The organism is Gordonia sp. DT219 (genome assembly GCF_049847065.1).
Taxonomy (GTDB): Bacteria; Actinomycetota; Actinomycetes; order Mycobacteriales; family Mycobacteriaceae; genus Gordonia.
Map to the genome: position 1 here is coordinate 229,709 of NZ_JBNCNR010000001.1, position 230,686 is coordinate 460,394.

At 67.5% G+C, this 230,686-nt stretch carries 211 protein-coding genes, 7 tRNA genes, 4 pseudogenes and 1 riboswitch (2 of these 223 cut by a window edge); of the genes and pseudogenes, 140 read left to right on the plus strand and 82 right to left on the minus strand.

The window, feature by feature from the left end:
• From infB to ACPXB3_RS01150, 4 genes are all read left to right on the plus strand, one after another.
• Positions 1-1,825, plus strand: partial view of a translation initiation factor IF-2 gene (gene infB, locus ACPXB3_RS01135; RefSeq protein WP_425703300.1) — the 3' portion only. The gene continues 1,004 nt to the left of window position 1, outside the view; 1,825 of the gene's 2,829 nt are visible here — the last part of the coding sequence; the start codon falls outside the window, past its left edge; it ends in the stop codon at positions 1,823-1,825.
• A 104-nt stretch (positions 1,826-1,929) separates the two neighbouring features.
• Positions 1,930-2,391 carry a 30S ribosome-binding factor RbfA gene (gene rbfA, locus ACPXB3_RS01140; RefSeq protein WP_425703302.1) on the plus strand — a complete coding sequence of 154 codons (462 nt, stop codon included), beginning with the start codon at positions 1,930-1,932 and terminating at the stop codon, positions 2,389-2,391.
• Positions 2,388-3,356 carry a DHH family phosphoesterase gene (locus ACPXB3_RS01145; protein ID WP_425703304.1) on the plus strand — a complete coding sequence of 323 codons (969 nt, stop codon included), beginning with the start codon at positions 2,388-2,390 and terminating at the stop codon, positions 3,354-3,356. The genes rbfA and ACPXB3_RS01145 overlap by 4 nt, the downstream gene beginning before the upstream one ends.
• On the plus strand, positions 3,353-4,774 hold the full coding sequence (locus ACPXB3_RS01150) for an MATE family efflux transporter (protein ID WP_425726004.1): 1,422 nt from the start codon (positions 3,353-3,355) through the stop codon (positions 4,772-4,774). The genes ACPXB3_RS01145 and ACPXB3_RS01150 overlap by 4 nt, the downstream gene beginning before the upstream one ends.
• Here ACPXB3_RS01150 and ACPXB3_RS01155 read toward each other — a convergent pair.
• Positions 4,753-5,589, minus strand: coding sequence for a hypothetical protein (locus ACPXB3_RS01155; RefSeq protein WP_425726006.1), 837 nt, complete (start codon positions 5,587-5,589; stop codon positions 4,753-4,755). The two genes, ACPXB3_RS01150 and ACPXB3_RS01155, sit on opposite strands and share 22 nt — an antisense overlap.
• A gap of 94 nt (positions 5,590-5,683) precedes the next feature.
• On the opposite strand from ACPXB3_RS01155, the gene ACPXB3_RS01160 reads away from it, so the two are divergent.
• Genes ACPXB3_RS01160 through truB form a run of 3 tightly spaced genes read left to right on the plus strand, consistent with a single transcriptional unit; the run spans position 5,684 to position 8,245 of the window.
• Entirely contained in the window at positions 5,684-6,664 is a 981-nt protein-coding gene (locus ACPXB3_RS01160) for a metallophosphoesterase family protein (protein ID WP_425703311.1), read from the plus strand.
• Complete coding sequence (locus ACPXB3_RS01165; protein WP_425703313.1) at positions 6,661-7,326, plus strand: 4'-phosphopantetheinyl transferase family protein; 666 nt, start codon at positions 6,661-6,663, stop codon at positions 7,324-7,326. Before ACPXB3_RS01160 ends, ACPXB3_RS01165 begins: the two co-directional genes overlap by 4 nt.
• A 1-nt stretch (position 7,327) precedes the next feature.
• Positions 7,328-8,245 carry a tRNA pseudouridine(55) synthase TruB gene (truB, locus tag ACPXB3_RS01170; RefSeq protein ID WP_425726008.1) on the plus strand — a complete coding sequence of 306 codons (918 nt, stop codon included), beginning with the start codon at positions 7,328-7,330 and terminating at the stop codon, positions 8,243-8,245.
• Between the two features lie 49 nt (positions 8,246-8,294).
• Here the strand turns inward: truB and ACPXB3_RS01175 are convergent, their stop codons facing one another.
• Positions 8,295-9,020 (minus strand): metal-dependent transcriptional regulator, encoded by a 726-nt coding sequence (locus ACPXB3_RS01175; protein ID WP_425726010.1) that lies wholly within the window; start codon positions 9,018-9,020, stop codon positions 8,295-8,297.
• Positions 9,021-9,192: 172 nt separating this feature from the next.
• Between ACPXB3_RS01175 and ACPXB3_RS01180 the strand changes: the two genes are divergently transcribed.
• From ACPXB3_RS01180 to ACPXB3_RS01235, 12 genes are all read left to right on the plus strand, one after another.
• Complete coding sequence (locus tag ACPXB3_RS01180) at positions 9,193-10,161, plus strand: bifunctional riboflavin kinase/FAD synthetase (RefSeq protein WP_425703319.1); 969 nt, start codon at positions 9,193-9,195, stop codon at positions 10,159-10,161.
• Between the two features lie 155 nt (positions 10,162-10,316).
• Complete coding sequence (gene rpsO / locus ACPXB3_RS01185; protein WP_425703321.1) at positions 10,317-10,586, plus strand: 30S ribosomal protein S15; 270 nt, start codon at positions 10,317-10,319, stop codon at positions 10,584-10,586.
• Between the two features lie 440 nt (positions 10,587-11,026).
• On the plus strand, positions 11,027-13,309 hold the full coding sequence (locus ACPXB3_RS01190; protein WP_425726012.1) for a polyribonucleotide nucleotidyltransferase: 2,283 nt from the start codon (positions 11,027-11,029) through the stop codon (positions 13,307-13,309).
• Positions 13,310-13,553: 244 nt separating this feature from the next.
• The gene (locus ACPXB3_RS01195) at positions 13,554-14,927 is read left to right on the plus strand and encodes an NtaA/DmoA family FMN-dependent monooxygenase (RefSeq protein ID WP_425726014.1); all 1,374 of its coding nucleotides are present in this window, start codon (positions 13,554-13,556) and stop codon (positions 14,925-14,927) included.
• Between the two features lie 54 nt (positions 14,928-14,981).
• Complete coding sequence (locus tag ACPXB3_RS01200) at positions 14,982-16,025, plus strand: ABC transporter substrate-binding protein (RefSeq protein ID WP_425726016.1); 1,044 nt, start codon at positions 14,982-14,984, stop codon at positions 16,023-16,025.
• Positions 16,022-16,849: an ABC transporter ATP-binding protein gene (locus ACPXB3_RS01205; RefSeq protein ID WP_425726018.1), complete on the plus strand. Its 828-nt coding sequence runs from the start codon at positions 16,022-16,024 to the stop codon at positions 16,847-16,849. The genes ACPXB3_RS01200 and ACPXB3_RS01205 overlap by 4 nt, the downstream gene beginning before the upstream one ends.
• 1 nt (position 16,850) lies before the next feature.
• Positions 16,851-18,494 (plus strand): ABC transporter permease, encoded by a 1,644-nt coding sequence (locus ACPXB3_RS01210; RefSeq protein ID WP_425726020.1) that lies wholly within the window; start codon positions 16,851-16,853, stop codon positions 18,492-18,494.
• 28 nt (positions 18,495-18,522) lie between these two features.
• The gene (locus ACPXB3_RS01215) at positions 18,523-19,896 is read left to right on the plus strand and encodes an NtaA/DmoA family FMN-dependent monooxygenase (RefSeq protein ID WP_425703333.1); all 1,374 of its coding nucleotides are present in this window, start codon (positions 18,523-18,525) and stop codon (positions 19,894-19,896) included.
• A gap of 104 nt (positions 19,897-20,000) precedes the next feature.
• Positions 20,001-21,404, plus strand: coding sequence for an NtaA/DmoA family FMN-dependent monooxygenase (locus ACPXB3_RS01220; RefSeq protein ID WP_425703335.1), 1,404 nt, complete (start codon positions 20,001-20,003; stop codon positions 21,402-21,404).
• A 39-nt stretch (positions 21,405-21,443) separates the two neighbouring features.
• The gene (locus ACPXB3_RS01225) at positions 21,444-22,811 is read left to right on the plus strand and encodes an amidohydrolase family protein (RefSeq protein ID WP_425726022.1); all 1,368 of its coding nucleotides are present in this window, start codon (positions 21,444-21,446) and stop codon (positions 22,809-22,811) included.
• Positions 22,808-23,338, plus strand: a complete 531-nt coding sequence (locus ACPXB3_RS01230) for a flavin reductase family protein (RefSeq protein ID WP_425726024.1) — start codon at positions 22,808-22,810, stop codon at positions 23,336-23,338. The genes ACPXB3_RS01225 and ACPXB3_RS01230 overlap by 4 nt, the downstream gene beginning before the upstream one ends.
• 10 nt (positions 23,339-23,348) lie before the next feature.
• Positions 23,349-24,116: an NRDE family protein gene (locus ACPXB3_RS01235; RefSeq protein ID WP_425703339.1), complete on the plus strand. Its 768-nt coding sequence runs from the start codon at positions 23,349-23,351 to the stop codon at positions 24,114-24,116.
• A 360-nt stretch (positions 24,117-24,476) separates the two neighbouring features.
• Here ACPXB3_RS01235 and ACPXB3_RS01240 read toward each other — a convergent pair.
• The 8 genes and pseudogenes from ACPXB3_RS01240 to ald all read right to left on the minus strand — a co-directional run.
• Positions 24,477-24,950 (minus strand): annotated as a pseudogene (locus tag ACPXB3_RS01240) (YcnI family protein); the annotation flags it as partial.
• Between the two features lie 17 nt (positions 24,951-24,967).
• Positions 24,968-26,656 carry a copper resistance CopC/CopD family protein gene (locus ACPXB3_RS01245; protein WP_425726026.1) on the minus strand — a complete coding sequence of 563 codons (1,689 nt, stop codon included), beginning with the start codon at positions 26,654-26,656 and terminating at the stop codon, positions 24,968-24,970.
• A gap of 3 nt (positions 26,657-26,659) precedes the next feature.
• Positions 26,660-27,457, minus strand: a complete 798-nt coding sequence (locus tag ACPXB3_RS01250; protein ID WP_425726028.1) for an ABC transporter ATP-binding protein — start codon at positions 27,455-27,457, stop codon at positions 26,660-26,662.
• Complete coding sequence (locus ACPXB3_RS01255) at positions 27,451-28,593, minus strand: ABC transporter permease (protein WP_425726030.1); 1,143 nt, start codon at positions 28,591-28,593, stop codon at positions 27,451-27,453. Before ACPXB3_RS01255 ends, ACPXB3_RS01250 begins: the two co-directional genes overlap by 7 nt.
• A gap of 11 nt (positions 28,594-28,604) precedes the next feature.
• Positions 28,605-29,825, minus strand: a complete 1,221-nt coding sequence (locus ACPXB3_RS01260) for an ABC transporter substrate-binding protein (protein ID WP_425703348.1) — start codon at positions 29,823-29,825, stop codon at positions 28,605-28,607.
• Between the two features lie 78 nt (positions 29,826-29,903).
• Positions 29,904-31,328 carry a PLP-dependent cysteine synthase family protein gene (locus ACPXB3_RS01265; protein WP_425726032.1) on the minus strand — a complete coding sequence of 475 codons (1,425 nt, stop codon included), beginning with the start codon at positions 31,326-31,328 and terminating at the stop codon, positions 29,904-29,906.
• Positions 31,329-31,466: 138 nt separating this feature from the next.
• On the minus strand, positions 31,467-32,228 hold the full coding sequence (locus ACPXB3_RS01270) for a GNAT family N-acetyltransferase (protein ID WP_425726034.1): 762 nt from the start codon (positions 32,226-32,228) through the stop codon (positions 31,467-31,469).
• A 256-nt stretch (positions 32,229-32,484) separates the two neighbouring features.
• Positions 32,485-33,591 carry an alanine dehydrogenase gene (gene ald / locus ACPXB3_RS01275; RefSeq protein WP_425726036.1) on the minus strand — a complete coding sequence of 369 codons (1,107 nt, stop codon included), beginning with the start codon at positions 33,589-33,591 and terminating at the stop codon, positions 32,485-32,487.
• A 208-nt stretch (positions 33,592-33,799) separates the two neighbouring features.
• Between ald and ACPXB3_RS01280 the strand changes: the two genes are divergently transcribed.
• From ACPXB3_RS01280 to ACPXB3_RS01305, 6 genes and pseudogenes are all read left to right on the plus strand, one after another.
• Positions 33,800-34,279 (plus strand): Lrp/AsnC family transcriptional regulator, encoded by a 480-nt coding sequence (locus ACPXB3_RS01280; protein WP_425703356.1) that lies wholly within the window; start codon positions 33,800-33,802, stop codon positions 34,277-34,279.
• A gap of 149 nt (positions 34,280-34,428) precedes the next feature.
• Positions 34,429-35,184 (plus strand): 4-hydroxy-tetrahydrodipicolinate reductase, encoded by a 756-nt coding sequence (dapB, locus tag ACPXB3_RS01285; RefSeq protein WP_425726038.1) that lies wholly within the window; start codon positions 34,429-34,431, stop codon positions 35,182-35,184.
• 12 nt (positions 35,185-35,196) lie between these two features.
• On the plus strand, positions 35,197-35,700 hold the full coding sequence (locus tag ACPXB3_RS01290; protein WP_425703358.1) for a hypothetical protein: 504 nt from the start codon (positions 35,197-35,199) through the stop codon (positions 35,698-35,700).
• A pseudogene (locus ACPXB3_RS01295) lies at positions 35,700-35,915 on the plus strand (flavodoxin family protein); the annotation flags it as partial. The gene ACPXB3_RS01290 and the pseudogene ACPXB3_RS01295, both read left to right, overlap by 1 nt.
• Before the next feature lie 47 nt (positions 35,916-35,962).
• Positions 35,963-36,418, plus strand: a complete 456-nt coding sequence (locus tag ACPXB3_RS01300; RefSeq protein WP_425726040.1) for a flavodoxin family protein — start codon at positions 35,963-35,965, stop codon at positions 36,416-36,418.
• Between the two features lie 2 nt (positions 36,419-36,420).
• Positions 36,421-37,089 (plus strand): hypothetical protein, encoded by a 669-nt coding sequence (locus tag ACPXB3_RS01305; protein ID WP_425726042.1) that lies wholly within the window; start codon positions 36,421-36,423, stop codon positions 37,087-37,089.
• Between the two features lie 171 nt (positions 37,090-37,260).
• Here the strand turns inward: ACPXB3_RS01305 and ACPXB3_RS01310 are convergent, their stop codons facing one another.
• The 13 genes from ACPXB3_RS01310 to ACPXB3_RS01370 form a co-directional block, all read right to left on the minus strand.
• The gene (locus tag ACPXB3_RS01310; RefSeq protein ID WP_425726044.1) at positions 37,261-37,773 is read right to left on the minus strand and encodes a type II toxin-antitoxin system VapC family toxin; all 513 of its coding nucleotides are present in this window, start codon (positions 37,771-37,773) and stop codon (positions 37,261-37,263) included.
• Complete coding sequence (locus tag ACPXB3_RS01315; RefSeq protein WP_054719619.1) at positions 37,766-38,524, minus strand: hypothetical protein; 759 nt, start codon at positions 38,522-38,524, stop codon at positions 37,766-37,768. The genes ACPXB3_RS01310 and ACPXB3_RS01315 overlap by 8 nt, the downstream gene beginning before the upstream one ends.
• 101 nt (positions 38,525-38,625) lie before the next feature.
• Entirely contained in the window at positions 38,626-39,285 is a 660-nt protein-coding gene (locus ACPXB3_RS01320; RefSeq protein ID WP_425726046.1) for a hypothetical protein, read from the minus strand.
• A gap of 123 nt (positions 39,286-39,408) precedes the next feature.
• The gene (locus ACPXB3_RS01325; RefSeq protein WP_425726048.1) at positions 39,409-39,933 is read right to left on the minus strand and encodes a hypothetical protein; all 525 of its coding nucleotides are present in this window, start codon (positions 39,931-39,933) and stop codon (positions 39,409-39,411) included.
• Between the two features lie 121 nt (positions 39,934-40,054).
• Positions 40,055-40,834: a hypothetical protein gene (locus tag ACPXB3_RS01330; RefSeq protein WP_425726050.1), complete on the minus strand. Its 780-nt coding sequence runs from the start codon at positions 40,832-40,834 to the stop codon at positions 40,055-40,057.
• On the minus strand, positions 40,831-41,490 hold the full coding sequence (locus tag ACPXB3_RS01335) for a hypothetical protein (RefSeq protein ID WP_425726052.1): 660 nt from the start codon (positions 41,488-41,490) through the stop codon (positions 40,831-40,833). The genes ACPXB3_RS01330 and ACPXB3_RS01335 overlap by 4 nt, the downstream gene beginning before the upstream one ends.
• 2 nt (positions 41,491-41,492) lie before the next feature.
• Complete coding sequence (locus tag ACPXB3_RS01340) at positions 41,493-41,669, minus strand: hypothetical protein (protein ID WP_425726054.1); 177 nt, start codon at positions 41,667-41,669, stop codon at positions 41,493-41,495.
• Positions 41,669-41,950 carry a hypothetical protein gene (locus tag ACPXB3_RS01345; RefSeq protein WP_425726056.1) on the minus strand — a complete coding sequence of 94 codons (282 nt, stop codon included), beginning with the start codon at positions 41,948-41,950 and terminating at the stop codon, positions 41,669-41,671. The genes ACPXB3_RS01340 and ACPXB3_RS01345 overlap by 1 nt, the downstream gene beginning before the upstream one ends.
• Positions 41,951-42,002: 52 nt before the next feature.
• On the minus strand, positions 42,003-42,236 hold the full coding sequence (locus tag ACPXB3_RS01350; protein ID WP_425726058.1) for a hypothetical protein: 234 nt from the start codon (positions 42,234-42,236) through the stop codon (positions 42,003-42,005).
• 281 nt (positions 42,237-42,517) lie between these two features.
• Positions 42,518-43,009 (minus strand): hypothetical protein, encoded by a 492-nt coding sequence (locus ACPXB3_RS01355; RefSeq protein ID WP_425726060.1) that lies wholly within the window; start codon positions 43,007-43,009, stop codon positions 42,518-42,520.
• Complete coding sequence (locus ACPXB3_RS01360; protein ID WP_425726062.1) at positions 43,006-43,587, minus strand: recombinase family protein; 582 nt, start codon at positions 43,585-43,587, stop codon at positions 43,006-43,008. The genes ACPXB3_RS01355 and ACPXB3_RS01360 overlap by 4 nt, the downstream gene beginning before the upstream one ends.
• Before the next feature lie 136 nt (positions 43,588-43,723).
• A complete protein-coding gene (locus tag ACPXB3_RS01365; RefSeq protein ID WP_425726064.1) occupies positions 43,724-44,437 on the minus strand; it encodes a hypothetical protein in 714 nt (237 codons plus the stop codon).
• Complete coding sequence (locus ACPXB3_RS01370) at positions 44,434-44,898, minus strand: hypothetical protein (RefSeq protein ID WP_425726066.1); 465 nt, start codon at positions 44,896-44,898, stop codon at positions 44,434-44,436. The genes ACPXB3_RS01365 and ACPXB3_RS01370 overlap by 4 nt, the downstream gene beginning before the upstream one ends.
• Positions 44,899-45,829: 931 nt before the next feature.
• Between ACPXB3_RS01370 and ACPXB3_RS01375 the strand changes: the two genes are divergently transcribed.
• The 3 genes from ACPXB3_RS01375 (at position 45,830) to ACPXB3_RS01385 (ending at position 48,806) form a co-directional block, all read left to right on the plus strand.
• Entirely contained in the window at positions 45,830-46,165 is a 336-nt protein-coding gene (locus ACPXB3_RS01375; protein ID WP_425726068.1) for a helix-turn-helix domain-containing protein, read from the plus strand.
• 92 nt (positions 46,166-46,257) lie between these two features.
• Positions 46,258-48,354, plus strand: a complete 2,097-nt coding sequence (locus ACPXB3_RS01380) for an AAA family ATPase (RefSeq protein WP_425726070.1) — start codon at positions 46,258-46,260, stop codon at positions 48,352-48,354.
• 161 nt (positions 48,355-48,515) lie between these two features.
• On the plus strand, positions 48,516-48,806 hold the full coding sequence (locus tag ACPXB3_RS01385; protein ID WP_425726072.1) for a DUF6011 domain-containing protein: 291 nt from the start codon (positions 48,516-48,518) through the stop codon (positions 48,804-48,806).
• A 112-nt stretch (positions 48,807-48,918) separates the two neighbouring features.
• On the opposite strand, the gene ACPXB3_RS01390 is transcribed toward ACPXB3_RS01385, so the two are convergent.
• Positions 48,919-50,379, minus strand: a complete 1,461-nt coding sequence (locus tag ACPXB3_RS01390) for a recombinase family protein (RefSeq protein WP_425726074.1) — start codon at positions 50,377-50,379, stop codon at positions 48,919-48,921.
• Between the two features lie 22 nt (positions 50,380-50,401).
• Between ACPXB3_RS01390 and ACPXB3_RS01395 the strand changes: the two are divergent.
• A pseudogene (locus tag ACPXB3_RS01395) lies at positions 50,402-50,647 on the plus strand (flavodoxin family protein); the annotation flags it as partial.
• 168 nt (positions 50,648-50,815) lie between these two features.
• Here ACPXB3_RS01395 and ACPXB3_RS01400 read toward each other — a convergent pair.
• Together ACPXB3_RS01400 and ACPXB3_RS01405 are read right to left on the minus strand one after the other, a co-directional pair.
• Entirely contained in the window at positions 50,816-51,346 is a 531-nt protein-coding gene (locus ACPXB3_RS01400; RefSeq protein ID WP_425703360.1) for a helix-turn-helix domain-containing protein, read from the minus strand.
• 72 nt (positions 51,347-51,418) lie between these two features.
• Entirely contained in the window at positions 51,419-51,604 is a 186-nt protein-coding gene (locus ACPXB3_RS01405; protein WP_425726424.1) for a hypothetical protein, read from the minus strand.
• Between ACPXB3_RS01405 and ACPXB3_RS01410 the strand changes: the two genes are divergently transcribed.
• From ACPXB3_RS01410 to ACPXB3_RS01460, 11 genes are all read left to right on the plus strand, one after another.
• A complete protein-coding gene (locus ACPXB3_RS01410) occupies positions 51,599-52,480 on the plus strand; it encodes a thymidylate synthase (RefSeq protein WP_425726400.1) in 882 nt (293 codons plus the stop codon). The genes ACPXB3_RS01405 and ACPXB3_RS01410 overlap by 6 nt on opposite strands.
• A 30-nt stretch (positions 52,481-52,510) precedes the next feature.
• Positions 52,511-53,014, plus strand: a complete 504-nt coding sequence (locus tag ACPXB3_RS01415; protein WP_425703362.1) for a dihydrofolate reductase — start codon at positions 52,511-52,513, stop codon at positions 53,012-53,014.
• A complete protein-coding gene (locus ACPXB3_RS01420) occupies positions 53,011-54,246 on the plus strand; it encodes a winged helix-turn-helix domain-containing protein (protein ID WP_425726076.1) in 1,236 nt (411 codons plus the stop codon). Before ACPXB3_RS01415 ends, ACPXB3_RS01420 begins: the two co-directional genes overlap by 4 nt.
• A 106-nt stretch (positions 54,247-54,352) precedes the next feature.
• Positions 54,353-55,117, plus strand: coding sequence for an HAD-IIB family hydrolase (locus ACPXB3_RS01425; protein WP_425726078.1), 765 nt, complete (start codon positions 54,353-54,355; stop codon positions 55,115-55,117).
• A 211-nt stretch (positions 55,118-55,328) separates the two neighbouring features.
• Positions 55,329-56,081 carry an FAD-dependent thymidylate synthase gene (gene thyX / locus ACPXB3_RS01430; RefSeq protein WP_425726080.1) on the plus strand — a complete coding sequence of 251 codons (753 nt, stop codon included), beginning with the start codon at positions 55,329-55,331 and terminating at the stop codon, positions 56,079-56,081.
• 105 nt (positions 56,082-56,186) lie between these two features.
• Entirely contained in the window at positions 56,187-57,092 is a 906-nt protein-coding gene (gene dapA, locus ACPXB3_RS01435; protein WP_425703367.1) for a 4-hydroxy-tetrahydrodipicolinate synthase, read from the plus strand.
• Positions 57,092-59,092 carry a ribonuclease J gene (locus ACPXB3_RS01440; protein ID WP_425703369.1) on the plus strand — a complete coding sequence of 667 codons (2,001 nt, stop codon included), beginning with the start codon at positions 57,092-57,094 and terminating at the stop codon, positions 59,090-59,092. Before dapA ends, ACPXB3_RS01440 begins: the two co-directional genes overlap by 1 nt.
• A 136-nt stretch (positions 59,093-59,228) precedes the next feature.
• The gene (locus ACPXB3_RS01445; protein ID WP_425703370.1) at positions 59,229-60,077 is read left to right on the plus strand and encodes a tyrosine-protein phosphatase; all 849 of its coding nucleotides are present in this window, start codon (positions 59,229-59,231) and stop codon (positions 60,075-60,077) included.
• 59 nt (positions 60,078-60,136) lie between these two features.
• On the plus strand, positions 60,137-60,769 hold the full coding sequence (locus ACPXB3_RS01450) for a TIGR03085 family metal-binding protein (RefSeq protein WP_425726082.1): 633 nt from the start codon (positions 60,137-60,139) through the stop codon (positions 60,767-60,769).
• A gap of 112 nt (positions 60,770-60,881) precedes the next feature.
• Positions 60,882-63,932, plus strand: coding sequence for a DNA translocase FtsK 4TM domain-containing protein (locus ACPXB3_RS01455; protein WP_425726084.1), 3,051 nt, complete (start codon positions 60,882-60,884; stop codon positions 63,930-63,932).
• 234 nt (positions 63,933-64,166) lie between these two features.
• Positions 64,167-65,159, plus strand: coding sequence for a TerC family protein (locus tag ACPXB3_RS01460; RefSeq protein WP_425703374.1), 993 nt, complete (start codon positions 64,167-64,169; stop codon positions 65,157-65,159).
• A 22-nt stretch (positions 65,160-65,181) separates the two neighbouring features.
• Here ACPXB3_RS01460 and ACPXB3_RS01465 read toward each other — a convergent pair whose 3' ends face one another.
• Together ACPXB3_RS01465 and ACPXB3_RS01470 are read right to left on the minus strand one after the other, a co-directional pair.
• The gene (locus ACPXB3_RS01465) at positions 65,182-65,469 is read right to left on the minus strand and encodes a YciI family protein (RefSeq protein WP_425703376.1); all 288 of its coding nucleotides are present in this window, start codon (positions 65,467-65,469) and stop codon (positions 65,182-65,184) included.
• 26 nt (positions 65,470-65,495) lie between these two features.
• On the minus strand, positions 65,496-66,119 hold the full coding sequence (locus ACPXB3_RS01470; RefSeq protein ID WP_425726086.1) for an amino-acid N-acetyltransferase: 624 nt from the start codon (positions 66,117-66,119) through the stop codon (positions 65,496-65,498).
• A gap of 224 nt (positions 66,120-66,343) precedes the next feature.
• On the opposite strand from ACPXB3_RS01470, the gene pgsA (ACPXB3_RS01475) reads away from it, so the two are divergent.
• The 8 genes from pgsA (ACPXB3_RS01475) (at position 66,344) to ACPXB3_RS01510 (ending at position 72,045) form a co-directional block, all read left to right on the plus strand.
• The gene (gene pgsA / locus ACPXB3_RS01475) at positions 66,344-67,054 is read left to right on the plus strand and encodes a CDP-diacylglycerol--glycerol-3-phosphate 3-phosphatidyltransferase (protein ID WP_425726088.1); all 711 of its coding nucleotides are present in this window, start codon (positions 66,344-66,346) and stop codon (positions 67,052-67,054) included.
• Positions 67,051-67,224 (plus strand): hypothetical protein, encoded by a 174-nt coding sequence (locus ACPXB3_RS01480; protein WP_425703382.1) that lies wholly within the window; start codon positions 67,051-67,053, stop codon positions 67,222-67,224. Before pgsA (ACPXB3_RS01475) ends, ACPXB3_RS01480 begins: the two co-directional genes overlap by 4 nt.
• 150 nt (positions 67,225-67,374) lie before the next feature.
• Positions 67,375-67,719, plus strand: a complete 345-nt coding sequence (locus ACPXB3_RS01485; protein ID WP_425703383.1) for a helix-turn-helix domain-containing protein — start codon at positions 67,375-67,377, stop codon at positions 67,717-67,719.
• 178 nt (positions 67,720-67,897) lie between these two features.
• Complete coding sequence (locus ACPXB3_RS01490) at positions 67,898-68,713, plus strand: PspA/IM30 family protein (RefSeq protein WP_425703385.1); 816 nt, start codon at positions 67,898-67,900, stop codon at positions 68,711-68,713.
• A gap of 35 nt (positions 68,714-68,748) precedes the next feature.
• Entirely contained in the window at positions 68,749-69,993 is a 1,245-nt protein-coding gene (locus ACPXB3_RS01495) for a glycosyltransferase (RefSeq protein WP_425726090.1), read from the plus strand.
• Positions 69,984-70,178, plus strand: coding sequence for a DUF3046 domain-containing protein (locus ACPXB3_RS01500; protein ID WP_425703389.1), 195 nt, complete (start codon positions 69,984-69,986; stop codon positions 70,176-70,178). The genes ACPXB3_RS01495 and ACPXB3_RS01500 overlap by 10 nt, the downstream gene beginning before the upstream one ends.
• Positions 70,179-70,459: 281 nt before the next feature.
• A complete protein-coding gene (gene recA / locus ACPXB3_RS01505; RefSeq protein ID WP_425703391.1) occupies positions 70,460-71,500 on the plus strand; it encodes a recombinase RecA in 1,041 nt (346 codons plus the stop codon).
• A gap of 62 nt (positions 71,501-71,562) precedes the next feature.
• Positions 71,563-72,045 carry a regulatory protein RecX gene (locus ACPXB3_RS01510; protein ID WP_425726092.1) on the plus strand — a complete coding sequence of 161 codons (483 nt, stop codon included), beginning with the start codon at positions 71,563-71,565 and terminating at the stop codon, positions 72,043-72,045.
• 111 nt (positions 72,046-72,156) lie between these two features.
• On the opposite strand, the gene ACPXB3_RS01515 is transcribed toward ACPXB3_RS01510, so the two are convergent.
• Genes ACPXB3_RS01515 through ACPXB3_RS01530 form a run of 4 tightly spaced genes read right to left on the minus strand, consistent with a single transcriptional unit; the run spans position 72,157 to position 75,579 of the window.
• Entirely contained in the window at positions 72,157-73,053 is an 897-nt protein-coding gene (locus ACPXB3_RS01515; RefSeq protein WP_425703394.1) for an amino acid ABC transporter permease, read from the minus strand.
• A complete protein-coding gene (locus tag ACPXB3_RS01520; RefSeq protein ID WP_425726094.1) occupies positions 73,050-73,733 on the minus strand; it encodes an amino acid ABC transporter permease in 684 nt (227 codons plus the stop codon). Before ACPXB3_RS01520 ends, ACPXB3_RS01515 begins: the two co-directional genes overlap by 4 nt.
• An 18-nt stretch (positions 73,734-73,751) precedes the next feature.
• Entirely contained in the window at positions 73,752-74,807 is a 1,056-nt protein-coding gene (locus ACPXB3_RS01525; RefSeq protein ID WP_425726402.1) for a glutamate ABC transporter substrate-binding protein, read from the minus strand.
• Between the two features lie 43 nt (positions 74,808-74,850).
• Entirely contained in the window at positions 74,851-75,579 is a 729-nt protein-coding gene (locus ACPXB3_RS01530) for an amino acid ABC transporter ATP-binding protein (RefSeq protein ID WP_425726404.1), read from the minus strand.
• Positions 75,580-75,795: 216 nt separating this feature from the next.
• Here ACPXB3_RS01530 and miaB point away from each other — a divergent pair, with 216 nt between their 5' ends.
• Positions 75,796-77,406 (plus strand): tRNA (N6-isopentenyl adenosine(37)-C2)-methylthiotransferase MiaB, encoded by a 1,611-nt coding sequence (gene miaB / locus ACPXB3_RS01535; RefSeq protein WP_425726096.1) that lies wholly within the window; start codon positions 75,796-75,798, stop codon positions 77,404-77,406.
• 178 nt (positions 77,407-77,584) lie between these two features.
• Positions 77,585-78,226 carry a hypothetical protein gene (locus ACPXB3_RS01540; RefSeq protein ID WP_425703540.1) on the plus strand — a complete coding sequence of 214 codons (642 nt, stop codon included), beginning with the start codon at positions 77,585-77,587 and terminating at the stop codon, positions 78,224-78,226.
• A gap of 54 nt (positions 78,227-78,280) precedes the next feature.
• On the opposite strand, the gene ACPXB3_RS01545 is transcribed toward ACPXB3_RS01540, so the two are convergent.
• Entirely contained in the window at positions 78,281-79,699 is a 1,419-nt protein-coding gene (locus ACPXB3_RS01545; RefSeq protein WP_425726098.1) for a DUF349 domain-containing protein, read from the minus strand.
• A 263-nt stretch (positions 79,700-79,962) separates the two neighbouring features.
• On the opposite strand from ACPXB3_RS01545, the gene ACPXB3_RS01550 reads away from it, so the two are divergent.
• From ACPXB3_RS01550 to hflX, 4 genes are all read left to right on the plus strand, one after another.
• Positions 79,963-80,721: a hypothetical protein gene (locus ACPXB3_RS01550; RefSeq protein ID WP_425703401.1), complete on the plus strand. Its 759-nt coding sequence runs from the start codon at positions 79,963-79,965 to the stop codon at positions 80,719-80,721.
• Entirely contained in the window at positions 80,703-81,644 is a 942-nt protein-coding gene (gene miaA / locus ACPXB3_RS01555) for a tRNA (adenosine(37)-N6)-dimethylallyltransferase MiaA (protein ID WP_425726100.1), read from the plus strand. Before ACPXB3_RS01550 ends, miaA begins: the two co-directional genes overlap by 19 nt.
• Complete coding sequence (gene dapF, locus ACPXB3_RS01560) at positions 81,641-82,618, plus strand: diaminopimelate epimerase (RefSeq protein WP_425726102.1); 978 nt, start codon at positions 81,641-81,643, stop codon at positions 82,616-82,618. The genes miaA and dapF overlap by 4 nt, the downstream gene beginning before the upstream one ends.
• Before the next feature lie 105 nt (positions 82,619-82,723).
• Complete coding sequence (hflX, locus tag ACPXB3_RS01565; protein WP_425726104.1) at positions 82,724-84,250, plus strand: GTPase HflX; 1,527 nt, start codon at positions 82,724-82,726, stop codon at positions 84,248-84,250.
• A 93-nt stretch (positions 84,251-84,343) separates the two neighbouring features.
• On the opposite strand, the gene ACPXB3_RS01570 is transcribed toward hflX, so the two are convergent.
• The 4 genes from ACPXB3_RS01570 to ACPXB3_RS01585 form a co-directional block, all read right to left on the minus strand.
• Positions 84,344-84,604, minus strand: a complete 261-nt coding sequence (locus tag ACPXB3_RS01570; protein WP_425703406.1) for an HPr family phosphocarrier protein — start codon at positions 84,602-84,604, stop codon at positions 84,344-84,346.
• 115 nt (positions 84,605-84,719) lie between these two features.
• Positions 84,720-86,837 carry a PTS fructose transporter subunit IIABC gene (locus ACPXB3_RS01575; RefSeq protein ID WP_425726106.1) on the minus strand — a complete coding sequence of 706 codons (2,118 nt, stop codon included), beginning with the start codon at positions 86,835-86,837 and terminating at the stop codon, positions 84,720-84,722.
• A 97-nt stretch (positions 86,838-86,934) separates the two neighbouring features.
• Positions 86,935-87,900: a 1-phosphofructokinase family hexose kinase gene (locus tag ACPXB3_RS01580; RefSeq protein WP_425703410.1), complete on the minus strand. Its 966-nt coding sequence runs from the start codon at positions 87,898-87,900 to the stop codon at positions 86,935-86,937.
• Positions 87,897-88,667, minus strand: coding sequence for a DeoR/GlpR family DNA-binding transcription regulator (locus ACPXB3_RS01585; RefSeq protein ID WP_425703412.1), 771 nt, complete (start codon positions 88,665-88,667; stop codon positions 87,897-87,899). Before ACPXB3_RS01585 ends, ACPXB3_RS01580 begins: the two co-directional genes overlap by 4 nt.
• A 201-nt stretch (positions 88,668-88,868) precedes the next feature.
• Between ACPXB3_RS01585 and ACPXB3_RS01590 the strand changes: the two genes are divergently transcribed.
• Positions 88,869-90,587: a phosphoenolpyruvate--protein phosphotransferase gene (locus ACPXB3_RS01590; RefSeq protein WP_425726108.1), complete on the plus strand. Its 1,719-nt coding sequence runs from the start codon at positions 88,869-88,871 to the stop codon at positions 90,585-90,587.
• 55 nt (positions 90,588-90,642) lie between these two features.
• Here the strand turns inward: ACPXB3_RS01590 and lexA are convergent, their stop codons facing one another.
• Positions 90,643-91,293 carry a transcriptional repressor LexA gene (gene lexA, locus ACPXB3_RS01595; protein WP_425703544.1) on the minus strand — a complete coding sequence of 217 codons (651 nt, stop codon included), beginning with the start codon at positions 91,291-91,293 and terminating at the stop codon, positions 90,643-90,645.
• A 367-nt stretch (positions 91,294-91,660) separates the two neighbouring features.
• On the opposite strand from lexA, the gene ACPXB3_RS01600 reads away from it, so the two are divergent.
• Together ACPXB3_RS01600 and nrdR are read left to right on the plus strand one after the other, a co-directional pair.
• Positions 91,661-92,263: a LysM peptidoglycan-binding domain-containing protein gene (locus ACPXB3_RS01600; RefSeq protein ID WP_425703415.1), complete on the plus strand. Its 603-nt coding sequence runs from the start codon at positions 91,661-91,663 to the stop codon at positions 92,261-92,263.
• 40 nt (positions 92,264-92,303) lie between these two features.
• Positions 92,304-92,810, plus strand: coding sequence for a transcriptional regulator NrdR (gene nrdR / locus ACPXB3_RS01605; protein ID WP_425703417.1), 507 nt, complete (start codon positions 92,304-92,306; stop codon positions 92,808-92,810).
• On the opposite strand, the gene hrpA is transcribed toward nrdR, so the two are convergent.
• On the minus strand, positions 92,784-96,887 hold the full coding sequence (gene hrpA / locus ACPXB3_RS01610) for an ATP-dependent RNA helicase HrpA (protein ID WP_425726110.1): 4,104 nt from the start codon (positions 96,885-96,887) through the stop codon (positions 92,784-92,786). The genes nrdR and hrpA overlap by 27 nt on opposite strands.
• Before the next feature lie 123 nt (positions 96,888-97,010).
• On the opposite strand from hrpA, the gene ACPXB3_RS01615 reads away from it, so the two are divergent.
• Genes ACPXB3_RS01615 through ACPXB3_RS01625 form a run of 3 tightly spaced genes read left to right on the plus strand, consistent with a single transcriptional unit; the run spans position 97,011 to position 99,012 of the window.
• Positions 97,011-98,240 carry an aspartate aminotransferase family protein gene (locus ACPXB3_RS01615; RefSeq protein ID WP_425726112.1) on the plus strand — a complete coding sequence of 410 codons (1,230 nt, stop codon included), beginning with the start codon at positions 97,011-97,013 and terminating at the stop codon, positions 98,238-98,240.
• Between the two features lie 27 nt (positions 98,241-98,267).
• On the plus strand, positions 98,268-98,483 hold the full coding sequence (locus tag ACPXB3_RS01620) for a DUF2945 domain-containing protein (protein ID WP_425703421.1): 216 nt from the start codon (positions 98,268-98,270) through the stop codon (positions 98,481-98,483).
• Entirely contained in the window at positions 98,476-99,012 is a 537-nt protein-coding gene (locus ACPXB3_RS01625) for a DUF488 family protein (protein WP_425703423.1), read from the plus strand. Before ACPXB3_RS01620 ends, ACPXB3_RS01625 begins: the two co-directional genes overlap by 8 nt.
• Positions 99,013-99,121: 109 nt before the next feature.
• Here ACPXB3_RS01625 and ACPXB3_RS01630 read toward each other — a convergent pair whose 3' ends face one another.
• Positions 99,122-99,655, minus strand: coding sequence for an alkyl hydroperoxide reductase (locus tag ACPXB3_RS01630; protein WP_425703424.1), 534 nt, complete (start codon positions 99,653-99,655; stop codon positions 99,122-99,124).
• An 11-nt stretch (positions 99,656-99,666) separates the two neighbouring features.
• Positions 99,667-100,254: a peroxiredoxin gene (locus ACPXB3_RS01635; protein ID WP_425703426.1), complete on the minus strand. Its 588-nt coding sequence runs from the start codon at positions 100,252-100,254 to the stop codon at positions 99,667-99,669.
• Between the two features lie 143 nt (positions 100,255-100,397).
• Here ACPXB3_RS01635 and ACPXB3_RS01640 point away from each other — a divergent pair, with 143 nt between their 5' ends.
• A complete protein-coding gene (locus ACPXB3_RS01640; RefSeq protein WP_425703428.1) occupies positions 100,398-101,354 on the plus strand; it encodes a hydrogen peroxide-inducible genes activator in 957 nt (318 codons plus the stop codon).
• Between the two features lie 32 nt (positions 101,355-101,386).
• Here ACPXB3_RS01640 and ACPXB3_RS01645 read toward each other — a convergent pair whose 3' ends face one another.
• Both ACPXB3_RS01645 and ACPXB3_RS01650 read right to left on the minus strand, forming a co-directional pair.
• Positions 101,387-103,501 carry a DEAD/DEAH box helicase gene (locus tag ACPXB3_RS01645; RefSeq protein ID WP_425703545.1) on the minus strand — a complete coding sequence of 705 codons (2,115 nt, stop codon included), beginning with the start codon at positions 103,499-103,501 and terminating at the stop codon, positions 101,387-101,389.
• 26 nt (positions 103,502-103,527) lie between these two features.
• Positions 103,528-104,577: a PAC2 family protein gene (locus ACPXB3_RS01650; RefSeq protein ID WP_425703430.1), complete on the minus strand. Its 1,050-nt coding sequence runs from the start codon at positions 104,575-104,577 to the stop codon at positions 103,528-103,530.
• A 322-nt stretch (positions 104,578-104,899) separates the two neighbouring features.
• On the opposite strand from ACPXB3_RS01650, the gene ACPXB3_RS01655 reads away from it, so the two are divergent.
• Positions 104,900-105,586, plus strand: a complete 687-nt coding sequence (locus ACPXB3_RS01655; protein ID WP_425703432.1) for a hypothetical protein — start codon at positions 104,900-104,902, stop codon at positions 105,584-105,586.
• A gap of 145 nt (positions 105,587-105,731) precedes the next feature.
• On the plus strand, positions 105,732-106,805 hold the full coding sequence (locus tag ACPXB3_RS01660; protein ID WP_425703434.1) for a DUF4192 domain-containing protein: 1,074 nt from the start codon (positions 105,732-105,734) through the stop codon (positions 106,803-106,805).
• 23 nt (positions 106,806-106,828) lie between these two features.
• Here ACPXB3_RS01660 and ACPXB3_RS01665 read toward each other — a convergent pair whose 3' ends face one another.
• On the minus strand, positions 106,829-107,512 hold the full coding sequence (locus ACPXB3_RS01665; RefSeq protein WP_425703435.1) for a metal-dependent transcriptional regulator: 684 nt from the start codon (positions 107,510-107,512) through the stop codon (positions 106,829-106,831).
• A 161-nt stretch (positions 107,513-107,673) separates the two neighbouring features.
• Here ACPXB3_RS01665 and ACPXB3_RS01670 point away from each other — a divergent pair, with 161 nt between their 5' ends.
• The gene (locus ACPXB3_RS01670) at positions 107,674-108,918 is read left to right on the plus strand and encodes an acetoin utilization protein AcuC (RefSeq protein WP_425726114.1); all 1,245 of its coding nucleotides are present in this window, start codon (positions 107,674-107,676) and stop codon (positions 108,916-108,918) included.
• 79 nt (positions 108,919-108,997) lie between these two features.
• Positions 108,998-111,826: a GNAT family N-acetyltransferase gene (locus tag ACPXB3_RS01675; protein WP_425726406.1), complete on the plus strand. Its 2,829-nt coding sequence runs from the start codon at positions 108,998-109,000 to the stop codon at positions 111,824-111,826.
• A gap of 53 nt (positions 111,827-111,879) precedes the next feature.
• On the opposite strand, the gene ACPXB3_RS01680 is transcribed toward ACPXB3_RS01675, so the two are convergent.
• Entirely contained in the window at positions 111,880-112,899 is a 1,020-nt protein-coding gene (locus ACPXB3_RS01680; RefSeq protein ID WP_425703438.1) for a sigma-70 family RNA polymerase sigma factor, read from the minus strand.
• A gap of 174 nt (positions 112,900-113,073) precedes the next feature.
• The gene (locus ACPXB3_RS01685; protein ID WP_425703440.1) at positions 113,074-113,478 is read right to left on the minus strand and encodes a DUF3099 domain-containing protein; all 405 of its coding nucleotides are present in this window, start codon (positions 113,476-113,478) and stop codon (positions 113,074-113,076) included.
• Positions 113,479-113,582: 104 nt separating this feature from the next.
• Here ACPXB3_RS01685 and ACPXB3_RS01690 point away from each other — a divergent pair, with 104 nt between their 5' ends.
• Positions 113,583-113,858 (plus strand): DUF3039 domain-containing protein, encoded by a 276-nt coding sequence (locus tag ACPXB3_RS01690; RefSeq protein WP_425703442.1) that lies wholly within the window; start codon positions 113,583-113,585, stop codon positions 113,856-113,858.
• Between the two features lie 40 nt (positions 113,859-113,898).
• Here the strand turns inward: ACPXB3_RS01690 and ACPXB3_RS01695 are convergent, their stop codons facing one another.
• A complete protein-coding gene (locus ACPXB3_RS01695) occupies positions 113,899-115,200 on the minus strand; it encodes a YhjD/YihY/BrkB family envelope integrity protein (protein ID WP_425703444.1) in 1,302 nt (433 codons plus the stop codon).
• A gap of 276 nt (positions 115,201-115,476) precedes the next feature.
• Between ACPXB3_RS01695 and ACPXB3_RS01700 the strand changes: the two genes are divergently transcribed.
• Complete coding sequence (locus tag ACPXB3_RS01700) at positions 115,477-117,210, plus strand: DEAD/DEAH box helicase (RefSeq protein ID WP_425726116.1); 1,734 nt, start codon at positions 115,477-115,479, stop codon at positions 117,208-117,210.
• 159 nt (positions 117,211-117,369) lie between these two features.
• Here ACPXB3_RS01700 and ACPXB3_RS01705 read toward each other — a convergent pair whose 3' ends face one another.
• The 3 genes from ACPXB3_RS01705 to ppgK all read right to left on the minus strand — a co-directional run bounded on the left by ACPXB3_RS01705 (position 117,370) and on the right by ppgK (position 120,149).
• Positions 117,370-117,576 (minus strand): DUF7455 domain-containing protein, encoded by a 207-nt coding sequence (locus ACPXB3_RS01705; protein WP_425703447.1) that lies wholly within the window; start codon positions 117,574-117,576, stop codon positions 117,370-117,372.
• A 249-nt stretch (positions 117,577-117,825) separates the two neighbouring features.
• Positions 117,826-119,196 (minus strand): RNA polymerase sigma factor, encoded by a 1,371-nt coding sequence (locus tag ACPXB3_RS01710; RefSeq protein ID WP_425703449.1) that lies wholly within the window; start codon positions 119,194-119,196, stop codon positions 117,826-117,828.
• Positions 119,197-119,360: 164 nt separating this feature from the next.
• Positions 119,361-120,149 carry a polyphosphate--glucose phosphotransferase gene (gene ppgK / locus ACPXB3_RS01715; protein ID WP_425703450.1) on the minus strand — a complete coding sequence of 263 codons (789 nt, stop codon included), beginning with the start codon at positions 120,147-120,149 and terminating at the stop codon, positions 119,361-119,363.
• A gap of 270 nt (positions 120,150-120,419) precedes the next feature.
• Here ppgK and ACPXB3_RS01720 point away from each other — a divergent pair, with 270 nt between their 5' ends.
• A complete protein-coding gene (locus tag ACPXB3_RS01720) occupies positions 120,420-121,280 on the plus strand; it encodes an inositol monophosphatase family protein (protein WP_425703549.1) in 861 nt (286 codons plus the stop codon).
• A 47-nt stretch (positions 121,281-121,327) separates the two neighbouring features.
• On the opposite strand, the gene cei is transcribed toward ACPXB3_RS01720, so the two are convergent.
• Positions 121,328-122,044 (minus strand): envelope integrity protein Cei, encoded by a 717-nt coding sequence (gene cei / locus ACPXB3_RS01725; RefSeq protein WP_425703452.1) that lies wholly within the window; start codon positions 122,042-122,044, stop codon positions 121,328-121,330.
• 387 nt (positions 122,045-122,431) lie between these two features.
• Here cei and ACPXB3_RS01730 point away from each other — a divergent pair, with 387 nt between their 5' ends.
• The gene (locus ACPXB3_RS01730; protein ID WP_425726118.1) at positions 122,432-122,731 is read left to right on the plus strand and encodes a DUF4193 domain-containing protein; all 300 of its coding nucleotides are present in this window, start codon (positions 122,432-122,434) and stop codon (positions 122,729-122,731) included.
• A gap of 71 nt (positions 122,732-122,802) precedes the next feature.
• On the opposite strand, the gene ACPXB3_RS01735 is transcribed toward ACPXB3_RS01730, so the two are convergent.
• Complete coding sequence (locus ACPXB3_RS01735) at positions 122,803-123,360, minus strand: DUF3093 domain-containing protein (RefSeq protein ID WP_425703456.1); 558 nt, start codon at positions 123,358-123,360, stop codon at positions 122,803-122,805.
• Positions 123,361-123,404: 44 nt separating this feature from the next.
• On the opposite strand from ACPXB3_RS01735, the gene dut reads away from it, so the two are divergent.
• Together dut and ACPXB3_RS01745 are read left to right on the plus strand one after the other, a co-directional pair.
• The gene (dut, locus tag ACPXB3_RS01740) at positions 123,405-123,878 is read left to right on the plus strand and encodes a dUTP diphosphatase (protein WP_425703458.1); all 474 of its coding nucleotides are present in this window, start codon (positions 123,405-123,407) and stop codon (positions 123,876-123,878) included.
• Positions 123,879-123,960: 82 nt separating this feature from the next.
• A complete protein-coding gene (locus ACPXB3_RS01745) occupies positions 123,961-124,809 on the plus strand; it encodes a DUF3710 domain-containing protein (RefSeq protein WP_425726120.1) in 849 nt (282 codons plus the stop codon).
• Between the two features lie 58 nt (positions 124,810-124,867).
• On the opposite strand, the gene ACPXB3_RS01750 is transcribed toward ACPXB3_RS01745, so the two are convergent.
• A complete protein-coding gene (locus ACPXB3_RS01750) occupies positions 124,868-125,596 on the minus strand; it encodes an alpha/beta hydrolase (protein WP_425703462.1) in 729 nt (242 codons plus the stop codon).
• 161 nt (positions 125,597-125,757) lie between these two features.
• On the opposite strand from ACPXB3_RS01750, the gene ACPXB3_RS01755 reads away from it, so the two are divergent.
• Positions 125,758-126,132 carry an OB-fold nucleic acid binding domain-containing protein gene (locus ACPXB3_RS01755; RefSeq protein WP_425703551.1) on the plus strand — a complete coding sequence of 125 codons (375 nt, stop codon included), beginning with the start codon at positions 125,758-125,760 and terminating at the stop codon, positions 126,130-126,132.
• 70 nt (positions 126,133-126,202) lie between these two features.
• Here ACPXB3_RS01755 and ACPXB3_RS01760 read toward each other — a convergent pair whose 3' ends face one another.
• Both ACPXB3_RS01760 and ACPXB3_RS01765 read right to left on the minus strand, forming a co-directional pair.
• Positions 126,203-126,865 carry a potassium channel family protein gene (locus tag ACPXB3_RS01760; protein WP_425703464.1) on the minus strand — a complete coding sequence of 221 codons (663 nt, stop codon included), beginning with the start codon at positions 126,863-126,865 and terminating at the stop codon, positions 126,203-126,205.
• 11 nt (positions 126,866-126,876) lie between these two features.
• Positions 126,877-127,536 (minus strand): potassium channel family protein, encoded by a 660-nt coding sequence (locus ACPXB3_RS01765; RefSeq protein ID WP_425703466.1) that lies wholly within the window; start codon positions 127,534-127,536, stop codon positions 126,877-126,879.
• Positions 127,537-127,690: 154 nt separating this feature from the next.
• On the opposite strand from ACPXB3_RS01765, the gene ACPXB3_RS01770 reads away from it, so the two are divergent.
• The 3 genes from ACPXB3_RS01770 (at position 127,691) to dxs (ending at position 133,148) form a co-directional block, all read left to right on the plus strand.
• The gene (locus tag ACPXB3_RS01770) at positions 127,691-129,709 is read left to right on the plus strand and encodes an APC family permease (protein WP_425703468.1); all 2,019 of its coding nucleotides are present in this window, start codon (positions 127,691-127,693) and stop codon (positions 129,707-129,709) included.
• Positions 129,706-131,031 carry a class I SAM-dependent RNA methyltransferase gene (locus ACPXB3_RS01775; protein WP_425726122.1) on the plus strand — a complete coding sequence of 442 codons (1,326 nt, stop codon included), beginning with the start codon at positions 129,706-129,708 and terminating at the stop codon, positions 131,029-131,031. The genes ACPXB3_RS01770 and ACPXB3_RS01775 overlap by 4 nt, the downstream gene beginning before the upstream one ends.
• A 128-nt stretch (positions 131,032-131,159) precedes the next feature.
• A complete protein-coding gene (gene dxs, locus ACPXB3_RS01780; RefSeq protein ID WP_425726124.1) occupies positions 131,160-133,148 on the plus strand; it encodes a 1-deoxy-D-xylulose-5-phosphate synthase in 1,989 nt (662 codons plus the stop codon).
• A 3-nt stretch (positions 133,149-133,151) separates the two neighbouring features.
• Here dxs and ACPXB3_RS01785 read toward each other — a convergent pair whose 3' ends face one another.
• Both ACPXB3_RS01785 and ACPXB3_RS01790 read right to left on the minus strand, forming a co-directional pair.
• Positions 133,152-134,423, minus strand: coding sequence for an HRDC domain-containing protein (locus ACPXB3_RS01785; RefSeq protein WP_425726126.1), 1,272 nt, complete (start codon positions 134,421-134,423; stop codon positions 133,152-133,154).
• Complete coding sequence (locus tag ACPXB3_RS01790; RefSeq protein WP_425726128.1) at positions 134,420-135,058, minus strand: DUF3000 domain-containing protein; 639 nt, start codon at positions 135,056-135,058, stop codon at positions 134,420-134,422. The genes ACPXB3_RS01785 and ACPXB3_RS01790 overlap by 4 nt, the downstream gene beginning before the upstream one ends.
• Before the next feature lie 160 nt (positions 135,059-135,218).
• On the opposite strand from ACPXB3_RS01790, the gene hemE reads away from it, so the two are divergent.
• The 3 genes from hemE (at position 135,219) to hemQ (ending at position 138,447) form a co-directional block, all read left to right on the plus strand.
• Positions 135,219-136,280 (plus strand): uroporphyrinogen decarboxylase, encoded by a 1,062-nt coding sequence (gene hemE / locus ACPXB3_RS01795; protein ID WP_425726130.1) that lies wholly within the window; start codon positions 135,219-135,221, stop codon positions 136,278-136,280.
• A complete protein-coding gene (hemG, locus tag ACPXB3_RS01800) occupies positions 136,277-137,680 on the plus strand; it encodes a protoporphyrinogen oxidase (protein WP_425726132.1) in 1,404 nt (467 codons plus the stop codon). Before hemE ends, hemG begins: the two co-directional genes overlap by 4 nt.
• 71 nt (positions 137,681-137,751) lie before the next feature.
• Complete coding sequence (gene hemQ / locus ACPXB3_RS01805) at positions 137,752-138,447, plus strand: hydrogen peroxide-dependent heme synthase (protein ID WP_425703482.1); 696 nt, start codon at positions 137,752-137,754, stop codon at positions 138,445-138,447.
• A gap of 13 nt (positions 138,448-138,460) precedes the next feature.
• Here the strand turns inward: hemQ and msrB are convergent, their stop codons facing one another.
• The 4 genes from msrB to ACPXB3_RS01825 form a co-directional block, all read right to left on the minus strand.
• On the minus strand, positions 138,461-138,892 hold the full coding sequence (msrB, locus tag ACPXB3_RS01810; protein WP_425703484.1) for a peptide-methionine (R)-S-oxide reductase MsrB: 432 nt from the start codon (positions 138,890-138,892) through the stop codon (positions 138,461-138,463).
• Between the two features lie 62 nt (positions 138,893-138,954).
• The gene (locus ACPXB3_RS01815) at positions 138,955-140,244 is read right to left on the minus strand and encodes a glycosyltransferase family 87 protein (protein WP_425703486.1); all 1,290 of its coding nucleotides are present in this window, start codon (positions 140,242-140,244) and stop codon (positions 138,955-138,957) included.
• Positions 140,245-140,337: 93 nt separating this feature from the next.
• Positions 140,338-141,966, minus strand: a complete 1,629-nt coding sequence (locus ACPXB3_RS01820; RefSeq protein WP_425726134.1) for an alpha/beta hydrolase — start codon at positions 141,964-141,966, stop codon at positions 140,338-140,340.
• Positions 141,967-141,988: 22 nt separating this feature from the next.
• Positions 141,989-142,753 (minus strand): dihydrofolate reductase family protein, encoded by a 765-nt coding sequence (locus tag ACPXB3_RS01825; protein ID WP_425703490.1) that lies wholly within the window; start codon positions 142,751-142,753, stop codon positions 141,989-141,991.
• A 35-nt stretch (positions 142,754-142,788) separates the two neighbouring features.
• On the opposite strand from ACPXB3_RS01825, the gene zapE reads away from it, so the two are divergent.
• A complete protein-coding gene (gene zapE, locus ACPXB3_RS01830; protein WP_425726136.1) occupies positions 142,789-143,802 on the plus strand; it encodes a cell division protein ZapE in 1,014 nt (337 codons plus the stop codon).
• A gap of 6 nt (positions 143,803-143,808) precedes the next feature.
• Here zapE and ACPXB3_RS01835 read toward each other — a convergent pair whose 3' ends face one another.
• From ACPXB3_RS01835 to ACPXB3_RS01875, 9 genes are all read right to left on the minus strand, one after another.
• A complete protein-coding gene (locus ACPXB3_RS01835; RefSeq protein ID WP_425726408.1) occupies positions 143,809-144,384 on the minus strand; it encodes a GNAT family N-acetyltransferase in 576 nt (191 codons plus the stop codon).
• A 41-nt stretch (positions 144,385-144,425) separates the two neighbouring features.
• Positions 144,426-145,052 (minus strand): class I SAM-dependent methyltransferase, encoded by a 627-nt coding sequence (locus tag ACPXB3_RS01840; protein WP_425726138.1) that lies wholly within the window; start codon positions 145,050-145,052, stop codon positions 144,426-144,428.
• Between the two features lie 11 nt (positions 145,053-145,063).
• Positions 145,064-145,837, minus strand: a complete 774-nt coding sequence (locus ACPXB3_RS01845; protein ID WP_425726140.1) for a 3-oxoacyl-ACP reductase — start codon at positions 145,835-145,837, stop codon at positions 145,064-145,066.
• Positions 145,828-145,925: riboswitch (TPP riboswitch) on the minus strand. It overlaps the preceding gene by 10 nt.
• A 59-nt stretch (positions 145,926-145,984) precedes the next feature.
• Positions 145,985-146,059: transfer RNA gene (locus ACPXB3_RS01850), tRNA-Val, on the minus strand.
• Between the two features lie 12 nt (positions 146,060-146,071).
• Positions 146,072-146,145, minus strand: a tRNA-Cys gene (locus ACPXB3_RS01855).
• Between the two features lie 22 nt (positions 146,146-146,167).
• Positions 146,168-146,240: transfer RNA gene (locus ACPXB3_RS01860), tRNA-Gly, on the minus strand.
• Positions 146,241-146,419: 179 nt separating this feature from the next.
• Positions 146,420-146,494: transfer RNA gene (locus ACPXB3_RS01865), tRNA-Val, on the minus strand.
• A gap of 18 nt (positions 146,495-146,512) precedes the next feature.
• A tRNA-Cys gene (locus ACPXB3_RS01870) sits at positions 146,513-146,586 on the minus strand.
• Between the two features lie 22 nt (positions 146,587-146,608).
• Positions 146,609-146,681, minus strand: a tRNA-Gly gene (locus ACPXB3_RS01875).
• 242 nt (positions 146,682-146,923) lie between these two features.
• On the opposite strand from ACPXB3_RS01875, the gene ACPXB3_RS01880 reads away from it, so the two are divergent.
• Positions 146,924-146,995 (plus strand) — tRNA-Val (locus ACPXB3_RS01880).
• Between the two features lie 63 nt (positions 146,996-147,058).
• Here ACPXB3_RS01880 and ACPXB3_RS01885 read toward each other — a convergent pair.
• Together ACPXB3_RS01885 and ACPXB3_RS01890 are read right to left on the minus strand one after the other, a co-directional pair.
• The gene (locus tag ACPXB3_RS01885; protein WP_425703498.1) at positions 147,059-147,742 is read right to left on the minus strand and encodes a DsbA family oxidoreductase; all 684 of its coding nucleotides are present in this window, start codon (positions 147,740-147,742) and stop codon (positions 147,059-147,061) included.
• A 65-nt stretch (positions 147,743-147,807) separates the two neighbouring features.
• Positions 147,808-149,316 (minus strand): MFS transporter, encoded by a 1,509-nt coding sequence (locus ACPXB3_RS01890; RefSeq protein ID WP_425726142.1) that lies wholly within the window; start codon positions 149,314-149,316, stop codon positions 147,808-147,810.
• Positions 149,317-149,403: 87 nt separating this feature from the next.
• Here ACPXB3_RS01890 and ACPXB3_RS01895 point away from each other — a divergent pair, with 87 nt between their 5' ends.
• On the plus strand, positions 149,404-149,808 hold the full coding sequence (locus ACPXB3_RS01895) for a winged helix-turn-helix transcriptional regulator (protein WP_425703502.1): 405 nt from the start codon (positions 149,404-149,406) through the stop codon (positions 149,806-149,808).
• 249 nt (positions 149,809-150,057) lie between these two features.
• The gene (locus tag ACPXB3_RS01900) at positions 150,058-151,290 is read left to right on the plus strand and encodes a hypothetical protein (protein WP_425726144.1); all 1,233 of its coding nucleotides are present in this window, start codon (positions 150,058-150,060) and stop codon (positions 151,288-151,290) included.
• 60 nt (positions 151,291-151,350) lie between these two features.
• On the opposite strand, the gene ACPXB3_RS01905 is transcribed toward ACPXB3_RS01900, so the two are convergent.
• Both ACPXB3_RS01905 and ACPXB3_RS01910 read right to left on the minus strand, forming a co-directional pair.
• A complete protein-coding gene (locus ACPXB3_RS01905) occupies positions 151,351-151,614 on the minus strand; it encodes a hypothetical protein (protein ID WP_425703505.1) in 264 nt (87 codons plus the stop codon).
• Positions 151,611-152,216, minus strand: coding sequence for a recombinase family protein (locus ACPXB3_RS01910; RefSeq protein ID WP_425703506.1), 606 nt, complete (start codon positions 152,214-152,216; stop codon positions 151,611-151,613). The genes ACPXB3_RS01905 and ACPXB3_RS01910 overlap by 4 nt, the downstream gene beginning before the upstream one ends.
• 286 nt (positions 152,217-152,502) lie before the next feature.
• Between ACPXB3_RS01910 and ACPXB3_RS01915 the strand changes: the two genes are divergently transcribed.
• Positions 152,503-154,122 (plus strand): HNH endonuclease signature motif containing protein, encoded by a 1,620-nt coding sequence (locus ACPXB3_RS01915; RefSeq protein ID WP_425726146.1) that lies wholly within the window; start codon positions 152,503-152,505, stop codon positions 154,120-154,122.
• An 11-nt stretch (positions 154,123-154,133) separates the two neighbouring features.
• Here ACPXB3_RS01915 and ACPXB3_RS01920 read toward each other — a convergent pair whose 3' ends face one another.
• Both ACPXB3_RS01920 and ACPXB3_RS01925 read right to left on the minus strand, forming a co-directional pair.
• A complete protein-coding gene (locus ACPXB3_RS01920; protein WP_425726148.1) occupies positions 154,134-155,039 on the minus strand; it encodes a D-hexose-6-phosphate mutarotase in 906 nt (301 codons plus the stop codon).
• 55 nt (positions 155,040-155,094) lie between these two features.
• Positions 155,095-155,517 (minus strand): DUF1622 domain-containing protein, encoded by a 423-nt coding sequence (locus ACPXB3_RS01925; RefSeq protein WP_425706729.1) that lies wholly within the window; start codon positions 155,515-155,517, stop codon positions 155,095-155,097.
• Between the two features lie 78 nt (positions 155,518-155,595).
• On the opposite strand from ACPXB3_RS01925, the gene ACPXB3_RS01930 reads away from it, so the two are divergent.
• The 16 genes and pseudogenes from ACPXB3_RS01930 (at position 155,596) to ACPXB3_RS02005 (ending at position 171,791) form a co-directional block, all read left to right on the plus strand.
• Complete coding sequence (locus ACPXB3_RS01930) at positions 155,596-157,020, plus strand: carboxylesterase/lipase family protein (RefSeq protein WP_425726150.1); 1,425 nt, start codon at positions 155,596-155,598, stop codon at positions 157,018-157,020.
• Positions 157,021-157,099: 79 nt separating this feature from the next.
• On the plus strand, positions 157,100-158,590 hold the full coding sequence (locus ACPXB3_RS01935) for a glycosyltransferase 87 family protein (protein ID WP_425726152.1): 1,491 nt from the start codon (positions 157,100-157,102) through the stop codon (positions 158,588-158,590).
• 110 nt (positions 158,591-158,700) lie between these two features.
• The gene (gene thrS / locus ACPXB3_RS01940; protein WP_425726154.1) at positions 158,701-160,773 is read left to right on the plus strand and encodes a threonine--tRNA ligase; all 2,073 of its coding nucleotides are present in this window, start codon (positions 158,701-158,703) and stop codon (positions 160,771-160,773) included.
• Positions 160,766-161,359 (plus strand): HIT family protein, encoded by a 594-nt coding sequence (locus ACPXB3_RS01945; RefSeq protein ID WP_425706733.1) that lies wholly within the window; start codon positions 160,766-160,768, stop codon positions 161,357-161,359. The genes thrS and ACPXB3_RS01945 overlap by 8 nt, the downstream gene beginning before the upstream one ends.
• Positions 161,360-161,387: 28 nt before the next feature.
• Positions 161,388-162,080 carry a phosphatidylinositol phosphate synthase gene (gene pgsA / locus ACPXB3_RS01950; protein ID WP_425726156.1) on the plus strand — a complete coding sequence of 231 codons (693 nt, stop codon included), beginning with the start codon at positions 161,388-161,390 and terminating at the stop codon, positions 162,078-162,080.
• Positions 162,077-163,024 (plus strand): phosphatidylinositol mannoside acyltransferase, encoded by a 948-nt coding sequence (locus tag ACPXB3_RS01955; RefSeq protein WP_425726158.1) that lies wholly within the window; start codon positions 162,077-162,079, stop codon positions 163,022-163,024. The genes pgsA (ACPXB3_RS01950) and ACPXB3_RS01955 overlap by 4 nt, the downstream gene beginning before the upstream one ends.
• A complete protein-coding gene (locus tag ACPXB3_RS01960; protein WP_425726160.1) occupies positions 163,021-164,145 on the plus strand; it encodes a glycosyltransferase family 4 protein in 1,125 nt (374 codons plus the stop codon). Before ACPXB3_RS01955 ends, ACPXB3_RS01960 begins: the two co-directional genes overlap by 4 nt.
• Before the next feature lie 93 nt (positions 164,146-164,238).
• Entirely contained in the window at positions 164,239-164,757 is a 519-nt protein-coding gene (locus tag ACPXB3_RS01965) for an NUDIX hydrolase (RefSeq protein ID WP_425726410.1), read from the plus strand.
• A gap of 232 nt (positions 164,758-164,989) precedes the next feature.
• Positions 164,990-165,919: a pyridoxal 5'-phosphate synthase lyase subunit PdxS gene (gene pdxS / locus ACPXB3_RS01970; protein WP_425726162.1), complete on the plus strand. Its 930-nt coding sequence runs from the start codon at positions 164,990-164,992 to the stop codon at positions 165,917-165,919.
• Positions 165,920-165,958: 39 nt separating this feature from the next.
• On the plus strand, positions 165,959-166,813 hold the full coding sequence (locus ACPXB3_RS01975; RefSeq protein ID WP_425726164.1) for an SDR family NAD(P)-dependent oxidoreductase: 855 nt from the start codon (positions 165,959-165,961) through the stop codon (positions 166,811-166,813).
• A gap of 204 nt (positions 166,814-167,017) precedes the next feature.
• Positions 167,018-167,875, plus strand: a pseudogene (locus tag ACPXB3_RS01980) (PP2C family protein-serine/threonine phosphatase); the annotation flags it as partial.
• Positions 167,876-168,055: 180 nt separating this feature from the next.
• Positions 168,056-168,805, plus strand: a complete 750-nt coding sequence (locus ACPXB3_RS01985; protein ID WP_425706738.1) for a hypothetical protein — start codon at positions 168,056-168,058, stop codon at positions 168,803-168,805.
• Between the two features lie 148 nt (positions 168,806-168,953).
• The gene (locus ACPXB3_RS01990; protein WP_425706739.1) at positions 168,954-169,394 is read left to right on the plus strand and encodes a response regulator transcription factor; all 441 of its coding nucleotides are present in this window, start codon (positions 168,954-168,956) and stop codon (positions 169,392-169,394) included.
• Between the two features lie 72 nt (positions 169,395-169,466).
• Positions 169,467-170,321 (plus strand): acyl-CoA thioesterase, encoded by an 855-nt coding sequence (locus ACPXB3_RS01995; protein ID WP_425706740.1) that lies wholly within the window; start codon positions 169,467-169,469, stop codon positions 170,319-170,321.
• Entirely contained in the window at positions 170,318-170,932 is a 615-nt protein-coding gene (gene pdxT / locus ACPXB3_RS02000; RefSeq protein ID WP_425706741.1) for a pyridoxal 5'-phosphate synthase glutaminase subunit PdxT, read from the plus strand. Before ACPXB3_RS01995 ends, pdxT begins: the two co-directional genes overlap by 4 nt.
• A gap of 106 nt (positions 170,933-171,038) precedes the next feature.
• On the plus strand, positions 171,039-171,791 hold the full coding sequence (locus ACPXB3_RS02005) for a YebC/PmpR family DNA-binding transcriptional regulator (protein WP_425706742.1): 753 nt from the start codon (positions 171,039-171,041) through the stop codon (positions 171,789-171,791).
• Here the strand turns inward: ACPXB3_RS02005 and ACPXB3_RS02010 are convergent.
• Entirely contained in the window at positions 171,757-172,386 is a 630-nt protein-coding gene (locus ACPXB3_RS02010) for a hypothetical protein (protein ID WP_425706743.1), read from the minus strand. The two genes, ACPXB3_RS02005 and ACPXB3_RS02010, sit on opposite strands and share 35 nt — an antisense overlap.
• Positions 172,387-172,499: 113 nt before the next feature.
• Here ACPXB3_RS02010 and ruvC point away from each other — a divergent pair, with 113 nt between their 5' ends.
• From ruvC to ACPXB3_RS02055, 9 genes are all read left to right on the plus strand, one after another.
• A complete protein-coding gene (gene ruvC / locus ACPXB3_RS02015) occupies positions 172,500-173,138 on the plus strand; it encodes a crossover junction endodeoxyribonuclease RuvC (protein WP_425706764.1) in 639 nt (212 codons plus the stop codon).
• Positions 173,135-173,737: a Holliday junction branch migration protein RuvA gene (gene ruvA / locus ACPXB3_RS02020; protein WP_425706744.1), complete on the plus strand. Its 603-nt coding sequence runs from the start codon at positions 173,135-173,137 to the stop codon at positions 173,735-173,737. The genes ruvC and ruvA overlap by 4 nt, the downstream gene beginning before the upstream one ends.
• Complete coding sequence (gene ruvB, locus ACPXB3_RS02025) at positions 173,734-174,828, plus strand: Holliday junction branch migration DNA helicase RuvB (protein ID WP_425706745.1); 1,095 nt, start codon at positions 173,734-173,736, stop codon at positions 174,826-174,828. The genes ruvA and ruvB overlap by 4 nt, the downstream gene beginning before the upstream one ends.
• A 278-nt stretch (positions 174,829-175,106) precedes the next feature.
• Positions 175,107-175,568 carry a preprotein translocase subunit YajC gene (gene yajC / locus ACPXB3_RS02030; protein ID WP_425706746.1) on the plus strand — a complete coding sequence of 154 codons (462 nt, stop codon included), beginning with the start codon at positions 175,107-175,109 and terminating at the stop codon, positions 175,566-175,568.
• Positions 175,569-175,781: 213 nt separating this feature from the next.
• Positions 175,782-177,626, plus strand: a complete 1,845-nt coding sequence (gene secD, locus ACPXB3_RS02035) for a protein translocase subunit SecD (protein ID WP_425706747.1) — start codon at positions 175,782-175,784, stop codon at positions 177,624-177,626.
• Entirely contained in the window at positions 177,623-178,810 is a 1,188-nt protein-coding gene (secF, locus tag ACPXB3_RS02040) for a protein translocase subunit SecF (RefSeq protein ID WP_425706748.1), read from the plus strand. The genes secD and secF overlap by 4 nt, the downstream gene beginning before the upstream one ends.
• 71 nt (positions 178,811-178,881) lie before the next feature.
• Entirely contained in the window at positions 178,882-180,525 is a 1,644-nt protein-coding gene (locus ACPXB3_RS02045) for an ABC transporter substrate-binding protein (RefSeq protein ID WP_425706765.1), read from the plus strand.
• Positions 180,510-181,136 carry an adenine phosphoribosyltransferase gene (locus ACPXB3_RS02050; protein ID WP_425706749.1) on the plus strand — a complete coding sequence of 209 codons (627 nt, stop codon included), beginning with the start codon at positions 180,510-180,512 and terminating at the stop codon, positions 181,134-181,136. Before ACPXB3_RS02045 ends, ACPXB3_RS02050 begins: the two co-directional genes overlap by 16 nt.
• A gap of 78 nt (positions 181,137-181,214) precedes the next feature.
• Positions 181,215-183,575 (plus strand): RelA/SpoT family protein, encoded by a 2,361-nt coding sequence (locus tag ACPXB3_RS02055; RefSeq protein ID WP_425706750.1) that lies wholly within the window; start codon positions 181,215-181,217, stop codon positions 183,573-183,575.
• A 67-nt stretch (positions 183,576-183,642) separates the two neighbouring features.
• Here the strand turns inward: ACPXB3_RS02055 and ACPXB3_RS02060 are convergent, their stop codons facing one another.
• Positions 183,643-184,752 carry a peptidylprolyl isomerase gene (locus ACPXB3_RS02060; protein ID WP_425706751.1) on the minus strand — a complete coding sequence of 370 codons (1,110 nt, stop codon included), beginning with the start codon at positions 184,750-184,752 and terminating at the stop codon, positions 183,643-183,645.
• Between the two features lie 161 nt (positions 184,753-184,913).
• On the opposite strand from ACPXB3_RS02060, the gene ACPXB3_RS02065 reads away from it, so the two are divergent.
• Entirely contained in the window at positions 184,914-185,633 is a 720-nt protein-coding gene (locus ACPXB3_RS02065) for an MBL fold metallo-hydrolase (RefSeq protein WP_425706752.1), read from the plus strand.
• A complete protein-coding gene (gene hisS / locus ACPXB3_RS02070) occupies positions 185,630-186,895 on the plus strand; it encodes a histidine--tRNA ligase (protein WP_425726166.1) in 1,266 nt (421 codons plus the stop codon). Before ACPXB3_RS02065 ends, hisS begins: the two co-directional genes overlap by 4 nt.
• A gap of 37 nt (positions 186,896-186,932) precedes the next feature.
• Here hisS and ACPXB3_RS02075 read toward each other — a convergent pair whose 3' ends face one another.
• Both ACPXB3_RS02075 and ypfJ read right to left on the minus strand, forming a co-directional pair.
• Positions 186,933-188,621: a DUF885 domain-containing protein gene (locus tag ACPXB3_RS02075; protein WP_425726412.1), complete on the minus strand. Its 1,689-nt coding sequence runs from the start codon at positions 188,619-188,621 to the stop codon at positions 186,933-186,935.
• 8 nt (positions 188,622-188,629) lie between these two features.
• Positions 188,630-189,493, minus strand: coding sequence for a KPN_02809 family neutral zinc metallopeptidase (gene ypfJ / locus ACPXB3_RS02080; protein WP_425726168.1), 864 nt, complete (start codon positions 189,491-189,493; stop codon positions 188,630-188,632).
• Between the two features lie 129 nt (positions 189,494-189,622).
• Between ypfJ and aspS the strand changes: the two genes are divergently transcribed.
• The 6 genes from aspS (at position 189,623) to ACPXB3_RS02110 (ending at position 201,495) form a co-directional block, all read left to right on the plus strand.
• On the plus strand, positions 189,623-191,467 hold the full coding sequence (gene aspS / locus ACPXB3_RS02085; protein WP_425726170.1) for an aspartate--tRNA ligase: 1,845 nt from the start codon (positions 189,623-189,625) through the stop codon (positions 191,465-191,467).
• Between the two features lie 143 nt (positions 191,468-191,610).
• On the plus strand, positions 191,611-195,078 hold the full coding sequence (locus tag ACPXB3_RS02090; protein ID WP_425726172.1) for a DUF2126 domain-containing protein: 3,468 nt from the start codon (positions 191,611-191,613) through the stop codon (positions 195,076-195,078).
• Positions 195,075-197,855, plus strand: a complete 2,781-nt coding sequence (locus ACPXB3_RS02095; RefSeq protein WP_425726174.1) for a circularly permuted type 2 ATP-grasp protein — start codon at positions 195,075-195,077, stop codon at positions 197,853-197,855. The genes ACPXB3_RS02090 and ACPXB3_RS02095 overlap by 4 nt, the downstream gene beginning before the upstream one ends.
• A gap of 41 nt (positions 197,856-197,896) precedes the next feature.
• Complete coding sequence (locus ACPXB3_RS02100; protein ID WP_425726414.1) at positions 197,897-198,832, plus strand: transglutaminase family protein; 936 nt, start codon at positions 197,897-197,899, stop codon at positions 198,830-198,832.
• Positions 198,833-198,930: 98 nt separating this feature from the next.
• Positions 198,931-200,109: a hypothetical protein gene (locus ACPXB3_RS02105; protein ID WP_425726176.1), complete on the plus strand. Its 1,179-nt coding sequence runs from the start codon at positions 198,931-198,933 to the stop codon at positions 200,107-200,109.
• 6 nt (positions 200,110-200,115) lie between these two features.
• On the plus strand, positions 200,116-201,495 hold the full coding sequence (locus tag ACPXB3_RS02110) for a replication-associated recombination protein A (RefSeq protein ID WP_425726178.1): 1,380 nt from the start codon (positions 200,116-200,118) through the stop codon (positions 201,493-201,495).
• A 52-nt stretch (positions 201,496-201,547) separates the two neighbouring features.
• Here ACPXB3_RS02110 and ACPXB3_RS02115 read toward each other — a convergent pair whose 3' ends face one another.
• Complete coding sequence (locus ACPXB3_RS02115; RefSeq protein WP_425726180.1) at positions 201,548-203,620, minus strand: HelD family protein; 2,073 nt, start codon at positions 203,618-203,620, stop codon at positions 201,548-201,550.
• A 133-nt stretch (positions 203,621-203,753) separates the two neighbouring features.
• Between ACPXB3_RS02115 and ACPXB3_RS02120 the strand changes: the two genes are divergently transcribed.
• The 10 genes from ACPXB3_RS02120 to aroB all read left to right on the plus strand — a co-directional run bounded on the left by ACPXB3_RS02120 (position 203,754) and on the right by aroB (position 214,986).
• Complete coding sequence (locus ACPXB3_RS02120) at positions 203,754-204,719, plus strand: exodeoxyribonuclease III (protein ID WP_425726182.1); 966 nt, start codon at positions 203,754-203,756, stop codon at positions 204,717-204,719.
• A gap of 28 nt (positions 204,720-204,747) precedes the next feature.
• Positions 204,748-205,281 carry a hypothetical protein gene (locus ACPXB3_RS02125; RefSeq protein WP_425726184.1) on the plus strand — a complete coding sequence of 178 codons (534 nt, stop codon included), beginning with the start codon at positions 204,748-204,750 and terminating at the stop codon, positions 205,279-205,281.
• Between the two features lie 124 nt (positions 205,282-205,405).
• Positions 205,406-208,117 (plus strand): alanine--tRNA ligase, encoded by a 2,712-nt coding sequence (gene alaS / locus ACPXB3_RS02130; RefSeq protein WP_425726186.1) that lies wholly within the window; start codon positions 205,406-205,408, stop codon positions 208,115-208,117.
• 14 nt (positions 208,118-208,131) lie between these two features.
• Positions 208,132-208,575 (plus strand): Holliday junction resolvase RuvX, encoded by a 444-nt coding sequence (gene ruvX, locus ACPXB3_RS02135; RefSeq protein WP_425702893.1) that lies wholly within the window; start codon positions 208,132-208,134, stop codon positions 208,573-208,575.
• A 526-nt stretch (positions 208,576-209,101) separates the two neighbouring features.
• Entirely contained in the window at positions 209,102-210,598 is a 1,497-nt protein-coding gene (locus ACPXB3_RS02140; protein WP_425726188.1) for an endolytic transglycosylase MltG, read from the plus strand.
• A gap of 5 nt (positions 210,599-210,603) precedes the next feature.
• A complete protein-coding gene (locus ACPXB3_RS02145) occupies positions 210,604-211,512 on the plus strand; it encodes a shikimate dehydrogenase (RefSeq protein ID WP_425702954.1) in 909 nt (302 codons plus the stop codon).
• A gap of 92 nt (positions 211,513-211,604) precedes the next feature.
• A complete protein-coding gene (locus ACPXB3_RS02150; RefSeq protein WP_425702890.1) occupies positions 211,605-212,021 on the plus strand; it encodes an A24 family peptidase in 417 nt (138 codons plus the stop codon).
• Between the two features lie 60 nt (positions 212,022-212,081).
• On the plus strand, positions 212,082-213,290 hold the full coding sequence (aroC, locus tag ACPXB3_RS02155; protein WP_425702889.1) for a chorismate synthase: 1,209 nt from the start codon (positions 212,082-212,084) through the stop codon (positions 213,288-213,290).
• Positions 213,287-213,850: a shikimate kinase gene (locus ACPXB3_RS02160; RefSeq protein WP_425702887.1), complete on the plus strand. Its 564-nt coding sequence runs from the start codon at positions 213,287-213,289 to the stop codon at positions 213,848-213,850. Before aroC ends, ACPXB3_RS02160 begins: the two co-directional genes overlap by 4 nt.
• The gene (aroB, locus tag ACPXB3_RS02165; RefSeq protein WP_425702885.1) at positions 213,847-214,986 is read left to right on the plus strand and encodes a 3-dehydroquinate synthase; all 1,140 of its coding nucleotides are present in this window, start codon (positions 213,847-213,849) and stop codon (positions 214,984-214,986) included. Before ACPXB3_RS02160 ends, aroB begins: the two co-directional genes overlap by 4 nt.
• 22 nt (positions 214,987-215,008) lie before the next feature.
• On the opposite strand, the gene ACPXB3_RS02170 is transcribed toward aroB, so the two are convergent.
• Positions 215,009-215,509 carry a B-4DMT family transporter gene (locus ACPXB3_RS02170; RefSeq protein WP_425702883.1) on the minus strand — a complete coding sequence of 167 codons (501 nt, stop codon included), beginning with the start codon at positions 215,507-215,509 and terminating at the stop codon, positions 215,009-215,011.
• 102 nt (positions 215,510-215,611) lie between these two features.
• Between ACPXB3_RS02170 and ACPXB3_RS02175 the strand changes: the two genes are divergently transcribed.
• The 14 genes from ACPXB3_RS02175 to ACPXB3_RS02240 form a co-directional block, all read left to right on the plus strand.
• Positions 215,612-216,730 (plus strand): M24 family metallopeptidase, encoded by a 1,119-nt coding sequence (locus ACPXB3_RS02175; protein WP_425726190.1) that lies wholly within the window; start codon positions 215,612-215,614, stop codon positions 216,728-216,730.
• Between the two features lie 35 nt (positions 216,731-216,765).
• The gene (gene efp, locus ACPXB3_RS02180; protein WP_425702879.1) at positions 216,766-217,329 is read left to right on the plus strand and encodes an elongation factor P; all 564 of its coding nucleotides are present in this window, start codon (positions 216,766-216,768) and stop codon (positions 217,327-217,329) included.
• Positions 217,330-217,344: 15 nt separating this feature from the next.
• Positions 217,345-217,812: a transcription antitermination factor NusB gene (gene nusB, locus ACPXB3_RS02185; RefSeq protein ID WP_425702878.1), complete on the plus strand. Its 468-nt coding sequence runs from the start codon at positions 217,345-217,347 to the stop codon at positions 217,810-217,812.
• Positions 217,813-217,927: 115 nt separating this feature from the next.
• Positions 217,928-218,515, plus strand: a complete 588-nt coding sequence (gene pyrR / locus ACPXB3_RS02190) for a bifunctional pyr operon transcriptional regulator/uracil phosphoribosyltransferase PyrR (RefSeq protein ID WP_425702877.1) — start codon at positions 217,928-217,930, stop codon at positions 218,513-218,515.
• On the plus strand, positions 218,515-219,465 hold the full coding sequence (locus tag ACPXB3_RS02195) for an aspartate carbamoyltransferase catalytic subunit (protein WP_425702875.1): 951 nt from the start codon (positions 218,515-218,517) through the stop codon (positions 219,463-219,465). The genes pyrR and ACPXB3_RS02195 overlap by 1 nt, the downstream gene beginning before the upstream one ends.
• Positions 219,466-219,491: 26 nt before the next feature.
• Positions 219,492-220,772, plus strand: coding sequence for a dihydroorotase (locus ACPXB3_RS02200; RefSeq protein ID WP_425726192.1), 1,281 nt, complete (start codon positions 219,492-219,494; stop codon positions 220,770-220,772).
• Positions 220,769-221,338: a transporter gene (locus ACPXB3_RS02205; protein WP_425726194.1), complete on the plus strand. Its 570-nt coding sequence runs from the start codon at positions 220,769-220,771 to the stop codon at positions 221,336-221,338. The genes ACPXB3_RS02200 and ACPXB3_RS02205 overlap by 4 nt, the downstream gene beginning before the upstream one ends.
• Positions 221,335-222,510, plus strand: a complete 1,176-nt coding sequence (carA, locus tag ACPXB3_RS02210) for a glutamine-hydrolyzing carbamoyl-phosphate synthase small subunit (RefSeq protein ID WP_425702870.1) — start codon at positions 221,335-221,337, stop codon at positions 222,508-222,510. Before ACPXB3_RS02205 ends, carA begins: the two co-directional genes overlap by 4 nt.
• Positions 222,510-225,845, plus strand: coding sequence for a carbamoyl-phosphate synthase large subunit (gene carB, locus ACPXB3_RS02215; RefSeq protein WP_425726196.1), 3,336 nt, complete (start codon positions 222,510-222,512; stop codon positions 225,843-225,845). Before carA ends, carB begins: the two co-directional genes overlap by 1 nt.
• On the plus strand, positions 225,842-226,663 hold the full coding sequence (pyrF, locus tag ACPXB3_RS02220) for an orotidine-5'-phosphate decarboxylase (RefSeq protein WP_425726198.1): 822 nt from the start codon (positions 225,842-225,844) through the stop codon (positions 226,661-226,663). The genes carB and pyrF overlap by 4 nt, the downstream gene beginning before the upstream one ends.
• A gap of 35 nt (positions 226,664-226,698) precedes the next feature.
• Positions 226,699-228,363 (plus strand): FUSC family protein, encoded by a 1,665-nt coding sequence (locus ACPXB3_RS02225; protein ID WP_425726200.1) that lies wholly within the window; start codon positions 226,699-226,701, stop codon positions 228,361-228,363.
• An 81-nt stretch (positions 228,364-228,444) separates the two neighbouring features.
• Positions 228,445-229,716 (plus strand): lipase family protein, encoded by a 1,272-nt coding sequence (locus ACPXB3_RS02230; RefSeq protein WP_425726202.1) that lies wholly within the window; start codon positions 228,445-228,447, stop codon positions 229,714-229,716.
• A 9-nt stretch (positions 229,717-229,725) separates the two neighbouring features.
• Complete coding sequence (locus ACPXB3_RS02235) at positions 229,726-230,364, plus strand: response regulator (protein WP_425702861.1); 639 nt, start codon at positions 229,726-229,728, stop codon at positions 230,362-230,364.
• A protein-coding gene (locus tag ACPXB3_RS02240; protein WP_425726204.1) for a sensor histidine kinase crosses the window boundary here: on the plus strand, positions 230,361-230,686 show its start. The gene runs 946 nt beyond the window's last position; only the first 326 of its 1,272 coding nucleotides appear in the window; its start codon is at positions 230,361-230,363; the stop codon falls past the right edge of the window. The genes ACPXB3_RS02235 and ACPXB3_RS02240 overlap by 4 nt, the downstream gene beginning before the upstream one ends.

The window sequence follows — 230,686 nt, forward strand, 5'->3', positions numbered from 1 at the left end:
GCCCGCCGTCGGCGGCGTCCGTCTGCCGCGTGGTGGCGGCGAGACCATTCGCCTCGCGCGCGGAGCATCGTTGTCGGACTTCGCCGACAAGATCGGCGCCAACCCTGCAGCGCTGGTCCAGGCGTTGTTCAACCTCGGCGAGATGGTCACGGCGACCGAATCCGTCAACGACGAGACGCTGGAGCTGCTCGGCGGGGAGATGAACTACACCGTTCAGGTGGTCAGCCCCGAGGACGAGGATCGCGAGCTCCTCGAAAGCTTCGATCTGAGCTACGGCGAGGACGAGGGCGATGAGGAAGATCTCGAGCAGCGTCCGCCGGTGGTGACCGTCATGGGTCACGTCGACCACGGCAAGACCCGCCTGCTGGACACGATCCGTAAGGCCAACGTCCGCGAGGCCGAGGCCGGCGGTATCACCCAGCACATCGGCGCCTACCAGGTCGACACCCACCTCAACGGCGTGGACCGGTTGATCACCTTCATCGATACCCCCGGTCACGAGGCGTTCACCGCCATGCGTGCCCGCGGTGCGAAGGCCACCGACATCGCGATCCTGGTGGTCGCCGCCGACGACGGCGTCATGCCGCAGACGGTGGAGGCGATCAACCACGCGCAAGCGGCCGATGTGCCGATCGTGGTGGCGGTCAACAAGATCGACAAGGAGGGTGCCGACCCGACGAAGATCCGCGGTCAGCTCACCGAGTACGGCTTGATCCCCGAGGAGTACGGCGGCGAGGCAATGTTCGTCGACATCTCGGCCAAGCAGGGTACGAACATCGATGAACTGCTCGAAGCCGTGTTGCTCACGGCGGACGCGTCGCTGGATCTGCGGGCCAACCCCGACATGGACGCCCAGGGCGTGGCGATCGAGGCACACCTCGACCGCGGTCGCGGTCCGGTGGCCACGGTGCTCGTTCAGCGCGGTACGTTGCGCGTCGGTGACTCGATCGTGGCCGGTGACGCCTACGGACGCGTGCGCCGCATGGTCGACGAGTACGGCGACGATGTCGAGGCGGCGTTGCCGTCGCGACCGGTCCAGGTGATCGGCTTCACGTCGGTGTGCGGTGCGGGTGACAACCTGCTCGTCGTCGAGGAGGACCGCATCGCCCGGCAGATCGCCGACCGCCGCAATGCGCGCAAGCGCAATGCGCTGGCCGCGCGCAGCCGCAAGCGGATCAGCCTGGAAGATCTGGATTCGGCGCTGAAGGAAACCAGTCAGCTGAATCTGATCCTCAAGGGCGACAATGCCGGTACCGTCGAGGCCCTCGAGGAGGCCCTCATCGGTATCGACATCGGCGACGAGGTCTCGTTGCGGGTCATCGACCGTGGTGTCGGTGGCGTCACCGAGACCAACGTCAACCTGGCTTCGGCGTCGGATGCGATCATCATCGGATTCAACGTCCGCGCGGAGGGCAAGGCCACCGAGCTGGCCAACCGTGAGGGCGTCGACATCCGGTACTACTCGGTGATCTACCAGGCGATCGACGAGATCCAGAGTGCGCTCAAGGGCATGCTCAAGCCGATCTACGAAGAAGTGGAGCTCGGCCGCGCCGAGATCCGCGCGATCTTCAAGTCGTCCAAGGTCGGTAACATCGCCGGCTGCCTGGTCCAGTCGGGTATCGTCCGCCGTAACGCCAAGGCACGCCTGCTGCGCGACAATGCGGTCGTCGCGGAGAACCTCACCATCGCCTCGCTCAAGCGGGAGAAGGACGATGCCACCGAGGTCCGGGAAGGTTACGAATGCGGTCTCACGGTGACGTATTCCGACATCAAGGTCGGCGACGTCATCGAATCCTATGAGCTGCAGGAGAAGCCGCGCGACTGACGCGTTCGTTGGCCCCGAGCTCCCCTTCTGCGAGCATGACCGGATGAATATCCGGGCATCTCGCGGAGGGGGAGTATCTCGCTTACCTCTTGGGAAGGACAATCATGGCTGATCCGGCACGAGCGCAACGGCTGGCCAAGCGGATCTCATCGATCGTGGCATCGGCGATCGCGCACGAGATCAAGGATCCACGGCTGGCGTACATCACGATCACCGACGCGCGTGTGACGGGCGATCTGCACGACGCCACTGTCTATTACACGGTGCTGGGCGAGACCCTGGACACCGACCCGGATTACGAAGCCGCTGCTGCCGGACTGGCAAAGGCCACCGGCATTCTGCGGTCCAAGGTCGGCGCGGGTACAGGCGTGCGCTTCACCCCGACCCTGACCTTTGTGCTCGACACGGTGCCCGATACTGCTCGGCACATGGAAGAACTGGTGGCCCGGGCCCGCGCGAACGACGAGCTGGTGGCGCGACAAGCCGCAGATGCGCGGCACGCAGGCGAGGCCGACCCGTACCGCGCGGACGAGCCCGGTGATGGCCCGGAGGACGATCAGGCGTGACCACGGCGTCGAGCGTCGCTGTCGCCGCGGCCATCGGTCGGGTCGCCGACGCCGGTGGCGGGGTGACGATTCTCTGCCACATCCGGCCGGACGCCGACACCATCGGCAGCGGGCTGGCACTCGGGCTGGCCCTCGACCGCCTCGGGATGGAGGTGGAAGTGGCCCATCCCGGCCCCGAGTCGTTGCCGGTCGCGCTCGCGGAGCTGCCCGGGCACAAATTGCTCGTCGACGGAGTCGCCGTGCGCGGCCACGACCTCGTCGTCTCGGTGGATGCCGCGAGTGAGGAGCGTCTGGGAGAGCTGGAACCGCGATTCGCCTCGGCGGACACAACGGTGGTCATCGACCACCACGTGTCGAACTCGGGATTCGGCGATCTCGACTTCATCGACGCGGATGCCGACTGCACCGCGGTGCTCGTGTTGCGGGTACTCGACGATCTCGGTGTGGACCTCGATGAGGACATTGCGACGTGCCTGTATGCCGGTCTGACCACCGACACCGGCTCGTTCCGCTGGGCCCGGCCGGACTCATTCCGGGTGGCGGCGCGGCTGCTCGACGCCGGCGTCGACTCACGCACCTGGAGCCGCCGACTGCTCGATACCCATCCGTTCGGCTGGCTGAGCATGGTCTCGACGATTCTCGGAACCGCACAATTGGACCGATCCGCGTGTGGCGGTGAGGGATTGGTGTACGCGGTGGTGGATCACCAGGCGCTGGCCGGGATGAGCTGGGAGGAATCGGAGAGCGTGATCGACATCGTGCGTACCACGGCAGAGGCCGAGGTGGCCGCGGTGTTCAAGGAGATCACAGCGGGGCGATGGACGGTGTCGTTGCGCTCGAAGAGCACCGTCGATCTGGTGCCGATCGCGCAGGCACACGGCGGCGGCGGGCATCGCCAATCCTCCGGATACAGCGACACCGGCTCGGCGTCTGAGGTGATTGCGCGTCTCCGAAAGTCGTTGTGAGCGAACTCGACGCCGGCGTGCGCCGGGTCGGGGTTCTCACCATCTCGGCGCTGGCGGTCCTCATCGCGCCGCCCTTGTATCTGCTCCTCGACCTCGCGGTGGTCGGTCGCCTCGGCGGCGACGAGCTCGCCGCCCTGGCGGTGGCCACCCTGGTGCTGTCCATCATCAGCACCCAGTTGACCTTTCTGTCGTATGGGACGACGGCGCGCTCGGCACGCCGATTCGGTGCCGGCGACCGGCCGGGTGCGGTCGACGAGGGGGTGCAGGCCAGCTGGATTGCGCTGATTGCCGGGCTGGTACTCGTCGCCATCGCGTGGCCGATCGCCCCCTATGTGATGCGGGCGCTGGTCGGTGACGCGTCGGCGTCGTCGTCCGTCGTGGCCGCCGACGCGACCCAATGGGTGCGAGTGGCGGTGTTCGGGGTACCGCTCATCCTTCTCTCGATGGCCGGCAACGGCTGGATGCGCGGAGTGCAAGAAACCCGCCTGCCCGTCATCTATGTGGTTGTCGGACTGGTCATTTCGGCTGTACTCGTCGTCGGCCTGGTGCACGGTCTGTGGATTCTGCCCAGGCTCGGGATCGTCGGAAGCGCCGTCGCCAACGTCATCGGGCAGGCCATCACCGGACTGTTGTTCGCGAGCCGTGTGGTGCGTGAACGTCTGACGTCGGTTCGGCAGCGCTCATCCGATGCCCCGCGCGTGCGTGGCTTCGCGGCGTTCGCGCCGCGGTGGTCGATGATCTCGGCGCAATTGGTGATGGCGCGTGACCTCATTGCGCGGAGCCTGTCGTTTCAGATCTGTTTCGTCTCTGCCGCCGCAGTGGCCGCACGGTTCGGCGTGGCCCAGGTCGCCGCTCACCAACTGGTACTCCAGCTCTGGGATTTCATGTCGCTGTTCCTCGACTCGGTCGCCATCGCCGCGCAGGCACTGGTCGGAGCCGCACTCGGTGCGGGATCGGTGACGATCGCGCAATCGGTGGCCCGGCGCGTGACGGTGATGTCGGTGGTGGCCGCGACCCTGATGGCGGCGGTCTTCGCCGCAGGTGCGAGTGTGCTGCCCCGGGTGTTCACCTCCGACGCGCACGTCCTCGACGCGATCGGGGTGCCGTGGTGGTTCTTCGTCACGATGCTGCCCATCGCAGGCGTCGTGTTCGCCCTCGACGGGGTGTTGCTCGGCAGCGGTGACGCCGCGTTCCTGCGTACCGCCACGCTGCTCGGCGCGCTGTTCGGCTTCCTGCCGCTGATCTGGCTGTCACTGGTATTCGACTGGGGCCTGGCCGGGGTATGGAGCGGCCTCGTGGTGTTCATGATCCTGCGACTGATCGCGGTGTGCTGGCGCGTCGCGTCCGGCCGCTGGCATCGGGTGGGAGCGGCGCCACCGGCCGGTGTCCGGGCTGATCAGGTAGTGGGCGGCGGCTGATAGGGCGGCTGGCCCGGCCAGGGCTGTGGTGGCCCGCCCGGCCAGGGCGACGCCGCGGGGGCAACTGGTGATGGCGGCGGCCACGTCGTTTGCCCGGGCTGGGTGTTCCACGGGGCGGGCCCGGACGACGGCGGTGTGGGCCGACCGCGTCGGACGGCCAGGCCGATGGCGTCGCAACCCCAGACGACGAGGATTCCCAAGATGATGAAGGCTGTCTGTATCGATACGTAGGCGGATGACGGCCACGACCACGGCCACCACGACAGAGAGTCGCGGAGCTGCTCGTCCACCCATGTCGCGATGGCGACGACCCCGATCGCCGGGAGGGCGCCGATCCATGCGAACGGTGTCGTGCGTCGTGCGATACTCCAGCCTCCGATCGTTCCCGTAAGCAACAACACGGTGCTGGTGTTCTCCACGGCGTCGTACCAGTCGTGCGCCAGGAGGTAGAAGCTGCTCCCATCGACATCGAGCAGCACCTCGACACCCCGGCTGAGCGCCAGGACGACGAATGCGAACCCGGCACCGAGAAGGCCGCGCACGGGCGTCCGGCCCCATACCCCGACAGTGGCGACGACGATCAGGTAGATGATCGTCCACGCGACATACGTCGCCCACACGTTGGCGCCCATGTCGTCGGTGGGAAACGCGTGGTAGGTGATCATCAGGATCGCCAGCGCCAGCCACCACAGGACGATCGCGATCACCGCACTGACGACCACTTGTGCCCACCACGGCCCGCGTCCGCCGGGCATGCGTGAACCGCGGGCCGGTACCGCGGTGGCCGGCGGTACGGACGGGTATGGGTGCGTCATGGACAGCATCATGGCATGTCGCCGCGGCGTCGGCGCGGAACCCGGTCATGGCGGGCGCCCCCTGTGAACAGAGCGCATGGCACGATGGATACTCGTGGCAACTCTCTGGGCGATCAGCGATCTGCACGTTGCGCACCGCGGCAACGAGCACATCCTCGACGAGATCCGCCCGCAGTCGGGCGACGACTGGCTGATCGTCGCCGGTGACGTCTCCGAACGCACCGACGACATCATCGACACGCTGCGTCGGCTGCGAACCCGCTTCCACACCGTCATCTGGGTACCCGGCAACCATGAGCTCTACACGACGGCCCGGGATCCGCTGCAGATCTTCGGGGTGGCCCGCTACGACTACCTCGTACAAGCCTGCCGGGACATCGGGGTGGTGACGCCCGAGGACATCTATCCGCTGTTCGATCCGGGTGACGGTTCGGCACCGGTCCGGGTGGTGCCGATGTTCTTGCTCTACGACTACACCTTTCGGCCCGAGGGGACGACGACGGCGTTGTCGGCGCTGGCTCTGGCCCGTGAACGCAACGTGGTGGCCACCGACGAATTCCTGCTGTCGCCGGAGCCGTTTCCGACACGAGACGCGTGGGGGCGGGCCCGGGTGGCGGCCACCCGGGCGCGGTTGGAGGCTCTCGACCCCGATGAGCAGACCGTCCTGATCAATCACTGGCCACTGCGCCGCGAACCGACCGACGCACTCATGTATCCCGAATTCGCACTATGGTGCGGCACCACCGAGACCGCAGACTGGCATACCCGGTTCAACGCCGCCTGCTGTGTATACGGCCATCTCCATATCCCGCGGACGACGTGGTACGACGGTGTCCGCTTCGACGAGGTGTCGGTGGGCTATCCTCGCGAGTGGAAACGCCGTGGCCTCCCGGAACCTTTGCTGCGCAAGATCATCCCGAACGACGTGCAGCCGTCCGACCTACCCGAGCACGGCGCACGTTTCGAGCTACCACCCGACTATGCCGAACGTGCCGCCGAGTTCCGGCGCCGCATCGAAGAACGCCGCACCGACAGAGAACGCGCCCGACGACAGACAAGCGAGGACGGCTCTTGATCGAGCAACTGTTGCCGGCCGGCGTGGCGTCGGCCGAATCCTTCGGCGATCCACCGGATCTGGTGCCGTTGCCAGGGGAGGAGTCACTGATCTCGCGGGCGGTGGAGAAGCGGCGTCGCGAGTTCACGACGGCGCGGCACTGCGCACGTCAGGCGCTCGGGCAGCTCGGTATCGAACCGGTCGCGATCATGCGTGGTGAACGGGGGATGCCGTTGTGGCCGCCGCAGGTCGTCGGCAGTCTGACCCATTGCGACGGATACCGTGCCGCGATCGTGGCCTACGCGATGGCCGTGCGGTCGCTCGGCATCGATGCAGAGCCGCACGACGCGTTGCCTGCCGGCGTCCTCGACCACACAAGCCTGCCGCAGGAGCGGGAGGTGCTCGCCGGGCGACCCGACACCCTGCACTGGGACCGATTGCTGTTCTGCGCCAAGGAGGCCACCTACAAGGCGTGGTTCCCGCTCACCGGCCGGTGGCTGGGATTCGAGGATGCCCACATCGGCTTCGACCAGGATCCGGCCGCCGACGTGCCCACCGGCACGTTCCGGTCGCAGATCCTGATCGACGGGCGCGCCACCGATGGGGGCACGCCGTTGACCGAGTTCAGGGGCCGCTGGAAGGTCGACCAGGGACTGATCACCACCGCGATCGTGGTCGTCTGAGATGGCCGACGCATCCATCGAGAACGCCGGTCTGGTCATCGTCGACAAGTCGGCGGGCATCACCAGCCACGATGTGGTGTCACAGTGCCGCAAGATCTTCGGCACCCGCCGGGTGGGGCACGCGGGCACACTGGATCCGATGGCGACGGGGGTGCTCGTGGTCGGCATCGAGCGCGCCACGAAGTTGCTCGGCTTGCTCTCGCTCAACACCAAGTCCTACACGGCGACAATCCGATTGGGCGCGGCCACCGACACCGACGACCGCGAGGGCCAGATCATCGGTCGAGGCGACGTCGCAGCGGTGACCGACGAGACCATCGCGGCAGCGGTGGCCGATCTCACCGGTGACATCTCGCAGGTTCCGGCCCGGGTGAGTGCGATCAAGGTCGACGGCCGCCGGGCCCACGCGCTCGCGCGCACCGGCGCCGAGTTCGACCTTGCGGCTCGACCGGTCACGGTGTCGCGCTTCGAGATTCGCGCGACGCGCCGTGCCGATGATGACAGTGGAGAGGCGCGCTTTCTCGACCTCGACGTGGAGGTCGACTGCTCGTCGGGAACCTACATCCGCTCGCTCGCACGCGATCTGGGCGATGCGTTGGGGACCGGAGGTCATCTGACCGCGCTTCGGCGCACCTCCGTCGGACCGTTCGTCCTCACGCACGCGCGCACTCTCGAAGAACTCGCCGAGGCTCCGGGGCTGTCGCTGACGATCGACCAGGCGGCACTGCTGTCGTTTCCACGACGCGATATCGACGACGACGAGGCCGAGTCGATCAGCCAGGGGCGGTGGCTGGTGCCGCTGGGCAACAAGGGAATTCACGTAGCGGTGGACCCGCGTGGGCAGGCGATCGCCCTCATCGACGAGCGGGGACGCCGGGCCAGCTCGGTGATGGTCGTGCGGCCGGCGACATTGCGCTGAACGTCATCGGACCCGGCCGAGGCGGCCGGGGAGAGAAAATGCGAGGCGCTCAGCCGGCCGGTATCAGGAAGATCGCGCGCGCGGCGATGTCGCCGAGATCGATGGGTGCGCCGTCGTTCACGCTGATCGCGATGGTGCCGGCGAACGGTCGTTTCTCGACGACGGTGAGGGCGCAGTCGAGCGCGACACCCATCTGGTCGAAGTACCGCAGCATCGCCGGATCGGTATCGGAGATCCGGGCGATGGTCCCGGAGTCGCCGACGTCGAGATCAGCAAGTGAACTGGCGTCGGGCGTGGGCACCGATCCGTCGACGGCGGGGATCGGGTCGCCGTGCGGATCGCGACTGGGGAAGCCGAGTTTCGCGTCGAGGCGGGCCACGAGCCGGTCGGAGACAGCATGTTCGAGCACCTCGGCCTCGTCGTGCACCTCGTCCCACCCGTAGCCGAGTTCACGGACCAGGTAGGTCTCCAGCAGACGGTGCCGGCGCACCATCAACACCGCGGCCGCCCGCCCGCGGTCGGTGAGTGTCACCGCGCCGTAGCGCTCGTGGGACGCGAGGCCCTGATCGGCGAGCTTCCGGATCGATTCCGATGCGGTCGATGCCGATACGCCCATCTTGTCGGCGAGCAGTTTGGTGGTGACCTTGACGTCGGCCCACTCCTGGGATGTCCAGATGACCTTCAGGTAATCCTGCGTCACGGTCGACAGCGTGGCCACCGCGCGCTCGATGTCGTCATCCCCACCACTGGTCGACGGCAGTCCTCTGTTGGGCATGGCCGCAAGCTTATGTGGCGATCGGCTCCAGATGCGAAGCAGTGCATGCCGGGGCCGAGTCATCGGCGCGCGGACACCTCCGCTCCATCCGAATCGTTGGTGGGTTCTACCTCGTGTTCACTCGGCCGGTCGGTGCTGGTCTGGCGGTGGCGGTGGCCGTAGTCTGGTCGGCGTGTTGCGTTGGCGAGGTCTGGAGGACGTCCCCGCGGATTGGGGTCGGTGTGTGGTCACGATCGGCGTCTTCGACGGTGTGCACCGCGGGCATGCGGAATTGATCAGCGCCGCGACGCGGGCGGCGCGCGAGCGCGGCGTCCCGGCGGTGCTGATGACGTTCGACCCACATCCCGCGGAAGTCGTGCGGGCAGGTAACCATCCGCCGCAGCTCACCACATTGACGCGCCGTGCCGAACTCGCCGAGCAGCTCGGTATCGACGTCTTCTGTGTGATGCCCTTCACGCCGGAGTTGGCCTCGCGCACGCCCAAGGACTTCGCGCACGATGTGCTCGTCGAACGGCTGCACGCCGCCGATGTCGTGGTAGGTGCCAATTTCACCTTCGGGAAGAAGGCGGCCGGGGACGTCGCGAAACTCACCGAGCTGGGTGCGAAGTTCGGGTTCGCGGTACAGGCGGTATCGCTGTTCGGTGAAGATGCGGTGACCTACTCGTCGACCTACATCCGGTCGTGCGTGGCTGCCGGTGACGTGGAACGTGCCGCCGAGGCGCTCGGCCGCCCCCATCGGGTGGAGGGGGTGGTCGTCCGCGGCGACGGCCGTGGCCGCGAATTGGGTTTTCCGACAGCCAATGTCGCGCCGCCCATGCATGCGGCGATCCCGGCGGACGGGGTGTATGCAGCATGGTTCACCGTCCTCGGGGCCGGACCGGTGGTCGGCCAGGTGGTGCCCGGTGAGCGGTACGAGGCCGCGGTGTCGGTGGGCACCAACCCGACGTTTTCGGGGCGTACGCGCACCGTGGAGGCGTTCGTGCTCGACACCAGCGCCGACCTCTATGGGCAGCACGTCGCGGTCGACTTCGTCAGTCACATCCGGCCGATGGAACCGTTCGACAGCATCGACGATTTGATCACCGCGATGGCAGGCGACGTCGACAAGACACGCGTGATCCTCGCCGAGGCCGCGAACTGATCGTGCCCGTCGATTTGGGTGCGGCCGATTGCCGCTGGTAGATTGGTTCGTCGGCGTTGCTGCAGTCCGCGGTGGCACGCCGCCCCGAACCCGCCCTGGTGGGCGCGAGACGGGGATCAGAATTGTCGCGGCACTGAGAAATTAGGAGTATCTCCATGGCACTGACAGCTGCCGAGAAGAAGGAAATCCTGGGCCAGTACGGCCTGCACGAGACCGACACCGGCTCACCAGAAGCTCAGGTCGCGCTGCTGACCAAGCGCATCAGCGACCTCACCGAGCACCTCAAGGAGCACAAGCACGATCACCACAGCCGCCGCGGGCTGCTGCTGCTGGTCGGCCGTCGCCGTCGCCTGCTCAAGTACGTCGCCAAGGTCGACATCGCGCGCTACCGTTCGCTCATCGAGCGGCTCGGCCTGCGTCGCTGAACGGTCCGTCAGCGACTGTCGCTGCGCGATTGCATCCAGACATCGGAGACCCGGCCACCTTCACTGGAGGTGACCGGGTCTTTGGCGTATCGATGATAAGCTGGCGACGGAACGTTGCCGTGACGTGTGAGTCCACGGAAGTGATGACGAGCCAGATCGGTCCTCGGTAGTGGCCGCCGGAACACGAAGTTTCCGGCCGCTTCGATCGAAGGCCGTCTGAGCAGACAAGCGGGGCGCACAAGCGCGCCGATCACCTCCCGTCGACGATCGCACTCATGCGTGTTCCGGGCTGACGCATACGCGGGCACCGAGACGAGTCGACGATTGAGTGCCGTCTTCGCCCCGTTCGCCGATCAGTCGATATCCGCATAACGAAGGCCGCACGATGCGGCCACCCACGGCTGCCGGATGCGGCCGCAACGAAGGGATCAACACCCCACATGACCGATGTGACCACCACCGAAGATTTCACCGACTTCGACGAAACCATCACCGAGGCCACCGCTGTCATCGACAACGGCAGCTTCGGCACCCGCACCATCCGCTTCGAGACCGGCCGACTGGCCCAGCAGGCCGCCGGTTCGGTGACCGCCTACCTCGACGACGAGACCATGCTGCTCTCGACGACGGCGGCGTCCAAGCACCCCAAAGAGCACTTCGACTTCTTCCCCCTCACCGTCGACGTCGAGGAGCGGATGTATGCCGCCGGGCGCATCCCGGGCTCGTTCTTCCGCCGCGAAGGCCGTCCCTCGACCGATGCGATCCTGACCTGCCGCCTGATCGACCGGCCGCTGCGGCCGACGTTCGTCGACGGCCTGCGCAACGAGATCCAGGTCGTCGTGACCGTGCTCAGCCTCGACCCCAAGGACCTCTACGACGTCGTCGCGATCAACGCGGCGTCGGCCTCCACCCAGCTCGGCGGTCTGCCGTTCTCCGGCCCGGTCGGTGGCGTGCGTGTCGCGCTCGTCCCCACCGAGGAGAACAAGGCCGGCCAGTGGGTGGCATTCCCGACCGTCGAGCAGCTCGCCGGCGCCGTGTTCAACATGGTCGTCGCCGGCCGCATCGTCTCCGGCAGCGGTGACGATGCCGACGTCGCGATCATGATGGTCGAGGCCGAGGCCACCGAGAACGTCATCGAGATCATCGCCGGCGGTGCGCAGGCGCCGACCGAGGCGATCGTCGCCGAGGGCCTCGAGGCCGCCAAGCCGTTCATCGCGCGTCTGTGCGAGGCACAGAAGTCGCTGGCAGCCGCCGCGGCCAAGGAGACCGCCGAGTTCCCGCTGTTCCCGCCGTATGAGTCCGACGTCTTCGACGTCGTGTCCGCCGCGGCCACCGAGAAGCTCTCGCAGGTTCTCACCATCGCGGGCAAGCAGGAGCGCGACGAGAAGACCGACGAACTCAAGGCGCAGATCCTCGATCAGCTCGCCGGGCAGTTCGAGGGACGCGAGAAGGAGATCGGTGCGGCCTTCCGCTCGGTCACCAAGAAGCTTGTGCGTCAGCGCATCCTGACCGATCACTTCCGCATCGACGGGCGCGGCATCACCGACATCCGGTCGTTGTCGGCCGAGGTCGCGGTCATCCCGCGTGCCCATGGCAGTGCACTGTTCGAGCGTGGCGAGACCCAGATCCTCGGTGTCACCACCCTGGACATGGTCAAGATGGCCCAGCAGATCGATTCGCTGACGCCGGAGACCTCCAAGCGCTACATGCATCACTACAACTTCCCGCCGTATTCGACCGGTGAGACCGGTCGCGTCGGGTCTCCGAAGCGCCGCGAGATCGGCCACGGTGCCCTCGCCGAGCGTGCCCTGGTGCCGGTCCTCCCGAGTGTCGCGGAGTTCCCGTACGCGATCCGTCAGGTCTCCGAGGCGCTGAGCTCCAACGGCTCGACCTCGATGGGTTCGGTCTGCGCCTCGACCATGTCGCTGCTGAATGCCGGTGTGCCGCTGCGTGCTCCGGTGGCAGGTATCGCGATGGGTCTGGTCTCCGACACCGTCGACGGCGAAACCCGCTATGTTGCCCTGACCGATATTCTCGGCGCCGAAGATGCCTTCGGCGACATGGACTTCAAGGTCGCGGGCACCAAGGACTTCGTGACCGCGCTGCAGCTCGACACCAAGCTCGACGGCATCCCGAGCCATGTGCTCGCCGGTGCGTTGAACCAGGCCAAGGATGCCCGGTTGACGATCCTCGACGTGATGTCGGAGGCGATCGACGAGCCCGACGAGATGAGCCCGTACGCGCCGCGGATCACCTCCATCAAGATTCCGATGGACAAGATCGGTGAGCTGATCGGGCCCAAGGGCAAGACGATCAACACGATCACCGAGGAGACCGGCGCCAACATCTCCATCGAGGACGACGGGACCGTCTTCATCGGTGCGACCGACGGCGTTTCGGCGCAGGCGGCAATCGACCGCGTCAACGCGATCGCCAATCCGCAGCTGCCCAAGGTGGGCGAGCGCTTCCTCGGCACAGTGGTCAAGACCACCGCCTTCGGCGCGTTCGTCTCGCTACTGCCGGGCCGCGATGGCCTGGTGCACATCTCCAAGCTCGGTAAGGGCAAGCGCGTCAACAAGGTCGAGGACGTCGTGAACGTCGGCTCGAAGTTGCGCGTGGAGATCGCCGACATCGACGAGCGCGGCAAGATCAGCCTCATCCCGGTCGACGACGACGCCAAGAACGACGCGCCGGCCGACGACAAGGCGACTGCCGACGCCTGATCGACAGGGGGCCTCCGCCCCTGAGCCACAGGTAAACGCCACAGGCCGCCGTCATCATGACGGCGGCCTGTGGCGTTTGTTGTGGAGCGGACTGGGAGCCGGTGCCGCCAGCTGAGTTTCGTGTTCGTTACGTTCCTGAAAATCAAGCTCCTCTCTGTTGCGTGCGAGTCTGAGCACTTGCAAAATCGATTCGGCACAACGTCGTGCAATTCATTCACCATCTAGGTCATGAGGAGCACCCCAGGTGCCGCAGGCTGCAAAGACACTCTCTCTCGGCGCATTCGAGATCATGTGCCCCAACTTCTTGAGTAATGCGTGGTCGCATGCCCGCAGCGATACCCGGGATTTCGACACGCTCGGGTACTGGCAGGATCTGGCACGCCGTCTCGATGCCGGTGGTTTCGACTACCTGTTCTTCGCCGACGCGAGTGGCTATCCGATGGATGGCGACGACGTGCCCGAAGTGGTCATCCGTGAGGCCGTCCAGTTCCCGGTACTCGACCAGATGTCGTTGATCTCCGGGCTTGCGGCGACGGTTCCGCGGTTGGGTTTCGTGGTCACCGCGTCCACCACCATCGAGCGTCCCTACATCCACGCACGCCGCTTCTCGACCCTCGACCATCTGACCGCCGGACGCATCGGCTGGAACATTGTCACCTCCGACATGCAGGAGTCGCTGGTCAAGCTCCTCGGCGAGCCGTCGGTTGTCCGTCACGACGAACGATACGACCGCGCAACAGAATTCGTCGAACTATGCCTGCAGCTCTGGGAAACTGCCTGGGACGACGGCGCTTTCGTGTTCGACAAGCGAGCACGGACGGCCATCGACCCCTCACATGTTCATCGGCTGAAGTATCAGGGCAAGTTCCACGCCTTCGACGGGTACTACCCCGTCAACCCGTCGCCGCAGCGCACCCCTGCCCTGTTCCAGGCCGGAAGTTCACCACGTGGGCTGCGTTTTGGTGGCGACTTTGCCGAATGCGTCTTCATCCAGAAGCGGGATAGCGCCTCGACACGCGCCATGGTCGACGCCGTACGTTCGGCTGCGGCCGAGTCGGGCCGGGCCCGTGACTCGGTCAAGGTCATCAACAGTGTCTCGGTCGTCGTCGCCGACACCGAGGAACGCGCACACGAGATCCGCGCCGAACTCGAGGCGACCCCGTCGATCGAGGCATTGGCGGCCCATTACCTGGGGTACAGCAGCATCAACCTGATGAACCGGCCGCGCAACAGCACACTCGACGGCGCGCGTTCGGAGAACGGGCAGTCGTCGGCGGCCAAGTACCAGAACGGCGCTGCCAGTCCGACGGTGGGGGAGATCTTGGCGGGCCTGCCCAAGACCACCGGCGGCCTCAAGATCACCGGAACTCCCGAACATGCTGCCGAACAACTCATCACCGTTGGCGCACAAGCAGATCTGGACGGATTCCTGATAGAGCGGACGTTCGGCGGGGTCGACTGCTATGACGACTTCATCGAGCGTGTGATGCCGATCCTCCGTGACCGGGGTGCAATCCCCGAGGCGCCGGCGGATGGCACGCTGCGTGAACGACTGACGGGTTCTGCCGATCTCCGGCTTCCGGGCTCGGTCCGGGACGCGGGTCTACCGCCTGCCTGACCAGGGCGTCTTGCCCACACCGATCGTATCCCCCTGAATCTCCGAGGAGACCTTGTGTTCGAAACCACCAACAGTGCCTGTCGTCGGAAGCGACGCGTACTGACCACAGTCGTCGCCGTGTTGGCGGCGACGTTGACCGTGTTGCTCGCCGCGTGTTCGGGAGGAGGCTCGGGTGACGACGGAAACGGCTACCGCGCGAGTATCCAGCTGGGATGGCTGCCGAATATCGAGAACGGGTCATTCGTCTACGCCGACCAGAAAGGCTTCTATCACGATGAGGGTGTCGACGCGCGCATTCTCGCGGGCGGGCCTCAGGTGGCCATCGACGCCCAGGTGACGAGTGGGAAAGCACTCGTCGGCCTGTTCAGCAGTGAGTCGCTGGCCAATGCGGTTCTCAACGGTGCGCCGCTGGTCGCCGTGTCCGCGATCTATCAGTACTCGTCCTTTGGCTATGTCACGCTCAAGAATTCGGGCATCACCGATCCACATCAGTTCGAGGGCAAACGGCTGGGTGTGGCGGCCAACGACCGGACCACCGTGCCATTCCTCAAGTCCATCGGGGTGAACACCGATTCCATCACGTTGGTTCCGGTTGACGGTTCGCCCACCCCATTGGTGAACCACGACGTCGACATCAGCACTACGCCAAAGGGCAACATTCCGGTGGCGTTGGCAGACAAGGGCATCCAGACCAATTTCATTCCGGTGGCCGATTACGGCTACAACCGGTGGTCGAGTGTTCTTGTCGTTCGTAAGGATTCGTTGTCGGATCCGAAGAAGCTCAAGGCGATCAAGGGCATCATCGCCGCGACCCAACGCGGCTCTCAGGCATTCATCGACAATCCCGATGACGTCGGGAAGGTGGTGTATGACGCCTACGGTGCGAAGCAGGGACTGACCGAGCAGTCGCAGATCGACGGCGCCAAGGTGTGGGCAGGGTTGATCACGCAGGGCCAGCAGCTCTATCACGGCAAACTCACCGAGATCACCGATGGTGGTATCGCGACCAATCAGCAATTGATCGACCGGATTCTGAAGGTCAACCTCGACGCGCACAAGATGTTCGATCAGTCGGTGGCGCAAGGGGTGTTGAAGTGAGTGTCGAGGTGTCCGGCGGCCCGGGTCGGGCCGAGTCGCCGACGCCGCTGGGTACCGGGCTGGTGGCGGCCAAGGTGACCCGCGAGTTCCGGGGACGTCACGGTGTCGTCGCCGCGCTCGACGGGGTGTCGTTCCCGACGGCGGCGGGGTCGTTCACCACGTTGATCGGCCCGTCGGGGTGTGGCAAGTCCACATTGTTGCGGATGTTCGCGGGTCTGGATGATCCGACGACGGGATCGGTGGCGGTACTCGGTGATTCACCGCACAAGGCGCAACGCGATCATCGGATCGGTGTGGCTTTCCAGGACGCGGCGCTGTTGCCGTGGCGCACCGTGGAAACCAATATCGCTCTCCCGCTACAAGTGGCCGGGCGCAAGGTCGACCCGAAGCTCATCGCCGATCTGATCGCATTGACCCGGCTGACCGGATTCGAGAAGGCCCGGCCGGCGCAGTTGTCCGGCGGGATGCGCCAGCGGGTGGCGATCGCGCGGGCGCTGGTGCTCGAACCCGAGGTGTTGTTGCTCGACGAACCGTTCGGGGCGCTTGACGATATAACCCGGCACCAGATGAATATCGAATTGCAGCGAATCTGGACCGAACGGCCGTCGACCACGCTGCTGGTGACGCATTCGCTGACCGAAGCGGTGTTCCTCAGCGACGAGATCGTGGTGATGGCCGCGCGACCGGGCCGGGTGGTCGACCGTGTCGGTATCGAGCTGGATCGCCCGCGGACCGCCGAGGTGCGGCAGTCCCCGGAGTTCCACGCCTACGCCGACGACTTGTCGCAGAAGTTGCAGCGGGCGACCCACGCACAGGAGGCATGAGGTGGCGGTCCTCAACGCGTTGGCGACGCCACCCCGGCGTATCGCCGGTGTGAACTGGCGAAGCGTCGGGATCCCGATCGCCTTGATCGTCGGTGCGGTGGCGGTGTGGTCGGCGATCACCGCGGTGGTCGGGGCCACGACGATCCCGTACCCGTGGTCGATCATCGCGACCATGATCGACGACTGGCCGCTGCTGTGGGACAACACCACGAGCACCCTGTACACCGCGGTGTGCGGACTTTTCGCCGCGGTCGTGGTGACCGCGGTCCTCGGGGCGGTGTCGTTCGCGTTGCCGTTCAGCCGGCCGGTGGTGGTCAGCCTTGCCACCGTCGTACACGTCATCCCGATTGCAGCGGTGGCCCCGATCGTGGTGGTCGCGGCCGAGCCCGAGATGGCGCGCATCATCGTCGCGGCGCTACTGGTGTACTTCCCACTGCTGATCGGTGTGCTGCTGGGCCTCAACTCGGTCGATACGCGCGCCATGGACGTCATCACCGCCAGCGGCGGAGGCTCGTTGGCGCAACTGCGCCGGGTGCGATTCGCCTCGGCCTTGCCGCACATCATCGCCGGACTCCAGATCGGTGTCCCCGCCGCGGTCGTGGGCGCGATGCTGGGTGAGTTCTTCGGTTCCGAAGAAGGGCTGGGCGCAATTCTGCTCGTCGCGCAGCAGCAGTTCTTCGTCAACCGCGTCTGGGCCATCGGAGTGCTCGCCGGTCTCATCGCGACCGCGGGCTTCGGCCTGGTCACCCTTGTCGCCAGGATCGCTGTGCCGTGGGCGGGGGAGGACGTCACCGTCGGGACCTCGGTGGCCGGCGGCGCCGGGCACCGCCTGGGGCCCGCCAAGACGGTGCTCGCGGCAGTGGCGTCATTCGTGTTGATCATCGGCTTCTGGTACAGCCTGCGCTACGTCTTCGGGTTCGACTCGTACTTCGTGCGGACCCCCGACGAAGTGATCCGCTTCATGATCAGCGGCGATCCGAACGGAGTCGCGGCCGCATCGTCGCTGACCGACCGGGGAGGCCCGACCGGATTCTGGGGCTCGTTCCGAACCGCGCTGGGACAGACAATAGTTCACGCCGCCGTCGGGTTCGTGTGCGGCATCGTCGTGGCCGTACTCGCCGCCATCATGGCCGTCGCCGCGCCGAGTGTGGGCAGACCATTCACCGCGGTGGCCACCGTCGTCCGGTCGATCCCGCTGCTCGCGATGACACCGGTGATCGTGCTGGTCTTCGGACGCGGTCTGATCGCGGTCACCGTGATCATCGTCCTCATCACGTTCTTCCCGACGATGGTCAATGTGATCGCCGGACTGCGTGGCGCACCCGCCACCACAGGCGACGTCATCCGCGCCAGCGGTGGCCGCAACGTCGACGTCGCCCGCTACACACAACTGCTGTACTCGGTCCCGTCGATCATCGCCTCGGTACGAATCGCCGTACCGGCCGCGATCAGCGGCGCGATGCTGGCCGAATGGCTCGCCACCGGCGACGGCGTCGGATACATGATCGCGCTCGCATCGGTACACGGCCAATACCTGCAACTGTGGACCGTCAGCGCACTGATGGTGGTCCTCGTCCTCATCCTGTACGGACTCCTCGGCGCCATCAGCGCAGTGATCAGCCGACGAATCGGCATCGCAGATTAGCATCGCGCGTTTCCTCGCTAGGAGAATTATGAAAAGAATTGGATTGGGCGCATTCGAGACGGTGCGGCCCATCAACGGGAACAAGATCGCATGGACGCATCCGCAGAGCCGGCATCTGGAATACGCCTCATTGGGATTCTGGATGGATATGGCACGTATGATGGATCGCGCCGGGTTCGACTTTCTCTTCTTCGCTGACACGTATAGCTATCCCACAAGTGGTGATCACGCGAATCCGGCATCCATCAGGCAGGGTGGATTCCCCAATCTCGAGGCGCAGATGTTGATCCCGGCGCTGGCATCGGTGACGGAGAGCCTCGGGCTCGTCTACACCACGGCAACCGGACTCGACCATCCGATCCAGATGGCGCGTCGACTTGCCAGCCTTGACCATTTGTCCAACGGCCGGGTGGGTTTGAACATGGTGACCGGAAATGGGCCGGATGTCGTGAAGATGCTCTTCGGACATGAGTCGATGCGAGACCACGAGTTGCGATATGCGCGAACGAACGAATACATCGACCTCTGCCTGAGGTACTGGGAGGGCTGCTGGGAGGACGACGCGGTACGGGTCGATGTCGACCAGCTCGTATACGCCGATCCCGCGAAAGTCCATCGGATCGACTTCGAAGGAAAGTACTACCGAACCAACGGGTACCTCACGGTCGAGCCGTCGCCTCAGCGCACTCCGACCCTCTTCCAGGCGGGGACCTCGGATACCGGAAAGGATTTCGCCGCTCGGTACGCGGAGTGCATCTTCGTCAAATCCGATGCGCTCGACCGTACCGCGGCGACGGTGTCCGATATCCGTCGGCGTGCTGAGGGCTTCGGGCGCGACAGCAACGACATCAAGATGTTCTGCAGCGTGAGTATCGTCTCGGGGCCGACAACCGAGGATGCGTGGGCGTTTCGCGACGAGGTGCAGTCGCTGCAGACCGATGAGACCGTCGCGGCACTGTATCGGAACCTCTCCGGGATCGACCTCCTCGAACTCGATGAGAACCTGCCACTCACCCAACGCGCGGACGGAATGGCGCTCGGCGAGCTGAACCAGAGCGATGTGGCGCGCTATCTGCCGCGAGATGGCGAGTCCGGTCCGACGGTTCGCGAGATTCTCGAGGATCTGAAAGGTGCAAACCCGAGCGATTGGGTGATCATCGGTGACGGCGCAGAAGTCGCCGACAAGATGGAGCACATCGTCGATACCACCGACATCGACGGGTTCATGCTCTCGCCGGCCGTCGACATCGCCGAATTGCAGCGATTTGCCGATCACGCCCTACCCGAACTCCGACGACGTGGGCGTCGCGAGGAGCCGGGTGGCCCGACGTTCCGGGAGCGGATGTTCGGGCATGCCCATCTCAAGGGGACTCATCCCGGTGCGGCACACCGGGTGTCGTGACACCCGAGTGCACACCGACGCACGACGATACGGCTCGTGCGACGAAGGACGCCCACGGATGATTCACCATCGACGAACAGAACTGATGCGAGAGAAGGAAGAACTTGACACAGAAACGGATCGGTCTCGGTGTCTTCGAGTCGCCGCGCCCACAGAACGGGAACAAGATCGGGTGGACGCATCCGATGAGCAGACATCAAGAATATGCCTCGCTCGGGTTCTGGTGCGATATGGGGCGGATGCTCGATGATGCCGGATTCGACTTCCTGTTCTTCGCGGACGGTTACGGCTATCCCATGACCGATGATGGATACGCGAACGAGATCTCGGTTCGCCAGGGTGGCTTTGCCGGTGTGGAGTCGCAGATGATCATTCCGGCGCTGGCGCAGGTGACGCGCAACCTGGGCCTGGTCTACACCACACCCACAGGACTCGACCATCCGATCCAGATGGCGAAACGCCTTGCCACACTGGATCATTTCACGAACGGCCGGGTCGGTCTGAACATGGTGACCGGTTCCGGACAGGACACGATCGCGCAGCTGTTCGGCCATGATGCCATGCGGGGACACGAGCTGCGGTATTCCCGCATGCGGGAATACATGGATTTGTGCCTCAACTACTGGGAGGGGTGCTGGGACGACGACGCGGTGATCAGGGATACCGGAGCGGTCACCTATGCCGATCCCGACAAATTGCGACGTATCGAGCACGACGGCGAGTACTACCGGACGAAGGGATATCTGGCTGTTGAGCCGTCGCCCCAACGGACACCCCTGCTGTTCCAGGCAGGCACGTCGCAGACCGGACGGGCCTTCGCCGCGAAGTATGCCGAATGCGTGTTCGTGAAATCGGACAGCCTGTCGGCGACCGCCGAGGCCGTGGCCGACATCCGGCATCGAGCAGAACTCGCCGGTCGCGCTCCCGATGATCTGAAGATGTTCTGCAGCATCTCCATCACCGCGGGCGCGACCACCGCCGACGCCCAGGAATTCCGGCGAAGTGTTCTGGCGCAGCAGACCGACGAGACAGTGGCGGCGGTATACCGCAACCTCGCCGGTATAGATCTTCTGGCGCTCGATCCCGATCGTCCGCTTACCCAGCGTGCCGACGGTGCCTCACTCGGAGAACTGAATCAGAGCGATGTCGCGCGGTATCTCCCGCAGAACGGAGAGCCCGGACCGACGGTGCGCGAGATCCTCGACGACCTCAAGGGCGCCACCCCCAGCGACTGGGTCATCGTCGGCGACGGCGCGGAGGTGGCCGACAAGATGGAACACATCGTCGACACGACCGACCTCGACGGCTTCATGCTCTCGCCTGCCATCGACATCGCCGAACTCGGCCGCTTCGTCGAGTACGCGTTGCCCGAACTCGAACGGCGGGGGCGCCGGGACCCGTTGCACGGGACCACACTGCGTGAACGACTGTTCGGTCACTCCCGGCTGAGCCCGACACACCCTGGCGGGGCGTATCGCTTCGTCCCCGGTCAGACGACCGTCTCGTAGTGCCGAGCCGTTCGGCTCACCGATCCCGAAAGGGGTGCCATGAACACCGCTGATCTGGTTATCCAGAATGCATTCGTCGTGACCTTTGACCAAGACCGAAGTGTCCATGACGACGGTGCCATCGCGATCAGGAACGGAACGATCGTCGATGTGGGTAGGACCGTCGACGTGTTGCAGCGGTGGACGCCGGCCGAGCGGATCTTTGCCGGCGGGAAGATCGCCATCCCGGGGCTCACGGATGCTCATGTGCACACCGCGCAGACGTTGATGCGCGGACTCTTGGCCACTCTCGGGCAGCAGAGATCGCTGCGTGTGCCGACGTGGCGTGAATACCTGGTGCCGTTCGAGGCCGCACTCTCGCCCGACGATGTGGAGTTATCGGGATTGCTTGCCTACACAACCATGCTGGCCACCGGGACCACGTCATTCTTCGAGGCCGGCGGACCGCATCCGGAAGCGATGGCGACCGCGGCGCTCGCCACCGGCATTCGCGGGTCGGTCTCGGTGTCCACGATGGACGGCGGCGCCCGACTGCCCGGCTCGATGGTGGTGTCGACCGAGCGCGCCCTGACCCAGAACGTCGAACTGGTGGAGAACTGGCCCGCGAAACCGGACGGCTCCACCAGGGTGAGCGCAGGAATGTCGCTGCGCCAGATCATCTCCTGCACGCCGGAATTGATCGTCGACATCCATCGTGAGGCCGCGGTACGCGGTGTGAAGGTGCACACGCACCTCGTCGAGGGAACCTACGAGATCGACTTCGCGCTCGAACGTTATGGCAGGCGACCGATCGAGTTCTTGATCGGGCTGGGGGTATTCACTCCGACATTGCACGGAGCGCATTCGGTGCTCGCCGATGTTCATGATGTGGAACTGTTCGCACAAAACGGTGTTTCCGCGGCTCACTGTGCAAAGGGGAACTACGCGATCGGACGGCCGCCGGCCTTGGACATGTGGCGTCGCGGCGTAGCGATCGGGCTGGGCACCGATGGCGTCTCGACCCTCGGCACGCTCGACCTCTTCCGGGTCGCAATGTTGGCCCGAATCGGTCAGCAGCACATCTACGCGACTCCCGTACACAATCGGAACGGCGTGTCGGCCCGGGAACCGCTCGAGATGGCGATCGTGGGTGGTGCGCGCGCGATGGGGACCGGGGATCACACCGGCGGTCTCGAGGTCGGCAAGCGTGCCGACGTGGTCTTGCTCGCCACCGACGGACCGGACGCTGCCGGCTATGCGTCGGAGACGGCGTTTCTCTACGAATGTGCAAGTGGCCGCGACGTTCACACCGTCCTCGTCGACGGGAGGGTAGTGGTCAAGGATCGCGAGGTGCTCACCGCCGACACCGAGGGGATCCGCATGCGGGCGCGGGCACGCCAGAACGAGCTTTCGAAGGTGCTGCAGTGAATCGGGAAGCGTCGAGCCCAATCGATGTGACGACTACGCCGATGCCGGCCGACTCGGCAGCGATCAGGTCGGCGTTCTCCCGATTCCCTTCGGGTATCGCCGCATTGTGCGCCGCCGTCGAGGGCGAGCCGGTCGCGTTGGTGGCATCGTCCTTTCAGGTGGGGATCTCCCTGGATCCACCCCTGGTCCTGTTCTCCGTCCAGCAGTCGTCGACGACCTGGCCTCGCCTTCGTCGAGCGACTCACCTGGGCGTGAGCATCCTCGGCGCCGATCACGGGGAGATCTGCGCTCAGCTCGCCGCGAAGGACAAGTCGGCGAGGTTCAAGGACATCGAGACGATCGTCGATGCAGACAGCGCGGTGTTCCTTCCAAATTCGGCGCTTCTTATGAAGTGCAGTATCAGGTCGGAGACGGCAGCCGGTGACCATCGACTCATACTGCTCGAGGTGCTTGGCGTACAGGCCGACACCCGTGTCGAGCCGTTGATCTTCCATGGGTCGGAGTTCCGGGGGCTCGATCGTCGGTAGCCTTGCCTGCGTGTGCCTGATCCTGTTCGCCCTCGATGCCCATCCGCGCTTTCGGCTGGTGCTGGCCGCCAATCGCGACGAGTTCTTCGCGCGCCGCACCGAGCCGGTACATCGGTGGCCGGATCTGCCGGTGATCGGTGGACGGGACCTTGCGGCCGGTGGAACATGGATGGGGATCTCGACCCTCGACTCGCATCGGTTGGCCGCGGTCACCAACGTGCGCGACGGTATTGCACAACCGTTGCCGGACAAGCGGTCCCGCGGCGCGCTGCCGGTCGACTTCCTGACGACGGACGCGCCGGCATCGGGGATGTGTGCGGCATTTGTCGCGCACGCCGGTGACTACGCACCGGTGAACCTGTTGCTCGATGATGGCGTCGAAATGCATTGGGCGACGAACCATCCTGGCGCAGCTCCGGCCGAAGCGACGACGAGCCGGGTCGCACCGGGACTGCACGGGGTGTCCAACGGGCTACTCGACGAACCGTGGCCCAAGATCACACGCGGCGTACAGGCGCTCCGGGAGAACCTCGAAGCCGAGCCGACGGTGCTGCTGAATATGCTGCACGACACCACAATCGCCGACGACACTCATCTTCCGCATACGGGTGTGCCGGTGGCGCAGGAACGCGCGTTGTCGGCGATGTTCGTCGAGATGGGCGACTATGGCACGCGGGCGAGCACAGTCGTGCGCATCGACCACGACGGTCACGGCGACATCACTGAACGGCGTTACCCGTACGGCGAGCCCCCGCGCACGGTGACCATCGATTTCTGAGACGCCAACGTCAGCTGGACGAGCCGATCCTCTCCTCGTCCGTATCGGGCAAATGCTCGGAGGCGGTGTCGGTTTCGGCTGACACCACCGCGGTGCGGCCGGCGGCCCCCTACCGCCCCCCAGCAGTGCGATGCCCACCAGGGCGGCGAGTGCGAGCGCCACACCGACCACCGACACCGCCTGCCACCACCCGGATGACGATGACGAGGACCCGTCACTCTGCGTGGCCGCCTCGTCGATGGATGCTTCCTCGGCTCCGTGGGCGTCGACGGCGCCGTGCTCGCCCGCGGCGGCCGGCGCGAGTGTGACCACCGGCGCCGGATGTTCCGGCTCCGGCTGGCCCGCTGCGGCGACCTCGTTCCACGAAACGATCGTGCCGTTGCCGTATCGCTGTTCGGTGGGGAGGCTGATCGACGTCGTGTTCTTCGGCCACGGCCCGCCGGAGAAGGTGAACTGCCCGAATTCGCTGGGCCGGAGTCCGTTCTCGGGAGTCGCCGCCTGCCAGGTGATACGGGAGATCCGTTGCGATCCGGTCGTTTCGGTGCGGTCGATGGTCGCGGTCCAGCCCGGGATCGGCAGGGTTCGCACCGATGTCAGATCGACGCCGTCGGGAATGGTGGCCGTGACGCCGACGGTGGGGGAGTTGTCGTCCTCGCTGGGCACGAGCAGCCGGACCTGACCGTAGCGGCCCTGGGTCGGCGACGTTCCCGGATCGACGGTGACGTGGGCGGAGGCCGCCGGCGCGGCGGTGAGCATCGCAAGGCCGCACAGTGTGGCGACCACCAGCATCACTCGACGCGGTGTGTGCCGCCACGTTCGTCGGGTCGTACTCATCGATCTTCTCCTTGCTCTCAGATGACGGGGTAGGTGAAGCCACCGACGTACACAAGCGAATCCTGGTAGCCGGGGACGACTTTGAGGGTTCCGGACCAATCTCCGGTGGTGGGGACGTTGACTGCGGGACTGACAAAGGTGACCGACGCGGCTCGGCCCTGCTCGATCGATCCCGGCAGTCGGTACACGAACTCGACAGGCAGTGATGCCACACCGGCATCCGCATTGCGCAACGAGAGTTCGATCCGTTGCGGCGGCGGGGTGCCCGGAGTGCGCGGAATGACGGTGACCCGGAAGGTCTGCGGACCGCGCCGAGCGGGTCCGACGTCGACGTCGACCCGGTATCCGCCCACCGCGAGTTCGGCGCTGCGGGTCGGCGCGTAGGTGGTCGCGGCCGGTGCGACCGAGGACAGGAGCCCGGCCACGATCACGATGACAGCGCCGAGGAGAGCTTCGACGGCGACGCGAGACCTGATGCGCGGTGACGGAGCCGGCGAGCTGTTCGCCGTCACGGTGGGGCGGGCGATCCGGCGGTGCGCGGTCCACCCGACGACCAGCGCCGCGGCGACCAGGACGACCTTGACGATCAGGATCTGTCCATAGGTGGTCTCGAACAGCGCTGCGGGATGGCGCACCTGGACCACGGACTGCACGATCCCGGTCGCGACGAGTGCCGCCACACTCACCGCGGCGTAACGCGACCACGACGGCAGTCGACCCGCGAGGGCCGGCGTGAGTCGATCACGCCAGAGCCACCAGCCGAGAACGACGAGCCCGCCGATCCACGTGACCATTGCGAGCACGTGCACGAGGGTCGTGGCGAAGCGCCACCACTGAGCGTTGCCGCCGTGCCCGTTGCGGACCACCGTCGCGAGTACCAACAGTGCGAGTACGCCCTCGAACGCCCACCATGCGCGCGCCCACGCGGCCCCTCGGCGCACACCACGCGGCGGTGGGATCGTGAGGATCAACATCAGCAACGCGGCGATACGCACATACACCGCGACCGCATAGGACGACGACGCGAAATCTGTCAGGCCGGCCCACGTGGGTCCGCCGGGGATCGCCGAAGCATCCCAACGGTATTGCGTCAGGATCTGTGCGAGCGATATCCCGACAGCCAGACCACCGCAGATTCGCGCCAGCCGCCACACGGCCCGTCGCCGTCGGCGCGAGGCGCCGAGCAGCAGTGTCATCGGGATCGTGCCGAGTGCGCCGATCAAGGCGAGGTACAACGCTCCGGTGACGATTCCGGTGGTCGATCCCCACGCGGCGCTGGGCGATCGGCCGGGTGGTGGGGGCAGCGTGATCGCCGGGACGCCGTAACCGAATTGGATGGACCCACCCACGGGGTGGGTGTCGGCGGAGACCACCGACCAACTCGCAATATAGGTGTTCTCGGCGAGCGGAGATCGCAGACCGATCAGCAGTGTCCGGCCACCGTCGACGAGTCGGGCCAAGCCGTCGTCCACCGCGACCCCGGACGAATCGAGCACGCTGACACCACGATTGGCGGCCGGCAACGAGACCGGTTCGTCGAACTCGATTCGGACCTCATGCGGCGGTGAGGTGACTTCGGCACCGTTGGATGGCGTGGTGGCGACGATGACCGCATGCGCCGACGCCACCGATGCCGTCGCCGTGAGCGCCGAGGCGACAGTCAGGACACCCGCTGCCGCCAGCAGGCACAGGAGAAGCCGACGCACCTCTCAGCCGGTAGCGGATCGGTCGTGCAGCGAATCCGGGGTGGTGACCGACTCTTCGTCGAGAAGCGCCAGAATCCCCGCCTGCAGCGCCACGAACTCCGGTGAGGCCGGATCCCGTGGCCGGGGCAGGTCGATCGTGAGGGTCTCGCGGATACGGGCAGGGCGTGGCGAGAGGATCACCACACGGTCGGCCAAGAGGAGTGCCTCGGGTACGTCGTGGGTGATCAGCACCGCGGTGAATCCCTTGTCCCGCCACAGCCGCAGCAACTCGCCCTGGAGTACGCGCCGGGTCAGCGCGTCGAGGCGTCCCAACGGCTCGTCGAGCAACAACACCGAGGGATCGTTGACCAACGCACGAGCCAGCGCCGCGCGTTGAGCCATACCACCGGAGAGTTGCGCAGGCCAGGCGTCGGCGAAGTCACTGAGTCCGACGAGCTCGAGGGCGTCGTCGATCCGCTTTCGGGACTCGCGTCCGGCGCCTCTGGCCTGCGGGCCCAGGGCGGCATTGCCGCGGACCGTTCGCCACGGCAGCAGCGTCGGATCCTGGAAGACCAACGCGCGACTGGGGTCTGGTCCGGTGACCGGTTGGCCGTCGACGCTCACGGTGCCGAACAATGGGCGGTCGAGTCCGGCGAGCAATCGGATGAGCGTCGACTTTCCCGAACCGCTCGGACCGACCAACACGACGAACTCGCCCGGCGACACCGACAACGACACATCGTCGAGAACGGGGAGGTCGGCTCCGGCGCTGCGGAACGCCTGGGTGACATTGCGGATCTCGATCGCGGCACCGCTCACCATCGGGTCAACTCCTTCTCCCAGCGCAGGGTTCGTTCGCGCAGCCGGAACAGCAGCACGAGCAGTAGTCCGCAGACGACGATCAGCACGACGAGTCCGGCATACACACCGGGAAAGTCGCCCCAACCCTTTTTCCAGTTCAGGTACCAGCCGAGGCCGGAATTGACTCCGAAGTTCTCGGCTACGGTGAGACTGACGAATGACGAACACAGGCCCATGAAGGCGCCGGTGAAGATACTCGGCAACGCGCCGGGCAGACTCACGCGCAGGACGAGGAAGCGGTTGTCGGCGCCCAACGTCTGTGCCACATCGAAATACGACTTGGGGACGCTGACGATGCCGGCCCGTGTCACCACCGTCAACGGGAACCACACCGACAGGGCGATCAAGAAGACCGCACCCGAATACGCGGTGGGGAACAGGACGAAGACGATGGGCACCCATGCGAGTGTCGGCACCGGGCCGAGGAAGATCAGCACCGGATGCACCCAGTAGTTCGCGCTCTGCCACCAGCCGATCACCACACCGGTGGCCACTCCCGCGATCAGGCCCGCCACGAATCCGACCACGAGCAACTGCAACGAGTTGCCGAGGCTCTCGCCGAGGATGACGCGGTCTTCCCACAGACGGGACAGGATTGCTTGCGGCGAAACAAAATACGGTGGCTCGAGCAGGGCGGTGGTGGCGGTGGAGACCTCCCAGAAGATCATCCACACCGCCGAACCGGCCAGCCAGGCCGCCGAGTGTGACAGGCGCCGAGATGCCCATTTGCCTGCCGGACGGTCCAGCGTGCTGAGCACCCACAGGGCGACGCCGATCCCGGCGACGACCACACCGGCGGTCGCGGTGAATGTCGACGACCGGCTGATGAGGGTGACGTCGCGCAAGGCCAGAGCATCGCTGTGCGGCGCGAACGCCACGATCGCGGCGAACGCACCCCACGCGAGGACCGCGAAACCCACCAGCAGCGGGTCGACCCGGATTGGGCGGGTGACCTTGTCGAGCGCTGCGTGAATGCGTTCGGTGCCCTGGACCGTCGAGACCGACGCGGGTGGTCGTCCCGCCGGCTGGGGATCGGGTGAGTCGGCGGGTGCCGCTGCGCGCGTGCCGGTCTCGAGACCGGACGTGGTGATCGCCATGAGCGGTCCTCTCAGAAGTTCAGGCCGAGGTTGACGAACACCTGATCGGCCAGCGCGGACGGGTTGGTGTCGGCGGGAAGGAACCCGGTCTTGACGAACTTGGTGATTCCCGGCTGCAACTGCTGCTGCAGATTGCGTGGTGACGGGTCGAAGGTCATGGTCCGCAGCACCGGCAGGATGTTCTCCGGCTTGTCGGGCACATAGTTCTTGGTCGACTCGATGTGGGCGATCTCTTCGAGATTCGCACCGACCCAACGCGATCCCTGCGCCCAGGCGTTCACGAGCTTGGCGGCCGTGACCGGATCCTGTGAGACGAAGTCGCTGTTGAGGGCCACCGCGCAGCAGGGATAGGCCGAGTTGCGGCTGAGTGAGTCGTTGTTGGACAGTTCCTTGGCCCAACCGTCGTGGACCCCCTGGATGATCGGCAGGAATCCGCCGGCGGTGGCGATGGCGTCGACCTTGCCGTCCTGCAGCGCCTTGGGCAGCAGGTCTTGTTCGATGACAACCCATTCCACCTGCTTGGCGGCCGGACTCGAGTTGATACCGGCGTCGAGGAGATCGAGGGAGAAGAAGTTGGTCGCCGACCCCTGTAAGCTACTGACCCCGATCTTCTTGCCACGCAACGACTCAACGGTCGGTACCGAACCGTCGTTGCGCGCATAGAGATCCAGGCAGCCGTGATGCAGGCCGCCGGACAGCTTCACCGGGGTGCCGTTGTAGATCGGGCCGAGGAAGTTGAAGAAGATGCCGTTGGTGGCCACATATTTGCCGGAGCCGACCGCGGCGGGCAGGTCCTCGTCGGTGCCGGTCTTCTTCAACACCACGTTCAGGCCGGCATTCTTGAAGAATCCCTTCTCGTAGGCGGCGACCAGCGGGGCGTCACACACACCGCTGGGCAACGTGAGGGTGAGTTGGCGGCCGGCCCAGGACTTGGTGACGGTCAGACCGTCGGCGGCCGCCGTGCCCTGGTTCCGGTTGCGCAGAATCGCCCAGCCGCCGAGGCCGGCAGCGGCCACGACCGCAGCACCGGCCGCACCGGCGGTGAGGAGGCGTCGACGCGAAAGCCCCTTCGTCTCTTCGAGATCGACATTGGCCTCGACCGGTGTTTCCTGCGGGGAGTCATCGGATCGACCGGATGCGGAAGCGTCTGACGGTGGCGTGTCGGACGCAGGTGTCTCCGGGGACGTGGCGTCGCCCGGTGTGTCATCAGGGGTGTTCTCGTGCTCGGCCATGCCGGGTCTCCTTGAAGATGCTGTGTGGGTGCGGCTGGCTGATCGCAGCTGCGTGACGGTTGCGGTTGCGGTACGGACTCAGCGGTGGAGCAATGACCCCGTGGGCGCGGTGGCGACGGCATATCCGTCGGCGAGGACGACCACGATCGCGCTGTCGGCGGCCCGCTCGGCAACGGCGCGTGTCGATTCGTCGATTCCGGCAAGCGCTGGAACGGGTCCGAGGATCGTTGCCAGGGGCGTGCTGTCGGGCAGACCGTCGAGGGCGGTGACGGCCACCGAACCCACGATTTCGGCGCCCACGACGCGCTCCGATGAGCGCGGGAGGTGGATCGGGATCGTCGGGAGGTCTGCGGCCAGCGCGCGGGCCTGTGCCACGGTTGCGGTGGTCGGGAGCCCGCGATAGCCGCCGGTCGAACCGTTCGGTGCCGACCCGCCGAATACCGAGTCCCGCAACGTCGATTCCCCGGGTGTTAGGAATGCAGCGAAACCCCAACGAGCACACCAGTTGTCGTCAAAATACTTGGAGAGGTAGTTGCGTCCGGAATCCGGGATCACCACGACGACCACATCGTCGGGACCCAGGTGCTGTGCGGCCCGCAGCGCGCCGGCCACGGCCAGCGCGCCCGAGCCACCTACCAGCAGCCCTTCGAGGGCGAGCAATGATCGGGCGGTGTCGATGGCCTCGCGGTCGGAGACGCCGATGAACTCGTCGACCACCGTGGGTCGATACGATTGCGGCCACAGGTCTTCGACGGTGTCGGGATGAAGGTAGTGCCCGATCGACTCGATGTAGTAGGCGCTGCCGTCGCCACCCGAATAGACCGAGGTCTGCGGGTCCGGTGCGAGGACCCGGACCCGGCCATCGGAGACCTCCTTGAGGTATTCCCCGGTGCCGGTGATGGTTCCGCCGGTGCCGACACCGGCGACGAAATGGGTGACGTTGCCGCCGGTCTGGTTCCAGATCTCCGGCCCGGTGGTCCGGTAGTGTGCCGCCGGATTGGCAGGATTGTCGTATTGGCCGGCAAGCCAGGCACCGGGCGTTTCGGCGGTGATGCGTTCGGCGACGCTGCGCACGTGTTCGGGGTGCCCGACCGGCCGGCCACCCGGGGTGACCACCACTTGTGCGCCCAGAGCACGCAGCAGTGCGGTCTTTTCGGCGCTGGTCTTGTCCGGGACGACGACGACCGATGAGTAGCCGCGTGCGGCTGCGATGATCGACAGGCCGATGCCGGTGTTGCCCGACGTGCCTTCGACGACGACGCCGCCGGGGCTCAGGTGGCCGTCGCGTTCGGCCGCCAGGATCATCTCGCGGGCAGCCCGATCCTTCACGCTGCCACCGGGATTGAGGAATTCGAGTTTGACGAGGATGGTCGGTGCGAGGCCGGCGCTCACGCGGTTCAGGCGAACCAGCGGAGTGTGTCCGATCGCGTCGATCACAGAATCGTGGACGAGCCCCGACGCCGCCTCATCGTGCGCGAGAACTGAATCCTTCGTGTGGCCCACAGGCTGCTCCCATCCGGTTCGGTCGAGGACTCCTCCGGCGCTCACATCTGTCGTGTGCCGCATCGAGGTCCCGGGAAAAGGCTGCCCTATTCGTCTGATCGCCAACATATTTGGAATCGCTGCGGTTCTTTGGTGCCGTCACGGCGTGCGCAAGCGGGTAAGAGAGACATTTCTGCGCAGGCGGAACCCGAGGTGGTCGTAAAGGCGGATGGCGTTCTCGTTGCCGGCGGCGGCATGCAGAAACGGGATCCGGCCCTGTGACCGGACGTGGGCGCCGACGGCGGTCACGAGAGTGGCGGCGAGTCCGCGCCGGCGATGCTCGGGATGCACACACACCGCACTGATCTCGGTCCAGCCCGGCGGGCGCAGGCGTTCGCCGGCCATCGCGACCAGTCGTCTGTCGATCCGGATCCCGAGATAGGTGCCCATCTCGATGGTCCGCTCGAAGAAGGGGCCGGGCCGGGTCAGCCGGACGAGGTCGAGCATCTCCCCGACATCCGACGGCCCGAGAGTGCTGAGGGCCGGGGAGTCTCGGGTGGTCAGGTGCTCCCCAGTCATCTGCACTGCCAGATGTGTGGAGACCACGCGGATTCCGGCGCCCGGTGCGCCGGTCAGGGTCAGATTCCGCAGGGTGAACTCCGAGTCCGGCGGCACGAGCTCCCGGAGGTGGTGCCAGTCGTCGTCGGTCATGTCGGGCGGATGGCCGATGAATCCCGCGACCTGTGGGTCATACCGCACCACGCGGCCGCGGCGCCGCACGAATGCGCGGTGATCCCGAAGCAGGGACGCGGTGACCACGTCGTCGAGCACGCCCTCGTCCGGAGTCACCGCCCGTTGGGCTCCGGAGGTCACCGCCCGCTGGGCTCCGGAGGTCACCGCCTGTTCGGCCCCGGTTGTCACCGCGCGGTTCCCGATGTCTCCGTTTGGTTTTCCGGTGTCCCTGTCTGGTTTTCCGGTGTCCCTGTCTGGTTCTCCGATATCCCTGTCTGGTTCTCCGATATCACTGTGCAGTTGTTGGCCGATCCCATTGCGCTCCTTCGCCGACGTCAGACGCGTCGAGCACACCGCGATCGCGGCGTCGGCGACAGGTTTGGACTCAGTGAGATTCTTCGGTACGCAGGGCCGATCAGGCGCCCGGCATGCGGAACCCGATTGCTCAGAACGGCCGAGGCGATGCCGGGATATCCAGCGCTACAGCGGCTTCCGGGGCGTAGAGCCGGCCCCGGTGGGTGGCCAGGCCGGCGGCCAACGAGGCGTCGGCGCGGCAGGCCGCCTCCCACCCGTCATCGGCGAGCCGCAGCACGTAGGGGAGGGTGGCGCCGGTGAGTGCCTGGGTTGCCGTGCGGGCCACGGTGCCCGGCATGTTGGCGACGCAGTAGAAGACGCTGTCGTGCACAGCGAACGTCGGGTCGTCGTGCGTTGTCGGCCGTGAATCCTCGAAACAGCCGCCCTGGTCGATCGCGATGTCGACCAGGACCGAACCCGGCTTCATCTGGGCGACAAGACTGTTGGACACCAGAGTTGGTGCTTTGGCGCCGGGAATGAGGACGGCACCGATCACCAGATCGGCCTGTGTGACGGCTTCGGCGAGAGCAAGTGTGGTGGAGTACCGGGTGCGCACACGGCCACCGAAACGCGCGTCGATCGTCCGCAGCTTCGTGATGTCGAGATCGAAGACCGTGACCTGCGCGCCCATTCCCATCGCGATCATCGCTGCGTTCTGGCCACTGACACCACCGCCGACGATGACCACCTCGGCCGGTTCGGTCCCGGGCACGCCACCCATCAGCACGCCGCGTCCGCCTGCCGAGCGCATGAGGTGGTAGGCGCCGACCTGCGGAGCCAGCCGCCCGGCCACTTCGCTCATCGGGGCGAGCAAGGGCAACGAACCATCGGACGCGCGCACGGTCTCATAGGCGATCGACGTGGTCCCGGATGTCAGCAGCGCCTCGGTGCAGGCGCGGCCGGCCGCGAGATGCAGATAGGTGAACAACACCTGCCCGGTCCGCATGCGCGAATACTCCGCCGCGACCGGTTCCTTGACCTTCAGTACGAGCTCTGCCTGCTCCCACACTGCGTCGGCAGAGGTGAGGATCTGGGCGCCGGCGGCCTTGAAGTCGTTGTCGGTGACGGCCGAGCCGAGACCGGCGCCGGATTCGACCACGATCTCGTGGCCGTATCGGGTCAGCTCGGCGACACCGGCCGGGGTGGCGGCGACGCGGTACTCGTTGTTCTTGATCTCGGTGGGGATGCCGATACGCATGTCCGGATGTCCTTCGCTGTGGTCGGGTTCCACGGCCGGCGCGGGGACCGTCCACGACGGTGCGACCTCGACGGCAATGCTCGTGGCTGAACGTTCCTCGATGAACTAGCCTCAAGCGTGAAGGAGCTTCGAGCAGTGCACAACACCGCTGACGATGATTCTCCGATCTCGAGGATTCTGCGAGGTTCCGTCGACCAGGAGGTTGCTGATGCCCGGATCGCCGAAGGATGTTCGGCGTCAACTCGACGAGACCGACCGGCAACTGTTGCGGCACCTACAGATCGACGCGCGGGTCACCAACAGTGATCTCGCCGCGCGCGTGGGCATCGCGGCCTCCACCTGCCACGGCCGGGTGCGCCGGCTCCGGGAGCTCGGGGTGATCCGAGGCTTCTTCGCCGATGTGGATCCCGCTGCGGTGGGCCGGCCGCTGCGTGCCATGGTCGCGGTGAGTCTGCAGTCCGACGCCCGCGGGCAGATCCGGCGGTTCGTCGGTGAGATCGCCGGTCACGACGAGGTGATCGATGTCTTCTTCCTCGCGGGCTCCGAGGACTATCTGCTGCATGTGGCCACCGCCGACACCGAGGCGCTGCGACTGTTCGTCGAGATGCTCAATTCGCGCCGCGAGGTCGCCGGTACGACCACCTCGCTGGTCTTCGATCACCGTCGCGGCGATGCGCCGATCTACTGAGGCGCTGGTTCCCGAAGCCGCCCGTCCCGGCCGTCACACCCGGTGCCCTGATACCGGGCCACAACGGCTCCCCATAGACTCGGGGACGGGTTCGCATGGCATCGATGTGGCAATCACATGGTGGGGCGCACCGTCGACGAAAGGCTGGAATGACTCAGGGCATCAGGGTTGGGGTCTTCGGTTCCAACGGCAAGGTCGGCAAGGCGATCGTGTCGGGGATCGAGCAGGCCGACGATCTCGTGTACACCGCCGGCGTCGACAAGGGTGACGCGCCCGAGTTCTTCACCGACACCGACACCGAGGTCGTCGTCGACTTCACCCATCCCGACGTGGTGATGGACAACCTGAAGTTCCTGATCGACAACGGTATTCATGCGGTCGTCGGCACCACCGGCTTCACCGACGAGCGGCTCGCACAGGTACGACAGTGGCTCGCCGACGCAGATCCGGGTGTCGGAGTGCTGATCGCCCCCAATTTCGCGATCGGCGCGGTGCTCTGTATGCGCTTCGCTCAGCAGGCCGCCCGCTTTTACGACTCCGTCGAGGTGATCGAACTGCACCACCCGGCCAAGGCCGATGCGCCGTCGGGAACCGCCTACCGCACCGCAGCGCTGATCGCCGAGGCACGTGCGGCCGCCGGGGTCGGTGCGAGCCCCGACGCGACGAGTTCCGAGTTCGACGGTGCCCGCGGCGCGGAGGTCGACGGGGTACACGTGCACTCGATTCGCCTGGCCGGTCTCATCGCCCACCAGGAGGTGCTGCTCGGTACCGCGGGGGAGACGCTGACCATTCGGCACGACTCGATGGATCGCACGTCCTTCGTCCCGGGAGTGCTGCTCGGTGTCCGGAGCATCGCCGACCGCCCGGGACTGACCGTGGGTCTCGACGATCTGATGGATCTGTAGGAAGTGACGCACGTGGCCCCCGACTCCCGACCGGACGATCCGAAGCCGAAGAAGCGCGAGCGCGACGCCCGGCCCATCGTCTGGATGATCGGCTTCCTCGTGGTGGCGATGTGCGTGTATTTCGTGCTGCTCGGCCAACGCGGCGTCGACCTCATCAGCAGCGGCACCGCGGCCGGCATCGGGATCGGGGTCGGCGTGCTGATCCTGCCGTTCCTGGGGATCTGGATGATCGTGGCCACGCTGCGCGCGGGCATCGAACATCAGCGGCTGGCCCGCGCGATCGCCGAGGAGGGTCGCGAACTCGATGTCTCCGACCTCCCGCGCCGCCGGTCCGGACGGATCGAACCGGGTGCCGCGGACGAGCTGTTCGCCGAGGTGCGGCAGGAGTGGGAGGCCGATCCGGAGGACTGGCGCAACACCTATCGCATCGCCCGCGCCTACGACTACGCCGGCGACCGCAGCCGGGCGCGCGAGATGATGAAGCGCGCGGTGGCCCAATACCGCGGGCGGCAGTGATGGCAACCCTGCTGGTGGTGCACCACACGCCGTCGCCGCATTGCCAGGCGATGTTCGAGGCGGTCGTCGCGGGCGCCACCGACCCCGAGATCGAGGGGGTCGAGGTGGTGCGCAAGGCCGCACTGGAGGTGACGCCGACGGACATGCTCGGCGCGGACGGCTACCTGTTGGGTAGTCCGGCCAATCTGGGCTATATCTCCGGGGCGCTCAAACATTTGAGTTGCGATAACCCCGCTATTAGATGTTCTTGGAGGTCAGCGGCATGAAGCGCTTGCTGATCATCCACCACACGCCCTCACCGCACTGCCAGGCGATGTTCGAGGCGGTGGTGAGCGGTGCGACCGACCCCGAGATCGAGGGCGTCGAAGTGGTGCGCCGCGCGGCGCTATCGGTGTCGGCGAGCGACTTCCTCGACGCCGACGGCTACGTGCTCGGAAGCCCGGCGAACCTCGGGTCGATTTCAGGTGCTCTCAAGCACGCCTTCGATTGCTCGTACTACCAGATCCTCGACTCCACGCGGGGCCGCCCGTTCGGGCTGTACCTGCACGGGAACGAGGGCACCGAGGGTGCGGAGAGCGCCGTCGACCGGATCACCGCCGGACTCGGCTGGGAGAAGACCGCCGAGTACGTCATCGCCGCGAACAAGCCCGACAAGGCGGTGCTGGAGGCGTGCTGGGAACTGGGCGCGACCGTCGCCGCCGGTCTGATGGAGGGGTGACAGTGGACCTTACCGATGCTGCAACCATCGTTAGTCCGGTAGTGGGTCTCGCCGGTGTCGGCCTGGCGATCTGGGCGCTGCTCTACAGCAAACAGTCGCGCGATATCGCCGACAAGAGCAGCCGGGATTCCGCCGAGGCCGTAGGACTGGCTGTGAAGTCGAACGAGATCGCCATCGAGGCGAAAGGGGTTGCCGAGGAGGCCAACACGATCTCGCGCCGCGCCGAGGACCGCGAGCTTGAACGCCACGACATTGAGTGGTCGCACATCATCGTTGAGCCCGACGTCTACGAACTCCGCAACGACGGCACTGACACCGCTCATCGCGTGCGGGCCACGTTCTATGTTGATGAGTGGTCCGCCGTTGGCGAGTGCGATGAGGTAGCACCGGGCGAGTCGATCCGAGTTGAGATCCCCGAAGCTGCCGAAGAGTTCGAGCGCGAGATGGTTGCGGTACGTCAGGAGCGCCGCGAGGAGGAGCGTATTGCTGAGCTCCGCGACCGGGACCCGATGATGAAAACCTGGATCGTAGATATGAGTGCCCGGGAATACCAGATGCCGCCAACGCACAATGTCGGGTATCGGGCCGTGTGGCAAACTCCGCTCGGCGCTCCGAGGGTGGCTGAGGAGAATTGGCTGGAAGAACTGGGCAACCACGATGATTACGCCTGAGGCCCACCGATGGCATATTGAACCCGAGGTAGACACGGGCACAGGCGATTAGCTGTAGGCAGTCGGTCGCCACAACGTCCCGCCCCGGTCCGTGAGTTGAACGAGGGACGGGCGCGAAGTGTGCTGGGAACTGGGCGCGACCGTCGCCGCCGGACTGACGAGCAGTGACGATCAATTGAGATGGCTAGCTTCCTCGAACAGATCGTACTGAGGGTCCGGCGGTGGCGGCGGTGGCGGCGGGCCGGGCTCTGTGATCTTGAACCCGAGCTGTCCGTCGCAACCAAGTAGTTTGCCGTCGCGTGTGTAGAGGTGTGGGCTGCCGACTTGCTCAGCGGTCGCCAGGACGGTCGCGTCGGGACCCTTGAGACCGTGCGCGACCGCGAGATCGGCGGCACGGCGGGCGACCCGCTCGGACAACTCGGCGACCATGAAGTTCGACGCTCGTATCCACGCTTTGACGTCGGCAATTCGCGCAGCCCGGATCGCCGGGCCGAGATGGTCACCACGTACCTCACCCGTACCGGCAATCTCGGCAATGACGATGGCAGGGACCACGATCGTGTGACGCTTGCCGTGACCGTCAACTAGGTGTGCGGCGCTCGCAGTACGTTCGGGGTCCTGATCGATCAGTAGGTCGAGTACGACGCAGCTATCAACGACCACCCGTTCCAGCTTCTCAGTCACGTTGCATCCTCACCCATTCCACGGGGTCGATCCCGCCCGTCCAGTCGCTTCCGAGTAGCCCCCGCCCGTTGTTGGGTGGGGCCTCGTCGTCGGGCTCGACTGGCTCAATGCCCTCTACGTCGAGGTGGTCAATTTGCCCGGTCATGTCCCGCGCTACCACGCCCCAGACCTCGACCTCGGCCTCAAGGTGATTGCGGACTTTCGCGGCGTCATCGGCGGTGAACCTAAGCACTATCGCCTCGGCGGTATCTGTGCGCCGCAGGCCCGCCTCACGCCGATGGTGGCCCTTCTTGGTGGTGTCGTTGATGTATCGGTAGATCACGCCGCGCACCGCGCCCAACGAGACCGACGAGGGGGTGAGCGCGGCCTCAGCATTGAGCCGGATCTCGTCGTCGATCGCTGCCACGGTGTCGTCTATGTCTAGGCGGATCTCCTCGACGCCGCGCACCTCGGAGACCTTCGCGAGGCCGACTAACGCCTGTAGTGATGGGCGACTCCACCCGTGCGGGAGCACGGGGTGCTGGCGAAGCTCGTCGAGGCCAGAACTCAGCTCGTCGATCGCCCCGTCCCGTACGGCCATCGTTATGTGGGCGCTGCCGCCGCGAAGCTCGGTCAACGTCAGAAGCGGGTTCTCGCCCTCTCCAATGCTGTTGAGCAGACTTTCGACTCGCACGATGGCATCAGCGACCGCCTGAGGAGCCAGTGCACGGCCCTCCAGGTGGACGGTGATCTTGCCGTCGTCGCCAGCCATTCTGGCCTCACTTTCGTGACTGGTGTGATCAATGATGCACTAGATTGTGCGCTCAGGCTCCGACAACATCGGGTTTGGTGGCGAGAGCGAGTCTCGCCGGATCACGGAGCCGGGGGTGTCTGCAAGGTGGCGTCTTCCTTCACAACGCCGTCGATGGTTACCTCGACGAGGGTGCGTATGAACTTGATGCACGCCTTGGCGTCCGCAAGCCGCACAGTCGGCCCCGAGATGGCATTCACGGAATCTTCCCGGACTGTCTGCAAAACCCGGACCTCCGGGAGCTTCTCGTGACCGTGCGCGACCGCATGCCGCACGAGCAGCCATTCGCGCAGCTGGTTCTCAATCTCGTGGGGCTTGTAGATTACTTCGCGTGTTCCCCGCGCGCCGTTCGACCACGTCCAATACGGGCGCGGATCGAACCCGACGGCCTTGAGTAGTTTGCGGCTGTTCTCTGAGTTCGGCGTGGAGAATTTTGTTATCTCGCCGTTGAGATTGCCTTGTAGCAGCTTTGCGAACCCGTAGTTCGGATCCGACGGGTTCGGCATGTGCCGGTCAACGAGGTGCTTGGTCATGTCCTGCACGAACGCCTGCCAGGCAGCGATGGCAATTACGATGATCGCGCGGTTCACCGAGACTTCTTCGCGACGGCGTCCCTTCGCGTCACCGCCCGCACGTTGGTGAACTTGAACAAGGTTGTCGCAGTGCTCCATTGCACGGTCGAAGTTGAGCTGGACACTCAATGCGATAGCGAGCTTTCCCATGGAGGGATCGTATGCGTCCGCGCGGACGACACCCCGGCGTATGAGGAGGGCCGCCGGGGTGTCGCCGATCAGCGTCGCCGTGGTTTGGCCTCCGAACGGGCGACGCTGGACTGAGGAGTCGCGCTACCGCACTCCTGCTGGGGTGACCCCGAAGGTGCCCGGCGTCGTACCGCTCCTGATATTGGCGAGCGCGAACGCGCGGGCGTCGGGGTCGTCGGCGGGCAGGAACAGCGCCTTGTCGACGTCGGACTGGGATACCTTGCCGTCGGTGTAGAGCTGGTGCGCGAGTCCGGTGATCGAGGCCCAACAGTTCGCCACGAGTCGGGGTACCGCGCCGCTGTGGTCGCCCGATTCGCGGATGGCGCGAGCGTCGAAGGCGTGGCGGTCAAGCTGGAGGCGCAGCCCTCGTGAGGTCGGCGGGCCGCCGTGGCGGGCGAACGCCTCCGCGTAGGGTCCGGCGAAGCAGATGTCGGCGCGCCGCTGGTCGGTGAAGGTGGTCGTGTAGGTCACCCTGCCACCGCTGTCGGGGTCGTCGGGCGTGAGCACCGCCGACGAGATCGTGCCGCCGTAGACCGTCGCGACGACGGCGTGGGCGGCCTCGTGGATGGCGGTGGCGAAGCGGTCGCGCTGGGCTTTGGTGGCCTTCATTTCTGCACTGCTCCTGGAGGATTGAGGTTGACCGACGCCGGTCTGGCGGCCCACAGCCAAGCCCAGACCGGCGTCGGTGTGGTGGCGAGGAGCCGACCTCATCGCCACGCGGGACAGTTGGTCAGGGGGTGAGGGTGGCCGCTGCCACCGCCTTCTCGTAGCCGAGGACCACCGAGCGTTCGGCGACGACCACGAACTGGTTGTAGCGCTCCTCGATCGTCTCGCGGACCTCGACGGTATTGCGCCACCCAAACGTCGGCGAGGTACCGACGATGGTCTGGTCCAGGCCCTCGACGTACCCACCGCCGAACACCCACGTGTGGCCCAAGGGCGACTTGAGTTGGCCGCCGTTTCGGATGATCAGGCCGTACCGGTCGGCCAGGGCAGCGAGACCGGCGCTGGCGTGGATCAGGCCGACCGTGTTGGTGACGGCGAACTGCGCCTCGATATGTCCCACAGCCGCAACAAGATCGGCGGCTGGCTCAGCGGTACCGGCGTCGGCGAGCAGGCGGGCGGCGAACTCGCGCTCGACGGCGACGGGCTCGATCAGACGAAGGTTCTGCGCCGCCCGTTCGCGGACTTCCTGCTGGGAGGGGACGGTGAGGTCGCACATGTCGAACGCCCACACCGTGTACGGGTCGAACGGGTCTGGCTGGCCGGGGCGCTCGCCGTCCTTGATCGAGTCGCCGGGGTCTCCGCACCACGGGGCGTCCCAGACGCCGAACGCGGATTCTCCGCCGTAATTGTGTGGGCGTACCCGCACGCCCGAGGCGAGCCATCGGGGCACGTCGGATGCCTGGGAGACGAAGGTGGTCACGGTGTAGAGCCCGTCCGGCGACTGGTTGACCAGCGGTGCGTCGAACTCAATGGGGTTGAGCGTCTGTGGAGTTGGGGTGGTCACTGGTGGGCCTTCATCTGGATTCCGAGGTCGGCGAGGGTGCGGCGGGCGGCTTCGGGGTCGTCACGCTCAGACTGGCTGGGCGCGTGTGGATTCTGGGAGCGGAACAGCATCGCTCGGTCGATGCGACGGTCGAGGTCTAGAACAGCGCGGTCGAGCAGGCGAAGTGCCTCGACGACCTGATCGCTGGCCGAGGGATTCGCTCGGCCCAGGAGATCCGCGAGCGAGCCGGACAGCGGTGCGGCCATGTCGGCGAGCATGTCGGGCCACGATCCATCGGCGAGGGCGGCTCGGGAGATCTCGGGGACTGGCTGCTTGGTGAGTGTCTTGAGCGCAGCGCGCGCACGGCTTCGGCTGGTGTAGTCGATACGAGAGATCTTGGCGTCGTTGAGGAGATCGGCGCAGATGACACACAGCTCCCGTACGGCCTCGCCGATCTCGTCGACGTCGGCGACAAGCCCAGCGGCGGTGAGCCGGTTGGCGACGGGCCGGATGACGCCGTGAATCTCGGCGGCGAGGTCAAAGTCGCGGCCATAGCTCACCGGTAGATGTCGGCGGCGACGCGCGCGCTTCTCGTCCTGCGAGAAGGTCTTGGCGGGCGGGTCGAAGAAGGCGCGCGGCTTCACTCCGTAGCCGGTGACGCCGGGGGTGATGGTCATGGTCAACTCCTCACGAGCTGTTCAGTAGGGCAGGGAAATTCGATGGGGGCGGTGGTCTTGGTCAGCGATCGACGGGCCGTGACGATCAGGGCCGTGACGGTGGCGGCGATGATGTCGAAGGCGGGTCCGGCGCCCCGGGCAGCCGCGAAGGTGGCGACAGCGCCGATCAACGGGGACATCACAGCACCACCGGCACGCGGCGTTCGCCGCGCTGGGCAGCGGCGGCTTCGGCGTCTCGGCAGAACCCGTCGCACAGGCCGATGTAGGGCACGCCGTTGATCTTCACGACGGAGATCTCGGATCGGTCGAACAGCGCGGTCACGGCCTCCTGCTTGGCCCAGAACGTGCCGTCGATCCGGCGCAGCACCGTCGACAGTCGGATCAGGTCGTCGGCGTCGGGGTCGAGTCGGTGGAGCTGGTCGAGGATCTGGCCCTCGATAGTCGTCTCGGTGGTAGTCATGGTCGGTCTCCTCAGATCTCGGATGGAGGGGTCGCGGGTGGATGCACGGGGTTCAGGTCATCGTTCCCACCGCCTCTTCCAGCAGATCCTCGGCGCGATCGGGGTCGAGGTACCCGGCGGCGACCTCGCGGTCGAGGGCGGCGCGCAGCCTGTACCACGACAGCGCAGCTCGGCACTCGTCGACGCGAGGGCCGGTGGTCTCACCTCGGGACGCGAGGACACCGAGCCGAGATCGCCACGCGGCCATAGTCCGTTCGCGGGGGTGGGTGATCGCCGTGGTGCTCATACTCAAGATGTAAGCAGCATGGGGTGCAAAGCCACTCGGGGCGAAAGTGCCGGCAATCGTCGAAGGCACGGAAACGGTATTGCCGGTGTTGTCGCGCGGGCGCGGAAAACTCTATTGCCGCTATTGCCGGGCACACCCGAGAGTCGGTGTCGAGGGTGCGGACATGACTCGACCGCCCGGCGGGCCGGTCGGAAGAGCTGGCTACGGGGACCCGCTTCCGACCGACCCGCGAGGCGGTCGATGTGACGATCATGCACCGCTGGGGTGCAGGGGCGGTCTGGTCAGACGGGTGTCTCGTTGAGGCACGCCCACGCAGCCTGCATCTCGTCGGTGATGTCGGTCCCGACCGAGCGGACCCAGCGCAGGGTCGGCTGCCGTCCGTTGACGTGAGCGACCAGGCGCGTCTGCTCGATCTCGGCGGCATCGACCTCGCGCGCCTCGATCAGGTTGAAGTCGAGGTCGAACACGAGAAACACGGCGGTGGTGAAGTCGGTCGAGCGGAACGCGCTGAACTTCGCTGCGGTGCCTGCGGTTCGCACGCCCATCGCCTTGACCTGGATGCGCTGACCGTCCGGCGCGGTGATGTCGTGGGACTTGGTGCTGTTGGGTTCCAGCACACCGCCGCGCGCCGCGTGGACCACCGCCTCGGCGACGTCGCCTAATGGCTTGTTGCTGGTGCGCACGAGGCCGCGTCGGCGTAGCTCGGCGATGATCGCGGCGTCGAGCTGGAGCAGATCTTGCACGCCCAGGGCTGTGAGGTCGACGGCGGTCACTGCGGTGCGCCGCTCACGAGACGCTGGCGTGTGTTGTAGACCGTCGCACGGCTCACCCCGTACTCGGCGGCCAGCGCAGTCGCCGACTCACCCTCGGCCAGCCGGTCGGCGACCTGGCGCGCCTGCGCGTCGGACAAGGCTGCCTTGCGGCCCTTGTACTTGCCCGCTGCCTTGGCCACGGCGATGCCCTCGCGCTGGCGTTCCAGGATCAGCGACCGCTCGAACTCGGCGACCGCGCCCATCACCGAGAGCATGAGCACCGAGCACGGGTCGGACTCGTCGCGGGTGAAGGTCATGCCCTCCTTCACGAACCGGACGCTCACGCCCCGATCGGTGAGGTCATCGACGATCCGGCGCAGGTCGACCAGTGAGCGGGCCAGCCGATCCATCGAGTGGACCACCAGCTCATCACCCTCGCGCAGGTACTCCAGGCACGCGGTGAGCTGGGGTCGGTTGGTGTCTTTGCCCGAGGCGTGGTCGGTGAACACCTTGTCGAACTCAAGCCCGTCCAGCTGACGGGCTGTGTTCTGCTCGGTGGTCGATACCCGCTGATAGCCGATGGTCTGACCCTTGCTCATGCTGCGCTCCTGAGTGTCTGACTAGGTTCTTAGATAAGAATAGACGACCGTCAAAGAACTGGCAGGCGACTCTAGGTAGACGCGCGACGTGGGTGCGGTCGCCGTCTCGATTGGCTACGCCCTAGTCAGACAACGGCTATCGCTGATCGTCGAGGCCGGGCACCGACGTCGAGATCTCGATGACCGGTCGGCGACTGCCGCCGATTGGACGTGCCAGCGGATTGACGCCGGGGCTGTAGTGCTGGCCGGGCGGGAGCTTGTACCGGCGCTGCGCCGTGGTGGTCTGTCCCACCTCGACGACCTCGGCGTCGATCACGTCGTCGTCGCCCTCAGTGGCCGCCTGCCGTGCCGGGGGTACGTCGGCCTGGGGCACAGCCTCCTGGCCCGTCAGCGGTGCACTGGGCGTCGGGGCGGGGTCGTCGGGCGCGTCCCACGGCTCCGGCTCATCGAGGGCATCCGGTCCGGCGATAGGCGGCAACGTCCGTGGCGGCGTTGGGGTGTCGTCCTCGACCCACTGCCCGCGCATCGTTCGCAGGGCGTCCTCCAGCTCGTGGGCGGGCAGCAGGCCCAACCGGATGCCCCTGCCCGTCACCGTCACCCACAGATCGTGGAACGGGTGTCCAGGGTCGGCCACGACATCACCGAAGAACTCGACGGCCTCGGCGGCGAACTCGACGCCGATGTCGTCGGCGGACGTCTCACCGGTCGCGATGGCGCGCGACGAGTCCAGGGACGTCTGTATGAGGGCGAGATCGTCGGCGTCGATGGGGCGCTCGGCGACGTCGGTGGCGACGTCGTAGGCCGAGTTGATCGCGGCTGCTCGGGCCGCCTCGGTGGACTTGGTGCTCATGGTTCGACGACCTCCGCGTCAATCGTGTTGGTGTTCAGGGCTTCGAGGGTCCGCCGCCGCGCCTCCTCGATGGCGTCACGGGGTGACGGGGTGACCGTGACGGCGACGGCGTGCTCGGTCTGGGCCGGGCGGTAGAGCCCGTTGAGGCGGCTCGACTCGGCGGTGAGTGAGCGCAGCTCCTTCGATAGCTTCACCACGGTGTCGGTATCGCCCTGGGTGTTGGCATCGACGAGCCGGGAGAACAACGTCGATTGGAGGATGCGCAGCGTCTCCGACGTCACCCCACGTTCTGCTTCGGGGTCTGGCTGGTGCTGGGCGAGGTAAGTCTTGACCGACATGTGCGCCGCCTGACGGGACCGGTAGCCGAGATCGTCGGCGATCCGCTGCCAGGTCGCACCCATCGCGCGCAGTTGTAGCGCTCGCTGTGCTCGCTCGCGCTGAGCGATCCGTGTCGTAGCCACGTCAAAAGTCTGTCAAAGGCGGGTGCAGTGACAATACTGGTCAATGTCGGCGTTGTGCGTTGCGGGCGTGGACGATTCATCTGGCACAGCTCCCCACAGCTACACCCTCGGGCACTCACCCATCCGCGTCGGCGAGAGCGGGGTCGGGACTACACAGCCACTCACTCCGATCGCCGTGAGTCTCGGGGAGCTGTGTTTCGTCGACCTTCTCATCGTCATCTTCACTCCATCCCGATCACCCGCCCTCCCGTCCCCGGCCCCTACTACGTAAGGGGGCCGGAAAGACCGGAAATAAGGGGAACTGTTCGACCGGGGAAACCGGAAACAACCGGAGAGACCGGAAACGCACAGTTCAGAGGCGAAAACGGTGAAACCGGAAACGACCGGGAAGACCGGACAGAGGCGGGCAGATTCCGGTCTCCGCGACAGGCGTTTCCGGTCGATACGAAACGCTCTGAACTGGGGTTTCCGGTGCCTGTCCGGTCTTCCCGGTCGATTCGACCGGAAACGACCGGAAACCCTCGGTGACCAGGGCGTTCTCACCTCTGCGGCTGCGACCACTGCTACCGCACCGAGATCGGCTGTCCCACAACGCCTATCGGTGTCGGTGTTGTCGACTCGCCAGACGTAACAAGGCTGCCCGTGACCCGCACGAGCGGATATAGTTGGTTCCAGTCGCACCAGCTACGACCTTCCAGTGATCATGCCGGTGCGCACGCCGAGAGTGGCGCTGAACCCGACCGAGACGGTTCGGCGCTGCTTCCCGACGTCCCGCTTGCCGCGCGGGTACGAACAGCTGTGGAGAGTTCGAGGGCCTACAGAGCCTCGTCAGTTCAATCTCTCCGCGTTGCTCGGCCCACCGCGCAGTGCTGACCTGAGGGTGAAGCTGGATCACCCGGCTCGGGGACCACTGCGAATTCCACGACGCACCATGGAGTTCGCAGTGTCTCAGACACCCAGCCCTCTTATTTCCGCGCCTCAGCTCGCCGAACACCTCGGCGTGGCTCCCGTGACCGTCCTTCGCCTCGTCCAGCGTGAGGGCCTGCCCGCACATCGTGTCGGCACCGGAACCGCCCGGCGCACTTATCGCTTCGACATCACCGAGGTGGACGCGTGGCTGCGTGCCCGCGACAGCGACGCACAGCCCATGCGAGACGCGGTGCCTCACGGCCCAGACGAGTTCGTCGCCGCGACGCTGGCCAAGTTCACCCCTGATGATCTTCGCCGCGCTGCCGAAGTTCTCCGCGCACTTGCCGACGCGCGATGAGCGCGCCGTCGATCGCACCAACTCGATCCGGAAATGAGAGCGCCCGCCCCCAGGCCGAGATCCCAGGGGCGGGCAGAGACGAGGCCGACGCTATGACCTACAGCACCGATGATACCAAGAACCCCAACAACATCGGGGACGACAGCGCGCCCGCCTGGGTGAGTGGCCCGCTATGGGCTTTCGAGAAGGACGCCCACGGCGACGACGTGATCCGCGAGTTCGTGTCTGACGACGCGTGGAACGCGCTGCGCAAGTTCGGCAGGCGCTACGACGTTCGGATCGACGGTGAGACCCTGTTCGAGGACCTGCACGCGGTGCCTATGGCGGTCGTGAACGACGACGGCGTGGAGGTCACTCGCGAGGGCGCAGCTGAGTTCGTCGAGGACTGCCTGTACGGCCTGCCCGACGCCGAGGAGGTCGGGGCCGAGTTGGAAGCTAAGCGCTCGCGGCTGCGCGCCGAGCGGTCGCAGAAGTTCCGCGACCAGCAGGCCGCCAAGACTGCCCTCGCTGGGCGCGGTGTATCCGCGTCGACTGAGTTCACACTGACCGAGGTCGAACGCGTCGGTGGCGATGCTGGGTATGTCCGTGCTGCGCAGACGATGATCACGAGGGCGAACACCGAAGCGTGGGCGTTGCGCCGACGCGACGACGAGCGCCTTCCCATCGTCACCGCCGCCGAACTGCTCAAGCTCGGCGCGCCGGTCGAGATTATCGACGAGATGACTCAGGTGACCGCCGCCGACAGGATCACCGCCGCAACCGATCTCGCGGTCGAGTACGACCGGTTCAGGGCGGCGGTGTCGCGGAAGTCGCGCGCGACCGGTACCGGAACGGATGCACTTGACGCGGGTCTGATGGGGCCGGATGAAATCGAGAACCAGCCACCGACCCGCTACCTGGTCGGTGAGATCGTCCCCGAGGCCAGCCTGGTTCACATCGTCGCCCCGCCGTCGTCGTTCAAGTCGTTCTTCGCCTTCGATATGACGTGCTCCCTGGCAATGGGGATTCCGTTCGGCAGGGAGCACGCCGTCCCCACTGAGGGTGTTCCGGTGCTCTACGTGGCCGCCGAGGATGCCCGTGGCTACCGCGACCGCCTGGCCGCCTGGCGCGCCCACAACAACGTCGACCGCGCGGCCATGCGCGCCCGCCTGCACATGCAGAGCCGTGCAGTCCAACTCGGCTCGGACGAGGACACCGCATGGCTCGCCGCCAAGGTGGCCGAGACCGGTGCGAAGTTCGTGGTGGTCGACACGCAGGCGCTCTCGACTGTCGGACTCGACGAGAACTCGGCGACCGACCAGGGCCAGGTGATCCGAGCGCTGCGCGCGATCGTGTCGAATACCGGTGCGACGGTTGCCGTGGTCCACCACGCCGCCGCCGGGAGTGACACTGGCCGTGGGTCGACGGCGTGGCATGGCGGGACCGACACCGTTCTCCGATTGAGACGCGAGAGCGAGTCCACCCCGCAGTTCACCGTGAAGACCACCAAGCAGAAGAACGACCGGCAAGGGCTCATCTACGACTTCGAGGTCGTCGAGGTTGAGGTGCCCGGTGACGACAACGGCAGGGTGTCGCTGTGCGTACGTGCCGTTGGGGCGCAGGAGGCGGCCAAGGTCAAGCAGCAGCAACTCACCGAGAAGGACATTGATGTGCTGACGCTCATCCGAGATCTCTGTGCGCGTGAAGGCGGCGGCCTGACCCAGACTCAGATCATCCGGACGGCGCACGCTCGTGGCCTCTACAAGAGCCCCACATCGTCACAGTGCGGCGACGTCGTGGCCAACCTGATGAATCGGGGCTACGTCGTCGACAAGGCCCGCCGGGGAGCCAACAGCAAGAAGATCATGCTCGCCGACAAGACCCCGACCGGCGGGTGGCCTGAGGGCTTCGACCCGACGCCGGGATTGCTGGCCGGAAGGGACCCGGTGCTCGACCCCGAGCGGGAGGAGCACGAGATGGCAGTCCGGCGCGTCCTGGACATTCTCGCGCGCCAGATGGACCGGGGCGGTGTCAACGATCAGACCACCAAGCAGACGTTCACCGACAACTTTGCCGCCACCGAGCACGACCAGATCATCGCCACTGCATGGGAGCGGTGGAAGAAGGACCGCCCCGGAATGGCCGACATCGCAACGCTCTACGTCGAAGCTGATGACAGCAACGAGACCGATCGGGGTGATGCATCGTGATCGGCAACCCCTATCCGTTCGGACGGCCATCTGAAGGTGTCGTGCGGCGCGACGAGGCCCGGCGCGCAGAAGCTCGACGGTCGTCGCGGTCCCCACGGCGACGACCAGCGAGGGGTTCCGGGGACACGTTGGGCGTCTACAGGATTGAGGGGTACTGGCAGGTGGGTCGGCTCATCTACAAGGTCCAGGTCGCCGTCCACGGGTCGGGACGCCCCTACGCGAAGCGCTTCAACGCCCGCACTTTCGAGTGGGAGTACGTCGGCACTGACCCGCTCGGGGCGATTCGTGCTCGCGGCGAGCGGCTGACTGTGGAGCGAGTGGCCGCGCTGGGCAGGGTCTACGGGCGCTGCGTGCTGTGCGGGGCAACCCTGACCAACGAGGAGAGCATCGAGGTGGGCATCGGGCCAGTCTGCGCGACCAAGCTCACCGAACACGTCCGCCGTTCCACCTGACCCGTCCGCTTCGGCGTGGAGCGCCCCGCTCGCAGACGATCTCGCACAGTTGGCCCCCGAGTGTCGGGGTAGGTGCGGACGTCCGTTAGCGGGGCGCTCTGGCGTTCTGGTCCTATCCCGCGTCGCTGGGTCGGCGTGGGGTGATGGTGATGGCGTCCGAAGGCTTGTGCCAGCGGCCACGGCCTACGCGGTCGATGGTGATGGTCATGGTCGACCGGATGAACTCGCGGCGAGCGATCAGGGGTAGCTCGCCCCACAGCGCCATCGGGTCGGGAGCCGTGGCGAGATCTCGCACCACGGGGTCGGTGAACACCGGGGCCGAGGCGGCCTCCAGGTCGGCGATCTGTGCCTCCAGGCGGGTCGCTACTCGCGCCCCGGTGCTCGGCGGCATGCGGCCCTCGGCGATCTCGTTCTCGACGTCCTCCAGACGCTGGCGCAGCTCGGCCAGCCGTGCCGGGGCGGTGGGGTCGGACGCTGGGACCTCGGCCAGCGCCGCCAGCGACTCGGGCGTGGTCAGGATGCCCTCGACGACCCCCAGGATCACGCCGTCCGTCGCCTGCATATTCCGCCCGACGCAGTGCGACTTGCACTGGTAGACCTCGTAGTTGCCGCCGTCTTTTCGGCGTCCGCCGCGCGCCTTCCAGACGTACTCGCCGCACACCGCGCACCGCGCGATACCGGTCAGAAGATGCTTCACCGGCACACCGCGCGGGCCGGTCTTGCGCCCGGCGAACAACGCCACCAGATCATGGTGCTGTTCGTCGGTGAGAACCGGCTCCCAGGTGCCCTTGCTGTGGATCTCCTGCGGGCCGCGCTTGCCATCGACCTTCGCGCTGACGGTCCGGTACCCGGCGTAGGTCGGGTTCACCATGATCCGGCGCAGCTTCGCCGAGTCCCAGCCGAGCGGGTCCTGAGTCTCGATCCACCGCACCACCGAGCCGAAGCTGTGCCCATCGAGCACGCGCCGCGCTGCCTCGGCGACCAGGGGAGCGCGCGACGGGTCGGGGACGCGGCCCGTCGACTTGCCGGTGTCGGGGTCGCGAACGATCTTGTAGCCGTAGGGGACTCGCCCGTGGGGCTTGCCCTGGGCCAGGTTCTCGCGGTGGGCGCGCTTGATCCGCTTGCGGATGTCCTCGGCCTCGCGCTCAGCCAGCAACGCGTCGAGCCCGGTGGTGAACCGGTCGTCGCCGTCTTCGAGATCGAACAGCCGTCCGCTGTAGGACAACATCACCTGACGGTCGGTGCAGAGGCGGCGCAGATCGACGTAGTGGTCCATCGACCGGCCAGCGCGCGACGGCTCCCAGACCACCAGCACGTCGCCGGGGCGCAGCACCTCGCTCAACCGGGCGTACTGCGGGCGGTCCTTGGTAGCGAAGCGAGTAGCCGACCGATCGTTGTCGGTCAGCACCTCGGCTACCGGCCACCCATTGCGCTCGCACACCGCTCTGCATTCGGCCTCCTGCTCGGCGACCGAGCGCCCACCGGCGAGGTCGCGCGAGACGCGCGTGTAGATCACTGCGCGGCTCGGCGCGCGTCGGGACTCGGTGTAGGTGCTGGTCAGCGCGGTGCTCATAGTAAGAGAGTTTACGACAAATAAACATGCGTTCGACGTCTGCTATTACCCGATTCTCGATTCGACGAAGGGCCGTCCGTTCGGGCTCTACCTGCACGGCAACGAGGGGACCGAGGGCGCCGAGAACGCCGTCGACCGGATCACGGCGGGGCTGGGCTGGGAGAAGGCCGCCGAGTACGTGGTGGTCTCCGGTGCACCTACCAAGGACGACCGCGAAGCGTGTTGGGAGTTGGGCGCAACGCTCGCCGCGCAGTTGATGGAGGAGTGAACCATGGAGCTGTGTTCAGCTTCCTGACTCGAAGTAGGGCGTGATCTCTCGGACGAAACCCTTTGAACCAGAGGAAGTACGCCCGTTGCTCGGCGAATGTGAGAAGCAGATCGACTTTGTGGATCGGCACCAGAACACATGCGTCGAGGACCACGCGAAACCCGGCCACTACTCCGTGCGTTCCTCGGCGATCTCGCGGCGAGCGGTGCGTATGGCGTCGTGGTAGTACTCGGCGGGCACGTCGTACAGACCGCTCTCCTCGGCGTCGTCCACGAGAGCTTGCAGCGCTTTACGCCGCTCGGCGGTGCGCTGCGACCGGTAGTCGAGCAAGTCGCCCAGCTCCACGCGCCGGTGACGGCTGCCCTCGACGGTTTCGAAGGGGATTTTGCCGCTCTCCAGGAGTTTGATGAGCGTGGGGCGGCTGATGCCGAGGTAGTCAGCGGCTTCCTGCGTCGAGAGCTTCTGATCGACCGGAGCGACAACGACTGCGCGGTGAGCGCGCATTGCTTCCACGATCTGCGCCAGCGTGCTGTAGACCTCTGGCGGGAGGGGGATTTGCTCCCCGTCGGGACCGAGGAGCGCGGCGGGCTCATCGTGATGGTCGAGGAACTTCGACAGGTCCATGAGGGTGTCGAGGTCGGTGGCATCTGTCGGTGGGAAGAACGTTCCTTTTCTGCGGGGTGCGGTGGCTGCGCTCATGTAGCCAGTCTGCCGACTAATCGAAATAAACGCAATGCCATCGGTGGGCTGTGGATAGTCCACGGCTCTCCGTCACTTGTGCCGACCGGGCTCACCTCGGAAGTACCCCGGCGTGGTGCTGCTTCTGATCGGTGCGAGCGCGTGATTCTCGGTCGGCTCGTCGGCGTCGAGCGGGACGTGCAGCGCGATGTCGATGTCGTCCCGGGTGGCAGTGAGGCTGACGTACAGCGTGTCCGCGAGGTGGCGTCCGGGATGCACGGCCGGCAACGCTCTACACTGGCTCGCGTGAGCACGGCCCCCGATCCCGCCTCCGCCACCGGTGCGACGAGTACGCAATCGGTCCCCACCCCGTACGAGGATCTACTCGAGTTGGTGCTGACGACGGGAGTGCCCAAGGCCGACCGTACCGGCACCGGGACCCGCAGCCTGTTCGGGCATCAACTCCGCTACGACCTCGCGCAGGGTTTCCCGCTCATCACCACCAAGAAGGTCCACCTGAAATCGATCATCTACGAATTGCTGTGGTTTCTGCGCGGCGACTCCAATGTGCGGTGGTTACAAGAGCGTGGTGTGAGCATCTGGGACGAGTGGGCCGACCAGAACGGTGACCTCGGGCCCGTCTACGGCGTGCAGTGGCGCAGCTGGCCGACGCCGTCCGGGGAGCACATCGACCAGATCTCGGCCGCGCTGGAATTGCTCAGGTCCGATCCCGACTCGCGCCGCAACATCGTCTCGGCGTGGAATGTCAGCGAGATACCGCAGATGGCGCTGCCGCCCTGCCACGCGTTCTTCCAGTTCTATGTCGCCGACGGTAAACTCTCCTGCCAGCTGTATCAGCGCAGTGCCGACCTCTTCCTCGGGGTGCCCTTCAACGTCGCCTCCTACGCGTTGTTGACCCACATGATGGCCCAGCAGGCCGGGCTCGAGGTCGGGGAGTTCGTCTGGACCGGTGGCGACTGCCACATCTACGACAACCACGTCGAACAGGTACGGCGCCAACTGTCTCGCGACGCCTACCCTTATCCGAAACTCGTACTGCGCAAGGCGAATTCGATCGTCGACTACGATTTCGACGACATCGCCGTGGTCGGCTACCAATCGCATCCGGGAATCAAGGCCCCGGTCGCGGTCTGAGTGTCGTTCCCGCCCGCTAACCTGGACTCCATGAGCGGCATCACACTCATCTGGGCGCAGGATCGGGTCGGGGCGATCGGCCGCGACAACACCATTCCTTGGCGGGTGCCCGAGGATATGGCGCACTTCCGTGAGGTCACCGGCGGCAACGTGGTCGTGATGGGCCGAAAGACGTGGGAGTCGCTGCCGCCGCGATTCCGGCCGCTGCCCGGCCGTCGCAACATCGTGGTGACCCGATCGGCCGCCTATCGGTCCGAGGGTGCAGAGATCGTACATACCGTGTCCGAGGCGCTCGCGCTCGCTGGTGCCGAGGCGGTGGTGATCGGTGGGAGCGAGATCTATTCGGCCGCGATCGATCAGGCCACGCATCTGCGCGTCACCGAGATCGACATACTCGTCACCGGAGCCGATGCATTCGCGCCGGCTGTCGACGAAACCGCCTGGGACAGCAGGTCCGAAACCGAGTGGCTGCGTTCGAGTACCGGGACCCTCTACCGCTTCGTCGACTACATCCGCCGCGTGTCGCACCGGTGACGGCCGATCTCGGGTCGACACAGGTCAGGCGGATCGCGCTGGCCGCGCAGGGTTTCGCCGACCGCCGGCCCACCGGAGCGGTCACGATGCGGTTGGTCGACCGAGTCATCGACCGCACCAAGCTCTTTCAGATGGACTCGGTCAACATCGCGGTTCGCGCGCACTACCTGCCGTTGTTCAGCCGACTCGGGCCCTACGACCGCAGTCTGCTCGACCGGGCCGCGTGGCGACCGGGACGCGGCGGGCGGACACTCACCGAATATTGGGCGCACGAGGCGGCACTCATTCCCGTGGCGGACTGGCCGCTCTTCGGATTCCGGATGGCGGAGTATCGCGACGGGCGCTACCGGCACACGCGAGACACGATGCGCCGCAACCGAGAACTCGCCGCAGACGTCCGGGCGGTGATCGCCGACACCGGCCCGGCCACGCCGCGCCGCATCGAGGAACGCCTCGGCATCGAGCGCTCGCCGCGGGCGTCGGGTGGCTGGTGGAACCGTGGCGAGGTCAAGCATCTCTGCGAGGCGATGTTCGCCTCCGGTGAGTTCGCCGCGACGCGCGACGACGCGTTCGGCCGCCACTACGACTTGGCCGAACGGGTGGTCGGAGCCGATCTGGCGGCGGTGCACATCGACCGGATCGAAGCGCATCGTGAACTGGTCGCACGTGCCGCGGCGGCGCTCGGCGTGGCCACCGTCGCCGATCTCGCCGACTACTACCGGCTCAAGGCGGCCGATGTTCGCCCGGCCGTGACGGAGCTCGTGGAAGCCGGTGTGCTCGAGCCGGTTTCGGTATCGGGATGGCGAGCCGGTGCATACCTGCATACCGGTGCGACCGTACCGGTCCGGGCATCGCGCGCCGGGTCGGACCGCGGTGCGATCCTCTCGCCGTTCGACCCGCTGGTCTTCTTCCGGCCCCGCGCCGAACGTGTCTTCGGGTTTCACTACCGCATCGAGATCTACGTACCCGAACACAAACGGGTACACGGCTATTACGTGCACCCGTACCTGCTCGGCGACGATATCGTCGCGCGGGTCGACCTCAAGGCCGACCGGCAGCGCGGGGTCTTGCGGGTGCCGGGCGCGTTCGCCGAACCGGGGCAGGACGCGGCGGCGGTCGCAGCGCCGCTCGCGCGGGACCTGGCGACGTTCACGTCCTGGCTCGGCATGGCCGCGATCGAGGTCGGTGGCCGCGGTGATCTGGCACCGACGCTGCGTCGTCTGATCGGCTGAGGGGCACGTGCGACGCCGCGGAGTCGGTATCGCAGCGCCGCGATCGCAATGACATGCTTGTGCACCGACCACACGCATCCGTTCACGAGACAGGTGAGACACGACCATGACGGTGACCTTCGGCGATCGCGACTATTCGCTGGTGATGTTCGACCTCGACGACACGTTGGCACCGTCGAAGAGCCCGCTCGACGACGCGATGGTCGACGTGCTGCGCCGGCTGCTGCAACGCTCGCTGGTCGCGATCATCTCGGGCGGACGATACGAGCAGTTCCGTACGCAGGTCCTCGAGCGCATCGGGGGCATCGACGAGGTCGCGAACCTGCACCTGATGCCGACGTGTGGCACCCAGTACGTGCGATACACCGACGGGCGATGGGAGACCGTATACGCCGAGGACCTCACCGACGACCAGAAACATCGCACCCTCACCACGCTGGAGACCGGGGCCAACGAGCTCGGACTCTGGGAGACGCAGACGTGGGGCCCGATCCTCGAGGACCGCGGCAGCCAGATCACCTATTCCGCTCTCGGCCAGTCCGCCCCGGTGGACGCCAAGAAGTCGTGGGACCCCGACGGCGCCAAAAAGGAGGCGCTGCGCGCATATGCGGCGCAGCGGCTGCCCGACCTCGAGGTGCGCAGCGGTGGGTCGACGTCGGTGGACGTGACCCGCAAGGGCATCGACAAGGCTTATGGCGCGGGCAAACTGATGGAGATCCTGGATCTGGGCATCGACGACATCCTGTTCTTCGGCGACCGGCTCGACGAGGGCGGCAACGATCGCCCCGTCCAGGATCTCGGGATCACCTCGGTGGCGGTCGGCGATTGGCGCGACACCCTCGGCCGGCTCTCGGTGATCCTCGGCGACTGAGCCATTGCCGGCGGGTACCGGGTGCCGGCACCCGGTCGTGTGCGCCGGACGGTGCCGGTGGGACAATCGGTGACTGCGCTCGGCGAATCCCTGGGCCGAGTGACCGACATGTCGATGTGCCGGTCATCGATGTACGCGGAGTCGATGTACGCGGAGTCGATGTACGCGGAGTCGATGTACACGGTGTCGATGTACATGGAGAGGAGGCGGCGTGTCCGAGATGGTGCCGTTGCGGGTGCAGATGGTGGCCGCCACCGAATTCATCGCGCCGCCGGACGCGTCGTGGGCCACCGATGCCGACGGGGGAGAAGCTCTCGTCGAATTCGCCGGTCGCGCCTGCTATCAGAGCTGGGACAAGCCCAATCCGCGCACCGCCACCAATGCCGGATATCTACGACACATCCTCGAAGTGGGACATCTGTCGCTACTCGAGCATGCGACGGTGACGTTCTACATCACCGGCATCTCGCGCTCGTGCACCCACGAACTGATCCGGCACCGGCATTTCTCGTACTCCCAACTGTCGCAGCGCTTCGTCCCCGAACACGACTCGAATGTGGTGCCGCCACCGGCGATCCGCGGGGACACCGAACTCGAGCGGCTCTTCACCGAGGCGACCGACGCGGGCCGCGCCGCCTACTCCGAACTGCTGGCTGCCCTCGAGGCCAAATTCGCCGATGTCCCGAACGCGATCCTGCGACGCAAACAGGCGCGGCAGGCGGCGCGCTCGGTGTTGCCCAACGCCACCGAGACGAAGATCGTCGTCACCGGAAACTATCGGGCCTGGCGTCATTTCGTCGGCATGCGCGCGACCGAACATGCCGACGTCGAGATCCGTCAGCTCGCCGTCGAATGCCTGCGGCAGTTGATGAATGTGGCACCGACGGTGTTCGGGGACTTCGAGATCGGCACCCTGTCCGACGGCACCGAGGTGGCCACCTCTCCGTTCGTCCTCGAGGGCTGATCAGGCGAGTGGAAGCGGGTGGCACACGCCACCCGCGGCAATGCCGATCACGACACGCAGTGCCCGTTCGCCCCGGCGACGCGTGCAACGGTAATCTTGACCACCATGAGCGCAACCGATTCGCAGCCGCAGGCGCATCCTTTCGGGATCAACGCTGTGGCGATGGTGACACCTTTCCGCCCCGACGGTTCGCTCGATCTGGGCAAGGCTGCCGAACTGGCCGACCATCTGGTCGGTAAAGGCTGTGACGGTCTGGTGGTCAGCGGCACGACGGGTGAGTCGCCGACGACCACCGTCACCGAGAAACTCGACCTGCTCCGCGTAGTCCTCGACGCCGTCGGCGACCGCGCCCGTATCACCCAGGGTGCGGGCAGCTATGACACCGCCGAGAGCATCCGTTTCGCGCGGGCGGCACAGGAGACCGGCGCGCACGGGTTGCTCGTGGTGACGCCGTACTACTCGAAACCGCCGCAGGCGGGCCTGCTCGCGCATTTCCGCGCGGTCGCCGACGCCACCACGCTGCCGGTGCTGATCTACGATATTCCGCCACGATCAGTGGTTCCGGTGGCCAACGAGACGATGCTCGCCCTCGCCGAGCATCCCCGCATCAAAGGCGTCAAGGACGCCAAAGGAGATCTGCACTCGGCATCGGGGCTGATCGCCTCCACCGACCTCGAGTACCTCTCCGGGGAGGACGCGCTGAACCTGCCGTGGCTCTCGATCGGTGCCAGCGGTTTCGTCAGCGTGATCGGACATCTCGTCGCGGATCGGCTGCGGGAGATGCAGATCGCCGTCGAGAAGGGCGACATGCAGACCGCTCGCTCGATCAACACCACCATGCTCCCGTTGGTCAACGCCATGGGCCGCCTCGGTGGCGTCACCATGGTGAAGGCGTCGCTGCGTATCCTCGGATTCGACGTCGGTGATCCACGACTTCCACAAGTACCCGCCGACGGCCCCCAGATCGAAGCGCTCATCGCCGATCTGCACACGGCAGGAGTGTTGAGCTGATGACCCGCCCACCGCGTCGCCGTAGCGCCCGCCGTCAGTCCGGTCCGCCGGCACCCGCCCCGGAGCCGCAGGCATCGTCGACGTCACGTCCCGACACGCAGATCGAGCCGCCGAAAGCGGCCCAACCGCCTGCCGCAGCTCAACCGCCGGCGGCGGCGCGTGATTCGGCCACCGGGGGATCGCCATCCGGAGCGAATTCGGTACGCGCCGAACCGGCGCCCCCGCGCCGCGGCGGACGTCACGAACGCCGCGACAACAACCGGGGCGGGCGCGGCGGCGGTGGCCGGGAGCGTGGCGGTGCGCCGCAGGCGGCCCCGGTCGATCGGCTGGGTACGCCGCGGCGTCTGCGCAAGGGCACGTTGCGGGTGGTCGCGCTCGGTGGCATCGGCGAGATCGGCCGGAACATGACGGTGTTCGAATACGATGGCCGACTGCTGATCGTCGACTGCGGCGTGCTGTTCCCCGAGGATGCCCAGCCGGGTGTCGACCTCATCCTGCCGGACTTTCGCTACATCGAGGACCGGATGGACGACGTCGAGGCCGTCGTCCTCACGCACGGTCATGAGGATCACATCGGCGCGTTGCCGTTCCTGCTGCGGCTGCGCCCCGACATCCCCGTCGTCGGGTCCAAGTTCACTCTGGCGCTGGTGCAGGCGAAGTGCCGGGAACACCGACTGCGGCCCAAGCTGGTGGAGGTTCGGGAGGGCGAACGCACCCAGCATGGACCGTTCGACTGTGAATTCTTCGCGGTCAATCACTCCATCCCGGACGCGCTCGCCGTCGCCATCCGCACACCGGCAGGGGTGGTTCTGCACACCGGCGACATCAAACTCGACCAGCTTCCGCTCGACGGCCGCCTCACCGATCTCGCCGGTTTCAGCCGACTCGGCGACGAGGGCGTCGATCTGTTCCTCGTCGACTCCACGAACGCCGAGGTGCCGGGCTTCGTGACCCCGGAACGTCAGATCGGCGGCGTACTCGACCAGGTGATCGGCAAGGCCCGCGGCCGTGTCATCGTGGCGTCCTTCGCCAGCCATGTCCACCGCATCCAGCAGATCATCGACGTGGCGCATACGCACAACCGCCGGATCACGTTTGTCGGGCGGTCGATGGTCCGCAACATGCAGATCGCCCAGGAACTCGGCTACCTGCACGTGCCCGACGGTGTCGAGGTGGACATGGACACCGCCGCGACCCTGCCCGACCACCGGGTCGTACTCATCTCCACCGGTTCTCAGGGCGAGCCGCTCTCGGCGCTCTCGCGGATGGCGCGCGGCGAACACCGGCAGATCAACATCCGCGCAGCCGATCTCATCGTGCTCGCATCCTCACTCATCCCCGGCAACGAGAACTCGGTTTTCGCCGTCGTCAACGGACTGTCGAAACTGGGGGCGACCGTCATCACACAGCAGAGCGCGAAAGTACACGTGTCCGGGCACGCATCGGCCGGCGAACTGCTCTACCTGTACAACGCGGTCCGCCCGAGCAACGCGATGCCGGTACACGGGGAATGGCGGCACCTGCGCGCCAATGCGGCGTTGGCCGAGGCGACCGGGGTCAAGCCGGACCGGATCATGCTGGCCGAGGACGGGGTCGTCGTCGATCTGCTCGACGGGCAGGCGGAGATCGTCGGTCGGGTACCTGTCGGCCATGTGTATGTCGACGGGCTGTCGGTCGGCGATGTCGGCGAGTCGACCCTCTCGGAGCGCTTGGTGCTCGGAGAAGGTGGATTCATCGCGATCACCGTGGTGATCAACGCCACGACCGGTCGTGCGGTGAGTACGCCGGAGGTCTCCGGGCACGGCTTCTCCGACGATCCGGACGCACTCAAGGCCGCCGCCGACCTCGTCGATCAGGCACTCGACGCCCTCGCCGCCGAAGGCGTCACCGACACCCATCGGATCGCACAGGCCATCCGGCGGACCGTCGGGCGCTGGGTCGCCGACGCCTACCGACGGCGACCGATGATCGTGCCGACGGTGCTCGCGGTCGGTGATTGACGAACGTCGACACGACGGATGAATCGTTGATGAACACAACGGCCATCCGGGTCGGCGTGTGGGCCGACAGCGAAAGCGATTGTTAGAGTGCCGTAAGGCTTGCCAGCCCATGATCCCATCTCTCCAGGAGTCGTCGATGCGCTCACTCCGGTCCGCAGACCGCCGTTCTTTCCCCTTCCGGACCTCCGTCGCGGCGGTGCTCGCCTGTGCGACGATCGCGGTCCCGGTCACAGCGACGACGATGGGTGAGGGCCTGGCGCATGCAGCGCCGGCGAGTGTGACGGGTGGACAGGTCGTGGTCCCGGTCCCGGCGGCGATCAGCATCCCCGACGTCGAGAACGTGCGCACCTTCGCCAACTACCGGACCGTCGACGGCCACGCGATCACCGATCGGGTCATCCGCAGCGCGAATCTGTCGACGCTCACCCCGGTCGGCGTCGCCAATCTGCAGAAGCGTCACCTCGCCTCGATCATCGATCTGCGGACGACGATCGAGGATCAGTTGCAGGCAGACAAGCCCGTGCCGGGCGCCACCGTGCATCACTTCGACGTGTTCCGGGCGTCGCCGCCGGCCGATCTGATCAATCTGACCGAGGGGTACCGGCAGTTCGTGAGCAATCCCGTTGCCCGCCAGGCGTTCGGGGACTCGCTACGCAACATCTCCCAGACCGTTGCCGACGGCGGGGCCGTGTTGTTCCATTGCAGCGCAGGCAAGGACCGCACCGGCTGGCTCGCGGTCACGCTGCTGACGGTGCTCGGCGTCCGCCACGACGTGGTGGTCGATGACTACCTGGCCAGCAACACCTTCCGGCACGCCTCGCCGAACGATCCGATCGACGGCGTGAACATCGGTTACCTCAACAGTGCCTTCGACCAGGTGCACAAGGACTACGGCACCTTCGACAGCTATGTACACAAGGGCCTCGGACTCACCGACGCCGACGTCGCCGGTCTCAAGCACGCGTTGTTGCTCCCGGCGAACTGATCGCCGGAGATGTCGGCCGGGCACCACCGGTGTCCGGCGACTTCGCCTAGGCTGACACGGTGACTCTCGCGCAAGCAGAACGAGCGGCCCTGGTCGAGACTCTCCGGGGCACCGGTCCCGACGCCCCGACACTGTGTGATGGATGGACGACCCGCGACCTGCTCGCGCATCTGATCGTTCGGGAGCGACGCCTCGATGCAGCGCCGGGAATCATGGTCAAGCCGCTGTCCGGGTACACCGAGCGGGTCCGGGCCGGCGTGGCCGAACGCGACTTCGACGCGCTGTTGACGCAGCTGGCATCGGGTCCGCCCATCTATTCGCCGTTCTTCCTCATCGACCGCGTCGCCAACCTCGCCGAGATGTTCGTTCACCATGAGGACGTGTTGCGCGGGGCCGTGCAGGCCGACAGCGACTGGACGCCACGGACCCTGTCGCCCGAACTCGAGAAGGGGCTCGTCACTCCGGTGAAGTCGGTGGGCAAGATGACGCTGCGTTCGTCACCGGCAACGGTCGTCCTGCGCACGCCCGACGGCACCGAGTTGACCAGTGGGGGACATGGGCCCCGGGTCACCGTCACCGGCCCGGTCGGTGAGTTGCTGCTCTTCGCGTTCGGGCGGGCGCCGGTCACCGTCGCATTCGACGGCGATGCCGAGGCGGTCGCATCGGTGCGATCGGCGCCGCGGGGATTCTGACGCACCACGAACGCCGCCGATGATGCAGGTGACGTCACAAGTTCGACACGCGCCCGCGTTGCCGGTGTTGTCCGTGTGACTGGAGTGGCCACGAAAGACTAGTCTGTTCGTCATGGCTTCGAGAGCGAGCACCGGTACGCGCACGTCCGCATCTCGTGCGTCCAGGGGTAGCAAGCGCGGTACCCGCGGCGGGTCGACGAATTCGGGTTCGGCAGCGAAATCGAGCGTCACGTCCGGACGCACGTCGACGCCACGGTCGGCTACGTCCCGCTCGGGTGCGCGCAGCGCATCGGCCGGCACCGTCCGCGCCTCACGCGGGTCGCGGACGGGCGGCGCGACGCGTTCGGGCGCGGCGGCCTCGGCCGACATCTCGCGGCGAACTCCGGGCGCGGGTGCGGTCGGGGCCGTCGGCAAAGGTGTGGGCAAAGGACTCGGTGCCGGCTGGGGATTGCTGGCCCGGGGCGTCGGCGGTGTGGCGCGTGCAGGGTCGGGAGGAGGCCGCGCCCGGTCCCGCGACCGGAGAGAACCCGGATACGACGAGGTGGCCGACGACGCCGCCGATTCCGGGGGTTTCGACCAAGACCAGTTCGACGGCGAGTACGACGGTCGCGGTCACGTCGACGAAGGTCGGGGTGGACGGACTGGTGACACGACCGGCCACACCCACCGCCGCGACGGGGTCGCCCTGTTGATCCTGGCCGTGGCCGTCCTGATCGCTGCCGGGGTGTGGTTCGGTGCTGCCGGCCCCGCCGGGGCGTTCATCAACGCGCTGGTGCGAGCGATTGTCGGCAGCTTGGCGATCGTGGTGCCGCCGGCGCTCGTCGCGGTCGCGATCATCTTGATGCGACGCCCGCCCAATGCCGACCGTCGGGGCCGCTACGTCGGTGCCGGTCTGCTGATCGTGGCGCCGCTTCTCGGTCTGATCCATCTGATGGCCGGATCGCCGCATGACCTTGATGGGCGTTCATCGGCTGGCGGATTCCTCGGATTCGCGGTGGGCGCTCCGTTGACGGCCGGCGCCACCGCATGGGTATCTGTCCCGATTCTGTTGCTGTGCATTGCGTTTGGTGTGCTGGTGCTCAGCGGGCGGACGGTGCGCGATGTTCTCGATGGCGTGCGCGCCTATCTTGGTCTCGCCGCCGGGACCGACGAGTGGGATGACGAAGTGCCCTGGGACGCCGACGATCTGGATGGCGAGTACCCGGGGGAGGATGACCGGGATGATGCGGACTTCGGGGTCGGCGATCTCGATGCAGACGATCCGTTCACCACGGGTGGATCGCGGCGCGGCGCGGCCTCGCGGAATCCTGCCTACTCGCCCGATCCGTACGACAATTACCCTCCCGATCCGGCCGACGAGGGCGCGCGGCATGCGCGACGCGCCCGACGTCCCGCGCCGGTCCGGGCCGGCGATGTGTTGGCGACGGCGACGACCGAGCCACTCGGCGGCGCAACGACCGATCGCCTGGACGAGGAGACCACCGCACCGCTCGAGGATCCGGCGGAGGCGTCCGGGCCGCGCCGCACGGGCGGCCGGGCGGCGACGCCGCGCGGCGATGCGGCGCCGGTGGCCAAGTCCGCTCGTCGCAGTGGTCCGGCGCCGAAGGTGGCAACTCCGCAGGCCCAGTCTGATGACGCCGACGAGCCGTTCACCGTCGAGGCCGCAGAAGGCGACTACCGCCTGCCGCCCACGACACTACTGCTCGATGGCGATCCGCCGAAGCACGGGAGTCGTGCCAATGAGGACATGATCGACCGGATCTCCGGTGTGCTCGAGCAGTTCAAGATCGACGCCGCGGTCACCGGTTACACCCGTGGACCGACCGTCACCCGGTACGAGGTCGAACTCGGGCCGGGGGTGAAGGTCGAGAAGATCACCGCCCTGCAGCGCAACATCGCCTACGCGGTGGCCACCGACAACGTGCGTCTGCTCGCGCCGATCCCGGGTAAGTCGGCGGTCGGCATCGAGGTGCCCAACTCCGATCGTGAGATGGTGCGCCTGGCCGACGTGCTCAAGGCGCCGTCGACGCGCAAGGACGTCCATCCGCTCGTCATCGGACTCGGCAAGGACATCGAAGGCGACTTCGTCTGCGCAAACCTGGCCAAGATGCCGCATCTGCTGGTCGCGGGCTCGACCGGGTCGGGAAAGTCGAGCTTCGTCAATTCGATGTTGGTCTCACTGCTGACCCGCGCCACGCCCGAGCAGGTCCGAATGATCCTGATCGACCCGAAGATGGTGGAACTGACTCCCTATGAGGGCATCCCGCACCTGATCACCCCCATCATCACGCAGCCGAAGAAGGCCGCTGCCGCACTCGCGTGGCTCGTCGAGGAGATGGAGCAGCGATACCAGGACATGAAGGCATCCCGGGTACGCCACATCGACGACTTCAACTCGAAGGTCCGCTCCGGCGACATCACCACGCCGCCGGGTTCCGAGCGGGTCTACAAGCCGTACCCGTACATCGTGGCGATCGTCGACGAGCTCGCCGACCTGATGATGACCGCGCCCCGCGACGTCGAGGACGCGATCGTGCGTATCACGCAGAAGGCGCGTGCCGCGGGCATTCATCTGGTGCTGGCGACCCAGCGGCCCTCGGTGGATGTGGTGACCGGACTGATCAAGACCAATGTGCCCTCGCGTCTGGCCTTTGCGACATCGTCGCTGACCGACTCCCGGGTCATCCTCGATCAGCCGGGGGCGGAGAAGCTGATCGGTATGGGTGACGGGTTGTTCCTGCCGATGGGTTCGAACAAGCCGATCCGCATGCAGGGTGCATTCATCACCGACGAGGAGATCGGCGGCGTCGTCGATTACGCCAAGGAACAAGCCGACCCGGAGTACACCGAGGGGGTCACCGCGGCCAAGGCCGGCGACAAGAAGGACATCGACTCCGACATCGGTAACGACCTCGACGATCTACTGCAGGCGATCGAGTTGGTGGTGAGCAGCCAGTTCGGCTCGACGTCGATGCTGCAGCGCAAACTGCGGGTCGGTTTCGCCAAGGCCGGTCGACTGATGGATCTGATGGAGACGCGGGGCGTCGTCGGGCCCACCGAGGGATCGAAGGCCCGGGAGGTACTGGTGAAGCCCGACGATCTCGCCGGCGTGATCGCCTCGATCACCGGCGGCGGTGCCGATCCAGAACCCGCCGACGCGTGACGGCGGGACCGCGCATCACGCGAGGTGAACGGGACGAACCCGACATCGGGTAGGGTGGGCGGAGATCGAAGAGGGGAGTATCCCCATCTCGCGGTGTGTCCGTCAATACGGTCGCGGAACTGAGAAGGCGCCGATCGCCTTCGGTCCCGGCCCGGACACCGCGGTCGTTCACCGGCGGGAGAGACCTCTGGCATCGCAACCGTTTTGTGCTGCGCGCTGGAGGTAGATCGTCCCATGCACGTCTCGACCATCGTCTGGATCGTCACCTGTGCGGTGATCCTGGGCCTGTTCGTCTTCGACTTCTTCGCCCACGTCCGGGTTCCGCACGCCCCGTCCCTGAGAGAATCGGGCATCTGGTCGGCCGTCTACATCACGATCGCCGTCGTCTTCGGTGGCTTCGTGTGGTGGCAGTGGGGGACCACGTACGCCGGGGAGTACTTCGCCGGTTACGTCACCGAGAAGGCATTGTCGGTGGACAACTTGTTCGTCTTCGTCATCATCATGTCGAAGTTCGCCGTACCCAAGGAGTATCAGCAAAAGGTGCTGTTGCTCGGCATCGTGATGGCGCTGTTGCTGCGCGGGTTGTTCATCGCCGTCGGAGCGGCTGCGATCAATACCTACAGCTGGGTGTTCTACCTGTTCGGCGCCTTCTTGATCGTCACCGCGATCAAGTTGCTGCGCGAAAGCGATGACCCCGTCGACCACGAGGAGCAGCGCGAGTCGCGGCTCGAACGGCTCGTCAAGAAGTACCTGCGTACCTCCGATGAGTACGACGGCGACCGGTTGTTCACGCGCGTCTCGGGCCGCCGGATGGCGACTCCGATGCTGTTGGTGCTCGTCGTCATCGGCTTCACCGATATCCTGTTCGCGCTCGATTCGATCCCGGCCATCTACGGGCTGACCCAGCAGCCGTACCTGGTGTTCACCGCCAATGCGTTTGCGCTGATGGGTCTGCGCCAGTTGTACTTCCTGCTCGGCGGACTTCTCGACAGACTCGTCTATCTGTCCTATGGGCTGTCGTTCATCCTCGTGTTCATCGGCGTCAAACTGGTGCTGCACGCCTTGCACGAGAACGCGCTGCCGTTCATCAACGGCGGCGAACACGTATCCGTACCGGAGATCTCCACGCCGCTGTCTCTCGGTGTCATCATCGGCACCCTGGTCATCACCACGGTCGCGAGTCTGATCGGCTCGCGACGGCAACGGACGGGCCCGCCGACCGGGTGATCGGCGGCGCCGTCCGGGCAGGTCAGTCGTCGAATGGGCCGAATATCTGCTTCCATTCGACGATCCGCACGCCATCGATGGCCTGATGGGCGTTGAACGGGTCGTTGGCCATGAAGGCCTCGGCGTCATCGATGCCACCATCGACACCGATCAGGATCAGTGCACCGGAGCCGTCGGGGTACGGGCCGCTGGCGAGCACGTTACCGGCGCCGTATTCCTCGGACAGCCACTCACGATGGGCCGCGCGATGGGCATCGCGGACAGTCGCCTTGGCCGACTCGTAGGTGTAGTGCACTGCATAGATGGTCACGTAAGTCGCTCCTGGTTCCGTGGAAACTACTGTGTCGTCGGGGATTTCACCGGTCTGTGCGTTGTCTCGCCCGTCGGTGGGTCACCGAGGTCGGCCAGCATCCGGGTGTTGCCCAGCGTATTCGGTTTGACGTAGCTCAAATCGAGGAACTCCGCGACACCGGTATCGTACGAGCGGCACATTTCCTCGAAGACCTCGCGGGTCACCGGTGTGCCCTCGATCTCGGCAAACCCGTGCCGGCCGAAGAACTCCGTCTCGAAGGTCAGCACGAAAACCCGACTCAACTGCAACTCGCCGGCCACCTCGAGTAGCCGGGCCACCAGGCGATGCCCGATACCGCGCCCGGCGCACTGCGCATCGACTGCGACGGTGCGCACTTCGCCGAGATCGGCCCACAACACGTGCAGCGCACCGCACCCGACGATCCGGCCGTCGAGCTCGGCGACCCAGAACTCCTGCACCGCTTCGTAGAGCGTCACGAGATTCTTCTCGAGCAGGATGCGTCCGGCGTACTGGTCGATCAGCTCCTTGATGCGGGGCACATCGGAGGTACGAGCACGGCGGACGACGACCGAATCGCGTCGAATCGTGGTCGGATGCTTCGGGACGCTGCCCGGGTCGGGGACCTCGTTGCCGTCCTCACCGTTCATGGGTTCATCTTGCCTTCAGTTGTGCCCGGGCGTCACCTGAGGCCTGCGGGTGTGCGCGGTTGGCGGGGGGCCGACCCACCATGCTGCCGGACGCGTCCGTGATGAGAACGCGAGGATCCGCCGTCCGCGCATGTCGGATCGGTCGATACCCTGGTGAGCGTGCGAACGAACGACACGCGTCCGGTGGCGCCGGCCACCGGCGCCGGCGCCCGAGATGCGGTCTCATGACCGACCGGATGCGCCGGGCTGTCAACGAACGCGGGCTCGCCGACGTCGGGCGTGGACCCGACCACATCGCCGACCCCGTCGATTCGGTTCCGGTCGTCAACATCGCCAACGCACTGACCGTTTTCCGGATCGTGTTGGTGCCGGTCTTTCTGGTCGTTCTCTTCGCCGACGGCGGCCACCAGACCTGGTGGCGCATCGCGGCGGCACTGATCTTCGGGGTCGCCGCGATCACCGACCACGTCGACGGTCGCCTTGCGCGGGGACGCGGGCTGGTCACCGACTTCGGCAAACTCGCCGATCCGATCGCCGACAAGGCGCTCATCGGCTCGGCACTGATCGCCTTATCGGTTCTCGGCGAATTGTCCTGGTGGATCACCGCGATCATCCTCGTGCGTGAACTCGGGGTCACCCTTCTTCGGTTCTGGGTGTTGCGCCACGCCGTCATCCCGGCCAGCCGCGGTGGCAAACTCAAGACTCTCCTGCAGGCGATCGGTATCGGGCTGCTGCTGTTCCCGCTGAGCGGCGCCTTCCATCTGGTGGCCGTGATCATCATGTGGGTGGCCGTCGTCATCACCGTGGCGACCGGATTCGACTACGTGTGGCAAGCTCTCCGGTTGCGCGGCGCCGCCCGGATGCGGTCCCGCGATGGTGCACGCACGCCACAGACCATCGGACCGGTCACCGACGCAGGCACGGAGCATCGATGACCCGCGCGGCCGTGCCCGGCGCGACGCCGCGCCGGGCGCGACACGACACGTTCGGCCGCACCCACCTGACGCGCGGCGACCGATCCGATATTCGACTACTGTCGTCCACACGCGCGCTCGACGATGTGTACGTGCCGCTGCGGGAACGGGAAGGCATCGTTCGGCGTTGAACCCGACGATGCCGCTTGCCGGCACCCTCGACGGCCGAGGCGCCGAGTATTCCGGTCCCGGCACCGCGGCAACGGCAAGTGCGCGCACGGATCTGTGAGAAGGATGCGTGCGACCAAGACAAGCGCGAGAAGGACAAGGAGGAAACCCCGATGGCAATGCTCTTGCGAGAAGCGCTCGGTGACAGCCTGCGCCGCGTTCGTACCCTGCAGGGCCGGACGCTACGTGAGGTGTCCACCGATGCGCGGGTGAGCCTGGGTTACCTCTCCGAGGTCGAGCGCGGGCAGAAGGAGGCGTCCAGCGAATTGCTGGCCGCGATCTGCGACGCACTCGATGTCGAGATCGCCGATCTGCTCCTCGACGTGGGCACCACGATGCGACCCGACGATGCTCCGGTGACGGTTCCGGCCGCCGAGCGCGACGCGGCTATCGCGTCGAAGGTGGTCATTGCCGCGCCCGAGGTGCGCACCCGCGCGACGGCCCTGGCCGCCGCCTGACCCAGGCTCACCGGTTGCGCACGCATGCGGGTGTCGCGGGCTCCGAGCACTGCGCATTGGCTCCGAGCGCCGTGTATTCGATCGTCTGAATGCCGGCCTGCATCGTCCGGCCATCCGAGAAGCTAGATTAGTGTGCATACCGACGCGAAACCGCTCTGATTGGAGTTGACGAGAAGCTATGGCGAACCCGTTCGTGAAGATGTGGCGCTATCTGATGGCACTCGGCAATGCGAAGATCGATGAGAACGCCGATCCGAAGATTCAGATACAGCAGGCGATCGAAGACGCGCAACGTCAGCATCAGGCGCTTTCCCAGCAGGCGGCGTCGGTGATCGGCAACCAGCGTCAGCTCGAGATGAAGCTGAATCGTCAGCTCGAAGAAATCGAGCGGCTGCAGGCCAACACGCGGCAGGCGCTGACCCTGGCCGATCAGGCCAACGCGGCCGGGGACGCGCAGAAGGCGCAGGAGTACAACAATGCTGCCGAGGCGTTCGCCGCGCAGCTCGTCACCGCGGAGCAGAGCGTCGAAGATCTGAAATCGCTGCATGACCAGTCGTTGCAGGCAGCCCAGCAGGCCAAGCAGGCGGTCGAGCGGAACGCCACCGTCCTGCAGCAGAAGCTCGCCGAGCGCTCCAAGCTGCTCAGCCAGCTCGAGCAGGCGAAGATGCAGGAGCAGGTCAGCGCCTCGCTGAACCAGATGAGCGAGCTGTCGGTACCCGGGAACACGCCGAGCCTCGATCAGGTGCGCGACAAGATCGAACGGCGCTACGCGAATGCGCTCGGTTCGGCCGACCTCGCGAAGAACTCGGTGCAGGGTCGGATGGCCGAGGTGGAGCAGGCCGGTGTGCAAATGGCCGGTCATGCGCGGCTCGAGCAGATCCGAGCAGGTATGTCGGGCAATTCGTTGCCGACCGGAGGCGCAGCCGCCCCGGCGGCGCAGCCCGCGCCGGGACTGACGAAGCCGGCCGCCGAGCCGCCGCAGACGGGCAACTGAGCCCACGATTCACCGGTACCGCAGGCGGTGGACCGGTGCGGGTGGCAATTGTGGCCGGACCCGACGCGGGCCATGCGTTTCCGGCTTTCGCGCTATCGGAAAAGCTTGCCGCCCAACAGGTTCGGTCCATCGTGTGGACGGGCGTCCGGTGGCACGAGGTCGCCGGGTCTCGCGGCCTCGACGTTGCCGAACTACCAGATCTGCAAGTGCGTCCCGATGAGGATGACGAGGATGCCGGGGCAAAACTCGGTGCGCGGGCGGCACGAATGGCTGCCACGCTCGCCCCGATACTGGCCGTGCGCGGCATCGATCTGGTCGTCTCCGATGTCATCACCGTCGCCGGATTGTGGGCGGCCGAGTTGTGCGGGATACCCGCGATCGAATTGTCACCGCACCCCCTCTACGCACCTTCGCGTGGGTTGCCTCCCATCGGTGCGGGGCTGGCGCCGGGACGCGGGTTCGGCGGCCGACTGCGTGATTCCGGGCTGCGAATGGCGAGCAATGTCTCGGTCCGCGCGGGCGAGCGCCAGCGCGGTGCCGCTCGACGCGGGATCGGACTGCCCGCCACGCCGGTGACGTCGGTACCGCGGCTCATCGCCACCCTGCCGGCGCTGGAGGTGGGCCGGCCCGATTGGCCGGCCGACGCGCACCTGATCGGACCGCTGCTGTGGGAGCCCACCGAGGCCACTGTGACACCACCAGCCGGTGAGGCGCCGCTGGTCGTGGTGGCGCCGTCGACGGCGGCGATCGGTACGGCCGACATGCTCACGCACACGCTCGCCGGTCTGGATGAGCTGGCAGCGAGGCGCCCGCTACGCGTCGTCATCTCGGCTCTCGATCCGCCACCGATGCATCAGCGAGAGTCGCCGGGGTTGTCGGTCGTGGCCGGACTCGGACGTCAAGATCTGCTGGTACGGCACGCCGACGTGGTCGTGTGCGGCGGTGGCCACGGGATGCTCGCGAAGTCCTTGTCGGCGGGCGTTCCGGTGGTGACGGTGCCCGGCGATGGGGATCAATGGGAGTTGGCCACGCGAGTGGCCCGCCAGGGTAGCGGGGTGGCGGTACGCCCGGTGACGGCCCACGCCATCGCCGAGGCGGTCGCCTCGGTGCTCGATGACCCCGGATTCTCTCGCGCTGCGGCGCGCGCCGCCGAGTCGGCCATCGATGTCGTCGACCCGGTGCGCATCGTTCACGATGTATACCAACGCCATGTCGAAGGGTGTGTCCCCGGCGCCTCGCACGGTGGCCGGGCCGCCGGAGGAGTGCCCCGATGCGATTGACGGAGTTCACCGAACGGATCACCGAGCAATTCGGTACGGTCGCGGCGGATTCGATACTGACCGACCACGTGCTGACCGAACTCGGTGGTCGCACCGGCGCGCGGGCCATCGATGAGGGTGTCGATCCCCGCGATGTGTGGGTGGCGATCTGCCGCGACTTCGACGTTCCCCGAAATCGGTGGTGATTGCGCGTTCGAAATCGCGCCGGTCCGCGTGTCGGCTTGCCATCGAACACACGTTCAGGCAATCGTAGAGGGGTGTGGAACCAAGCCGCCGTCGCGTGCGTCGAAGGTCTTGTCGGGCGTGAACGGCGATCCCGGCGTGATCGTCCATCCCCGGCCATCGCCGGTTGCGTGTGCGATTGTGTCGGACCCCGTCGCTAACGTGCTCCACGAACCACCACCCGATACCGATGACCACCCGAACTCCGCCGGTCGCACCGGCGCACTGATACGAGGAGACCACCATGGCAGCACCCCAGGATCGTGAGAAGGCTCTCGACCTCGCCCTCGCCCAGATCGACAAGAATTTCGGCAAGGGATCGGTCATGCGGCTCGGCGAGGAGACCCGTCAGCCGATCGCGGTGATCCCCACCGGTTCGATCGCACTCGACGTCGCGCTGGGCATCGGCGGACTGCCGCGTGGCCGCGTCGTCGAGATCTACGGTCCGGAGTCGTCCGGTAAGACCACGGTGGCCCTGCATGCGGTCGCCAACGCCCAGGCCCAGGGGGGTATCGCCGCGTTCATCGACGCCGAGCACGCGCTCGATCCGGAATATGCGGCAAAGCTCGGTGTCGACACCGACGCACTCCTGGTGTCCCAGCCCGATACCGGTGAGCAGGCGCTGGAAATCGCCGACATGCTGATCCGGTCGGGCGCGCTGGACATCCTCGTGATCGACTCGGTCGCCGCACTGGTCCCCAAGGCCGAGATCGAAGGCGAGATGGGTGATTCGCATGTCGGTCTGCAGGCGCGTCTGATGAGCCAGGCGCTGCGCAAGATGACCTCGGGACTGAGCAACTCGAACACCACCGCGATCTTCATCAACCAGTTGCGCGAGAAGATCGGCGTGATGTTCGGTTCACCGGAGACCACGACCGGTGGTAAGGCGTTGAAGTTCTACTCCTCGGTCCGCCTGGATATCCGTCGGATCGAGACCCTCAAGGACGGCACCGATGCGGTCGGCAACCGTACCCGCGTCAAGGTCGTCAAGAACAAGGTTGCACCGCCGTTCAAGCAGGCCGAGTTCGACATTCTCTACGGCCACGGCATCAGCAAGGAGGGCTCGCTGATCGACATGGGTGTCGCCGAGGGCTTCATTCGCAAGTCGGGCTCCTGGTTCACCTACGAGGGCGATCAGCTCGGCCAGGGCAAGGAGAACGCCCGGAAGTTCCTGCTCGAGAACGACGATATCCGCGACGAGATCGAGAAGAAGATCAAGGAGAAGTTGGGCATCGGTGCGGTGGTCGACGCCGATGACGTCGCCCCGGCGCCGGTGGAATTCTGACCGGCGAGCGAGAATCCGGCAGGCGAGAACCAGGCGGGGCAAAGGGGCCCAGCGCCTGGGATGTGGCGTTGCGATTGCTGGGGGTGCGGGCCCGTTCACGCACTGAGATGCAGGATCGGTTGTCCCGCCGCGGTTTCGACGCCGAGGCCGTCACCGACGTGATGATGCGGCTCGACTCCGCCGGTCTTCTCGACGACGAGGACTTCGCCACCGAGTGGGTGCGGTCGCGGCATGCGCATTCGGCGCGTGGCCGGCTCGCGTTGCGCCACGAGCTCAAGGCCAAGGGGGTCGATGCGACGACGATCGAAAGCGCTCTCTCCGAGATCGATCCCGATGACGAGCGCGCCGCAGCGCGGCGTCTGGTGGACAAGAAGATCACCATCCGTGTGATGGAGGAGATCGACGACCGGGCAGAGCGGGAGAGACACTTTCGCCGGCTGGTGGCCATGCTGGTGCGTCGCGGCTATCCGCAGTCGTTGGCACTCGACGTGGTCGGCGAACAGCTCGACGCGGCCGGCCGGGCCCGCCAGATCGCGGACCCCTGAGCAAACTCCGCGTCATCGATGCCAACGATGGTCGGCAATCGCCGACGATGCCGGGTGCCGTCAGATGACGGCACCCGGCATCGGGTCCTCGGGGCAGCCCGCGAGTGTCCCTCAGCGTTGAAGGGGGCCGAATTCCGGCATGTTCTCCATCGCGCCCAGGTCGGTCTCCTCCGCGTCGGGTACCGCTGTCTTGCGGCGGCCCTGGCGTAGTGCCTTCTCAAGGCCGGTGGCCAGCGTGGAGAGGCCGAAGTTGATGACGATCATCACCACGGCGACCACGACGAGGGCAGGCAGATAGTTGCCGTAGTAGGACGCCGATTGAATCCCCGAGCGGACCACCTCGACGTATCCGATGGCGTAACCGAGCGCGGAGTCTTTCAAGGCGATCACCATCTGCGAGATCAGCGCGGGAAGCATCGCGGTGATGGCCTGCGGGAGCAAGATGATTCGCATCATCTGCGACTTGCGAAGCCCCAACGCCATCGACGCCTCGGTCTGCCCGGTGGGCAGGGAGTTGATTCCCGAACGCAGGATCTCGGCCATCACCGAACCGTTGTAGAGGGTCAGGCCGGTGACGACCGCGGCAAACGCCAGTTGGGAGGACGGGAACACTGCGTAGTCGGCGAACAGGTAGTAGGCGAAGATCATCAGGATCAGCACCGGGATCGCACGGAACACCTCGACGAACAGCCCGGCCACGGCCCGCACCCACAAGTGATCGGAGAGGCGCCCGATGCCGAGGACGGACCCCAGGATCAGCGCGAAGATGATGGACAGGAACGCAGCCTTGAGCGTTCCCCACAGCCCGGGCAGAATATAGGTGGTCCAGGTGGTCCCGGTGATGAAGGGATTCCACTTCTCCGAAACGAATTGGTCGTTGCCGGTGAGAACCACGATCACGTACGCCGCCACCGCGACGACCACCACCAGGAAGATGACGGCGATGATCGCGTTGCGGATGCGGCCCTTGGGTCCGGGTGCGTCGTAGAGAACCGTTGCGCTGCTCATCGTTTGACCGCCAGTCGCTTGGCGAGGTAGCCGAAGACGGCGCCCTCGATCAGGGTGATGACCATGAATCCGATGGCGATGATCACGAAGATCGCGATGATCTGATCGGCATGGTTCTCGATTTGCTCCTTCATCAGCAGTGAGGCCTCGGCGACGCCGATCACCGACGCGATGGTGGTGTTCTTGGTCAATGCGATCAGCACACTGCCGAGCGGACCGATCACCGATCGCAGTGCCTGCGGCAAGATGATGATCCCGAACACCTGGCTGAAGCCCAGACCCAACGACCGAGCAGCCTCGGCTTGTCCGAGGGGCACCGTGTTGAATCCCGAGCGCAAGGTCTCGCAGACGAAGGTCGCGGTGTAGAGGATGAATGCCAGCACCGCGAGCCGGAAGTTGTTGTTCTCGATGAAGGTGTCGTTGTCGGGGGCCAGTGCCAGACCGAGGTTCTGGTACAGACCCACCGAGCAGAAGATCACGATCAACCTCAGCGGGGTGTTCCGCACGATGTTGATGTAGGCGGCGCCGAACCAGCGCATCACCGGCACCGGGGACACGCGCATCCCGGCGAGAATGGTGCCCCAGATCAGCGCGCCGATCGCCGACCACAACGTCAACTCGAGGGTCACCCGGAAGGCGGGCCACAGTTGCGGACCAATGTCCGACCACAGTTCATTCATCGGTTATCGCCTTCTTCCTCAGCCGAGTCCCGGTGGGCACGGGGTGGATGTCGAATTGACTATCTTGTCCACCGCCTGCGGGCCGGGGTCGGGAAGGAACTTGTAGTTCGAGTCGGGTGCGGCCGCGCGCGCCATCATCTCGTCGACGTACTGGTTGCCGATCGCCTTGCGCAAGGCCGACTCCCACGCGGATTCACCACCGTTGGGTCCCGAAGCGAGCATGGCGTGCAGGGCTTCGTCGGCGGCGGCGAGCGCCTCGGGATGATTCTGGGCCATACCGATTCCGTAGTTCTCGGTGGAGAACGGGGTACCGGCTTTCTTGAGGACCTTTTTGCCGCTGCTCGAGACGCAGGCATTCTTGGGATAAGTCATGCCGACGATCTTGAATTCGTCGGGAAAGAAGTTCGCATACCCGGCGAGGATCACCTCGTCGGTGGTCAGCGCGTCCACCTTGCCGCGTCGGACTGCCTCGACGCACGACGAGTAGGAGTCGTATTCCTGCAACTGCACGCCGGGTAGTTGGGCCTTGACGTTCTGTGCCGAGGTCGAGCCGGTCACCGAACACAACCGCTTGCCCTTGTTGAGATCGGTGAGTGAGGTGATCGAGTCGTCGTCGTCGCGTACGAGCAGCGCCTGATAGTTGATCAGATACGGGCCGGCGAAGCTGACCTGTTTGGCTCGTGAAGCGTTGATCGAATAGGTGGCCGCGATCATGTCGACCTCGCCGTTGTTGATCAGCGTTTCGCGTTGCGCCGAAGGTGTTTCGCGCCAGGTGATCTGCGGGTGCGCGACGCGGAGCTTATCGGCGATGAAGTTCACGACGTAGGTCGACACCGCCGGGTCGAACCCGGTGACGCTTTTGTCGGGATTGCGGATGCCGAGGCCGGGCTGGTCATATTTGGTTCCCAGCACCACCTTTCCGCTCTTGATGGACTCGAGGAGGTTGCGCGGTTCGGTGCTGCCGCAGGCGGTCAACGATGCGGCGAGCACGGCAGCCACGACGGCCACCACTGAGATCGCTGCGATCGGCCTGCGCTGCCATGGCCTGCGGGCCTGTGCCGAGGTCCGGCGCATACGTCTGCCCGGTGTCGCCGGTGAGTCGGGAGCCATGGGCATCTCAGTGGCCCAAGATCTTCGAGAGGAAGTCCTTGGCGCGATCGGACTGCGGGTGATCGAAGAAGGACTCCGGATCGGAGTCCTCGACGATCGCCCCATCAGCCATGAAGATGACGCGGTCGGCGGCCCTGCGCGCGAAGCCCATCTCGTGGGTGACCACCAGCATCGTCATGCCCTCCTTGGCCAGGGAGACCATCACGTCGAGCACCTCGTTGACCATCTCCGGGTCGAGTGCCGAGGTGGGCTCGTCGAACAACATGATCTTGGGATTCATGGCCAGCGACCGGGCAATCGCGACGCGCTGCTGCTGTCCGCCCGAGAGCTGTGCCGGATACTTGTCCTTCTGGCTCGCGATCCCGACGCGATCGAGAAGCTCGAGCGCCCGCTTGGTGGCCTCGTCCTTGCCCTTCTTGCGCACCTTCATCGGTGCAAGCATGACGTTCTGCAGGATCGTCTTGTGCGCGAACAGGTTGAACGACTGGAAGACCATGCCGACGTCGGCGCGCAGCCGGGCGAGATCCTTGCCCTCGGTGGGCAAGAGCTTGCCCTCGATGCGGATCTCGCCGCTGTCGATGGGCTCGAGACGATTGATGGTCCGGCACAGCGTGGACTTGCCCGACCCGGACGGGCCCAGTACGACGACCACCTGTCCGCGCGGCACCTCGAAGTTGATGTCGGAGAGCACATGCAGCTCACCGAAGTGCTTCTGCACATGCGTCATGGCGATCATCGGCGGTGCATCGGCGGCGCCCACCGGATCGGGCGCCTGAGTCGGGGATTCGGTCATACGTCAGAACCCTAATAGGGACGAAGGATGCCGTCGCGGCAAATGCGGCAGCCCGGTGTCGTCGGTGTCGTCCCGGCGGGTGAGCGCCGGCGGCGAACCGCCCGGCAGCGATCGGACGGCCCGGCGGGCGATTTGCCCTCGACCCGTACTCTGGACCAAGTGAGTATCGACCTGTCCGATTCCGTATCGACCTCGCCGAATGCCGGTTCGGCGGGCGGTGCCGCGCGCCGCTATCAGGTCCGCACGTACGGCTGTCAGATGAACGTTCACGACTCCGAGCGGATCTCCGGCCTGCTCGAGGAGGCCGGTTACGTCCGCGCCGACGCGGACGAGCAGGCCGACCTCGTCGTGTTCAACACCTGCGCGATCCGGGAGAACGCCGACAACAAGCTCTACGGGAATCTGTCCCACCTGGCGCCGGTCAAGGCGCAGCAGCCCGGAATGCAGATCGCCGTCGGCGGGTGCCTTGCGCAGAAGGACAAGGATTCGGTGCTGCGCCGGGCGCCGTGGGTGGACGTGGTGTTCGGCACCCACAACATCGGTTCGCTGCCGGTCCTGCTCGAGCGGGCCCGTCACAACGAACAGGCGCAGGTCGAGATCCGCGACTCGCTGGAGGCGTTTCCGTCGACACTGCCTGCCAAGCGCGAATCGGCGTATGCCGGCTGGGTGTCGGTGTCGGTCGGCTGCAACAACACCTGCACCTTCTGTATCGTGCCGTCGCTGCGCGGCAAGGAGATCGACCGCCGGCCCGGCGATGTCCTCGCCGAGGTAGCGGCGCTCGTCGACGCCGGGGTGGTGGAGGTGACGCTGCTCGGCCAGAACGTCAACGCCTACGGCATGTCCTTCGCCGACCCCTACACGCCTCGTCATCGTGGTGCGTTCGCCGAATTGCTGCGCGCCTGTGGCGACATCGAGGGCCTCGAGCGCGTGCGTTTCACCTCGCCGCATCCGGCCGAGTTCACCGACGACGTCATCGAGGCCATGGCGCAGACAGCCAACGTGTGCCCCCAGTTGCACATGCCGTTGCAGTCAGGGTCGGACCGCATCCTGCGGTCGATGCGGCGCAGTTACCGGCGCACCAAGTTCCTCACCATTCTCGACAAGGTGCGTGCCGCGATGCCGGACGCCGCGATCACCACCGACATCATCGTCGGCTTCCCGGGGGAGACGGAGGAGGACTTCGCCGAGACCCTCGACGTGGTCGCCGCGGCCCGGTTCGCGAGTGCGTTCACCTTCCAGTACTCGCCCCGGCCGGGCACCCCGGCCGCCTCGATGGACGATCAGGTGGCTCCTGAGGTGGTGTCCGATCGATACCGGCGGCTGATCGAGTTGCAAGAGCAGATTTGTCTGTCGGAGAACCGCGCCATCGTCGGGCGGGAGGTCGAGTTGCTCGTCGTCGCCGACGAAGGACGCAAGAGCGCCCACTCGCACCGCATGACCGGCCGCGCCCGCGACGGACGTCTGGTGCATTTCCGGCCAGACGATGCGGCGGCCATCCGTCCGGGCGACGTGGTGACCACCGTGGTGACCGGCGCGGCGCCGCACCATCTCATCGCCGACGCAGGTATCGGCCGCCACCGGCGTACCCGTGCGGGCGACGCCCATGCACAGAGCCGGACACCGACCACCCCGCCGGTTGGTGTGGGACTCGGGATTCCCGGTGTCGGACCGGCGCCTGCGGAGCCGGCGAGTGACGGCTGCGGTGCCGGTGGGTGCGGCGCTGGGCCATCGGTACCCGCCGGCCAGACGATGGCGGCGCCAGGACAGTGAGGACGGCATGAGCACGCAAGAGCAGGGTCCGGTCGAAGACGGCGCGCACGAGGAGCCGTTGCCGAACGAGTCGTCGCATAACGAGATCACCCAGAACGAGACGAGCCCGAACGAAGACTCGCAGGCCGATGCGGCGCCGCACGTGAGCTCGAGGGGTGACAAAGCGCTCGACGAGCTTCTGGGCGGGGAGAGCGCGCGGCGTTCGGCCGAATCGGCGAGCCTCGCCGACCTCGCCGGCTACGAAGACGATCTGCGCCGGGCCGAACGCAAGGTGGCAGGCGAGATCGACCCCGGTCCGCGTGGCATCGTCGTCGCGGTGGCGGTGCTGCTGGCCATGGTGTCGCTGGTGTTGCCGCACACCGGATCCGCCAGCGGCATCGACGTGCTGACGATGTCCCCGGATGCGGTCGCCGAACGGGTCGCCATCACCTCCCGGGTCTTCGTCTATCTGCTCCTGATCTTCGGGATCGGCGCATCTATGCTGGCACTGCTGACCCGGCGGTGGATCATCGCCTGGATCGCCCTGTGCGGCTCGGCGGTGGCCTGCGTGGCCGGGATGCTCGCCTGGTGGACACGCAACACGCCGGGTGTGGGCGGGATGCAGCCGCCATCTGGGGTGGGTATCGGTCTGATCCTGGGATGGATCGCGGTCTTCGTGCTCACCTTCCATTGGGCTCGTGTGGTGTGGGCGCGCAGCAACTATCACCTCGCGCTGGCGGAGCAGCGGCGCGTGGAGGCGGCCAAGCGTGAGGCGGCGACCCGCCGGATCGCCGGTCGCACCGACATCCGGCCGCCGTCCGCCGGTGAGCCAGGGGCCTGACGGCCGGGTCTGCCGGTTGCCGGCGCTGACTATCGTCCGGTGCGCCGGGCCTGCTCAGCGCTCCGTGATCGCGCTCTGGGCGGCCTGCGCCCATTCCTGCCACTGCGCGGCCTGCTCACGGAGTTTCGCGGCGTCGCGGTCCTTCCCGCGTTCCTCGGCCTTGCGGGCCTGATCCTCGAGTTGCGCGGCCCGGTCGGCGAACTGCGCGGCGCGTGCCTGCGCCTCGGGATCGGTGCGCTGCCATTGGGAGTCCTCGGCATCGCGGATGCGCTTCTCCAGCGCCCGTGCCCGGTTCTCCAGCGAGTGCATCTGTTCGCGGGGAACCTTGCCGATCTCGTCCCACTTGTCCCGGAAGTTGCGGAACTCGCGGCGTGCGGCATCGAGGTCGGCGGCCGGGTCGATGACGGCCTCGGCGTGGGTGAGCAGTTCGAGTTTGGCTTGTCCATTGGCCGTGAACTCGGCGTCGCGCTCGGAGGCGACAGCGTTGCGCGCGGCGAAGAACACGTCCTGGGCTGCCTTGAATCGTTGCCACAGAGCTTCGTCGGCGTCGCGTGGCGCGCGTCCGGCGGCCTTCCACTCGGTCAGCAGGTCGCGAAAGCGCGCCGACGTCGGTGCCCAGTCGGTCGATGACGACAGTTCCTCGGCCTGTCCGATCAGCTCCTCCTTGCGGGCCTTGGCGCCCGCGCGGACCCGGTCGAGCTCAGCAAAATGCGCACCTCGGCGCCGGTTGAATGCATCGCGTGCCTTCGCGTAGCGCTTCCACAAGACGTCGTCGGTCTTGCGATCGATGCCCCTGATCGACTTCCATTCGGCGAGGATCGTGCGCAGCCGGTCACCGGATGGCTTCCACTGTGTCGACTCGGCGCCTATCGTCTCGGCCTCTGCGGCAAGTTCTTCCTTGCGGGCGATCGCGGCCGCGCGGGTTGCCTCCCGCTCGGCCTTGAGGGAATCGGCGACCTCGTCGGCCGCACCGACGATCGCCGAGAGCCGCTTCTCCAACGCGTCGACGTCGCCGATCACCGCTGCATCGGTCAATGTTTCCAGCAGGTGTTTGGCGGCGGCCTGCGACTTGTGTGGGTCGCCCGAGCGGGCGGCGAGCCGTTCCTCGAGGATTTCCACCTCGGTGGCGAGATCGTCGAAGCGACGTCCGAAGTGGTCGAGTCCCTCGTCGACCGAACCTGCCTGCCACGACCCGATCTGCCGTTCGCCCGATGACGTCTTGAGCCAGACGTTGCCGTCGGTGTCGATCCGCCCGAAGCGGTGGGGGTCGGTGTGTGGCAGTGGATTCGGGGTGACAGCTGGTGTGGGCACCTGCGTGGTCGGGCCCGGATGCGGGCGTGGCCGTGGTCCCGGTCTGGGTCCTGGGCGCGGCCCCGGTTTCGGGGTCGGTCCGGCGCTTCCGGCCGGCGCGTCGGCGCGCTCAGGGGCGCCGCCATGGTCCTTGTCGGTGTCCCCGACGTGTCCTTCGCTCATGTGCAGGTGGCCCTTTCCCGCCTTGTGGTGCCGCGCGTCACGGCTGCCGGTTCACTCCGATCCCGGACCGCGTCGCGTGCGTCCGGGCTTGGTCCATTCAAGCAGCTCAGTGTCCGCAGTGGTGATCAACGGGACCAACCCGCCGGCCCGTCACCGATCAGCGGTGGACATTTCGCTCGATTTCCGTCCGGAATGTCTATCGCCGCGCGCCTCGACCGGCGGCCGCGACGTCGATGAAGCCGGCGGTCCGATAGCGTCGGGATGTGTTCAGCTGCGCGGTGTTCGTCCCGACTGCACCCCTGCTGGTGCCCGAGCTCGCCGGTCCCGATGCCCATGACACGGTGCCGGTGCGGGCCGCCGCGCTGGCGGCGGCGTCGGAGTTGGCAAAGCGCGCCTCGCGCTGGGTGGTGATCGGTGCCGATGATGGTGTGAGCTCAGCGGATGCCGATCTGTCGAGCGGTGCCGCCGGCGTCGCGGCCACCGGCACCTTCGCGCGGTTCGGCGTCGATGTGCGGGTCGCCTTCGAGGAGAGCCGCATACCCCGGGCAGCCACGGCCACGGCCCGCATGCCCCTGTCGATGCTGATCGGGGCGTGGCTCCGGGGACAGGCGGGTGCAGTGCACGCGAGTGCGGTCGTCGTGAATCCGGCGGCGAGCGCGGGCGACTGTGCGGACCTCGGAGCGCGTCTGGCGGCGGCAGTGACCGAGTCGGACGAGTCCATCGGGGTTCTCGTCGTCGGCGACGGGGCGACGGCGCTGTCGCCGAAGGCGCCCGGCGGTGGGCTGCGCGAATCGGCGGTGCGGCTACAGGAGCGGATCGACGCCGCGCTGGCAAACGCGGATCTCGGGGTGCTCGGTTCGCTCGACGCCGACGAGTGCCGTGCCGAGGGGGTGAGCGGCAGGGCGGCCTGGCAGGTGTCCGCCGCCCTGGTCGCCGACATTCCGGTGCGCGCCGAATGTCTGTACGCCGACGCACCTTTCGGGGTGGGCTACGTGGTCGCCCGGTGGTCGGCGACATCGTGAACTCACGCGCCGCCGAGCAGGGCCCGGTGCCGGTGGCCGTCGTGGGCCCGACCGCGGTCGGCAAATCCGATCTCGCGCTCGACCTCGCCGAGGCCCTCGACGGCGAAGTGATCAACATCGACGCGATGCAGCAATACCGCGGCATGGACATCGGCACCGCGAAGCTCCCGGTCACGCACCGGCGTGGCATCACCCATCACCAGATCGACGTCCTCGATGTCACCGAGCTGGCCACGGTCGCGCGCTATCAGGCGTCGGCGACCGCCGACATCGAAGCCTTGCTCGCGGCCGGCCGCACGCCGGTGATCGTCGGCGGGTCGATGCTCTATATCCAGGGGCTCCTCGACGACTGGCAGTTCCCGGCGACCGATCCGCAGGTCCGGGCCCGATACGAGGCGATGCTCGCCGACGTGGGCGTCGCCGCCCTGCATTCCGAGCTCGCACGGGTCGACCCGGCCGCGGCCGCGGCGATTCTCGACACCGACGGACGACGTATCGTGCGCGCCCTCGAAGTCGTCGAACTCACCGGTCGGCCATTCGCGGCGTCGGCGCCGAAGATCGGTGAACCACGTTGGGGCACAGAAATATTGGCCCTCGACCGGGAGACGGCCGACCTGGACGACCGGATCGCCCGGCGGACGGCGGCGATGTTCGCCGACGGACTCGTCGACGAGGTGGCAGACCTGGTGGGCAAGGGACTGCGGGACGGCCGTACCGCACGCCGCGCGATCGGATACGCCCAGACGCTGGCCGCCCTCGATGGCGAGTACGACCTGGCGCGCGCCGAGGAGCTCACCTTCATCGGCACCCGCCGCTATGTGCGTCGCCAGCGTTCGTGGTTCCGGCGCGACCACCGGATCGTCTGGCTCGACGCGGCCACCGCCGACCTCACCGCCCGCGCACTGGCTACCCTGGAGCGGTGACGAACAGCGCACCGGCCGCCGGCCCCGGACCGCGGGCCGGCCGCGACGAGTCCGGCCCCGACGAGGCGCCTGGCGCGGCGGTCCCGCTCGGCGAAGGCCTCTCGTTCGTCAAGGGGCACGGCACCCAGAACGACTTCGTCATCCTCACCGATCCGGCCGCCGAGCTGACCCTGGGAGCCGAGTTGGTGGCCGCCCTGTGTGATCGCCGGCGTGGCCTGGGTGCCGACGGACTGCTGCGAGTCGCCCGAACGGGTGCGCTGGTCGCGGTGGGGGTGCTCGACGCACTGCCCGACGGGGTGGTTCCCGATGACTGGTTCATGGATTACCGCAACGGCGACGGCTCGATCGCGGAGATGTGCGGCAACGGGGTACGCGTCTTCGCCCATCATCTGCGCTCATCGGGCCTGCTCGACGTCGACGAGTTCACCGTGGGTTCCCGCGCCGGCGCCCGCCCGGTGGTGGTGCACAGCTGGGATCGGCTACGCGCCGATGTCAGTGTGCAGATGGGCCGGGTGCGCCTCGGGGCGGAGTCGACGGCGCGCATCGGCGACGACGTCTACCGCGGGGTGGCAGTCGACGTCGGGAATCCGCATCTCGCGTGCGTGGTCCCCGGACTCGACGCCGCACGACTCGCCGAGGTCGACTTCGGACGTGGCCCACTCATCGACTCCGAGGTCTTCGGCCACGGCGCCAACGTCGAATTGCTGACCGTGCCCGAGACCATCGACGGCCGGTTGCACGCCCGGATGCGGGTGTTCGAGCGTGGCGTCGGCGAAACCCGCAGCTGCGGAACAGGTTTGGTTGCAGCTGCGGCGGCTGTTCTTGCGTATCGCGGCGAGCAGACGGGTGAACTGGTGATCGACGTGCCAGGCGGACGGGTCGAGGTGACCGTCCACACCGACAACGCGTGGCTGCGCGGGCCGTCCGAACTCGTGGCCGACGGCCGCCTGCGGGCGGGCTGGGACGGACTCTGACCCGACGCGCCGGGGTCCGCGCCCCCCGTGAACCCGAACGCATGAACCCGCGACAGAAATATTCGTGTGCGCTGCGCCGTTGATCCGTGTGATCATGGAAGGCGTATGACCGAATCAACACAGACTTCGTATCCCGCCGCCGAGCAGAACCCGGCGGCCCACTCGCAATCGAGCACAGCGGGCCAATCGAGCACAGCGCGTGCGGCGACCGTACTGCACCCGGTGCCCGGTGTCGGAGACGACCCGACCACCGGCGACCTCCAACTATCCGAACGCGCGTCCTTGCAGCGTGTCGCCGGTCTGTCGACCGAACTCACCGATGTCAGCGAGGTCGAATACCGCCAGCTGCGTCTGGAGCGCGTCGTCCTCGTCGGCGTGTGGACCGAGGGCACCGCGGCCCAGGCACGGGCGGCGATGACCGAGCTGGCGGCGTTGGCCGAGACCGCCGGTTCGGCGGTGCTCGACGCCGTCATCCAGCGGCGCAGCGCACCCGACCCGGGCACGTACATCGGCTCGGGCAAGGCCGATGAACTGCGCGAGGTCGTCCTGGCGACCGGCGCCGACACCGTCATCTGTGATGGTGAACTGACGCCGGGCCAGCTGACCGCCCTGGAGAAGGTGGTCAAGGTCAAGGTCATCGACCGCACCGCACTCATCCTCGACATCTTCGCTCAGCACGCGACCTCCCGAGAGGGTAAGGCGCAGGTCTCCCTCGCCCAGATGGAATACATGATGCCGCGACTGCGCGGCTGGGGTGAGTCGATGTCGCGTCAGGCCGGTGGTCGCGCCGGCAGCAACGGCGGCGTGGGTCTGCGCGGACCCGGTGAGACCAAGATCGAAACCGATCGACGCCGCATCCGCGAGCGAATGGCCAAACTGCGTCGTGAGATCCGCGACATGAAGACGGCACGGGTCACCAAGCGGTCGGCGCGTACCCGCAGCGCGGTGCCGCGAGTGACCGTCGCCGGTTACACCAATGCCGGCAAGTCGAGCCTCGTCAACGCGATGACCGGCGCCGGGATGCTGGTGCAGGACGCCCTGTTCGCGACGCTCGACCCGACGACGCGCCGCGCCAGTCTCGACGACGGCCGTGAGGTCGTCTTCACCGACACGGTCGGCTTCGTGCGGCACCTGCCGACGCAGCTCGTCGAGGCGTTCCGCTCGACGCTCGAAGAGGTCGTGGACGCCGACCTGGTGTTACACGTCGTCGACGGCAGCGACGAGTTCCCCGCCGAACAGATCGCCGCGGTGCGCCGGGTCATCAACGAGGTCGTCGCCGATGAAGGCGCGCGCACTCCGCCGGAGCTGTTGGTGATCAACAAGATCGACGCGATCGACCACACCCGGATGTCCGAACTGCGGGCAATGGCCCCCGATGCGGTGTTCGTGTCGGCGCGCACCGGTGAGGGGCTACCCGAATTGTTCGACCACGTCCGCGAATTCGTGGGACGCAGCGATGTTGAGCTCACCCTCTCGGTGCCGTATGCGCGGGGCGAGGTGATCTCACGAATTCACCGAGAAGGTGAGGTGCTCTCATCGGCACACGATGAGCACGGCACCGTCGTGCACGCCCGGGTGCCGCGAGCGCTGGCCGGCGAACTCTCGGATCTGGTGGTCGCCACGGCCGGCTGAGCCCTCGCGCACCTAACGGCCTCGGCCCGACACCTTCTCACCGCCGGTCCCTCCTGGGACCGGCGGTCAGTCGTATACGGACTTGCCGTCGTGTCAGTCGGCGTCGAGATCGGTGGCGACGAGTTTGGCGATCGCGTCGACGGCCCCGGGGTCCTCGGCGGTCACCACCACGTTGGTGCCCTTCTCGGCGCCGAGCGTCATGATCATCAACGCCGACCCGGCGTCGACGGGCTCGCCGCCCTCGATGGCCAGCGTCACCGGTACGCCGGCATCGGCGGCGGCTTCGGCGATGATGGTCGCGGGGCGGGCGTGCAGTCCGACGGCAGAGCCGACGGCGACGGTGGTACTGGCCATGATGAGTACTCCTTGATCTTCGGATGCAGTGGAAACAGTATGTGCGGATTGGTGATCGGTGGGGCCGGAGTGCACGGACCGGTGGGCGGAAACATCCGCCCACCGGTCCGGGAGGTCAGGCCGCGACGGTCTCGAGTGGCGCGACCTCGGTGTGTTCAGGGTTGCGGCCCCACTGCTTGGCAGCGACCACACACACCGCCGAGAGTGCGGTACCCGCGGCCAGCGCCACGAGGAACCACCACCAGGCGTTCATCGCGAAGAAGACGAACACACCCCCGTGCGGGGCACGCAGTTGCACGTCGAAGGCCATGATCAGGGCGCCCGACAGGGCGCCGCCGGCCATCATCGACGGGATCACCCGCAGTGGGTCGGTGGCCGCGAACGGGATGGCGCCCTCGGAGATGAACGACGCTCCCAGAAGCCAAGCCGCCTTTCCGTTCTCACGCTCCGGCTCGGTGAACAGCTTCGGGCGCAGCACCGTCGAGGCCAGGGCCATCGCCAGCGGCGGCACCATACCTGCGCACATGACCGCGGCCATGATCTCCAACTGTGCGGCACCGCCGATCGCGAGGCCGGTCGTCGCGAACAGGTAGGCTGCCTTGTTCACCGGCCCGCCGAGGTCGACGCACATCATCAGTCCGAGCACGATGCCCAGCACGATGGCCGATCCACCGGTCATGTGGCTGAGGCCGTTGTTCATCGCGGTGGTGAGCCACGCCAGGGGTTTGCCCAGGAACATGAACATGATCGCGCCGATGATGAGACTGCCGAAGAGGGGAATGATCACGACCGGCTGCAGCCCACGTGCCCACTGCGGCAACGGAATCCGGGAAATCCACAGGCAGATGACACCGGCCGCGAGGCCGCCGACGAGTCCGCCGATGAAGCTTGCGCCGACGGCGACCGATACCAGGCCCGCGACGAAGCCGGGGGCGATGCCGGGGCGGTCGGCGATCGCGAAGGCGATGTAGCCCGCGAGCGCCGGTACCAGCATCCCCATCGCCAAGGTCCCGATCGCGTAGCTCACCGCCCCCAGATAGGTGCCGAGCCCGCCGGCGGGTAGATCCCACAGACTGTTGTGCAGCGCGATATAGGCGCCGTCGGTCATGGTCTTGTCGATGTTCTTGTTGCCGATCTGATAGCCGGCGAGCAAGAAGCCCAGCGCGATGAGCAGACCGCCCGCCGCGACAAACGGGATCATGTAGCTCACACCGGTCATCAGCGCCTGCTGGACCTGCTTGCCCAGGCTCAGGCCGCCTCGCTCGGTGGCGCCCGCCGCGGCGTCGCCGCTCTCACCCGCCCGTACCACTGCGGCGTGCGGATTATCAGCGGCGGCAAGGGCTTCGGCGATCATCGCATCCGGCTCGTTGATGGCGCGCTTGACGCCGGACTCGATCACCGGCTTGCCGTGGAAGCGGTTCTTGCCCTTGACACCCACATCGGTGGCGAAGATGACGGCATCGGCACCGGCGATGACGTCCGGGGTGAACGGGGTGGTCCCCGAGGAGCCCTGCGGTTCGACGTGGAAGTCCACGCCGGCCCGCTCGGCGGCGTATTTGAGGGCATCGGCCGCCATGTAGGTATGGGCGATTCCGGTGGGGCAGGCGGTGATCGCGACGATCGACCGGGGCTTGTCGGCTCCGGCCTGGCCGGCGGGTGCGGTGTCTCGACCTGCCGGGGTGCCCGCGGCCTTCGACGTTGCCGCTGCCGCCGTTGCCGCCGTTGCCGCCGTTGCCGCTGCGGCCGTCGGCGCGGTCGGGCCCGGGGTCCCGGCGGCGGGCGGGTTGATGGCGTCGTCGACCAGTGCGACGACCTCGTCATCGGTTGCCGCGGCGCGCAGGGAGGCGACGAAGTCGGGACGTACGAGGGCGCGAGCCAGCGAGCTCAGCAGCTTCATGTGCTCGGCGGCACCGCCCTCGGGGGCCGCGATGAGGAATACCAGGTCGGCCGGACCGTCCGGGGCGCCGAAGTCGACCTTCGGCGACAGCCGGGCCATCGCCAGGCTCGCCTGTGAGACCGAGGCGGCACGGGCGTGGGGGATCGCGATGCCACCGGGCAGTCCGGTGGCGGACTTGGCCTCGCGGGCGAGCGCCGCGCGGGCGAGTTCGGCGGGGTCACCGGTGCGGCCGGCCGCACCGAGATTCTCCGCGAGATGGTTGATCACCGACGACGGGTCGCCGCCGGCGTCGACGTCGAGATTCACCGTCGATGTGGTGATGATCTGCTCGGACATGGTCTTCCTTTGCTGGTCTTGCTCTGTGGGGAGGTGTCGGCGTGGGGTGGGCGGGTCTGCGGATGCCCGGGTGTCCGGTCATGGCGGCCGGGGTCGGTCAGGAGGTTCGGGCGGCTCCGGCGAGATCGGTGACCCGGGCGTGTTCGGGGTCGAGTTGATCGGGCCGGGGTGGCTGGGTTCCGGCGAGCGCGGCGGCGGCGGCGCCGTAGGCGACTGCGCTGCGCAGGCGTTCGGGCTCGTCGGCACCCTGCGTCTCGGCGATGAGGTAGCCGGCGAGCGACGAGTCACCGGCCCCGACGGTGCTGCGCGGGACGATCGGCGGCGAGGTGGCGAACCAACTTCCCGTCTCCGTCGTCAACAGCGCTCCGGCGGCACCCAGGGTCGCCAGCACCGAGCCGCCGATGCGTCGGACCATCTCGGCCGCCGCGGCCACGATGGGGGTGAGGTCACCATCGGCGGCCGCCCGGCGCAGCACCTCCGGGTCCGCGCCGCTGACCTCGGCGAGTTCGTACTCGTTCGGTTTGATCAGATCGATTCGTCCGGTCACCGCAGCGGTGAGCGGTGCGCCGGAGGTGTCGACGGCTACCCGATGCCCACGACCGATCAGTTCATCGGCCAGTACCCGGTACCAGTTGTCGGGAACCCCCGGCGGCAGCGAACCGCACAAGGCGACCCAGTCGGCGTCGACGGCGCGCGCCAGTATCAGGTCGGTGAGCGCGTGCAACTGCTGATCGTCGAGACGTTGCCCCGGAGCGTTGATCTTGGTGGTGGTGCCATCTGGTTCGGCGATGGTGACGTTGGCACGCACCTCGCCGGCGACGGCGACGGTCTCATGGTGCAGACCGGCCCGGTCGAGTGCCGCGAGCAGCGGATCCCCGGCCCGTGCGGGCAGGACCGCGATGGTCGGCAACCCGGCCTCGGCAACCACCCGGGACACGTTCACGCCCTTGCCGCCCGGCTCGGCGCGAACCCCGGTGGTCCGCTGTACCTCGCCGCGTTCGAGCGGCCCGGCGATCTCGAGGGTGCGGTCCAACGAGGGATTCGCGGTGAGGGTGAGGATCATGCGATCACGACCTCGATGCCGCGCGCGGACAGGACCGCCGAGAAGGCGGGGTCGATACCGGCATCGGTGATGAGGACGTCGACGTCGTCGAGGGCGGCGAAGCCGGCGAAATCCTCCCGGTTCATCTTCGACGAGTCGGCGAGTACGACCACCCGCTGGGCCGAATGCACCAGGGCCGACTTGACCGCGGCCTCATCCGGATCGGGAGTCGACAATCCCGCGCCCTCGCTGATGCCGTTGGTGCCGATGAAGGCGACCGATACGCGGAACTGCTCCAGGCGGGCAACGGTTTCGGCGCCGACCGCCGCCTGGGTGAGCCGTCGCACGCGGCCGCCGGCCAGGTGCAAGGTGACCGCTGCGTGTCCGCACAGCAATGTCGCCAGCGGCAGGCTGCTCGTCACCACGCTCAGTCGGCGATCGGCGGGCAGGTTGAGGGCGGCCTGATAGGTGGTCGTACCGGCGTCGAGGGCCACCGATCCGCCGTCGCCGGGAAGGAATCGGATCGCCGCCCGCCCGATGGCCGCCTTCTGATCGATGTGGGTGGCCTCGCGTTCATCGATGCCTTGTTCATCCACGATCGCGATGAGCCCCGGTCGAACCGCGCCACCGTGGACGCGCTGGAGGTGGCCGGCGCGCTCGAGACCCGCCAGGTCCCGGCGCACCGTTTCGCTGGTGACCTCGAACCGGTCGGCGAGTGCGTTCACCGATGCGCGCCCATTCGAGCGGACCAGCTCGGCGATCGCCTGCTGTCGTTCTTCCGCGTACACGTCTCTCCGATCGGTCTGTCCACCGACACCGCATGTTGGTTTCTGTGGCTATCGATGTTGATATATCTGTGTTTACGCTTGAGTGTGTTGACAAGTCAAGGAATTCTTGTAACTTCGATCACAGGACGGCTTCGCGGACGCCTGATTCACAGCCCGGCCGCGGTCGACGACCAGAGCTAGACGACGAGAAGGGCCAAAGTCGTGAACCAGCAGATACGGGAAGACAACCCGCACGCCGGGCGAGAACTGGGCGGGCGTGAACTGGGCGGGACGCCGGTTGTCGGCGGCAAGGCCTACGGTCCGGTGGTGCGGCCGGGCCGACGGATGACCGTCGAGGCCACCGAGGTGGCGCCGCCACCGGTTTCGGAGGCGGAGCGCGATGCCGAACTCTCCCGCTTCGTCGCCGCCGCCGGGGTGGTGGCGGCCCGTTTGCGCGAGCGTGCCTCACACGCGTCCGGGGCCGCCGCCGAGGTCCTGATCGCCACGGCCGGACTCGCCGAGGACCGCGGCTGGATCGGTGCGGTGTCGAAGCTGATCGGCACGGGCACGCCCGCGCCCGCCGCCGCCGTCGCCGCAACCGAGCAGTTCGCGGCGATGTTCACCAAACTCGGCGGACTGATGGCCGAACGCGTCACCGACCTCAACGATGTGCGTGACCGCGTCGTCGCCGAGGTGCTCGGGCAGCCCGAACCGGGGGTCCCGGTGCCCGACGAACCGTCGGTCCTCTTCGCCGACGACCTCGCGCCCGCCGACACCGCCGGCCTGGACCCGGAGTTGATCACCGCGCTGGCGACCCGACTGGGCGGACCGACCAGTCACACCGCGATCATCGCCCGGCAACTCGGGATTCCGTGTGTGGTGGCTGTTGCCGAACTCGACGTCGTCTCCGCGGGTACCGCGGTGCTGGTCGACGGGGCCGCGGGAACGATTGTGGTGGAACCGGATCCGGACCGAGCGCGAGCCGATGTGGAGCAGAGCCGCCGGGAGGTGGAGGCGATTGCGGGCTGGACCGGGCCTGGTCACACCGCCGACGGCCACGAGGTCGCGATCTTGGCGAATGTCGCCGATGGCGTCTCGGCCCGTGCGGCCACCGCGTCCCCGGTAGAAGGAGTCGGGTTGTTCCGTACCGAACTGGCCTTCCTCGATCGCCCGGACGAACCGTCCCTCGACGAACAGGCGGCACTCTACCGGGAGGTCATCGAGGCCTTCGGAGGCAAGAAGATGGTGATCCGCACCCTGGATGCGGGGTCGGACAAGCCGCTGAAATTCGTCGACCACGGGACCGAGGCGAATCCCGCACTCGGTGTGCGCGGCAACCGCATCGCGGCGACACACCCCGAGATCCGGGCCGGACAACTCGATGCGATCGCGCGCGCCGCCGAGGAAACCGGCAGCACGCCATGGGTGATGGCGCCGATGATCGCCTCGGCCCCCGAGGCGGCCGAATTCGCCGCGCAAGTGCGCCGACGGGGTCTGGTGGCCGGAGTGATGATCGAGATCCCGTCGGCAGCGATCCTTGCGCCGGCGATTGTGGCCGAGGTGGACTTCGTCTCGATCGGCACCAACGACCTGACGCAATACACGATGGCTGCCGACCGGATGTCGGCCGAGCTCGCCGAGTTGACCGATCCGTGGCAGCCGTCGGTCCTCGCTCTCATCGCGATGGTCGCCGAGGCGGGTTCGCGCACCGGCACCCCGGTGGGCGTGTGCGGTGAGGCGGCGGCCGATCCGCTGCTCGCCTGTGTCCTCGTCGGACTCGGGGTCACGTCGTTGTCGAGTGCACCCGCCGCCGCGGCCGCGGTGGGCGCGAAACTCGCCGAGGTCGACCTCGATCGATGCCGCGCCGCGGCCACGGCGGCGGTGGCCACCGCTGCACCGGGTGCGGCTCGCGCCGCGGCCCGCGAGGCGTTGCGTTGTTAACTGCGCGGTGTGAGAAACGTGGTTGACACACCGCGCAGCTGATCAGCGCCTGCGCTCAGATCCGGCGCATGACGGTGACGACCTTGCCGAGGATGGCGGCCTCGTCACCGGGGATCGGCTCGAACAACTCGTTGTGCGGCATCAGCCAGACGTGGCCGTCCTTGCGCTTGAACGTCTTGACCGTTGCCTCGCCTTCGATCATGGCGGCGACGATGTCACCGTTGTCGGCCACGTTCTGCTGGCGCACGACCACCCAGTCGCCGTCGCAGATCGCGGCGTCGACCATCGACTCGCCGACCACCCGCAGCATGAAGAGGGAACCTTCACCGACGAGTTCGCGAGGCAGGGGGAAGACGTCTTCGACGGCCTCCTCGGCCAGGATCGGGCCGCCCGCCGCGATGCGGCCGAGCACCGGGACAAAGGTCGGGGTGGGCAGGTTCTCCGAGTTCGGATTGTCATCGGTGGGCGTCGGGTCGGCGTCGCGCACGTTGACCGCGCGCGGCCGGTTGGCGTCGCGCTTGAGCAGTCCCTTGCGTTCCAGCGTGCGTAATTGATGCGCGACCGACGAGGTCGAGGCGAGCCCGACGGCATCACCGATCTCGCGGATGCTCGGCGGATATCCCCGCTCGCGAACCGATTTGCGGATGACGTCGAGCACTCCCTGCTGACGTGGCGTGAGTGGTGCCTCGAAACCCCTCGGCACGATGGGCCGCCGCGGGGCGGCCGCCGCGTCATCAACCTGCGGTGTCGTCGCCGTCGCGGCGTCATCGGTGCTCGACTCTGTGGTGGCCGACTCCGGATCGGCCGCCTCGGCCGGCCGCGACGAACGGTCCTTCTTCTCACTCATCGGGATTCGAGTCCTTTCGATCGGGTGCGTGCCACCCCGGCCGTGGGCCGGTAGGTGACGTGCACACCTGTCGCGGGCCTGTGGTCGAGCTGATCACCGGTCAGAATAGCCGAGGTTTCGGACATCCTCAAACGTCTGTTCGACGTGTTGTGGAGAAATTGTCGGAGCGGGGTGGTACAACTCGAACATCCGTTCATCGAATGTGTGATCGAGACAGGAAGAGACCATGCATAGCACCCTTTTGTCGACCGACCAGACCCGCGTCGGCCGGACCCGCACCGACCAGACCTTCACCGGCCAGACCCGCGCCGGCGCGACCAACCCGGTTCCGCGCGCCCGTCCCCGCGAACAGCGGCCGCTCGATCCTCGCCGCGCCCCCCGGCGTTCCTCGGCCGTGAGTCGTCCCGCCGACCGGCGGCCGATCCGCCCGGTCTCCCGGCGGATACCGGGCGCCGACGGCACCTGGTGCACGTCACCGGCCGGATCACATCACCTGGCCGGAACGGGTGATCCGGGTGGCCACAGGTCTCGCCGGACCGGCGCACTGGTGGCCGTGCTGACCGGCGTGGCACTGGCGCTACTGGTGTGGCTGGTCGCCGTCGCCGGTTCGGACTATCAGGAATCGGCCCAGCGGGGGTCGGCACGGCCGGCGCCGATCGCCACCCAGGTGGTCCATGTGCGCGCCGGGGAATCGCTGAACGCCATCGCGGCGCGGGTGGCGCCCGACATGCCCCGGCAGTCGGTGATCGAGAAGATCGTCGAACTCAACGACATGTCCGGCAGTGCCGTGCAGGCAGGGCAGTCGCTGCTCGCGCCGGCCTACCGGTGACGCGAGAAGTCGGTGCGGTGGCGGGCGGTATCCTCGGTGCATGCGCTGCCCGTTCTGCAGGAATGACGACACCAAGGTCATCGACTCCCGTGTCGCCGATGAAGGACAGGCCATCCGCCGGCGCCGCTCATGCAGTGCCTGCGGCCGCCGTTTCTCGACTGTGGAGACCGCCGTGCTCGCGGTGGTCAAGCGCAACGGCGTGACCGAGCCGTTCAGTCGCGAGAAGGTGATGCGCGGGGTGCGCCGCGCGTGTCAGGGCCGGCAGGTCGACGAAGACGATCTCGCCCAGCTCGCCCAGCAGGTCGAGGAGACGGTGCGGGCCTCCGGAGCTGCCGAGATTCCCAGCAACGAGGTCGGGCTGGCGATCCTGCAACCGCTGCGCGACCTCGACGAAGTGGCATATCTGCGCTTCGCGTCGGTTTATCGTTCCTTCGATTCGCTCGAGGACTTCCAGCGCGAGATCGACGACCTGCAGGGCAACCTCACCCATGGCCGCTCCGAATCCGCCGGCGGGGTCGTCTCAGCCGAGCCGGTCCAGGGCTCGTAGCGCCCTCTTCTCCGAGATCGGATATCGGGTTCCGAGGCGCTGGGCGAACAAACTCACGCGCAATTCCTCGACCATCCAATGCGCCTGCTCGTTGACGGCATCGCGACGCGCATCACCCACTTCGGCGAGGCGCTGATTCCACCGCTCGACCACGCGGTCGAGTACAGCCATCCCGTCGCGATCACGCACGGCCGACCCCGGGAGCTGCTCCAGCCGTTCCCGCGCCCCCCGCAGATATCGGGGAAGATCGGCGAGATGCGTGCGCGGCGTCGCCACCACGAAGCCGTCGAATACCAGGTCATCGAGTTGTTCGGCGACATCATCGGCAGCGAGTTGACCGGAGTGCTCGTCGATCACGCCCCGCAGGGTCACGACCTCACGGAGCGCCTCGACGGCGAGCGACAGGTACTCCGGGGCCGCCACGACGACGCGCGGTCGCAGGTCGTCGACGAGTGCCGAGAACGCGGCAGGGGTGCGCACGGTGTTCGCCGCCTCGACGTCGAGCAGATCGCGAACCGCACGCCGGGTGCAATCGGTGAAGAGCCCGGCGGGCTCCCGGTAGGGGCTCTGACTCAGGGCAATCCGCCGGGCCGGCTCCAGGGCTCCGGCGGCCTTGGGTGAGAGTGTCCCGATTGCGTTCTCCAACAAGACGATCACCGCATCGCGGCGCAGCGCGTCGGCCAGGGCCGCGGTCGGGGCGGTGGCCGACGCGACGCCCGCCGGATGTGCCTGCGCCCGGACCACTCGCAACGTCGGGTGACGGGTGACCCGCTGACCGGCGACGTCGACGGTCTCGGCGAGTTCCAGAGTGCCGATGCCGTCGGCGGTCCAGGTGGTGTACACCTGCTCGGACGGCGGGGGCACCGACGCCGACCTCGGTGTGGTCAGCTCGGCGAAAGTCGTGGTGCGGGTGATGATCTCACCCGAATCGTCGGTGACGGCGAAATGCATGCGCAAGTGCCCGGGCAGGCGGTCGAGATCGAAATCGGCCGGCGTGACGGTGTGGCGGGTGATGGTCGACAACTCGCGCGCCAGGCCGTGCGTCAGCGGCTCGGCTCGGGGAGTCAGGCGAGACAGGGCGAGATCGGCGAAGCGCTGTGCCGGTGCCATCGTCTTGCGCAGCGACTTCGGCAGCGTCTTGATCAACTCGGCCGCCAACTCCGAACGCATACCCGGCACCAGCCAGTCGAATCCGGCGTTGCGCACGTGGAGGAGCAGTGCCTGCGGGATCACGACGGTGACGCCGTCGTCGGCGGTGCCGGGTTCGAATCGGTAGCGCAGCTCCAGGCGGGTGTCACCCTGGCGCCACACACCCGGATAGTCGGTGTCGGCGACGGCGACATCGGCCGCGACATCGGCCGGGGTGAGATCGAGTAGGTGCGGCTCGCGCCCCCGCGCCGAGCGCCACCACGAGTCGAAATGGCGGGTAGACGTGACCTCGGCCGGAACACGCCCATCGTAGAACTCGAAGAGCTGTTCCTCGGAGATCACGAGATCTCGTCGACGAACCCGGTGCTCGACGTCGGCAGCATCGTGCAACAGCTGCCGATTGCGCTCGAAGAACACATGATCGGTGCGCCAATCGCCCTCGACGAGGGCGTGCCGGATGAACAGTTCGCGCGAGAGTTCCGGATCGATCGAACCGTAGTTCACCCGCCGCCGAGCGACGAGGGTGACGCCATAGAGGGTGACCCGCTCATAGGCCATCGCCGCACCCTGCCGTGAGGACCAGTGCGGTTCGCTGTAGGTGCGCTTGACAAGATCTCCGGCCAGTCGCTCCACCCACACCGGATCGATCCCCGCGACGGTGTGGGCGAAAAGCCTTGAGGTCTCGATGATCTCGGCTGCCATCAGAAATGACGGCGGCTTCTTCGTCACCGACGATCCAGGGAAGATCATCAGCGTCGTGTTGCGGGCGCCGGTGTATTCGCGGCCTGCGGAATTGCGGGCGGCGATGTTGCCCAGCAGCCCGGCCAGGATCGCGCGGTGGATGGCGTCGGCATCCGATTCGGTCTGCGGCACCTCCCAGCCGAGGTCACGCACGATGCCGGTCAGCTGCCGATGCAGGTCCTGCCATTCGCGGATCCGTAGATAGTGCAGGTACTCCCGTTCGCAGGACCGGCGGAATTGGTTGCCCGACAGCTCTTTTCGTCGGTCCTTGAGATATGTCCAGAGTTTCGGGTAGGCGAGGAAATCTGACCCGGGGACCGTGAACCGGCGGTGCGCGGCGTCGGCGGCCTCACGGTGCTCGGCGGGCCGCTCCCGGACATCGGGGATCGACAGTGCGGCCGCGATGACCAACACATGATCGAGGCAACCCTCGTCGCGTGCGGCGACCAGCATCCGGGCGATCCGTGGATCCACGGGGATCCGGGCCATCGTCGTGCCAACCGCCGTCAGGCGCGGTGCGCCACCCGCCTTCGGGTCGGTGGCGATGGCTCCGAGTTCGTTCAGCACCGCCATCCCGTCGCGGATGGCTCGCGCATCGGGTGGCTGCACAAACGGGAACTCGGCGACGTCACCGAGCCGCAACGACGTCATCTGAAGAATGACCGACGCCAGATTGGTGCGCAGGATCTCCGGATCGGTGAACGCCGGACGCGCGTCGAAATCGGCCTCGGAATAGAGGCGGATGCAGATGCCGGGTGCCACCCGGCCACACCGGCCCGCACGCTGACGCGCACTCGCCTGCGAGACCGGCTCCACCGGCAGCCGCAGGACCTTGGTGCGAGTCGAGTACCGCGAGATACGGGCGGTACCCGAATCGATGACGTAACGAATTCCGGGCACCGTCAAGGACGTCTCGGCGACGTTGGTGGACAACACGATTCGTCTTCCGTTGGACGGCGCGAAGACCCGCTGCTGATCGGCGATCGAGAGCCGGGCGTACAGCGGTACGACCTCCGCACCCGCCGCAACCCGGCGTGACAACGACGCCGTGGCCTCCCGGATATCGCGTTCGGTGGGTAAGAACACCAGAATGTCGCCGCGTCCGCCCGAACCCCACAATTCGCCGACCGCGGCGTCGATCCCCTCGAACAGATCGAGATCGGCGTGCTCACCGCCGCCGGTGTCCTCCCCGGAATCCGGATCCTCCCGCAACGACAACGGGCGATACCGCACGTCGACCGGATAAGTCCGCCCCGACACCTCCAGGATGGGCACGGTCGCGGGCACGGCAACACCACTGCGCCCGCTCGCTTCGCTTCCGGCGGGCACGGCAACATCGCCCCCGCTCGCTTCGCTCCCGGCGGGCACGGCAACATCGCCCCCGCTCGCTTCGCTCCCGGCGGGCACGGCAACATCGCCCCCGCTCGCTTCGCTCCCGGCGGGCGGCACACCGAAGTGCCGGGCGAAGCGGCCCGGCTCGATGGTGGCCGAGGTGATGATCACCTTCAGATCGGGACGACGGGGGAGCAGCCGCCGCAGGTATCCGAGGATGAAGTCGATGTTGAGGCTCCGTTCGTGGGCCTCGTCGACAATGATCGTGTCGTAGTGCCGCAGCATCGGATCCGAGGAGATCTCGCGCAGCAGAATTCCGTCGGTCATCACCTTGACGAGCGTGTCGGCGCCCGAACGATCCGAGAACCGCACCGAGTATCCGATCGCCTCCCCGATCTCGGTGTGCGTCTCGTCGGCGATCCGGCGTGCAACCGAACTGGCCGCGATCCGCCGCGGCTGCGTGTGTCCGATCGCCCCGCGCACCCCGCGCCCGAGTTCGAGGCAGATCTTGGGCAACTGCGTGGTCTTGCCCGACCCGGTCTCGCCCGCGATGACGACCACCTGATGCTCGGCGATGGCCGCCGCGATCTCCTCGCGTGCCGACGACACCGGGAGATCGGGGGGATAGTCGATGACCGGGATCGCCGCGCGACGCGATGCGATCCGCTTCTCGGCGCCTTCCACCGCCCGCAGAAGCCCGCCGGCACGCTCCGGCGACGGGCTGCGGCCGAGCTTCTCGAGGCGACGGCCCAGGGTGTGTTCATCGATGATGGTCAGCCGGGCGATTCGCTCGCCCAGCTCACGACGATCGACGTCCTCCGGGCGGCCGGCGGATCGGGAAGGTGCAGAGGACATGATGAAACCAGGATATGGGGTCGCCATCGGTGGTTGCGCAGTCCGCCCGGACGTGACCGCGACCCACGTCGCATCTGGGTGGCCGATGACACACCGCGATTCCGGGCGGGCATCATGGTCGGTATGGCTGGTTCTCTTTGGCATGGCTTTGCCGACATGGGCGCAGTGAGCGCCGACGGTCCGTTCGTGGTCACCCGCGGGGCGGGTTCGCGCATCTGGGATGCCGAGGGCAACGAGTATCTCGACGCGACTGCGGGGCTGTGGTTCACCAATGTCGGTCACGGCCGTACCGAGATCGCCGACGCGGTGGCCGCCCAACTCGGGCGGCTGGCCCACTATTCCGGCTTCGGCGACCTCACCTCCGATGTCACCGATGCACTCGCCGATCGGCTCGCCCAACTGGCGCCCGTACCCGGCAGCAAGATCTTCTTCACCTCTGGTGGCAGCGATTCCGTCGACTCCGCGGCCAAACTGGCACGACGCTACTGGACCGAAATGGGTAAGCCGGGCAAGACGTTGCTCGTCGGCCGCACCAAGGCCTACCACGGCATGCACGTTGCGGGCACCGCACTGGCCGGCATCCCGGCCAACCATGAAGGTTACGGCGAGCTGATGCCCGACGCGGAATCCGTCGAGTGGGATGACGCGAAGAGTCTGCTCGGACTCATCGAGCGAGTCGGCGCCGACCGGGTGGCTGCCTTCTTCTGTGAACCGATCATCGGCGCAGGCGGCATCTATCTGCCACCGGCCGGTTATCTCGCCGAGGTCCGCCAGATCTGTCGCGATCACGACGTGCTGTTCATCGCCGACGAGGTCGTCACCGGCTTCGGTCGCATCGGCGGTGACAGCTGGTTCGCGTCGTCGCGCTTCGACCTGGCTCCGGACATGATGACCACGGCCAAGGGACTGACGTCCGGGTATGTGCCGATGGGTGCGGTGTTCATCGCACCGCGGATAGCCAAGCCGTTCTTCGCCGGTGGCGTGTGGTGGCGCCACGGATACACCTACGGCGGGCACGCCGGCGCGGCCGCGGCGGCAATGGCCAATCTCGACATCATCGAGCGTGAGGGGTTGCTCGCCGAGGCCACCCGCCTCGAATCGGAACTTGCCGAGGCGCTCGGACCGCTCGCCGACCTCGATGCGGTGGCCGAGGTGCGCACCGGCCTCGGCGCGGTCAGCGCCGTACAGCTCAGCGATGCGGCACGCGCTCCGCAGGCCATCGGCGCACTGCGCAGGCATGGTGTGAGCGCACGGGCTGCCGGCGCGGGGGCCCTGCAGATCTCGCCGGCGTTCGTGATGACGTCCGACGAGGTGGGCGAACTCGCGAATCGGATCGGTGCCGCGCTGAGCTGAGCCTGCGCCGGGCAGAAGGGAGTCGAGATGTCTGAACGGTTCAGGGTCGGCGATCACGTGACCTGGAACTCGGAAGCCGGCAATGTCTCGGGGACGGTGACGAAGGTCCACACCGACGATTTCGACTACAAGGGCCACACGCACCGCGCGTCGACCGACGACCCGCAGTACGAGATCACGAGCGACAAGACCGACCACATCGCCGCGCACAAGGGCAGTGCCCTACGGCTGGTCGATGAGTGAACCGTTCTTCACCATCGGCCACTCGACCCGGGCACTCGCCGAGTTCATCGACCTGCTTCAGGAGTCCGGAATCAACCTGGTCGTCGATGTCCGCAGGCTCCCCGGTTCGGCCCGGTATCCGCAGTACGACCAGGATCCGCTCGCCGCGTCTCTCGCCGAGGTGGGAATCGGATACTGGCGCGCCGACGGGCTGACCGGGCGTCGTCCGGTGAGCAGGGATGTGCCGTTCGAGGTCAATGCCTGGTGGGAGAACCGCAGCTTCCACAACTACGCCGACCACGCCCTCTCCGACGACTTCCGGCAAGCCCTGGGAGCGCTGCGCGAGCAGGGCCGCACGCGACGCGCGGCCCTGATGTGCTCGGAGGCGGTGTGGTGGCGGTGCCACCGGCGGATCATCGCCGACCACCTCCTCGCCCACAGCGAACAGGTGTGGCACATCCTCGGCCGCGGTCACGTCGACTCTGCGCAGCCGAGTCTCGGTGCAGTGGTGGGGCCCGATGGCGAGGTCAGATATCCGGCCACTGGGTAATAGCCCGGCTACTGGGTAATAGCTCGTCGTCCGCTGCCTCGCAGACGCAAGAATGCCCGGCGTCTGGGTCTCCAGACACCGGGCACTTCGCACTCGTCGGATGACGCGGTCAGACGCCGGCGAGAACCTCGCTGTTGGTGATCGCCTGGCCGACGCCGGCGACGATCGAGGCGACCTTGAGGGCCTCGAATATCGCCTCACGGCCCACCCCGGCTTCACGCAGGGTGGCCTCGTGTGCGCCGACGCAGTGCTCGCAACCGTTGATCGAACTGACTGCGAACGACCAGAGTTCGAAGTCGGCCTTGTCCACACCCGGGTTGCCGATGATGTTCATCCGCAGGCCCGGACGCAGGTCGTCGTACTTGCCGTCGAGGAATCCTCGACCTCGGTAGAAGACGTTGTTCATCCCCATGATCGACGCCGCGCCGAGCGCGGCGTTGTACGCCTCGCCCGACAGTGTGTCGGCGGCCTCGTCGGCGATCTCGGCCAGCACCTTGGCATTTCGGGTGGCCGCCGCGGTCGCGAGGAGGGTCCCCCACAGCTGTTCCTCGTTCAGCGCGGTGGTGCGGCTGATCGAACCGAGGTTGAGCTTGAGGTCCTTGGCGTACTCGGGAAGTGCTTCCTTGAGGTTGTCGATACTCATGAAGGCTCCTCTCAGACGCTGGCGGACAGCAGTTCGCCGGCGTCGATGGTGGGATCGCCCTTGCGCCAGTTGCAGGCGCACAGCTCGTCGGACTGCAGCGCATCGAGCACACGCAGTACCTCGTCGACGTTGCGGCCCACCGAGCCGGCGGTGACCGACACGAACTGGATCTCGTTGTTCGGGTCGACGATGAAGGTCGCACGGTCGGCGACCCCGTCGGCATTGAGAACGCCGGTGGCGGAGACGAGTTCACGCTTGATGTCGCTCAGCATGGGGAACGGGAGGGTCTTGAGGTCCTCGTGCTGGGCGCGCCACTGGAAGTGCACGAACTCGTTGTCGACCGATGCGCCGAGCACCTGGGCGTCCCGGTCGGCGAACTCGTCGTTGAGCTTGCCGAATGCGGCGATCTCGGTCGGGCACACAAAGGTGAAGTCCTTGGGCCAGAAGAACACGATCCGCCACTTGCCGGGGTGATCGTCGCTGGAGATCTGGGTGAAGTAATCGTCGGGCTGCTGGGCGTCGACCTTGGACAGGTCACCGCCGATCACAGCGGTGAGGTCGTAGGCGGGGAACTGGTCGCCGATCGTGAGCAGAGCCATTGTGTGAATCTCTCCTTCTTCTCGCGCACAGGGCGCCGCGAAACCGGTGTGGATCGCGACACCGTGACGGTGGTGCTTACGCAACCATTCTGCCTATGACCCGGCAAAAGTGAAACGTGATAGTTCGCACTATACTGATAGGCATGTCCGATAAAAGTTATCAACCGTCGCTGACTGGTCTGCGTGCCTTCGTCGTGCTGGCGCGAAAACCTCATTTCGGTTCGGCGGCAACAGAACTCGGTATCAGCCAGCCGTCGCTGTCGCAGGCCCTCGCGGGTCTCGAAGCGGGATTGGGCCGTAAACTCATCGAGCGCACAACTCGGCGTGTCTTCTTGACTCCAGAAGGTCGGCTGCTCCTGCCGAAGGCCATCGCGGTGACCGACGCCGCCGATCAATTCCTGGCCGCCGCCGCCGGCGCCGGGGATCCGCTGGCCGGGTCGGTGCGACTGGGGCTGATACCGACCGTCGCCCCCTACATCCTGCCGCAGGTCTTGCGCGGCCTTCCGGGACGACTGCCCGACCTGAGCCTGCGGGTGGTCGAGGACCAGACCGCCCGCCTGCTCGCGGCCCTGCGTGAGGGCTCGCTCGACGTGGCGATCATGGCACTGCCCGCCGAGACCGCGGGACTCACCGAGATCCCGATGTACGACGAGGACTTCGTGCTCGCGCTGCCGGCCGGTCATCCGCTCGGCGGCCGCAAGCGCGTCGATCCCAGTACCCTCGCGGACCTGCCGCTGCTGCTGCTCGACGAGGGACACTGCCTACGCGACCAGGCGTTGGAGGTGTGCCGGCTGGCCGGGGTATCACCCGACCTCGGCCAGACCCGGGCGGCATCACTGGCGACTGCCGTGCAGTGTGTCGAGGGCGGACTGGGGGTGACGTTGATTCCCGAGACCGCCATCGAATCCGAGACCGCAGGTGGTGAGCTGGCGACCGCACGGTTCACCGTGCCACGTCCGGGCCGGCGGATCGGGCTGGTCTACCGGGAATCCTCGGGGCGTGGCGAACCGTATGGCCGGCTTGCTGCCGCGATCGCCGGACTGGTGGCCGAGATCGCCCCGGTGCGGGTGTGCCCGCTCAGTGAGCCGGTCTCCGCCTGATCACCGGGCCCAGTGATCGGCGGGGGAGCGGGTCACTGCTCTGCGGTGCGGGCCAGTGCCTCCCACTCGTCGAGCAGACTGGAGTCGACGTCGCGGATCATCGCGCCGACGGCATCGGTGATGTCCTCGATCGCGTCGGTGGCCACGGCCAGCGGGAGTCCTTGCCGCAGAGCGCGATAGCAATCGGAGAGGTAGCGCAGCACGACACCCTCGCTGCGCGCCAGCCCGTACGCCGAGATCAGTTCGGTGAAGGTCATCGCACGCTCGAGCATCTCGCGCAGTACCGATTTCGGCTTCGGCGGGAATGCCGACACCCACGGGTGCCCGCGCCGGTAGACGTCGAAGGCGTAGGCGATCTCCTCGGCCAACGGCCGCGGCCAGGTGATCTCCTCGAGCCGGGTCATCCGTTCCTCGTACTCGATGCCGTCAGCCTTCATCTCGGCGACCGCTGCGTCCCGGGCCGCCTTGCGCTGGGCCATCAGAACCGGACGCGGGTCCTCCAACGTCGATTCGAGGATCGACACCACATCGAAAGCGTAGGTGTCCGACGATGGATCGAGGAGTTCGAAAGCCGCGAGCGCGAACGATGACAGCGGGTTCGTGAGGGCGAAGTTCTCCGGCATGTCGACCGACAGTGCCACATGCCGTCCGTCATTGTCCGGCTCGGCCAACTGCACCACGATCCCGGCATTGCGGAGATCGCGATAGAGCGCGACCGTGTGCCGGATGTGGTAGAGCTGCCGCGCGCGTGGCTCGTGGTTGTCCTCGAGAAGATGCCGGGTCGCGGCGAAACAGTCGCCCGGGCGGCCGAGTACCTCCATCAGCATCGCGGTGGTCATCTGAAAGTGTGAGCGCAGCGGTTCGTCAGGGGCTTCGGCGAGCTGCAGGAAGGTCTTCTCGCCCCACGACACGAATCCCTCGGGCGGCTTCTTGCGCACGATCTTGCGGAGTTTCTTGGGGTCGTCGCCGGCCTTGGTGACCGCGCGCGCGTTCTCCACATCGTGTTCGGGTGCCTGGGCGACGACGTAGCCGATGGTGTCGAAACCGGCTCGGCCGGCCCGCCCGGCGATCTGATGGAACTCGCGGGCACGCAACCGGCGCACGCGAGTGCCGTCGTATTTGCTCAGGCCGGCGAACAGTACGGTGCGGATCGGCACGTTGATGCCCACGCCGAGGGTGTCGGTGCCGGCCACCACCTTCAGCAGTCCGCGTTGGGCGAGGCGTTCGACGAGTCGGCGATAGCGGGGCAGCATCCCGGCGTGATGGACTCCGATGCCCGCTCGCAGCAGCTTCGACAGCGTGGACCCGAATCCGGTGGAGAAGCGGAAATCACCGATGGCCGTTGCGATCTCGGCCCGCTCGGTCTTGTCGCAGATACGCGCGGACAACAGGGCCTGGGCGCGTTCGACGGCCGCGGCCTGGGTGAAGTGCACCACGTAGATCGGGGCGCGGCCCCGGTCGATCAGATCCTCGATCGTCTCGTGGATCGGCGTCATCGCATACGCGTATTCCAACGGCACCGGACGCTGGGTGCCGGTGATCGCGACGGTGTCCCGACCGGTCCGATGACGCAGGTCGTCGACGAAGAAGGACACGTCGCCGAGGGTCGCGGACATGAGCAGGAACTGGGTGTGGGGGAGTTCGATGAGCGGCACCTGCCAGGCCCATCCGCGATCACGCTCACCGTAGAAGTGGAACTCGTCGGCGACCAGCACCCCGATGTCGCTGGCGGCCCCGTCACGCAGAGCGAGGTTCGCCACGATCTCCGCGGTCGCGCAGATGATCGGCGCGTCGGCGTTGACCGCGGCATCGCCGGTGAGCAACCCGACGTGCTCGGCGCCGAACTGGTCGCACAGATCGAAGAACTTCTCACTGACGAGCGCTTTGATCGGGGCCGTGTAGAACGCACGCAGGCCCCGGCATCGCGCGAAATAGATCGCGCCGGAGGCGACGAGTGACTTTCCCGATCCGGTGGGCGTGGCCAGGATGACGTTGCTGCCCGACACGAGATCGAGGAGCGCGTCCTCCTGGTGCGGGTAGAAGTCGATCCCGCGCGCCGACCACCACCGGGTGAAGAGGTCGAATGCAGCGTCCTCGTCGGCGGTCGGCGCCAGCGGTGAGGGAGAATCCCGATCGGTGACGCTCAGTTCGGGGGCGCTCGGATCGGGCGTGCTCAGCTCGGAAATGATCGACCGCCGGCGTCGCCGTTCGGGTCATCGTCATCGGAGCCGCCGCCAGGCGCTTGGCCGTGGTTCTGGTCGGCGTCGTGGTTCAGATCTGCGAGGAATTGTTCGAGTTCGGCCCCGAGTTCGTCGCCACTGGGCAGCGACTCCTCCGTCGCGAGCAGCGACGCGCGCTCGGTCTGTGCTTGCTGGAATGCGTCGTACTGCTGCTCGAGGGCGGTGACCACCGTCTCGATCTCGGCGTTGCCCGAGACCTCGGTGTCGACCTGTTCGCGAACCCGCTCGGCGTCCGCGTCGAGCGCTGCGATGGGTAGATCCAGGCCGGTCAGCGAGGTCACGGCCGACAGCAATCGGGACGCGGCGGCAGGATAGTCGGTCTGCGAGAGGTAATGCGGTACGTGTACCGACAGTCCCGTCGCGCGGCGGCCGCCCTGTCCGAGACGCATTTCGAGCAGCATCGATGCGCTGGCGGGCAGCTTCATCGGCGTTCCCCAGCGCGGCAGCTCACCGAGCAGTTCGGTGTCGCTGCCGTGTGCGGTGATCGACGCGGGACGCGTATGCGGGACGGCCATCGGGATCGCGTTGAGCCCGACGACGTCGGTGACGCCGAAGCGGTCGGACAGGCGACGGACCGCTTCGGTGAACTTCTCCCAGCGCAGGTCCGGTTCCGAGCCCGAGAGCAGCAGGAACGGCCGGTCGTTCGCATCCCGGACGGCGTGCAGGGTCAACGACGGCATCTCGACATCGGTGAAGGTTTCGCCGCTGAATGTGATCGTCGGGCGCCGGGAGCGATAGTCCATCAGTTCGTCGGAGTCGAAGGTCGCCACCAGATCGGATTCCAGGCTGTCGCGCAGATGCGTGGCGGCCAGTGCCACCGCGTGTCCGGCATCGGCGAACCCGTCGAGCGCGTGGATCAGCACGGGGCCCGTCTCGGGTCCCTGCCGGCCGATCGCCGGCGCGGGAAAGGCAAGCTCGTACAACGAGCCGTCGTCGCGGGTGCCGTCATCGCGTGAGCCGGTGTCGGCGGGCTGCTCGTCCATGTCATTCCCTCCTCGAAGTATTGGCCTCAGCGTGTCACGCCATGAAGCGGCGTCACCTTACGAAGCAGTGTCACGGTACGGACCAATTGTCTCGCACTTGTGCCATCGCGGGCCAATTCTGCAATCCGGGCGGTCGTGCCGGCCGGTTTTGCAGGGGTTTCTGGGGCTACAACGACCTGCCGCGCCCCGGGATTCCCGGCCTGCCGGCGCGGTGGTGGCCTGCACTGGTGCGCCGTGATGGTCCGTACTGGTGCGCCGTGATGGCCCGCACTGGTGCGCCGTGATGGCCCGCACTGGTGCGCCGTGATGGCACAGTGGGCAGATGATGGTTCGGGGCAGGTCGCCGGCTTTCGGGCGCGGCCGGCTGATTGTCGTACTCGGTGCCATGGTGGTGGCGTTGCTTGCGGGCTGCGTCATCGATGGTCAGGCGGAGGGCGATTCTGGCGGCGACCTTGCCGGGCGGGGTGTGTCGGCCCAGGACTTCCCGGTGTCCGGTGCCACCCGCGTGCCCGACACCGCTGTGCCGTTCGCCCTGGGCGGTCTCAGCGGGAGTGATCCGGTCGTCGGGTATCCCGCCGGCTGTGCCCCGACCGCGCCGGAAGAGGCCGGTGCGGTGGTGTATTCGGTTGTCGTCAACGGGGGCGAGACGTCCTACACGTCGGCGGTTGCCCACGTCCACGACGCCCTCGGCGATGTGATCGCCCAGGCCCGACGCTGCCCGGAGAGCCGGATCGGTGGCGAAGATGCGGATGGTCTCGTGCAGACGGAGATCCGGCCGGCGCCTGCGGGTGCCCCCGCCGGTGTCGTCACGGCCGCGCTGCACCGGACTGTCCGCACCGGCGATCCCGCACATCAGACGGTCACGAGCAGCCTGACCCTGCTCGCCCAGCAAGGCGGCGTCCGGGTGTATGCGCAGTACCGGTGGCCCGGTGACGGCACGATCGACCCGTCGGCGGCGGCCGGACTCGACGGATTGTTCGGCAAGGCGGTGACCGCGGCCTTCGGCTGACCGGTGGTGTCGGCGCCCGGAGCGGCTGGGGATGGGTGCGGCTGGGGATGGGTGCGGCTGGGGATGGGGGCGGGTCTGTGGATATCCGGTAGCAGGCAAGGCCTGCGTGGGCTGATCGGGCCCCGCTTCCGATCACCATCGGTGCATGACGCGAAAGTCGCACTCCCTCATCGATGCCACCACTCTGCTCAGCGCACTGCCCGCGATGCTCGGGTTCCTGCCTGACCACTCGCTGATCCTCGTCGCGTTGCGTTCGCGTACACGCGTCCGGGTCGCAATGCGCTACGACCTGTCGTTGACGCCGGACGGGCGGCCCGCCGAGGACCTGCTGGCCGTCATCGAGGGTCTCGGGCAGATCGTGCACCGGCACGGCGGGGGGCCGGTCGTCGGGGTGATCGTCGATGACCGGCATGGTCCGGCCGACCCGCGCTATCGACGGGTGATGTCGTTGGCTCACGACTCTCTGTACGAGTCGGGCGGCCTGGCACAGGGTTTCGTTGTCACCAGATTCGAGCAGCACGCCCCGTGGCAGTTGATCTGGCAGTCGGGCCGGGGGCCGACCACCGCGCGCTGGGACCGACGAAACGACGTCGGCACCATGGCCGACCCCCGCACGTCGCCGACGGCGGTGGCCGAAGCCGTCTCGACGGGACGGCGGATATTGGCCGATCGGTCGGAGATCGCGGCCATGCTCACGCCGCTTCCGCATTGCGAGTCGGCCGTATGCGATGCTCGCAAACAGAATCCGGGCCGGGGAGCGGTCGGGATCACCGGCCCCGCGGATCTGCTGCGGGTGGTGCTCGACGCGATGGGTGACCCCTCGGTGCCGGACTGCCACACCATGGCCATGCTCGAAGCGGCCATCACCACCATTGCGGTTCGCGATGCGGCGTTGGCGTGTGCGGTGACCGACATGCGTCCGGACGCCGAGCGACTGTGGCGGATGCTCACACGGAGGCTACAAGGGACCGGAAAGGCTAGCGCAGCAACACTTCTCGCGCACCTGCATTACATCGGTGGGGAAGGCGCGTATGCGGGGGTGTCCCTGGACTGCGCGTTGGACGCCGACCCCGACTGGGCACTGGCAGTCCTACTCGATCAGGCGTTGCGCAGTGGTGCCCAGCCCGCGTTGCTGTGGGAGATGATCGATGACTCGTATCAGATCGCGACCGATCTCGGCGTTCCCATTCCCGGCGCCACGTTGCGCGCCGTCGGGTGATGAGCACCGGTTGCGTGCGCCGATCAGACCTTTTCGACGAAGATCGAGTGCGCCATCTCCGCCGACAGCACGAGGCCCTCGTGGCCTGGGGTGTCGACCTCCACCCGTTGCGGGGTGCAGGTCACCGTCACCCGGGCGTTCGGCACGACGCCGGCCTCGCGCAAACCGGCGATCAGGTCGCGGTCGGACTGGGCGTGCTCGGCAACACGCCGCACGATGACGGCTACCGGATCGCCCTGAGGCAGATCCGAGAGGCGGGTCGCGGTGTCGATCGCGGCCGGCGACTCCCCGCCGAGCGCTTCGAGACCGGGGATCGGGTTGCCGTAGGGCGAGGTGGTGGGGTTGTCGAGTACTGCCAGCAGGCGTCGTTCGACGTTCTCGCTCATGACGTGCTCCCACCGGCAGGCCTCGTCATGCACCTGGTCCCAGGGCATCCCGATGACATCGACCAGCAGGCGCTCGGCCAGGCGGTGCTTACGCATCACCGCGATCGCGAGGCCGCGGCCCTTGTCGGTGAGTTCGAGATGGCGGTCCCCGGCCACCCGCAACAGGCCGTCACGTTCCATGCGCGCCACCGTCTGGGATACCGTCGGCCCGCTCTGATCGAGACGCTCGGCGATGCGGGCACGCAGTGGGACGATCCCTTCCTCCTCGAGGTCGTAGATCGTCCGTAGATACATCTCGGTGGTGTCAACCAGGTCGTTCACTGTGCGCGGTCCCTTCGTCGCCTCCAAGGCTACCCTGACCAGCGACGGGATCGGTCGAAGCCACACGCGCCGGGATGGGTGTCGTCGCCGCGACGGCGAAGTGCTCCCGCCATCCGCGCGACCCACTAGCCTGAACTGGTGCCGAATCAGTGGAGCACTCGATGAGTGCAGCGGTTATCTGGAGCGAGGATTTCCTGTCCTACCGGTGGGCGCACACCCATCCGATGAATCCCGTTCGGCTGGCCTTGACGATGACCTTGGCGCGCAGTCTCGGAGTGCTTGATGGTGTGGACGTTGCCGAGCCGCTGAACGTCGACGACGACGCGCTCATCCCCGTTCATTCTCGCGAATACATCGACGCGGTCCGGGCTGTGGGTTCGGGGACCGCCTCACTGTCGGGGCCGTTGCTGGAGCGACTGTTCGGACTCGGTGACGCCGACAACCCGGTGTTCGAGGGAATGCACGAGGCGGCCCGGCTACTGGTTGGCGGAACGCTCGCCGCCGCACAGGCCGTCGCATCGGGATCGGTGCGGCGCGCGGTCAACATCGGGGGCGGCATGCATCACGCGATGAAGTCGCGCGCCGCCGGCTTCTGCATCTACAACGACTGTTCGGTCGCCATCCGCTGGCTGCTGGCGAACGGGTACGACCGGATCGCCTACGTCGACATCGACGCACACCATGGGGACGGGGTGCAGGCCGAATTCGTCGCCGACCCGCGCGTCATGACCATCTCGCTGCACCAGCATCCGGCCACCTTGTGGCCGGGCACCGGCTGGCCGACCGAGGTCGGCGACGACACCGCGCACGGCACCGCGGTAAACCTTCCGTTTATGCCCGACACCCCGGATCGGCTGTGGCTACGAGGTTTTCACGCGGTCGTGCCGTCGATGATCGGTGCCTTCGCGCCGCAGATCCTGATCAGTCAGTGCGGAGCCGACAGCCACCGCGCCGATCCGCTCACCGACCTGGCGCTGACCGTCGACGGGCAACGCGCCGCGATGATGGCGATGCGTGAACTCGCCGACAGATACTGCGAAGGTCGCTGGATCGCGGTCGGTGGCGGCGGTTACGGGGTGGTCGATGTGGTGCCGCGCAGCTGGGCGCATCTGCTCGCAATCGTGCTCGACCGCGACGTCCCCGTCGACACCACGATCGACGACTCGTGGTGTGCCACCGCCGGCGAGGTCGCCGCCACGGTCTACTCGGAATATTCGGCACCACCGGTGGGCACGATGGGTGATGACGGCGACATCGATTTTGTCGCGTGGGACGGCGACACCGGGCAGGACCCGCCACCGGGCATCGCCGAATCGGCACTGCGACAGACCGACCGCGCCATCATGGCCACCCGCACGGCGGTGTTCCCGCTACACGGACTCGACCCGGAGGATCCCCGTGACTGAGCAACAGCGATCGAACTCCGAGGACAGGGGCAGCGCGTCCCCGGATGGCGCGTCCGGCGGTGGTTCCGTCGAAGGCCCGATGCCTCGTGGACCGTGGGACTACCCGCGCCACTGGATCGCCGACGTACTGGCAAGCGACGGCGGGGTGGTGCACCTGCGGCCGATCGTTCCCGACGACGCCGACCGGGTCGTCCGGTTCCACGCCGGGCTGAGCGAACGTACCCGCTACATGCGCTATTTCGGTCCCACCCCGACGCTGCCGCCGCGCGAAGTGGTCCGGATGACCACAGTCGACCATCAGCAGCGTGTCGCGCTGGTTGCGGTGCTGGGTGGGGAGTTCATCGCGATCGGCGTATACGAGGGTCTGGCCGCCGACGGCAAACCCGAGTCGGCCGAGGTGGCCTTCGTCGTCGCGGACGATCATCAGGGCCGCGGACTGGGGCCGATCCTGCTCGAGCACCTCGCGGGCGCCGCCGCCGAGAACGGGTTCACCCGCTTCGAGGCCGAAGTCCTCAGTGAGAACCCGAACATGGTCGCGGTGTTTCGTGATGCCGGCTACCAGGTCTCCCGTGCGTTCGATGGCGCGACGGTGCACGTGGAGTTCACCATCGATCCCACCGAGGCACTGCTGTCGGTGCGCAACGCGCGCGAGCGCGCGTCGGAGGCTCGCAGCGTGGCGAATCTGCTGCGGCCGACGTCGGTGGCGGTGATCGGAGCGTCCGCCGACCCGGAGAAGGTCGGAAACGCCTTGCTGGCCAACATCATCGCCGGTGGATTCACCGGCCCGGTCTTCCCGGTCAACGGACCGGGCCACCACGAGGGTGACGAGGAGGCGACGACCGACACCGCAGCCGCTCGGCAGCAACCGAGACGACGCACTGTGGCACACGGTAATCCGCGCCGTCGGGAGCGTGAACGACCGCCGTCGGTGCGCGGCATCCGCGCGTATGAGACCGTGCGTGACATCCCGGATCCCATCGATCTCGCCGTCGTCGCCGTGCCGGCCGCAGTGATCGACGACGTGCTCGATGATTGCCTGGTCAAAGGGGTTCGCACGCTGGTGATCGTGTCCTCGGGGTTCGCCGAATCCGGTCGGGCCGGTTTGGAGAGCGAACGGCGACTCCTCGAGCAGGTCCGTGAACACGGCATGCGGCTGGTCGGGCCGAACGCGCTCGGGGTCGCCAACAACGATCCGCAGATCGCACTGAATGCCACTCTCGCACCGCGCATCCCGGCCGCGGGCCGGGTGGGCTTCTTCTGCCAGTCCGGCGCCTTGGGGATTGCGATCCTCGACACCGCCGCGCGTCGGCAGATCGGGTTGTCGACGTTTGTCTCGGCCGGCAACCGTGCCGACGTTTCCGGTAATGATCTGCTGCAGTATTGGGATAGCGACACCGCCACCGACGTCGTGCTGCTGTATCTGGAAAGCTTCGGTAACCCGCGCAAGTTCTCTCGCATCGCGCGGCGCGTATCGCGTACCAAGCCGATCGTCGCGGTGAAGTCCGGCAACGGGGCACTCTCTCCGGTGCGTGCGGCACGATCGGCCGCGGCCACGCTCGACGATCGCATCGCGCAGATGGTGCTCGAGCAGGCAGGTGTCATCCAGGTCGACACGATTCCCGAATTATTCGACTGCGCAACCATTTTCGCCTATCAGCCGCTGCCTCGGGGTCCACGTACCCGGATCATCGGCAATTCGTCGGTGCTCGGCAGTCTCGCCGCCGACACCGCACGCGTCGGTGGGCTCGAGGTCATCGACGCAGTAGACCTCGGTGCCGGCGCGTCGGAGGCGGAATTCGAGTCGGCGGTCGCCGCGGCGATGGCCGATGCGCAGGTCGATGCGATCATCGTGGTGTTCGTCCCACCGGTTGCCGTCGACGCCGATGGGCATGCGCGTGCGCTGATGGCCGCGGCGAACACTTCGGCAGGCGATGGTGCGAAACCCATCGTCACGACCTTTCTGGCCGTCGAGGGAATCCCACCCGGATTGATGCGGCCAGGCCCGAGCGGGCTGCCCGAGCGCGGTTCCATTCCGTCTTATGGGAGTCCGGAGCGGGCGGCGTCGGCGCTGGCAAATGCATGGCAGTACGCGCGCTGGCGCAATCGGCCCGAACCGACGATGAACCGGCCCGCCGGGGTTGATCCGGAAGCCGCGCGCATGTTCGTACGCGAGGCAATGGCCGGTGGCGATGCCGGTGCCGAGGACGACGCGCATGTCGGCTCCGAACCCCCGTCGGGACATCTGCTCGGTGAGGTCGCGGCCGCGCGTCTGCTCAGGTGGTACGGGATCGACGTCGTGCCGTTTCGTGAGGTCCGCACCATGCATGAGGCCAGCGCCGCCGGCCGTGAACTCGGCTTCCCGGTGGCGGTGAAGGCGACCTCGCCCGACTGGCGGGGTCGGCTCGACCGCGAAGGTGCGCGGCTGGATCTACCCGATGCGACAGCGGTGGTGACTGCGTTCGCCGACCTGGTCGAGCTCACCGGCGACGAGGTGCTACACGTGCAGAAGATGGCACCCAAGGGCGTCGGAACCGTCATCACCATGCGGGACGACCCATCGTTCGGCCCGCTGATCTCCTTTGGACTGTCCGGCAGCACCTTCGAATTACTGGGGGACCGCGGCTACCGCGCGGTGCCGTTGTCGGATCGCGATGCCGCCGACCTCGTCGACGCGCCCCGGTCCGCACCGCTACTCGACGGATTTCGTGGCGAGGCTCCGGCGGAGAAATCGAGCCTGGTCGACCTGCTGCGGCGGATCTCCACACTCGTCGACGACATTCCGGAGATCCGCGAGGTCATCTGCGATCCTATTCTCGCCGCGCCGGAGGGTGCCGCAATTCTCAATGCCCAGATACGCATCGGTCCGGTGCCCTCCCGGAGGGACACCGGACCGAGACGCTTGGGTTGACCGCAGGGTCGAGTTGACCGCAGGTTCGCGGCCGCGCCGGCCGCGAACCGCGATCAGCTCGCGTAGGCGCGCAGCCGCTCGGCGCGATCTCCCTGACGCAGCTTGCCCATCACCTCACGCTCGATCTGACGGACCCGTTCACGTGACAGTCCGAACATGCGGCCGATCTGATCGAGGGTGCGGGGCTGGCCATCGTCGAGGCCGTAACGCATCCGGATGACCTGCTGTTCGCGTTCGTCGAGCGTCGCCAGAACTGCGCGGACGTCGGAATGCAGCAGGCCGGCGATGACCGCGCTCTCCGCCGAAGTCGCCTCGGCATCTTCGATGAAGTCGCCCAGGGGAGCCTCTTCGTCGCTGCCGACAGGCATGTCCAGGCTCACCGGGTCACGGCTGTGGTCGAGCAGATCGGCGATCTTCTCGGCCGGGATGCCGGATTCGCTGGCCAGCTCGTCGTCGGTTGCCTCCCGACCCAGCTGCTGGTGCAGTTCCCGCTTGATGCGGGCGATCTTGTTGACCTGCTCCACGAGATGGACGGGGAGTCGGATCGTGCGGCTCTGATCGGCCATACCGCGGGTGATGGCCTGGCGAATCCACCAGGTGGCGTAGGTCGAGAACTTGAAGCCCTTGGCGTAGTCGAACTTCTCCATCGCGCGGATCAGTCCGAGGTTGCCCTCCTGGATCAGGTCGAGCAATGGCATACCGCGGCCGGTGTAACGCTTGGCCAGCGACACCACCAGACGCAGGTTGGCCTCGAGCAGGTGCGATCGGGCTGCCTCACCCTCGCGGATGATCGTGTTGAGATCTCGCTTCTTCACGGCGCTCAGACGCTTGCGGGTGGCCAGCACGTGCTTGGCATAGAGGCCGACCTCGATCTGCTTGGCGAGCTCCACCTCTTGTACGGCGTTGAGCAGCGCGGTGCGGCCGATTCCGTTGAGGTAGACGCGCACGAGATCGGCGGCGGGGGACTGGGCATCGAGATCCTGCTCGGTCATGGCAGGACGAGTGGAGGTGGTGGGCTCGGCGGCGAGATCGGTGGTGGGGGTGGTGGAGCGAGCAAGGGTGGAGCGTGACATTCCGGCCTCCTGACTTGAGTGCATTCAGAGGGTCCAACGCCATGACCCTTGGGAAAGTTCCCGCCCCGGCGGCCGCCTCGCATCACGGCCAGCGGTGTTGACCTGCGCGTTCGTTCGCCGCAGTGGTGCGACGTTCTGAGAAGTTGCTGAGATGATCGGGCCGTCCGACTGCGGTCAGCTACCCCGTGGGATGTCGGTCGGCGTGGACTCGACGATGCCCGTTTTCGCGCTCGAACCGAGCGGTTGCGGCCCCACGACATGATGCTCGGCGCCGTAGAGATAGTGCCGAACCTCGCCGCGTTTGCGTGGGGGCCGATCATTGGCGATGAGTACCGCGATCCAGGGCAGCGGGATCGACGCCGCAATGATGCCGAGGGCCCACCACCCGGATCCGGTCGACGAATAGACGATGCCCGCGATGATCAGAGCCGGAACCCGGAATGCCATCAAAGCCAGATATTTGTGGACGCGAGCCCGGTGTTGCTCGTCGTACGGGGTCGGCGCACCGGTGATGAGAAAGGCGTCCGCCTTCCCACGTCCGCTGCCGGACTGCTGCTCGCTCTCGTCCCGCTCAGCCATGACTCCACTGTCCCACTTTCGCCGGACGGGCGCACCGTCCGGTCGTGGGTGGATCCGCCGGGGCGATCGGGCGGCGGGGGCGTGTGTGGCGCACAATGGTTGTCATGCCCACCGAAACCATCGAGCGGCCCGACGTCGACGAGCGGACCGACACCACCACCGATGAACGCCCCGACGCCGACGCCACCGACCGCGGTGATGACGACCGGCCGAAGTTCTTCCACTACGTGAACAAGAACAAGATCGCCGAGAGTGCGGTCATGGGGACGCACGTCGTCGCCCTGTGCGGAGAGACCTTTCCGGTGACGCGCTCGGCCAAGCCCGGCTCGCCGGTCTGCCCGAAGTGCAAGAAGATCTACAGCCGGATGCGCAAGGAGTGAGCGTGCCGTGTCGACGGCTGTCGTCGGCACGGATGGCTGTTCACGGATTGTCGGGCGGTTTGTTGTTGCGCCGGCCGACGGGCCCACTCGAGAGCCGCTCCGGCAGTGTTTTCAACTGTCCGGTGACACCTGCGGTCTGATGATGCACCCAGTCGCGCACCTGGGCGGTCACCGCGGGCTGCGCAGGCCATAGTGATTGCACGGCTGCGTTGAACTCGGCGCCGATGACGATGGCGAAGCCGAGGAAGAACGTGAACAGCAAGAATGCGATCGGCGTCGCCAGTGCACCGTAGGTGTAGCCCGCCCGGGTGATGGCGGCGAGGTACAACCGCAGAAAGTAGCTGGCCACCCAGAACACGATGCCGGCGACGATCGCTCCGCCGACGAGTCGGTGCCACGGAAGCGGATTGGGCAGTGCCAGGTGATACAGCGTGGTCAGGACCAGCATCAGCAGCAACGCCACGAAGGGGAAATACCCGAAGTCGATCGCATTGGTGACGAGCGGATGCCACGATTCGGGGACGATGGCGCGCAGGTAGTTCGGTCCGAGTGCGACCAGCGGCAACAACGGTACCGCCACGGTGAGGAACGCCAGATAGAGCAGCAGCGCGAAGATGCGTTGCCACACCGGATTGCGCACCTCGTGCTGATCGTGTGCCCGCACGATGGAAGCGACGAAACACGAGACCGCCGACGACCCGGCCCACAGCGACAGGATGAAACCGACCGAGATGACGCCGACCCGGCCGCGGCCGAGCACGTTGTCGACCGTGGGCCGGATGAGGTCGTTGACGACGTTCGCGGAGAAGGTGCGGTCGGCGAACGCCAGGATGCGGTCGGAGATCACGTCGACGGTGTCGGGGCCGAACCACCCCGAGAGATAGCCGACGCTGCCCAGCACCCCGAGGAGCAGTGGTGGCAGTGACAGCGCCTGCCAGAACGCGGCCTGCGCGGCCCAGCCGACGATCCCGTCGTCCCAGGACTTGACGATGGTCCGCCAGATGAGCCTGGGGATGTTGCGCAATACCGGTGGCCCAGGACTGTCGGGCCGCTCGACCGTCGGGTCATCCCGGCCGTGCGTGTCGGATTCCGACGACACCGGCGCCGGGTGCCGGTGTTTGCGCAGGGGCGTGGTGGGCGCCTCCGTACGTTCGGGCCGGGGCACACGCGTGACCGGTTTGGTCCCGGCCGCGCCCGTGCCCGTCTCACTCGTCCCCGTCCTGCTCGTCCCCGTCTCGCTCGCGCCGGTCGCGGGTGGCCGGTCCTCGGGCAGTCGGCCGCCTGCCGCGTCATGCCGCGCAGCACGGTGGAACGCCGGGGACATCACGTCATCCGGAGTCATCGGGGCGGGGTTTCGGCGTCGGGTACTGATGAGTCCAGCATCCACGATCGCCGTCTGTGATGCGCACCACGACCGCACCGACACGCGGATCGGCATGTCGCGCGGCCTCCGGCGTGCCTCACACCGTGTCGGCCACACGGGTCACCGGACCGCTCGGTAACATTGACGGGTCCGCGAGGTGTGCCGGCGGTGCGCCCCGACGCGTGTTGTCGTCCGGGCGTCGCCGGGTGCCCCCGACGGAATCCCACATCCCCGATGATCCGGAGTCAGTAGCCCGTGACCTCTGCCGAAGACGTTGTCGCCGACACTATTTCGGGCCCGCCACTGCGCGCCTGGCAGCGGCGGGCGCTGACCCGGTATCTGGCCCGGGGGCCGAAGGATTTTCTGGCGGTGGCCACCCCGGGCGCGGGTAAGACCACCTTCGGTCTGCGCGTGGCGCGTGAGCTGCTCGACGACCGGACGGTCGAGCAGATCACGGTGGTCGCACCGACCGAGCATCTCAAACATCAGTGGGCGGAGGCCGCCGCGCGGGTGGGTATCTCGTTGGATTCCCGGTTCCGCAATGCGGCGGGCCAGACGAGTTCGGATTACGACGGGGTCGCGCTGACCTACGCGCAGGTGGCCGCTCATCCGTCCCGGCACCGGGTACGTACCGAGAACCGACGAACCCTGGTCATCCTCGACGAGATCCACCACGGCGGCGACGCGAAGTCGTGGGGAGAGGCGATCCGAGAGGCGTTCGACGACGCGCAGCGACGACTCGCACTCACCGGCACCCCCTTCCGTTCCGATGATTCGCCCATTCCGTTCGTCACCTACGAGCCCGAAGAGGGCGGCGTGTTGCGTTCGCGAGCCGACCACACCTACGGCTACTCCGACGCGCTCGCCGATGGGGTCGTCCGGCCGGTCGTGTTCCTCGCGTATTCGGGTCAGGCGAGTTGGCGCACCAACGCAGGCGAGGAGTTCACCGCCCGGCTGGGTGAGCCGTTGTCGGCCGAACACACTGCCCGCGCCTGGCGCACTGCGCTCGACCCGCACGGTGACTGGATTCCGGCCGTCTTGCAGGCGGCCCACACCAGGTTGGGCCAGATCCGGGGCGGCGGCATGTCCGACGCGGGCGGACTGGTCATCGCAACCGATCAGGCGGTGGCCCGCGACTACGCCGAGCTGCTCATGGCGATCACCGGGAAGATGCCGACGCTCGTGCTGTCCGATGACCCGAAGGCGTCGTCGCGGATCGCCGAGTTCGCCGCGTCCGACGATGAGTGGATGGTCGCGGTGCGCATGGTGTCCGAGGGTGTCGACGTTCCGCGTCTGGCGGTCGGCGTGTACGCCACAAGTTCCTCGACACCGCTGTATTTCGCCCAGGCCATCGGTCGGTTCGTCCGGTCTCGCCGGCCGGGGGAGACCGCGAGCGTGTTCCTGCCGTCGGTTCCGGTGCTGCTGAATCTCGCGAGCCAGATGGAGGCCGAGCGCGACCACGTCCTCGGTAAACCACATCGGGACAGTGACGGACTCGACGATGCTCTGCTCGTCGACGCCAACAAGCAGAAGGACGAGCCCGGCGAGGACGAAAACGGGTTCCAGTCGCTGCACGCCGACGCCGAGCTCGATCAGGTGATCTTCGACGGCTCGTCGTTCGGGACGGCGACCTTCGCGGGGAGCGATGAGGAATCGGACTATCTCGGCCTGCCCGGACTACTCGACGCCGAGCAGGTACGCGCGCTTTTGCGTCGGCGCCAGGAGGAACAGGTGGATCGCCGTTCCGCCGATGCCGCCGCCACTGTTGCGCCGGCCTCGGCAACCGAGGCCGACCGCGGCGCCGGCGAGAATCTGCACGCGTTGCGCAAAGAGCTCAACACCCTCGTGGCGATGCATCATCACCGGACGGGTAAACCACACGGCGTGGTGCATAACGAGCTGCGGAGCAAACTCGGCGGTCCGCCGACCGTGATGGCCTCCGCCGAGCAGCTCCGCGAGCGAATCCAGGCGCTGCGCGAGTGGCATTGAGGCCTGCTCACCGTTCGGCCGGCACACGGTCGGCCCGAACATGAGCGGGCGAACATGAGCGGCCGGAACATGAGCGGCCGGAACATGAGCGGCCGGAACATGAGCGAGGCCCGGCGGAGTGTGTCCCGCCGGGCCTCGCTTCATGTTCGTGGGTGGGTATCAGACGAGCTCTCCGACCGACTCGTCCACCGTTGCAGCCATCTCCACGAGACGCGTCTCGTGCTCGTTGAAGTGGTGCCGGCAGAAGAGGAGTTCGCCGCCGTTGGGAAGTACGGCACGCACCTTGGCCGCGGCGCCACAGCGATCGCAGCGGTCCGATGCGGTCAGCGGCAGGGAGATCGGGGGTGTGGTCGCGATGTCTGACATGGTTTCCTCCATCCCGGTCCGGCACCTCTCGTGCCTTTCCTTCGTGAGCCGACGCATCCGGGCGATGCGTCAACCTCACTGTGTCAGACGTTTTCGGGTTTCGTATTGTTCCAAAGCCACGCCGCGCTGTGTCGTCACTCACCTGTAACACGGCGTCGGCTACTGGCAATACGGTGCTGCCGGCAATACGGCATGGAGCCGTTGCCCGAAGCCGGTGCCGAACTTGTCGCGGGCCGCGCGGCTCCCGGCTCAGTCCAGGTAGTCGCGCAGCACCTGCGAGCGGGAGGGGTGTCGCAACTTGGACATCGTCTTCGACTCGATCTGGCGAATGCGTTCACGGGTGACGCCGTACACCTGACCGATTTCGTCGAGAGTGCGGGGCTGCCCGTCGGTGAGACCGAAACGCAGCCGCACAACTCCTGCCTCACGCTCGGAAAGTGTCTCGAGCACCGACTGCAGCTGATCTTGTAACAGCGTGAAGCTCACTGCGTCGACCGCCACGACCGCCTCGGAGTCCTCGATGAAGTCACCGAGTTGAGAGTCGCCCTCGTCGCCGATGGTCTGGTCCAGGGAGATGGGCTCACGCGCGTACTGCTGGATCTCCAGCACCTTCTCCGGCGTGATGTCCATTTCTTTCGCGAGTTCTTCAGGGGTGGGCTCGCGACCCAGGTCCTGCAGCAACTCGCGCTGGATACGGCCGAGTTTGTTGATGACCTCGACCATGTGCACCGGGATGCGAATGGTCCGGGCCTGGTCGGCCATGGCGCGCGTGATCGCCTGGCGGATCCACCACGTCGCGTACGTCGAGAACTTGTAGCCCTTGGTGTAGTCGAACTTCTCGACCGCACGGATCAGTCCCAGATTGCCTTCCTGGATGAGATCGAGGAAGGCCATACCGCGGCCTGTGTAGCGTTTGGCCAGCGACACCACCAGCCGCAGGTTGGCCTCGAGCAGATGGTTCTTGGCGCGGTTGCCGTCCCGCGAGACCCAGTTGAGGTCACGCTTCTGGGCCGTGCTGAGTTTCTCGCCGGAGGCGAGGATTCGCCGAAGCCGTTCGGTCGCGAACAGGCCGGCTTCGATGCGCTTGGCCAGTTCGACCTCCTCTTCTGCGTTGAGGAGAGCGACCTTGCCGATCTGCTTGAGATAGGCGCGTACCGAGTCGGCCGACGCGGTGAGCTCGGCGTCCTTGCGCGCCTGACGGAGCGCCTCGGATTCCTCCTCGTCCCAGACGAAGTCACCGGAGTTCTTCGAATCGTCTTTGGCCTTCGCAGCCGACGCGCCGGCCGTCTTGCCTACGGCCGCGGTGGTCTGCGCGGGCTCGTCCTCGGTGGCCGGCTCATCGGCGTCGATGTCGACGTCGTCGAGTTCGGCATCGGGACCGTCGAGTTCCTCGATCGAGGTGGGCTCGGCGTCGGCGTCCTCGCCGACGGCGGCCGGGCCGGCTTTCTTCGCTGCGGTCTTGCGGGCCGGCGCCTTCTTGGCGGCCTTACGTGCGGTGGCCTTCTTCGCGGGTGCCTTCTTGGCGGTCTTCTTCGCGGGCGCCTTGTCCGCCGTGGGAGCGGTCGACGTCGTCGGGTCTTCGACCTCGGCGTCGTTCTGGCGGGTCTGGGTGGCTGCCACGTACAACCTTTCGGATGCGAATCTTTACTATCCTCGCGGCAGCGTCGGCCGTCGCGGATGAGGGCTTGGTCCGGCACAAGCGGCGCCGGTCTCGACCATTGTAACGACACCGCCCGCGGGGATGTGACAAGGCGCAGGTCAACAGCGGTACGGCAAGGTCACGATCAGACCTGCAGTCCTTGCTCGACGGCCATCGCCGCGCCGACGATGCCTGCGGTGTTGAGGAGCGCGGCGGGCACCACCGGGGTGGAGTTGGTCAGCAACGGAATCCATTTCGCCGACTTGCGGCTGATCCCGCCGCCGACGATGAACAACCGGGGCCAGAAGAGTGACTCGTAGACCTTGAGGACGTCGGAGACCTTCTCGGTCCACTTCTCATACGTCCAGCCCTTTTCCTCTTTCACCCGTGAGGACGCCTGGTGCTCGGCCTCCTTCTTTCCCACCTGGAGATGCCCGAGTTCGGTGTTGGGCACCAGTTTTCCGTCGTTGAGGATCGCCGAACCGATGCCGGTTCCGAAGGTCAGGAGCATGATCACACCGTCTGCGCCCTTACCGGCGCCGTAGGCGTCCTCGGCCATGCCCGCCGCGTCGGCGTCGTTGAGCACCGAGACATGCCGGCCACCCAACTCCTTGCTGAAGAGGTCGTAGACGTTTGTGCCGATCCAGCTCTTGTCGATGTTGGCCGCCGTGCGCATCACGCCCTCGGTGATCACGCCCGGCAGCGTGATGCCGACGGGCCCCTGCCAGTCGAACTGGGCGACGACCTCGGCGACGCCACCGGCGACGGCGTCGGGCGTGGCGGGTTGTGGGGTGAGTACCTTGAAGCGTTCACCGACGAGGGCACCGGTGTCGAGGTCGACGATTCCGCCCTTGATGCCCGACCCGCCGACGTCGACGCCGAAGCCGAGATTCGTTGCGATGACAGGGGAGTCGGGGGTGACAGACTCGGACATGGCGGGTCCTCTCGACACGGTGAGCGGTGACACTGGGCCACATGGCGCCTCCAGGCTATCCAGGCGCGCACGGCGCCGCACCGATGTCGGGCGAAGTCCCTCCGCCGGACGCCACGGTGTATGCGCGCGACGGAGTCGGGTGAGACCGGTCTCACCGATTGCCCGACTGTCCGGTTCGGCCGCCGGATGTGCTGACATGGATGGGTGGAGCGACGAGCGGGCGAGGCACCGTACGAGGACACGGCAACCGAGGACACGGCAACCGAGGACGTGACGGCGCTGGGTGCGCTCGCCGTCGAGATCGCCGAGGCGGCAGCAGACCACGTCCGTCGCCGTCGGCGGGAACTCTTCGGTGGCCCGGGCCCGGGCATCGCGCCGGGTGGCGTCGAGGCGGTGTCGACCAAGTCGACGCCGACCGACCCGGTCACGTTGGCCGACACCGAGTCCGAGGAGTTGATCCGTACTCGACTGCGCGCGGCACGGCCGGACGACGAGATCCTCGGTGAGGAGTCCGGAGGCAGTGTCAGCGTCCCGAGTGGTGTGCGGTGGGTGGTCGATCCGATCGACGGAACGGTCAACTTCATGTACGGCGTCCCGGCCTTTGCGGTATCGGTGGCCGCCCAGATCGGCGGACGTTCGGTGGCCGGTGCGGTCGTCGATGTGGCGCGCCGGGTGACCTACCGCGCGACCGTCGGCGGCGGCGCGTTCATGCACGCCGACGGTGACGTCGTGCGGTTGCGGTGCAACGACCTCGATCGTGTCGAGCTCGCGCTGGTGGCGACGGGGTTCGGCTATGACTCGGCGCGGCGGGAAGCGCAGGGGACGATCGTGGCGGCCTTGCTGCCGCGGATTCGGGACGTGCGCCGGATCGGGGCGGCAGCACTGGATCTGTGCATGGTGGCCAGTGGCGCAGTCGATGCGCACATCGAGCACGGTCTGAGTCCGTGGGACTGGGCGGCGGGCGGGCTGATCGCGGCAGAGGCGGGCGCGGTGGTCGAGTTGCCGCCGCCGGATTCGAGGTCTGCCGACGGTCATGCGACCATCGCGGTCGCGCCCGGCGTCGCCGACGAGTTCATCGCACTACTCGAGGATCTCGGTGCGCGCCGGGCGCTACCGGGAGCCGACGGCTGAGGCCGTCGTGGTGATCGCGGCCGGCCGGCGCCGTCTCGCCCGGTCGCTCAGCAGTGCTGCGAGTGGACTGCCTTGACCAGACCTGGATCGACGCCGCTCCGCGGATTCTTCGGATCCGCCGAGCGCAACGCCTCGAGCGCAGCCTGTGCATCCTGCGACTGCTCTTGTGGCTTGTAGTACTGGCCGAGTGCCACGTCGACGTCGGTGCCGCGGCGACCATCGTTGACGAGCTGAGCACAGGGTATGGCCAGCCACACCGCGGCAGCGGCCGACTTGCCTGCCGGTCCGAAGCGGATCTGGGCGACACAGTTCAGGTCATGTCCGGGATAGACGGGGTCGTCGCCGTATGCGGAGTCCCCGGCCGGGGTGAAGCCCTGCGCGGTGAGGTCGTTGGACACCAACTGCGCCTCGCCGCGCTGGGTGGAGGCGTTGAGAACGCGGACCTGGAACGTCGACAACGGAGCCGGGGCCACCGACAGCATCCCGTCACGATCGGCCACCGCGCGCGTCGGAGTGGTGGCCGGACTCGCCGGCGCGGCGGGCTGCTGCGGTGTCGTGACCGACGCCGACGCGCTCGCCGGGCCCGGCGTGTTGCAATCGGTGGGGGTGGCGTCGGCCTCCGAGCCCGCCAGCGCCACCGACCACACGACGATGCCGAGGACCGCCAGTACCGCGAGCACGATGGCGATCGGGCGCGTTCTGCGCCGCTTGTAGGGCCGACCCTTGCGGTCGGTCGGATAACCGGTCGTAATCTGCGAGACCACCGTGGACTGCGCTCCTTCGCCCGGCGGAATCCGGGCCCGACTGCCAATTCTGGCCCAACTGTAGAGGGTGCCCGGGGTGATCGACCGCAGGCGGCGCCGTCGACGCGTGGGTTGCGGTGTCACACGGAACCAGTGCGAGCCGACTGTTGACTCTGTGATCGCCATAGACTAGAGTTCGGGCGCCCACCACTCCCGAGTCCGGCGGAGGGTTGGCAATAGATTGTGATCAACATCACATATGTCCGGTGGCCGTTTGGTAACGAATCGCACCGGTCATGACGTTGTAGTGACGCCGGCAAGACAATCCCGGCGGCTTGGCGCCCCGGTGGTCAACGGTCACAAGCCGACGACCGGCGGTCGCGCCCCTTCAACCAGGTAAGGCACACAATGGCTACTGATTACGACGCCCCACGGCGCACGGAGTCCGAGGACCTGAACGAGGACTCGCTCGAAGAGCTGAAGGCCCGGCGCAGCGAGGCGCAGTCGGCTGCGGTCGACGTTGACGAAGGCGATACCGCCGAGTCATTCGAACTGCCCGGTGCAGACCTCTCGGGTGAGGAACTGTCGGTGCGGGTCATTCCCAAACAGGCCGACGAATTCACCTGTACCAGTTGCTTTCTCGTCTATCACCGCAGTCGGCTGGCCCATGAGAACGGGTCCGACATGATCTGCGTGGACTGCGCCTGAGCCGCCCCGCCTGATCTGCCTGCCGGGCGGATCACAGGCTGGGGGCGGGCTGGGCCGCGTCGGCTCCGGCGTTACGCGCTTGCGGCTGCCGCGTCGGCAATGCCCAACGCGTCCAACAACTCTCCCGGACGACGCGTCGAGACCAGCCAATACGGCGTCGGGTCATCGGGATCGTCGAGCACGAGTAGCACCATCGTCTTCACCCATGCGTGGTGGATGAGAAACGCCGCGGGATCGAGTTGGCGACCCAGCGCGGCGCTCTTCGCCGACGCGGGGACGGTCGCCCCACGCGCGATCACCGAGGGTGGCAGACGCGCTTTGCCCGCGTATAGCTGGCCGTCGGCGCTCACACGAATGCGTGTGTGGCCCATCGAGACCAGCACCATGGCGCACACCACCGCCGCACCCAGATATCCGAGGTAACCCCAGACCGAATGGTGTGCGGACAGTTCGATCTCATGACCCACGACGCCGATCACAACGACAGCAGCCAGCCACCACCACCAGGGCACCGACAAACGCTCGGTGTAACGGTCGCCGGCGGCCGGTCCGCTCGACTCGGTACGGACCGCACGCGCCGGGTCGGGGGCCTTGCTGGTGGACTCCTCGTGGGGTTCCGGGTCACTCACACCCGCCAGCGTAGTCTTCCACCGTGGCATCAGAATTCCCCCCTGTGACCGCGCCTGTTCCGGCCGGATCCGTCCCGGCGGTGCGGATCCGCCGTCTCGACCCCGACATCGCGCTACCCGCCCGCGCCCACCCCGATGATGCGGGTGTGGATCTGTGCTCGACGACCGACCTGGAACTCGCGCCGGGGCGCCGACAACTGGTGGGCACCGGGATCGCGATCGCCCTACCGGTCGGCACCGTGGGTCTGGTGCATCCGCGTTCGGGGTTGGCCGCCCGCGCGGGTCTGTCCATCGTCAACACCCCCGGCACCATCGACGCCGGCTATCGCGGCGAGATCAAGGTGTGCCTGATCAACCTCGATCCTTCCGAACCCATCCACATCACACGCGGCGACCGCATCGCGCAATTGGTTGTCCAGCGCGTCGAACTCCCCGCGTTCGTCGAGGTCGACGAGCTCGACGACACCAGTCGTGGCGGTGGGGGTTACGGGTCGAGTGGCGGTCACGCGATCCTCTGAGAACTCCGCCGATGGCTGGACTACCCTGCACAAATGACGGTGATCGGACCGACGGTGATCCGACGATGGGAGACGTGAACTGATGGCTGACGACGACGAGCTGCGGGTCGGGCAGGCGCGCGGGCCCTACGACATCGAGCTCCTCGACACCTCCGCCGAGGAGCTCGCGAATTCACATCTGGATCTTGGTTCGGTGCTGGTACCGGTGGTCGAGGGCGGACAGGTCACCGTCGAGATGTCGCCGGATCACCAGCCCGAGGCGGTCTATCTCGTGACCCCGCACGGGCGGATCTCCGTGACCGCCTTCGCTGCCCCGAAGTCGCCCGGCCTGTGGCGCGAGGTGGTCCGTGAACTCGCGGCATCGCTGCGTGATGAGGGCGCGACGACCAGCGTCGAGGACGGGCATTGGGGACGCGAGGTTCTCGCGGAGGTGTCCGAGGGAGTTCATCGTTTCATCGGGGTGGACGGTCCGCGCTGGATGGTGCGGTGCGTGGCCAGCGGTCCGGCGGAGTCCGCCGACCCGCTGGCCCAACTCGCGCGTGCGGTGCTCGCCGAGTCGGTGGTGCGTCGGGGCAAGGATCCGGCGCCGCCGCGCGAGATGTTGCCGATCGTGCTGCCGCCCGTACTCGCCGAGCAGGTCGCGGCCGCGCAGCAACAGATGTTCCCCGATGAGGAGGGGTTCGCACCTCCGACGACCGCGGTCGCCGACGCCGACTCCCCGGTCTCGGCGGCTGCGCCTCCCGCGGGCGGCGCCCTCGATCAGATCCAGCGAGCGACCGTCATCGCGGACTCCGCGCCCACCGGCGGGGGCGTCGAGGAGAGCGGTGGGGCAGAGAGTGCTGTCACAGAAAACGACGTCGACGACGACCCCGTCCCGCCCTCGTCGGGCTCGGCGATGCAGCGGTTCCGCCGGCGCGGCGGCAAACGCTGACCGGGTCGCGCCCGGCACCATAACGGCGGGCGGGTGCACAAACCACTGGGCGGCAAGACTATTCGTCGTAGACCAGAGCGCTCCAGATGGCCGCGCACGTCCAGCCCAGTACCGCGGGGTCTGCGCCCCAGCGATCCACGCCCACCTGCTCGGCGCGCGCGTGTGGTGCGGCGTCGCACCACGAGCGCGCGACTGCCCACGGATGGAGCGGATCGTCGCCCGCGCCGACCACCGCCAGCGGCGCCACCAATCCGCGGATCGCCGTGACATCGGGCGCCCGGTAGGTCGCCGCTTGCTCGAGCTGGCGGACCAGACCGGGGTGCAAGGACCGCCACGAGCGGGACAACTCGCGCCCCAGCCACTCAGGGCTCGTGGCGGCCATCGCCGAGATCGTGGTCTCCAGGCCGTCGGTGCGCAGTGCCCGGGCGGTGGCCAGCGCACTCCCGGCCGCGACCGCAGTGGCCGGATCGCCGCTCCAGGCAGGCATCGCGGCCCACACGCCGACGCACCGCTGCCGTCCGGCCGGGCCGAGCGCCCACTCGAGGGCCAGGGCGGCGCCGATCGAGAAGCCACCGACCAGGATTCGCTCCGCCCGCGCGTACTCGGCCAGTCCACGACGATGACCGCCGATCAGATCATCGGTCGGCTCGAGCGCGATCAGATCGGCGCCGAGACCACGCGCGGCAGGTCCGAATGCCCGCCGTACGAAGTCCGCATCCGAGCCCGTTCCGGGCAGGGCGATGAGCACGTCGGCGCCGGTCACACGGGTCGTGTCATTCGCGGGCATGTACAGATCATGCCGTGCGTTGTACCCGCTGAGGACATGGGTCTACGCTGAGCCGAAGTGCCGCGTCGGAACCGACAAGGTGTGCGAGATCAGCCCAGCGGCTCGTGCCCCCGAATGTCGAACACCGAGCGGAACCCACGATGTGTCCCATGGAGGTTGTGATGCCGACGGCCGGTTATCTCAAGCGGCTGACGAAACGGTTGACCGAAGATCTCGGCAATGCGGATGCGCAACAGATCGCTGCCGAATCCGAAGCGACCGGCGCCCAGCGCGCCGTCGAGTGTTGCCGCGGTGACGAGGTCACCATGCACGGTGAACTGCGTGCAGTCGAGACCTGTTCACGAGCCGCACGCAGCGGCGTCAAGGCCGAGTTCTTCGACGGAAGCGATACCGTCGTCCTGAAATGGTTGGGACGTAACCGCATTCCGGGGATCGAACCCGGACGCAAACTCACCGTGCGCGGCCGTCTCGCCGAACACGACGGGTTCAAGGTGATCTACAACCCCTATTACGAACTGTATGGAGCCGAGGACTGACTTCGTGACGGCCGCCGGGCTGTGATGGGCGGGCGCCGCAGCCGAGCCGGTGGGCTCGGCGCGCGCCATATCAGTGGGGGACCCGCATGGCGTCATGGAGCGCCGGCTCGGCTTCGGTGGGAGCGATGAACACGAGTTCGTCGCCGCCTTCGAGCGGATCGTCCCGCTCGGGCACTATCACCCGGCCCCCGCGCAGGATCGCCACCAGAGCGGCGTCGCGCGGGAGGCTCAGCTTGTGAACCGGCCGTCCGGCCAGCGGGGTGTCCGGCGGCAGCGTCAATTCGACAAGATTGGCCTGCCCTTGCCGGAACGTCATGAGCCGCACGAGATCTCCCACCGAGACCGCTTCCTCGACGAGGGAGGCGAGCAGCCGCGGGGTGGACACGGCGACGTCGACACCCCAGTCCTCGCCGAAGAGCCATTCGTTTCGGGGATCGTTGACGCGCGCGACCACCCGGTTCACTGCGAACTCGGTCTTGGCGAGCAGGCTGACCACCAGGTTGGCCTTGTCGTCGCCGGTGGCCGCGATCATCACATCGAAGCCCTGTAGCCCTGCCGACTCCAGGGTCGTCAGCTCGCAGGCGTCGGCGAGCAACCACTGCGCGCCGGCTACCGCGTCGGGATCGATGTGGTCGGCGTTGCGCTCGAACAAGGTCACCTCGTGCGCGTTGACCAGCAACTCGCGCGCGATGGACCGGCCGACCGCGCCGGCGCCGGCGATGGCCACTTTCATGTGTGCACTCCTCAGTCGGCGTCGATCGGCGACGCTGCGATCGAACGGATCTCGGCGAGGCGCTCGAGCAGGGCCGCGACGAAGACCACGTCGTCCTGCTGCAGCACCGTCTTTGCTTCGGGTAGAACAGGATTGCCGAGACGATTGATGAACGACACCCGCGCGCCGGTCAATTCCTGGAACTTCACCACCGTGGTGCCGATCCACGACTCGTCGATCTCGAGTTGCGCGATCGCCACCGTCCCCGACGGGTCGCGCCACTCGGTGGTGGAGATCTCACCGAGTGCGGAGACGAATCGTTCGGTGGTCCAGGGGACGGTCGCCACCGTCGGGATACCCAGACGCTCGTAGACCGCGGCGCGTTTGGCGTCGTAGATGCGCGCGACCACACGTTCCACATCGAAGGTTTCGCGGGCCACCCGCGCGGCGATGATGTTGGAGTTGTCGCCCGAGGAGACCGCAGCGAAGGCGTCGGCCTCCTCGATGCCGGCCTTGACCAGGACGTCCCTGTCGAAGCCCACGCCGAGGATGCGGCGCCCGGTGAAGTCGTCGCCGAGCCGAGTGAAGGCCGTCGGATTGCGATCGATGACGGCGACCTCGTGGCCGCGCTTCTGCATCGCCCGGGCCAGCGACGAGCCGACGCGTCCGCAGCCCATGATGACTACCCGCAAGAAAATCGATCCTTCCGTATCGGCGTGATCCGCCGCTCGTGTCCGGCCTGCGTCGACCGGTCTCGGTTCACGCTGAGATGAACCTACCCTCCGCGCCCACGTCGTGACGCGGGTCCTGGTGGCCTTCGTCTGGACGAGGTCTTAGTGTTGCGTGGTGTCCACCGTGTCAAAGGCGTCCGTTGCGACGAAACGCCTGCTTCTGGGGCGTCCCTTTCGTAGTGACAGCCTCGGTCACACCTTGTTGCCCAAACGAATCGCGCTGCCCGTCTTCGCCTCCGATGCGATGTCGTCGGTCGCCTACGCGCCGCAGGAGATCTTCCTGGTGCTCTCGGTCGCCGGGCTCTCGGCATTGGCCTACACACCCTGGGTGGCGATCGCGGTGGCGATCGTCATGGCGGTGGTCGTGGCCAGCTATCGCCAGAATGTGCACGCATATCCCTCCGGCGGTGGTGACTATGAGGTGGCCACGGTCAACCTGGGGCCGACCGCGGGCCTGACCGTCGGAAGTGCCCTGCTCGTCGACTACGTGCTGACCGTGGCGGTATCGATCTCGTCGGCCGCCGAGAACATCGGGTCGGCGATACCCTTCGTCTCCGAACATCGCGTGTGGTTCTGTGTCGTCGCGATCGTGGTGCTGGCCGCGGTGAACCTGCGGGGTCTCAAGGAATCGGGAATGGTGCTGGCCATCCCGACCTACGCGTTCATCGTCGGTGTGCTCGGCATGCTCATCTGGGGATTCGTCGAGATCTATGTGCTCGGCCGACACGTGCAATCCGAAACTGCCGACTTCCAGATCAGGGCCGAACACAGCCAGCTCATGGGGATCGCGCTGGTCTTTCTGATCGCGCGCGCATTCTCCTCGGGTTGCGCGGCACTGACCGGGGTCGAGGCGATCAGCAACGGTGTACCGGCGTTCCGGAAACCCAAGTCGCGCAACGCGGCCAGCACACTGCTGCTGCTCGGGTCGATCGCGATCGTGCTGCTGCTCGGCATCGTGTTCCTGGCCGAGCGGATCGGTGCCAAATACGTGATGAATCCGTCGCAGGATCTCATCGGGGCGCCCCCGGGATATCAGCAGAAGGCCATGATCGCCCAGCTCGCGCATGCCGTCTTCAACACTTTCCCGGCGGGCTTCTACTTCGTGGCCACCGTCACCGCGCTGATCTTGATGCTGGCAGCCAACACCGCGTTCAACGGCTTTCCGGTCCTCGGCTCGGTGCTCGCCCAGGATCGATACCTGCCGCGGCAATTGCACACCCGCGGTGACCGACTCGCGTTCAGCAACGGGATCGTGTTCCTCGCGGTCGCGGCGATCGCCTTCGTGGTCGCGTTCGGCGGCGCGGTGACCGCGCTCATCCAGCTCTACATCGTGGGCGTGTTCGTCTCGTTCACGCTGAGCCAGACCGGCATGGTCCGACACTGGACCCGGTTGTTACGCAACGAGACCGATCCCAAGGCTCGTCGGCGCATGATGCAGTCACGGGTCATCAACACGGTCGGTCTGCTGATGACAGCGATCGTCCTCATCGTCGTACTCATCACCAAGTTCACCGCCGGCGCCTGGATCGCGATCCTGGCGATGGTGTTCCTGTTCGTCCTGATGAAGGCGATCCACCACCACTACGCAACTGTGCAACGTGAACTCGAGCGCGCATCCGACGACGACGAGGCCGTGCTGCCCAGCCGCACGCACTCCATCGTGCTGGTCTCGACGCTGCACATGGCCACCAAACGGGCCCTGCTGTTCGCGCGTGCCACCCGGCCCGACGCCCTGGAGGCGATCACGGTCAACGTCGATGACCGCGACACCCGGCGGCTGGTCTCCGAATGGGAGGACAGCGACCTGCGCGTGCCGCTCAAGGTGATCGCCTCGCCCTATCGCGAGATCACCCGTCCGATCATCGACTACGTGCGCCGGGTGCGCCGCGAGTCACCGCGCGACGTCATCACCGTGTTCATCCCCGAATACGTGGTGGGGCACTGGTGGGAGCAGATCCTGCACAACCAGTCGGCGCTGCGCCTGAAGACCCGGCTGCTCTTCGAGCCCGGCGTGATGGTGACATCGGTTCCGTGGCAGCTCAATTCCTCTGATCGCCGCAAGACCGACCTCGCCTATCACGCACCCGGCGACACCCGCCGTGCGCTAGGCGGCGGCGACGGGCCTGATGCATGAGCGCGGTGCGTGATCGGTTGACGCTCACCATCGAACGCCCGGCCAACGGCGGTGCCGCCGTCGCACACGCCGACGACGGGCGGGTGGTCTTCGTCCGCGGCGCCATCCCCGGTGAGACCGTGACCGCCACGGTCGTCGAGAAGAAGTCCGGATTTCTGGTCGCCGCGGTCGACGAGGTGCTCGACGCGTCGGCGCACCGCCGCCCACCGCGCTGTGCCGCGGCCGCGCACGGCGCGGGTTGCTGCGATCTCGACTTCATCGATATTGCTCACGCCCGAACCCTCAAGTCGCAGGTACTCGTCGATGTCCTGACCCGGATCGGCGGATTCACTCCTGCGGCACTGGCTGCCCTCGACGGCGGATCGCCCGAGGTCGGCTCGCTCGACGAGGCCGAGTCCGGGTGGCGTATCCGCACCCGGATGGCAGTCGACGGACAGGGGCGCGCCGGTCTGCACGAGCACGGCGGCGCGGGCATCGTCGTGGGGCACCGGTGCGCTCAGCCCGACCCGCTGCTCAGCGACCTCGCGGCGCTCGACGGCACATTCACCCCCGACGCCGAACTCGCGATCGTCCTCGATGACGCCGGGCGACGGCACCTCACCGAGATCGCCCCCGCCGCAACCCGACCGGCGGCCGCGGCCCGCGACCGTCGACGGTCGGCGCAGCAACGACGACGCCGACGCGAACAACCACGTGCACAACGCGTCATCGAGGGCGAGCCGATGGCCCGGCATCGGGTGGGCGAGCGGGCGTGGGACATACCGGTGACGGGCTTCTGGCAGGGCCACCGTGCGGCGCCGCGCGTCTACGCCCAGACCGTCGGTGAGTTCGTCGCCGACCACACCGCCGCCGCCCGAAGCGCCGCGGCCGCCGTTACAGACGTCGCGACGTGCTGGGATCTCTACGGCGGCGCCGGGGTGTTCGCCGCTGTCCTCACCGACCAGGTCGGTGCGCGCGAGGTACACATCGTCGATTCCGACGCGGGTGCCCTGCACGCCGCGCAGCAGACCTTCGGCGCCGACGGCCCGATCACCGTCCACCACGGCGAGGTCGCCCAACAGATCGGCGGGCTACCCGCTCCGCAGGTCGTCGTCCTCGACCCGCCCCGGACCGGCGCCGGTGCCCGGGTGATCGACCAGATCGTGGCCGCGGCGCCCCAGGTGGTCGTGTACGTCGGATGCGACGTCGCACGCTTCGCTCGCGATCTGAGGATTTTCGCTGATCGGGGTTACCGGACACGCGCAATTCGTGGGTTCGACGCTTTTCCGCTCACCCACCACATCGAGGCGATCGCGGTCCTCGTGCGGTCGATCTCACGCTGACGCGCTGGTGCCACGAGCCGGCGTCGGCGCGCGCCGACCGTAGACTGACACGAACGGTCCCGCGCATGCCTTCCGGTGTGGTGGGCGCACGCCCACACCCGGCGTGCTGATGACTGATGGAGGATGGGATGGGCTTTCTCGAGCGCACCAATTCACCGGCCGACCTGCGGGAGCTATCCGCGGCGGAGGTCGCGTCGCTGGCGGCGGAGATCCGCGAATTCCTGGTCGAGAAGGTGTCGGCCGTCGGCGGTCACCTCGGACCGAACCTCGGCGTCGTCGAGCTGACGCTCGCGCTGCATCGTGTCTTCGATTCGCCCATCGATCCGGTGATCTTCGACACCGGCCACCAGTCCTACGTCCACAAGATCGTGACCGGACGCCGCGACGCGTTCGACACGCTGCGCCAGCGTGGCGGACTGACCGGCTATCAGGAACGTTCCGAGAGCCCGCACGACTGGGTCGAGTCCTCCCACGCCTCGGCGGCACTGTCCTACGCCGACGGGCTCGCCAAATCCTTCGCTCTCAAAGGCCAAGGAGATCGCACCGTGGTGGCCGTGGTCGGTGACGGCGCACTCACCGGTGGGATGTGCTGGGAGGCGATCAACAACATCGCCGCCGCCGACCGCCGGGTGGTGATCGTCGTCAACGACAACGGCCGCTCCTACGCGCCGACCATCGGCGGACTGGCCCGCCACCTTTCGGGATTGCGGCTGCAGCCGGGGTATGAGCGGCTGCTCGACGAGGGCCGTCGGGCGGTCAAGAAGTTGCCGATCGTCGGTGGTCCCGCCTACGCGATATTGCACGGTATGAAGAGCGGTCTGAAGGACCTGCTGGCACCGCAGGTGATGTTCACCGACCTCGGACTCAAATACGTCGGGCCCGTCGACGGGCACGACGTCGAAGCGCTGGAATCGGCGTTGCGACAGGCACGTTCGTACGGCGGTCCGGTCATCGTGCACACCGTCACCCATAAGGGCATGGGCTACGCGCACGCGGAGAACCACGTCGCCGACCAGATGCATTCCACCGGGGTCATCGACCCGGTCACGGGCCGCGCCAAATCGATCTCGCCACGGGATTGGACGTCGGTGTTCTCCGCCGCACTGGTCGAGGCCGGGGCCGCGCGTGACGACGTCGTCGCGATCACCGCGGCAATGCCGGGGCCGACCGGATTGACACCCTTCGGAGAGCGATTTCCCGACCGCATGTTCGACGTCGGCATCGCCGAACAACATGCGATGACCAGCGCGGCCGGGCTGGCGCTCGGCGGTCTGCACCCCGTCGTGGCCATCTATTCGACCTTTCTCAACCGGGCCTTCGATCAATTGCTGATGGATGTGGCGCTGCTCGAGCTGCCGGTGACACTGGTGCTCGATCGATCCGGGATCACCGGCCCCGACGGACCCAGCCACCACGGGATGTGGGACCTGTCGTTGCTCGCGATAGTGCCCGGAATGCGGGTCGCCGCCCCCCGCGACGCGGTGCGGCTACGTGAGGAATTGGACGAGGCTCTCGCCGTCGGCGACGGTCCCACCGCCGTCCGATTCTCGAAAGGGGCTGTGCCCGAGGATATCCGGGCCGTCGAACGCCTCGACGACGGCGTCGAGGTCCTGCGTCGCGGTACGCCACCCGCCGCATCGATCGGGGGCGACGTACTGATCGTCGCCGTCGGGGCGTTCTGCGCGCTGGCCCTCGACACCGCCGAGCGGCTGCGCAGTCAGGGAATCGAGACCACCGTGGTGGATCCGCGTTGGGTGCTGCCGATACCGGCGTCGATCACCGAGCTGGCGACACGCCATCAGCTGGTGGTGACGCTCGAGGACAGCGGCGTACACGGTGGCGTCGGGTCGGCGGTCTCGGCGGCGTTGCGGCTGGCGGAGGTGGATGTGCCGGTCCAGAATCGCGGCATCCCACAGGAATTCATCGCGCATGCGTCCCGCGGCGAGATCCTCGCCGAACTGGGCCTGACGGCACAGGATCTGGCCCGGTCGATCACCGCCACCGTCTCGGGGATGCACGTCACCCCGGATCTGGACCGGCCCGATTTCGGTGCCGACCTCGGCTCTCCCCACGCCGACCGGTCGGTACGCGAGGCCGAGGGGCCCGACGCCGGGTGAGTGTCAGGAGCCGTCGGCCGGCGCCGCGGCCGCGGTCAGCGCCATGGCGATCGGCTCGGCGGTCAGCGCGCGTTGCCAGGCCCGGGCGTCGCCGGCCGCGAGGCGCGCATCAACCGACTCGACGGTGATCGGTGCGGCCAGACCTTCCCAGCACAGTTGCCGGACCAGTTCGGGAGCGAGCAGGTTCTCGGTGGGCAACGTCTGTTCCTCGGCGATCTGCGCGATCACCGGCCGTACCTCGCCGATGCGGGCGGCGGCCTCGGGATTTCGCTGCTCCCAACGGCTTACGGCCGGGGGGCCGGTGACCGACACCTTGCGGGGTGGGAGTTCGTCGTCGGGGAGGTCTCGTGCGCGCGCCAGGGCAGACAGCCACGTACCCGCCTGACGGCGCTGGCGCGGACCTCCGAACACCGGCAATCGCGTCAGTTCGGCAACGCCGGCCGGCATGGCGGCCGCCGCGGTGATGATCGCCGAATCGGGCAGTATCCGACCGGGCGCCACATCGCGTCGCTGCGCGATCTCCTCACGCGCCGACCACAGTTCGCGTACTGCGGCAAGACCCCGGGTGGTCTTGATGGTGTGAATGTTGGCCGTCCGTCGCCACCGGTCGGTGCGGGGCAGTGCGGGAGGGCGGCCGAGCACGTAGGCGAATTCCTCGGTGGCCCATTCTCGTTTGCCCGCTTCGGTGAGTGCGTCGGCCATCGTGTCGCGCAACTCGACGAGCACCTCGACATCGAGCGCGGCATAGTTGAGCCAATCCTGCGGCAACGGTCGCTTCGACCAGTCGGCGGCACCATGGCCCTTCTGCAGCCCGAGGCCGAGGAACTCCTCGACCTCCGCCGCGAGGTTCACCCTCGGTAGGCCGAGTAGGCGGCCGGCCAGTTCGGTATCGAATAATTCGTTCGCCTCGAATCCGAGGTCACGCAGGCAGGGCAGGTCCTGGTCGGCGGCGTGAAGTATCCATTCGGGTTCGGTGAGCACGTCGATGACCGGCTGCAGTGCCTCGGGTTCTTCGGTCGGGTCGATGAGGAAGGATCCCGCCCCGGTGCGCCGGATCTGGATGAGATAGGCGCGCTGAGAGTAGCGGTAGCCCGATGCCCGCTCGGTGTCGAGGGCGACCGGACCGGTGCCCTGCGTCAGTCGGGTTGCCGCATCGGCGAATTCGTCTGCTGAGGTGAGCACCGGCGGGATACCGTCACGGGGACTCAGTAGCGGGGTGACCGGCCGGGAGTCCGTGGGATCTTCCGGGTTTGCTGGTGTGTCGGGGGCGCTCACGCCGACCCGAGTTCGGTGACGCCCACCGGCGGAAGGCCCGCGGCCGACGCCAAGACCTCACAGAATCCCTCGAGGTGTCCGCCCAGTCCGTCGGAGGCCGCGGCGGTCCACGATGCGCGGAGTTCGAGCTGGTGCGCTCGCGGTGGCCCCGCGATGTCTCCGTAGCGCACCGACGTGGTCGAGGTGACGGTGCCGCCCAGAGCGGTCACCTCGACTGCCGCACCTGAACTACCCCGAACGCTGCCGTCGGAGGTGGTCTGACCCACCGGCACGCCCAGGGCGTCGCTCAGCCAACTCCACGCGACCTCGGGCAGTAATGGATCCATCGCGAGGGCGGCCTCGACCTCGGCCTGGATGTAGGCGACCAGGCGCATCGTCCCGTTCCAGGCATCCTGGCCGTCGGGATCGTAAAGCAGGATCAGCCGACCGAATGCGCTGCCCTGCGAGTCGGCATCGAGGTCATCGGGTGAGTCGGGCAACCGCACCTCGGCGCCCACCGCATAGCTGTACGGCGCGAGACGCTGTGGGGGGCGGATCGGCCCGACCTCGATCTCGCGCCGGATACGTGCGGAATGCAGCGACTCGACCGCGGTGCGGAAGTCAGCAGGCTCCGTCGGAGCTCCGGAGGAGGTCACGTCACCGACGGTATGACGCGGAACACGCCGGGCGTCGGAGGCGCGCCGGGGCGACGGTGACGCCGCGGCGGACGGTGATGGGTGACGCCGCGGTGACGGGTGACCGACCGCCCGACCATGCCGATCCTCGCCCGAGCAGCTCATGGCAGAGTGAGCGGTGATGTCGCACCTACCACGCACCCGCCGAAGCCACACCCGTATGCCGCTCGTCGCCGCCGCCCGGGGCGAGTCGCCGAGCCGGCGGCCGGTCTGGTTCATGCGGCAGGCCGGTCGGTCGCTACCGGAGTACCGCGCGCTGCGCGCCGACCACGGAATGCTCGAATCATGTTTCGACGCCGACCTCGTCTGCGAGATCACCTTGCAGCCGGTCCGGCGCCACGACGTCGACGCCGCGATCCTGTTCTCCGACATCGTGGTGCCGCTGAAGGCGGCGGGTATCGGGCTCGACATCGTCGCGGGCACCGGGCCCGTCATCGAATCGCCTGTCCGCACCGCCGGTGACGTCGATGCGCTGCCGCGGCTCGACCCGGCCGCGGTCGGCGCGGTAAGCCGGGCGGTCGCACAGATCCTCGACCAGCTCGACGACACCACCGCGCTGATCGGCTTCGCCGGGGCACCGTTCACGTTGGCTTCCTACCTCATCGAGGGCGGCCCCAGCCGCAACTACGTCCAGACCAAGGCACTCATGCGCGGTGACCCCGACACGTGGCACGTGCTGATGGCGCGCCTGGCCGACATCACCATCACCTTCCTGCAGGTCCAGCTCGATGCCGGAGTCGACGCGGTGCAGGTCTTCGACTCGTGGGCGGGCGCGTTGTCGGTGGCCGACTATCGGACCTACGTCGCACCGCACATCGGCCGTGTTTTCGCCGAGATCGCCGGATATGGTGTCCCACGAATCCATTTCGGCGTCGGCACCGGCGAGTTGCTCGCCGACATGGCCGCCCCGGCCGATGTCATCGGGGTCGACTGGCGGGTGCCGCTCGAGGAGGCGGTGCGCCGCATCTCCGCGCCAAAGGCCGTGCAGGGCAATCTCGATCCGACCGTCTTGTTCGCCGGCCCGACGGTGCTCGAACGCGAGATCCGATCTCTCCTCGCCGACGGTCAGCGCGCGCTCGCGGCAGGGGCTATCGGCCACATCGTCAACCTGGGACACGGTGTGCTGCCCGACACCGATCCCGATGCACTGACCAGGGCCGTCGAACTCATCCATTCGTTGTGACGCCCACCCGGATCGCGATCGTCGGCGGCGGGATCTCCGGTCTCGTCGCCGCCTATCGTCTGCGCCGCGCACTGGGCCCCGAGGTCACGATCGACCTGTACGAGACGGCGTCGAGGCTCGGGGGAGTTCTGCGGACCGTCGACGTCGCCGGTCAGCCCGTCGACGTGGGCGCCGAGGCGTTCATCGTGCGGCGCCCGGAGGCGGTCGACCTGGTGACCGAACTCGGCCTCGCCGACCGCATCGTCTCGCCGACGCCGCGTCGTCCCGCGATCTGGGCACGCGGCGATCTGCATCCCATGCCGAGCCCCGCACTGATGGGTATCCCGGCGTCCGCCGATGCGGTGGCCGGACTCGCCGACGCCGATGATCTCGCCCGCATCGGCTCCGAGTCGCAGCGCCCGTTCGCCTGGCGGCCGGGAACCGACATGAGTGTCGGTGAACTCGTCGCCGGCCGCTTCGGGCCGTCGGTCGTCGCGCGCAGCGTCGACCCGATGCTCGGTGGTGTGTATTCGTCACTGGCCGCCGACATCGGTGTGCGCGAGGCGATCCCGGCCCTGGCGGCGCGACTGGACGAGGGGTCGCCGAGTCTGTCGACAGCGGTCGACGACCTCCTCGGGCGCGGCGGCGCCTCGGGTCCCGTGTTCGGCGCACTGATCGGCGGATACCGGATCCTCCTCGAGGCCCTCGCCGCCGCGGCCCACCCCACCGTCCGGACCGGCGCCACGGTCACTGCGGTGACCCCGGTCGCCGATCGCTGGTCGGTGCGGACCGAAGGCGTGCCTGCCGCCGACGCCGGCTACGACGGGGTCATCCTTGCCGTACCCGCGTGGGTCACCGCACAGCTTCTCGCACAAGCATTTCCGGACGTCTCCGCACCGCTGGCGTCGGTCGAACCCGCCTCGTCGGTGGTGCTGTCCATCGCACTGGCCCCCGCGACACCGTTGCCCCAACACTCCGGGGTGCTGGTGGCCACGGGAGAAGAATTGCGCCCCAAGGCTTTCACGTTGTCCTCGCAGAAGTGGGCGCATATCGGCTCCGGCGACGCCCCGGTGTCGGTACGCGCCTCCTTCGGGCGATATGGCGATCCGGTGCCCGATGCGGCAACCGTTCCCGACATCGACTCGAGGGTGCGCTCGTGGGCGCTGGCCGATCTGGACCGGATCTGTGCCGCGGCCGGGCTGGCTCCGGTCTCGGCACACGTTCTCGGCACCCGGCTGCAACGCTGGACGGGAGGACTGCCCCGTTACGCACCCGGCCACCTGACGCGGATGCGGGAAGTGCTCGACGCGGTTCCGGCGCGCCTGGCTCTCGCCGGGTCGTCCTACGCAGGTGTCGGCGTCCCCGCCTGTATCGGTCAGGCGGGGCGAGCTGCCGACCGGCTGCTCGCCGGTCTCGGCTGAGCAGTTACTGGGCGCTTGGGTCCAAAGACCTGGGTGCGGCCGACAGCGGTCCGGAGTGGCACCATGGATTCATGAGCCGCTTGGACTATGCCGAACTGAACTCCACAATCCGCTATCTGATGTTCTCGGTGTTCGCCGTCCGGCCGGGTGAACTCGGCGACGACCGCGACTCGGTGAAGTCCGACATCACCGACTTCTTCAAGTCGCTGGAGGACACCGACGTCATCGTGCGCGGCGTCTACGAGGTGTCGGGGATGCGTGCCGACGCCGACTACATGATCTGGTGGCATGCCGAGAAGATCGAGGACGTGCAGGCCGCCTATAACCGGTTCCGTCGCGAGACCGCCCTGGGCCGCGCCAGCACCCCGGTGTGGAGCAACGTCGCGGTGCATCGGCCTGCTGAGTTCAACAAGAGTCACATCCCGGCCTTCCTCGCCGGCGAGGAGCCAGGTAACTACATCTGCGTCTACCCGTTCGTGCGGTCCTACGAGTGGTATCTGCTGCCCGACGAGGAGCGCCGCAAGATGCTCGCCGACCACGGCAAGGAAGCGCGCGAATACAAGGACGTGCGCGCCAACACCGTCGCCTCGTTCGCGCTCGGCGACTACGAGTGGCTGCTGGCGTTCGAGGCGCCCGAGCTGCACCGGATCGTCGACCTGATGCGCGACCTGCGCGCCACCGAGGCGCGGATGCACGTGCGCACGGAGACGCCGTTCTTCACGGGGCCGCGGGTCGAGCCCGCCGCGCTCGTCGACACGCTGCCCTGACGCGGCGGCCGGCCTACTCTTCGGGTTCGAGTGTCAGGCTGATCGAGTTGATGCAGTAGCGCAGGTCGGTCGGGGTGTCATAGCCCTCGCCGGCGAACACGTGCCCGAGGTGACTGCCGCAGTTGGCGCAGAGCACCTCGGTGCGGCTCATGCCGAGCGAGTCGTCGACACGCTCGATGATCGTGTCCCCGGCCAGAGGCGAGAAGAACGACGGCCAGCCGCAATGTGATTCGAACTTTTGGTCACTGCGGAACAGTTCGGCGCCACAGGCCCGGCAGCGGTACACACCGGTGGTTGTGGAGTCGGTGTACTCGCCGACGAATGGGGCCTCGGTACCTGCCTGCCGCAGCACACGATATTCAGCGGGCGTGAGACGTTCCCGCCACTGTTCGTCGGTGAGATCGGCCAACTCGGCGGGCGTCTGCTGGGCGGGGATATCGGTCATGGTTCCACCGTACGAGCCCGTCACAGCACTCGCCAGCCTCGGTCATCGCAGCGGACGAGATCTCATCCGCCGACCGGCTGGGACCCGACGCCGCCGGCTTCCGTGGACGGTGTGTGCGCCGGGGCGGCAGTCACCGGGTCGGCGGGCGCCGACCAGTCGCGCCAGCTACCGGCGACGCCGTCGCGCCGCATGTCCAGGTACCGGAACAGCAGGGCGCAGAACACCGCGATCATCAGTAGCGACCAGCCCCAGGTGACCTTGTTGTATTCCAGTTGCCGACCGAAGTCCGGCCAGCGAACCGAATTGAAGGCATCCAAGGTGAAGCAGCCGTAGACGCCGAGCCAGGCCGGCCAGTTACGCATCGGCGAGCCCGGGATGAACACCGACATCACCAGCGGGAACAGCAGCATCGAGTAGTAACCCTGCCCGAGCGAACCGACCAGGAACGTGGTGCACAGCAGCACGCCGGAAGAGGTGGTGAGCCAGAGCAACTCGTTGGTGTGGCGGTAGTAGCGGTAGAGGAACCACAGTGAGAAGACCGCCATCACGCAGAATGCGATCCGCAGGACGATGATGAGCCAGTCGGCGACGCCGAAGTAGGCGCCGTTGCCGACGATGGAGCTGTTGTAGTAGTCCCGGGCTTCACCGAGGTAGGGGATCGTACGGGTGACAAAGGATTTCGGGTCCGCCGACACCGGCCACGCCACGATGTTCAAGATCACCGGAACGGCGATGGCGCTCACCAGGATCCGCCAGCGTCCCACCAGCAATGGCAGGAGCAGCAGCGGTACGAGGACGGGTTTGACCGCGAACGTCAACCCGATGAGGACACCCGCCCACCAGTCCTGCCTGCGCAGCATCAGGATCAGGAACGCGAGAAGGCCGAGCAGCACGAAGGCGTTGAAGTTGGTGAAGACGAGTGTGTGGGTCACGGTTTCGGTGCTGAAGAAGAAGAACAGCACCGTGGGCAGCACCCACGACCGCGCGCCGAAACCGAACAGCCGGGTGATCAGATAGGCACATACGATCAGCACGACGACGCTGAGGGCGATGAACAGCCAGCGGGCGCGCTCCGGGTCGATCACCGCCAGCGGCGACATCAGCAGGGTGCCCGACGGGGGATACAGGTAGTGCGGATCGACCGTGTTGAGGTTTTCCGCGTACACCGGCTGCCGGTTCAGGAACGCCAGCGCCGCGTTGTACACCGGCCGGAAGTCGTCGGTCCGGTCACCGTTGACGCCCAGAAGGACCGACCGCTGGAAGATCATCATCACGGTGATCGGCCACAGCACCAGCGGGATGATGCGCTGTGCGGGCATCTGCGGGTAGAGGTACCTGTCGAGAAAGGCCACCCGCGAACCGTACTACGTGCGCCCGGAACGGCTCGACCTTCCCTGGCCGCCGCGTGGGATCTCCCGGGCCGCCGGTTTGGCCGTCCCCAGGGGTCAGCTCGGGCAGCCCCGTTCCGACGGACCGGCCAAGGGAGTGGAGGCGACGTAGTCGGCGACGACATCGGCGACGCAGCTGCTGCGGGCGAGCGCCGAGTAGCCCACACCGTTCCAGCTCACGCTCACCGGCGAGGTCCGCGCGCGGGTGAACAAGGCGTCGAGGGCGGTGGCGCCGGTGCCGCCGTTGATCGGGTCGCCCGGGTTGCTCAGGACCAGTGGTGCGACCGGAAAGGTGCTGGGTGGTGCGACCGCTTCACCGGCGGCCCATCCGTTGCACCGCATCAGCGACAGCGCGGCGTCGGCGCCGGTCAGTGGATTCGATTTGGACCAGGTCGTGATCAGGTTCGCGATTTCGTTCTGGCTGACCGGTCCGGTGACATCGTTGCAGTCGGCGACGATCTGCCCGTCGGTGAGTCGCAATGCATCGGCCCGGCCGGCGAGGTCGGCGAGTCCTCCGGTGTCGCCACGATCGGCGGCGGCGATCGCCGAGGCGACGCCGCCGATGCCCTCTGGGGAATTCGGGGCCAGCGCGATGCCGGTCGTGATGGCCGCGAGCGCCTCGGTGTCGGAGAGCGGGCCGAGATGGCCGGTACGCCCCTTGGCGAGGACATCGGCGATGACCGATGCCCCGCTGGCGCCGAGCGCGCAAGCGGGGCCGAGGACCGAGCAGCGTTGGCTGAAGGTGGTCAGTGCCGCCTGCACGCCGGTCGCCCGCGCCGCAGCGGTGTCACGGGCGTTGGCGCCGAACGGAGTAGGGGTGTCGAGGATGATGCGACCCGTGCGGCCGCCATACAGAGCGCTGTAGGCGATGGCGACGTCGGAGCCCTCGCCGACACCGATGAGGCCCAGTTGTGGGACCGCCCAGCGTTTGCGCAGGGTTTCCAGATCGGAGGCGGCCGAGCGGATTCCGAACGCGAGCTGGTCGGGGGAGAGCGTCTCGGTGCACCCGTCGGCGGCTTCTCCGGCCGCCCCGGCCAGGTCGCTGATGCGGCGATCCTGCGAGGTGCCCCGCGTCAGACCGTTGTCGGCGTACGTGTGCCGGTCGGCGCGCGTCAGACAATCCACCGGGGTGCTCTGGGGGATACCGCGCCGATCGACGGCCACCACCGGATGCTTGTCGAGCAGGGTGCGGCCCGAACCCGACGCGAGCAACAGCAAGGTCCGCGAGGATGGCATGTCGGTGCCGGAGGTGAGCACCAGTGGCGCGGCGTCGGCGGGTGTTTGTGGGGTGCTGATCCGGGTCAGCCCGACCGACAACGTGGATTGGGGCCGATCCGGGTTGATCGCGGAGGGCAGATCGGCACAGTCGATTCTCAGTCCGGACGGGGCGGCCGTTCGGTAGTCGCCGGCGATCTTCGGACCGCAGGCTTCCCACGCCAGGTCATGCGCCGGTTTCTGCAGCGTCGGTGCCTTGGCCGGCGCGCTGGATGAGGCGGGGGCCGGGCCTGCCCCGCCGCCACCCGGCACGAGGGGTGGTCCCGGGTTCGGTCCGACCGCGCACGCGGACACGCCGACCAGGGCGGCGGCGACGCTCGCCACCAGCAGTCGCCGTCGCCACGGTGTGGTGTGTTCCGAGATCACCGGCGACCGAGTACCGCGCGGCACGATATATCTCCCCAAGGCCATGACGGCGAGCGTAGCCAACCGGTCAGCGATCACGTGCCCAGCGGGTGAACACGAATCCCTCGTCGTCGGAGAGAATGTGCGCTGCGCGCATCCGTGCGAGCTCGCTCAGCGCCGGCCCGGCGAGGATGCGGGTGGCGTCTCCGGCCGCGAGGGTCGGGCTGGTGGTCAGGCACAGTTCGTCGAGGAGCCCCTCGGCGACGACCGTTCGGAGCAGGCTCGGGCCGCCCTCGCAGAGCACACGGGTCCTGCCGAGTCGTGCGAGATGTGCCAGCACACTGTCGAATCGGACCTGGCCGGTCCCGCAATCGAGCAGGGTGGCGCCGTGTTCGGTCAGCGCCCGCCTGGCTGCGGCGGGCGCGTTTGTGCAGGTGAACACGACGGTGGCGGGGTCGGCAAGTGGGGAATAGTCGGTGTCGATCGACAAGGAGTTGCTGATCAGCGCCAGCATCGGTGCCGCGGACCGGCCTGCGCGCCGGCGGGCGTCGGCGAACACCGCGTCGGGCCCCGGCTGGTGGTAGCCCTCGGCGATGGCCGTGCGCGCGCCGACGACCACCACGTCGGCAAGACCGCGCAGCACCCGGAAGATCGCGCGATCACCGCTACCGCCGAGCCCGCCGGATGTCCCTTTGACCGCGGTCGCTCCGTCGATCGAGGCGATCATGTTGGCCCGGACAAAGGGCTTCTCGAGTGCGTCAGGGTAGCGATAGAGACCGGCGATCTCGAGTAGATCCCCGGCATCGCCGGGGTCGGCGGATGTGACCTGGGTCGCTTTGTGCTGGTGGAGCATCATTCCTCGTGGTCGGCTGTGGCTATCCTGCCCCAATGGTGGCACGTCTGTCCGACCGGAACCCGGTGGTCTCTCCCGAGCAGCTGATCGAGGAGATGGTTCCGCCGTCCACCTTCGATTCGGTGAGCTTCGACAGCTACATCCCGGACCCCGACGAACCGTCGCAGACGGAGGCGGTCACCAAGGCCCGCGACTTCGTCGAACGTGCCAAGAAGGCGCGCGGCGGCAAGAAGGGACTCTTCTCCCGCAAGCAGACCGCACAGGGGGTCGGGCTCTACCTCGACGGCGGTTTCGGGGTGGGCAAGACGCACTTGCTCGCGTCGATCTATCACGCGATGCCCGCGCCGAAGTCGTTCGCGACGTTCGTCGAGGTCACCCATCTCGTCGGGGCGTTGGGCTTCATGAATGCCGTCGAGCGATTGTCGGCCCAGAACGTGCTGTGCATCGACGAGTTCGAACTCGACGACCCGGGCGACACCATGATCGTGTCGCGGCTGCTGACCGAACTGACCGCGAAGGGGGTGTCGATCGCGGCCACGTCGAACACGTTGCCCGGACAGCTCGGTGAGGGCCGGTTCGCCGCCCAGGACTTCTTGCGTGAGATCAAGAAGCTCGCTGCGATCTTCGAGACCATTCGCGTCGACGGACCCGACTACCGTCATCGCGACCTGCCGCCCGCCCCGGAGCCGAGGTCGGACGACGACCTGGTGGCGTTGGCCTCCTCGACCGACGGCGCCACGCTCGACGACTTCGATGATCTGTGCGCTCACCTGGCCAAATTGCATCCGTCCAAATACAAAGCACTTGTCGACGGCGTGTCCCTGGTCTGCATCGAGGGCGTACATCCCGCACCGGATCAGTCGGTGGCGCTGCGACTGGTGGTGCTCGCGGACCGTCTCTACGACGCCAACATCCCCGTCACAGTCTCCGGTGCCAAGCTCGACGAGATCTTCACCGAGGAGATGCTCGCCGGTGGCTACCGGAAGAAGTACTTGCGCGCCACATCGCGCCTGCTGGCGTTGTCGAGGTTCGCGGAGTCCGCGGTCTGAGGCTCGTCACCGGCTCAGGTGCCGGACCAGGACGTAATCGTGTTCGATCGTGCCGTTGAGATCGAACGTCTTCACTCCGGCTCGACTGAACCCCATCTTTGCGTAGAACCGTTGTGCCCGAACGTTTTCCTGATTCACCCCGAGCCACACCGACGCCGCGCTGCGGTTGTCGGCGCGTGCGATTGCCGCGCCCATCAGCAGCCGCGACGGCGAGTCGGTGCGGCCTTTCGCATGATGATCGGGCAGTACGTAGACCTTGGACACCTCCGACGACGGCCGATCCGTGATCAGCGCGGCGACATCGGGATCGGCCGGCTCGCGATGGTGCACGAGGGCATACCCGACGGGCGTGTCGTCGGCGGTGCGGGCTAGCAGCACGTCGGAGTCGGCGGCGGCGATGTATCCGGCGAAGTTCTCGGGGCTCAGGTGGGCGCGGATGAACCCCGCGATGTCATCCGGGTGTGAATGCGGCGGACAGGCCAGCGGGAACGTCGAGGCGGCCAGCGCGGCCACCAGACCGGCATCTGCCGGATCCGTCACGAGGTCGACGATCACCTCGGCGGGTTCCGGCTGGGCGGACATGCTCGTCATGGCTGCCACGATAGCCCCGGGATGATCGGCGCTCAGGCGGTGCGGCCGCCGATCCCGGAGAGCATGTGGACCTCGGGGAAGCGGTGCTGCGGGTCCGGGTGGCTCAGCGTGCGCCAGTGCTCCTCGAAGCCGGCGGCGGCGAGATTTTCGGCGAGGGTGTCGGGATGCCACCGCCACGCGCGCGCGACGGCATGGTCGAATTCGTGGACGCCGGGTTCATCGGCGCTCTGCGCGGCAACGAGGACCATCGCGTGCGCAGGCAACCGGCGACGCCACGACGTGAGCACCGCGGGCATCAGTTCGGGGGATAGGTGAATGAGGCTGAACCGGGCGAGAATTGCATCGACGCGGGACAGTTCCACCTCGTCGAGCCCGGCGTCGCCGTAACGAAAATCGATGTGCGGGTGGGTCGCGCGTCCTATGCCTACCATCCCGCTGCTCGGATCCACGGCGATGACCTGCACGCCGCCGGCCGCCAGATGTGCTGCGACGTGGCCGATTCCGCATCCCACGTCCACGACGACGGGATCGTCGGCGCGAGCACGGACAGTTTCGGTGAAGACCTCGATCGAATGGCGCTCGAGCGGTGTGGTGAATGCGGTCGGAAAGGTTGTCGCGTAGAGCTGCGCCAGTGCGTCGTATCCGGGTTGGTGAGCCATCGACGGGGACGTCAGTTCTTGACCAGTCCGCCGTCGACGACGAGGTTCTGACCGGTCACCGCGCGGGCCCACGGGGAGAGGAAGAACAGCACCGCGTCGGCGAACTCACGCGGCGTGGTCACCGACCGTAGCGGGGTGGTGGCGGCGATCGCGTCGAAGACGGCCGACGGGGTCGCGGCGCTGGCGTCGGTGGTCCGCAGCAGACCGCCGGAGACCATGTTGACGTTGATTCCGTCGGGTCCGAGATCGTGCGACAGCGTGCGTGTCAGGGCCAGCAGCGCGGCCTTGGCGGCGGTGTAGTCGTGATACGGCACGACGGGATTCTGAAATAGGTTGGTCCCGATCGTGACGATGCGGCCGCCGCCGCTCGCGCGCAGTCCGGGCAGCGCCGCCTGTACCGTGTTCAGCGCACCGCCGACGACACCGCGGAACTGGGCGTCGAGTTCGGACCAGCTGAGGTCGTCGGCATGCGAGCGCGCATCGCCGTTGAACGAAAAGTCGGGCAGCGCATTGGTGACAACCGCGCTGATCGGCCGATCGAAATACGTTGCAGCAGTGTCGATCATCGATCGGACGGCGTTTGGGTCGGCGACATCGGCGGCGATCGCCACGGCGCGTGGCCCGATCTCGGTGGCCAGTGCGGCCGCCGCGTCGGCGCTGCGACGATAGTTGATGACCACGCGCGCGCCCTCGGCCGCCACGGCGCGGACGATCTCGGCGCCCAGACCGCGGCCGCCGCCGGTGACGAGTACCACGTGATCGGAAATCGGCAGTGCAGCAGGCACGGTGACCATCCCTTCGCCAGTCCGAACTGGTGCAGGTTCGACGGGTGTGATCTCAGCCGGCCGGATGCCGGCACCCCGTGTCAGAGAGCCATCAGATCGTATGGGTGCCGCGGATGCAAGAAACCCGCCGGCGAGCGGCGGGTTTCGTGGTGCGCGATACAAGGATTGAACTTGTGACCTCTTCCGTGTCAGGGAAGCGCTCTCCCACTGAGCTAATCGCGCAGGATATGGAATTGGAGGTGGCGACGGGAATCGAACCCGTGTGCACGGCTTTGCAGGCCGTTGCCTAACCACTCGGCCACACCACCAGATGCGAGTTCACTCGCGCCGAGCGGATGACGGGATTCGAACCCGCGACCCTCACCTTGGCAAGGTGATGCGCTACCAGCTGCGCCACATCCGCATGTTCCCTGAGCCGATCCGATCGCTCAGGACGTGCTGCGCAACCATATTCGATGGGCCGCCCATACGCCAAATGCGCAGGCGCGTTCCACGCACCGGCGGCGGAAATTGCTCACGAATCAGGTGCGGCCGACAGGAGTCCGAGAGCGCCGAAAACCCGCCGGTACGCGGCGGGTTTCATGGTGCGCGATACAAGGATTGAACTTGTGACCTCTTCCGTGTCAGGGAAGCGCTCTCCCACTGAGCTAATCGCGCGGGATATGAAATTGGCGGTGGAGGTGGCGACGGGAATCGAACCCGTGTACACGGCTTTGCAGGCCGTTGCCTCACCACTCGGCCACACCACCAGATGCGAGTTCACTCGCGCCGAGCGGATGACGGGATTCGAACCCGCGACCCTCACCTTGGCAAGGTGATGCGCTACCAGCTGCGCCACATCCGCATGCCCGCGAGCGATCTTTTGGACCATGGTGCTCGCGGCGCGGGACAGAACATTATCCGAACGTCACGGAGATACCAAATCGGCTGGTCTCAACTCACCCTGACACACAGGGAGCTGCCGAGATGTCCCGGATCTGGGGGGGCTCGGAGCGGCACGCAGGAGACGACCTGCATTTTGCCGAACACGACCTTCGCCGTGTAACCTTCCTCCTCGTGCACCGGCGCCCCGAGCGCCGGCCACACGGTCCCGTGGCTCAGTGGAAGAGCGTCCCGTTCACACCGGGAAGGTCGCTGGTTCGATCCCAGCCGGGACCACTCTGTTGCCGATATTCACACCGCTCACCGGTCCGGTTCTTCCTCCTCACCCTTGTGACAGGTCTATTCGGTGCTCCACGCGCGGTTGATCGCCTCGGCGTAGCCGTCGGAGTCTGTGGAGCCGGCGACCGCGATGCGACCGTCGAAGACCGTGAAGGGCACGCCGGTGATGCCGAGTTCACGGGCTTCGGTCTCGTCCGCGCGAACCGTGTCGGCAAACTCGTCACCCGATAGGACTGCTTCGACCCGGCTTCGGGGGATGCCGAGGCGGTCGGCGTGGTCGGCGAGCACGATGTGGTCATAGACGTCGGCGCGACCGCTGAACAGTGCTCGTTGAAGATCGCCGAGCAACTCCCCGGCAAGCCCAAAGGTGTCGGCGAGGTGCAGGACCCGGTGAACGTCGAAGCTGTTCGACAGCACCCGATCTCCGGTGTAGGGCAGCCCCTCGTGGTGGGCGATGGCAGCGACCTTTTCCTCCATACCCATGGCTTCGGTGGGGGACAAGCCGTATTTCGCGCGGAGAAGCTCAAGGTTCGGCTTCGACTCCGCCGGCATGCCCGGGTCGAGTTCGAAGGAACGGACCTTGACGGTGATGGCCTCGGCGTACGGCGAAGATCCGATGGCCTGATCGAGCCGATTCTTGCCGATGTAGCACCACGGGCAGGCGAGGTCACCCCAGACATCGATCTGGAGCCGCTTGCCCTGTGGTGCTGCCGCCGACGTCTGCGTTGGTGTCGATCTGGTCATTGTCGAATGTCCTTTTACTTGTGTGGAGGGTGGTTTCTTCGGAGCGTGGTGTCGACGCGGGTGCGTCAGTTGGCGACCCGGTCGGGGTCTGCCTGCTCGGGGTCCGACTGCTGGGGGTTCGTCTGCTCGGGGTTCGCCTGGGCGGGAACGGGCTTGGGTGTGGCCGGAAGCAGTGCGGCGACAAGGGTCAAGACGAGGCTGACCGCGGCGATGATGACAAAGACGGTGCGGTAGCCGTGGACGATACCGTCCGCCGCGCTGAGTCCGGTGTGTGTGGCCGTGGTGGCTGCGACGGTGACCAGGAGTGCGAGCCCGATCGCTCCGCCGACCTGACGGGACATGTTGACCAACCCTGATGCGAGACCGGCGTGTTGGTGGTCGATCCCGATCGTGGCGGCCGCGACGATCGGCACGAACATCAGACTCATCCCGGCCCCGGCGACGAGCGTCGGCCCCAGTACATAGATCGCATAGTCGGAGTGGACCGGGATTCTCGACAGCCATGCCAAGCCGCCGGCGGAGACGACGCTGCCGACGATGAGCAACAATCGCGGACCGAACCTCGCCACCAGTCTCTGACTCGCGATCGCGCCGATCGCCGTCATCACGGTCATCGGGACCAGCGACAGGCCGGTGCGGACGGCGCTGTAGCCGAGAACCTGCTCCTCATACAGGGAGAGGAAGTAGACGACTGCGGTCAGGGTCACGCCGAGGCCGGCGAAGAGGATGTTGGCGATGGTCAGTGGACGATGGCGAAAGATACTCAACGGGACCAGCGGGGCAGCGGTGCGGGTCTCGATGACCACGAAGGCCGTCAGCAGGACCACGGCGGCGAGCAAGGCTGCGATCACGTTCGCCGATCCCCACCCCTTACTGCTCGCGGCCGACAGGCCGTACACCAGGGCGACCACCCCGAGCGTGGCCGTCACCGCACCGGGGACGTCCAGGCGACGCCAATTGCTGACCGCGGCGGCTGGCAGCAGGCTGATCGATGCCACGACGAACAGGACGATCCCGATGGGCACGTTGATGAGCAGCACGTACCGCCAGCCCAGTGCAGAGGTGAGTACTCCTCCGAGCACCAGCCCGGCCGCGCCGCCGATCGAGGCTGCTGCCGACCACAAGGCCAACGCGCGAGTTCGGTGATGGGCGGCCATCGGGCTGGTGATGATCAGGCTGATGGTGGCCGGCGTCATCGCGGCGGCCCCGAGTCCTTGTACGAAGCGGGCGACGAGCAACCATTCGCTGTTCTGGGCCAGACCGCCCGCCAGGCCGGCGAGTGTGAAGATCACCAGTCCCGTCAGGAACACCCTCTTCTGCCCAAAGAGGTCCCCGGCTCGTGAGGCGAGCAGCAGGAAGCCACCGAAGGTCACGAGATAGCCGTTGATGACCCATTGCTGGCCGTCGACGGACAGCCCGAACTCCTCATGTATCCCGGGCAGGGCGACGTTCACGATTGTGGTGTTCATCACCAATACGAATTGAGCTGTGCAGGCGATCGCGATGATCACCCAGACGGGCACCCGTAGCGTCGGGGCGCCGGTCGGGGATTCGGCGGATTTCGGTGTGGTCATGCCTGCCTTCTCGAGCGTCTGGTAGTTACTTGTTGTGTGTCACCAGATCGTCTGTGAGTATTGGGTCATGCACAAGAAGGCACTTTCATGTCAGTAGGGCACATCGAGACGTCTGTCCCGCTCGGTTCGAGCGAGGACTGCCCGACTCGAGAGATTCTCGATCGGGTCGGAGACAAATGGAGCGTTCTGGTGATCGTCTTTCTCGGCCGGCGCACCCACCGGTTCAACGAGCTGTATCGCGCGATAGACGGCATCAGCCAGCGAATGCTCACGCTCACGGTGCGCGCTCTCGAGCGCGACGGGCTGGTGAATCGCACGGTCTACCCGACCGTGCCACCCCGGGTCGACTACGAACTGACCGAGCTCGGCCGGACGCTGCTCGATCCGATCGAAGCCCTCAACGCATGGGCGAACGCCCATCGTGACGACATCCGGGCCGCGCGTGCACGGCATGATTCCGAGTCGACGGCCGCCGCTGCCCAGGCCGACTGATCCGGCCGCAGTCGGCCGGGCAGCGCTTTGGGTGCCGTGAGAATTCGTAAAGCGCTGCGACGCAAGGATGATCCCGGTTCACGGCTCGTCGGCAGGGGCCGACGGGTAGGTCGATGTAGACTCGCCGACCGGAATTGTGTTCCTTGAACCGGGGCAGGTCAACACTGTGGGGCCTCCCGATCCTCCCGGTTCAGCGGACCATTCGTCGATGCCACCGAATTGCTGTTGAAAGGTCGAGGTCTGTAGCGCATGCTCGTCAACGAATCCCTATGGCAGGAACTGCCGGACGACGTGGCCGGTGCCGTGTGCGCGCCGTGGCCGAATGTCGTTCGCCGGAGCCGCCGTCGGACCCAGGGTGCCGATGCGCCCGCGACCATCGACGAAGGCTGGGACAAGTTCGTCTACATCGTCAGCTGTCTGTCCCGGGGCGCCCGGAGCATGAGCGGGAACATCCGCGTCGGCGGTGAATGGACCCGTCCCGGTGTCGAGACACCGCAAGTGGTCGAGGATGTCGTCGACGAGGCGCGCGCAGGCATCGATCAGGAGAACTTCCCGGCAGCCATCATCGTGTGCGCGGACAAGGGCACCGGGGCGGTCCGCCGGGCGGTCATCACCGGACCTGCCGCCTGGCGATGGTACGTGCCGTTGGCTGACGAGCAAGATGCCTACCTGGCAGATTTGTTCGGAGAGGTTGTGGCACAACCTGTTTCCCAGTGGGAGCCGCTGACAGTGGAGCATTCGGTGCACCCCGGTGTGTTGGCTCGGTTGCGCGCGCCTGCGGTGGCCGCCGACGGAACCGAGATCGCAGTTGCGCCGAGCGTCACACCGTGGAGCGAGAACCGGTACGTGATCCTCGATGACGGTCCCGGTGTGGCCGGCGACCTCCGGATCTGGCCGGAGGGCGCAGGTGGCGACGTCGAACCGGTACGTGTCGGCGTCGAATGTCTGGAAGCCCAGGGCGTCTATCCGCCTTCGCGTGGCGCCGGGGAAATGACCCAGGATCTCGTCGTACGATGGCGTTTGCAGAGCAGCGAATACGTCGAACTCGACTGGACCGATGAGCTTGCCGAGGACGCCAACGACCGATGGCTCGACGGACAGCCCGATCCCGAGGGCGTGGTGCGTGTCTCGAAAGATCCGGTCGACGCGCCGTTCGCCGACGAGTTGACGGTCCGCCCCGATGGATCGTTCTACGAACTCGCCGACGACACCGACAGCACGATCGCCTTCTGGTCGGCGGAGGGAGCACTCGAAGGGCTGGGCTACACCTTCAACGGCTTCATCGCGACCAAAGATGGCCGTGACTATGTGATGGACTACGAGGAACTGGGTGAGCCGCCGACGCTGCGTCGCTGCGATAGTGACGTCGACATCGTAGAGGAACTCATTCGGGACGACACCACACTCACCCGGATTCAGAACACGATCTTCGACGGCATCTACCGGTCCCGTGTGATCCTGCGGTACACGCTGATCCCGTGACCGGCCCTTGTGACCGGTGAGACCGCAACAGCTGACACGTTCATCTGCTGATGCGGCGAATCAGCGCTTCGGATGCCGCACGAATCCGTAAAGAGCTGCGCGATAACCACGTTCGTAACTCTGTCGGATATCGGGGATGTCGCCGGCGGCCAACGCGGCCGACGCATGGTTGGCAGCCCAGGCCAGTGGCATCGACGCGAGATAGGCCGACGCCTCGTCGTATCCCCGCTGGAACTCCACTGCATCGAGGGTGGGGTCGTCGATCGATGATTCCGGCGTGGTGGCCCCCGGAAATGTCAGCACGCGGGATTCATTGGTGGTCACTGTGCGGTCCTCTTCTCGGCAAGTGTTCGGTAGAGCGTGGCGCGGCTGACCCCGAGGGTCGCCGCGATCGTCGGCACGGGATCTCCGCGGTCCCGGAGTCGTTGGGCGAGTTCGATTTGCTCGTTGGTGAGCGCGCGTGGACGTCCGAGTGTCCCTCTTCCATGCCGGGATGGGTGCGACTGCTTCCGCGGCTGCCCCTGCGCCGCCTCGTCGTTCACGACAGCAAGGGACGTGAGTACGCCGACGAGGGTCGCGCCCGCATCGTCTCTGGTGCTCAGTCGCTCGCGCAACGCGTGGACCCCGATGGTGCGGTCACTCAGATGACGCAGTGTCGCAAGCACTTCGCGCGCCGAACGGCCGAGGCGATCGATACCGATCACCACGACGGTGTCGCCGGAGCGGGCATAGTCCAGCAACGCGGCGAGCCCGGCGCGTGGTCCGGTAGGGGAGTCGGCGGATGTTCGGTCGCTGTAGACGCGGGCGGCTGTGACCCCGTTCGCGACGAGATCGTCGATCTGCGACTCGAGCGGCGGTGCACCCGTGCTCTCGCGTGCATAGCCGAGGAGCATCCCGGTCTGCACGCCCGGATCGATGGAAGGCATGCGTATGAGGGTATCCGAAAAGTCGCAAAACAGTGCTGGCGACACGCTCGGGTGTTATGAGACTTCGACCTCGCCGTCTTGCCGTGTAGGCGATGAAGGGGACCGATTAATACGAAGATTCGTGGCGGATTGGTCAATGGCTGGTGTCTCGAAAGCGGCTTCTGAGATGGCGGACATGGCGGCGAGATGTGAGACTTCGCCGGCCGGGGGTGTCGGTGCGCCGAACCGGGTGACCGTCTTGTCGGGGACGCCGGTTTTGTCGGTGGCGGGTTCTAGGGTGTTGGTAATGGGTTCGGCATCTGCCGGGCCGGTCACCGGGCACGCGGAGGGGGAGGTGTCGATGTTCTCGTTTGTCGATGCTGAGGCTGATGTGCGTGTGGTGGGGTCGATGTCGGCGACGGATCTGGGGGAGTCGGGCCGGGATTTGTTGCGGCTCAGTCGTCAGGCCGAGGCGCGGGTGGTGTTGGCGGCGGGTGAGTTGGGGGAGCGTACCTATCGGGATGTGTTGGTGTCGGCGCCGCCGGTGTTTCAGATGATGATGCGGCACAAGGCCGATAAGGCGGCGGTGGCGGAGGTGTCGCTGCAGTTGGGGATTTCGCGGTCGAAGGCCGGTCGGTGGATGTCGTTGGCGGAGTTGCTGGAAGCTGTGCCGACGATCCGGGCGGCCTATCTTGATGGCGAGTTGAGCACCAATCGGGTCGACATCATGGCGCGGGCGGCCTCACGCGCCCCGAAAACTGCTGACGACGACGCTGACACCGACACCGACGGCACGGATTCTGGGGTGTCGTTTGAGGATGTGGCGCTCGAGTTGGGGTTGCGGGCGTCGACGGATCCGGTGTTGCGTGATCAGCTCGAGGAAGTGTTGATCTCGTTGGACCCGCAGGCCTCGGCGCAGGAGCGTGATGCGTTTGATGAGGCGTTCGCGCAGGTGTCGATCACCAATGATGCTGTTGGGCATGTGAATATCGAGGCGTGTGTACCCGCCCATGTCGGGGTGTTTCTGCGGGATCGGATCGCGGCGTTGATCGGGTTGCGGGTGTGCCGGAATGATCGGCGCACGATCGGGCAACAGCGGGTGGCGGCCCTGGCCGAGTTGACGGGGGTTCCGGGTGCCCGTCTGTCGTGTACGTGTGGTCGGGACGGGTGCGCGCGGGCGGCGAAAGACCCCGACGCCGCGCCGGCCGACGCGGTCATGACCGACGAGACCGCAGCGGAGACCCCGGCGGATGCGGCTGAGGCCGCCGAATGGGATTCGCAGCTGCCCGCGCCGACCGATGCCGATGCCCCGCCTGCCGACGGCGACGCCCTATCTGAGTGGGATGCTGCGGCGCCGATCGTGCTTCCGTCGCCGGTAATCACCCCGGATGCTCCGGCGTTCACGCTGGTGGCGGATTCGGCGGGGGTGGTGGTGCCGCGGTTGCGTGGGTATGGGGTGATCGATCCGGTGTTGGCGGGGGAGTTGGCGCCGTTGGCGACCCGTGTCGAGGTGTCGGAGGCGGCGCGGCAGATTGCGGCGCGGTTGGTGGAGTCGATTGCTGATCGGTCCCTGGCGCCGCCGTGGGATTCGAGTGGGCATGGTGGGCATGCCACGGCACCGCCGGGTGCGTTGCGGTATCGGCCGTCGGCGCGGGTGCGGGCGGAAGTGTTGGGTACCGATGTGTGGTGTCGGTTCCCGTACTGCGGCATGCCTGCGGAGGCGTGTGAACTCGACCATGTGGTGGCGTTCGATCATGCCGATCCGCGGGCCGGGGGTTGGACGCTGCCCGCGGATCTGATCCCGTTGTGCCGTCCGGATCATCAACGCAAACATTTGGGTATCTGGCGGCCGACGCTGCACACCGACCGCACCGTCACCTGGCGTCACCGCGACACCGGGCAGACCATCGTCACCCACCCCCGGTAGCAGTCGAGATCTCACGTGTCGAGCGGCGATACCGAGATGGTCTGCCACATCGAATGGGTGGTGCCCGCGGCGACGTGGACCGCATCGTCCCCGACGTTGGCCGTTTCCACGCAGGCGAATTCACGCCAATGTGGCCCGATATCGGCCATGCCGTTCGCGACGTCTACACCGGGATTCCACACCACTGCGGTACGGGCGGCGTGTCCGCGAATCTCGATGGCCCGTCCAAATCCTGGATCGACCAGACGGTACGTGCCGCCGGCGTCCGGGTAGACCCGGTCGCTTCGGGGCCGGTCGGCAGGCAGTGTCCAATCACCGTGTTGGGTAAAGGTTCTCAGTTGGTCGAATTTGTCCACGTAGGTCAGGCCGGCCAGCCCCTCGACGCGCACCACGGTGGCATCGGACACGCGAAAGTAGTTGTGCAGCGCCTCCGTCAGCCGAACCGGCGCCACACCAGGATTATGCGTGTGCAGACCTTGTTCGAGGTGCGTCCCGACTCGAACGGTCATCTGGAGCCGGACGTCGAGATGGTCGAGGCCTTCGGGTTCGAGTTCCAACTCCACCGCACCCGAGGATGCCGTGCGGGTAGTGGTCAGCGCCCACCGAGCAGTGCGAGCGTACCCGTGGGACGGCGCATCCTCGGGTTGACCTTCGCGAGCGAAATACGGCCAGCAGACCGGAATTCCACCACGGATCGGTGTCGGTGGCGCAGCGAGGAGCGGTGATACCCACAGCATGTCGTGCACCGAGCCCGTCGGTACAAAAGAAAGCAACTGGCCACCGAAGGCGGAGATCGCCGCCTTCGAGTGCGGCGTCTCGATGAGGTAGGCGCCGAGTCCGTGAGAAGTGCCTTTCCGTACGCCTTGGAACCGAGCCGACGCGGCATGGTGGGATCGGTTCTCCTCTGGTGGGGTCACCCCTCAAGCCTGGCACAGTGCGCATCGCGGCGCCGACCGATTCTCGTCGCCGAGTTCAGGATCGGTCGTCGGCCAACCGCGCGGCCTGCGCATCCTTGGCGACAGCGCGTCCCAGTTGTTGCGCTCCGCTGGTGAGAAGTGCTCGGCGCCAGGGCAATACGCCTTCGATCTCGATCTGTATGGACATCGACAGAACGGTCCGGATCAGCACGACGATCCCCAGGATGACGGCGTCGGTGATCGACGGTTTGGAGGTGATCGTTCGGATGAGGTCCGCGGCAACGAGGACCTCGAGGCCGAGCAGGATCGCCGAGCCGAGAGTGTTGCGCAGGATCGTGAACGCCTCGGCGCCCCCGTCCTTGCGTGCGAGCGCGCGCACACTGAGTATCACCGCCACGGTGAATCCGGCGATCATCGCGACCGCGCCGATGACCTCCAACACCACGGCGACCGTGGAGAACAAGTCCTCGATGTCCATTTCTGGAGATTAGTGCGGAGTGTCGGTGTTGACCAGACCCCTCTGCTCGACCTCGCACGGGGCGTACCGTCGGCGAACATGACCCGCGCTGATGTCGATGCCCCCGTCGTCTCGATCTCCGATGGCCAGATCTCCGGCCGTATGACCGACGGCATCGCCGCCTTTCTCGGAATCCCTTATGCCGCACCTCCGGTCGGGCCCGCCGCGTTCGCGGCCCCGGCGCCCCCGGGATCGTGGGATGGTGTCCGGCAGGCCATCGAGTACGGGCCCACGGCCCCACAGGTGCCCTATCCCGGGCCGATCGGGGAACTGCTCGACAACGTCATCGTCGCCGGTGCGGACTATCTGAACCTCAACGTCTGGACTCCGGATCCGGGTGCCGGTGGGCTACCGGTGATGGTGTGGATTCATGGGGGTGCCTTCACCCGCGGGTCCAACCGGCTCGCCATGTACGCCGGTGACACCTTTGCGCGTGACGGCGTGGTCTGCGTCGGTGTCAACTATCGGCTCGGCACTGCGGGGTTCGCGTCGGTCCGCGGTGCTCCGGAGAATCGCGGTCTGCTCGACCAGCTCGCTGCACTGGAGTGGGTACGCGATAACGTCGCGGCTTTTGGCGGCGACCCCGACAACATCACAATCTTCGGTGAGTCGGCCGGCGCGATGAGTGTTGCGTCGTTGCTGTCCTCGCCGCGTGCTGCCGGCCTCTTCCGACGCGCGATCATGCAGAGCGGTAACGGTTCTGCAGCAGCCGACCCAGCCGATGCGCGCAGGGTCACCGACCGGCTGGCGCAGCTCCTCGGGGTGGATGCCACGGCCGCGGTGTTGGGTGAGGTGACCGGAGAAGCGTTGCTGGCGGCTCAGTCACAGGTGGCGTTGGAGATCATGCTGGCCCCCGACCCACAGGTGTGGGGGGAGTCGGTGGTCGAGGTGGGTCTGGGCATCATGTCGCAATTCCCGGTGATCGATGGCGAAGTGCTGACCGCTCGGCCGGTCGACGCGATCGCCGCCGGGAACGGATCGTCGGTCCCGTTGCTGGCGGGCTGGAACGCCGACGAGTTCCGCCTCTTCCTGACGGCCACGGGCGGGGCGGCGGCGGTGACCGAGCAGACGGCGACGGCGATGCTCGCCGCCACCGCCGGCGGAATCGACTCCCTCCGCAGTCGGCTCGATGCCGGGATGACGCCAGGAGACGCGCTGTGCGCGGTACTGACCGGCGCCGGTTTTTCCGGGCCGACGACCACTCTGGCGCAGGTCCGTCCCACGTCGCCGACATATCTCTATGAATTCGGCTACGAGAGCCCGCGCGCGGATATCCGGGCCGGCCACGCCGTCGAGATCCCGTTCGTCTTCGACCACCTCGACGGCGCGCACCCGCTGACCGGCCCGGAACCCGATCAGCGCATCGCCGACGCCATGCACGGCGCGTGGGTTCGATTCGCGACCACCGGGGAACCCGGTTGGGCGGATCATGTAACCGCCGGAGGGTTGCGGCGCTTCGACTGACCTCGACTGATCGGGCAGCGGTTCGGCGTGTCCGTACACAGGTCCTCGACCTACGGCCGCATCGTCGTACCGTGTATCCATGCTGCGCAGCGCGACCGCCGAGCGGGAACCACGCTCTGCCGGCTGGGGGCTGATCGGAATTGCCGCAATTGCGGCGATCGCGGTATTCGTGTGGCAGCTGACCGTCATCCCGGCAGGCAACCCCTTCTACGGGCTGTTCCACAACACGGTTGATCTGCGCGTCTATCTGGCCGGTGGCCGAACGGTCCTCAGGGGTGATCCGCTCTACAACCACGCGATGCTCGCCGACCTCGACTTCACCTATCCGCCGTTCGCCGCGGTGATCTTCGCCCCACTGGCCCTTGCGAGTCTCGCCACCGCGAAAATCCTGTGGTGGGGGGCGATCGGTCTGGCCTTGGTGGCCACCGTGCTCCTGGGATTCCGCAGCCTCGGATACCGGGTGGATGCCCGGTTGTGGGTGTTGTCGGTATTGGTTGCGGTCGCATCCACCGCGCTCGAACCGGTCCGGACCACGATCTGGCTCGGTCAGGTCAACATCTTCCTCATGTTGCTGATCCTGGCCGACCTGGTATTTCTCGATCTGCGACGGCCTCGTTCACGACTGCGCGGCCTCTGGGTGGGCGTGGCGGCGGGTATCAAACTCACCCCCGGATTCTTCGTCGTCTACCTGCTGGTGATCCGCCGGTGGCGGGCCGCGGTACTCGCGGTGGTGGGGTTCGCGGTCACCGTCGCCATCGGTTTCCTCGTGATCCCCGGTGACTCCCGTGACTACTGGACCACCTACCTCGGTTCCGCCGATCGTGTCGGACGGGTCGACTCACCGGCCAACCAATCGGTCAACGGCCTCATCTCCCAGCTCTTGGCCTATTTCGGGGCGACGAGATATCGCCACCCGTATCCCGATGGCGGCACCGTCTTCCAGGCGCCGGGTTGGATGTGGGTTCCGGTGGCGGTGGTCGTCGTGGTGCTCGGATTGTGGGCGGCGGTCGTCGCCTACCGCCGCGGATGGCGCCTGCTGTCGGTCACCATCACCGGGATGACGGGCGCCGCGGCATCGCCGTTCTCATGGGGCCACCATTGGGTGTGGTTCGTCCCGCTGCTGGTCGTGGCTATCGACGTCGCCTATCGGGGTGCGCTCACCGATAGGCGTCGCGTGTGGTGGTGGCTCGTTCCGGCGGCGCTGGTGGTCGCGACTTTCAGTTGGAGCTACAACTGGTGGACCAGCGGTCGGTATCAGACCTCGGATCATGCGATCGCGATCGGCGTGTTCATGATGCCGCGCTGGGCCGACACCCATTGGTATGACGCCGCCGCGGTCGTCTTCTATTCGTGCGCGTATCTCGCGGTGCTGCTGGTGACGATCATCATCACGCTCGTCGCCGGCCGCCCAAGGCGATCGGTCGCCGACGTCACCGACGGGCAATCTGACGCCGCCGGAGATCCCGAGGTCACGTCGGCATCGAGCGGGCCAGGAGAGACCACACCCGTCGGCGCGCAGCTGCCGGGGCAGTCGACTGCGGGGAACGCGGGCGACAGTCCCAGCCTGTGACACCGCCGCGTACCCGGCGCGGATACGATCGACGACGAAATCGAAAACCGGAAATCGAAATCCCGGCGGCACCGGCCATGGTGCCGCCATGCGTGTGAGGAGCATCCGCCGTGCCCGACGATCTCAAGGTGAGCCATCCAGCCACGATCCGTGTGCCTGCTGGGACCACCGCGGGCACCGCATTGCGTGAGCACGACCTACCCAACAAGGGACCACAAGCCGTCGTCGTCGTCCGTGACGCCGCCGGCGAGCTGCGTGATCTGTCCTGGACGCCCGAGCTCGACACCGAGGTGGAACCTGTCGCCGCCGACACCGAGGCCGGCCGTGGTGTGATCCGGCACTCGACAGCACACGTCCTCGCGCAGGCCGTGCAGGAGCTGTTCCCCGACACCAAACTCGGGATCGGTCCGCCCATCAAGGACGGCTTCTACTACGACTTCGACGTCGCCGAACCGTTCACTCCCGAGGATCTCGCCGCCCTCGAGAAGAAGATGAAGCAGATCATCAAGTCGGGGCAGAGATTCTCGCGGCGGGTATACGCGTCCAAGGACGAGGCCCGGGTGGAGCTGGCCTCCGAGCCGTACAAACTCGAACTCATCGATGACAAGGGTGCTGCCGCCGACAGTGAGGTGATGGAGGTCGGCGGCACCGAGCTCACCGCCTACGACAATCTCAATCCTCGTACGGGCGAACGTATTTGGTGTGACCTGTGCCGCGGCCCGCATGTGCCGACCACCAAGTACATCGCCGCATTCAAGCTGACCCGAAGCTCGGCGGCCTACTGGCGCGGCGATCAGGACAATGCCGACCTGCAGCGCGTCTATGGCACCGCCTGGGAGTCCACCGAGGCCCAGGACACGTACCTGGAGTTGCTCGCCGAGGCCGAGAAGCGCGATCACCGCAAGCTCGGTGCCGAACTCGACCTGTTCAGCTTCCCCGACGAACTCGGCTCCGGCCTGCCGGTGTTCCATCCCAAGGGCGGCATCATCCGCAAGGAACTCGAGGACTACTCCCGAAAGCGCCACACCGACGAGGGCTACGAGTTCGTCAACACCCCGCACATCACCAAGTCGCATCTGTACGAGGTGTCCGGCCACCTCGAGTGGTACGCCGAGGGCATGTTCCCGCCGATGCAGCTCGACGCGGAGTTCAACGACGACGGCACTGTCCGCAAGCCGGCCCAGGACTACTACCTGAAGCCGATGAACTGCCCGATGCACAACCTGATCTTCCGGTCGCGGGGCCGTTCCTACCGCGAATTGCCGTTGCGGCTCTTCGAGTTCGGGTCGGTCTACCGCTACGAGAAGTCCGGCGTCGTGCACGGTCTGACCCGGGTCCGGGGGATGACGCAGGACGACGCGCACATCTACTGCACCCGCGAGCAGATGCGTGACGAACTGCGCTCGCTGCTGACCTTCGTGCTGGATCTGCTGGCCGACTACGGCCTGGACGACTACTACCTCGAACTGTCGACCAAAGACCCGAAGAAGTACGTCGGCGACGACGAGTCGTGGGAGATCGCGACGAACACGCTCGCCGAGGTGGCGCACGAATCGGGTCTGGATCTGGTGCCCGATCCCGGGGGTGCGGCCTTCTACGGCCCGAAGATCTCCGTGCAGGTCAAGGACGCGCTCGGGCGTAACTGGCAGATGTCGACGATCCAGCTCGACTTCAACCAGCCCGCGCGGTTCGACCTCGAGTACACCGGTGCCGACGGCGCCAAGCATCAGCCGGTGATGATCCACCGCGCCCTGTTCGGATCGATCGAGCGGTTCTTCGGCGTGCTCACCGAGCACTACGCCGGGGCCTTCCCGGCCTGGTTGTCGCCGGTGCAGGTGGTCGGCATCCCGGTCGCCGAGGCATTCGCCGACCATCTGCAGGGCGTCGTCGACGATCTCCGCAAGCGCGGCATCCGTGCCGAGGTCGACTACTCTGACGATCGCATGCAGAAGAAGATCCGCACCCACACCACCGGAAAGGTGCCGTTCATGCTGCTCGCGGGCGAGCGTGACGTGGCCGCCGGCGCGGTGAGTTTCCGCTTCCGGGACGGCACCCAGGTCAACGGTGTGCCGACGGCGCAGGCGGTCGAGACGATTGCGCAGTGGGTCGGCGCCCGCCGAAACGAATCACCGACCGGCGCACTCATCGGGACCGATGGGACGGGCGGGGGTAGCGATGGGTGACGAATACGCCGACCGGCGCCCCGACACCGAGATCTGCGACTGCGGCACCGGCGATCCGGACCGATTGCAGCGGCTGTGGAGCCCGCATCGGATGACCTACATCACCGCCGATCCGCCGTCGGCGAACTCGACCGGACATCCGTTTCTCGACATCCCGACGATGTCGGACGAGGACGGGCTGATCGTGGCGCGCGGCGAACATGTGTACGCGGTCCTGAACCTGTACCCGTACAACCCCGGACACACCATGATCGTGCCGTATCGGCAGGTCGCCGACCTCGAGGCGCTGACACCGGGCGAATCCGCGGAGCTGATGGCGTTCACCCAACGGATGATCAGCACGATCAAATCGGTGTCGAATCCCAACGCGTTCAACGTCGGGCTGAACCTCGGGTATGCCGCGGGTGGTTCGCTGGCCGAACACCTGCATCAGCACATCGTGCCGCGCTGGGTCGGTGACGCGAACTTCATCACGGTGATCGGCGGCACGAAGGTCATGCCGCAGCTGCTGCGGGACACCCGTGGGTTGCTCGCACAGGCCTGGCAGCGGTTCGAGCAGGTCGACGACGGTCGGGACACGCAGTGAATGGCGATGGCAGAGAAGGGACGCGCCGGTGCTGAGCATTTTGGGCCGTGCCTCGGTGTCGAAGGTGACCCTGCCGATCGGCCGGGGACTGCTGCGCACGGGCCTCACGCCCGACATCATGACGGTGATCGGCACGGTGGCGACGGTCGCCGCGGCCTTGACGCTGTTCCCGATGGGGCATCTGTTCTGGGGCGCGATGGCCATCTGGCTGTTCGTGATGTTCGACATGCTCGACGGCGCGATGGCCCGCGCCCGTGGCGGGGGAACCCGCTTCGGTTCGGTTCTCGACGCCACCTGTGACCGGATCGCCGATGGCGCCATCTTCGCCGGTCTGGCCTGGTGGTGCGCGTGGACCGAACCGCACCGACTGCTGTTCGTCGCCACGCTGATCTGCCTGGTGACCTCGCAGGTGATCTCGTATGCCAAAGCACGGGCCGAGGCGGCCGGACTGAACGGCGACGGTGGTCTCATCGAACGTCCCGATCGGCTGATCATCGTCTTGGTGGGTGCTGGATTGACCGGCCTGGGGCTGTGGTGGCTCATCCACGTGGCGATGTGGCTGCTCGCGGCCGGATCGGTCATCACGGTCGGCCAGCGCATGTGGTCGATTGCCGCGTCGCCCAGTGCACGTGAGCTGATCCCGGCTGCCGCAACTCCCACCGACAGCGCCCCCACCGCTCCCGATGAGTCCGGTCGCGATTCCGGCATGGACCAGCAGTGACCGGATCCACGGCGCTCGAGAGGTTCGCCGCGAGTGCCTCCGACCTCGGATACCGGGCCGGATGGGCGGGCGTGCGCTACGCGCCGGACCGACTCGCCCGGGCGGTGTTCGACCGGGCCGGAGCATTCGTGGGCCGACGCAACGGTGGCCCGGAACAGCTGCGGCGCAACCTCGCCCGCGTCGTCGGCACCTCACCAGAGGAGGTGCCCGACGAACTCGTCGGGGCGGCGGTGCGCTCCTATGCCCGCTACTGGTGCGAGGCGTTCCGTTTGCCCGCGCAGGATCTCGCGGCGACCGCGCAGACGGTGACGCTTCCTCCCGCCGACCGTGCCCTGCTCGACACCGCCCTCGGCCGTGGTCGTGGTGTGGTCCTGGCCCTTCCGCATTCCGGCAATTGGGACATGGCAGGCGTCTGGCTTGTGCAGAACTACCATTCCTTCGCCACCGTTGCCGAGCGTCTGCAGCCGGAGTCGCTGTTCCGGCGTTTCGTCGACTATCGGGAGTCGTTGGGATTCGAGATCTTTCCGTTGTCCGGTGGTGAGCAGCCGCCGTTCGGTCGGCTCGCCGAACGATTGCGCGCCGGCGGGATCGTGTGCCTGCTCGGTGAACGCGACATCGCGCGCCACGGTGTACCGGTCACCTTCTTCGGCGAGCGCACCCGCATGCCCGCCGGCTCGGCCCGCCTGGCCATCGAAACCGGCGCGAGCCTGGTGCCGGTGCACCACTGGTTCACCGACGCCCCCAATTCGATGATCGGTTTGGCCCCCGACATCGACGTGTCCGGCGGGGTGCAGGCGGCCACCCAGGCGCTCGCCGACGTGTTCGCCGCCAACATCGCCGCACACCCCGCGGACTGGCACATGCTGCAGCCCTTGTGGGAGGCCGATTGGTCACAGCGGCAACGCGAACGGGTGCAGGGCTCGCGCGGGGACGAACACACGTGAGAATCGGGATGGTCTGCCCGTACTCGTTCTCGGTGCCCGGCGGTGTGCAGGCGCACGTCGTCGAACTGGCGCAGGTGTTCATCGAGCGCGGACATCATGTGAGCGTGATCGCCCCGTCTGACGGTGACACCGAGCTTCCCGACTACGTCGTGTCGGGCGGATCGGCGCTGGCGATCCCGTACAACGGGTCGGTGTCGCGAGTGAACTTCAGTCCCAACGGGTATCGACGGCTGCGCCGATGGATCGCCGACAACGACTTCGACGTGTTGCACGTCCACGAACCCAATTCACCGAGCTTGTCGATGATGGCGTTGATGGTGGCCTCGGGCCCGATCGTCACGACCTTCCACACGTCGACGTCGAAGTCGTTGTGGCTCAGTATATTTCAAGGAGCGCTGCGGCCGTATCACGAGCGTATCGCCGGCAAGATCGCGGTCAGCGAACTCGCCCGCCGCTGGCAGATGGAATCGCTCGGGTCGGATGCGGTGGAAATACCCAACGGCATCAACGTCGCCTCGTTCGCACAGGTCGCGCCGCTGGACGGATATCCCTGGCCAGGGCGGACGGTCCTGTTCCTGGGCCGCTTCGATGAGCCGCGCAAGGGTATCGACATCCTGATGCGCGCCTTGCCCGCGGTGGTCGAGGAGTTCGCCGATCTCCGGGTTCTGGTGGTCGGGGGCGGAAACCAGAAGGCATTGCGTCGGCGTGCCGGCGATCTGGCCGAGCACCTGGTGTTCCTCGGGCAGGTCGACGATGCAACCAAGGCGCGCGCGCTCGCGTCGGCGGATGTGTATTGCGCGCCCAATCTGGGCGGCGAGAGCTTCGGCATCGTGCTGGTGGAGGCGATGGCTGCGGGCGCGGCCGTCATCGCCAGCAAACTCGATGCGTTTCGCCGCGTCCTCGACGACGGCCGGGCCGGGCGGCTGTTCACGGTCGGCGCCGCCGACGAGTTGGCCGCGGGGCTGCGGGAACTCCTCGCCGACGACGAGGCCCGTGCGGATCTGGTGCGGGCGGGCCGCGCCCGTGCCGCACGCTATGACTGGTCGCGTGTGGCCGACGAGATCATGCGGGTCTACGAGACGGTCACGGTGGGGGCCGGCCCCGTCGTGGTGTCGGACTGAGTGGTGTCGGACTGAGTGGTGCCGGACCGAGTGGGGTGGCGCGGGTCGGGTACACCGACCTGCCGGACAAGTGGAGGTGACACGCCGGTGGTGGTGACCGTGCTCGTGGTGATACTCGCGGTGATCCTGGTGATCGTTGCCGCCTGGGCCTACAGTCGGGCCAATCGTCTCGATCGGCTCAACGTGCGCGTCGATTTGGCCTGGCAGGCGCTCGCGGCGGCGCTGGAGCGCCGGACGGTCGTGGTGCGGGTGATCACCTCGTGGATGGACAATTCCGGCGATCCGGCGGTCCGGACGGCGGCGCGGGACCTCGCCGCGTGCGCCGATGCCGCCGATCGTGCCCCGCGCAGCGCGCGCGAAGACGCCGAGAATGCACTGTCGAGGGCGTTGAGTCGAATCGACCCGATCGGCCGCCCGGTGGGCCTTGTCGCCGAACTCGCCGACGCCGAGACCCGCGTGATGATGGCGCGTCGCTTTTACAACGACGCCGTGCGTGACACCCGCAGCCTTGCCGACCGCTTCCTCGTACGGCTACTGCACCTCGGGGGCACCGCAGCGCGGCCCGAGTACTTCGAGATCGTCGAGCGGATCACCCCCGGTACGGGTGGCTGACGGCCGGGCGACGGACCCGCTCACCACCTCGCCTATCCTGGTGGGGACACGCTGTGCGGCCGTTGAGCGGCGCAGCCGATGTGAATCCGCCAGTGCGAATCAGGAGATCTCCGTGACTCAACCCCAAGCAGGGACTCAACTCCAAGCAGGGACTCAACCCCAAGCAGGGACTCAACCCCAAGCAGGGACCCAACCCCAGGCAGGGAGTCAAGCCCAGGCAGGGAGCACCCCCTTGCCGGATGCGTCGTCCGCGATCAATGGGCACCACGTCACCGCCCGGTCCGGTCAGGGCACCGCGCGGGTGAAGCGGGGGATGGCCGAGATGCTCAAGGGTGGCGTGATCATGGATGTGGTCACCGCCGATCAGGCGAAGATTGCCGAGGATGCCGGCGCGGTCGCGGTGATGGCGCTCGAGCGGGTGCCCGCCGACATCCGCGCGCAGGGCGGGGTGTCGCGGATGAGCGACCCCGACATGATCGACGGCATCATCGCCGCGGTGTCCATCCCGGTGATGGCCAAGGCGCGCATCGGGCATTTCGTCGAGGCGCAGATCCTGCAGAGTCTCGGTGTCGACTACGTCGACGAGTCCGAGGTGCTGACTCCGGCCGATTACGCCAACCACATCGACAAGTGGGCCTTCACGGTGCCGTTCGTGTGCGGTGCCACCAACTTGGGCGAGGCGCTGCGGCGGATCACCGAGGGGGCGGCCATGATTCGCTCCAAGGGTGAGGCCGGCACCGGCGACGTCTCCAACGCGACGACGCACATGCGCAAGATCCGGGACGAGATCCGCCGGCTCACGTCGCTGCCGAAAGACGAACTCTACGTCGCCGCCAAGGAATTGCAGGCGCCGTACGACCTCGTGGCCGAGGTCGCCGAGGCCGGCAAGCTGCCGGTGACATTGTTCACCGCCGGCGGCATCGCGACCCCGGCCGATGCGGCGATGATGATGCAGCTCGGCGCGGAGGGCGTATTCGTCGGATCGGGCATCTTCAAATCGGGCAATCCGGCCCAGCGTGCCGCCGCGATCGTGCAGGCCACGACCTTCCATGACGATCCGGACGTGCTGGCCAAGGTTTCACGCGGCCTCGGTGAGGCAATGGTGGGTATCAACGTCGACGACATCCCGGCACCGCATCGGCTGGCCGAACGGGGCTGGTGACTCGTCGGGGGATACCTCTTCGGCGAAGGAGCACGTGAGATGAGCAACGACCGCGTCGTCGTCGTCACCGGGGCGGCACGCGGCATCGGGCGGGCGGCCGCGGTTGCGCTCGCGCGTGCCGGGTACCGGGTCGCCGGGGCGGATATCGCGGCGCTCGCCAGCGCGGCCATGGATTACGCCCCGGCCACGCCGGCAGACCTCGCCGAGACCGGACGACTCGTCGAGGCTGCCGGAGCGCAGTGGCTGCCCGTCGTCTTCGACCAACGTGACCGGGCAGCGGTCCGGGCGGGCTTCGCGCAGGTGGTCGAGCATTTCGGCGGCGTCGACGTCGTGTTCGCCAACGCCGGCGTGCAGGGCTTCGCCTCCGTGCTGGACATGAGCGACAAGCTGTGGGACGACCAGATCGACATCAACCTCACCGGGACCGCCAACGTCGTTCGCGTCGCCGCTCCCTTGCTCGTCGAACGTGGGGGAGGCCGGATCATCATCACGTCGTCCACACAGGGCCAGCACGGCACCCTCGACGGTGCGGGTTACTCGGCGTCGAAGTGGGGTCTGCTCGGGCTGATGAAGTCGGCTGCCCTGGACTTGGGCAAGTACGGCATCACCGTCAACGCGATCGTTCCCGGACTCATCAACACCGCGCTCACCCGGCATCAGGACCGCTACGCGCAGATCATCCGCACCGGCGGGAACGAGCCCACCGGCGACGTCGAGAAGGACGAGCAGACCGCTGCGGCCGCCGAGCGCGCGAAGCTGCCGCTCGGTGTCCCGTGGGTCGAGCCGGAGGACGTCGCGCCGCTGGTCGTATTCCTCGCGTCCGAGGAGGCCAGGATGGTCAGCGGCACGAGCTTCGCCGCCACCGGCGGGGACAGCGCCAACATCACCTCCTGAGCCGGCTCGCGGCTCAAGAGGATCCTCACTGCTCGAGGGGCCTCCTGATGGGTCTGCGTGGCGGGGGAGTCCCAGCGCCGGCGGTTGCCGGACTACCCTTACCGGCATGAACGCGCATCCCGCCCGGTCGAGTCGACCGAACGATCGGTTCTCGGTGTGGTCCACCGCCGCACGGCGCGTTCTCGCCGGTAGTATCTGCTGACCATGGATTCGGTGAGTATCGTCCGCGACGAGGCGACCTCGGGCACCCACTTCGTAGCGGACCTGCGCCTGGAGTGGGCGGTGCGCTGCAATGTCGGGCGGGTACGGGAGAGCAATGAGGACGCCGCGCTGGCCATGCCGGGGACATACCTGCTCGCCGACGGTATGGGCGGGCACGAGAGTGGCGAACTCGCCAGCGAGGCGGCCCTGCTGACGCTGTCGGCGGCGCAGAGCGCCGGGGAGCTGATCGAGACGCAGAAGGCGTTGATCGATCTCCTCGATGAGGCACAGTCGCGGATCGCCGATATCGAGACGTCCTCGGAGCGGCGCGCCGGCACCACGACCACCGGCGCCGTACTGGTCACCGTGGACGGCGAACCGCACTGGCTGATCCTGAACATCGGCGATTCGCGCACTTACCGGTTCCAGCACGGCACTCTGCAACAGCTCACCCGGGACCATTCGCAGGTCCAGGACTTCATCGACGCCGGATTCCTCACCCCCGAGGACGCCCGCACCGATCCACGCCGCAATGTGATCACCCGGGCTCTCGGCGCGGGAATGGTCGAACCGGTCGCGGACTACTTCAGCACTGTTGCCCTACCCGGCGACGTCTTGCTGATGTGTTCGGACGGACTCACCGGCGAGCTGCCCGACGACGAGATCGCCCGCATCCTCGGCGACGCCGACACCGTGGTCGCGGCGGCCGATGACCTCGTCGATGCCTCGCTCGAGCTCGGCGCGCACGACAACGTGACGGTGATCATCGTGCAGGTTCACGAATCGGTGGCGACACTCCCGATGCCGGTGGTCGACGGTGAGTCGGCTGACGGTGACGGTGACGGTGACGCGGCCGTCGCCGAGGGTGACGGTGAACCGGTTGCCGCAGAAGTCGATGCCCCAGAAGCCGATTCTGCAAAAGCTGATGCCCCAGAGACTGACGCCCCAGAGGTCGATGCCCCAGAGGTTGACGCTCCAGAAGTCGATGACGCCGAGTCCCCGGAATCGGCAGCCGCCGAGGAGAAGTGACGGGGACGGTGCATGGTTCCTGAGTCCGAGTATTCCGGGGATGGCCCGCTGCCCCAGGGGATGACCTACGTCGAGTACTGCGGGGAGCGGTACCCGCTGATGGGCGATCGCCGTTTCACCATCGGTCGGGAGGCTGACCTCTCCGTCGACGACAACCCCTATCTGCATCGCCGATTCCTGGTGCTGCACAACGAGAATGGGCTGTGGTGGCTGAGTAACCTGGGAACCCACCTGTCGGCCAGCGTGTCGGCCGGCGACGTCGGATTCTCCGCCACCCTCGGACCGGGCGCCCGGATGCCGCTCGTGTTCGGCGAGACGACTGTCGTGTTCACCGCCGGTCCGACGACGTATGAGGTCAATGTGTATGCGACCGCTCCGCAGGTCCGTCCGGTGACCGAGCAGTCCCTTGCCGGTGGCCGGACCACGCAGGGTGTCCCGATGCTCACCGTGAGCCAGAAACTGTTGATCCTCGTCCTCGCCGAAGAGATCCTGCGGCGGGATGGGACGGGCGCGAGCGCGATCCCGTCGTCGGCGAAGGCTGCGGCTCGTCTGGGCTGGCCGTTGACCAAGTTCAACCGCAAGCTCGACAACGTCTGCGACAAACTCGATCAACTCGGGGTGAATGGGATGCGCGCCGGCGGCGGCAAGCTCGCGAGCAACCGACGGGCACGGCTCGTCGAATACGCCGTGGCCTCGCGCATCGTCACCCGCGCGGATCTGCCGTCGATCGACGAGGAAGCCGCGCGCAACGCTGCGAGCTGAGGGGCCTCTGACCAGCGGATATTCCATGGGTAGTTCTCCCCATGGGTAGGGGAGTTCTCCCCATCGACGCCGGTGCCGATCGCTCATAACGTCATGTGTGTCAGGGCGGCGCAGCCCCAACGCACGAAGCGAATCCCAGGAGGACACCATGACCGCAGTCGTTTCCCACATCCCCGGAAACCAGTTGGCCCAGGCCGCCCGTCGTCGTGCGGAGGCCGATCGGCGCCGTACCGAGGCGCTCATGCGGCTGGCCGCCCGGCGGATGCCGCTGCCCGGGCAGCAGCCGGTTCCGGCGAACCCGCACATGCGTCTGGTGCCCGAGGCGGCGGTCGAGGTCGCCGAGCCCGCGGCCCCGCAGCTGCCGCGGCCGGCCCTGACCAACCGCGAGGTCGAGGTCTTGCGGACCTGGTTGATGGTCGACTCGAAACCCGCTGTCGCGCAAGAGTTGTTCATCTCGCTGGGCACCGTCAACACCCACCTCACCCGGATTCGGGCGAAGTACGCCGAGATCGGGCGCACCGCACCGACCAAGGCGGCGCTGGTCGCACGCGCCGTGCAGGACGGACTGGTCCGGCTCGACGAGCTGTGACAGGGCCGGGATATCGGGTCGCCGCACTCGACCCCGTGGGCATCGGAGCCGCCGGTACGGGATACTGGTTCGGTGGCAGAGATCGAGGACATCCTCCGGGTTGAGCGCATCGAGACCGACATCTATCGCGGTGGCGCGTTCGCGAGCCATCTGCAGCGGACCTTCGGTGGACAGGTGGCCGGCCAGGCGCTGGTGTCGGCAACCCATACCGTCTCCGACGAATTCGCGGTCCATTCATTGCACGGTTACTTCCTGCGGCCGGGTAACCCCGACATCCCGGCGGTCTTCCTGATCGACCGCATCCGCGACGGCCGGTCGTTCGCGACCCGTCGGGTGACCGGAATCCAGAACGGCGAGGCCATCTTCACGATGTCGGCGTCGTTCCACGTGACCACCGACCACGGCATCGAACACCAGGACCCGATGCCCCCTGCCCCGGCGCCCGAGGAATTGCCTGACCGGCTCGCCGGGATCCACGAGGACGAGAAGGCGGTCTTCAAGGAATGGGACAACTTCGACATCCGGATCGTGCCGGCCGAGAAGCTCGTCACCTCACCGTTTTTCGTGGCGCAGCAGCGTGTGTGGTTCCGGTACCGCAAGCCGTTGCCCGACGACCAGACCATCCATGTGTGCACCCTCGCCTACATGAGTGACATGACTCTGCTCGGTTCGTCGAAGGTTCCGCACCCCGGCGTCGAGCCGCAGGCCGCATCGCTCGACCACGCCATGTGGTTCATGCGGTCCTTCCGCGCCGACGACTGGCTGCTCTACGACCAGACCTCGCCGTCGGCGGGCGGCGGTCGTGCATTGACCCAGGGCCGCATCTTCGACCGCGCCGGCCGGCTGGTCGCCGCGGTCACCCAGGAAGGGCTGAGCCGCACCGGCCGTCAGATGCCCGCCGACCAGCATGCACGGCAGCAGCGGTGAGCGTGGGGCCGAGTCGGCCGCGGATCGGGGTGCTCGCGCTTCAGGGAGACGTTCGTGAGCACCTCGCCGCGCTGACGAGTGCGGGCGCCGACGCTCTCGCGGTGCGTCGCCCCGACGAACTCGCCACGGTGGACGGGCTGGTGATTCCGGGTGGCGAATCGACGACCATGAGTCACCTGCTCGGCGTCTTCGACCTGCTCGATCCGCTGCGCGCGCGGCTCGCCGACGGTATGCCCGCCTACGGTTCGTGTGCCGGGATGATCATGCTCGCTTCCGACATCCTCGATACCCGGCCGGATGCGCGTCACCTCGATGTCCTCGATATCACGGTGCGTCGCAACGCCTTCGGTCGCCAGGTCGAGTCCTTCGAGACCGATCTCGAGGTCGCCCACATCACCGCGGGGGTGCCGATGCGTGCGGTGTTCATCCGGGCGCCGTGGGTGGAGAAGGTCGGGGCCGACGTCGAGGTGCTGGCCCGGGTGCCCGGCGGACCTGCCGCCGGCCGGATCGTCGCGGTGCGGCAAGGTGACGTATTGGCCACCTCATTTCACCCCGAGGTGACCGGGGATCGGCGGGTACATGCGTATTTCGTCGACATGGTGCGCCGATAGGCGGTGGGTGCGCCGGTAGAATCATTTTTCGACGTGTTCGAAGCAGGTTTGCCCGGGGCCGCCATCGGCGGCGGTTCCCGGTGCACGGGAAGGATCGGAATAGCGTATGAGCGGCCACTCCAAATGGGCGACAACCAAGCACAAGAAGGCCGTCGTCGATGCCAAGCGGGGCAAGATGTTCGCCAAGTTGGTCAAGAACATCGAGGTCGCCGCGCGCACCGGTGGCGGCGACCCGGCCGGCAATCCGACCCTCTACGACGCGATCCAGAAGGCCAAGAAGTCGTCGGTACCCAACGACAACATCGAACGCGCGCGCAAGCGCGGCGGCGGTGAGGAGGCCGGTGGCGCCGACTGGCAGACCATCACCTACGAGGGTTACGGACCCAACGGGGTGGCCATCCTCATCGAGTGCCTCACCGACAACCGCAACCGCGCGGCCGGTGAGGTGCGCACCGCGATGACCCGCAACGGCGGCAACATGGCCGATCCCGGCTCGGTGTCGTACCTGTTCACCCGTAAGGGCGTGGTGACCCTGGAGAAGAACGATCAGAGCGAGGACGACGTCCTCATCGCGGTCCTTGATGCAGGCGCCGAGGAGGTCAACGACCTCGGTGACACCTATGAGGTGGTCAGCGAACCCACCGACCTCGTCGCGGTGCGCACCGCCCTGCAGGAGGCGGGTATCGATTACGAGTCGGCCGAAGCCGACTTCCGTGCCTCGGTCGAGGTGCCGGTCGACGCCGACGGCGCTCGCAAGGTGTTCAAGTTGATCGACGCGCTCGAGGATTCCGACGACGTGCAGAACGTGTACAGCAATGTCGACATCAGTGACGAGGTTCTCGCCGATCTCGACAGCTGACGGCCGGGCGGTCCGGGTGGTCGTATCGCACCTCGATGTCGGGGAGCGGGGCGTCGCGTTCGTGATCCAGTAGCGGATCGATGGTCCACTGTTCGTCCGGTGGCGTGCGCCGCGCCAGCGCGGCGCGACTCATCCGCAATGCGATCCCCAGATCGAGGCGCAGGTCGGCGCGGAGCACCATCGGACCGGCGATCACGATCACCTGATCCCCGGCGGCGATCTGCCGCTCATCGCGAAAAGACCGGTCGGACAAGCCATCCCAGAGACGTGGGAGCCACGACCCGTCGGCGTGCAGGCTGTCGATCACCTCGCGGCGCAGTGCGGGAAAGTCGTACCAGGAAGTGGCGAAGGCCTCTGCGTCGTGCGCGCCCCACTCCAGGCGCAGCGACGCCGGCCGGATGTAGTCGACGACGCGCACGACCTCGGCCGCTCGCCCGCGCACCCGCAACGACCCGGCGATCCGGTCGGCCAGCGACTCCGGATCGGCCACCGGCGCGCCCACGACGCCGACGACCAGGCGGCCCGGCAGTGCTGCACACGCGTCGGCGCACAGCAGCACGAGCGCCTCGGGGGCGATCGGGATATAGCGGGGCATCGGCTCCATTGTGCCGCACGCGATATCCGCAACTCGCCGTGTTGGTCCCACGGTCTGTCGGGGCCCCTCGCTACAATCTCGAACGAATGTTCGCCGCAGTGGAGGAGGGTCGTGTGCGGGTGATGGGTGTCGACCCTGGGCTGACGCGGTGCGGGATCGCGCTGGTCGAGTCGGGTAGCGGCCGGACGGTGACCGCGCTCGACGTCGACGTCGTGCGTACGCCCAGTGATATGGAATTGGCGCACCGCCTGCTCGCCATCTACACCGCCGCCTGCCACTGGCTCGACGTCCATCGGCCCGATGTGGTCGCCATCGAACGCGTCTTCGCCCAGAACCAGGTGTCGACGGCCATGGGGACCGCACAGGCCGCCGGGGTCATCGCGCTGGCGGCCGGACAACGGGATGTGCCGGTGCGCTTCCACACGCCGTCGGAGGTGAAGGCCGCCGTGACCGGTAGCGGCCGCGCCGACAAGGCGCAGGTCACCGCGATGGTCACCCGTATCCTCGGGATGCAGACCAAACCGCGGCCCGCCGACGCGGCCGACGCCCTCGCCCTGGCCATCTGTCACTGCTGGCGTGGCCCGACGATCGATCGGATGGCACAGGCACAACAACGCGCCGAGGAGATGGCGCGCGTTCACCGTGCCCGTATCGCGGCGGCCCGCACCTCGACCGGCGCCGCCGGGACCGAACAGGCCTCCGGGCAGGTTGCCAAGCCGGCTGCCACACGGACAAAGGGAGCAAACGCATGATCGCCTCGGTACGCGGCCCGGTGCTCGAGGTGGCGCTCGACCACGTGGTACTCGACTGCGCGGGCGTCGGATATCGGGTGCTCGCCACCCCCGACACGTTGTCGCGGCTGCGGCGCGGTGAGGAGGCCACGCTGCTCACCTCGATGATCGTCCGCGAGGATTCGATGACCCTCTACGGGTTCACCGAACCCGACGCCCGGGCGCTGTTCGCGTTGCTGCAGACCGTCACCGGGGTGGGGCCGCGGCTGGCGATGGCCACGCTGGCCGTCCTCGAACCGGTCTCGTTGCGCCGCGCGCTCGCCGACTCCGATGTCAAGGCGCTGACGAGCGTCCCGGGCATCGGGAAGCGGGTCGCCGAACGGCTCGTCGTGGAACTGCGCGACAAGGTCGACCGCCCGGTCGCCGACTCCGGGGGGACAGGGCCGGGCACCGGCACCCCGGCCGGGGTGGCCGGGCAGGTCACCGAGGCGTTGGTCGGCCTCGGATTCACCGCGGCGCCTGCCGAGAAGGCGGTGGCCAAGGTCCTCGCCGAGACGCCCGGCGCGGACGCGTCGACCGCCCTGCGCCGGTCGCTGGTGCTGCTGGGGAAGTCGGCATGAGCGGCGACGAACACGCCACGGACGAAGCAGAGCGGGAGGTCAGCGCGGCGCCGGTACGCGCCGACGGCGACTTCGACGCCGGACTGCGTCCGCGTTCGCTGGGCGAGTTCATCGGACAGCCGCGCGTATGCGAGCAACTCGAGCTGGTGCTGCACGGTGCGAAGAAGCGCGGCAGCACCCCGGACCACATTCTGATGTCGGGGCCACCCGGCCTGGGCAAGACCTCGCTGGCCATGATCATCGCCGGCGAGATGGGGGCGGCGATCCGCGTCACCTCGGGTCCGGCGCTCGAACGCGCCGGGGATCTCGCGGCGATGCTGTCCAACCTGGTCGAGGGCGACGTCCTGTTCATCGACGAGATCCATCGCATCGCCCGGCCTGCCGAGGAGATGCTCTACCTGGCGATGGAGGATTTCCGCGTCGACGTGGTGGTCGGCAAAGGTCCCGGTGCGACCTCGATTCCGCTCGACGTCGCACCGTTCACCCTGGTCGGTGCCACCACGCGGTCCGGGTCGCTGACCGGCCCGCTGCGCGACCGGTTCGGCTTCACCGCCCACATGGAGTTCTACGAAACCGACGAACTCGTCCAGGTGCTGCGGCGGTCGGCGGGAATTCTGGGCATCGACCTGCAGGCCGACGCGGCATCGGAGATCGCGAGCCGTTCGCGCGGCACCCCCCGCATCGCGAACCGGTTGTTGCGCCGGGTACGTGACTACGCGGAGGTCCGGAGCGACGGCCGGATCACCGTCGACATCTCGCGGGCCGCACTGGCCGTCTATGACGTCGACGAACTCGGCTTCGACCGGCTGGACCGGGCCGTGCTCGATGCCCTCATCCGGGCGTTCGGCGGCGGGCCCGTCGGGGTGTCGACGCTGGCGGTGGCCGTCGGGGAGGAGCCGGCGACCGTCGAAGAGGTGTGTGAGCCGTTTCTGGTGCGTGCCGGAATGGTCGCCCGCACCCCGCGTGGACGGGTCGCAACCGCGGCGGCCTGGCATCATCTCGGACTGACGCCCCCAGATGGTGCGCTCACCGCATCCTTCGGTGCGCGCCCCCGCGAGATGGGTGGACCGTCCCTGTTCGGTGACCTGTGAGGTCCCACCGGGGTCCGGCAGGCGGCGAATCCGGTGGTGCCCACCTGCGGTTGCCGCTCGGTTCGTGGCACACTGGAAAGAGTGCGTGCGTACGGCGTCGGCGCGACCGGCGTGATCACTCCCTGAAGTGGTCGCCTCCTGGAGTGAACATCCGAGGCGCCCGAACGTCCGCCGTGTGAACCATCGCCGTGAATCCTTCACCGGCGACTCCGCCGAGCGTGGCGTCCGCGCCGCTGGGCGGGTGACGATCTCGATATGACAAGGACGACGTCAACTCAATGCAATCTCTGTTCATCCCACTGCTGCTGATCTTGATGGTCGGCTTCATGTTCTTCTCCATGCGCAAGCAGAAGAGGCGCGCCGCCGAGACGCAGAACATGCAGAACTCGGTCCAGACCGGCACGCGCATCCAGCTCTCCAGCGGACTGTTCGGCACCGTCATCGACGCATCATCGTCTGATTACCTCGACGTCGAGATCGCCACCGGGCTGGTCACGCGCTGGAATCGGCTCGCCATCATGCGGGTGATCCCCACCGACGAGGCAGCCGCCACCTACCCCGGCTACACCCCGCCGTTCTCGGCAGATGAATTCTCGGCCGACGATCACTCGAGCGACACCTCGATCGAACCGGCCCACGGCGTCGGCGGCCCCGAGGAGATCACGCCGCAGGACATCGCCTCGGACCGCCCGAATCTGGACAAGCCGGGTACGGAGCAGCCGGGTAATTCCGAGAAGTAACACCGGCAATTCCGCACACCGTCGCCCGGGATATGGGGAATCCGGCTGCGCCCAGGCTTCCCGGGGGCGGGTCGGTGTTGTGGGGGCAGTAGAGTGGCGCGCGATCCTGCCTGCCGGCGTAACGGCCACGGGTAGGAATGTGCAGCGTGGCCCGTGTCGGCATGGGTGCCCTTCGGGTGCGCCGGCCGACGCTCATCAAAGGAGATCGAGTACGTGAGTTTTTCCCGCGGGGCCGAATCGAAGGGAGCCTCGACCGAGGGAACCGGGGCAGCCGGCCCGGATCCGAAGCGGCCCGGCCCGGGCTCGACGCGTTCACGGGGCTCCAAGTCCGGAGACGCCAAGTCCGGAGGTGCCAAGTCCGGGACGTCCAAATCCGGGACGTCCAAATCCGGCGGCGGACGCCGGGCATCGCGTCGCGCGCCGGCACGCGAGATTCCGCCGTGGCAACCGCTCACGGCGTTCGTCGTGCTGCTCGCACTCGTCTATCTCCTCGTCTTCCTCACCGGCGGTGGCTCTCCGCAGCCCAAGCTGGGTATCGACCTGCAGGGTGGGACCCGGGTGACCCTGACCGCCCGCACCGATGACGGCAAGGCGCCCAGCCGGGATCAGCTGAATCAGGCCAAGCAGATCATCGAACAGCGCGTCAACGGTCTCGGCGTCGGCGGTTCGGAGGTCGTCGTCAGCGGCAACAACCTGGTGATCACGGTCCCCGGCAAGGACGGATCGGAGGCGAAGTCGCTGGGCCAGACGGCCCGGCTGTATGTGCGGCCGGTGGTGACGTCCGCGCCGGCGACGCCGCAACCGCAGACGCCCCAGAACAAGAGCGACACCGACTCGCTGCCCGCCGATCAGGTGGCCGCGCAGATCGCCCAGGAGAAGAAGAACCGGCAGGCGCCGGAGGGTGCCGACACGAAGGCATTGCAGCAGTACATGGCCAAGATGAACTGCACGCCCGGCGCCAATGACCCGCTGCTGGGCAACGACAACCCCAACGAGAATCTGGTGGCCTGCTCCACCGACGGCAAGACGGTGTACCTGCTGGGCCCGCAGATCATCGACGGGCGCGACGTGAAGTCGGCGAGTGCGGGTACCGACCCGCAGACCAGCGAATGGACCGTCAGCCTCGACTACAAGGGCGCCGCCGCGGCGAAGTGGCCGCAGTACACCGCACAGAACATCGGCAAGCAGACCGCGTTCACCCTCGACACGCGCGTCGTGTCGGCGCCGGCGATCAACTCGGCGATTTCCGGGTCCACCCGGATCACCGGTTCGCCGTTCACCGAGTCCGAGGCCACCGACCTGGCCAACGTGCTCAAGTACGGCTCGCTGCCGTTGTCCTTCTCCACCTCCGACGCCGAAACCGTTTCGGCGACATTGGGTTTGGCGTCGTTGCGCGCTGGACTTCTCGCCGGTGCGATCGGGTTGCTGGCCGTGCTGATCTATGCGCTGGCCTACTACCGGATGCTCGGGTTCCTCACCGTGGCATCGTTGCTGCTGTCGCTGGTGATGGTGTACGGCATCATCGTGCTCCTCGGTCGATGGATCGGATTCACCCTCGACCTCTCCGGCATCGCCGGCCTGATCATCGGGATCGGGATGACCGCCGACTCGTTCGTCGTCTACTTCGAACGCATCAAGGACGAGATGCGTGAAGGACGAAGTTTCCGATCGGCGGTTCCACGCGGCTGGGCCAGCGCCCGCCGCACCATCTGGTCGGGCAACGCGGTCAGCTTCCTGGCCGCGGCGGTGATCTACATCCTCGCCGTCGGTGAGGTCCGCGGCTTCGCGTTCACCCTCGGGCTGACGACCATTCTCGACATCGTGGTCGTGTTCCTGGTGACGCATCCGCTGGTGGTCCTCGCCAGCCACTCGGACTTCCTGTCCCGCCCCAAGGTCAACGGCCTCGGGGCGGTCAGCGAGGTGGCCCGCCAGCGCAGAACCGCTCGGGCGCAACGGGTATCAGACCTCACCACACAACCGGGAGCCGATCTGACCAAGGAATCCGGCACGCGCGCGACGTCGCAGACGGACGCGTCGGCGAAAGGATCGGCCAAATGACCGCCAGTAATCGGACCGACGACACCACGACGGCGACCGTCGCGGGCAGTGAGGCCGACTTCCGCGCCGACACGTCGCGCTCGTTCCTGTCGCGCCTCTACACCGGTACCGGTGCTTTCGAGGTCGTGGGCAAACGACGCATGTGGTATCTGGTGACCGCGCTCATCCTCGCGGTCTGCATCATCTCGATCGGCGTGCGGCAGTTCAGCTTCGGGATCGATTTCGAGGGCGGTACACAGATCTCGATTCCGGTGTCGCACGGCATCACCAGCCAATCCGTCGAGGACGTCGTCGGCAAGGCGCTCGGCACCGCACCGGATTCGGTGCAGACGGCCGGGTCGGGCTCGAGCCAGACCGTCCAGGTGCGCACCGACGCGCTGAACCCACAACAAGCACGTTCGGTCAGCCTCGCGCTCACCGATGCGTATGGTCCGACGCTGACCGCGCAGGACGTCAGCATCTCCGAGGTGAGCTCCACCTGGGGGCGTGAGATCACCGAGAAGATGCTGATCGCACTGGTGGTTTTCCTGGTGATCGTGTTCGTCTACATCGCGGTCCGGTTCGACCGGGAGATGTCGATCGCCGCACTGGCCAGTCTGTTCTTCGACATCATCTGCACGGCAGGGATCTATTCGCTGGTCGGTTTCGAGGTCACCCCGGCCACCGTCATCGGTTTGCTCACCATCCTCGGCTTCTCCCTGTATGACACCGTCGTGGTGTTCGACAAGGTCTCGGAGAACACCCGCTCGGTGTTGCAGACGAGTCGACGGACCTATGCCGAACAGGCAAACCTGGCGGTGAACCAGACGCTGATGCGCTCGATCAACACCACCCTGATCTCGGTGCTGCCGATCCTCGCGCTGATGGTGATCGCGGTGTGGCTCCTCGGCGTCGGCACCCTGAAGGACCTTGCGCTGATCCAGCTCGTCGGCGTCGTCGTCGGCGCCTACTCGTCGGTCTTCCTCGCGACTCCGCTGCTGGTGACGTTGAAGGAGCGCCGAAAGGATATCGCCCGCCACACCAAACGCGTCCTGGACCGGCGGGCGGCCATCGAAGCCGGCGACGACCCCGATGCGGCCACCGCACCGCAGGCACGCCGGCCGGTGCGGGGTCGGGCCACCCGCAGTGCCGCCGATGACGACACCCCGGCGGTGCCGAGTGGGAAACGCCGACGGGCACGATAGTCTCGGCAGTCGTGACAAGGTGGCGCCCGCGCATCGCGGCAGGTGCGGTGGCGAAGTCGACGGCGGTGGTGATGAGCCTGCTGTTCGTGGGTGGACCACTGGCGGCGTGCGGGCGTGATTCCACCGAACCGACCATCGACTACGTCATCGACGCCGATGTCCGCAGTTACAACGCCAACACCGAGAACGGCAACGCCGACGGTGCGCTGATGGCCCTCACGCGTGTGCTCCCGGGTTTCAGCTTCCTCGGCGACGCCGGACAGGTGACACCCGACCGCGACGTCGGCACGGTCACCCGCCAACCCGGTGGCCGACTCGTCCTCAAATACGAATTCGACCCGCGCGCAACGTTTTCCGACGGCACTGCGCTCGACTGTGATGACCTCGTGCTGGCCTGGGCGGCGATGAGCGGCCGGTTCCCGCAATTCGCTCCCGCGAGCACCGCCGGGTACCGCGACATCGACAGCGTCGACTGTGCATCCGGAGACAAGGTCGCCACGGTCACCTTTGCGTCCGGCCGCGACTACCGGGACTGGGCCGCACTGTTCGGCGCGGGCACGCTGTTGCCCGCGCAGGTCGTGGCGCGTCAGGCCGGCGTCGCCGACATCATCGACCCGATCCGTACCCGCGACCGGACGGCGATCGCCCGCATCGCCACCGCGTGGAACACCGGCTTCGACCTGGTACCGGGAGCCGTCGACAAGACGCGACTGCCGGCGTCGGGGCCATATCGAGTCGAGAGTTACTCGGCCACCGACGGCTTGGTCCTCGTCGCCAACGACAGATGGTGGGGCGACAAACCGGCCACGTCACGCATTGCCGTCTTCGGCCGCAGCAGCGATGCCGTCAAGCGGCTGACCGACGGTGGGTACGACGTCGCCGACGTCAGTTCTGGGCTCGGCCCCGACAGCGGCGTGCCGGGCGGCCCGCCGGCCGGTGACCCGGCCCGGGCGCTCGGCGTCGAGGGGCTGGTGCTGTCGGGGCGTGGGGTGTTCGGCGACGTCCGGGTGCGCCGCGCATTCGCCTCCTGCGTGCCCCGCGACGCGCTGGCTCGGCAGTTCGGCGCCGGCGCGCAGATGTGGAACATGCGGACCCTGGCGCCGGCCGATGAGCTGGCCGCGCCGCTGAACCCCGAATTCGGCGCCCAGTACGCCCGTCCGGAACCGGACCGCACCCGCGCACTCCTCGCCGAGGTCGCGGCCGAGGGGGCCGGCGGACCGGGGGCACGGACTGTCCGCATCGGCTACGCCGCCCCGACCCCGCGATGGCATCAGATGATCGAGGCGATCAACGCGTCCTGTGCGCCGGCCGGTCTCACCGTCACCGATGTCGGCACCGCCACCGGCGGGGTGGGGGCACTCGGCTCCGCCGCCGACGCCCTGCTGGTTGCCAACGGCGAGTCCTTCGCGGCAGCCGGGGCCGCCGACTCGACCCGCGACGCCTATCAGCTGCGCGGCGACGATCCGCTGAATTTGTCGAATTTCTCGGACCCGCAGGTCAATCGCGCCATCGACGACCTCGCGGTCACCGAACTGGAATCGGAGCGGCTCGCTCAGGTACGCATCATCGAGAACGGTGCCTGGGCGCAGGTACCGTCGATCCCGTTGTTCGCCGCCCCGCGCGTGCACCGCTGGAATGATCGGGTGGGCAATGTCGTGGCGGGAGCGGCACGGAATGGAACGGGATGGAATATGGATCGATGGGTTCTGAAGTGAACGACCCAGAAGTGAACGACCCAGAAGTGAACGATCCAGATGCGAACGACACAGGTGTGACCGCCGCCGCGGTGGCCCGCGCGCGCCGGGCCATCGCCGAACACGGACGGATGGTGGCCGATTTCCCGGCTCCGGGTATCGATTTCAAGGATCTGACGCCGGTGCTCGCCGACCCGGAGGGTCTGTCGTCGATCGTCACCGCACTCACCCACGGGTGCCGGTCCACCGATCTCGTCGCGGGCATCGACGCGCGCGGATTCCTGCTCGGCGGAGCGGTGGCGTGCGAGCTCGGCGTCGGCGTACTCGCCGTCCGCAAAGGCGGCAAGCTCCCACCGCCGGTGCACTCGGTCGACTATGACCTCGAATATGGCAGCGCGCGTCTGGAGATCCCGGCGAGCGGCATCGACGTCACCGGCTCGCGGGTACTGCTCGTCGACGACGTGCTCGCGACCGGCGGTACGGCCGTGGCCGCGGCCGAGCTGTTACGTCAGGCCGGGGCCGAGGTGATCGGTATCGCGGTCATCATGGAACTGACCGCACTGGCCGGCCGTGCCCGGATCGTCGACGGACTCGGTGACGTCCCCATCCACGCCGTGACGACCGACGCGTAGCGACCGGCTCGCGTCCTGGGCGGATTAGAATCGGACCATGTGTGGTTGCACGAACCGCCCGAGCCGAAGGAGGGTCTGATGGCCGACGAGCCGAACACCGCAGTCCCAGTGGCCGACGCGGGCGCCGCCGACGTGGAGCCGACGGGATCCGCGGACATCGACGGCTCCCTGCCGCAGCATTCGTCGGCGTCGCGTCGTGTTCGTGCCCGGCTGGCCCGCCGGATGACCGCCACCCGCAGCCCGGTCCGGCCGGTGCTCGAACCGCTGGTCACCCTGCACCGTGAGATCTATCCGAAGGCCGATGTGGTGCTGCTGCAACGCGCCTACGACGTGGCCGACGAACGGCATCAGGGCCAGAACCGCAAGTCCGGTGACCCCTACATCACCCATCCGCTCGCGGTGGCGACGATCCTCGCCGATCTCGGCATGGACACCACCACGCTGGTCGCCGCGCTGTTGCACGACACCGTCGAGGACACCGGCTACACGCTCGAAGAACTCGAGGCGGAATTCGGCTCGGAGGTCACCCATCTCGTCGACGGGGTGACCAAACTCGACAAGGTGGCCCTCGGCAATGCCGCCGAGGCCGAGACCATCCGCAAGATGATCATCGCGATGGCGCGGGATCCGCGGGTGCTGGTGATCAAGGTCGCCGATCGGCTCCACAACATGCGCACGATGCGGTTCCTGCCGCCGGAAAAGCAGGCGCGCAAGGCCCGCGAGACGCTGGAAGTCATTGCGCCGCTGGCGCATCGACTGGGAATGGCAACGGTCAAATGGGAGCTCGAAGACCTGTCGTTCGCGATTCTGCATCCCAAGCGCTACGAGGAGATCGTGCGTCTGGTCGCCGACCGGGCGCCATCACGCGACACCTATCTGGCGCGGGTGCGCGCCGACATCAACAATGCGCTCAGCTCGGCACGGATCAGCGCGACGGTGGAGGGCCGCCCGAAGCACTACTGGTCGATCTATCAGAAGATGATCGTCAAGGGCCGCGAATTCGACGACATCCACGACCTCGTCGGGATGCGCATCCTGTGCGACGAGGTCCGGGACTGTTACGCCGCCGTCGGCGTGGTGCATTCGCTGTGGCAGCCGATGGCAGGCCGGTTCAAGGACTACATCGCCCAGCCACGGTTCGGGGTGTATCAATCGCTGCACACCACCGTGATCGGGCCCGAGGGCAAACCGCTCGAGGTGCAGATCCGGACCCATGACATGCATCGCACCGCCGAGTTCGGCATCGCCGCGCACTGGCGTTACAAGGAGAACGGATACAAGGACCGCAAGGGCCGCAAATCCGATGTCGCCGAGGTCGACGACATGGCGTGGATGCGGCAGCTGCTCGACTGGCAGCGTGAGGCCGCCGACCCGGGGGAGTTCCTCGAGTCGCTGCGCTATGACCTCGCGGTCAAGGAGATCTTCGTGTTCACCCCGAAAGGTGACGTGATCACGCTGCCGGCCGGCTCCACCCCGGTGGATTTCGCCTATGCCGTCCACACGGAGGTTGGGCACCGGTGCATCGGCGCGCGCGTCAACGGTCGCCTCGTCGCCCTCGAACGCACCCTGGAGAACGGCGAGGTCGTCGAGGTGTTCACCTCGAAGGCGGCCACCGCCGGGCCCAGCAAGGACTGGCAGAACTTCGTGGTGTCGCCGCGGGCGAAGGCCAAGATCCGGCAGTGGTTCGCCAAGGAACGCCGCGAAGAGGCGCTCGAACACGGGAAAGACGCGATCGCCAAGGAGGTTCGTCGCGGCGGACTGCCATTGCAGCGGCTGATGAGCTCCACTTCGATGGCGGCGATCGCCAAAGAGCTGCGCTATTCCGATGTCAGCGCGCTCTACACGGCCGTCGGCGAGAACCACGTCTCCGCACGCCATGTGGTGAACCGGCTCGTTGCCGCGCTCGGTGGTATCGACGAGGCGGCCGAGCAGATCGCCGAGCGCTCCACACCGTCGACGATGCCCACCCGTTCGCGGCAGGGCGGCGACGCCGGCGTCGTCGTCGAGGGCGTCGACAACCTGATGATCAAGCTGGCCAAGTGCTGCACCCCGGTGCCCGGCGACGAGATCATGGGATTCGTCACGCGCGGGGGCGGTATCAGCGTGCACCGAACCGACTGCACCAACGCCACCTCGCTGCTCGATCAGTCCGAACGCATCATCGAGGTCTCGTGGGCACCGTCACCCGAATCGGTGTTCCTGGTGGCGATCCAGGTCGAGGCACTCGATCGGCACCGGCTGTTGTCCGACGTCACCAAGGTGCTCGCCGACGAACGCGTGAACATCCTGTCGGCGTCGGTGACGACCAGCGGCGACCGGGTGGCCGTCAGCAAGTTCACCTTCGAGATGGGCGATCCGAAGCATCTCGGGCATGTGCTGAACGTCGTTCGCAACGTCGAGGGCGTCTACGACGTCTATCGGGTCACCTCGGCCGCCTGACCCGCCCGAGAAACTTCTCGCGCCCCACCCATCTCGGGTGAGGCGCGAGAAATTTGTCGGTACGGGGTCAGGACACCTTGGCGGTCTCGATGGTCATCGGCAGCTTCGGTGAGCCGTCATCGGCGGTGCGCTCGTAGGCACCGGTCATCTGGTTCGGTCCGATGCCCGGGTTGACCCCGCCCGCATAGACCTTGTCGATGACCTTCATACCGGTCGGGTTCACCTTGCCGACCACCGCGTAGCTGGACGGCAGGGTGCCGTCCTGGATCAGGATGAAGAACTGTGCCGATCCGCCCGAGTTCGGTGCGCCCTGTTGGGGGCTCCCGCTGTTGGCGATGGCCACGGTGCCGCGCGGATAGGTCACCGGCTGCTGGCCGCTCTGGGGATTCGGCTGACCGGCCGGCTTCAGATCGGTAGGCGGCTCGTCGGGGCTGGTCCAGCCGGGCTGCCCGAGGCCGGTGCCGGTCGGATCACCGCACTGCAGCACCTTGAGGGCGGCAGTCGTCATCCGGTGGCACGGGCTGTCGTTGTAGTAGCCGTGGTCGGCCAGCGAGATGATCGCGCCGGTGTTGCAGGGCGCCCCGGTGCGGTTGAGATCGACGGGCACCGCGCCCTGGGTGGTCGACAACGTCAGCGTGGACGTGCCGTCCTTGGCCTGCGTCGTGTCGGGCATCGGTGAGGTTCGCTGCTTGGACTCGCCCGCGCGCACCTTGTCGATCTGCTCCTGGAAGAGCTCACGCTGGGCCGGATCCTTGATCTCGGCCGGGACCGAGGTGGGGATCTGCTTGAAGTTGCTGTCCTGCTTGTCGTACTGGCAGGTGGTGTGCGCAGCGTTGAACCGATCGGTCTGGATCTTGTCGACGATGAAGTAGGTGGCGGTCGCGACCACCGCGATGACCACGACGCCGGAGATCGTCGAGATGAGGATCTTGCGTTTGCGGGCGGCGGCCCGCTCCCGGTCCAGCCGCTCCGCGAGCTTGCGTTTGGCGGCCTCACGTCGCTGCTCATTGGTGAGTACCCGCCCGCTCGCCGCGCCGCCGACGGAATCGTCGGCGGCCGGGTCGGCGCTCTTTTTCGTCAGGTTCGCCGGCGACGACACCTCGTCGGATGGGGCCGAGTCGCCCTCGATGGCATCGTTCTGGGCACCCGACTGCTCGGGCTCCTTGTTGCTCGCCACGCTGTGACGCCCTCCTTTGTGCACTCGGACTGCTGTGCGCCCTGCTGACCGGACTGCTGAACGCCCGACACCCCGCCGGACACCCCATGCAGTGTGCCAGTATCGCCTGAGAAGTTGCCGCACCGGGTCTGTGACGTGGCCGATACGACACAATGGAGACCATGCTGATCACCGGCTTCCCCGCGGGCATGTTCCAGACCAACTGTTATCTCGTCGCCACCGCAGCGGGCGCCGAGGCGATCATCGTCGATCCCGGACAGGACGCCGCCCCCCGCGTGCGGGAGCTGCTCGCCGAACACCGTCTCACGCCGGTGGCCGTCTTGCTGACCCATGGGCATCTCGATCACACGTGGAACGCCGCCGAACTGTGCGACGAATTCTCGATTCCCGCATATATCCACCCCGACGATCGGCCGATGCTCGCCGATCCGGCCGTGGGGCTCGGGCCGGCGCTGGGGCCGATGATCGGTTCACTGACGTTCCGCGAACCGGCGAAGGTCATCGAGTTCGCCGACGGTGAGACCGTCGAGGTCGCCGGGCTGTCGCTGGCCGTCGACCACGCGCCCGGCCATACCCAGGGGTCGGTGCTGCTCACCCTCGACGTGCCGGCCGTCGACGCCGGCGGAGCCCAGGGCCACACCGTGCCGGTCTGCTTCTCCGGTGACGTATTGTTCTCGGGGTCGATCGGCCGGACCGATCTGCCCGGTGGCAACCACCAGCAGTTGCTCGACTCGATCGCACGGCAACTGCTGACCCGATCCGACGGCACGCAGGTGCTGCCGGGACACGGCCCGCAGACCTCCATCGGTGCCGAACGCGCAGGCAATCCGTTTCTCGCCGACCTCGGCGCCGACAGCAAGAAGGGACGATTCGGCCTGTGAGCAGCGACTTCGCCGCACCCCGTGGCATTCCGGATTACTACCCGCCGGTCTCCGCGGACTTCCGTAAGGTGCGCGACACCCTCACCGAGGCGGCCCGACGCGCCGGATACGGTCACATCGAGCTGCCGGTCTTCGAGGACACCACGCTGTTCGCCCGTGGCGTCGGGGAATCCACCGATGTCGTCAGCAAGGAGATGTACACCTTCGCCGACCGCGGTGGCCGCTCGGTCACGTTGCGCCCGGAGGGTACGGCCGGGGTCATGCGCGCGGTCATCCAGCACGGCCTCGACCGCGGGCAGCTACCGGTGAAACTGTGCTATGCGGGACCGTTCTTCCGGTACGAGAAGCCGCAGACCGGCCGGTACCGGCAGTTGCAGCAGGTCGGTGTGGAGGCCATCGGCATCGACGACCCGGCCCTCGATGCCGAGGTGATCGCGATCGCCGACGAGGGGTACCGCCGGCTCGGACTGTCCGGGTTCCGGCTCGAGATCACCTCACTCGGTGATGACGAGAGCCGACCTCGCTATCGAGAAGCGTTGCAGCAGTTCCTCTTCGGGCTCGACCTGGACGAGCCGACCCGGAAGCGCGCCGAACTCAACCCGCTGCGGGTCCTCGACGACAAACGTCCCGAGATCAAGGCGGTCACCGCCGGCGCGCCGCTGCTTCTCGATTCCCTCGGCGACGACGCACGCGCGCACTTCGACACGGTGCTCACCCACCTGAAGCGGCTCGGCGTGCCCTATGAGCTCAATCCCAGACTGGTCCGCGGGCTCGACTACTACACCAAGACGACCTTCGAGTTCGTCCACGACGGCCTCGGCGCACAGTCGGGAATCGGCGGCGGCGGCCGCTACGACGGGTTGATGAAACAGATCGGCGGTAAGCAGGATCTCTCGGGCATCGGTTTCGGGCTCGGCGTCGACCGCACCATGCTCGCCATGCAAGCCGAAGGCGTCGCCGGTGCGGACGCCGCGCGCGTACAGGTCTTCGGCGTCCCGCTCGGCGGCGCCGCGAAGGCCGAATTGGTCTCTGTCGCAGGCGACCTGCGCGCGGCGGGGATCAGTGTCGATATCGCCTACGGCGACCGCGGCCTCAAGGGCGCGATGAAGGCCGCCGATCGTTCCGGTGCCCGGCTGGCGCTGGTGCTCGGGGAGCGCGAGATGGCCGAGGGCAAGATCGAGATCAAGAACCTCGCGACCGGCGAGCAGCATCAGGCGGCTCTGGACGGTCTGGTCGACGCGGTACGCGGCCTGTTGGGCTGAGCCGGTGACGGCGCGAATTCGGGCGCTGTCGGCGAGATCACCCCGGGTGCGCCATCTCCTCGGCAAGTACGTCGAGGCTCACCCCGCCCAATGCCAGGGCCCGGGTGTGGAACTCCTTGAGCGTCCAGTCGGGATGGGCGGCCAGCGCGGTGTGGCGGGTCTGTTGCCAGACCCGTTGTCCGAGTGCGTAGGACGGCGCCTGACCGGGCCAGCCGAGGTAGCGGTCGAGTTCGAAGCGCAGTACCGCCCGGTCCATGGCGACCGCGGAGCTCAGGAATGCCCAGGCTTTTTCGGCGTCCCAGACGCCGCCGCCGACCTCCTCGGGCGCCCGCAGCCGGCAGTGCACCCCGATGTCGACGACCACCCGGGCGGCGCGTAGCCGCTGCGAATCGAGCATGCCCATGCGGTCGCCCGGGTCGTCGAGCCAGCCGAGTTCGGCCATGAGGCGTTCGGCGTAGAGCGCCCAGCCCTCGCCGTGCCCGGAGGTGAACGAGGCCAGCTTGCGCCACGAGTTCAACTCGTCGTCGACGATCGCGGAGCCGAGTTGCAGGTGATGGCCGGGCACGCCCTCGTGGTAGACGGTCGTCTTTTCCTGCCACGTGTGAAACACCGTCTGGCCCGGCGGGACCGCCCACCACATCCGGCCGGGGCGGCGCAGGTCGGCGCTCGGCTGGGTGTAGTAGATGATCCCGGTCGCCGACGGCGCGAGGTGGCATTCGAGGCGGGTCAGCCGGGCGGGGACCTCGAAGTGGGTTCCGGCCAGCCCCTCGACGGCGGCGTCGGAGGTGGCCTGCATCCAGTCGACGAAGGCCTGTTTGTCGTGGATCTGATATCGGGGATCGGCGTCGAGGGCGGCCAGGGCGTCGGCGACCGTGCCACCGGGCAGCACGTGCGCCGCGATGGTCTGTTGCTCCTCGGTGATCTCGTGCAGTTGCGTCAGCGCCCACGCGTAGGCCTCGTCGGGATCGACATCGGCGCTGAGGTAATACGGCAGGTGGAGGAGATAGCGTTCCCGGCCGATCGCGTCGTCGGCGACGGCAGCGGGGTGCACGCGGGTACGCAGATGATCGGCGAATGCCGCAAACGCCGAACCCGCACGGGTGGTTGCGGATTCGAGATCCGCGGCGAGGGCCGGGTCGGCCGCGGCCGGTCCGGTGTTGGCCAGAATCGCGGTGAGGGCCCGGTCCGCCTGGGCCGCAACGAGTTCTACCTGGCGACGCGCGATCGGCGGGCCGACGCTGCGCCGAATATCGAGTCCGGCGATCACGGAGTCCAGGCATTGCGGGATCGCCGCGAGCCGGGCGAGCATGTCGTGCCGGGCCGCCCCGGTACCGGTGTCCATCAGGTCGAAGATGTCGCGGATCGCCTGCAGGGGAGAGGAGATCACGTTGCATACGCCGGTCAGCTCACCCGCATCGGCCAGGGCCGTCTCGCGCCGCAGCGAGGCCGACATCGTGGCGATGGTGACCCGGTCGACGTCATCGGCGGGTTCGGTCGCCGCCAGCGCAGCGAGAGTCGCGCGCGCCTGGTCGGCACGCGCCCGGATGGCGTCGGGGGAGAAGTCGGTCAGCCGTGCGTCGTGTCCGCCGATGCCCATCTCGGTCGCCAGGATCGGGTCGGCGGCGGCGCTCGCCTGCAGATGCGCGTCGGCGAGCGCGTCGACGGCGGTGCGTGGGCGACGCGGCTGAGGCGGATTATCCGGCCGCGCCGAGTCGTCCGGCCGCATATCGGCCATCACAGATCGTTGGTGGCGAACGTATCGCACCGTTTGGGGTCGCCACCCTGATAACCGGTGCTGAACCAGCGCGCCCGTTGCTGCGCCGATCCGTGCGTCCAGCCCTCGGGGTTGGAGCCGGCGCCCTGGATGGTGTCGTCACCGATCGCCTTGGCCGTCTGGATGACCCCGGCGATGTCCTGGGGGGTCAGTTGCTGCAGCCGGACGTCATAGCCCGCGCCACCGGCATGGTTGGCCCAGACCCCGGCCAGGCAGTCGGCCTGCAACTCCACCCGAACCGATCCCGACCGCGGGCCCTGCGAACCGAGTTGCTGGCCCTTGCGCAGTGCGCCGGTCAGATTCTGCACGTGATGACCGTACTCGTGGGCCACCACGTACTCCTGCGCGAGTGGGCCGTTGCTGCCGCCCATCTGGACCAGGGTCTCGAAGAAGTCCGGGTCGAAGTAGGCGGTCTTGTCGGCGGGGCAGTAGAACGGGCCGGTCGCCGACGTCGCGGCACCACAGCCGGTGTTCACCGATCCGCTGAAGATCACGGTCTTGGGCGGGGTGTAGCCGTTCATCAACGACGGCCAGACCTGATCGAGGCTGTTGGTGGTGGCGACGATCCGGCAGACCGCGTCGCCCTGATTGGCCTTCTCGATGGTGCACGACGCGACGTGCTGGTCGATCGCCGAGGCCGACGCCGAGGTCGAGTCGGTCGATCCGGTTCCGCCGCCCATGATGTCGCCGGGATTGATTCCGAACAGCAGCGCCACGACGGTCACGATCAATCCGACGCCACCGCCGAGTGCGATGCGACCACCGCCCCCGCCGCCACCGGAGACGTTCCCGGTGTCGAGCGGGCCGCTGCCCTGAAAAGTCATGTGCTCAGCGTATCGAGGAGTCCGGGCGGTGCGGGCCGGTGTCGGCGTCCTCCGTACTATTGCGCCCTACGTACGATTGTCACGGGTTCGCGCCCACGATCTCGATGTCAGCCCTGAGGAAGGACTTCTGTGCTCCGCACGCATCTCGCCGGTTCCCTGCGCCGCGCCGACGCCACGCAGACCGTCACCGTCGCCGGCTGGGTGTCCCGCCGGCGCGACCACGGTGGCGTGGTGTTCATCGATCTGCGTGACAGTTCCGGGCTGGTCCAGGTGGTCTTCCGGGACGAGGCGGTCGCCGCCGCCGCACACCGTCTGCGTGCCGAGTACTGCATCGCGGTGACCGGTGTCGTCGAGGCGCGTCCCGAGGGCAGCGAGAACCCGAACCTCGCCTCCGGCGAGATCGAGATCAACGCCGTCGCACTCGAGGTCCTCAACGAGGCGGCGCCGCTGCCGTTCCAACTCGACGAGAATCCGGGCGAGGAGACCCGTCTGCGCCACCGCTACCTGGACCTGCGCCGGGACCGCCCCGGTGCGGCCCTGCGGCTGCGGTCCAAGGTGAACGCGGCCGCCCGCGGGGTCCTGCTCGCGCGGGACTTCGTCGAGATAGAGACACCGACGCTGACCCGTTCGACCCCGGAAGGCGCCCGTGACTTCCTGGTACCCGCGCGCCTGCAGCCGGGCAACTTCTACGCGCTGCCGCAGAGTCCGCAGCTGTTCAAGCAGTTGTTGATGGTCGCCGGAATGGAACGCTACTTCCAGATCGCCCGCTGCTACCGCGATGAGGACTTCCGCGCGGACCGCCAGCCCGAGTTCACCCAGCTCGACGTCGAGATGAGCTTCGTCGATCAAGACGACGTCATCACGCTCGCCGAGGAGATCCTGGTCGGCCTGTGGCGACTGATCGGGGTGGAGTTGCCGAGCCCGATCCCGCGCATCACCTACGCCGACGCGATGCGGCGATTCGGCACCGACAAGCCGGACCTGCGTTTCGGTATCGAGTTGGTCGAATGCGCCGAGTACTTCGCCGATACGCCGTTCCGGGTCTTCCAGGCACCCTATGTCGGCGCGGTCGTCATGGCCGGCGGTGCGTCACAGCCACGTCGCACGCTCGATGCGTGGCAGGAATGGGCCAAGCAGCGCGGGGCCAGAGGATTGGCCTACGTACTCGTCGGCGCGGACGGCACCCTGGGCGGCCCGGTGGCCAAGAATCTCTCCGATGCCGAGCACGTCGGGCTGGCTGCCCACGTCGGCGCGCAACCGGGCGACTGTGTGTTCTTCGCGGCCGGTCCGGCGCGGGCGCAGCGCGCCCTGCTCGGTGCCGCGCGCGTGGAGATCGCCACCCGGCTGGGCCTCATCCCGGCACCCGGCGACCCGATCGATCCCACCACCGCCGCCTGGGCCTTCACCTGGGTCGTCGACGCGCCCCTGTTCGAGCCCGCCGACGAGGCGACCGCCGCCGGTGACGTCGCCGTCGGCTCCGGAGCCTGGACCGCGGTGCACCACGCGTTCACCTCGCCGACGCCGGAATCGCTGGAGCGTCTCGAGTCCGATCCGGGTGCCGCGCTGGCGTATGCCTACGACATCGTCTGCAACGGCAACGAGATCGGCGGTGGCTCGATCCGTATCCATCGGCGCGACGTGCAGGAGCGGGTGTTCGAGATCATGGGCATCGGCCCCGAAGAGGCGCAGGAGAAGTTCGGCTTCCTCCTCGACGCCTTTGCCTATGGCGCGCCGCCGCACGGCGGCATCGCGTTCGGTTGGGATCGCATCACCGCGCTGTTGGCCGGTGAGTCGTCGATCCGCGAGGTCATCGCGTTCCCCAAGTCCGGCGGTGGCGTGGACCCGCTCACCGATGCCCCGGCGCCGATCACCGCGCAGCAGCGCAAGGAATCCGGCATCGATGCCAAGCCGGCACCGAAGCCGATTCCGGGCTCCGACACGCCACCCGCGGAGCCCACGAACGCGGGGATCTGACCGGCCTCGCCAGTGACGCCGGTCGCACGGCAGGCGGTCCCGGCACTTTCGTGATCTGATTTCTCGAGAGCAGCTGTCGCGGTGCACTGCACCCGGCGGTGGCGAGAATCCACGTCAGGTGACCGAGAGGTAGGTGGTCTGCTGTGACCATCAAGGTAGCGCTGGAGCACCGCACCAGCTACACCTTCGACCGGCCCGTCAAGATCTTCCCGCACGTGGTCCGGTTGCGCCCGGCGCCGCATTCGCGGACACCGATCGAGGCCTACTCCTTGACGGTCGAGCCCACCGCACACTTCCTCAACTGGCAGCAGGATGCATTCAGCAATTACCTTGCGCGACTTGTCTTTCCGGAGCCATCGGCATCACTGACCATCACGGTCGGGATGATCGCCGACCTGACCGCGGTCAACCCGTTCGACTTCTTCATCGAGGAGTGGGCCGAACACTACGGCTTCGCCTACCCCGACGACCTCAAGGAGGATCTCGAGGCCTACCTGCGGCCGATCGGGGTCACCGCGGGCGAGTTCGCGGGGGCGCCGGTGCATCCGGCGATCGCCGAGTTCGCCGCGGCACACCGGCCGATCCGGAAGATCCGCGTCATCGACTTCCTCGTCGGGCTGAATCAGGCCGTGCAGCGCGCCGTCGGCTACACGGTGCGCCTCGAGCAGGGCGTGCAGAGCCCGGAATACACGTTGTCCAGCGCGATCGGTTCGTGCCGGGACTCGGCGTGGCTGCTCGTCGCGCTGCTGCGTGAACTGGGGTTGGCCGCACGATTCGTATCCGGATATCTGGTGCAACTGACCTCCGACGTCCGATCCCTGGACGGTCCGTCGGGACCTGCCGCCGACTTCACCGACCTGCACGCCTGGACCGAGGTGTACCTGCCCGGTGCCGGCTGGGTAGGTATGGATCCGACCTCGGGGCTGTTCGCGGGGGAGGGCCACATCCCGCTTGCGGCCACCCCGAGTCCCGGCGCGGCCGCCCCGATCACCGGCTCGACCGGTCCGTGCCACGCCACGCTCGACTTCTCCAACACGGTCAGTCGATTCCATGAGGATCCGCGGGTCACGCTGCCGTACATGTCTTCTCAGTGGGACCGGGTGGTCGAACTCGGCGCGGGCCTGGACGGGAAGATGGCGGCGAACGATGTCCGGCTGACGATGGGCGGCGAGCCGACCTTCGTCTCCGTCGACAATCGGAGGGACCCGGAATGGACGACCGCGGCCGACGGCCCGCACAAACGTCAGCTGGCGTCCGAACTCGCCGGTCGGCTGCAGCGCGAGTATGCCCCGCAGGGCCTCGTGCAGCGCAGCCAGGGCAAGTGGTATCCGGGGGAACCGTTGCCCCGCTGGCAGATAGCGGTGATCTGGCGCACCGACGGGGTGCCGATCTGGCGGCGGCCGGAGCTGCTCGGCGACCCCTGGGCCGACGCAGCGGCGGCTGCGGAGAGCCTGCGCATCGAGACCGCAGGCGCGGACGCGACCGCCGACGGCGCCGACGCCGCCCACGGCCTGCTGTTGGCCTTCGCATCCCGGCTGGGGCTGCCGCCCGCGCAGGTGATGCCGGCATTCGAGGATCCGCTCGTCCGGATGCGTGCATTCGCCGCACTGCCGCCCGGCGATCCGGGCCTCGACCCGACCGCGCCGACCGTCCGTGCGTACGCCCGCGCGGAGGCGGCGGTGGAGGGCGACGACCCCGCGTCCGACATCGAACCCGGTACCGACTCGACGGCCGTGCGCCGTGAACTGCTCGGCCGGCTCGACGCCGCCGTCGTGTATCCGACGGCGTACGTGTTGCCGCTGAGCCGATCTGCGGACGACACCGCATGGCACAGTCCACGCTGGACGACGCGGCGCGGCAGACTGGTGCTCACCGCGGGCACCTCGCCCGCGGGACTACGGCTGCCACTGAACTCACTGTCGTGGGGGCCGGCTCCGACGGTGTTCGTCTCCGATCCATCGGCGCTGCATGATCGGTTGCCCGACCAGCCAGCCGACGAGCTGGGGCACGAGGTGCGGGAGCTGGACCCGGGCGAGTTCGTGCCGCGCACCGCCGTCGTCGCCGAGAAGCGGGGCAATGCGCTGTACGTCTTCCTGCCGCCGACGGCGACGCTCGAGGAATACCTGGCGATCGTCGAGATGATCGCCGACGCAGCCGAACAGACCGGGACCGCAGTCGTCATCGAGGGCTACGGACCGCCCGCCGACCCGCGCCTGACGAGCATGTCCGTCACCCCCGACCCGGGGGTGATCGAGGTCAACCTCGCGCCGACAACGAGTTTCGTGGAGCAGTCGGAGATGTTGGAGTCGCTCTACGAGCATGCCCGACACTGCCGACTGGGCACCGAGACCTTCGATCTCGACGGCGGTCACGGCGGCACCGGGGGCGGCAACCACATCACCCTGGGCGGCCCGACCCCGGCCGATTCGCCATTGTTGCGCCGACCGGACCTGCTGGTGTCGATGGTGACGTACTGGCAGCGGCACCCGTCGCTGTCCTATTTGTTCAGCGGCAAGTTCATCGGCACCACCTCGCAGGCGCCACGGGTCGACGAAGGGCGTGAGTCCGCACTCTACGAACTGGAGATCGCGTTTGCCGAGATCGACCGGCTCGCCGCGAAATCCACGTCGCGCGCGGGCGCGGGCGCCCCGCCCAATCCGTGGGTCACCGACCGGGCCTTGCGTCATCTGCTCACCGACATCACCGGCAACACCCACCGCGCCGAATTCTGCATCGACAAGCTCTACAGTCCGGATTCGGCGCGCGGGCGACTCGGCTTGCTGGAACTGCGGGGTTTCGAGATGCCGCCGCATCACCGGATGGCGATGGTGCAGTCGCTGCTCGTGCGGTCGTTGGTGTCCTGGTTCTGGGAAAGTCCGTACCGGGCGCGGCCGATTCGGCACGGCGGTGATCTGCATGGAAAATACCTGTTGCCGCACTACATCATCGGTGACATCGCGTTGGTGGCCGCGGAACTGCGGGAGGCGGGGTACCCCTTCGACACCGCGTGGCTCGACCCGTTCACCGAATTCCGCTTCCCACGCCTGGGCACCGTGCAGATCCGCGATCAGGAGATCGAGCTGCGCGGCGCCATCGAACCCTGGAACACCCTCGGCGAGGAGTCCACCGGGACCGGTACCGCGCGCTACGTCGACTCCTCGATCGAGCGGGTGCAGGTGCGGGTCGCCGGCGGCGATGACGATCGATACATGTTGACATGCAATGGCTTTCCCGTTCCGCTGAGTAGTACCGGGCGGCCGGGGGAGCGGGTGGCGGGAATCCGGTTCCGGGCCTGGGCGCCACCGAGCGCACTGCACCCGACCGTCGGTATCGACACCCCGCTGACCTTCGACCTCGTCGACATCGTCAACGGTCGATCGGTCGGTGGCGCCACCTACCACATCGTCCACCCGGGTGGCCGTGCCTACGACCGGCCGCCGGTGAACGCGGTCGAGGCCGAGTCGCGGCGGAACGGGCGGTTCGAGGCGTCCGGACACACGAGCGGCACACTTGACGTGGGATTGTTGCGTGAGCGCGCCGCCCGCGCGGCCGTCGATGCCGGGGTCCCGGCGATTCTCGACCTACGTCGGGCACGTACAGTTCTCCGGTGACCGATTCTGCGGGTGGCCGACTGCCTGCGGTGTTCGACCGGTATCTCCCGGAAAGCAACACGCTGTTCGACCTCGCATCGATCGGCGAGGGCGGTACGCGCGCCACCGCCGGCCCCGACACCGCCGGCCCCGCCCACTACGACGAGATGCTCGACTCCACCGGCGCGCCGCGCCCGGCGTGGGACGAACTCGTCGCAGGCTACGCCGTGCGGGGTGACGCCCGGTTGCAGACCGCGTCTGCCCGCCTCGCGGCGGCGACACGCGACGAGGGCGTCGTCTACAACGTCGTCGACGGTGCCACCACCGTCGCGCGGCCGTGGTCGGTCGACCCGGTCCCACTGATCATCGACGGCGTCGAATGGGCGTCGCTGGAGAAGGCGATCACCCAGCGGTCGATGCTGCTCGACCTCCTGCTGCGGGACATCTACCGCGACCAGCGGTTGATCACCTCGGGTCTGGTGCCGCCGGAGATGGTTTTCGCCCATCCCGGCTATCTCCGCAAGGCGGCGCGGCTCGAGATCGCCGGGCCGCACGCCCTGTTCTTGCATGCTGTCGACCTGGTCCGGCGGGCCGACGGCCGCTTCGTCGCGCACGCCGACCGCACGCAGGCGCCGTCGGGCATCGGATATGCGACCGTCGACCGGAGGCTGGTCTCGCATACCTTCCCGCAACTGTTCCAGTCCTGCGCGCCCCGGCCGATCGCAACGTTCGCCGGCACCTTGCGGCTGGCCCTGCTCGACTACGCGCCGCCGGGGGTCGACGACCCGACGGTGGCCGTGTTCAGCCCCGGAAGCATGTCCGAAACAGCCTTCGATCAGGCCTATCTCGCGTCGATGCTCGGCTTCCCGCTGGTGGAGGGCACCGACCTCACCGTGCGCGACGGGGCCGTCTACATGCGTTCGCTCGGGCGGCTGAAACGGGTCGACGTCCTCCTGCGGCGAGTCGACGCCGCCTTTGCCGATCCACTGGATCTGCGCACCGACTCGCGGCTGGGCGTCGCGGGACTGGTCGAGGCGATCTCACGCGGCACGGTCACCGTTGTCAACAGCATCGGCAGCGGGGTGTGCGAGAACCCCGCACTGCACACCGTGCTGGAACGACTCGCCCCGGTGCTGCTCGACGAGGAGTTGGCGTTGGGATCGGTGCCGACCTTCTGGGCCGGCGACGACCTGCAGCGATCGAAGGTGCTCGCCGACCTCGGCCACCTGTTGGTCACCAACATCCGTACGGGTGAGGAGTTCGTCGGCGCGCTGATGGACGCCACAGGCCGCGCACAGCTCGCCGAGCGCATCGGTGCATACGGCGTCGAATGGGTGGGGCGCGCGCTGGAGACCTACTCGGTGGCGCCGACCATCACCCCGGGCGGGGGAGTGGGCGCGCGGACCGGTTCGCTGCGGGCGGCACCGGTGTCGATCCGGGCGTTCAGCGTGGCGCAGGGACCGACCTATGCGGTGATGCCCGGCGGTCTCGGCTCGGTGCTCGCCGACGGGGTCGGCGGGGCGGCACTGCAGACGGTCGCCGCCAAGGACGTGTGGGTGAGCAATCCCGATGTCGGAGGCCATGTCTCGCGTCGGTCGGCGACGCGTGGCGAACCGGCCGAGGAGGTCATCGGCGCTACCGAGCGGATCTCGGTGTCGGAGTACTTCGACACCGCTGCGGGCGCGAGCCCGCGCGTACTGGCCGACATGTTCTGGTTCGGCCGCTACGGCGAACGGACCGAGCAGGTGACGCGTCTGGCGCGGGTGGCCCGGGAACGTTGTCAGGACTTCCAGTATCGGCCGTGGATGCAGGGCACGTCGGCGGTGCCGCTGCTGTTGCACGCGGTCGCGACCGTCACCGGCACCGCCGAATATCTGCGGACCGCGCAGTTGCTGACCGACGACGCGAGCGGGCACCCGTGGCCCGAGCCGGTCGACGAGGCGCTCGGGCGCATCGCCGATCTCACCGTGGCGGCGACGGTGCCGGGCACCATCGCGTTCGCGGTCGACCGTCTCGTCGCCGCGGCGCGGGCGGTGCGCGACCAGATGTCGACGAGCACGTGGATGGTGCTGACGCCGATGGAGCGGGCGGTCGAGTCGATGGCGCGGCAGGTCACCGGCGCCGGCGACACCTCTGCGACAGGCGACACGCGCACCGCGGGCGTCTTCGGCGAGGCGTCGCTGGATCTCGGACCGGATCTCGCGCGGGTGCACGAGGAGGTCCTGCATGCCGTGCTGGGGCTGTCGGGTCTGCAGTCGGAGTCGATGGTGCATGATGCCGCGTGGCTGTTCATGGACGTGGGACGCCGCGTCGAACGTGTCATCACCCTGGCCGACCTCACGGCGGCGTTGTTCGAGGTGCCGCAGGAGACGGCGGTCGAGCAGGCGTTGCTGGAATCATTTCTGACCGCCGGTGAGTCCGCGGTGATCTACCGTCGCCGCAGTCGCGGTCTGTATCGCATGCTCCCGGTTCTGCAACTGCTCTTCTTCGACGCGACGAATCCGCGCGCGATGATCTACCAATTCGACCGCCTGCGTGCGGATCTGAGCGGTCTGCCCGACTCGTTGCGATCGGCGGCCGCCGAGCGGATCGTGGAGGAGATGACCTCGGAACTGCGACGCAGCGACCCGGCCGATCTCGGTGCCGTCGGTGACGACGGGCGGCGCGCAGCACTCGTCGATCTGGCAACCATGGCGCGTGAAGGTGCCCGGGAGCTCTCCGACGTCCTCGCCCGCAGCCGGTTTGCGCTGCCGCTACCCGCACAGCCCATCTGGGGTTTCGGTGGAGGCAACCCGTGACCCCGCGTGCCGCCGCGGGGAGCACACGTCGTTATCGCGTGATGCACCGCACCCGCTACACCTACGACGACGAGGTGTCGTCGTCGTACGGACGCTGCTATCTGATCCCGCGTGACCTGCCCCACCAGCGGGTCGTGCACAATGCCGTCGACATCGATCCAGCGCCCGACGACCGTTCGACCGGCCTGGACGTCTACGGCAACATCGATACCTATTTTCACGTGCACACACCACATACGGAACTCGTGGTCACCGGCACGTCGATCGTCGACGTCGATCCCGTCGACGCGGGTCTGCTGGTCGGTCCGGCGGCCCGGACACCGTGGGAACAGGCCCGGCCGGGCGTGGTCGGGCCGCCCTCGGCCATCGAGTTCGTCCTGGATCTCGATCCCCCGGAGATCGGCGAGGCGGTAACCGAGTACGCCGCGTCGGTGTTCACCCCCGGCCGGCCGCTCATCGAGGCCGTCACCGACCTGACCTCCCGAATCCACACCGACTTCACCTACCGCTCGGGGTCGACGGCCATCAGTACGCGCGTGGCCACCGTCATGGGGCGCCGCGAGGGCGTATGCCAGGACTTCGCGCGCGTGGCGATCGCCTGCCTGCGGTCGGTGGGGCTGGCCGGGCGCTACGAATCGGGCTACCTGGCCACCGATCCGCCGCCGGGACGCGAACGGATCTTCGGCGCCGACGCAAGCCACGCATGGGCGGCGGTCTGGCTACCCGACGGGCGCTGGCTGCCTTTCGATCCGACGAACGACAAACTCGTCGACGAACGCCACGTCACCGTCGCGTGGGGCCGCGACTACGACGATGTGCCGCCCCTGCGGGGAGTCATCTACACCGATGCCACCCGCAGCGAGATCGAGGTATCGGTCGATGTCAGCCCCATCGATCTCGATCCCGGCGCCGACCTCCCGCCCGACGCCGAGCAGGCCTGCGGCCCGGAGTCGAAAGCCGTCACACATGCGGACTGAGCGGATTCACCCGGCAGGGACGAAAGTCCTCTGTTCGATGACGAAATATCCACGCGCGGTGACGAGTGTCTGAGAGATTGGGTACCTTGGTAGACGCCATGACGGTCATCACAGAAGGCCGCATCACCAGCGTGGTGCGCGCCGCAGAGGCCCTGTTGTCGCATCGAGCCGGTTCGCCGGTCGTGCTCGCCGAACCGGAAGATCTCGGGGGAAGCGGGCGCACGACCGTGGTGCGTGTACGCGTCGCCCAGAACCCCCTGTCGATGGACCGCACCCTCGTCATCAAAGCGCTGCCGGAGCACGAGGACCCGCACGCGTTCCATCGCGAGATCGCGTCGTACAAGTACGCGACCGCGCTGCCCACCGAGTCGCGGCCGGGACCCCAGCTCATCGCGCCCGATCCGCAAGCGCGCCTCATGGTGCTCTCCGACCTCGGTCGCGGCAACGCCATGACCACGCTGCTCGGCGGCGTCGATGTCATCGAGATCTCTCGGGTGGTCAGCGCGTGGGGGCAGGCGCTGGGCCGGATGCACGCTGCGACCGTCGGTGGCGAGGGCGACTTCGATGCGCTGGTCCGGCGCGGTCCGTCGGGAACCGAGGGACGCGATCTGCTCGGCGAGGAGGCGAGGCGCGCGGTACGTCTGGCGCGCACGCGGGCCGCCGATCTCGGTGTGGAGATGGGCTGCGCGGTCCTCGGGGCGCTCGATGCCGCCTGTGCGCTGTTCGACGAGGGGGAGCACCGGGCGTTCAGTCCATCGGATGTGGGCCCGGAGAACATCCTGCTCAACGAGGCCGGGGTGCAGTTCATGGACTATGAGTGGGGCGGATTCCGCGACGCCACCCTCGACATCGCCTACGCCCTGGTGACGTTCACCGCACAGCTCGGCCCGCACGCCCTCGATCGCCGCGGCGAGCTCGAGACCGCGATGGTCGATGCCTGGCGCTCGGAGGTCCATGGCATCTGGCCGGCCTTGCGCCGGGACGTCGACCTGCAGCGCCAGCTCGTGACCGCCCGACTGTTGTGGGCGTGGCTGTCCACCGACTGGATGCTGCCCGATGATGCCGCGCTCCCGTCGGGTGCGGACCCCACGTTGCCGGCTGCGGTTGCGGCGATCACCGCCGAGCATGCACACGATTGGGCGCTGCACACCAACGATCCCCGGGTCATCGTCGCGCGCTGGTCCGACCTCGCGTCCGCGGCGCAGGACGTCGACGAGGACATCGCCGATTTCGCGGCCGCGATCGGGGGCGCACTGCACCGCGTCTGGCTGTCCTGACCGGCGATGAACGGACTCTTCGCCACCCCTGATCCCGGGTCCGGCACCGGTGGCATGCCCGCGCCGTCGGTGTCCGCACCGCTGGCGGTCCGGATGCGACCGCGTTCGCTCGACGAGATCGTCGGGCAGCAACACCTACTCGGGCCGGGATCCCCGCTGCGGCGGCTCATCGACGGGTCGGGCGCGGCCTCGGTCCTCCTGTACGGTCCGCCCGGCACCGGCAAGACGACCATGGCCTCGTTGATCTCGAACGCTGCCGGGGGCCGGTTCGAGGCGCTCTCGGCGTTGTCGGCAGGTGTCAAGGAGGTGCGTGCGGTCATCGAGATGGCGCGCCGCCGGCTCCTCGAGGGCGAACAGACCGTCTTGTTCATCGACGAGGTCCACCGCTTCTCCAAGACTCAGCAAGACGCGCTGCTCGACGCCGTCGAGAACCGGATCGTGCTACTCGTGGCGGCCACCACCGAGAACCCGTCGTTCTCGGTGGTCTCGCCACTGCTGTCGCGGTCATTGGTACTGCGGTTGCGCTCGCTCACCGACGACGACGTGCGCGAGGTCTTGCGCCGGGCCGTCGCCGACGACCGCGGACTCGGTGGCCGGGTGAGTGTCACCGACGCCGCCTACGACCATCTCATCGCCGTCTCCGGTGGGGACGCACGCCGCGCGCTGACCGCGCTGGAGGCCGCCGCCGACGTGGTCACGCAGGAACATCCCGATGATGCCGGCACCCCCGCGCAGGTCGATCTCCCGGACGTGGAGGCGGCGATCGACAAAGCCGCCGTGCGCTACGACCGGGATGGCGATCAGCACTACGACGTCACCTCGGCGTTCATCAAATCGATCCGCGGTTCCGACGTCGACGCGGCCCTGCACTATCTGGCGCGGATGATCGCGGCCGGCGAGGATCCGCGTTTCATCTCGCGGCGGCTGATGATCCACGCCAGCGAGGACATCGGGATGGCCGATCCGACGGCATTGCAGACGGCGGTCGCGGCCGCGCAGGTGGTGGCGCTGGTCGGTATGCCCGAGGCGAGACTGGCCCTGACACAGGCCACCATCCACCTGGCCACCGCACCGAAGTCGGCGGGCGTCGTCAGTGCGATCGGCGCCGCGCTGGCCGATGTGGAGGCAGGCAAGGCCGGCGCGGTACCCGCGCATCTGCGCGACAGTCACTACAGCGGCGCCAAGAAGATGGGTAGCGGCGTCGGCTACCGTTATCCGCACGACGACCCGGACGGTGTTGTCGCGCAGCAGTATCCACCAGACGAGCTGGTCGGGGTCGACTACTATCACCCGACCGATCATGGTTTCGAGCGGGAGATCGGCCCTCGGGTGGGCAAGTTGCGTTCGATCGTGCGGCGCGCGACCCGTCGTTCTCGCGGCCGCTAGCGATACTGCCTCGCCCCGATGTTCCTGCAGCGCAGGGTATCCGGACGCACGCTCAGATCACTCGCAGACTGACGAGACGCTTGGTCGCGCGCGTCTGGGCGACGTAGAGGTCGCGCAGACCCGCCTCGCCGGTGGCTCGAATCGCCGCCGGGTCGACGATGATCACGGTGTCGAACTCGAGGCCACGCGCATCCGGTGCCGCGACGACGGTGGCCGCGCTCTGGGGGATTCGGGATTCCAGGAAGGCAGAACGATTCGTCGTGGCGACGACCCCGATCAGCTCATCCGGGTGCGCCTGCACGGTGTGCGCCACCATCTCCCCCACCGCGGCACCGATGGCATCGTCGGCCACGTCGACGATCCGCGGCGGCTCGCCGTGCCGGATCGAGCGCGAGGGCTGTTGATCGGGCGCGATCTGGCCGAGCAGGGATGCGCTCGCCGAGATGATCTCGGCGGTCGTCCGGTAGTTGACCGTCAGCGTGTGGCGGATGAACCGGTCGTCGACGAAGGGGCTCAGCGCATCGGCCCAGCTCCGGATCGTCGTCGCCGGCCCGGCCTGCGCGAGATCACCTACGATGGTCATCGAGCGCGCGGGGCAGCGACGCATCAGCGCCCGCCATCCCATCTCGGAGAGCTGCTGGGCCTCGTCGACGACCAGGTGACCGTAGATCGTCGGGGGACCTCCGTCGACGAGGGCGCGTGCTTCGTCGAGCAGGGCGAGATCGGCAGTGCCCCAAGGGTCGTCGTCGCTTGCACCCAGAAGTGAGATCTCTTCCGCCGAGACATCGGGCAGCACCTCGGTCAACGCATCGCGGTCGTTCAGGAAGCCGCGGACGACCTCGTCCGCGTCGAGTCGCTGCCATACCTTCGCGATCACCCGGTCGATGGCCCGATCCTCGAGGAGTTCCTCGCGGACACCCTCCCAGTCGACCTCCGAATCATCCGCGAGATCGGCGTGGGGTCGGTCGTCGGGGCCGAGGCGGTCCAGGTCGATACCTATCGCTTCGAGTTCTGCCTCGAACTCGGCGGTTTCCCGCGCGCCGCGTTCCTCAAGTTCGTTCACCAGGTCGTCGACGACGAACTCGGCGAAGAGTTCTCGGGCGCGGTTGTGGCCGACGCCGCCCTGCAGGGCGCGTCGTCGCGCGCCGTCGACAGTGCCGGAGTCGAGGACGATCGTGTCGCCGCCGATGGGGAATTGCAGCGAGGCGTGCCGTGGTTGGTGACGCTGCACCCAGCGGGAGAGACCCTCGGCCATCGCCACGCGGCCCTTGATGCGAGCGATGGAATCCGGTTCGGCCCGTGCGTCTTGCGCCCCCACGAGATCTGCCCCGACGAGATCTGCCATCGTTGCCAGCGCCACGTCGTTCTCGCCGAGCGACGGCAGCACCTCGGAGATGTAGGTGAGGAACCGCCGGTTCGGGCCGAACACGAGCACACCTCGATCGGCGACGGCGGGAAAGGCGTAGAGCACATACGCCGCACGGTGCAGGGCCACGATCGTCTTTCCGGTGCCCGGGCCGCCGTCGACGACCATGATCCCGCGATGGGGGGAACGTACGATCGCGTCCTGCTCGGACTGGAGCGTCGCCGCCGCATCCTGCATCCGGCCGGTACGGGCTGCGCTCAGCGCAGAGGCGAGCGGACCGTCGCCGACCACGTCTTCGGGCGTGGGCGCGCTGCCGTCGAGTATCTCGTCGGTGACGTCGACGACGTGCCGGCCGTCGAGCCGGACGTGCCGGCGTCGGCGTACCCCCATCGGAGCGGCCATCGTCGCGGCATAGAAGGGCCGCGCCGCCTCGGCACGCCAGTCGACCAACAGCAGTTCGTCCGACTCGGTGCGCAGACCGACACGGCCGATGTGCAGCGACTCTCGATGGCCGGAGGTATCGATACGTCCGAAACACAAGGACCGTTCGGCCGCGTGCATCCGGCGGACGTTCTCCGCTGATCTCGCGACCTCGAGGTCCCGCGCATAGCGGTCACCGGGATCGTCGACGCGTACCGCCAGAGCGCGCTCATGTGCGGTGCGTTCGGTACGCACCGTCTCGTCGAGGCGCTCGTACATCGTGTCGACGTGCCGCTGCTCCTCGTCGACCTGTGTGCTCGCCGTGTTCTGCCCGCTCATGTACGCGTCCTCCCGTCGACCGAAACGTCCACTATGGACAGTGGGTTCGCGAAAGACAAAGTTGATCTTCTCGTGAACGTGTGACCTCGTACGGGGTTGTCGACACCGCGGGTGCTCGGTAAGAGTGTCCGGTGTGACACCGACCGACGCAGATTCTGACGCCGACACGTTCACGGTCGCCTCGTTCAATGTCAACGGGATTCGGGCAGCGCGTCGGCGCGGATTCGATCGTTGGCTGGCCGTCCGGTCGCCGGATGTTCTCGCAATTCAAGAACTGCGTTGTCCCGCATCCGAACTCGGGCACTTTCCCGGCTACTCGGTGGCGGCCGACGTCGGCGCCGTGGCCGGTCGCAACGGGGTGGCCATCCTGACCAGACAGACCGCAGCCGCAGTGCGGACGTGGGTGACTCATCCGCCCCGGGCCCGCGGTCTCGCCGAGTTCGCCGCGCACGGCCGATACGTCGAGGCCGACCTCGCCGATCGGGACCTGCCGGTCGCCTGTCTCTACCTGCCGAAGGGCGGATTGCCCGCACATCTGCAACGGGCGGGCGCGATGCGGGACACACCGGACGGAGGGCTCAAGCATGAGCGCAAGCGGCGATTCCTCACGGCGTTCGCCCTCGAGCTCGACCGCAGTCGTCTCAATGCTCTACGCAACGGTCGCGAGTTCCTCCTCGTGGGCGACCTCAACATCGCGCACACACAGCATGATGTGACCAACTGGCGGGCCGCGCGCACGATGGACGGATTCCTCCCGGAGGACCGCGCCTGGTTCGATGCGGTACTGGGCAGGCGACGGCTGGTCGACGTGGTGCGACAGGTGCACGGCGACCGGCCCGGACCGTTGACATGGTGGAGCTGGGCCGGTCGATCCTTCACCAAGGACGTGGGCTGGCGGGTGGACCACCAGCTGGCCACACCCGGTCTGGCGCGCCGTGCCACCGAGGTCGTGGTGGACAAGGAACCATCGCCGGCCGAACGCCTCTCCGATCACGCTCCTCTCGTCGTGACCTACCGGGAGCACACTCCGGGCCCATTAGCCAGCCGACCATCCACAGCCGCCGCCGCTGTGGATAACCGGCACCAGGGTGGGCCGTGATGTGGGCACCCTGAGGGACAGTGTGGACATGGGAATTCGCTACTACGCATATCCGGTCCCCGGCGATCGCATCGACGACGCCCGCCGCGACCCCTCGCCGTTTCTCGGGGTCGATCCACTCGCCGACGCGTGGCGTCTGGTGCCGGTCCCGCCGGAGAAACTCGGCGGGATCCGCCCTGGTCGCCTTTCCTACATCGACCCGGACAAACCGCGGCCGACGATGCTGTACCTGGACAAGGCGTACCGGGTCTTCCAGGATCTCTTCTCGGGCGGTGCCGGAGAGAGCGCGCGAGAGTCTTACGCGCTGGTCGAAGGAGAACCGACGATGTCCTTCGCCGAGGGCTACTCGTGCACCCCGTGGCTACGAGTACTCGACGTTGCGCACACCGCGGCCATCGCCGCCGACCTTCGGCAGGTCGACCTCGTCGCCGACGACAACCCGCTGCTTTCGCGAGGCCTGACGTGGTCTGCGCCGGTGATCAACGACTACCTGGTCACCGCACGCATGTTCATGGCCGACCGGGCCGCGGCCGGCGACGGTGTGGTCTACACGATCACCTAGCCGATCGCGGCCGGGCCGGTCGCCGCCAATGGACAACGACGCCGGTGGCCTGCCGTGGCGGTACCCGGCGGTAGGCTGGTAAGCCGCAGAACAGCCATCGACGATTCCGAGGACGACACCCCCAGTGCAGACGCATGACATCCGGAAGCGATTCCTGGATCACTTCATCAAGGCCGGGCACACCGAGGTGCCCAGCGCCTCCCTGATCCTCGACGATCCGAACCTGCTCTTCGTCAACGCCGGCATGGTGCCGTTCAAGCCGTTCTTCCTCGGTGAGCGGACCCCGCCGTTCGATCGGGCCACCAGCGTGCAGAAGTGTGTGCGGACCCTCGACATCGACGAGGTCGGCATCACCACGCGCCACAACACCTTCTTCCAGATGGCGGGCAACTTCTCCTTCGGCGACTACTTCAAACGCGAGGCGATCGCCTTCGCGTGGACGCTGCTGACCGGCAGTGTGGAGGACGGCGGATACGGCATCCCGGCCGAGAAGCTCTGGCCGACGGTCTATCTCGACGACGACGAGGCCGAGACGATCTGGCGCGAGGAGATCGGCGTGCCGGCCGAACGGATCCAGCGCCGCGGGTTGAAAGACAACTACTGGTCGATGGGTGTGCCCGGTCCGTGCGGGCCGTGTTCGGAGATCTTCTACGACCGCGGCCCCGCCTACGGGGTCGAGGGCGGCCCGGAGGTCGACGAAGACCGCTACATCGAGATCTGGAATCTCGTGTTCATGCAGAACGAGCGGGGCCCCGGCGGTGGCAAGGAGGGCTACGAGATCCTCGGTCCGCTGCCGAAGAAGAACATCGACACCGGCATGGGGATCGAGCGGGTCGCCTGCATCCTGCAGGACGTCGACAATGTCTACGAGACCGACCTGCTCAAGCCGATCATCGATCTCGCAACCACGGTGACCGGTCGCTCCTACGGCGGCGGCGATCATGAGGCCGACGTCCGATTCCGCGTCATCGCCGACCACACCCGCACCGCGACGATGCTGATCGGTGACGGGGTGCTCCCCGGCAACGACGGACGCGGCTACGTGCTCCGGCGGCTGTTGCGGCGCGTCGTTCGCTCGGCCCGGCTGCTCGGTTCCACGGGCGCGGCCGACGGCGCGAACCCCGGCGGCGCCGATCGGCCCATGATGGCGGACTTCGTCGGCGCCGCGATCGACCTGATGGCGCCGTCGTATCCCGAACTGGCCGCCAAGCGCGAGCACATCCTGACCGTCGCGGTGGGCGAGGAGGTCTCGTTCGCCAAGACCCTCGCGGCGGGCACCAAGCTGTTCGGCGACGCGGCCGCTGCCACCAAATCGGCGAACAAGAAGACGCTTTCCGGTGGCGACGCGTTCACGCTGCACGACACCTACGGATTCCCCATCGACCTCACCCTCGAGATGGCGGCCGAGGCCGGCCTGTCGGTGGACGAAGCCGGTTTCACCGAGCTGATGGCCGAGCAGAAGCAACGTGCCAAGGCCGACGCGAATGCCCGCAAGACCGGCCACGCCGACGCCGCGGTCTACCGCGAATTCCTCGACCGCGGGCCGACGGAGTTCACCGGTTATGACGAGCTGGTCTCCGAGGCGCGGATCATCGGCCTCGTCGCCGACGGCGCCCGGATGCGCAACGCCACCGCGGGCCAGGAACTGACAGTGATCCTCGATCGCACCCCGCTCTACGCCGAATCGGGTGGACAGATGGCCGACATCGGCACCATCACCACCAGCACCGGCGCCCGGCTGGCGGTCAAAGACGTACAGCGGGTCGGCAAGTCGGTGTGGCTGCACAATGTGATCGTCGAGACCGGTGAGGTGATCGAGGGCGACGAGGTGCTCGCCGCGGTCGACCAGGGCTGGCGACACGGCGCCACCCAGGGTCACTCGGGTACGCACATGGTTCACGCAGCACTGCGTCAGGTGCTCGGACCCGGTGCGACACAAGCAGGTTCGCTGAACCGGCCCGGTTACCTGCGCTTCGATTTCCACTCCGCCGGCCCGTTGACGGCCGCGCAGCGCGGCGAGATCGAGGAGATCTCCAACGAGGCCGTCGAGTCCAACTATCAGGTCAACACCTTCGAGACCGGTCTCGCCGAGGCGAAGTCCATGGGCGCCCTGGCGCTGTTCGGCGAGAACTACGGCGATCAGGTGCGCGTCGTCGAGATCGGCGGACCGTTCTCGATGGAACTGTGCGGCGGTACGCATGTGGCGTCCTCGGCACAGATCGGTCCGGTGACCCTCATCGGCGAGTCGTCGGTGGGTTCGGGTGTCCGGCGCGTCGAGGCCTACGTCGGCATGGACTCGTTCCGCCACCTGTCCAAGGAGCGCGCGCTGATGGCCGGGCTCGCCTCGTCACTGAAGGTGCCCTCCGAAGAGGTACCGGCCCGGGTCGAGCAACTGGTGGGCCGATTGCGCGATGCCGAGAAGCAACTGGAGAAGGTGCGCGCCGAATCCGCCCGCGCGTCGGCGGCCGCGCTGTTCGATCAGGCGAGCACCGTCGGTTCGACCCTGCTCGTGGCCGGCCGGGTGCCCGGAGTCGATGCCAACGGCCTCCGGTCGGTGGCCGCGGACCTGCGGGGCCGGGTGGCCGACCGGTCCGCGGTGATCGCGCTGTTCTCCGGCGGTGACGGCGCCGACGGCGAGCCGGCGAAGGTGCCGTTCGTCGTGGCCACCACCGAGGCCGCCCGCGCCACCGGCGTCAAGGCCGGTGAGGTGGTCAGGCAGATCGCACCCCTGCTCGGCGGGCGGGGCGGCGGCAAACCCGACCTGGCCCAGGGATCGGGGACCGATCCGGCCGGGGTGGACGTGGCAATACGGCAGATCAGCGAGCTCCTGCACTGATGTGCCCTGAGCAGATGCCGCCTCGCGAGCCGTGGCGACGCGGTCGCCGCCTCGGGATCGACGTCGGCAGCGTGCGCATCGGGGTGGCGGTGTGTGATCCGGACGGCATTCTGGCGACGCCAGTCGAGACCGTGCGGCGCGACACGGCCGGCGGTGCGGATGTGGCGAGGATCGCGGAATTGGTGGCCGAGTACGAGGCGATCGGCGTGATCGTCGGCCTGCCCAAGACGCTGCGCAACACCGACGGGCACGCGGTCGCCGCCGCTCGGGAGTTCGGCGATGCGCTGACCACCGCGATCGCGCCGGTGCCCGTCGAATACGTCGACGAACGACTCACCACCGTCACCGCCGCCCAGGCCCTGCGCGCGAGTGGACGTTCGGCGAAGTCGTCACGTTCGGTGATTGATCAGGCGGCCGCGGTCGCTATTCTGCAGGGATGGCTGGACGCGCGACGATGACCTCGTGGGCATCGTCGACGCGTCGGCCGACCGGAGGGTCCGGTCGGTCCAGGGCCGGTGTGGTGCGCAATTCGCGCATGTGCCGGGGGACGATCGGGTGCGTGCGCCGACCGTCGAACCGGAACCAGGGAGGGTATTCGCGGTGAGCGACGAACGGCATCGGAATCGCCATCGAGAGCATTCCGAGCCTGCGAGGGAGGGACACTCGGGCGGGGAGCGTGCCGGCGAGGGGATGGACCCGGATCGACTGAGGTACTTCACCCAACCGGTCGACGGGGGACCCGGCAGCCGCCATCGGCGCCGCCGTTCCGGCTCGGCGGGATCGCCGTCGGGTTCTTGGGCTGCAGTGCCCCAGCAGACGCCACCGCCCCAGCAGACGCCACCGCCCCAGCAGACGCCACCGCCCCGGCAGACCCCACCGCGTCGGCAACCGCCGCCGATACGGCAACCGCCGGCGCTTCGGCAGTCGCCACCGCCGCAGATGCCACCGCCGCAGTCGCCACCGCCGCAGTCGCCACCGCCGCAGATGCCATCGGCCGAGGCGCCGTCCCTGCGCGGCCGGTCGGTACGCCCCACACCCGCTCGGGCCCCGGCGTCGGAGCGCTACGAGCGCTCACACTTGTCGCCCCCGCGCCGCGCTGCGCCGCAACGTATCGAGCCCGCCGCGGCCGCCCGGTACGAGGACACCACCGTCCATGACGACCCCGCGTACCCCGATACCGCATACCCCGACCCCGACCCCGCCTATTCCGATGCCGGCCCGGACGAGGCCCGGCCGGATGCGATCGGGACACCCGACGGTCAAGACGGCACCGATGACCTGATTGTTGCCGCGCCGGCGCCCGAGCCGGACGAGCACCCCGAACGGCGGCCCGCGGCCATCGCACGTCGTCGCCGCCGCCGGATCGGCGTGGCCGTCGTGCTGGTCGTCATGCTGGCGGTGATTGCCGGAGTGGGCTATTGGGGTGCACAGAAGGCCGGGTTGCTGGACTCGCGCAAGGACTACTCGAACGCGGCCGGAACCGCCGACGTCCTCGTGCACGTCCCGGACGACTCGTCGATCAAGCAGATCGGCGGGATCTTGGTCGACGACGACGTGGTCGGCAGTGTCCGCGCCTTCGTCGACGCAGCTGATGGTGCATCGCTGTCCAGCGGCTATTACAAGTTGCGTACCCAGGTCCCCGCGGCGGTGGCGGTGAAGATGATGACCAACCCCGATTCGGCAAACCGTGTCGGGCGGATCGTCGTGCCTCCGGGCACCCCGCTGGACACCAAGCGTGACACCTCCGGCCGGGTGACTCCGGGCATCCTGGAGATGATCGCCGATCAGTCCGGCGTCGAGGTCAACGGCCGGCGGCTCGGGGTGACCCAACAGCAACTCGAGGAGGCCGCGGCGAAGGCTGGTGTCGCCGAACTCGGCGTACCCGCCTGGGCGCGGGACGCGGTCACCGCACTCGACGGCGATCATCGCCGCATCGAGGGCCTCATCGCGCCGGGCACCTGGGAGGACATCGACCCGCACGACAATCCCACCGAGATCCTGAGCTCGCTGATCACCACGAGTGCGCGTAAGTACGAGGGGTGGGGCTTGTTGAGCCACAACGAGTCCGGTCTCAGCTCGTACCAGACGTTGGTCGCCGCCTCGTTGCTGCAGGGCGAAGTGCAGCCCGAGGACTATCCCAAGGTCGCGCGCGTCATTCTGAACCGGCTCGCCAAAGGACAGCGTCTCGAGTTCGATTCGACGGCCAACTACACCGCCAACATCGTCGACCTGAATCTGCACGACGACGCACTCAAGGCCAATACGCCGTGGAACACCTACGTGCAGAAGGGCCTTCCGCCCACACCGATCGGTGCGGTGGAAGAACCGGCACTCGAGGCGATGGAGCAACCGGCCGACGGCAACTGGCTGTACTTCGTGACAGTCGACTCCAAGGGAACGACCTTGTTCACTGACGACTTCGATCAGCATCGCCGCAACATCAACACCGCGTGCGAGAACAAATTCATCACCTGTCGGTGAGCGGCATGTCGGTGAATCCTGTTCTGCCGCTGGGGCGTCCGCCACTGCACGATCCGATCGGCGGGCGTAGCGCACGACGCGCCGCGGTACTCGGATCACCGGTGTCGCACTCGCGGTCGCCGGACCTGCATCTGGCCGCCTATCGGGCGCTGGGTCTGAGCGACTGGGTATACACCCGGATCGAGTGCACCGCCGAGGCGCTGGCCGGGATCGTCGCATCGGCACCCGACGCGCAGGTGGGGTTCTCGGTGACGATGCCCGGCAAACTCGCCGCACTCGAGGTCGCCGACACGCGGACCGACCGGGCGGTGCTCGTCGGATCGGCGAACACCCTCGTACGTACCCGCGCCGGGTGGCGCGCGGACTGTACCGACATCGACGGGATGACGGGTGCGCTGGACCGACTCGGCGTGCGCGAACGCGTTGCCGGCGGCGAAGCGACGGACTCGGCGGTTGTCGTCGGTGCCGGTGGCACCGCCTTGCCGACTATGGCCGCGCTCGCGGCCATCGGGATCGCCGAGGTGACCGTCGTGGCGCGCAGCGCCGACCGGGCCGACGGGGTCCGCGCCCTCGCCGAGCGTCTCGGGATGAGGGTGCGGGTGGTGCCCTTCGCCGCCGACACCGGCCTGCGGTCGCGGTGTGCCGGCGCCGCGGTGACCGTGTCCACCGTCCCTGCCGCCGCAACGACACCGGTACTCGATGCACTTGCGGCGTCGCGGCGGGTCGTCGACGTCATCTACGACCCGTGGCCGACCCCGCTGGCCACCGCGGTGCGCGCTGCCGGCGGGCAGGTCGCCGGGGGACTGGTGATGCTGCTGAACCAGGCATTCAGCCAGGTCGAGCAGTTCACCGGTTCACCCGCCCCGCGCGCGGCGATGGAGACGGTCTTCGCCGGCCGCGACGCGGCATCCTGACCACTCCCCAGACAGACCTCCGTCCACAGTCGGGAACCGATTCGCCGAAGAGGCGCGGGGCGCGTGCACCGTGGTGGGCGAGACTGACGGACGTGATCCTCCCGGACATGTCGCTGACGGCCCTCATCCTCCTCGCGGGGTGGTTGGCGGTGATCGCCGAGACGGACCGGCGCACCGGCCGCATCCCGAATGCTCTGTTGTGGCCGGGCGTGCTCGGGGTCGGCGTCGCCGGTTGCGCCCACCCGGAGGTGCTCTTCGCGGCGGCCGCCGGGTCCGTCGGCTATCTGGTGGCGTTCGTGTGCGGCCGGTGCGGGGGAGCCGACGTCAAGCTCGGATTCGTGCTCGGCGGATTGCTTGCTCATCCGATGTCGGCGCTGGTGATGGTCGTGCTCGCCCAGGTCGGTCTCCTGGTCGTCCATCGTCGTGCCGGTCCGCGCCGGCGTCCCCACGGCCCTACCCTCGTCACCGCTGCCGTCATCGTGGTCGTCCTCGGGTTCGCACTCGGATGAGGAGCCGGTGGGCTCCGCCGGGCATGCCGATCAAGGCTGTTCGCGGTGCAGGTGGCCCGCATGGAACAATTGATCCTTGTGTTGCGCTGGATAACAGCCGGAGAGTCACATGGCCCGGCACTCATGGCGATCGTCGAGGGAATGGTCGCCGGAGTAGAGATCACCTCGTCGGATATCGCCGAACAACTGGCTCGTCGCCGCCTCGGTTATGGTCGCGGCGCCCGCATGAAGTTCGAGGCCGACCAGATCACGATAATCGGCGGCCTGCGTCACGGGTTCTCGATGGGTGGCCCGATCGCCATCGAGATCGGCAACACCGAGTGGCCCAAGTGGGAGACGGTGATGGCCGCCGATCCGGTCGATCCCGCCGATCTCGAGGACAGCGCCCGTAACGCGCCGCTGACACGCCCGCGGCCCGGGCATGCCGACTACTCCGGAATGCTCAAGTACGGCTTCGACGACGCGCGTCCGGTGCTCGAACGTGCAAGTGCGCGCGAGACCGCAGCACGAGTCGCGGCCGGCACCGTGGCGCGAAACTTCTTGCGGCAGGTATTCGGCATCGATGTCCTCTCGCATGTGATCTCGATCGGGGCGAGCGAACCCTATGACGGCCCGCCGCCGCGCTATGCCGATCTCGAGGCGATCGACGCGAGTCCGGTTCGCGCATACGGCCACGATGCGCAGGTGGCGATGATCGCCGAGATCGAGGCCGCCAAGAAGGACGGCGACACCCTCGGCGGGGTGGTCGAGGTCCTCGCCACGAACGTGCCCGTCGGGCTCGGCTCCCATGTCAGCGGCGAGACCCGGCTCGACGCACGTCTGGCCGGTGCCCTGATGGGCATCCAGGCCATCAAGGGTGTCGAGGTCGGTGACGGTTTCGCGACGGCGCGTCGTCGGGGCAGCGCCGCCCATGACGAGATGGTGCCCGGCCCCGATGGTGTGCTGCGCTCGACCAATCGGGCCGGTGGCCTCGAGGGTGGCATGACCAACGGTGAGGACGTACGCGTCCGGGTGGCGATGAAGCCGATCTCCACGGTGCCGCGCGCGCTGTCGACCATCGACATGAGCACCGGCGATCCGGCCGTGGCCATCCACCAACGTTCCGACGTGTGCGCCGTGCCCGCCGCCGGGGTGGTGGCCGAGGCCATGGTCGCCCTGGTCCTGGCGCAGGCCGCGCTGGAGAAGTTCGGTGGCGATTCGGTCACCGAGACCGGCGAGAACCTGCACGGCTACCTCAAACACATCGAGTCCCGGCCACCGCGATCATGACCGGCGCACAGCCACCGGTGACCGGTGGGCCGCAACGCCCGGTCGCCGTGCTCGTCGGGTTCATGGGAGCCGGAAAGTCCACCGTCGGACGCGTGCTCGCCGACCAGCTCGGTGTCGACCTCGTCGACACCGACTGCGAGATCGTGCAGCGGACCGGCCAGGCCATCCCGGAGATCTTCGCCGACGCCGGTGCCGAACGCTTCCGGCAGATCGAATCCGAGGTCGTCCTCGACGTCCTGGAACGTCACCGCGGCGTGGTCGCCCTGGGCGGCGGAGCGGTCACCACCGAGGCCGTACGCGACGCGCTCGGTGGGCATCGCGTGGTGCACCTGAAGGTCGACGCCGACGCCGGATTCGCGCGGGTGTCCGGTTCCGATCGGCCACTGCTGGCGGGCGCCGATCCGGCCGAGCGTTACCGCCTACTGCTCGCCGAGCGGGCCGGCACCTACGCCGAGGTCGCGACCATCGAGGTGGATGCCGCACGCGGGGACGCACACGACGTCGCCGACACGATCATCGCCGCCATCGCCCGCGAACTCGTACCCGAGAGGACCCCATGAGCGAGCACACCTCCCATCCCGAACAGTCCACCACCGATCCGGTGCGGATCCGGGTCTCTGCTGGTTCGCCCTACGACGTGATCATCGGCCGTGGACTGCTCGGTGAGCTCGCCGCGGCGGCCGAGGGTGCCGACCGGATCGCGATCCTCTACCAGCCGACTCTTGCGCAGACCGCAGAGCAGATCCGAGAATTCCTGTCCGACAAGGGTTTCGACGCCCACCGGGTGGAGATTCCCGACGCCGAAGACGGCAAGGACCTCGCCGTGGCCGCGTTCTGCTGGGAGGTGTGCGGCCGGATCGGACTGAAGCGCAACGACAAGATCATCTCGCTGGGCGGCGGCGCCGCCACCGATCTCGCCGGGTTCGTCGCCGCGACCTGGATGCGCGGGATCGGGGTCATTCATGTGCCGACGACCCTGCTGGCGATGGTCGATGCCGCCATCGGCGGCAAGACCGGAATCAACACCGACGCGGGCAAGAACCTGGTGGGGTCGTTCCACGAGCCCGACGCCGTCTTGATCGACATCGCGACGCTGGAGACGGTGCCCCGCAACGAGGTGATCGCCGGACTCGCGGAGGTCATCAAGACCGGGTTCATCGCCGACCCGGTGATCCTCGACCTGATCGAGGCCGACCCGGCCGCGGCAACCGATCCCGCCGGACCTGTGCTACCCGAACTGATCCGCCGCTCGGTGCAGGTCAAGGCCGACGTCGTATCGGTCGATCTCAAGGAATCCTCGCTGCGCGAGATCCTCAATTACGGGCACACCCTCGGTCACGCCATCGAGCGGCGTGAACGGTACCGCTGGCGGCACGGTGCGGCGGTCTCGGTAGGACTGGTGTTCGCCGCCGAACTCGCCCGTCTGGCCGGACGACTCGACGACGAGACGGCCGACCGCCACGCCGCGATCCTCTCGATGGTCGGCCTGCCCGTGAGCTACGACGCCGACGCCCTCGGTGACCTACTGCAGACGATGGCCGGTGACAAGAAGAACCGTTCGGGTGTGATGCGCTTCGTCGTGCTCGACGGACTGGCCAAGCCCGGACGTCTCGAGGGACCGGACCCGTCGCTGATCGCGGCGGCATATTCGGCGGTCGCCGCAGACGTCACGCCCGACGGCGCCACCCTGCTGTGAGCAAACAGGCAGATCGAACGGTTCAGACCCGTTCGATCTGCTCGGTCGGCTGCGCGTCGGGATGTACCGACCAGTCGTCGTTGCGAGCGTTCTTGCGCTGATCGCGGCGTACCAGCCAGCGGCCGACTGCGGCGCCGACGAAGGCGGGCGCGAAGATCAGCAATGCGGTGAACGAGCCGCCCGCGAACAGTTCGACCCACAGGCTCGCCTCGCCGATGCCGGAGAACACGAAGTTCCCGAGAATCCAGGAGATCAGACCGGCGACCAGCCCGGCGAACACACCGGCCTTGAGCCAGCGGACGGTGAGGTCACCGTAGTCATCGGGGTCCGGGTTGGCGCGGGCGTCGGCGATGCCGTCGACCCCGCCCCACAGCAACGCGATCAGCACGACCGCGGCGACGGCGATCGTCTTCCACACCGTCGAATGCAGGGGAGCGTGGATGATGGCGAGGCCGAGCAGCACGCGGGCGACGACATGGACGGCGGTCATGAACACGCCGCGCAGCAACCAGGAGGAGAGCATGCGGAACAGGTTACTAGACAGTCAGTCGCGACAGTGCTGTTGGCCACACTTGGGCGTCGCAGCCACTGCTCGCACTCATCGGCTGCGTCGTAACCTGGAGCAATGACCGTCATCCACGACCACGCCGGCCGGCGTGACCGGCTGCGTGCACTCATCGGTTCCGGAGACGCTTCCGCCGATGCCTTCCTGGTCACCGACCTGACCAACCTGCGCTATCTGACCGGGTTCACCGGTTCCAATGGAGCGGCGTTGATCTGGACCGGTGGGGCGACGGGCCCCGCCGGCGACCGGATCTGCACCGACGGCCGGTATGAGACCCAGGTTGCCGAACAGTCCGGTGATCTGATGGCCGTCATCGCCCGCGACTGCCCGCCCGAGTTGCTGCGGATCGCAGCCGGGGCCGGGGCGCGGCGCATCGGTTTCGAGGCGGATGCGTTGAGCGTCTCCGCGCATCGACGGTTGAGTGCGGTGCAGCTCGCCGGCGAGGTGGAGCTGGTGGGCCGGTCGGGCCTGGTGGAGGGTTTGCGCGAGGTCAAGGATGCCGGCGAGATCACGTTGCTGCGGCGGGCGTGCGAGATCGGTGACGAGGCGTTGACCGCGATCATCGCCGAGGGTGTGTTGCGTGCCGGGTCCACCGAGCGCGAGGTGGCCAGAGCGCTCGAGTGGGAGATGTATCGCCGCGGGGCCGACGCCGTCGCCTTCGAGACGATCGTGGCCGCCGGCGCCAACTCGGCCATCCCGCATCATCGCCCGACACACGACGTCCTCGCCGACGGTGACCTCGTGAAGATCGATTTCGGAGCCGTGTTCGGTGGGTATCACTCGGACATGACGCGCACCTTCGTGTTGTCGCGCGCAGCGGACTGGCAGCGCGAGATCTATGAGTTGGTGGCGACCGCGCAGGCCGCCGGACGGGCGGCGCTGAAGCCGGGGGCAGACCTGCGCGAGGTGGACGCGGCGGCACGGACGGTGATCGCCGATGCCGGTCACGGTCCGGACTATGTGCACGGACTAGGGCACGGCGTCGGTCTCGAGATCCACGAAGCGCCGGGGATCGGCAAACTCGCGACGGGTACACTGCCTTGCGGCGCAGCGGTGACCGTGGAACCCGGGGTCTACCTCCCGGGGCGAGGCGGAGTCAGGATCGAGGACACCCTCGTCGTCACGGACGGCGATCCGGAGCTGCTGACCGCCAGCGACAAGACATTCACCGTCATCTGACGGTTCTGCCCCGCGAGAAGGAAGAGACGACACCTATGGCGACCACCGCCGACTTCAAGAACGGCCTCGTGCTGCGCATGGACCAGCAGCTGTGGCAGATCCAGGAGTTCCAGCACGTCAAGCCCGGTAAGGGACCGGCCTTCGTGCGGACCAAGATCAAGAACGTCCTCTCGGGTAAGACCGTCGACAAGACCTTCAACGCCGGTGTGAAGGTCGAGACCGCCACCGTCGACCGCCGGGACATGACCTACCTGTACAACGACGGCACCGACTACGTCTTCATGGACACCCAGGACTACGAGCAGTATCCGATCGCGCCGGACACCGTCGGTGACGGTGCCCGTTTCCTGCTCGAGAACATGACCGTGCAGGTCTCGCTGAACGAGGGTCTTGCGCTGTTCGTCGAGCTGCCGGTCACCGTCGAGCTCGAGGTCACCCACACCGATCCCGGCCTGCAGGGCGACCGCTCCACCGGCGGCACCAAGCCGGCCACGCTCGAGACCGGCACCGAGATCGCGGTTCCGTTGTTCATCAACACCGGCGACAAGCTGAAAGTCGACTCACGCGACGGCAGCTACCTCGGCCGCGTCAACAGCTGAGCGAGATCATCACACGTGAAGCAACCCGGAACCCGGCACAAGGCGCGGCGGCGCGCCATCGACCTGCTCTTCGAGGCGGAGGCCAAGGGCGTCAGTCCGGCCGACCTCGTCGGTGAACGGCGCACGCTCGTGCAGAGCGACGAGAGTGTGGGGCAGATCCATCCCTACACCGCCCGCGTGATCGACGGACTGGACACCGACGGCGCCCAGATCGACGCCGTGGTCTCGTCGCATCTGAAAGGGTGGACGCTCGATCGCCTGCCTGCGGTGGACCGCGCGATCCTGCGCCTGGCCACGTGGGAACTGTTCAACGCCACCGATGTCGACCCGGTGGTGGTGGTCGACGAGGCCGTCGAGTTGGCCAAAGAACTGTCCACCGACGACTCGCCCGCGTTCGTCAACGGGGTGCTGGGCACGATCGCCGAACTCGCACCCCAGGTCCGGGCCGCGCAGGCCGCCGGATCCGATCACGACAATCCGTGATCGCCTCGGCGGTTCGGGCCCCTGCCGGTTCGTTTCCGACCGGTGGCCCGGTGTAGGGTGAAGCCGACAGACATCCTTTAACGATCCGTCCCGTGAGGCGGAGAAGGAGGTCGGCGTGGTCACGCCCACCAACGGTGCCGCCTCGGGTCGGCGAGTTCTCCTCGATGCCGGTGACGTCTCCCGCACCATCGCCCGGGTCGCGCATCAGGTGATCGAGAAGAACGCACTCGACGCCCCCGACGCACCTCGCGTCATCATCATCGGAATCCCCACTCGGGGTACTGCTCTCGCCGATCGGCTGGCGGCGAAGATCGCCGAATTCGCGGGCCGGGAGATTCCGGTCGGCTATCTCGACATCACGCTCTATCGTGATGATCTGCGCGACAAGCCACATCGCCCGCTCGAGCGGACGATGGTGCCCGCCGGCGGTGTGGACCACGCGATCGTCGTCCTCGTCGACGACGTCCTCTATTCAGGCCGCACGGTCCGCGCCGCGCTCGATGCGCTGCGTGATCTCGGTCGCCCCGACGCCGTACAGCTGGCCGTGCTCATCGATCGCGGTCATCGCGAATTGCCCTTGCGCGCAGACTATGTCGGCAAGAACATCCCCACCTCACGGGACGAGAACGTCGCAGTGCATCTCACCGAACACGATGAGGTCGACGAGGTCGTGCTCACCGCGTCCGGGGCGGAGGAGCGCTGATGCGCCACCTGTTGTCCACCGAAGGACTGTCGGCGCAGGAGGCGACCGAACTGCTCGACGAGGCGCAGCGTTTCGAGCAGGCGCTGGCCGGTCGTGAGGTCCGCAAACTACCCACCCTGCGCGGGCGCACCGTGATGACGGTGTTCTATGAGAACTCCACCCGCACCCGCGTGTCCTTCGAGACCGCGGGCAAATGGATGAGCGCCGACGTGATCAACGTGTCGGCGTCGAGTTCGTCGGCAGGCAAGGGTGAATCGCTACGGGACACCGCAATGACATTGCGCGCCATCGGTGCCGACGCCCTGATCGTGCGGCACCCGGCTTCGGGTGCGGCGCAACAGATTGCGCAGTGGACCGCGGGTACCGACGGCGACGGCCCCGCGGTGATCAACGCCGGTGACGGCACGCACGAGCACCCCACTCAGGCGCTGCTCGACGCCCTGACCCTGCGACAGCGTCTCGGTTCGCTGACCGGTCGGCGCGTTGCGATCGTCGGTGATGTCCTGCACTCGCGGGTGGCCCGGTCCAATGCGCATCTGCTCTCGACGCTGGGCGCCGAGGTGGTGCTCGTGGCGCCGCCGACCCTGTTGCCGGTGGGAGTCGAGTCGTGGCCGGTCACCGTCTCGGCCGACCTCGACGCCGAACTGCCCGCGGTGGATGCGGTGATGATGCTGCGGGTGCAGGCCGAACGCATGAACGGCGGATTCTTCCCGAGTTCGCGGGAGTACTCGGTGCGCTACGGACTGTCCGAGCGGCGGCGCGAGCTCCTCGGGGAGGATGCGGTGATTCTGCATCCGGGTCCGATGTTGCGTGGCATGGAGATCGGGTTCTCGGTTGCCGACGCCCCGCAGGCGACGGTCCTCGAGCAGGTGCGCAACGGAGTGCACGTGCGGATGGCGGTGCTGTTCCGTCTGCTCGTCGGCACCGAACAGACAGGAGTGTCCCAGTGAGTGGCCAGAAGAGCACGGGAACTGTTGTGCTCCAGCAAGTTCGGCCGTATGGCGACGATCTGGTCGACGTGGTCGTCGTCGACGGCGAGATCGCCGAGATCGGGGCCTCGGTCACGGTGCCCGCCGATGCGCAGCGCATCGACGGTGGCGGCAAGATCCTGCTGCCCGGGTTCGTCGACCTGCACACCCACCTGCGTGAACCCGGCCGCGAGGACACCGAGACCATCCGCACCGGATCGCGGGCCGCCGCACTCGGCGGGTACACCGCGGTCTTCGCGATGGCCAACACCGACCCGGTCGCCGACAACGCCACCATCACCGACAATGTGTGGCGGGTCGGGCGCGACGTCGGCCTGGTCGATGTACACCCCGTAGGAGCGGTGACCGTCGGTCTGGGCGGTACGCAGCTCGCCGAGATGGGCATGATGGCCGCCGGTGCGGCAGGTGTCCGGATGTTCAGCGATGACGGCAAGTGCGTACACGACCCACTGATGATGCGCCGGGCCCTCGAGTACGCCAGGGGGCTCGATGTCCTGATCGCCCAGCATGCCGAGGAACCACGGTTGACCAAGGGGTCGATCGCGCACGAGGGTCCGGTCGCAGCCCGGCTGGGCCTGACCGGGTGGCCACGCGCCGCCGAGGAATCGATCGTGGTGCGCGATGCGTTGCTCGCCCGCGACGCCGGGGCCCGCGTCCACATCTGCCACGCATCCACCGAGGGCACCGTCGAACTGCTGCGCTGGGCCAAGGATCAGGGCATCGCCATCACCGCCGAGGTCACCCCGCATCACCTGTCGCTCACCGACGAACGCCTCACGACCTACGACCCGGTCAACAAGGTGAATCCGCCGCTTCGGGAGGAGCGCGACACCCGCGCGCTGCGCCGGGCCCTCGCCGACGGCATCGTCGACTGCGTCGCCACCGACCACGCACCGCACGCCGCACAGGACAAATGCTGCGAGTTCGCGATCGCCAAACCCGGCATGCTCGGATTGGAGACGGCGCTGGCCATCGTCGTCGACACGATGCTGACCCCGGGACTGCTCGACTGGCGTGGCGTGGCGCGCGTGATGAGCGAACGGCCGGCGCAGATCGCCGGTCTCACCGATCAGGGACGGCCGATCGCGGTCGGTGAACCGGCCAACCTCACGATCGTCGATCCCGATGCCTCCTGGGTGGTGCGTGGCGACCAGCTGGCCAGTCTCTCGTCGAACACCCCGTACGAGGAGATGACGATGTCGGCGCGGGTCACCGCCACCTTGCTGCGCGGTGTCGTCACCGCACGTGGCGGGCAGGCGAGCGCATGAACGAGATCCTCCTCGACCTCATCATCGTGATCGTCGTCCTGGCGGTGTGGCTGGCCCTGGTGGTCGCGTTGCTGCGCGGATGGCGCAACCGGGGCCGCCGACAGGCCGACGCAATCGGTGAAGTCCCATCCGTGCCGGCCGATCCCGGTGACACGTTGCTCGGTCCCGACTCCGGCATGTATCTGGGCGCCACCTTCGCGCCCAGCTGGCAGAACCGGGTCGCGGTCGGCGACTACGGGGATCGCGCCGCCGCCACGTTCCGCGCCCATCCCACGGGAATCCACATCGAGCGCAACGGGGCCACCGATGTCTGGATTCCGCGGGCGGCGATCACCGCAATCCGCACCGAACGTGGCCACGCGGGCAAGGTGATGGGCGCCGCCGGCGTGTTGGTGATCCGCTGGATACTGCCCTCCGGTACCGAGCTCGACACCGGATTCCGCGCCGACGACAAGGCCGTCTACGCCTCGTGGATCGCCGAATTCGAGGTTCCCGCAGACACTTCCGCGCCGGCTTCGCAGCCCGACCCGGCGCAGCCCGATACCGAACAGAGGAATGGACAATGACCGCAGCGGTACTGGTGCTCGAGAACGGCCAGGTCTTTACCGGTCGCGCTTACGGCGCCGTCGGCGAGACGCTCGGCGAGGCCGTGTTCTGCACGGCGATGACCGGATACCAGGAGACCCTCACCGATCCCAGCTATCACCGCCAGATCGTGGTGGCAACCGCTCCGCAGATCGGCAACACCGGATGGAACACCGAGGACGGGGAGTCCGCGGGCAGTGCGGGCAGCGACCACCTCGACGGCGATTCCGGGAAGATCTGGGTGGCCGGTTACGCGATCCGCAATCCCACTCGGCGCGTGTCGAATTGGCGCGCGACAACGACTCTCGAGGATGAACTGAGCACGCAGGGTGTGGTCGGTATCGCCGGCATCGACACCCGCACCGTGGTGCGGGTGCTGCGCGATCACGGTTCGATGCGCGCCGGCGTGTTCTCCGGCCCGGCGCTCGCCGCCGACGACGAACTCCTGAACCGGGTGCGCAGTCAACCCGAGATGAAGGGCGCCGACCTGGCCGGCGAGGTATCCACCGACGCCGGATATCTCGTCGAGCCGGCAGCGGGAGCGAAGACGCGCTTCACCGTCGCCGCGATAGACCTGGGAATCAAGACCAACACCCCCCGGATGTTCGCCGAACGGGGAGTGGCCGTGCATGTACTGCCCGCGGACACCTCGTTCGAGACGATCGCCGGGCTGAAGCCCGACGGGGTGTTCCTGTCCAACGGCCCCGGCGACCCGGCAACAGCCGACACCGCGGTCGCACTGACCCGCGAGGTCCTCGGTGCAGACCTGCCGTTGTTCGGCATCTGTTTTGGCAACCAGATCCTCGGCCGCGCGCTGGGCCGCGGCACCTACAAGATGGCCTTCGGCCATCGCGGAATCAACATCCCGGTCATCGATCACGCCACCGGAAAGGTGTCGATCACCTCGCAGAACCACGGCTTCGCACTCGAGGGCGAGGCCGGGGAGGAGTTCGACACCGATTTCGGCCGGGCCCGCGTCAGCCACGTCTGCGCCAACGACGGCACCGTCGAGGGTGTCGAATTGCTTTCCGGCCGAGCCTTTTCGGTGCAATACCATCCCGAGGCGGCCGCCGGACCACACGACGCCGCCTACCTCTTCGACAAATTCGTCACCCTCCTCGAGGATGACCGCGCCAACGGAACGAGGGCCTGATGCCGCGCCGCACCGATCTGTCCCATGTCCTGGTGATCGGCTCCGGACCGATCGTCATCGGCCAGGCCTGCGAGTTCGACTATTCCGGAACCCAGGCCTGCCGCGTCCTCAAGGCGGAGGGACTGCGGGTGAGCCTGGTGAACTCCAACCCGGCCACGATCATGACCGATCCCGAGTTCGCCGACGCGACCTACATCGAACCGATCACGCCGGAATACGTCGAGAAGGTCATCGAGGCCGAGCGCGACGCCGGGCACCCCATCGACGCGGTGCTGGCGACCCTCGGCGGTCAGACGGCGCTCAATGCCGCTGTGGCACTACATGACCGGGGTTCGCTGGAGAAGTACGGCATAGAGCTGATCGGCGCCGACTTCGACGCGATCCAGCGCGGCGAGGACCGGCAGATGTTCAAGGACATCGTGGCCAAGGTCGGCGGCGAGAGTGCCCGCTCACGGGTCTGCCACACGATGGCCGAGGCGCACGAGACCGTCGCCGAACTCGGCTACCCCGTCGTCGTGCGACCGTCGTTCACGATGGGCGGCCTCGGCTCCGGGATGGCTTATGACGCAGCAGATCTCGAGCGGATCGCCGGTGGTGGGCTGGCCGCCTCGCCGACCGCCAACGTGCTGATCGAGGAGTCGATCCTCGGTTGGAAGGAATACGAACTCGAGCTGATGCGCGACAACCGCGACAACGTGGTCGTCATCTGTTCGATCGAGAACGTGGACCCGGTCGGCGTGCACACCGGGGACTCGGTGACCGTCGCCCCGGCGATGACGCTGACCGACCGCGAATACCAGATCATGCGTGACCTCTCGATCGATATCCTGCGCGAGGTCGGTGTGGACACCGGCGGCTGCAACATCCAGTTCGCGCAGGACCCCCGCGACGGTCGCCTCATCGTCATCGAGATGAACCCGCGTGTGTCGCGGTCATCGGCATTGGCCTCCAAGGCAACCGGTTTCCCGATCGCCAAGATCGCCGCGAAGCTCGCCATCGGCTACCGCCTCGACGAGATCACCAACGACATCACCAAGGAGACGCCGGCGTGTTTCGAGCCGACGCTCGACTACGTCGTGGTCAAGGCGCCCCGATTCGCCTTCGAGAAGTTCCCGGGAGCCGACGACACCCTCACCACGACGATGAAATCGGTGGGTGAGGCGATGAGCCTGGGCCGATCCTTCGCCGAGGCGCTGGGCAAGGTGATGCGTTCGCTGGAGACCAAGGCCGCCGGCTTCTGGACCGAGCCGGGCCGACCCGATCCCGCATCGCTGGACCTCGATGCTCTCCTCGACTCGTTGCGTACCCCCAAAGACGGGCGCCTCTACGGCATCATGCTCGCGTTCGAGGCCGGTGCGAGTATCGAGCAACTCTACGAGGCAACGGCGATCGACCCGTGGTTCCTCGCCGAGATCGGCGGCATCGCCGACCTCGGCGCACAGATCCGCGACGCCGACGCAGTGTCCCCGGACCTTCTGCGCGAAGCGAAGTCGACCGGCTTCTCCGATCGCCAGATCGCAGCGCTGCGTAGCGATTTCGCCGACGAGGATGCGGTACGGCAGTTCCGCCACGCCGCCGGGATACGTCCGGTGTACAAGACGGTCGACACCTGCGCGGCGGAGTTCGAGGCCCGCACCCCCTACCACTATTCCACCTACGAACTCGACCCGGCGGCCATCAGTGAGATCGCGCCGCAACCCGACCGGCCCAAGGTACTCATCCTCGGTTCCGGGCCCAACCGGATCGGTCAGGGCATCGAGTTCGACTACTCCTGTGTGCATGCGGCCCTCACCCTCAGCGAGGCCGGCTACGAGACGGTCATGGTCAACTGCAATCCCGAGACCGTCTCGACCGACTACGACACCGCCGACCGCCTGTACTTCGAGCCGCTGACCTTCGAGGACGTGCTCGAGGTGTTCCACGCCGAGTCGGTCTCGGGTACGGTGGCCGGCGTCATCGTGCAGCTCGGCGGCCAGACCCCGCTGGGCCTGGCCAATCGCCTCGAGGCGGCCGGCGTGCCGATCGTCGGCACCAGTCCCGCCGCGATCGATCTGGCCGAGGACCGCGGCGAATTCGGCAAGGTGCTCACCGCCGCCGGTCTGCCCGCGCCCGCATTCGGTGCCGCCACCAGCTTCGACGACGCCCGCGACATCGCGGCCCGCATCGGATACCCGGTACTCGTCCGCCCGTCGTATGTACTCGGCGGCCGGGGAATGGAGATCGTCTACGACGAGCAGTCCCTCGCCGACTACATCTCCCGTGCCACGGAATTGACTCCCGATCATCCCGTTCTGGTCGACCGGTTCCTCGAGGATGCCGTCGAGATCGACGTCGACGCGTTGTGTGACGGCACCGAGGTCTACATCGGCGGGATCATGGAGCACATCGAGGAGGCAGGTATCCATTCCGGTGACTCGGCGTGCGCGCTGCCGCCGGTGACGCTCGGACGATCGGATCTCGCGATGGTGCGGGAGTCCACCGAAGCCCTCGCCAAGGGCATCGGGGTACGCGGCCTGCTCAACGTGCAGTACGCGCTCAAGGACGACGTCCTGTATGTGCTGGAGGCGAATCCGCGGGCCAGCCGTACCGTGCCCTTCGTCTCCAAGGCCACCGCGGTGCCGCTGGCCAAGGCGTGCGCACGGGTGATGATGGGCACCTCGATCGCCGAGCTGCGCGATCAGGGCATCCTGTTGGCCACCGGTGACGGCGGCGACGCCCCGGCGCACGCACCGATCGCCGTGAAGGAAGCGGTGCTGCCCTTCAACAGGTTCCGGCGTCATGACGGGACCGGGGTGGACGTGCTGCTGAGCCCGGAGATGAAGTCGACCGGCGAGGTGATGGGCATCGACGCCGACTTCGGCCGTGCCTTCGCGAAGTCGCAGACGGCCGCCTACGGATCGTTGCCCACCGCCGGTGCGGTCTTCGTGTCGGTGGCCAACAAGGACAAACGGGCACTGTTGTTCCCGGTCAAACACCTCGCCGATCTCGGATTCACCATCCTGGCGACCGAGGGCACCGCGGAAGTGTTGCGCCGCAACGGCATCGAGTCGACGACGGTACGCAAACACTTCGAGTCGGTACCGGGGGAGCCGACCATTCTCGACGCCATCGCGAGCGGCGAGGTGGTGATGGTGATCAACACCCCCTACGGCCAGTCCGGACCGCGGGTCGACGGCTACGAGATCCGTAGTGCGGCAGTCGGGGCCGGCATCCCGTGTATCACGACGGTGCAGGGCGCCAGTGCCGCGGTACACGGCATCGAGGCCGCGCGCGGCAACCGGATGGGCGTCGAGGCGCTGCAACGACGCCACGCGGCGCTGGTTAACGAGCAATGACCGGCTTCGGTCCCCGCTTCCGTGCCGCGGTCGGCACCAGAGGACGGCTGTGCGCGGGCATCGATCCGCATTCCGAACTCCTCGAGAGCTGGGGACTCGGCGTGGACGCGGCCGGACTCGACCGGTTCGCCGACATCTGCATTGCGGCACTCGCCCCGGTGGCGGCGGTCGTCAAACCACAGGTCGCGTTCTTCGAACCCTTCGGGGCGGCGGGGTTCGCGACACTCGAACGTGTCATCGCCGAATGCCGCGGGGCCGGGGCGCTGGTGCTCGCCGACGCCAAACGTGGTGACATCGGGTCGACGATGGCCGCGTATGCCAGGGCCTGGCTCGACGATTCCTCGCCGCTGGCCGCCGACGCGGTCACCGTCTCTCCATATCTTGGATTCGGTTCGCTTGCACCGGCTTTCGACGCCGCCCGGGCCGCGCAACGAGGTGCGTTCGTGCTGGCGCGGACCTCCAACCCGGACGGGGCCGGTGTGCAGCTCGCCGACGCCGGCGGGCGTCCGGTGGGGCAGCGGATCGTCGACGCCGCGGCCGCGGCCAACACCGATGGATCGGGAACGCTGGGCGTCGTGGTCGGGGCGACCCGCGCACATGGCCTGGATCTCACGACGCTGGCCGGCCCGATCCTCGCACCCGGACTCGGCGCTCAGGGCGCCACGGCCGCAGATCTCGGCGCGGTCTTCGCCGACGCCGACCTCAGCTGGCTCCTGCCGGCGTCCTCGCGCGGAGTGCTGCGCGCCGGGCCCGACGCCGCCGCGGTGCGCAGCGCATTCGAGACCGCGCGCGACGAGGTGGAGTCGGCGCTGCAGTAGCCGTAGCACCAGCGACCGGAGCAGGAGGGGAACCGATGCGCCTGTCCCGCAGCGGCTGGCTCGCCGCGACCGGCATGGCGCTGCGCCCCGCCGTCGCTCCATGGGCGCTGCGACCGGCGGCCGCGGTGATCGTCGCGGCCGCCGCGGTCTGTGCCATCGGCATCCCACTCGGCCGCCCCGACCTCGTCGCGGTGTGCCTGTTCGGCACCGCGTGCGCCGCGGTGCTCGCCGACCGCACCGGCACCCGAGCGATCTATGCGACGTCGTTGCTCTGGCAGGCACTGGGCGCCTGCGCGGGTATCGCGCTCGGCTCGCTCACCCATGGGCCGATCGGCTCGGTCGTGCTCGCCGGCGCGGTGGGCGCGTTCTCCGGGCCACTGGGACGTCTGGGGCGGGCGGGTGCCGGTGCCGGCCTGATGGCGATCATCGGGGTGGCGTTTGCCGCGTTCGGCGGCTCTGCGTTGTCGTGGTATCAGCAATGCCTGTGCTATCTCGCCGGCACCGCGGCGATCGCCGTCGCCGATCTCGGACCGTGGCCGTGGCGGCCGCGAGATGTGCGGCGGGCCGCGGTCGTGGAGGTGTTCCGGGCGTGCGCGGCGGTGTTCGAGTCGGCGGGCAGCCGCGCGGCGCCCACCGCGCGGTCCGGGCTCGTCGCCGCATCACAGCGCGCGCGGAAGGTGGTCTTCGGCCCTCGCCTGCGGTGGCGACGGCGGCCGGTGCCGTACGAGGACGTGTGGCGACGCGCCGCCGACGCCGCACTGCAGGCCGCTGCCGCGACGGTCGATCGGCAGGCTCGACCGGCCGAGGCCGCACAAATGCGCATCTGGGCCGACGCTCTCCAGAATGGCGACCGAATCGACTGGCCCACAGCAGAACCGGTGGATGTGGCCCCTCCGGCCGAGCTGCGAGCCCGGGCGGTCGTGGGGCGCGGGGCATGGGCCGACGGCATCCGGATCGGCTGGTGCATGGCGCTGGCGACGGCGGTCACCCTGCTGTTGCACGACCCCGGACATGCACTGTGGATCCCGTTGACGGTCAGCGTTCTGGTGCGTCCCGAATACGGCACTGTGTTCGTCCGGGTCGTCAACCGGCTCGCAGGCACGCTCGCCGGCGGTGCGCTCGCGGCGGCCCTGCTCCTGGTGCTGGGCAGCGGGCCGCCCGTCGCGGCCGCCGCGGCGATCGCCATCGGCTTCTCGGTCGCCGCGGCCCCGAAGTCCTACGCGCTCAGTGTGATCGGTGTGACTTGTGGAGCGCTGATGAGCGCATCGATCGCGACCGCGGACCCCGTCGTGCCGCTCATTCGGGTGGGCGACACCCTGATCGGCGCGGCGATCGCGGTCGTCTTCGGCTTCGTGCTGTGGCCCGGCCGGGGAGCCCCCGACCCGTCGCAGGGGTTGCGCGCCGCGGTCACCGCGAGCGCCGACTACCTGCGGGCGGTGACCACGGGAACGGACGTGGCCGCGGCCTCGGAGCAGGCGTACACGGCGGCAGGCAACGCCATCGACCTGAGCCGGGCCGCCCTACTCGAGCCACCACCGGTCGGCGCCCTCGCCCGCCGATCCCTGGCCCGGTCCCTGGCCGTGAAGTCGATCGTCGACGAGATCACCGCACTGCGCCGCCACGGCGGCGACTCCACTGCCGCGGTCCTGCGCGGCCGGCTGGCAAATATCGAGAACGAGTCCACCGCAGGCGGCGAGTAGGCGTCGGTCGGCCCGTCGGCCCGATAGTCTCATCTTCCGGACGGTGCACTCCGCGCGCCCGACACGAGCAGGAGACGCGAGATGACCGTTCGCAGACAACGATCGGCGGCGGTGCTCATCGCCGTCGCGCTGACACTGCGGAGCTGGGCGATGGCCGGTGCGGGCCTGCCGGGAGCGGCGGCCGCCGACCCGCCCGGCAACGGGTTCGATAGCGCGCCACCATCGTTCACCGACGCGGCGCCGGGCGCGGTGCTGCGCACGCGTGAGGTCACCATCGGGATCGCCGGCGTCGCGACGCCGCTGCGCGCCACCCAGGCGCTCTACCGCACCACCGACCAACAGGGCGCACCGAGTACCACGGTGACCACCGTGGTGCGTCCGCCGACCGCGCCCGCCGCGACACGTCTGGTCAGTTTTCACACGGCCTACGACGGACTCGGCGCGGCCTGCGACCCGTCCTATACCCTCCAAGGCGACGATCCGACGCGGGTCACCGTCGTCGAACAGACGGCGATGGCACGGTATCTCGCCGCCGGCTACACCCTGGTCGTCTCCGACTACGAGGGGCCGGACCTGGAGTGGACCGTGGGGCGCCAGTCCGGCTACGCCGCCCTCGACGGCATCCGCGCCGCCGAGTCGGTGTTGCGGCTGCCGCGCAGTACCCCGGTGGGACTGGTCGGCTATTCGGGCGGGTCGGTACCCACCGACTACGCGGCCGAGGTCGCACCCCGATACGCCCCCGAGCTGCGCATCGTCGGCGCCGCCGCCGGCGGACTTCCCGTGGAACTGGCACACAACCTGCCGTATGTGAGCGGATCGAGTCAGTGGGCGGGGGTCATCCCCGCGATCGTGGTCGCCTACCAGCGCGCCTACGGACTCGACACCTCGTCGTTCCTGTCGCCCCGTGGAACCCAGCTGACATCGACGGTCGCCGACGAGTGCATCGCCGCGTTCGCCGCGAGGTATCCGGGGCTCACCGATGCCGAGATGGTCCGCGGCCCCTTCCGATCGCTCTTGGACGTGCCCGCGGTGGCAGCTGCGCTGAACGACAACATCATGGGTACCGCAGGAACACCGCGGATTCCGATGTTCCTGGGTGTCGGGCATTCCGACGCCACCGGGGACTCGGTGATGATCACCGGCGACGTCCGCACCCTGGGGCGAACGTTCTGCGGCCGCGGCGTCCGTGTCGACTTCCACACCTACGAGGGCAAGTCGCACGGTGCGGCGTACGTACCCTTTGCCGCCGACGGCTTCGACTTCCTGGCCGCCCGATTCGCCGGCCGTCCGGCCATCGACACCTGCGCGGTCATCGCACCCGGCCCGGCGCTGGCACCGATCCCGGTGCCGTAGGAGGTCACTGTGAACCGGACCATCAGTGTCGTCGTCGTCGACGACCACCCGTTCTTCCGGGACGGGCTTGCTCGCGGACTGGCCGCCGGCGGAGCAATCCGGGTGCTCGGCGAAGCCCCCGACGCGCGCACCGGCATCGAGGTGATCGGCGACCTGAAACCCGACGTGGCGGTCGTGGACTACCAGATGCCGGGCATGACCGGCATCGATCTCGTCCATGCGCTCACGCGGGACAAGTCGGCAACCAAGGTGCTGCTGCTGTCGGCGATCACCGATTCGGTGGTCGTCTTCGATGCACTGCGCGAGGGCGCCGCGGGCTACATGTCCAAGGATTCCGACCGCGACGCCATCATCGCCGCGGTCGAACGGGTGGCCCGCGGTGGCACGGTCGTACCACCTGAGCTCGCCGCTGGGGTGGTCGATCAGATCCGCGCCCATTCCGAGCCGGACGCGCCGGCGCTGAGCGAACGGGAAAGCCAGGTACTCAACGGCTTTGCGCGTGGACTGTCCATCCCGCAGATCGCCGCCGAGCTCTACATCGGGGCATCCACCGTCAAGACCCATGCGGCCAACCTGTACCAGAAGCTCGGCGTCTCCGATCGGGCTGCGGCCGTCGCCGAGGGCATGCGGCGCCGCCTGATCGAATGAGCAGGCGACGCATTTCCCGAGCGGGTTTCACCGCCTGGGGTTTCTCCGGGTCGGGGGAGCCGGCCCTCGACCGCATCCTCTATCAGCACGCGCTGTTGGGTTTGCGGGTACAGGTCGTCCTGCGGCTGACCTTGACGGTGTTCCTGGTACTGGTCGTCGCGCTCGACCCGCCCGCGCAGTTGCGTGCCCCGATCTGGGCGGTCGTCGGCGCCTATCTCGCCTGGGCGCTGGCGAGTATCGCGCCGGCCCGGCGGGCGGCCCGGCGCACGCTGCGCTGGGCATGGCTGGCCCTGCTCGTCGACCTGCTCGCGCTCACCGCCGT

Excerpts from the sequence above, each read along its gene's own strand:
- ACPXB3_RS01500 (WP_425703389.1), top strand. The coding sequence starts at position 69,984 with ATGCGATTGACGGAGTTCACCGAACGGATCACCGAGCAATTCGGTACG.
- ACPXB3_RS01280 (WP_425703356.1), top strand. The coding sequence starts at position 33,800 with ATGCCCGGATCGCCGAAGGATGTTCGGCGTCAACTCGACGAGACCGAC.
- ACPXB3_RS01530 (WP_425726404.1), bottom strand. The coding sequence starts at position 75,579 with ATGATCGCCATGACGCATGTGCAGAAGCACTTCGGTGAGCTGCATGTG.
- ACPXB3_RS01575 (WP_425726106.1), bottom strand. The coding sequence starts at position 86,837 with ATGTCCGAGCAGATCATCACCACATCGACGGTGAATCTCGACGTCGAC.
- ACPXB3_RS01670 (WP_425726114.1), top strand. The coding sequence starts at position 107,674 with ATGAGTGCAGCGGTTATCTGGAGCGAGGATTTCCTGTCCTACCGGTGG.
- ACPXB3_RS01300 (WP_425726040.1), top strand. The coding sequence starts at position 35,963 with ATGAAGCGCTTGCTGATCATCCACCACACGCCCTCACCGCACTGCCAG.
- ACPXB3_RS01445 (WP_425703370.1), top strand. The coding sequence starts at position 59,229 with ATGCGCTCACTCCGGTCCGCAGACCGCCGTTCTTTCCCCTTCCGGACC.
- ACPXB3_RS01760 (WP_425703464.1), bottom strand. The coding sequence starts at position 126,865 with ATGAAAGTGGCCATCGCCGGCGCCGGCGCGGTCGGCCGGTCCATCGCG.
- ACPXB3_RS01360 (WP_425726062.1), bottom strand. The coding sequence starts at position 43,587 with ATGAGCAAGGGTCAGACCATCGGCTATCAGCGGGTATCGACCACCGAG.
- ACPXB3_RS02055 (WP_425706750.1), top strand. The coding sequence starts at position 181,215 with ATGGCCGACGAGCCGAACACCGCAGTCCCAGTGGCCGACGCGGGCGCC.
- ACPXB3_RS02005 (WP_425706742.1), top strand. The coding sequence starts at position 171,039 with ATGAGCGGCCACTCCAAATGGGCGACAACCAAGCACAAGAAGGCCGTC.
- ACPXB3_RS01985 (WP_425706738.1), top strand. The coding sequence starts at position 168,056 with ATGGTTCCTGAGTCCGAGTATTCCGGGGATGGCCCGCTGCCCCAGGGG.
- ACPXB3_RS01460 (WP_425703374.1), top strand. The coding sequence starts at position 64,167 with ATGCACGTCTCGACCATCGTCTGGATCGTCACCTGTGCGGTGATCCTG.
- ACPXB3_RS02175 (WP_425726190.1), top strand. The coding sequence starts at position 215,612 with ATGACCGTCATCCACGACCACGCCGGCCGGCGTGACCGGCTGCGTGCA.
- ACPXB3_RS01900 (WP_425726144.1), top strand. The coding sequence starts at position 150,058 with ATGCTCGTCAACGAATCCCTATGGCAGGAACTGCCGGACGACGTGGCC.
- ACPXB3_RS01325 (WP_425726048.1), bottom strand. The coding sequence starts at position 39,933 with ATGAAGGCCACCAAAGCCCAGCGCGACCGCTTCGCCACCGCCATCCAC.
- ACPXB3_RS01600 (WP_425703415.1), top strand. The coding sequence starts at position 91,661 with ATGCATAGCACCCTTTTGTCGACCGACCAGACCCGCGTCGGCCGGACC.
- ACPXB3_RS01945 (WP_425706733.1), top strand. The coding sequence starts at position 160,766 with ATGGGTGACGAATACGCCGACCGGCGCCCCGACACCGAGATCTGCGAC.
- ACPXB3_RS01675 (WP_425726406.1), top strand. The coding sequence starts at position 108,998 with ATGCCTCGTGGACCGTGGGACTACCCGCGCCACTGGATCGCCGACGTA.
- hemE (WP_425726130.1), top strand. The coding sequence starts at position 135,219 with ATGTCGCACCTACCACGCACCCGCCGAAGCCACACCCGTATGCCGCTC.
- ACPXB3_RS02100 (WP_425726414.1), top strand. The coding sequence starts at position 197,897 with ATGCACCGCACCCGCTACACCTACGACGACGAGGTGTCGTCGTCGTAC.
- ACPXB3_RS02230 (WP_425726202.1), top strand. The coding sequence starts at position 228,445 with ATGACCGTTCGCAGACAACGATCGGCGGCGGTGCTCATCGCCGTCGCG.
- carA (WP_425702870.1), top strand. The coding sequence starts at position 221,335 with ATGACCGCAGCGGTACTGGTGCTCGAGAACGGCCAGGTCTTTACCGGT.
- ACPXB3_RS01655 (WP_425703432.1), top strand. The coding sequence starts at position 104,900 with ATGATGGTTCGGGGCAGGTCGCCGGCTTTCGGGCGCGGCCGGCTGATT.
- ACPXB3_RS01895 (WP_425703502.1), top strand. The coding sequence starts at position 149,404 with ATGTCAGTAGGGCACATCGAGACGTCTGTCCCGCTCGGTTCGAGCGAG.
- ACPXB3_RS01350 (WP_425726058.1), bottom strand. The coding sequence starts at position 42,236 with ATGAGCACCACGGCGATCACCCACCCCCGCGAACGGACTATGGCCGCG.
- ACPXB3_RS01930 (WP_425726150.1), top strand. The coding sequence starts at position 155,596 with ATGACCCGCGCTGATGTCGATGCCCCCGTCGTCTCGATCTCCGATGGC.
- ACPXB3_RS01470 (WP_425726086.1), bottom strand. The coding sequence starts at position 66,119 with ATGAACGGTGAGGACGGCAACGAGGTCCCCGACCCGGGCAGCGTCCCG.
- ACPXB3_RS01260 (WP_425703348.1), bottom strand. The coding sequence starts at position 29,825 with ATGGCCGAGCACGAGAACACCCCTGATGACACACCGGGCGACGCCACG.
- ACPXB3_RS01745 (WP_425726120.1), top strand. The coding sequence starts at position 123,961 with ATGGCTGACGACGACGAGCTGCGGGTCGGGCAGGCGCGCGGGCCCTAC.
- ACPXB3_RS01155 (WP_425726006.1), bottom strand. The coding sequence starts at position 5,589 with ATGACGCACCCATACCCGTCCGTACCGCCGGCCACCGCGGTACCGGCC.
- ACPXB3_RS01525 (WP_425726402.1), bottom strand. The coding sequence starts at position 74,807 with ATGCGCCGGACCTCGGCACAGGCCCGCAGGCCATGGCAGCGCAGGCCG.
- ACPXB3_RS02140 (WP_425726188.1), top strand. The coding sequence starts at position 209,102 with ATGCCATCGGCCGAGGCGCCGTCCCTGCGCGGCCGGTCGGTACGCCCC.
- ACPXB3_RS01990 (WP_425706739.1), top strand. The coding sequence starts at position 168,954 with ATGACCGCAGTCGTTTCCCACATCCCCGGAAACCAGTTGGCCCAGGCC.
- ACPXB3_RS01190 (WP_425726012.1), top strand. The coding sequence starts at position 11,027 with ATGACCGATGTGACCACCACCGAAGATTTCACCGACTTCGACGAAACC.
- ACPXB3_RS02010 (WP_425706743.1), bottom strand. The coding sequence starts at position 172,386 with ATGCCCCGCTATATCCCGATCGCCCCCGAGGCGCTCGTGCTGCTGTGC.
- ACPXB3_RS01455 (WP_425726084.1), top strand. The coding sequence starts at position 60,882 with ATGGCTTCGAGAGCGAGCACCGGTACGCGCACGTCCGCATCTCGTGCG.
- ACPXB3_RS02045 (WP_425706765.1), top strand. The coding sequence starts at position 178,882 with ATGAGCCTGCTGTTCGTGGGTGGACCACTGGCGGCGTGCGGGCGTGAT.
- ACPXB3_RS01380 (WP_425726070.1), top strand. The coding sequence starts at position 46,258 with ATGACCTACAGCACCGATGATACCAAGAACCCCAACAACATCGGGGAC.
- ACPXB3_RS01690 (WP_425703442.1), top strand. The coding sequence starts at position 113,583 with ATGCCCACCGAAACCATCGAGCGGCCCGACGTCGACGAGCGGACCGAC.
- pyrF (WP_425726198.1), top strand. The coding sequence starts at position 225,842 with ATGACCGGCTTCGGTCCCCGCTTCCGTGCCGCGGTCGGCACCAGAGGA.
- ppgK (WP_425703450.1), bottom strand. The coding sequence starts at position 120,149 with ATGTCCGAGTCTGTCACCCCCGACTCCCCTGTCATCGCAACGAATCTC.
- dapB (WP_425726038.1), top strand. The coding sequence starts at position 34,429 with ATGACTCAGGGCATCAGGGTTGGGGTCTTCGGTTCCAACGGCAAGGTC.
- ruvX (WP_425702893.1), top strand. The coding sequence starts at position 208,132 with ATGCCGCCTCGCGAGCCGTGGCGACGCGGTCGCCGCCTCGGGATCGAC.
- ACPXB3_RS01480 (WP_425703382.1), top strand. The coding sequence starts at position 67,051 with ATGACCCGCGCGGCCGTGCCCGGCGCGACGCCGCGCCGGGCGCGACAC.
- ACPXB3_RS02145 (WP_425702954.1), top strand. The coding sequence starts at position 210,604 with ATGTCGGTGAATCCTGTTCTGCCGCTGGGGCGTCCGCCACTGCACGAT.
- ACPXB3_RS01835 (WP_425726408.1), bottom strand. The coding sequence starts at position 144,384 with ATGTCCGCCCAGCCGGAACCCGCCGAGGTGATCGTCGACCTCGTGACG.
- hemQ (WP_425703482.1), top strand. The coding sequence starts at position 137,752 with ATGAGCCGCTTGGACTATGCCGAACTGAACTCCACAATCCGCTATCTG.
- recA (WP_425703391.1), top strand. The coding sequence starts at position 70,460 with ATGGCAGCACCCCAGGATCGTGAGAAGGCTCTCGACCTCGCCCTCGCC.
- ACPXB3_RS01320 (WP_425726046.1), bottom strand. The coding sequence starts at position 39,285 with ATGGGAAAGCTCGCTATCGCATTGAGTGTCCAGCTCAACTTCGACCGT.
- ACPXB3_RS01580 (WP_425703410.1), bottom strand. The coding sequence starts at position 87,900 with ATGATCCTCACCCTCACCGCGAATCCCTCGTTGGACCGCACCCTCGAG.
- aroC (WP_425702889.1), top strand. The coding sequence starts at position 212,082 with ATGGAACAATTGATCCTTGTGTTGCGCTGGATAACAGCCGGAGAGTCA.
- ACPXB3_RS01390 (WP_425726074.1), bottom strand. The coding sequence starts at position 50,379 with ATGAGCACCGCGCTGACCAGCACCTACACCGAGTCCCGACGCGCGCCG.
- ACPXB3_RS01615 (WP_425726112.1), top strand. The coding sequence starts at position 97,011 with ATGGCTGGTTCTCTTTGGCATGGCTTTGCCGACATGGGCGCAGTGAGC.
- msrB (WP_425703484.1), bottom strand. The coding sequence starts at position 138,892 with ATGACCGATATCCCCGCCCAGCAGACGCCCGCCGAGTTGGCCGATCTC.
- ACPXB3_RS01570 (WP_425703406.1), bottom strand. The coding sequence starts at position 84,604 with ATGGCCAGTACCACCGTCGCCGTCGGCTCTGCCGTCGGACTGCACGCC.
- yajC (WP_425706746.1), top strand. The coding sequence starts at position 175,107 with ATGCAATCTCTGTTCATCCCACTGCTGCTGATCTTGATGGTCGGCTTC.
- ACPXB3_RS01545 (WP_425726098.1), bottom strand. The coding sequence starts at position 79,699 with ATGAGCGAAGGACACGTCGGGGACACCGACAAGGACCATGGCGGCGCC.
- dxs (WP_425726124.1), top strand. The coding sequence starts at position 131,160 with ATGGGCTTTCTCGAGCGCACCAATTCACCGGCCGACCTGCGGGAGCTA.
- ACPXB3_RS01825 (WP_425703490.1), bottom strand. The coding sequence starts at position 142,753 with ATGCTCCACCAGCACAAAGCGACCCAGGTCACATCCGCCGACCCCGGC.
- ACPXB3_RS01935 (WP_425726152.1), top strand. The coding sequence starts at position 157,100 with ATGCTGCGCAGCGCGACCGCCGAGCGGGAACCACGCTCTGCCGGCTGG.
- aroB (WP_425702885.1), top strand. The coding sequence starts at position 213,847 with ATGAGCGAGCACACCTCCCATCCCGAACAGTCCACCACCGATCCGGTG.
- ACPXB3_RS01515 (WP_425703394.1), bottom strand. The coding sequence starts at position 73,053 with ATGAGCAGCGCAACGGTTCTCTACGACGCACCCGGACCCAAGGGCCGC.
- ACPXB3_RS01375 (WP_425726068.1), top strand. The coding sequence starts at position 45,830 with ATGGAGTTCGCAGTGTCTCAGACACCCAGCCCTCTTATTTCCGCGCCT.
- ACPXB3_RS01705 (WP_425703447.1), bottom strand. The coding sequence starts at position 117,576 with ATGTCAGACATCGCGACCACACCCCCGATCTCCCTGCCGCTGACCGCA.
- ACPXB3_RS01315 (WP_054719619.1), bottom strand. The coding sequence starts at position 38,524 with ATGGCTGGCGACGACGGCAAGATCACCGTCCACCTGGAGGGCCGTGCA.
- ACPXB3_RS01175 (WP_425726010.1), bottom strand. The coding sequence starts at position 9,020 with ATGCCCAACAGAGGACTGCCGTCGACCAGTGGTGGGGATGACGACATC.
- ACPXB3_RS02075 (WP_425726412.1), bottom strand. The coding sequence starts at position 188,621 with ATGCGGCCGGACGACTCGGCGCGGCCGGATAATCCGCCTCAGCCGCGT.
- ACPXB3_RS01685 (WP_425703440.1), bottom strand. The coding sequence starts at position 113,478 with ATGGCTGAGCGGGACGAGAGCGAGCAGCAGTCCGGCAGCGGACGTGGG.
- carB (WP_425726196.1), top strand. The coding sequence starts at position 222,510 with ATGCCGCGCCGCACCGATCTGTCCCATGTCCTGGTGATCGGCTCCGGA.
- ACPXB3_RS01730 (WP_425726118.1), top strand. The coding sequence starts at position 122,432 with ATGGCTACTGATTACGACGCCCCACGGCGCACGGAGTCCGAGGACCTG.
- ACPXB3_RS02105 (WP_425726176.1), top strand. The coding sequence starts at position 198,931 with ATGACGGTCATCACAGAAGGCCGCATCACCAGCGTGGTGCGCGCCGCA.
- ACPXB3_RS01660 (WP_425703434.1), top strand. The coding sequence starts at position 105,732 with ATGACGCGAAAGTCGCACTCCCTCATCGATGCCACCACTCTGCTCAGC.
- ACPXB3_RS01750 (WP_425703462.1), bottom strand. The coding sequence starts at position 125,596 with ATGCCCGCGAATGACACGACCCGTGTGACCGGCGCCGACGTGCTCATC.
- zapE (WP_425726136.1), top strand. The coding sequence starts at position 142,789 with ATGGTGGCACGTCTGTCCGACCGGAACCCGGTGGTCTCTCCCGAGCAG.
- ACPXB3_RS01640 (WP_425703428.1), top strand. The coding sequence starts at position 100,398 with ATGTCCGATAAAAGTTATCAACCGTCGCTGACTGGTCTGCGTGCCTTC.
- ACPXB3_RS02125 (WP_425726184.1), top strand. The coding sequence starts at position 204,748 with ATGGGAATTCGCTACTACGCATATCCGGTCCCCGGCGATCGCATCGAC.
- ACPXB3_RS01775 (WP_425726122.1), top strand. The coding sequence starts at position 129,706 with ATGAGCGCGGTGCGTGATCGGTTGACGCTCACCATCGAACGCCCGGCC.
- ruvB (WP_425706745.1), top strand. The coding sequence starts at position 173,734 with ATGAGCGGCGACGAACACGCCACGGACGAAGCAGAGCGGGAGGTCAGC.
- hflX (WP_425726104.1), top strand. The coding sequence starts at position 82,724 with ATGACCGAATCAACACAGACTTCGTATCCCGCCGCCGAGCAGAACCCG.
- ACPXB3_RS01490 (WP_425703385.1), top strand. The coding sequence starts at position 67,898 with ATGGCGAACCCGTTCGTGAAGATGTGGCGCTATCTGATGGCACTCGGC.
- ACPXB3_RS01620 (WP_425703421.1), top strand. The coding sequence starts at position 98,268 with ATGTCTGAACGGTTCAGGGTCGGCGATCACGTGACCTGGAACTCGGAA.
- ACPXB3_RS02065 (WP_425706752.1), top strand. The coding sequence starts at position 184,914 with ATGCTGATCACCGGCTTCCCCGCGGGCATGTTCCAGACCAACTGTTAT.
- ACPXB3_RS01885 (WP_425703498.1), bottom strand. The coding sequence starts at position 147,742 with ATGACCAGATCGACACCAACGCAGACGTCGGCGGCAGCACCACAGGGC.
- ACPXB3_RS01410 (WP_425726400.1), top strand. The coding sequence starts at position 51,599 with ATGCACGGCCGGCAACGCTCTACACTGGCTCGCGTGAGCACGGCCCCC.
- ACPXB3_RS01400 (WP_425703360.1), bottom strand. The coding sequence starts at position 51,346 with ATGAGCGCAGCCACCGCACCCCGCAGAAAAGGAACGTTCTTCCCACCG.
- ACPXB3_RS01215 (WP_425703333.1), top strand. The coding sequence starts at position 18,523 with ATGAAAAGAATTGGATTGGGCGCATTCGAGACGGTGCGGCCCATCAAC.
- ACPXB3_RS02050 (WP_425706749.1), top strand. The coding sequence starts at position 180,510 with ATGGGTTCTGAAGTGAACGACCCAGAAGTGAACGACCCAGAAGTGAAC.
- ACPXB3_RS02225 (WP_425726200.1), top strand. The coding sequence starts at position 226,699 with ATGCGCCTGTCCCGCAGCGGCTGGCTCGCCGCGACCGGCATGGCGCTG.
- rpsO (WP_425703321.1), top strand. The coding sequence starts at position 10,317 with ATGGCACTGACAGCTGCCGAGAAGAAGGAAATCCTGGGCCAGTACGGC.
- ACPXB3_RS01840 (WP_425726138.1), bottom strand. The coding sequence starts at position 145,052 with ATGGCTCACCAACCCGGATACGACGCACTGGCGCAGCTCTACGCGACA.
- ACPXB3_RS01225 (WP_425726022.1), top strand. The coding sequence starts at position 21,444 with ATGAACACCGCTGATCTGGTTATCCAGAATGCATTCGTCGTGACCTTT.
- ACPXB3_RS01695 (WP_425703444.1), bottom strand. The coding sequence starts at position 115,200 with ATGACTCCGGATGACGTGATGTCCCCGGCGTTCCACCGTGCTGCGCGG.
- ACPXB3_RS02205 (WP_425726194.1), top strand. The coding sequence starts at position 220,769 with ATGAACGAGATCCTCCTCGACCTCATCATCGTGATCGTCGTCCTGGCG.
- efp (WP_425702879.1), top strand. The coding sequence starts at position 216,766 with ATGGCGACCACCGCCGACTTCAAGAACGGCCTCGTGCTGCGCATGGAC.
- hrpA (WP_425726110.1), bottom strand. The coding sequence starts at position 96,887 with ATGTCCTCTGCACCTTCCCGATCCGCCGGCCGCCCGGAGGACGTCGAT.
- ACPXB3_RS02110 (WP_425726178.1), top strand. The coding sequence starts at position 200,116 with ATGAACGGACTCTTCGCCACCCCTGATCCCGGGTCCGGCACCGGTGGC.
- ACPXB3_RS01345 (WP_425726056.1), bottom strand. The coding sequence starts at position 41,950 with ATGACTACCACCGAGACGACTATCGAGGGCCAGATCCTCGACCAGCTC.
- ACPXB3_RS01915 (WP_425726146.1), top strand. The coding sequence starts at position 152,503 with ATGGGTTCGGCATCTGCCGGGCCGGTCACCGGGCACGCGGAGGGGGAG.
- ACPXB3_RS01365 (WP_425726064.1), bottom strand. The coding sequence starts at position 44,437 with ATGAGCACCAAGTCCACCGAGGCGGCCCGAGCAGCCGCGATCAACTCG.
- ACPXB3_RS01650 (WP_425703430.1), bottom strand. The coding sequence starts at position 104,577 with ATGGACGAGCAGCCCGCCGACACCGGCTCACGCGATGACGGCACCCGC.
- ACPXB3_RS01910 (WP_425703506.1), bottom strand. The coding sequence starts at position 152,216 with ATGCCTTCCATCGATCCGGGCGTGCAGACCGGGATGCTCCTCGGCTAT.
- ACPXB3_RS01925 (WP_425706729.1), bottom strand. The coding sequence starts at position 155,517 with ATGGACATCGAGGACTTGTTCTCCACGGTCGCCGTGGTGTTGGAGGTC.
- ACPXB3_RS02195 (WP_425702875.1), top strand. The coding sequence starts at position 218,515 with ATGCGCCACCTGTTGTCCACCGAAGGACTGTCGGCGCAGGAGGCGACC.
- ACPXB3_RS01255 (WP_425726030.1), bottom strand. The coding sequence starts at position 28,593 with ATGGCGATCACCACGTCCGGTCTCGAGACCGGCACGCGCGCAGCGGCA.
- dapA (WP_425703367.1), top strand. The coding sequence starts at position 56,187 with ATGAGCGCAACCGATTCGCAGCCGCAGGCGCATCCTTTCGGGATCAAC.
- ypfJ (WP_425726168.1), bottom strand. The coding sequence starts at position 189,493 with ATGACTTTTCAGGGCAGCGGCCCGCTCGACACCGGGAACGTCTCCGGT.
- ACPXB3_RS02160 (WP_425702887.1), top strand. The coding sequence starts at position 213,287 with ATGACCGGCGCACAGCCACCGGTGACCGGTGGGCCGCAACGCCCGGTC.
- truB (WP_425726008.1), top strand. The coding sequence starts at position 7,328 with ATGGCCGACGCATCCATCGAGAACGCCGGTCTGGTCATCGTCGACAAG.
- ACPXB3_RS01520 (WP_425726094.1), bottom strand. The coding sequence starts at position 73,733 with ATGAATGAACTGTGGTCGGACATTGGTCCGCAACTGTGGCCCGCCTTC.
- secF (WP_425706748.1), top strand. The coding sequence starts at position 177,623 with ATGACCGCCAGTAATCGGACCGACGACACCACGACGGCGACCGTCGCG.
- ACPXB3_RS01250 (WP_425726028.1), bottom strand. The coding sequence starts at position 27,457 with ATGGTGAGCGGTGCCGCGATCGAGATCCGCAATGTCACCCAGGCGTTC.
- ACPXB3_RS01415 (WP_425703362.1), top strand. The coding sequence starts at position 52,511 with ATGAGCGGCATCACACTCATCTGGGCGCAGGATCGGGTCGGGGCGATC.
- ACPXB3_RS01680 (WP_425703438.1), bottom strand. The coding sequence starts at position 112,899 with ATGTCACGCTCCACCCTTGCTCGCTCCACCACCCCCACCACCGATCTC.
- ACPXB3_RS01635 (WP_425703426.1), bottom strand. The coding sequence starts at position 100,254 with ATGGCTCTGCTCACGATCGGCGACCAGTTCCCCGCCTACGACCTCACC.
- nrdR (WP_425703417.1), top strand. The coding sequence starts at position 92,304 with ATGCGCTGCCCGTTCTGCAGGAATGACGACACCAAGGTCATCGACTCC.
- ald (WP_425726036.1), bottom strand. The coding sequence starts at position 33,591 with ATGCGTATCGGCATCCCCACCGAGATCAAGAACAACGAGTACCGCGTC.
- ACPXB3_RS02115 (WP_425726180.1), bottom strand. The coding sequence starts at position 203,620 with ATGAGCGGGCAGAACACGGCGAGCACACAGGTCGACGAGGAGCAGCGG.
- pgsA (WP_425726088.1), top strand. The coding sequence starts at position 66,344 with ATGACCGACCGGATGCGCCGGGCTGTCAACGAACGCGGGCTCGCCGAC.
- ACPXB3_RS01890 (WP_425726142.1), bottom strand. The coding sequence starts at position 149,316 with ATGACCACACCGAAATCCGCCGAATCCCCGACCGGCGCCCCGACGCTA.
- ACPXB3_RS01440 (WP_425703369.1), top strand. The coding sequence starts at position 57,092 with ATGACCCGCCCACCGCGTCGCCGTAGCGCCCGCCGTCAGTCCGGTCCG.
- ACPXB3_RS02170 (WP_425702883.1), bottom strand. The coding sequence starts at position 215,509 with ATGCTCTCCTCCTGGTTGCTGCGCGGCGTGTTCATGACCGCCGTCCAT.
- ACPXB3_RS01485 (WP_425703383.1), top strand. The coding sequence starts at position 67,375 with ATGGCAATGCTCTTGCGAGAAGCGCTCGGTGACAGCCTGCGCCGCGTT.
- ruvA (WP_425706744.1), top strand. The coding sequence starts at position 173,135 with ATGATCGCCTCGGTACGCGGCCCGGTGCTCGAGGTGGCGCTCGACCAC.
- ACPXB3_RS01625 (WP_425703423.1), top strand. The coding sequence starts at position 98,476 with ATGAGTGAACCGTTCTTCACCATCGGCCACTCGACCCGGGCACTCGCC.
- ACPXB3_RS01755 (WP_425703551.1), top strand. The coding sequence starts at position 125,758 with ATGCCGACGGCCGGTTATCTCAAGCGGCTGACGAAACGGTTGACCGAA.
- ACPXB3_RS01820 (WP_425726134.1), bottom strand. The coding sequence starts at position 141,966 with ATGGCCTTGGGGAGATATATCGTGCCGCGCGGTACTCGGTCGCCGGTG.
- ACPXB3_RS01340 (WP_425726054.1), bottom strand. The coding sequence starts at position 41,669 with ATGTCCCCGTTGATCGGCGCTGTCGCCACCTTCGCGGCTGCCCGGGGC.
- ACPXB3_RS01630 (WP_425703424.1), bottom strand. The coding sequence starts at position 99,655 with ATGAGTATCGACAACCTCAAGGAAGCACTTCCCGAGTACGCCAAGGAC.
- ACPXB3_RS01335 (WP_425726052.1), bottom strand. The coding sequence starts at position 41,490 with ATGACCATCACCCCCGGCGTCACCGGCTACGGAGTGAAGCCGCGCGCC.
- ACPXB3_RS01975 (WP_425726164.1), top strand. The coding sequence starts at position 165,959 with ATGAGCAACGACCGCGTCGTCGTCGTCACCGGGGCGGCACGCGGCATC.
- rbfA (WP_425703302.1), top strand. The coding sequence starts at position 1,930 with ATGGCTGATCCGGCACGAGCGCAACGGCTGGCCAAGCGGATCTCATCG.
- ACPXB3_RS01425 (WP_425726078.1), top strand. The coding sequence starts at position 54,353 with ATGACGGTGACCTTCGGCGATCGCGACTATTCGCTGGTGATGTTCGAC.